Source organism: Pedococcus cremeus (assembly GCF_900111375.1).
Classification (GTDB): Bacteria; Actinomycetota; Actinomycetes; order Actinomycetales; family Dermatophilaceae; genus Pedococcus_A; species Pedococcus_A cremeus.
Genome location: NZ_FOHB01000002.1, coordinates 266,150 through 493,374 on the forward strand (window position 1 = coordinate 266,150; position 227,225 = coordinate 493,374).

The window sequence follows — 227,225 nt, forward strand, 5'->3', positions numbered from 1 at the left end:
CGTGACGGCCTCGGTGCCTCCGGCGGTGATCGCCTTCGCGGAGCTGCCGAGCACCGTCACGAAGCTGATGAGCGCCAGGCCGAGGGCGAGCGCGGTGACGGTGGCCGCCGTCCGGCGGGGGTTCCGCACCGCCGACGCCCGGGCCAGCTGCCCCGGCACTCCGGCACGGTCCAGCGGACGGCCGACGGCCTGGGCGAGCCGGGGGGCCACGACAGGGCCGAGCACGACCAGGGCCGTCATCAGCAGGGCGGCACCGACGCCGACGCCTGCGACCGTGCGCAGGAGCGCCGCTGCCACGAGCCCGGCGGCCGCCAGCGCGAGGAGCACCCAGCCACTGACCAGCCGCAGCCGCCCGGGAGCGTGGGGCGCCGGGTCGGAGGCGCGCATCGCCTCGACCGGGGCGACGGTGGCGGCGCGGCGAGCCGGGGCGAGCGAGGCCAGCAGGGTGACGAGCGTGCCCGCACCCACGCTGATGGCGAGGGTCTGCGCGGTGACGGTCAGCGGACCGTCGGGCAGGGCCAGACCGGCGCCCTGCGCGAGCCCGCGGAGCCCGTAGGCGGCTCCCACCCCGAGGGCCGTGCCGCTGAGGGAGCCGGCGAGCCCGACGAGCAGCGCCTCGCCGAACACGGAGGCGAACACCTGCCGTCCCGTGGCGCCTGCCGCACGCAGCAGGGCCAGCTCCCTCGACCGCTGCGCGAGCACGATGCCGAAGGTGTTGGCGATCAGGAAGGCGCCCACGACCAGGCCGGCGGCGGCCAGCGCCAACAGCACGACACGCAGGTACGTGATGCTCTCCTTCGCCGCGTCGGCACTGGCCGCGGCGGCGTCCTGGCCGCTGGTCACGGCATACCGTGCGCCCAATGACGTGGCGAGCCGCGAGCGCAGGTCGGGCACGGAGACGCCGTCGGCGCCCACCACCTCGACCGAGCTGAGGCCCGATCCCAGGCCGAGGAGCGCCTGGGCGGTCGGAAGGTCCACCAGGACCACGGCGCTGTTGGGCAGCCCGTCGGCGTCACCGATCCCGGCGAGGCCGACGACCCGGAGCCTCCGGCTGCCCGTCGCCGAGACGGTCACGGTGTCGCCGAGCGAGAGGTGCTGCGCGCGGGCGGTGGCGGCGTCGAGGACGACCTCGTCGTGGCGCGGGGCGCGGCCGGAGCGCAGCGAGTATGCCGTGAACGGTGCCTCGCCCCAAGAGCTGAGCAGGGTGGGCCCCTTCGGCGCCACCACCTGCCCGCGCACCTGCAGCTGCCCGGCACCGCTGGCGACCCGTCGCACCTGCCCGACGCCGGGCGCGTCGGCGACGCGGTCGGCGACGTCGGCCGGCACGGGGTCGCGCTGCACCTCGACCCCCATCGCAGAGTCGAAGGCGGCGCCGGTGCGCACGGTGAGGTCCACGCCGGCCGCGCTCGTCCGGAACTGCTGGTCGAGCAACCGGCTGCTCGTGTCGGTGAGCACCAGGCTGCCGGCCACGAAGGCCACCCCCAGCGCCACCGCGAGCCAGGTGAGGGCCAGCCGCGAACGGTGCGCGACCGTGTTCGCGAGGGTCAGGCGCCACATGCTGCTCACGCTCCTTCCGGCGCGTCGAGGCGGGCCATGCGGGCCAACACGCTCTCCGCGGTCGGCGCAGCCAGCTCGTCGACGACGCGCCCGTCGCTGAGGAACACCACCTGGTCGGCGTAGGCGGCGGCGACCGGGTCGTGGGTGACCATGACGATCGTCTGGCCCAGCGAGCGGGTGGCATCCCGCAGGAAGGCGAGCACGGCGGCACCGGAACGGGAGTCGAGGTTGCCCGTCGGTTCGTCGGCGAAGACCAGGTCGGGTCGGGCGACCAGCGCCCGGCCGATCGCGACCCGCTGCTGCTGCCCTCCGGACAGCTGAGCCGGACGGTGCTCGAGGCGGCCGCCCAGCCCGAGCATGTCGACGAGCTCGGCGCGCCAGGCGGGGTCGGGTCGCCGGCCCGCCAGGGTCAGGGGCAGGGCAATGTTCTCGGCGGCGGTGAGGGCCGGCACCAGGTTGAAGGCCTGGAACACGAACCCGAGCCGCTCCCGTCGCAGCAGGGTGCGCTCGCGCTCGGAGAGCGTCGTCAGGTCGGTGTTGCCCAGGAGGATCCGTCCCGAGTCGATGTGGTCGAGGCCGGCGAGGGCGTGGACGAGCGTCGACTTGCCTGACCCCGAGGGGCCCATCACGGCGGTGAACCGGCCGCTGGGGATGGTGACGCTGGCGGAGTCGAGCGCGCGGACGGCTGCCTCTCCGCGTCCGTAGGTCTTCACGACGTCGACGGCGCGTGCGGCAGCCGGCGTCGGTGCGGGGGTCTCGTCAGGGCGCGGGGCGGTGAGGGGGGTCGGGGTGGTGGTCGTGGGAGTGGTGGTGGTGGTCGTGGGGGTGGTCATGGTGGCTCCTGGGTGGGGGTGGCCGGGTCAGCGGAGCCCGGTCAGGACGGGCGAGATGGCGTGGCTCGGCTCGGCGGAGGGGGAGTGGCCGGCGGAGCGGCTGACGGCGTGGGTCACGGCGGAGCGGCTGTGTGCCGTCCTGGCGCGGCGCGGCCTGTGGAGGCGGGCGAGCCGGGTGCGGAGCGTGCTCATGGGGAGGTTCCTCTCGTGGTGGACGGGCGTGGTGGACGGGCGTGGTGGCCGGGCAGGGGGATCGCGGTGGGTGGGCGGCGGGCGCTGCCCGCCGCCCACCCGGCGTCAGGGGAGGAGGGCGTAGCCGGCCTCGTCGACGGCGGCGGCGATGTCGGCCCGGTCGACGGGCCGGGTGGCGGTCACCGTGACCGTGCCGGTGGGGAGGTCGACGGTGACGGCCTCCACCCCGGCGACGGCCGAGATCTCCTCCGTGACGGCACGCTGGCAGTGCGAGCAGGTCATGCCGGTGACCGTGAAGGTGGTCGAGCCGACGAAGGTGCGAGGGGTGCTGGACAGCATGGGAGCTCCTGGGAACGAGTCGCTGGTGATGGGTGGTGATGGGTGGTGATGGGTCGTGATGGGTCGTGATGGGTCGTGATGGGTCGTGATGGGTGGTGCGGTGTGGTTCGAGGTTCGCCGGTGGGGTGGTCCGCTCTCGCCGGGAAAACCACCGGGATGTGGGGGGAGGGGGCGTCAGTGGCCGTGCCCTCCGTGCCCTCCGTGCCCGCCATGCCCTCCGTGGCCGGCGCCGGCCGCCGTGCCGCGGGGGACCGCGACCAGTGCCAGGACGAACAGGGCGGCGAGGACGCCGGCCGCGGCGGTGAAGGCGCGGCCGTAGCCGTCGACGAGGCCGACCGTGCTGGTGAGGTCGCCGGCCACCGCGGTGAGTGCCGCGACGCCGAGCGCGGCGCCGATCTCGTGGCCGGTCATCATCAGCCCCGAGGCCAGGCCCGACTTCTCGGCCGGCACGTCGGCCATGGCCGCCACGGCGATCGCCACGAACATCGGACCGACTCCGGCGCCGACGACCAGCAGCCCCGGGAGCACATCGGCGGCATACGAGGTGCCGTGGGCGTTCGCCGCCAGCAGCAGCACGCCCGCTGCCATGACGACCAGCCCACCGAGGATGAGGTTCCGGGGACCCACCCTGCCGATGACCTTGGAGGCCGCGGCGGCGGCGACGGTGATCGCGGCGGCCAGCGGGAGGAACTCCAGGCCGGCCACGACCGGCGAGGCGCCGAGAACGGACTGCAGGTGCAGCGAGGTCAGGAAGATCGCGCCGACCACGATGCCGGTGACACCTGCCATGACGGCCGAGGCCGACACCAGCGAGCGGATCCGCCAGGTGGCCGGGGGCACGAGGGGGTCGGCGGCGCGCCGCTCCAACCGGGCGAACGCGGCCAGCAGCACGGCGGCGACGGCGAGGGCGACCCAGGTGCGGGGCCCGGTCCAGCCCGCCGAGCGGGTGGCCTCGATGCCGGACACCAGGGCCAGCAGGCCGCCGACGAGGGTCGCCGCGCCGGGCAGGTCGAGGCGCCGCGCGGCACGGGGCTGCGAGTGGCCGCGGGTGACGGCGCGAAGGGTGCCGACGACGACGGCGACGCCGATGGGCACGTTGATGAAGAAGACGGCCCGCCACCCGAGGGCGCTGGTCAGCGCCCCGCCGAAGAGCACACCGGCGGCGATGCCGAGGCTGCCGACGGTGCCCCACACGGCCAGGGCGGTCTGGCGCTGCTTCCCCGCGTAGGCGGTCATGATGATCGACAGCGCGGCCGGCGTGAGCAGCGCGGCACCGGCACCCTGGGCGGCCCGTGAGAGCACCAGCTCCAGAGGGGTCTGGGCCACGCCGCTGGTGAGCGACGCCGCGGTGAACAGCCCGACGCCGGCGAGGAAGGCGCCGCGCCGGTTGAGGAGGTCGGCCACCCGCCCACCGAGGAGCAGCAGACCGCCGGACAGCAGCACGTAGGCGCTGACCGTCCACTGGTACTCGCCGGGGGACAGGTGCAGCGACCGGCTGATCGACGGCAGGGCGACGTTCACCACGGAGACGTCGAGGATGACCATGAACTGGGCGGCGATCATCAGGGCGAAGACCGCCCAGGAGCGTCGCGGTTCGGGTGTGTGCCCGTCGGCGGCCGGGGTGTGGGGGGACGTCGGGTATGCCGTGTGGTGGCCGTGCGGGGGTGCCGGCGAGTCGGCGGCGGTGTGCGGTGACATGGCGCTCTCCTGTGGGAGTGGGACTCCCGTGTGGGGTGGAAAGGACTGGACGCCAGTCAGGTTCGCCCGCAGGGCAGGTCGCTCTCGCCGGTGATTTCGCCGGGTTCTCGAACCGCCGGTGCTCGGCGCCCCGGCGTGGCTACGATCGGGCGGGTGCTGGGAGGCCGGGACCCTGAACGCGCAGTGATCGCCGCAGCGCTCGAGGCTGCTCGCAACGGCCGCGGCGGTGCGCTCGTCGTGCGCGGCGTCGCCGGGTCGGGGAAGTCCACCCTGTTGGCCGAGGCCGTCGCCGACCTCCCTGACATGACCGTGCTGCGGACCTCTGGTGTGGAGTCGGAGTCGCCCTTGGCGTTCGCCGCCCTGCAACGGCTGCTGTGGCCCCTGCGGGCGCGCGTCGGCACCCTGCCGGCTCCCCAGCAGGCGGCGCTGCGTGCGGCCCTGGGTGAGGCGGAGGGTGAGGGTGACCGGTTCCTGGCCTTCCTCGGCACGTTGAGCCTGCTCGCCGACGCGGGCGAGGATTCGCCGGTGGTCGCGGTCGTCGACGACGCCCACTGGCTCGACGACGCGTCTGCGGCGGCGCTGCTCTTCGCCGCCCGCCGCCTGGAGGCCGAGCACGTCGTGCTCCTGTTCGCCGCGCGGGAGGGCGACGACCGTCGTTTCGACGCGCCGGACCTGCCCACGGTGCTGCTCGGTGGCGTGTCCGGACCGGATGCCGATGCCCTGCTGGCAGCGCGAGCCGACGCGTCGATCGACCCGGCGGTACGGGACCACCTGGTGGAGGCGACCGCCGGGAACCCCCTGGCCCTGGTCGAGCTGTCCTCGGCGTTGAGCGGGGACCAGCTCGCCGGCCGCGTGCCCCTGCCGACCCCGCTGCCGCTGACCGGCGGCGTGGAGCGTGCCTTCCTCGACCGCTACCGGCGGCTGCCCGACGACGCGCAGCGGTTGCTGCTGGTCGCGGCGGCCGACGACACCGGCCGCCTCACCGTCGTCCGCGACGCCGCCGACCGGCTCGAGGCGGGTGAGGAGGCGCTCGACGCGGCGGAACGGGCGGGGCTGCTGAGCGTGGACGGCGTCGTGGTCTCGCTCTACCACCCCCTGGTCCGCTCGGCCGTCTACCGGGCTGCCACGAGCGCCGGGCGGCGCGCGGCCCACCGTGCGCTGGCCGAGGCGCTGCACGACGACGCCGACCGGCGCGCCTGGCACCTGGCGGCCACCGCCGACCGGCCCGACGTGCACGTGGTGTCCGCGCTCGACGGTGTCGCCGAGCGGGCTGCCAGCCGTGGCGGGCACGAGGCAGCCGCAGCCGCCTGGTCGCGAGCGGCTGAGCTCACCGAGAGCGGAGAGGACCGCGGACGACGCCTCTACCTGGCCGCCTCGTCAGCCTGGCTTGGCGCGCACCCGTCGAGGGCCGTGGCGCTGGCAGGGGCTGCGGCGCCGCACGTGACCGAGCCGGTCCTGCGCGCCCGGCTGCTCACCCTGCAGGGCCAGATCGCGTGGAACACCCGCTCGCTCAACGACGGCTACGACCTCATCCTTCAGGCGGCGCAGGTGGCCGCCGAGGTCGACGAGGAGATGGCTCAGCAGCTGGCGATGCTGGCGGCGTCCCTGTCGGCGTTCGGCGCCCGGTCCCCCCGCCCGGTCGACCCGACCACCCTGGTCGGGCCGGGATCCGCGGACGCCGGCCCCCGCGCCCGTGCAGCAGACGCGCTGCGGCGCGGTTTCGTCGCGGTGTCAGACCGCGACTGGGCGACGGCCTCGGCCTCGTTCCATGAGGCGTTCGAGCTGACCGACGCGGACCCGGTCGACGACCACGTGCTCCAGCCGAACCTCGGTGTCGCCGCGTGGCTCGTGGACGACGACGAGCGCTGCCTGCGGCTGCACGAGGAACAGCTCACCGCCGCCCGGCGGTCGGGTGCGCTCACCATGGTCGAGCACGCCCTGACCCGCGGCGTCTACACGCAGGTCTCGACCGGCGCCTGGTCCACGGCGGCGGCCGCCGCTGCCGAGGCGCTGCCGCTGGCCTCGAGCACCGGCCACCTCGGCATGACCGCACTTCCCACGGTGGAGCTGGCCCTCGTGGAGGCCTTGCGGGGGGACGAGGGCGCGGACCTCCACCTGGACGAGGTCGCCGAGATCCGGGAGCGGCACCGGGTCGGGATCACCGACAGCATCGTCCTCGACCTCATGCAGTGGGCGCGTGCCCTGCGCGCCGCGGACCAGCCGGACACCGCGCTGCACCACCTGAACCAGGTGCAGGGTCCGTGGGTCCGACGGATGGCCGCTCCGGACCTCTTCGACGCCGCCGTCCGCAGCGGCCGGACCGACATCGCGCAGGAGTGGCTGGACGAGCTGACGGTCTTCGCGGCGGGGGTGGGGACCGCGGCCGCGACGGCTCTCGTCGAGCACGGGCGCGCCGTGGTCGCGGTGGGCAACGACGCCGAGGAGCACTTCCGGCGGGCGCTGGCCGCGCACGTCCACTCGCCACGCGTGCCCAACCGCGCCAGGACCGAGCTCGCGTTCGGGGAGTGGCTGCGTCGCGCTCGCCGCCGGGTCGACGCACGGGAGCACCTGCGCGCTGCGCTGGCAACCTTCGAGGAGCTCGGTGCCGCGCCGTTGGCGGAGCGCGCCGCCCAGGAGCTGCGGGCGTCGGGGGAGACGGCACGCCGACGCGACGTCTCCACCGCCACCGACCTGACCGCGCAGGAACGGCAGGTGGCCGCCCTGGTCCGACAGGGCCTGTCCAACAAGGATGCCGCCGCCCGGCTGTTCGTCAGCCCGCGCACCATCGACTTCCACCTGCGCAACGTCTTCAGCAAGCTCGGCGTCTCCTCGCGTGCCGAGCTCACCGCCCTCGCCCTGGAGCTCTGAGCCCCACCACGGTCGTGCCGCCGCACATCCCGGCGGTTTACCCGGCGTGAGCCGGTCCGCCGACTCCTAGCGTCCGTTGCAGACGCGCTCGGACGAAGGAGACACCATGGCCACCACCACTCCCGGAACCGCCACCCCTCTGCTTGCTACCGCGACCACCGCGACCACCGCGACCACCGCGGCGTGCGAGCCGGCGCAACCCTCGACGCGGCGACCGTGGCTCCTCCGGCGCTGGCCCACCGGCGTCGGCCTGGTCCTGGCCGTCGCCAGTGTCGCCGCCATGACGCTTCTGCCCGAGCCCGCCCGTCCCTGGGTCGGTGCGTGGTGGGTGCTGACCGCTGAGGTCGTCTACCTCAGCTGGGGCACCGCGCGGGGTGACCTCGGCGAGCGACGCTGGCTGACGGCAGAGACCGCCGGGGTGCTGGCCTTCGGTGCCGTGGCGCTAGCGGTCGTCGCCGTCGACCCGTCGTCCGCGGCCCACGTCATGGCGGCCGGCTGGCTGGCCCACGCGCTCTGGGACGTGGCCCACCACCGCGCCGACAAGGTCGTGCCCCGTTGGTATGCCGAGGCCTGCCTGGCCACCGACCTCACCGTGGCGGCCTCGCTCCTCACCATCGGCCTCGTCTGACCGCCGCCGTCACCCACCTCACCCAGCCCCACAGGAGAACCTGATGTCCACCAGCCCTCTCTTCCGCCGCGACCCGCTCGACCCACTCGACCCGTTCGACGTCGTCGTCATCGGCGCCGGGCAGGCCGGCCTCGCGCTCGGCCACCACCTGGCCCGCCGCGGCAGCAGCTTCGCCATAATCGAGGCCGGTCCGGAGGTCGGCCACTCCTGGCGGTCCCGCTGGGACTCGCTCCGGCTGTTCAGCCCGGCGCAGTACGACTCCCTGCCCGGCCTCGCGTTCCCGGCGCCCCCGGACACCCACCCCGGCAAGGACGACGTCGCCGACTACCTGGCCGCCTACGCCAACCACTTCGCCCTGCCCGTGATGGTGGACACGCCCGTGCTGCGCGTCCACCGCGAGGGGGACGGCGGGTTCGTGGTCACGACACCGAAGGGAACGCTGCGTGCCGCGCAGGTCGTGGTGGCAACCGGCCCCTTCCAGGTGCCCCGCATGCCCGAGGTCGCCACGCGGCTCGACGCGCAGGTCACCCAGCTGCACAGCGCCGACTACCGCAACCCCGGGCAGCTCCCCGCAGGCGGGCACGTGCTCGTCGTCGGCGCGGCCAACTCCGGGCTGCAGATCGCCGCCGAGCTCGCCTCGAGCCGCACCGTCACGGTGGCCGTCGGATCCCAGCCGACGGAGCTGCCGCAGCGGGTCGCCCGCCGAGACCTGTTCTTCTGGCTGTCGAAGACCGGCTTCTTCACCCTGCCGGCCCACAGCCGGGTCGCGCGGCGGCTGCGGTCCCGCGGCGACATCGTGATCGGAACGAGGTCCTCCGCGCTTCGTCGCCGCGGCATCGGCTTCCGTCCGCGGCTCACCGGCCTCGCGGGACGCACCGCCCGCTTCGCCGACGGCAGCACGCTGGACGTGGATGCCGTGCTCTGGGCCACCGGGTACCGGTCCGACTACTCGTGGCTGCACGTCCCGGGTGTCGTCGTCGACGGCGAGGTGCGCCACCAACGCGGCGTGACGGAGGTGCCTGGCCTCTACTTCATCGGCCTGCCGTGGCAGACCTGCCGCGGCTCGGCGCTGCTCGGCTTCGTGGGCAAGGACGCCGCCGAGCTCGACGAGGTGATGGCGGCCCGTGCGACCGGGACCGCCACCAACCCGACTGCGACCGCTGTCCGCAGCAACCGGGCTACGGTGGCCCGATGAGGCTCCTCGGGGTGCTGGGCGGGATGAGCTGGACGAGCACGGCGGAGTACTACCGCCTGCTCAACCAGGGTGTGGCTGCCCGGCTGGGCGGCCTGCACTCGGCGCGGCTGCTGCTGCACAGCGTCGACTTCGGCCCGGTCGCAGCGATGCAGCACGACGGCGACTGGCGGGGCACCGCAGCCGTGCTGGCCGAGGCCGCCCGCGGTCTCCAGCGCGGGGGAGCGGAGGGCCTGCTGCTCGCCACCAACACCATGCACAAGGTGGCCGACGAGGTGGAGGCCGCGAGCGGCATACCGTTGCTGCACATCGCCGACGCCACTGCGGCGCGGGTGCTCGCCGACGGGCGCGGCACCGTCGGGCTCCTGGCCACCGCCTTCACGATGGAGCAGGACTTCTACGTCGGCCGGCTGCGCGAGCACGGGCTCGACGTGCTCGTGCCCGACGAGGAGGAGCGCGCCGACGTGCACCGGATCATCTACGACGAGCTGTGCCTCGACGTCGTGCGCGACCAGTCGCGCGAGCGGTACCGCGAGGTGATGGCGAGCCTGGCGCAGCGCGGGGCCGAGGCGGTCATCCTCGGCTGCACCGAGATCGGGCTGCTCGTCGGTGACGGCGACTCACCGGTGCCGCTCTACGACACCACCGCCGTCCACGCCGAGCAGGCCGTCGACTGGATGCTGTCGGGCTGAGCCGAAGGGTGCCGGATGGCGCCCACGCCGCGGCGGGTGGCAGCCGTCCGGCACCCCTCGGTGGCTCAGCCGGCGTGCTTGGCCAAGCGCAGCCACGTGTCGACGACGGTGTCGGGGTTGAGCGACATCGACTCGATGCCCTCGTCGAGCAGCCACTCGGCGAGGTCGGGGTGGTCCGAGGGCCCCTGCCCGCAGATGCCGACGTACTTCCCCTGCTCGCGGCACGCCTTGATGGCCATCGAGAGCATCTTCTTCACCGCGGGGTCGCGCTCGTCGAACGAGCCGGCCACCAGCGAGGAGTCGCGGTCGAGTCCCAGCGTCAGCTGCGTCATGTCGTTGGAGCCGATCGAGAACCCGTCGAAGTGCTGGAGGAACTCGTCGGCGTTGACCGCGTTGGACGGCAGCTCGCACATCATGACGACCTGCAGGTCGTTCTCGCCGCGCCGCAGGCCGTGCTGCCCGAGCAGGTCGATGACGCCCTCGGCCTCGGCGACCGTGCGCACGAACGGGATCATCACCTTGACGTTGGTGAGCCCCATCTCGTCGCGCACGTGCCGAAGGGCCTCGCACTCCATGGCGAAGCACTCGGCGAAGTCGGCCGACAGGTACCGCGAGGCGCCGCGGTAGCCGAGCATCGGGTTCTCCTCGTGCGGCTCGTACCGCTCGCCACCCAGCAGCCCGGCATACTCGTTCGACTTGAAGTCCGACATCCGCACGATCACCGGCTCGGGCGCGAAGGCGGCCGCCAGCATGGCGACTCCCTCGCTGAGCCGCTGGACGAAGAAGTCGCGGGGAGAGTCGTAGGCGGTGATGAGCCGCTCGATCTCGGCCTTGACCGACGGCTCCTGGTCGTCGAGCTCCAGCAGTGCCCGGGGGTGGATGCCGATCTGGCGGTTGATGATGAACTCGAGCCGCGCAAGGCCGATTCCCTTGTTGGGCAGGCGGGAGAACTCGAACGCCTGCTCCGGGGTGCCGACGTTCATCATGATCTTGACTGGCACCTCGGGCATGTCCTCGAGCGAGGTCTCGGACACGGAGAAGTCGCGCTTGCCGTCGTAGACGAACCCGGTGTCGCCCTCGGCGCACGAGACGGTGACCTCCTGCCCCTCCTTCAGGTCCCTCGTGGCGCTGGCGGTGCCGACGACGGCCGGGATGCCGAGCTCGCGGGCGATGATGGCCGCGTGGCAGGTGCGCCCACCCCGGTTGGTGACGATGGCGCTGGCGCGCTTCATGATCGGCTCCCAGTCGGGGTCGGTCATGTCGGCGACGAGCACCTCACCGGGCTGGAACTCGTGCATGGCGTCGATCGAGGTCATCAGGCGCACCGCGCCGGCGCCGATCTTCTGGCCGATCGCGCGTCCCTCCGCGACGACCGGGCCGCGCTCGTTCATCCTGAACCGTTGCAGCGTGGACCCGCTCGCGCGTGACTTCACGGTCTCGGGGCGCGCCTGGAGGATGTAGAGCCTGCCGTCGACGCCGTCCCTGCCCCACTCGATGTCCATGGGGCGGCCGTAGTGCTCCTCGATCTTGAGGGCGTGCCGCGCGAGCTCGGTCACCTCGTTGTCGGTCAGGCTCAGCCGGACCTGCTCGGCCTCGTCGACCGGCACGAACTCGGTGGTGCGGCCCACGCTGGCGTCTTCGGTGTAGACCATCTTGGTCGCCTTGCTGCCCAGGCCGCGCTTGAGGATCGCGGGACGCCCCTCGCGCAGGGCGGGCTTGTAGACGTAGAACTCGTCGGGGTTCACCGCCCCCTGCACGACCGCCTCGCCGAGCCCGTAGCTGCTCGTGACGAACACCGCGTCCGGGAAACCGGACTCGGTGTCGATGGTGAACATGACACCGGAGGCGCCGATGTCGGAGCGCACCATCCGCTGGATCCCGGCCGAGAGCGCGACCAGCGAGTGGTCGAAGTTGCTGTGCACGCGGTAGGCGATCGCGCGGTCGTTGTAGAGCGACGCGAAGACCAGCTTGATGGCGTGCAGGATGTTGTCGATGCCGCGGATGTTGAGGAAGGTCTCCTGCTGGCCGGCGAACGAGGCGTCGGGGAGGTCCTCCGCCGTGGCACTCGAGCGCACCGCCCAGCTCACCTCCTCGCCGGCGTCGCCGACGAGCGTCTCGTATGCGGCGCGGATCTCCTCCTCGAGGTCGGCCGGGAAGGCCTGTGCCTCCACCGCGTCGCGGATCTCGTGGCCCACCTCGGCGAGGCGGCGCACGTCGTCGACGTCGAGGTCGGCCAGCATCGCGTTGATGCGGTCGGCCAGCCCGTCCTTCGCCAGGAAGCGCCGGTAGGCGTCGGCGGTGGTGGCGAACCCGTCCGGCACGGACACCCCGGCTGCGGAGAGGTGCTGGACCATCTCGCCGAGGGAGGCGTTCTTGCCCCCGACCGACTCGACGTCACCGAGTCCGAGGTCCTTGAACCACACGACGTTGGCGCTCATGGGCGTCCTTTCGTTCGCCGTCACTGCGTTGTGACGGTCACTGCGGGCTGTTACTGCACGTTGTTGAGGCGGGCGCTCTGCATGATGACAGCAGCCATCTCCTCCACCGACATCGAGGCCGAGTTGATGGAGGGGATGCGGTGCGAGCGGTACAGGCTCTCGGCCCGGCGAAGCTCGTAGGAGCACTGGGCGAGGGTGGCGTAGGCCGAGCCCGGTCGCCGCTCGCCGCGCACCTGGCTGAGCCGTGCCGGGGTGGAGAGGAGCCCGAAGCACTTGGACTGGTAGGGCCGCACCGGGCGGGGGAGCTCGGAGTGGTCGAAGTCCTCCTCCACCAGCGGGTAGTTGGCGACCTTGATGCCGTGCTGGAGCGCGAGGTACATCGACGTCGGGGTCTTCCCGCAGCGCGAGGGGGCGATGAGGATGAGCTCGGCCTGCTCGAGGTTGCGCAGGCTCTGGCCGTCGTCGTGCTCCATGGCGAAGTCGATCGCCTTCATCCGCGCCTCGTAGCGCCGCAGGTCACCCACACCGTGCAGCGCGCCGACGTGGTGGGCGGCGTTGACGTGCAGGATCCGCTCGATGGTGTCGAGGTGGGTGCCGAAGAGGTCGATGAAGGCGCACTCCGTCTTCTGCAGCTCGGAGCGGACGTCCTCATCGGCGACCGTGGAGAACACCAGCGGCGTGACGGCGTCCGTCTTGGTGGCGTCGAGCTGGGCGACGACCTCGCGGGCGCGCTCGGCCGTGGTGATGAAGGGGATCTTGCGGCGGAGGAAGGACACCGTCGGGAACTGCTGCAGCATCATGTTGCCGAGGGTCTCGGCCGAGATGCCGGTGCCGCCCGCGAGGAAGAACACCGGCGTGGGGTGCGGGGTGGCCGGTGCTGTCGCGTCGGTCATGGGGTGCACCCTAGGCGGTCAGCACGACCAGCTCCCGGGTGGTCCGCGTCATGGCCACGTAGTGGTCGACGGCCCCCTCGATGCCCTCACCGAAGGACTGCGGGTCGACGAGCACGACCAGGTCGAACTCGAGGCCCTTGGCCAGCTCCGGTGTCAGCGAGCGCACCCGGGGCCGCGCCCGCACCGCCTCAGCCACGACGTCACCGAGTCCGCCGCCGCCGTGACCGGCAGCGATCACGCAGGCGGTGCCCTCCGCGTGCGCGTCGAGCCACGTGTCGAGCACCGACCCGAGCTGGGAGATGCTGCCGTGGACGACCGGGACCCCGGTGCTGCGGACGGAGGTCGGCACGTTGGCGTCCGGCAGCACGGCGCGGATGACCGGCTCCGCCTCCGCCATGACCTCCGCGGGGGTGCGGTAGTTGACGCTGAGCGAGGCCAGGGTGGCCCGGTCAAGCCCCACGCGTGTCAGCCGTTCCTCCCACGACTCGACGAAGCCGTGCCGGGCCTGGGCGCGGTCACCGACGACCGTGAAGCTGCGCGAGGGACAGCGGAGCTGCAGCATCTGCCACTCGGCGTCGGTGAGCTCCTGCGCCTCGTCGACCACGACGTGGGCGAACGGCCCGGCCAGGAGGTCGGGGTCGGCGGCGGGTGAGGCCGCCTCGTCGACCAGGGCCCCGCGCAGGTCGGCGCCACGCAGCATCGACATCACGTGCATCTCCGAGTCGTCCGTGGCGATGAGGTGGTCGACGACCCGGTCCATCTCCTCCCGCTCGGCGGCCAGCGCCGCCTCCCGGCGCCGTCGACGTCGCGACGTCTCCGGGTCGCCGAGCCGCTGGCGCGCCAGGTCCAGCAGCGGCAGGTCGGACACCGTCCAGCCCTGTGCGTCCTCCCGCTGCAGGGCCCGGACCTCGTGGCGGCCCAGCCACGGCGCGCACAGGCGCAGGAAGGCCGGCACCGACCAGAGGTCGCCGACCAGGTCCGCCGCGTCGATGAGGGGCCACGCCCGGTTGAACGCGGCGACCAGCTCCTCGTCCTGCCGCAGCGACTTCCGCAGCTGGTCGGCAGGGACGTCGTCGTCGTGCTGGTCCGTGACGATGGCCACCAGCTCCTCCCAGACGTCGTCACGCGCCTCGTTGTGCGGCGTGCCGAGGCTCGGGGCGTCGAAGGCGGTCGCCCAGTCCTCAGGGCCCAGCCACACGTCGGTCCACGGGGTGCTGACCGTGACCCCCGCCGTGGGCGCCTCCTCGTAGAACCTGACGGCGGTCTCGATCGCGGTCGCCCACCCCGCCGACGACTTCAGCCGGGCCACGTGCGGGTCGCGCTCCGGTGCCGCCGTGGCGCCCTCCGGGACGAGGTCGCGCACGGTGCACGTCTGCACGCCCTCCTCGCCGAGGCTGGGCAGCACGTCCGAGACGTAGGCGAGGTAGGGCTCGTGCGGGCCGACGACGAGCACGTCGCCCCGGTGGTGGCCGAGCCGCGGGTCGGCATAGAGCAGGTATGCCGCGCGGTGCAGCGCGACCACCGTCTTGCCCGTGCCGGGCCCGCCGTCGACGACGAGGGCGCCACGCGACCCGGCCCGGATGATGGCGTCCTGGTCGGCGGCGATGGTCGCCAGCACGTCGCGCATCCGGTCCGACCGGTTGCTGCCGAGGCTCGCGATGAAGGCCGACTGGTCGTCGAGGGCGGCGTGCCCCTCCAGGCCCTCCGGCGTGAAGACCTCGTCCCAGTAGTCGGTGACCCGGCCACCGGTCCAGCGGTAGCGGCGCCGGCTGGCCAGGCCCATCGGGTTGGCGTGGGTGGCGGCGAAGAACGGCTCGGCCGCGGGGGAGCGCCAGTCCAGCAGCAGCCGGCGGCCGGTGCTGTCGGTGAGGCCGAGCCGCCCGACATACACCGGGTCGGCATCCTCCGTGCCCACCATGCGCCCCAGGCACAGGTCGATCCCGAAGCGGCGCAACAGGCGCAGCCGCGCGCCGAGGCGGTGCACGTCGAGGTCGCGCTCGAGCGCCTCCTGGCCCGGACGGGTGGGCATCCTGCGCGCGGTGTCCAGCCGAGCGGTCAGGTCTGCGACGGTCTCCTCCAGGCACGCGGCGACAGCAGCGAGGTGCTGCTCGTCCACGGCGATGAGGTCGGGGTCGGCCTTGGGGGAGAGGTGGTCAGGGAGGTCGAACGCACTGGTCGTCAGCGGGGTCACGCCATCAGCTCCGATCTGGTCTCGGCCGGTGATTCTGCGGCACCACCGGGGCCTTGCCGCAAGACCCCCACTGCGCTATACCTTGGAAACGGAAGGGACCGCTGTGCGGACCTTCCTTTTTTCTGCCCTTCCCCTTCTCTGCCGCCCGAGTCGATCAGGAATCGAGAAGCGACAGGGGTGCTCGCGGCCCTAGCGTTCAACCAGGAGGTCGGCAGGGTGCCGGCCCGACGAACGAGAGGCGAGCAGCATGAGCACCAAGAGCACCACGGCGACCGACGGGTTCAGCGCGGCCGAGCGGGCCGCCATGAAGGAGCGCGCGGCCGAGCTGCGCGCGGAGGGGAAGAAGGGCGCCAAGAGGGCTGACGGGATCGACGCCGTGCTCGAGGCGATCGCGAAGATGGCACCGGACGACCGCGCACTGGCCGAGCGCGTCCACGCGACGGTGACCGCGACGGCGCCCCAGCTCGACCCCAAGACCTGGTACGGCATGCCCGCGTACGCCAACGAGGCCGGCAAGGTCGTCGTGTTCTTCCAGGACTCCGGCAAGTTCAGCTACCGCTACTCGACCCTGGGCTTCCAGGACCAGGCCAACCTCGACGACGGCGACATCTGGCCCGTGTCGTACGCGCTCACCGGCTGGAGCCCCGAGGTCGAGAAGAAGGTCGTCGAGCTGGTGCGGGCCGCCCTCTCCTGACCGCGGGTCAGCTCTCGCGGACGACGTCTCGGGCGGACTTGTCGGGCCGCAGGTCGCGCCACGCCGGGTGGCGCAGCCGGCCGTCGCGGGTCCACTCGGCGAAGCGGACCTCGCCGACCACCTCGGGGGAGACCCAGTGCGCCTGTCGCGCGTCCGCGGCCGGGACGGTTCCCGTGAACGGAGTCGTGCCCACCTCCAAGGGGGCGAGCAGGCGGTGCAGCTCCCGCAGGGAGGACTGGGTGAACCCCGTGCCGACCTTGCCGGCATACCGCAGCCCGTCGTCACTCGGTATGCCGAGCAGCAGGGAACCGATGCTGCCCTCCCTGCGGCCCTCCCCGGGCTTCCACCCGCCCACGACGACCTCCTGGGTCCGGAGGTTCTTGACCTTCACCCAGGTGTCGGCGCGTCGTCCCGGGCGGTAGACCGAGTCGAGCCGTTTGGCCACCACGCCCTCGAGCCCCTGCTCCGTCGAGGCCGCCAGCACCGACGGCCCGTCGCCGAACCAGGCGGGCGGCGTGCGCCACGACGGCCCGTTGAGGTCCAGCGAGTCGAGCAGCTCACGACGCCGGCGGTAGGGGAGGTCGAGGGTCGACCGGCCGTCGAGGTGCAGCAGGTCGAAGACGAGGAAGGTGACCGGCACCGAGCCCATCAGCCGGCGGACCCGGGCCTCTCCCTGCACGTGCATGCGAGCCTGCAGCCGCTCGAAGCTCGGCCGACCGGACTCGTCCAGCGCCACGAGCTCCCCGTCCATCACGGCCTGCGTCGCCCCCATCGCCTCCGCCATGGCGCGCAGCTCGGGATAGCTAGCCGTGATGTCGATATCGTTGCGGGACACGGCCCGCGGGCGACCGCCGTCGACGAAGACGACGGCACGGACGCCGTCCCACTTCATCTCGAACCCCCACTGGTCATCATCCGGCGGCAGGGAGTCCCGCAACGTGGCCATCATCGGCGCGACACGGTCGGGCAGCGGCTGCCAGCCCGTCGGGGGTGGGCTCACGCGGTGCATCATCCAGGCACGGTCGCCGGTCCTGAACAGCACGTACCGGCCCTCGACGCGCGACCCGTGCAGGACGACCTTGACCTCGTGGTCGTCCCACTTCTCGGTCTCGTACGTCCCGCGGTCCCAGAGGACCACTCGCCCGCCGCCGTACTCGCCCTCGGCGATGTCTCCCTCGAAGTCGGCGTACTCGACGGGGTGGTCCTCGGTCGGCACGGCCAACCGGTTGGAGTGGGGGTCGAGCGGGAGCCCCTTCGGCACCGCCCAGGAGACGAGCACCCCGTCGCGCTCGAGGCGGAAGTCCCAGTGCAGCGCGCTGGCGTGGTGCTCCTGCACGACGAAGACGTCGTTCTTCCCGTGTGGCAGGGGCCCGGGCGGCGGCACCGGCTCGCGGGTGCGCGCCGCGTCCCGCTTGCTGCGGTAGCGGTCCAGCGGGTGCTCGGGCATGAGCCATGCATACCGCCAGCCAGGACCTGGCGCCTCCGTAGGACGTTCTCCGGTCACGGCTGCTCCCGCGCACTACCGTGGGGATGTGCGGGGTGACCGGGTGGAGATCGTCATCGATGCGGGCGGCGAGGTCCGGACCTACGAGGTGGTGGCGACCCGCAACGGGCGGCGTGTGGAGATCAACACCGGCCGAGGGATCGTCGAGGTCACGGAGGTGACCCGCGGTGGGACGCCGGTGCGCTCCGCTCGCTTCATGGCCAGCCGCATCCTGGCCCTCGTGGAGCACCCGGCCACCGACCGGCCGGTGGGCCAGGAGGTCATGGAGCCCTGAGAGCTAGGGTGCGGTCATGGCGACCACCGACAGCCTCACGACCCCTGCCACGCTGCCCCACACCGCCGGTGAGCAGGCGGCGCAGGCACAGAGTCTCGGCGGCCCCGACCGGGTGCTGTCCGAGGCCGAGGTCGTCGAGTTCGTGCAGACCTGCATCTCGGGCCACGACCTCGACGGTCGCAGCGTCTGCCTCGTCGTGCCCGACGGCACGCGCACCTGTCCGCTCCCGCTGCTGCTCAAGGCGATCCACGGTTCCCTGGTCGGGCGGGTCACCCGGCTGACCGTGCTGGTCGCGCTGGGCACCCACGCCGCGATGGACGACGCCGCGCTGGCGCGACACGTCGGCTGCCCCGAGGGCGGGCTGGACGCGGCATACCCAGGCATGGCCGTGGTCAACCACGAGTGGTGGGACCCGGACGCGCTGGTCTCCCTCGGCACGATCCCCGCCTCGCGCATCGAGGAGCTGTCGGAGGGCCGGCTGAACGAGGCCGTGGACGTCCGGCTCAACCGGCACGTGGTCGAGCACGACGTCGCGCTCGTCGTCGGGCCGGTGTTCCCGCACGAGGTCGTCGGCTTCTCCGGGGGCAACAAGTACTTCTTCCCCGGTGTGGCCGGCCAGGAGGTCATCGACCTCTCCCACTGGCTCGGGGCCCTCATCACCAGCGCGGAGATCATCGGCACCCGCGGCATCACGCCGGTGCGCGCGCTCATCAACGAGGCGGCGTCGATGATCCCGAGCGAGCGGCTGGCCCTGTGCCTGGTGGTGCGGTCGGGCAGCAGCGACCTGCACGCCCTGGCGTTCGGCACGCCCGAGGCGGCCTGGGCTGCCGCGGCCGACGTCTCGGCACAGACGCACGTGCGCTACCTCGATGCGCCGGTGCGCCGGGTGCTGTCGATCATGCCCGAGAAGTACGAGGACATCTGGACCGCCGCCAAGGGGTTCTACAAGCTCGAGCCGGTGGTGGCCGACGGCGGCGAGGTCATCCTCTACGCGCCCCACGTCACGCAGATCGCCGCGATGCACCCGGAGATCAACGAGGTCGGCTACCACGTGCGCGACTACTTCGTGAAGCAGTGGGACCGCTTCAAGGACGTGCACTGGGGCGTGCTCGCCCACTCGACGCACCTGCGCGGCGCCGGCACCTGGGACGAGGTCGAGGGTGAGCGCCCTCGGGTGACGGTGACCCTGGCGACGGGAATCCCGGGGGACGTCGTGCGCGCCGCGAACCTGCACTACCTCGATCCGCGGGAGGTCGACGTCGCCGCGTTCGAGGAAGACCCCGACACCCTCGTCGTGCCACAGGCCGGCGAGGTCCTGTTCCGGCTCCGCTGAGCCGGCCACGACAGGACGACAGGACGACCGGGCGACCGGCGAGGGGGCGACAGGGCGACCGGCGAGGGGGCGACAGGGCGGGCGGTGGTGCGACCCGACGACCCGCGGCGGACAATGGTCACTCGACCAGTCGAGGACAGCTGAGGTGACGCGCATGCAGGTGGACGTCGAGTTCGGGGCGGACCAACGGCTCGTCGACGCCGTGACGGAGCAGCTGCAGGGGGCCGGCCGGCTCGGCGTGGCCTTCTCCGGCGGGGTCGACTCCTCCACCCTCCTCGCACTTGCCGTACGGGCGCTGGGGTCTGACCGGGTCGTCGCGGTGCTCGGCGTCTCGCCCAGCCTGGCCGCGACCGAGCGGACCGCCGCACACGCGGTCGCCTCGTTCATCGGCGCGCCCGTCGTGGAGGTGCAGACCCACGAGGGTGACCGCGCGGCATACCGGGCCAACGGCCCCGACCGGTGCTTCCACTGCAAGACCGAGCTGTTCGCCCGGATCGACGACGAGGTCGTCGCCGCGCACCGGCTCGACGCCGTCGCCTACGGCGAGAACGCCGACGACGTGTTGCGACCTGACCGGCCCGGCTCTCGGGCCGCCACCGACTTCCTGGTGCTGTGCCCCTTGGCCGAGGCAGGGCTCGACAAGGCGGCGGTGCGGCGGGTCGCGCGGGCGCTGGAGCTGCCTTGTGCCGACAAGCCCGCGGCGCCCTGCCTGGCCTCCCGCATCCCACACTTCGAGGAGGTCACCCCGGAGAAGCTGGCGCAGGTCGAGGCGGCCGAGCAGGCGCTCCACGCCTTGGGATTCGCCGACTGCCGGGTCCGCCACCACGGTGACGTCGCCCGCGTCGAGCTGACTGCGGACGACCTGGTGCGTGCCGTCGGCCCGGAGCTGCGCGAGCGGGTGCAGCAGGCCGTGCGGGCGGCGGGGTTCCGCTTCGTCGCCGTCGACCTCGCCGGGCTCCAGTCCGGCGCCTTCACCCTCCCGCTGGTGGCGGTCGGCCGTGGCTGACGGCGCCTGGGAGCCGGGGGAGGCGTTGCGCGGCATCGCCGAGCTCGACCTCGAGCGGGGACACCGGCGCGGTTACCCCGAGGCCGTCTACTGCGAGGGCAAGACGCCCGAGCAGGTCGGTGTCATCGCGGCCGCCGTCGGGGATCGCGGCGTGCGCACCCTGTTCACGCGGGCCACGTCGGCGCACGCCAAGGCCGTGCTGGCCGCCCTCCCCGACGCCGAGTATGCCGCGACGGCTCGCCTTCTCGCGTGGCCGGCAGAGCCGCCGGAGCCCACCGGTGGCACGGTGCTCGTCCTGGCCGCCGGCACATCCGACCTGCCGGTGGCCGAGGAGGCGCTGCTGACCGCGCGCCACCTCGGGCGCCGAGCCGAGCTGGTCGTCGACGTCGGCGTGGCAGGGCTGCACCGGGTGCTCGGACGGCTCGAGCAGCTGCGCGCCGCGCGGGCCATCATCGTCGCGGCCGGCATGGACGGTGCCCTGCCGAGCGTGGTGGCGGGCCTGGTGTCGGCGCCGGTGGTGGCCGTGCCCACCTCGGTCGGCTACGGCGCCGCCTTCGAGGGGCTCGCGCCGCTGCTGACGATGCTCAACAGCTGCGCGCCCGGGGTCGCCGTCGTCAACATCGACAACGGCTACGGAGCCGGGCACATGGCCGCGCAGATCGCTGCGCCCGCCACGTCGCCGTGACGCCAGGGCTACGGCTCGTCGTCAACGGCTGTCGGGCAGCCGCAGGACCAGGTCGGCCCTCTCTCGCGTTCTCGCGACCAGGTCGGCGTTGCGCTGGTCGGACCCAGCCACCCACGCCCTGGCCTCTGCCGGTGTCTTGCCGAACCTGATGTGCCGCTCCACCAGCCGTTCGGTCCGGGTGTCCTCGTCCAGGTCGAGGTACCACACGGCGTCGAGGGCTCGCTGCGCGCGCCCGGCCGCGGGGTGGTCCGCGAGAAGGTAGTTGCCCTCGGTGATCACCACACGGCTGCTGGGTGGAACCGCCACGGCCCCCGCGATCGGCTCCTCGATGGATCGGTCGTAGTCGGGCGCGTAGACCGTGGTGCTCGCCCGCCGGAGTCGTTGCAGGAGGTGGGCGTAGCCGTCGAGGTCGAAGGTCTCCATGGCGCCCTTGCGGCCCTGCAGGCCACGCCTCTCCAGCACTGCGTTGGCGAGGTGGAAGCCGTCGAACGGGACCACGACGGCACCGTGGTCGACCAGCCGCTCGGCCAGCAGGGTCGCCAGGGTCGACTTGCCGGACCCTGGCGACCCGACGATCCCGACCATGGTCCGGCCGCCCCCAGACGCCGCCAGTGTGCGGAGCCGCTCGACCAGGTCGTCGACGGACGTCCCCGTCACCAGCGAATGCCTCTCGGAAACGGTGCAGCCACCTCAGACAAGCGGCCGTCCGGGCGGACCGGGGTGTCCACGTCCCACTCGGCCACCGCCTCCACCGGGAGCTCGACGCGCGCTCCGGGCGGCGTGCGCACTGTGACCCAGCCGTTGTCCGTCGTCGCTCCGGGGTCGAGCGTGAAGACGCCCTCGAAAACCACGTACACCTCTTGGCGCGTTCCGACTGCCATGAGTACCGACCTCGCTCCCGCATCGACTGTGGCCCTGTAGGAGCATAATTGTGCGCAACGTGTTGCGCCACCCCTTGAGACCGTCGATGAAGGCGTCCGCAACCCGTTGCGCAACGTGTACGTTTGCGTCGTGCCGACACGTCGAAGCCCGAAGGCGTCCATGAGCGACGTCGCCAAGGTGGCTGGTGTGTCCGTGACGACGGTCAGCCACGTCATCAACCGGACCCGTGTCGTCAGCGAAGCCACCGAGCGGGCGGTCATGGCCGCAGTCGCCGAGTGCGGCTACGTCCCCGAGCACACCGCCCGTTCCCTCCGGCACGTGGGGGCCCGCACCATCGGCGTCGCCATGTCCGCGATCTCCAACGTCTACTTCGGCGAGGTCGTCCAGGCCATCGAGAGCGAGGCTGCAGCACACGGGTTCACCATGCTCCTGGCCGACACCCACGACCGGCCGACGGACGAGATCCGGGTCGTCGCCAACTTCCTCGAGCGGGGGGTCGAGGCGGTGATCCTGGCGCCTGCCAGCGACGGACGCGAGGCCATCGCCCAGGCTGCGCGTGCCGGGGTTCCCCTCACCTTGGTGGACCGGCTGGTTCCACAGGCCGCGGTCGACCAGGTGGGCACCGAGAACGTCGGCCCCATGCGAGAGCTGGTCTCCCACCTCGCCGACGCCGGCCACCGGCGCATCGGGATGGTCAGTGGTCTCCCCGGCGTGGTCACCACGGAGGAACGGGTCACGGGGTACCGCCAGGCCCTGCGCAGCAAGGGAATCAGGGCGTCCTCCGACCTCATCCGGTCAGGCAGCTCGGACGTGGCGGGCGGTCGAGCCGCGCTGCTCGAGCTGCTCGACCTGCCGAAGCCGCCCACTGCCGTGGTCGTCGCCAACAACCTCATGACCATCGGCGCGCTGCAGGGGGCGCGCGAGCGGGGCCTGCGGATTCCGGAGGACCTCGCGCTGGTGTCCTTCGACGACTTCCCGTGGGCCGACGTCTTCCACCCGCGGCTCACCGCGATGGCCCAGCCCACCGAGCTCCTCGGCCGGGAAGCCGTGCGGATGGTGCTGGCTCGCCTGGCCGACCCCCAGCTGCCTCCCCGACGCGTCGTCATGCCCCCGACCCTCAAGCACCGGGACTCGTGTGGGTGCGCCTACGGAAGTCTCGACCCGACGGCGATCCCCGCTGACCGCGCCTCGGCCCCCGCGTCGTCGAGCACCTGACGCACCGGCAGGCCGATTTCCCGTGCCACGGCTGCCGCGTCCTCGAACTCCGGTGTGGCGTGCCGGACGGTGCCGTCGGCGGCCAGTGACACCTTCACCCGCACCGGATGTCCGTGCACCGTCACGGAGCGCCAGTCCCGTTGCAGCGCAAGGCGGCTCACCGGGTGCTCGCGCACGCCGAAGGTGCTGGTCGCCGAGAGGACGAGGTCGCACATCCGCCGGCGGTCGACCGGGCGGCACAGTACCGACAGGGTGTGCGCGGGCCGCCCCTTCTTCATGAGGATCGGCGTCAGCCAGGCATCGGCCGCGCCGGCCGACATCAGGCTCGCCAGGACCTCGGGCCAGACACGTGGGTCGAGGTCGTCGACGTTGGCCTCCAGGACCAGGAGGTCCTGCGTGCCGTCGACAGCCCCCACGTCAGCGGCCACGCCCGCCGGCCTCTCGGCCGGTGCGCCGATGACGGCCCGGACGACGTTGGCGCGCCCCGGGGTGTCCCTGCCGCCCGCACCGACACCGACCGCACCGACCTCCATCGGTGGAAGGGGTTCGCAGGCGGTGGCCAGCGACCGGACGAGAGCCATGCCCGTGGGGGTGGCCAGCTCACCCTCGCCGCCCGCTGTCACGGACCAGCCCCTCGCGAGCTCGAGCACGGCGGGCACGGGCACGGGCAGCTCGCCATGGGCCGTTGCCGCGCGTCCGGAGCCGAGCGCGACGGGGGAGGCGGTCACCGTCTCGACGCCGAGCAGCGTCACGGCCGCGCACGTGCCGACCACGTCGGCGATCGAGTCCCACGCGCCCACCTCGTGGAAGTGCACGTCAGACGGGGCGATGCCGTGGGTGCGTGACTCCGCCTCGGCCAGCACGCGGAACGCCTCGAGCGCCCGGGCCGCCACGGCGGCCGGCAGGTCGGCCTCGCTCAGCAGCTCACGGATGTCGGCCCAGGTGCGGCTCGGCTGGTCCGGCTGCGTCACCTCGACGACGACCCGGGTCGCCCGCAGGCCTGCCCGCCGGACCTCCTGTGCGGTGAGCCGCACCGTGTCGGGCAGCACCGCGTCGACGGCGCCCTGCACCTCGGCGAGCGGCGCACCGGCGTCCACCAGGGCCCCGAGGAACATGTCGCCCGCGACGCCCGCACTGGCGTCGATCCACAGGTGGCGTTGTGGGAGAGCGGAGCCGGGTGCGGTCGAGGTCACCGCCCCAACCTAGCGACGTGCCGGGCCGTGTGACGACAGGCCGCCTCTCAGCAGGCGCGGGTCGACGTGAGCTCGTGGACGACGGCGCCTGAGCAGGTGGCCGTCGACGAGGGCAGCGGGGTGGCAACGGGAAAGCGTTCACCACGGCCTTCGCGGGTGCAGCGCCACCACTCCCGGAAACCGGCGGAGTCGTGCCGCTGGGCCAGGTAGTACCAGGCGTAGCGTGAGGCGTCGGGGAGTCGGCGCCAGCGGAGCCCGGGCTGTGCGGTCAGGTAGCCGAGGTTGCGGTAGGTCCGCTCGCGCTTGGTCGCGTCGCGCGGGCTCAGCACCATCAGCCGGCCGCCGAGCAGGGGCGCCCAGTCGTCCCGACCCTGCGGGTGCAGGTAGAGCGCTGGTGCACACGTCCCGAAGCGCAGGCCGCTGCGCCGCAGCCGACGGTGCACCTCGACCTCGTCACCACGGACGAAGAGGCGGGGGTCGGGCACTCCCACGGCGTCGAGGGCGGCTGCCGAGAACAGGGCTCCGTTGAAGAGGTTCGCCACGCCGTCGACCAGGACCTCGGGGCCGAGCTCGTCACGCCGGCGGACCCACCGCAGCCCGCGCCGCAACGGGAACGCCAGCTGCTCGGGGTCCTCGATGTCGACCACCAGGGGCGAGACCGCTGCGAGGCGGTGCTCGTGGGCGCACACCAGCAGCCGTGCGAGGGTCCACCGGTCGGCCGCCCGCCCGTCGTCGTCGGCAAGCCACACCCAGTCGGCTCCCAGCGCCCGTGCGGTGAGGATGCCGAGCGCGAACCCACCTGCCCCACCGAGGTTCGTCGCCGAGGGGACGTAGGTGACGGGTATGCCGCTGCGGGCCGCCACCGCCTCGACGGCGGGGTCCGGCCCGTTGTCCACCACGACCAGGTGGTCGGGGCGCCGGCTCTGGTCCCTGATGGCGGCCACGGCGGAGCGCAGCTGCTCCGTGCGGTCGCGGGTGACGACCACGCACACGACGGTGCTCTGGGTGATGTCCACGCGGCCGACGCTAGGCGGCGGAGACGGCGCCACAGTGGCCCGGCGGTGAACCCCGGGTGTCCGGCGCCGGGCGGCGGTCGCCGCACGAGGTCGAGGGCCCCGAGGGCCTTGTCTGAAGGACGTCCGCCGGTCGCGGCCAGTTCACCGTCCGTATCCCCACGCTGCCTACGTTCTCGGTTGTGCCAGAGCCCTTCTCGCTGCTCCTTCCCGTCTACCGGGGCGATGACCCCGGACACGTCACCCGTGCCTTCCAGAGCACCGTTCACGACCAGCTCCGCCGGCCGGACGAGGTCGTGGTGGTGCAGGACGGCCTGGTGACAGCAGAGCTGGCCTCCGCCCTGGAGCGGCTGGAGTCGGGCAGCCCGGTCCCCGTGCGGCGGCTGCGCCTGCACCACAACGTCGGCCTCGCGCAGGCGCTGCAGTGCGGCCTCTCGGCCTGCCGACACGAGGTCGTCGCGCGGATGGACGCCGACGACATCAGCCTGCCGCACCGTTTCGCCGTGCAGCTGCCCGTGATCGAGGCAGGGGCTGACCTGGTCGGCTCCGCCATGGTCGAGTTCTCCGACGGGACAGCCGAGTCCGGCCCGACGACGAGCCACGACCGGCTGCGGGTGCCGCCCCTGGGGCCGCGGGCCATTGCCGCGGCCGCCCGGTTGCGCAGCCCCTTCAACCACCCGACGGTCATCTACCGCCGGTCGGCGGTACTCGAGGCAGGCGGCTACCGCGACCTGCCGCTGCTGGAGGACTACTGGCTGTTCAGCCGGATGATCGCGGCCGGTGCCGCCGTCGCCAACGTGGCGGAGCCGCTGGTGATGTACCGCGTCGACGCCGGGTCCTACGAGCGGCGCGGGGGCCTGCGCCTGCTGCGCTCCGAGCTGGGGCTGCAGCGGCGGCTGCACCGGGAGGGGTTCACCAGCGGTCGCGAGCTGGCGCGCAACCTGGCGGTGCGCGGTGGGTACCGCGTCGTGCCCGTCTCGCTGCGCCGCGCGGCATACCGGCGGGCTTTCACGGTGAGTGGGCACCGCGGTGGGGCGCTCGACTGGCTGCCCGTGCAGGAACCGGTGCGACCGGACCTGCGCCCGGGGGTGCACCGCGACGTGCGGAAGGGGGAGCAGGCATGAGGGCCGACCTGGTCGTCGTGGGCTCCGGGCTCTTCGGCCTCACCGTCGCCCAGCAGGCCGCCGAGCGCGGACTGGACGTGGTGGTCGTCGAGCGGCGTGACCACCTCGGGGGCAACGCGTGGAGCGAGCTGGAGCCGGAGACCGGCATCGAGGTGCACCGCTACGGCGCCCACCTCTTCCACACCTCCAACGAGCGGGTCTGGCGCTACGTCAACCGCTTCACGTCGTTCACCGACTACCGCCACCGGGTGTGGTCGGTGCGGGCGGGGGAGGTCTACCCGCTCCCGATCAACCTGGGCACCATCAACCAGTTCTTCCGCAGCGCCCTCGGCCCCGCCGAGGCACGCGACCTCGTCGCCCGGCAGGCGGCCGAGATCGCGGGCGAGCCGGCCAACCTGGAGGAGAAGGCGATCTCGCTCATCGGGCGCCCCCTCTACGAGGCCTTCGTCCGCGGCTACACCGCCAAGCAGTGGCAGACCGACCCGACGCGCCTGCCGGCGTCGGTCATCAGCCGGCTGCCGGTGCGCTACACCTACGACAACCGCTACTTCAACGACACGTGGGAGGGGCTGCCCACCGACGGGTATGCCGCGTGGCTGACCAGGATGGTCGACCACCCGCGCATCGACGTCCGGCTGGAGACGGACTTCCTCGAGGCGGGGCACCCGTTCTCGCGCGACACGGTGCGGGGACAGGTGCCGGTGGTCTACACGGGGCCGGTCGACCGCTACTTCGACCACGTCCACGGCGCCCTGGGCTGGCGGACCCTCGACTTCGCCCAGGAGGTCCTGCCGGTGGGGGACTTCCAGGGTGCCCCGGTGCTCAACTACGCCGACGACGACGTGCCACACACGCGCATCCTGGAGTTCCGGCACTTCCACCCCGAGCGCGACTACCCGACCGACCGGACCGTCGTCGTGCGCGAGTACTCGCGCTTCGCAGAGCCCGGCGACGAGCCCTACTACCCCGTGAACACGCCCACCGACCGGGAGCGCCTCGCGGCCTACCGCACCATGGTCGAGGCCGAGCGCACCCGGCACCAGGTGGCCTTCGGCGGCCGGCTCGGCTCCTACCAGTACCTCGACATGCACATGGCGATCGCCTCCGCGCTCCGCCTGGTGGACAACGACCTCGACGACCTGCTCGGCCGGGTCGCGCCGCGGCTGGAGGTAGCGCTGTGACTGAGCGTGTCGTGGCCCGCGTGGTGCTGCCCACCGATGGCGACCTGGACGTCCTGCCCCTCTACGTCGACGGGGAGCACGTGCCGCCACCCGCACAGGACGACGGGGTCGCACCCGTGGTGGCCGTCGCGAGCGAGCACCACCCGGACCAGGTGATGAGCCGACGCGGCTACCGGCTCGAACCGGGGCAGCGGGCGTCGTTCGCGACCTACTTCAACGCCTTCCCCGCCGGCTACTGGCGTCGGTGGTCGGTCGTCGACACGGTCACCCTGGCCGTGCGGACCACCGGGCCGGGGACCCTGCTCGTCTACCGATCCAACGCCCGGGGGACCGTGGCGCGGGTGGCCAGCGAGGTGGTCTCTGGCGACACCGAGCACCGGGTTCCCCTGCCACTGCTGCCGTTCGGTGACGGTGGCTGGTACTGGTTCGACCTCGTCGCCGGGGCGGATGAGCTCGCCCTGGTCGAGGCCGACTGGCGCGTCGACGACCACGGCCGCACGCCCGGCACCGTGACCGTCGGCATCACGACGTTCAACCGTCCGGACTACTGCGCCGCCCTGCTGGGACAGCTGGGCGACGCCGTGCAGGACGGGCAGCTCACCTCGGTGCTGGACGAGGTCGTCGTGGTCGACCAGGGCAACCGGCCCGTGGCCGACGACCCGGCCTTCCCCGCCGCCCAGGACCGGCTGGGGCCGAGGTTGAGGGTGCTGCCCCAGGCCAACCTCGGGGGATCGGGAGGGTTCTCGCGCGCCATGCTCGAGACGCTCGACCGGGGGACGAGCGACCACGTGCTGCTGCTCGACGACGACGTGGTGTGCGAGCCCGAGGGCATCGCCCGGGCGGTCGCCTTCGCCGACCTCGCCCGGCGGCCCACCATCGTGGGCGGCCACATGTTCAGCATGCACCAGCGGTCGGTGCTGCACGCCTTCGCGGAGGTGGTGCTCCCGTGGCAGTTCCGTTGGTCCGCAGCGCCGTCCACCCACCACAGCCACGACCTGGCGGTGTCCAACCTGCGGTCCACGCCGTGGCTACACCGGCGCACCGACGTCGACTACAACGGCTGGTGGATGTGCCTGCTGCCCACCGAGGTCCTGCGTGAGGTGGGCCTGTCGCTGCCCGTCTTCATCAAGTGGGACGACGCGGAGTACGGCTTGCGCGCCGCCGAGGCGGGCTTCCCCACCGTCTCGCTGCCGGGCGCGGCGGTGTGGCACGTCCCGTGGACCGACAAGGACGACAGCGTCGACTGGCAGGCCTACTTCCACGCGCGCAACCGCTTCGTCGCAGCGCTCCTGCACTCCCCGTTCCGGTACGGCGGCCGCATGGTGCGCGAGAGCCTGGCCATCCAGGCCAAGCACCTGCTGGGCATGCAGTACTCCGCCGCGCTGCTGCGCCAACGGGCCCTGGAGGACGTGCTCGCCGGCCCTGAGGGGCTGCACGCCGACCTGTCGACCACGCTGGCCGAGGTGCGCACGCTGCGAGCCAGCCAGGCCGACGCCGACGTACGCCCTGACCCGGAACAGTTCCCGGCGCTGCGGCGGGGGCGTCCACGCAAGCGTGAGCTCGACGCACGGCGGCCGACAGGCGCGCTCGGCACGGCCCTGGCCGGTGCCACCGGGCTCCTGCGGCAGCTCACGCCCGTCGGGTCGGAGGCGTCGGCGCACCCGCAGCGGCACGTGGCCGCGGCGGACGCCGGCTGGTGGACCCTCTCCCGGCTGGAGTCCGCGCTGGTCTCGACCACGGACGGGACGGGTGTCTCCTGGCACCGGCGCGACCGCTCGCTGGCGCTGGCGCTGCTCCGCGACAGCGTCGCCGTCCACCAGCGGCTGCTGCGCGAGTGGCCGGTGCTGGCCCGCCGGTACCGGTCGGCTCTCGGGGACCTGGTGGGGCAGGAGAGCTGGCGCAAGACGCTCGACCTCCCCTCGCCGCCGGCGTCGTGAGCGACACCGCTGCACCGGGGCTCGGCGCGGGTGGGCCGGCGAGCCAGCCGGGCGACGTGCCGCCCCTGGTCGTCCGCGGACGCGGTGGGCGGCTGGCCGAGGCCCTCGGCCGTCGGTACCTGCTGTCCCTGCTGGTGCGCAAGGAGCTCCGGGTCCGCTACCGCGCCTCGGTGCTCGGTCTGGGCTGGTCCTACGTCAAGCCGGCCGTGCAGTTCGGGGTCTACTTCGTCGCGCTCGGGATGGTGCTGCGCCAGCGGGAGATCGGCGACTACGCCGTCTACCTCTTCGGTGGCCTGGCCGTCGTGTCGACGTTCAGCGAGGCGGTGTCGAACAGCACGCGGTCGGTGGTCGCGAACGCCGACCTCGTGCGCAAGATCTACCTGCCCCGCGAGCTGTTCCCGCTGTCGTCGGTCTGCGTGGCTGCCGTCCACCTGGCGCCCCAGCTCGTCGTGCTGGGTCTGGGGGCCCTCGCCTGCGGGTGGCGACCCGATGCGGTCGGCACGGTGGCGCTGCTCGCCTCCCTCGTCCTCGTGGGCACGCTCGCGCTGGGGGTCGGTCTGCTGCTCGGCTCGCTGAACGTGCTCTTCCGCGACCTGGAGAACCTCGTCGACCTGCTGCTGATGGTGCTCGTCTGGCTCTCCCCGGTCTTCTACTCGGCACGGCGCGTCACCGACCTGGTCGGCACGGGCTCGTGGCTCGACCGGCTCTACCAGGCCAACCCGCTCACCGTCGCCGTCGAGCTCATGCACCGTGCCACCTGGGCCAACGCCTCGCCCGGGAACGCCGACCTGGTGCCCAGCGGCCTGCTGCGCGACACCGTCGTGGCGTTCGTGCTGTCCGTCGGCGTGCTCGTCCTCGGCCAGGCGGTCTTCCGCCGGCTGACCGGCCGCTTCGCCCAGGAGCTGTGATGGGGGCGCCCACAGCCGTCGTCGTCGACGACGTGCACAAGCACTTCCGCCTGCGCCACACCCACTCCCTCAAGGAGAGCCTGGTCTGGCTGGCCCAGCGGCGGCGCCTGCGTGACGAGTTCACCGCCCTGTCCGGGGTTGGCTTCGAGGTCAGCCAGGGTGAGGCGGTGGCCCTGTTGGGCCACAACGGCTCCGGGAAGTCCACCCTCTTGAAGCTGATGGCGGGCGTCATGGCCCCGGACGAGGGGCGGGTGGGCGTGCGCGGACGCGTCGCCGGGCTGCTCGAGGTCGGTGCCGGCCTGCACCCGGACCTGACCGGGCGGGAGAACATCTTCCTCAACGCAGCCATCCTCGGGCTCGAGGAGGACGAGATCCGTGCGCGGTTCGACGACATCGTCGCCTTCGCCGACATCGGCCCGTTCCTGGACGCGCAGGTGCGGTTCTACTCCTCGGGCATGTTCCTGCGGCTGGCCTTCGCCGTTGCCGTCCACACCGACCCCGACGTCTTTCTCGTCGACGAGATCCTGGCCGTCGGGGACGAGCCCTTCCGGCGCAAGTGCCTCGAGCGCATCCGCCTCCTCTCCGCGCAGGGCCGCACCCTCGTCATCGTCAGCCATGACGTCGACCTCGTCGCCGGCCTCTGCTCGCGTGGCATCGTGCTGGCCGGCGGCCGGCTGGTCCACGACGGCGCCATCGACGAGGCGGTCACCACCCTGAGGGCCAGCTGGTGAGCTGGGCTTCCGCGGCGCCGGCGGTCGTGACCGCGGTGCTCGTCCTCGTCGTGCCGGGAGGCGTCGTCGGCTGGGCGGCCGGGCTGCGCGGCATACCGGCCTGGGGTGCGTCTGCGCCGCTGTCGGTGACCGTGGTGGCGCTGGCCGCCGTCGGCGCCGACCTGGCGGGGGTGCGCTGGGGTGCCGCTCCGGTCGTGGTCGCCACCGTGGTGGCGGCAGTGGTGGGCTGGGGGGTGGGCCGCCTGCTCGGGACGCCGGTCGCCGCCGACCCCCGCTGGCTGCGCGGATCCGCTGTTTCCGCAACGGTCCTCGGCGCTGGCCTGTGTGCGGGGGCCGTGGTCGCCGGTGTCGGCAGCCCGGACCGGGTGCCGCAGACCTACGACGCGGTCTTCCACCTCAACGTGGTGCAGCGCGCCCTCGAGACGGGCAGCGTCTCGAGCCTGCGCATCGGCACGCTGTCGAGCCCCGAGCGGCAGAGCGCGTTCTACCCCGGCGCCTGGCACGCGGTCACGGCACTCGTGGCAGAGACCGGCGTCTCGGCGGTGGTGGCGGCGTCGGCCGTGTCGGTCGCGCTGGCGCTGGTGTGGCCGTTCGGCTGCCTCGCCCTGGTGCGCCAGGCCCTCGGGCCTCGGCTTCCGGCGCTGGTCGCGGGCGGCCTACTGGCCGGCGCCTTCGGGGCGGCACCGTTCCTGCTCCTGTCCTACGGCACCGTGTGGCCCAACGCCCTGGGAACCGTGCTGCTCCCACCCGTCCTGGCGGCGATGGTCTCCGCGGTGGGGCTGTCGCGTCGCCCGGTCGCGGGCCGACGTCGCTCCGCCGCGGTGGTGCTGGGCGCGGCGCCGGCCCTCGGGCTGGCGCACCCCAACGTGGTCGTCACCGCGGCGGTGTATGCCGTGCCGCTCACCGCGGTGGCCCTCGCGTGGGGACCGTGGCGCGGACGCAGCCTGCGCCAGAGTGGTATCCGGTGGGTCGCTTGGCTGCTCGGTTGCCTCGGCCTGTTGTGGGTGGTGACCCGGTCGAGCCTGCTCGCGGTCACCCGGGGCACCGACTGGCGGGCGGCGGAGTCGCTGGCCCAGGCGGTGGGGGAGGGTCTCGTGGTGGCGCCGCGGGGACTGCCGGTGGCCGCCGTCGCCGCGGCGCTCAGTCTCCTCGGGGTGGCGTCGGCAGCGCTGCGCCCACGGCTGCGGTGGCTGCTCGGCTGCCACGTCGCCGTGGGGGCGTTGTTCGTGCTGGCGGCGGGGTCGGACTCGGCTCTCGCGCAGGCCCTCACCGGGCCCTGGTACAACGACGCCTTCCGCCTCGGCGCGCTGCTGCCCGTGACCGCGGTTCCGTTGGCCGCCCTCGGCGTCGCCGAGCTGTCGGACCGGGTTGCCGACCGTCTCCCGGTGCGGGGGCCGCGACGCGCACCGCTGGTGGCTGCCGTGGCCGTGCTGGCGACGACCGGTCTGGCGGGCCTGCAGGGAGCCACGGTCGGCGCCAACGCCGGCGTGGTGCAGCGGTGGTACGGCCAGGCGGCCCTCGCCGGTCCCGCCGAGCAGCGGCTCTTCACCGAGCTGCGCGACGTGGTGCCCGCGGGCGCCGTGATCGCCGGGAACCCCTGGAACGGCTCGGCCCTCGCGGAGGCTGTCGGGGGACGAGAGGTGCTGTTCCCACACCTGAGCGGGTCGTGGGGGAGCGAGCGGACCACCGTCGCGTCGTCACTCGTCGACGTGCGCACCGACCCGGCGGCCTGCGCCGCGGCCCGGGCGCTGAAGGTGGACTACGTGCTCGCCGGGCCCAGTGCCTTCTGGCGCGACGACCGCCGCCAGCGGATCTACGCGGGGCTGGACGTGTCGCAGGCCGCCGGCTTCGAGCCGGTGGCGCACGGCGGACGGCTGACGCTCTACAAGGTGCCGCCGTGCGAGGAAGACCGGGAGACCACCGTGCACGACACGGTGACGACGAGGAGGAAAGACCCATGAGTGAGCAGGCGGAGTTCCGCGAGTGGGTTCGGAGCTACAACGGGCTGGCGTTCCTGCACCCGGGCTGGTCACTGTTGTACGTCTCCGTGCCGAAGGCCGCCGGCACGTCGCTCAACGTCGCGCTCACCCGCAGCGCGGGCATCCCGTTCCCCGGGCGGTTCGTCGAGTCGCTCGGCGAGGAGTCGCTGGTCAGCCAGACGATCTGGGACGGGGACGCCGGCGGTCGCCCCATGGTGTCGACGCTGGACGACGCGGCCTACGCCCGGGTGATGGACGCCGGGCTGCGGTACGTCTTCACCGTCGTGCGCCACCCCGTCGAGCGGCTCCTCACGACGTGGTCGAGCAAGTACCTCGTGCGGGCGCCCTACTACCGTGACCGGCTCGGCCTGCCCCAGCCGGGACTGCGGCGGTTCGACTCCGTCGACGAGGTGCTCGCCGACCTCGACCAGCTCGTCGCCCACCTGCACGCCAACCCGGCACTCGTGCACCGCGACGTGCACCTGGTCTCGCAGCACGAGCTGCTGCGGCGCGACCTGAGCCGCTTCGACCACGTGGGCCGCACCGACCGGCTGGGCGAGACCATCGGCTGGCTTGCCGACCGGCTCGCCGACGAGGGGGCTGCCCTCCACCCGGTGGGTCACGACAACGACTCGCCGGTCGACGTCGGCGTCGACATGGTCGACGCCCGGACCCTGGCCCGCATCCACGACCTGTACGCCGCCGACTACACCTTCCTGGGCTTCGACCCGGACGACGTGCACCTCACCGGCACGCTGGACGCCGCGGTGCTGCCCAGCCTCAACCGGGAGGTCGAGCACAACGTGCGCGCCGAGGTGCTTCATGCCGCGGCCACGCGAACTCGGGAGGAGCTGGTCCGGCGGCCCTGGCGCAGCTGGTCGCTCCCGCCACGTCGCACGGCCGCGCTCTGAGCCGACGCCCCTGGCCTTCCTTGACACGGTCTCGCCCCGGGGAGTCGGATGGAGGAACGAGCCGGGAGGAGCACCGACCGGTAGGACACCACGCCCGGGCTGACTGGGGGAGACGCATGACCATCAAGGACATCGGGCCGGACCCGCAGAGCTTCGACCTCGAGACCTCCACGGTGGAGAACACCCACTACCGCGCCGTGGCGTGGTCGGGGAAGTACCTCCAGCTCACCCTCATGTCGATCCCGGTGGGGGAGGACATCGGCCTGGAGGCGCACCCGGAGACCGACCAGTTCCTGCGCCTCGACGCCGGCCGCGGTCGCGTGCAGATGGGACCAGCGAAGGACCGGCTCGACTTCGACCGCGAGGTCGAGGACGGGTGGGCCGTCATGGTGCCGGCCGGTACGTGGCACAACATCACCAACATCGGTGACGAGCCGATGCGGCTGTACACCGTCTACGCCCCGGTGCACCACGCAGCGGGCAAGGTGCAGCCCACCTCCGCCGACGCCGGGCGCGACGAGGAGTCCGGCGAGGACGAGCCGCCGAGCTGGTCGGTCCAGCCCGCGCAGGAGGAGCCGGACGAGCACGCCTGACCTGCTGACGTCCTGCCTGACCTGCTGACGTCCTGTCCGGCGGCCGCCGGATTACCGACCTAGGTCCCTGTCCGCGTGCGCGGAGCAGCGGCAGGGTCGATGTGGGGCAGGAGGGCCGACTCCACGGAGGGAGGTTCGGGTGACATCCACTCGACGTACGTCCGTGACGACAGGTGTGCTCCTCGTGGTGGCGACCTTCGCCGCCATCGCGGCCGCAACGCTGCTCCCCACCCTCAGCGGGTCGGACCGCCTGGCGGAAGCAGCCGGTCACTCTGGGCAGGTGGCCACCGCCGCGCTGCTGTACCTGGTCGCGGCAGGAACGAGCGTCGGCATCGCCATCACGCTCTACCCGCTGCTCAAGGAGTTCGACGTCGCCCTGGCGCTGGGGTCGGTGGTGTTCAGGACGATCGAAGCGGTCTTCTACACCGTCGGGGTGGTGAGCCTGCTGTCCCTGCTGACCCTGGGTGAGCAGCACGCCACAGCTTCCTCCGCCGGTGATGCCTCGACCCAGGCATCGGCCGACGTCCTCCTGAGCGTCCGCGGCCACTCGTCCCTCGTCGCGGTCTTCGCCTTCAGCGTGGGCGCGCTGATGTACTACGTCGTGTTCTTCCGCTCGCGGCTCGTGCCGCGCTGGCTGTCCGTCTTCGGCATCGTCGCCGTGCTGCTGATGCTGTGCGGCTGCCTGCTGGCCCTCTTCAGCGACAGCGACGTGACCGGGTACAAGCCCCTCGTGGCACCCATCTTCCTCCAGGAGCTGGTCCTGGCGGTCTGGTTGCTGGTCAAGGGCTTCAGCCGGGCACCCCTGCCCTCCGAAGTTTCGTTCGAGAGCCCCTTGAGGGTGAGTCCGCCTTCGCCGGGCAGGCGCTGACACGCTCGCAGCGCGGGCCGGTGCCACGCGGCATACCGTGTCCAGCATGGACTTCAGGTACCTCGGAAACAGCGGCCTCAAGATCTCGGAGATCACCTACGGCAACTGGCTCACGCACGGCTCCCAGGTGGAGAACGACACCGCGACCCAGTGCGTGCGCGCCGCCCTCGACGCCGGCATCTCGACCTTCGACACGGCCGACGCCTACGCCAACACCGCCGCGGAGACGGTGCTCGGTGAGGCGCTGAAGGGCGAGCGGCGCGAGTCGCTGGAGATCTTCACGAAGGTCTACTGGCCCACCGGCCCCAAGGGGAAGAACGACACCGGGCTGTCGCGCAAGCACGTCATGGAGTCGATCAACGGCTCCCTGCAGCGCCTGCAGACCGACTACGTCGACCTCTACCAGGCCCACCGCTACGACACCGAGACCCCGCTCGAGGAGACGATGCAGGCCTTCGCCGACATCGTGCGGCAGGGCAAGGCGCTCTACATCGGCGTCAGCGAGTGGACCGCGGACCAGATCCGTGCCGGCGTCGAGCTGAGCCGCGAGCTCGGCTTCCAGCTCGTCTCCAACCAGCCGCAGTACTCCATGCTGTGGCGCGTGATCGAGGGCGAGGTCGTCCCGACCTCGAAGGAGCTCGGCGTCTCGCAGATCGTCTGGTCGCCCATCGCCCAGGGCGTGCTCACCGGCAAGTACAAGCCGGGCGAGCAGCCCCCCGCCGGCTCGCGGGCGACCGACGAGAAGGGCGGCGCCGACATGATCTCGCGGTTCATGCGCGACGACGTCCTCACCGGGGTGCAGCTGCTCCAGCCGGTGGCCGACGAGCTGGGGCTGTCGATGGCCCAGCTCGCGGTGGCCTGGGTGCTCCAGAACGAGAACGTCGCCTCCGCGATCATCGGCGCCTCCCGGCCCGAGCAGGTGAGCGAGAACGTCAAGGCGTCCGGCGTCACCATCCCGGCCGAGCTGATGGCCAAGGTCGACGACGCCCTCGGCGCCGTCGTCGAGCGCGACCCGGCCCGGACCGCCGAGAACGCCCCCGCCCAGCGCCCGGTCTGAGCTCCCGTCTGAGCCCTCGTCCGAGCTCCCGTCTGAGCCCTTTCCGGGCCCCCGTCTGGGCTCACGTGTGACCCCCGTGCCCCGGCAGGGGACGTATGCCGCGCTGCGCCGGCGATGCGTTCCCTGCCGAGGCTCGCAGTGGGACCATGCCGGGATGAGCGCTCACCGCGAGGAGCGCCGCGTCGTCACGGCCCTCTTCGCCGACGTGGTGGGCTCGACGCCGCTCGGAGAACGGCTCGACCCCGAAGAGCTCAAGCTCGTCCTGCAGGAAGCGGTCACCCGCGTCATCGCGGCGGTCGAGGCCTTCGGCGGCACCGTGAAGGACCTCGCCGGCGACGGCGTGCTGGCCCTGTTCGGTGCCCCCGTCGCCCACGAGGACGACCCCGAGCGGGCGGTGCGGGCCGGCCTGCGCATCGTCGAGGACATCACCCGCTACGGCCGCGAGGTCGAGCAGGCCTGGGGCATCGAGGGGTTCTCCGTGCGGGTCGGCGTCAACACCGGGCTCGTCGTCGTGGGGGACGTCGGCGCCGGCGGCCGGGTGGAGTACACCGCCCTCGGCGACGCCATGAACACCGCCGCCCGGCTGCAGGCCGCAGCCCGCCCGGGGTCGGTGCTGGTGGCCGTCGACACCCAGCGGCTCGCCCTGCACGCGTTCGCGTGGGGCGAACCTGCCGCCCTCGAGCTGAAGGGCAAGGCCAGGCCGTTCCCGGCGGTCGAGGCGCTCGGTGTGTCTTCCGAGCCGGCGACCCGGCGCGGCATGGACGGCGTCGAGGTTCCCACGGTGGGCCGCGAGCGCGAGCTGGCCGTGGGTGCCTCTGCCGTCGAGGCGGTGCTCGACGGCAGTGGCGGTGTGCTCTTCGTGACCGGCGAGCCGGGCATCGGGAAGACCAGGCTGCTCGCGGAGATCCGCTCGGCCTTCCTCGCGGGCGACCCGGCGCGCGGGCGCCCCCGGTTCTACATCGGCCGGTGCGTGTCCTACGGCGAGTCCCTGCCCTACTGGCCGGTGCGCGACCTGCTCCGCTCGTGGCTCGGCGTCGTCGCCGACGAGCCGGAGCTCCGGGTGCGGGTCACGCTGCGCCGACAGGTCGACGCCCTGTTCGGTGACGACGCCGCCGCGGTCCGCCCCTACCTCGGTGCGCTGCTCGGCCTCACGCCCGACCCCGACGACGCGGCGCGCCTGGCGGAGCTGTCGCCGGAGGCGCTGCAGTACCGCACCTTCGAGGTGGTCCGCACCTGGGCCGCGCGGCTCGCCGCAGACGGGCCGGTGGCCTTCGCCGTGGAGGACGTGCACTGGGCCGACCCGACGTCGCTGGAGCTGCTCCGGCGGCTCGCCGCCGACACCGACACCGAGGCACTCCTGCTGCTGGTCACCGCCCGGCCCGAGCGCGACCACGGCTCCTGGCGGCTCAAGGAGGACGTGGGGCGCGAGGTGCCGCACCGGGTTCGTGAGGTCGCCCTCGACGCCCTCACCGGTGACGCCGGCCGTGCACTGCTGCACACCCTGGTGGGAGCCGGGACCCTGCCACCCGACATGGAGCGGAGGATCCTCGAGCCGGCGGAGGGCAACCCCTTCTTCCTGGAGGAGATCGTCCGGTCGCTCACGGACGCCGGCGCCCTGGTCCCCGACGAAGCGGGCGGCTGGCGGTTCGACCACGACGTGCCCGTGCAGATCCCGGCCTCGGTCGAGAAGGTCGTGCTCGCGCGCATCGACCGGCTCGACCCGGTCGCCCACGAGACCTTGGTGGCCGCCGCCGTGCTGGGGCGGCGGTTCGGCCTGCCGCTGCTCGAGGGCGTCGCACCCCGCGACCCGGAGGAGGTGCGGGCGGCCCTCGCCGAGCTCCAGCGACTCGACCTCGTCCGGGAGAGGCGTCGCTGGCCCGAACCGGAGTTCCGGTTCAAGCACGCGCTCATCCAGGACGCGGCATACCGGACCCTGGTGCGGGACCAGCGCAACCAGCTGCACCGCAAGGCGGCCGAGTGGCTCGGCCGTCGGTACGCCGGCCGGGAGGACGAGGTCGCCGGCCTGCTGGCGCACCACTGGCTCGGGGCGGACGACGAGGAGCGGGCCGCACGGCACCTGACGCGGGCCGGCGACCGGGCCCGCCAGGAGTACGCCCTCGACGAGGCCATCGCCCACTACCGGGTGCTGCTGCCGATCCTCGAACGTCGGGGCGAGCGCAGGGAGACCGCGCTGGTGCTCTTCAAGCTCGCGCTGGCCCTGCACATGAGCCTGCGGTTCGCCGAGTCCAACGCGGCCTACCAACGGGCCTTCGAGCGCTGGGACGCACCGGAGCCCTTGCCCGCGCCCATCGGCGACAACGGTGGCGCGACCCTGCGGATCGGGGGCAGCTTCCTGCCCAACGACCCCGACCCGAGGTCGGCGATCGCCTGGCCCAACATCCAGCTGTGCATGCAGCTCTTCGACCGGCTGGTGGAGGCCTGGCCCGAGCGCACGATCGTGCCGTCCCTCGCCGAGCGCTGGGAGATCGCCGACGACGGCCTGCGCTACGTGTTCCACCTCCGCGAGGGGCTGCGCTGGTCCGATGGCCATCCGCTCACCGCGCACGACGTCGAGTTCGGCATCAAGCGGGTGCTCGACCCCGAGGCGCCGGGCTCCTCCGTCGCCATCTACTTCGTGCTCGAGAACGGGCAGGACCACTACCTGCGCCGCTCCCACGACCCGTCTGCGATCGGGGTGCGGGCGCTGGACGACCGCACCGTCGAGTTCCGCCTGGCGGCGCCGGCGCCGTACTTCATGAGCGTGATGAACCGGCCCGACAGCGGGCCGCAGCCGCGCCACGCCATCGAGGCGGCCGGTGACAGCTGGACCGTCGAGCAGGTGGTGAGCGGCGCCTTCCGCGTCGTGCAGCTCTGCGACGACACGGTGGTGCTGGAACGGCGGCAGGGCGAGGCTCCCCGCAGGGGAAACGTGGCACGGGTCGAGTTCCGCCGAGCGCCCGCGCAGCGGTCGCTGGCGGCGTACCGGCGCGACGAGCTCGAGGTGATCGCGGTCCGGTACACGCCGCGCCTGGCGGACCTGATGCCGGCCGACACCCCCGACGCGACCCTGGGGCCGGCGGCGTGGTCGGGCTACCTGTCGTTCGACCACTCCCACCCCGACACCTCGAAGCTCGACCTCCGGCGCGCGCTGGCCCTGGCCGTGGACCGTGAGCGGCTCGCCGCAGCCATGCCCGTGAACATGATGGTGGCCACCGGAGGGGTCGTGCCGCCTGCGCTGCAGGGCCACACCCCCGACATCGCCCTCCGCTTCGACCCCGACCTGGCCCGCGAGCACCTGGCACGAGCGGGACCGGCGGGGCCCCTCCGGCTGGCGGTGCTCGAGGAGAACCGGTCGCTCGTCGCGCCGGTCGTGGAGTCCTGGCGGGAGACGCTCGGCCTCGACGTGGAGATCTACGACTGGACCCCGGTCGAGCTGCTGCGCTTCCGTCCGCCGTGGGAGGCCGCGCCGATCGTGATGACGGGCTGGCTACCGGGGTACCCCGACCCCGAGTACTACCTGCGCCTGCTGTTCCAGAGCGACAGCCGCACCAACGAGGGCGGCTTCAGCCACGCACCCTTCGACGAGGTCATCGAGCGGGCCCGGCAGGAGCGCAGCGACCGAGGACGGCTGGAGCTGTTCCACCAGGCGGACCGGATGGTGGTCGCCGACCGGGTGGGCTGCATCCCGCTCGTCTACGCGCGCAGCATGTGGGTGGTCAAGCCCCACGTCCACGGGTGGTGGGAGTTCGGCAAGACCTCCGCCAACTTCGCCGACCTCGTCGTGGACGCCCAGCGCGACGACGGACCCTGACGGAACGCGGAAGGGCCCCGGCCACCACGAGGGTGACCGGGGCCCGCCGAGCGCGTCAGGTGACGGTGGACGTCAGCGCAGGTCGAACCGGTCGAGCTCCATGACCTTCACCCAGGCGTCCACGAAGTCCTGGACGAACTTCTCGCCGGCGTCGTCCGCGGCATACACCTCGGCCAGCGCACGCAGCTGCGAGTTCGAGCCGAAGACGAGGTCGACGGCCGTGGCCGTGCGCACGACCTCGCCGGTGGCGCGGTCGCGGCCCTCGTAGACGTTCTCGCTGTCCTTGGACACCTTCCACTCGGTGCCCATGTCGAGCAGGGTGACGAAGAAGTCGTTGCTCAGGACGCCGGGGCGGTCGGTGAAGACGCCGTGCTGCGAGCCGGCATAGGTGGCGCCGAGCGCCCGCATCCCGCCCACGAGCACCGTCATCTCGGGAGCGCTCAGGGCCAGCATGTTGGCCCGGTCGAGCAGCAGCGTCTCCGGCGGGAGCTTCTCACCGGCGCGCAGGTAGTTGCGGAACCCGTCCGCGCGCGGCTCGAGGACCGTGAACGACTCGACGTCGGTCTCCTCCTGCGAGGCGTCGGTGCGTCCCGGGTGGAACGGCACGGTCACCTCCACGCCGGCGTCACGGGCCGCCTTCTCCACGGCCGCGCCGCCGGCCAGCACGATGAGGTCGGCCAGCGAGATCCTCTTCCCGCCGGTCTGCGCGGCGTTGAAGTCCTGCTGGATGCCCTCGAGCGCCCGCAACACGGTGGCAAGCTCGGCCGGCTCGTTGGACTCCCAGCTGCGCTGCGGCTCGAGCCGGATGCGGGCGCCGTTGGCGCCACCGCGCTTGTCGGTGCCGCGGAACGACGCGGCCGACGACCACGCGGTGCGGACCAGCTGCTGGACGGTCAGGCCCGACTCGAGGACCTTCGCCTCGAGGGCGGCGACGTCCTCGTCGGAGGCCAGCTCGTGGTCGACCGCCGGCACCGGGTCCTGCCAGATCTGCGGCTCGGGCACCCACGGGCCGAGGTAGCGGGAGACCGGGCCCATGTCGCGGTGCAGCAGCTTGTACCAGGCCTTGGCGAAGGCCTCCGCGAACTGGTCGGGGTTCTCGAGGAAGCGGCGCGAGATCTTGTCGTACTCCGGGTCGAACCGCAGCGCCAGGTCGGAGGTCAGCATGCGCGGCTCACGACGCTTCGACGGGTCGTGGGCACCGGGCACCATGTCGGAGCCGCCGCCGTTCTTCGGGCGCCACTGCTTCGCCCCGGCGGGCGACTCCATGAGCTCCCAGTCGTAGGCGTAGAGGATGTGGAAGAACTCGTTGTCCCAGCGGGTCGGGTGGTAGGTCCAGGTGACCTCGAGGCCCGAGGTGATGGTGTCGTCACCCTTGCCGGAGCCGTAGGTCGACTTCCAGCCCAGGCCCATCTCCTCGAGCGGGGCGGCCTCGGGCTCGGGGCCGACGTTGTCGGCCGGCCCGGCGCCGTGGGTCTTGCCGAAGGTGTGCCCACCGGCGATGAGGGCGACGGTCTCCTCGTCGTTCATCGCCATGCGGCGGAACGTCTCGCGGATGTCGCGGGCCGAGGCCAGCGGGTCAGGGTTGCCGTTGGGGCCCTCGGGGTTGACGTAGATGAGACCCATCTGCACGGCACCGAGCGGGCCGGTGAGCTCGCGCTCGCCGCTGTAGCGCTCGTCGCCCAGCCAGGAGTCCTCCGGGCCCCAGAAGATCTCCTCGGGCTCGTAGATGTCCTCACGGCCGAAGCCGAAGCCGAAGGTCTTGAAGCCCATGGACTCCAGCGCCACGTTGCCGGCGAACACCAGGAGGTCGGCCCAGGAGATCTTGTTGCCGTACTTCTTCTTGACCGGCCACAGCAGTCGACGAGCCTTGTCGAGGCTGACGTTGTCGGGCCAGCTGTTGAGGGGGGCGAAGCGCTGGGAGCCGTCGCCGCCACCGCCGCGGCCGTCCGCGATGCGGTAGGTGCCGGCGGAGTGCCAGCTCATCCGGATCATCAGGCCGCCGTAGTGACCGAAGTCGGCCGGCCACCAGTCCTGGGAGCTCGTCATGAGCTCGACGAGGTCCGCCTTGAGCGCCTCGACGTCGAGCTTCTTGAACTCCTCGCTGTAGTCGAAGGACTCGCCCATCGGGTTGGAGCGCGGGGAGTGCTGGTGCAGCACCTGGAGGTTCAGCTGGTTGGGCCACCAGTCGCGGTTGCTGTGGGGCCGTCCGCCGGTCTTCGGCTCGGGGGGAGCGATGACCGGGTTCTCGCTCTCGCTGCCCTGCGCGGTCGCGGAGTCGTGCATGACGGGGCATCCGCCCTCGGCCTTGCGGTCGACACCCTGCGGGCTCTCGGGGGCGTTGGGGTCATGGCTCTGGGTCATGCGTGCTTCCTTCCGGCTGGCGTTGCGGTCATGGTCGGGGGTGTCAGGCCTGGGCGGCGCAGTCGGGGCAGGTGCCCCAGTAGACGACCTCCGCCTCGTCGACCGTGAAGCCGTGGTCGTCCGAGGCGGTGAGGCACGGGGTGTGGCCGACGGCGCAGTCGACGTCGGCGATGGCTCCGCACCCACGGCACACCACGTGGTGGTGGTTGTCGCCGACGCGCGACTCGTAGCGGGCCACGGAGCCGGACGGCTGGATGCGGCGCACCAGCCCGGCCAGGCTCAGCGCGCGCAGGACGTCGTAGACGGCCTGGTGCGACACCGTCGGCAGCTCGGCGCGCACGGCGCCTATCAGCGTGTCGGTGTCGGCGTGGGGGTGGGACTCCACCGCGGCCATCACGGCCAGCCGCGGGCGCGTGACCCGCAGGTCCGCGGCACGCAGCCGGCGCTCGAAGTCCGAGGTGGTGGTCACGCCTGCAGTCTTGCCGATTATCTGGAATGAATCAAGAAGTGATGGCCCGTGTCCCACGTCGGCGAGTGGCCCTGGGGGGTCTTGCCGACGAAACGGAGCTACCGCCGCTGGGCGTAGGACGGTGATGCCCCGAAGTCGACCACCACACAAGCCTCCTCGCCCACGACCCAGGCATCGTGGCCGGGCTCGATCCGGGCCGCATCGCCCGGTCCCACCTCGCCCTCGGTGCCGTCGTCCATGCGCAGGTGCATGCGCCCGGACAGCACGTAGAGGAGGTGGGGCGACTGGCACACCTCCGTGCCGGCGATCGGGGCGACGTGCTCCGACCAGCGCCACCCCGGTTCGAAGCGGCCCCGCAGGACGGTGCTGTCCGCCAGGCTCACCACCTCGGCGGCCCCCTTGTCCGTGAAGGGACGCACCTCCTCGGGACTGTCGAAGCTCTTGGACTCGAGTCCGGCCATCTCTGCCTCCTCCGCTCACCTCGAGGCTAGGCGCCGCGGCCACGCCGGCCGATGGCTCGAGCGGGTGGTTTCGCGTCAGGGACCAAGGGCCGTATGCCGCCCGCTTCCCGGGGCGTATCGTGCGAGACGCAGACCGGGGGCGGCGCCGCCCGTCGACGCAAGGAGTGCAGATGACCGCCTTCACGGTGTGGAAGTTCGATTCCCCGGACGGCGCGGACCGCGCCGCCCAGGTGCTCACCCGGGCCGCCTCCGAGGGGATGGTGAAGATCCTCGACCACGCCGTCGTGTCCTGGCCCCCGGGGGAGGCCCGACCGACGACGAGGCACAGCCACGACGAGACGGTGCGCGGCACCGGCTTGGGCGCCTTCTGGGGAGTCCTGGTCGGGGCCTTGTTCTTCGTGCCCGTCGTGGGTGGCGTCGCCGGAGCGGCGATCGGGGCGCTGGCCAAGGCCACCGAGGACACCGGCATCACCAAGGAGCAGCTCCAGACCATCCGCACCGAGGTGACCGAAGGCACCTCGGCCCTGTTCGTGGTGACCGAGGCCGGCGACCTCGACCGGCTGGGGGAGCGCTTCCACGGTCTGTCGAAGAAGCTGATCGCGACCAACCTGACCGACGCCGAGCGCACCGTGCTGCTGGACACCTTCGGCGGCCGCTGACCGCTCGGCCCGCGCCGGACCGAGCCCCACCAGGTCGGCCCGAGCTCACGCCTGGAGCACGTGCTCCTGCCGGTAGCCGGTGCCCGTGTCGGTGATGGTGACCGAGACGATGCCCGCCGGGTCGACGGTGTAGCGCTCCTCGACGACCGGCCCGGCCTGCCGCACGATGGGCGTGCCGCGCAGCGCCTCCGCCGCCGAGGCGGGGTCGGTGCCGGCCGTCGACCGGGCCTGCAGGTCCGGGTCGAAGGGGAAGACGATCTCTGCGACCGGGGCGAGGTCGCCGCGCGGCTCGCCCTGGTCGTCGACGCCGGAGTACTCCACGAAGCGGAACCAGCCGATGTTGTGGGCGGCCTGGTACCGGCGGGTGACGACCACCGGTTCGGCGTCCGACGGCGCACCCACGACCTCGGCGGTGAGCAGCGACCGGTCGAGCACGGGGTCGAAGGAGACCGCGGCGCCACCCTCGCGCTCGCGGAAGACGCCGAAGCCGCGCGAGAGCCGGTCGCGGAGGGTGAACCCGGCGGTGCGGTCGGCGGCGATGGCCAGGCCCACGGCGGTCGAGGCGCTGGGCAGCGGCGCGCGGTGCACCCGCCGGCCGAACCGCGCCCGCAGCAGGCGTGGCACCAGGGGAAGGGCGCTCGCGCCGCCCACGATGTAGATGCCGGCAACCCCCTCGAGGTCGGCGGCGTCGTCGCCGGCCGTGCCGAGGCTGCTCACCAGGGGCTCGATCGCCTCGGTGGTCGCGTCGACGAGCGGCGTTGCGGCGGTGTAGAAGTCGTCGACCGCCACGGTGACCACCTCGGCCTCGTCGCCCGGCACCTCGATGCTCAGCCGGCGCGACTGCGGGCTGACCCGTTCCTTGGCCTCGCGGCACTCGTCGAGCAGCGTCGCCCACTGGCGGTCGGAGAGCTGGCGGCGGGTCCGCCCCGCCTGCTCGAGCGCGACCGTGGCGAGCACCTCGTCGAAGTCCTCACCGCCCAGCCGGTTGACGCCGAACGAGTCCAGCACCTCGTGCGCCGTGCCCTCGAGCTGCACCAGTGAGGCGTCGAAGGTCCCGCCGCCGAGGTCGTAGACGATGACGAGGTTGCGCCGCGAGGTGATCGACCGTGCCTGGCGGTGGGCGAACTCGAAGCTGGCCGCGGACGGCTCGTTGACCATGCCGACGACGTCGAAGCCGGCCCGGCGGCACGCCTCCAGGGTGAGGAACCGCTGGGCGCTGTTGGCCTGGGCCGGGACGCCCAGCACGGTGCGGGGCGCGCCGGCGGGGTCGAGCATCCCCTGGGCGCTGGACGCGGTCGCCAGCGCCTCACGCAGCGCGCCGAAGAAGCCGGTCAGCACCTCCAGCAGCCGGACGTCGCGGCTCCCGACGCGCAGCACCGTCTCGGGGCTGGCGCTCGGCTCGGCCAGGGTGCGCTTGAACGACCGCACGAGGGGGGCGCCGCGCCGTGCGGCCTCCAGGGCCGCGAAGCCGAAGACCAGGGTGCCCGCGTCGTCGGCCACCACCGTCGGGAAGTGGTCGTGCGCGTCGCCGAGCTCGTCGTCGAACGCCACGACGGGGTAGTTGCCGCGGTCCGAGAGGGCGACGACGGTGTGCGTGGTGCCGAAATCGAGGCCCAGGTCCATGCGCCCAAGGCTAGGCGGAGGCGGCGGGCGGCCGACTCGAGGGCCGGTCGTTGGACGAGGCACCTGTCGGCGACCCGGCATAGCGTGGCCGTCATGACTCAGCAGACTCCGCAGCAGGACAACGGCCGGGCGGCCGAGGGGGACACCTCGGTGGAGGAGCAGCAGGAGACCCTCGGGGCCTCCGAGCCGCAGGCCGACGCGTCACTGGAGAAGGACCCGAGCGAGTGGGTCAGCGGGGACGACCCGATGACCCCGGCCCAGCGCAGCTACCTCGACACGCTGGCGCGGCAGGCCGGCGAGGAGCTGCCGGCCGACCTGAGCAAGGCCGAGGCGTCCGAGCACATCGACCGGCTGCGCCGCAGCACCGGCCAGCCCGGCTGACCGGTCAGCGGCGCGGCGCGGTGCGCCTGAGGTCGACGGCCACCAGCACCGCCGAGGCACCGAGGGTCAGCCACGTCAGGGCGAGGGCGGTGACCTCGAAGCGGTACCCCAGCGCGGACCGGTAGGCCAGCGCGCAGGCGACCAGCGCCACGAGCGTCAGGGCGCCGCCTGCCAGCAGCGTCCACCCGGCGGCGCCTGCCACCCCTCGGCGCCTGCCGGCCAGCGCCGAGCCCAGCAGCACGAACGCCAGGCCCCACACGGCATACCCCACGTCCTCGAGGGCGATGAAGAGCCCGTGGGGGTTGTACTGCGACCACAGCACGAGGTCACCGCCCTCGCCGGCCAGCAGGGCCGGCTGCACCACCGCGAGCTGTATGCCGTAGTCCGCCACCAGCAGGGTCGTCGCCGCCGTGCCGAGCAGCACACCCGTGTGGCTGGCCATCGCCCGCCCGTCGGCGGCCAGGCCGTGGACCGTGACGGCCAGGGCGACCGCGGCGAGCAGGAGTACGAGCATGGCGTACATCCACCAGTAGTCGCGCGGCACGAACGACGCCGCGTCGGTCCACGGCCTCGTGAGGCAGCCGGTGCTGCAGTACGGGCCCGAGCGGGGTGGCGTCGTCACGGCGAGAGCGGCGGAGATGACCACGGCCACGACCACCGTGACCGCGGTTGCCACGCCGAAGCGCCGACCCCCCGGCGTCCTCCCCACGTCCGCCATGTCTCCACGCTCGGCGCGGCACGCGGCGGTGGGGAGTGCCAAAGGTCCTCGCCGCGTGGCCGCGACACATCAGAAGAAGTGCGACAGATCGGGAGAATCGGGAACATCTGGGACGGCCACGGACTTTGCCCTCACGACGACCTCGAACCCGACGAACAGGAGTGAAGACATGAAGCAGCGCATCATCGGTGACCTCAAGGTCGGCAGCATCGGCCTCGGCGGCATGCCGATGTCGATCGAGGGACGGCCCGACGAGGACCGCTCGGTGGCGACGATCCACGCCGCCCTGGACGCCGGTGTCACGCTCATCGACACCGCGGACGCCTACCACCAGCACGCCGACGAGGTCGGCCACAACGAGGAGCTCATCGCCAAGGCCCTGAGGTCGTGGGGCGGCGACACCTCCGGCGTCGTGGTCGCCACCAAGGGCGGCCACCTGCGCCCGGGCGACGGCTCGTGGACCCAGAACGGTGACCCGGCCTACCTCAAGCAGGCGGCCAGGGACTCCGCACGGCGGCTCGGGGTCGAGGCCATCGGCCTGTACCAGTACCACCGCCCCGACCCGAAGGTGCCGTACGCCGAGTCGGTCGGCGCACTGGTGGAGCTGCTGGAGGAGGGCGTCATCGTGCGCGCCGGCATCTCCAACGCCTCGGTGGCCCAGATCGACGAGGCCAACGAGGTCCTCGGCGGACGGCTGGTCTCGGTGCAGAACCAGTTCTCGCCGGCCTTCCTCTCCAGCCGCGAGGAGCTCGACCACTGCGCGGGGCTCGGCATCGCGTTCCTGCCGTGGAGCCCGCTCGGCGGCATCTCCAACGCGGCGGAGCTCGGGACCAAGCACGCGGAGTTCGCCGAGGTCGCGAAGCGCCACGGGGTCAGCCCGCAGCAGGTCACCCTGGCGTGGGAGCTCTCCCTCGCCGACGTGGTCATCCCGATCCCGGGTGCCTCACGGCCCACCTCCATCCAGGACTCGGCGCAGGCCGCCGAGCTCGAGCTCAGTGCCGAGGACCTCGAGAAGCTGAACGGCGCTACGCTCGCCCCGTGAACCGTGGCTTGGCCCTCGCGCTGGGCGTCGTGCTGCTGCTCGTCGGTGCCCTGTGGACCCTGCAGGGGCTGGGCTACGTCGGCGGCAGTCCCATGACCGGGGTGACGTTCTGGGCCGTGGTCGGCCCGCTGGTCGCCCTGCTGGGCCTCCTGCTGGCCGTCCTGGGCGGGCGCAAGCGCACCTGACGACGACGACCCCGGCCGCCGGAAGGCGGCCGGGGTCGGCGCGTTCTGCGGTCGGTGGGTCAGCCGGCGGGGCGCAGCAGGACCTTGGTCCAGCCGTCGTCGCGACGGTCGAAGTGCTGGTAGCCGGACACCGCCTCGGTGAGCGGCAGCTCGTGGGAGACGATGAACGACGGCGTCGCACGGCCCGCGATGATGAGGTCGCGCAGCTGCCGGTTGTAGCGCTTCACCGGCGCCTGCCCGGTGCCCATGCTCTGGCCCTTGGTGAAGAACTGGCCGTACTGCCAGCCGATCCTGCCCTCCTTGGCCCCCTCGTCCCTGGCGCCGGGGTCCTCGGGAACGTAGACGCCGACCACCCCGATGCCACCGGTGGTGCGCACGCTCCTGACCAGGTTGTCGAGCACCAGCTCGGGGTGCTCCTCGCCGCTGTGGTCGTGGGCCTGGTAGCCGACGGCCTCCACCCCTCGGTCGACGCCGATGCCATGCGTGGCGTCGAGGAGCTGCTCGGCCGGGTCGCCCCTGCTGAAGTCGACGGGCGTGGCTCCGATCGACTCCGCCAGCTTCAGGCGGTCGGGCTGCTGGTCGACCACGAACACCTCCGTCGCGCCGCGGATCATGGCGCTGTGCGCGGCCATCAGCCCGACCGGGCCGCCGCCGAACACCGCCACGCGGTCGCCGGGCTGGAAGCCGGAGAGCTCCACGCCGTGCCAGCCGGTGGGGAAGATGTCCGAGAGCATCGTGAAGTCGTTCTCGTACTCCTCGCCCTCCGGCAGCTCGAGGAGGTTGAAGTCTGCGAAGGGGACGCGGAGCAGCTCGGCCTGCCCACCGGCATACGGGCCCATGTTGGCGTAGCCGTAGGCGCCGCCGTCGACGCCCTCGGTGGGGTTGGTGCGCGTGCAGAACGAGGTCCAGCCGGTGGTGCAGTTGCGGCAGGAGCCGCAGGCGATGTTGAACGGCACGGAGACGCGGTCGCCGACCTTGACGCGGGTGACGCCGGGCCCGACCTCCTCGACGACGCCCATGTTCTCGTGGCCGAGGACCTTGCCCTCCTCGACGGAGGTGCGGCCCTCGTACATGTGCAGGTCCGAGCCGCAGATGTTGGTGGTGGTGATGCGCACGACCGCGTCGGTCGGCGCCTCGATGGTGGGTTCCGCCACGTCCTCGACGGAGACGGAGTGGGGTCCGCGGTAGACGACGGCCTTCATGAGGATCCTTTCGTTGGGTGCGGTCCTGCCATCCTCAGCCGACGCCGGGGCAGTCGCATCTCAGCCCGCCGCAGGCAGCACCCGCTGACGCAGAGGCGGTATGCCGCGTGGACGCGTTCATCCGTGGGGGATGGGGTGAGGACCCTGCAGGACCGTCACGATCGGGACCGTGGACAGCAACCACGCGCGTACGCGGCCGTCGCGCACGGCGACCGGCTGGCGCCTGCTGCGCGGCCGCCGGCTGAGCAGCTGGGGCGAGGTGTGGCGGCTCCTGGCGAGCCTGGTCCTGTCGTGGCTGCTGCTGTCGCTGACCATCTGGGTCATGCCGGGGGTCAGCGCGGCTGCCCGGCTCGACGTGCTCGTGGCGGCCGCCGTGCTCGGCGTGCTCACCGCCGTCCTGCGCCCGCTGGTGACCTCGCTCGCGCTGGTGGTCGGCTGGGTCGGCGTGCTCGTGGCCAGCGTCTTCGCGGAGGCGCTGCTCTTCTACGGCGCGCTCACCCTGGCGCCGGGCATCACCGTCGACGGCTTCTGGGACGCGTTCTGGGCGTCGTGGCTGTTCTCCCTGCTCGTCAACGTGGCCAACTGGCTGGTGTCGGCCGGTGACGACACCGCCTTCCTCAGCAACCTGCTCCGGCAGACACAGCACGTGCGCGCGGCCGCCACCCCGACGACGGTGCCGGGCGTGGTCTTCGTCCAGATCGACGGGCTGTCGGCACCGCTGCTGCAGTGGGCGCTGCGCAGCGGCGACCTGCCCACCCTGAGCCGGTGGGTGCGCTCGGGCACGCACACGCCCAGGACCTGGCACGTCCAGCTGCCGTCGACCACCCCGGCCAGCCAGGCCGGGCTCCTGCACGGCGCCAGCGGCGAGATCCCGGCCTTCCGCTGGTACGAGAAGGAGGCGGGGCGGCTGCTCGTGGCCAACCACCCCCGCGACGCGCAGGTCATCCAGGAGCGGCTGACGGACGGGCACGGCCTGCTCGCCGACGACGGGGCGAGCATCTCGAACATCTTCAGCGGCGACGCCTCGACGACCCTGCTGACGATGAGCGCGGTGAGCGACCGGGCCGTCCGGCACGGACCGTCGCGCGGGTACGCCACCTACTTCATCAACCCGTACGGGCTGTCGCGCTCTCTGGTGCTGTCCGTGGGCGAGATGGTCAAGGAGCGCCACCAGGGCCGGCGCCAGCGGCGTCGTTCGGTGGAGCCGCGCATCGACCGGCACGGGTCCTACGTGCTGCTGCGCGCCGTGACCAACGTGCTGCTCCGCGACGTCAATGCCGCCCTGATCGTCGAGCAGATGATGGCCGGGCGGTCGTCCATCTACTGCGACTTCACCGACTACGACGAGATCGCCCACCACGCCGGGCCGACCCGGCCCGAGTCGCTGGCCTCCCTGGCCGGGCTCGACCACCTGATCGGGGTGCTGGAGACGGCGGCCGAGCAGGCGCCCCGGCCGTACCAGTTCGTGGTGCTCTCCGACCACGGACAGAGCCAGGGGGCGACCTTCCGACAGCGGCACGGCCAGACCCTGGAGGAGCTGGTGCGCGACCTCCTGGCCGGGCGTGAGGGCACCGTCACCGCGGCCACCGGGGTGGGGGAGACGGCTGGTCCGGCCAACACCCTGCTGTCGTCGGTGGGGCAGGAGAAGGGGCTCACGGCCAAGGCGGTCCGACGGGCGACGCGTGAACGGTCGGTGGGCGACGAGGTGCACCTGGAGGACAGCTCCTCCTCGGTCGAGACGGCTGCCGGTGCCGGCCCCCAGGGGAAGGGCGACGTGGTGGTGATCGCGTCGGGAAACCTCGCCATGGTGTGGCTGACCCGCTTCCCCGGCCGCATGACCCTGGAGCAGCTCGACGCCGAACACCCGGGGCTGGTGGCGGCGCTCGTCTCCCACCCCGGCATCGGCTACGTCGTGGTGCGGTCCGAACGCCACGGAGACCTCGTGCTGGGGCGCGACGGCACGCGGTTCCTCGACGAGGACCGCGTCGAGGGGCGCGACCCGCTGGCGCCCTTCGGTGAAAAGGCCGTCCGGGAGGTGCGCCGCCACGCCCGGCTGGCCCACGTCGGCGACCTGGTCGTCAACAGCCCGCTCTACCCCGGCACCGACGAGGTTGCCGCCTACGAGGAGCTGGTCGGCAACCACGGCGGGCTGGGCGGCTGGCAGACCGAGGGCGTGCTGGTCCACCCGGCTGCGTGGCCCCTCGACCAGGACGTGCCGCTGGAGGGCGCCGACGCCGTGCACCACCAGCTGGTGCAGTGGCTGCGCGGGCTCGGCCACCGGGCGCGGCTGGAGGAGCCTGCCGCCGTCAGCCGCGGTGTCCCTCCCGGTCCCACGTCGACGCCGTGACCGCGCGGGTGCGCAGCTCCTGCTTGCGCACCTTCTGCGTGGGGGTCTTCGGCAGCGCGTCCACCACCTCGACGTAGCGGGGCCGGGCGAAGCGCGGCAGCACCCGGTCGGCATGGGCGGCGACGTCCGCCGGCTCGAGCCGGGCCCCGGGTGCCGGCACGACCGCCAGCATCACCTCGTCCTCGGTGCCCTCGGCACCGGCCGGCACGGCATACGCCGCCACCTCGGCGACGCCGTCGAGCCGGGCGATCGCGCTCTCCACCTCGAAGGAGGAGATGTTCTCGCCGCGCCGGCGGATGCAGTCCTTCGTGCGGTCGACGAAGGTGACCCAGCCGTCGTCGTCCATCACCCCGGAGTCGCCGGTGTGGAACCAGAAGTTCCGCCATGCGGCGACGGTCGCGTCCGGCAGCCCGGCGTACCCGGTCATGAAGCCGAAGGGCACCTTGGGTCGCACCATGATCTCGCCGACCTCGCCCGGGGGCAGCAGGTCGTCGGTCTCCGGGTCGCGGACCGTGACGTCGAACCACCGGTCGAGCACCAGGCCGGCGGTGCCCGGTCGCGACGCGCCGAGCCGGCCGTAGAGCGGGATGTTGACCTCCGTCATGCCGTAGGCCGAGACGACCTCGGTGATGCCGAACCGCTCGCGCCAGGCCCGTTCGTGCGAGGGCGGGTTCGGCACCGGGCAGATGACGCGCAGCGCGTGCTCCCGGTCGTCGGGGCGCGCCGGCTGGGCGACCACGAACTGCGACATCGCCCCCAGCAGGTTGGTGACCGTGCACCCGTGCTCGCGGATGTCCGACAGCCACGAGGAGGCGCTGAAGCGCGGGCGGAGCACCGCTGACGCACCGGCGATGAGGGTGGCGTAGAGCTGCATGAACAGGCCGTTGGCGTGGAACAGCGGCATCGACACGTAGTAGCGGTCGGCGTCGGTGACCCCGAGCCCCTCGATGCTGCCGAGCCCGAAGAGGTAGCAGTGGGCGTGGGGCATGAGGACGCCCTTGGACGGGCCGGTGGTGCCGGAGGTGTACATCAGGCACGCGGTGTCGGACGCGGCCGGCAGCGGTCCGTCGTAGCCGGGGGCCTGCTCCCACCCCGCGAGGTCGAGCACCTCCAGCGCGGGCAGCTCCGGCAGCACCTCTGCCACGGCATGGGTTGCCTCGCCCACGGTGACGACCACCCTGGCGCCGCAGTCGCGCAGCTGGTGGGCCAGGAAGTCGCCGCGCAGCCCGGTGTTGACCGGCACGATGACGGCCCCGATCCGGCCCAGCCCGAGCCAGAGCCGCACGAAGTCGAGCCCGTTCGGCAGGAGCACGGCGACGGCGTCGCCGGGTGCCACTCCCAGCCGGGCGCAGTGGGCGGCGACCTGGCGCGCCTGCCGCGCCGCCGCGGCATACGTCAGGCTGCCCTCCCCGATGACGGTGAGGAAGGTCTGGTCGCCACGCGCGTCGGCCTGCGCCTCGAGGACCTCGGGCAGCACCCAGCGCCGGTAGTCGTCCCTGTGCTCGTACACCGGGCCACCACACCAGAGCACGACCGGGTATGCCGTGTGTGCCGGCCCCACTCCTGGGCCGACCGTTCGTGCCCGCGCACCATGGCCTCGTCGTCATGGGTGGCTAGCGTGGGAGGCCTGTCCCGCCACGGCCGCCCGACGGCCCGGTGCCGTGCGGCACCTCCGTGCGGGACCTCCGTGCGGGACCAACACGACGAAGGAGTGACCATGGGAGTGCGTGAGGAGCTCGGCACCGACGTGCTGCTGACCGGCTGGGGGCACTCGCCGTTCGGGAAGCTGTCCGACGAGACGCTGGAGTCGCTCATCGTGGCGGTGGCGACGGAGGCCCTCGAGAACGCCGGAGTCGAGCCGGGCGACGTCGACGAGGTCTACCTCGGCCAGTTCAACGCCGGCATGGTGCCGCTCGCCTTCCCCTCGTCGCTGGTGCTGCAGGTCTCCGACGCGCTCGCGAACACCCCGGCCACCCGGGTCGAGAACGCCTGCGCCTCCGGTTCGGCTGCGTTCCAGCAGGGAGTCAAGGCGCTGCTGGCGGGCACGGCGCGCACTGTGCTCGTGGTGGGCGCCGAGAAGATGACCCATGCGTCGGCCGACGTGGTGGGCGCCGCGCTGCTGGGCGCCGACTACGAGCTGGCCGGCACACCGTCGAGCACCGGCTTCGCGGGCATCTTCGCCGAGGTCGCCCGCCACTACGAGAAGCGCTACGGGCCGGTGGGCGACACCCTCGGGCTCATCGCGGCCAAGAACCACCGCAACGGCGTCCGCAACCCCTACGCCCAGCTGCGCAAGGACCTGGGGGTGGAGTTCTGCCAGACGGTGTCGGACAAGAACCCCGTGGTCGCCGAGCCGCTGCGCCGCACCGACTGCTCGCCCGTGTCGGACGGCGCGGCGGCCGTGGTGCTCTCGACCCGACCCACGGCGGGTGCCGCGACGGACCCGGTGCGGCTGGCCGGCTTCGATCACGCCAACGACTTCCTGCCCGCGGCCAGGCGCGACCCGCTGGAGTTCGCCGGCAGCGTCGCCGCCTGGCAGCGGGCCATGACGATGGCCGGGGTCACCCTCGACGACCTCGACCTCGCCGAGGTGCACGACTGCTTCACGATCGCCGAGCTGGTGCTCTACGAGGTGATGGGGCTCGCGCCTCGTGGCGAGGGACGCCGCGCCATCGAGGAGGGCTGGGTCGAGCGCGACGGCCGCCTGCCGGTCAACCTCTCGGGTGGCCTGAAGGCCAAGGGCCACCCGGTGGGGGCCACCGGTGTCTCCCAGCACGTGCTGGCAGCCATGCAGCTCACCGGCACCGCGGGGGAGATGCAGCTTCCGGGGGCCCGACGGGCTGCGGTGCACAACATGGGCGGTCTTGCCGTGGCGAACTACGTGAGCGTGCTCGAGGCCGTCTGACGCCCCGGTCGGCGGTGGGACGGGCCTACCGGGAGGAGGACCTCATCCGCGCCGGGACGGTGGACCTGCCGTCGGCCGCTGCGACCATCGACCACATGGAAAAGTCTGACGGCTTGACCGAGGGCACCGTGACGGTGGCCGGGGCTCTGTGTACTACCGCCAGTTGGTGCGCGAGGCCGATGCGGTCCCCGGCGTGGACGCACCGGTCCCGATCGTGCACGTGCACGGGTTCGGCATCTCGGGCAGCTACCTCGTGCCCACGGCGCGGCTCCTCGCCACCCGCGCCGTCAACGTCGTACCGGACCTGCCGGGCTACGGGCGCAGCGAGCGGCGCGAGCACGTGCTGGGTATCCCTGCGCTGGCCGAGGCGCTGCTGGGCACCATCGACGCGTTGGGCCTCGAGAAGGTCGTGCTCGTCGGCAACTCGATGGGCTGTCCCATCAGCCTGGAGGTCGCCCACGCGGCGCCGGAGCGGGTGCACCGCCTCGTGCTGGTGTCGCCTGCTGGCGGCATCCAGAACCAGCCGCTGTCGAGGGCGCTCGTGCAGCTGGCCGTGGATGCCGTGCGTGAGAGTCCGCGCATGGCTCGGGTCGCGGTGCCCGACTACCTGCACTTCGGGCCGGTGAACGCCTTCCGGCTGTTCAGCGAGCTCACCCGGTTCCCCTCGCTCGAGCGGCTGTTGGCGACACCGGTGCCTGCACTGGCGGTGCTGGGCAGCCGGGACCCGCTGATGCCCCGACCCGCGCGGGTCCGCGAGGTGGGCCGCCAGGCGCCCCGGCACGTCAGCGTCGTGCTGGTCGAGGGCGCTGCCCACGCCATCAACTTCAGCCACCCCGGGGAGCTCGCGCACGTCATCGGCGCGTGGCTGGACGGCGAGGAGATCGTCGACGACCCGACTCAGCCCGGCCGTGCCCGGCTGCTGGAGATCCCGCGACCGGACTGAGCGGCGAAGCCTCACGGCGCAGTCAGCGCGCCACCTGGCACCCCTCGGGCCGGCCGCCGCAAAGTACCCCACCGAGGGAGCGGGTGACGGAAGTCCCTACAGCCTTGTGCCGACGCTTCCTACGGTGGAGGAGCGGACCTCCTCCGACGTCCGCGGGCACCGGGAAGGACGGTCGACGATGACCGCAGCGGACGGCACACGGCAGCAGCACCTGACGCTCGGGGTGATGGCGCGCTCACAGAAGGAGAACGAGCGGCGGCTGCCGATCCACCCGCACCACCTGCCACGGGTGGCGGCCGACCTGCGGGAGCGCATCGTCCTCGAGGAGGGCTACGGCGAGCGGTTCGGCGTCACGGACGACGCCCTGCGCGAGCTCGTGGGCGCGGTCCGCCCTCGCGCTGAGGTCATCGAGAGCTGTGACGTGGTCCTGCAGCCGAAGCCGGTGCTGAGCGACCTCGCCGAGATGCGCTTCGGGCAGATCTTCTGGGGCTGGCCGCACTGCGTCCAGGACGAGAAGCTCACCCAGCTCGCCATCGACAAGCACCTCACCCTCATCGCGTTCGAGGCGATGAACCACTGGAACCGCGACGGGTCGTTCAACCTGCACGTGTTCCACAAGAACAACGAGATGGCGGGCTACTGCTCGGTGCTGCACGCCCTCCAGCTCGCCGGGGTGACCGGTGACTTCGGCCGCAAGCTGCGCGCGGCGGTCATCGGGTTCGGCGCCACCGCGCGCGGAGCGGTGTCCGCGCTCAACGGGCTCGGGATCTTCGACGTCGACGTCCTGACCCACCGCGAGGTGGCCGCCGTCGCCGCACCGATCCACACCGCCCGCATCGTGCACTTCGACGACCGCACCGAGGAGCGGATGAGCCACGCGGTGACCGAACGCGGCCCGGTGCCGCTCGCCGGCTTCCTCGCCGAGCACGACGTCGTCGTGAACTGCGTGCTGCAGGACACCGATCGCCCGGCCGTGTTCATGAGCGAGGACGACCTGCCCGGCGTGCGGCGGGGCACGGTGGTGGTCGACGTCTCGTGCGACGAGGGGATGGGCTTCAGCTGGGCGCGCCCGACCAGCTTCGCCGACCCGGTGTTCGAGGTGGGCGACGGCGTCCTCTACTACGCCGTGGACCACAGCCCGTCGTACCTCTGGAGCTCGGCGACGTGGGAGATCAGCGAGGCGCTCCTGCCGTTCGTGCGCACGGTGCTCGACGGACCCGAGGCGTGGGAGGAGCACCCGACGGTGCGCCGGGCCATCGAGATCCGGGACGGCGTCATCCAGAACGCCGCGATCCTGTCGTTCCAGGGCCGTTCGCCGGTGCACCCGCACTACCCGCTGGCCACCTAGCGCCTGCCCGACCGCCGCCGAGCGAGCGCGCGCAGCACCAGCTTGCGCAGCTCGCTCGCCCACAGCACCGTGCTGGCGAGCCCGACGCAGAGGGCCCACTGTCGTAGCGACAGCGGCTCGGTGCCGAACGCCTCGTTCAGCACCGGCACGTGCACGACCGCCACCTGCAGCACGGTCGACACGGCCACGGCACCCCACAGCCACCGGTTGGACAGCAGCCGGTGGAACGCCGTCCCCGTCTCCGAGCGGGCGTTGAACGCGTTGAACAGCTGGGCCAGCACCAGCACCGTGAAGCCGGCAGTGCGGGCCGTGGCCAGCGACTGTGTCCCCTCGACGAGGCCCCCGGGCAGCAGGAGGTCGATGGCCGCGAGCGTGGCGGCCGCCATCACGAGCCCGACGAACAGCACGCCGACCCACATCCGGCGGTCGATGACCCGCTCGTCGACCGTCCGCGGGGGCCGGCTCATGACGTCCTCGGTCTCGGCGTCGAGGCCCATCGCGAGGGCGGGAGCGCTGTCGGTGAGCAGGTTGATCCAGAGGATCTGGGTGGCGAGGAGGGGCAGGACGAGGGCTCCATCGGCGTGGGCGAGGCCGATGACACCGGCCAGGACCACCCCGAGGAAGACGGTCAGGACCTCGCCGATGTTCGAGGAGAGCAGGTAGCGCAGGAACTTCTTGATGTTGAGGAAGATGTCGCGGCCTTCGCGCACGGCCCTCACGATGGTGGCGAAGTTGTCGTCGGCCAGCACCATCTTGGCGGCCTCCTTCGTCACCTCGGTGCCGCCCCGGCCCATGGCGACCCCGATGTCCGCGGACTTCAGGGCGGGGGCGTCGTTGACGCCGTCACCGGTCATCGCGACCACCTGGCCGTCGGCCTGAAGGGCGTCCACGATCCGCAGCTTGTGGTGCGGCGTCACCCGGGCGTACACGTTGCGACGGCGCACCACCTCGCGGAAGCCGTCGTCGTCGAGGGCGTCGAGCTCGGTGCCCGAGACCGCGGCGACCTCGCCGGGGGAGATGCCGAGGTCGCGGGCGATGCGGGCCGCGGTGCGGGGGTGGTCGCCGGTGATCATGACGACCCGCACCCCGGCCCGGTGGGCCTCGGCCACCGCTGCCGCCGCCTCCGGCCGGGGCGGGTCGATGATGCCCACCATCCCCGCGTAGACCAGCCCTTGCTCCAGCGACTCGTCGACGGGCGGCGGCTCGGTCACCTCGAGGGGGAGGTAGGCCACGGCGAGGGTGCGGAACGCCTCACCCGACAGCCGCTCGACATCGGCGAGCACCGCTGCCCGCCACCGGTCGTCGAGCCGCTCGACGGTGTCCCCGACCCGGATCCGCGTGCACTGCCCGAGCAGCACGTCGGGAGCTCCCTTGGTCACCACCGCGATCATCCCCGCCCGCGAGGCGTCGGTGTGCAGGCTCGACATCAGCTTGCGCTCGGAGGTGAAGGGGATCTCGGCCACCCGGGTGAAGCGGCGGGTGCGCCGGTCCTGGGTGCCCAGCTTCGCCTCCGCCACCAGGAAGGACGCCTCGGTGGGGTCGCCCTGGACGACCCACTCGCCGTCCTGCTCCTGCAGCGTCGCGTTGTTCGCCAGGCAGCCGCCGGTGAGGACCTCTGCTGTGGCGCGCCACAGGGGGTCGTCCGCCTGCAGCGTGGTGCCGCGGCGCAGCAGCTCGCCGACCGGCCGGTACCCGGCGCCGGTCACCTCGACCTCCCCGAGCGGGGTGACCACGCGGCCGATCGTCATCTCGCCCTTGGTCAGCGTGCCGGTCTTGTCGGAGCAGACGACCGAGGCGGAGCCCAGCGTCTCCACCGACGAGAGTTGCTTGACGATGGCGTTGTGGGCGGCCATGCGCTGCACCCCCAGGGCCAGCACCACCGACAGCACTGCCGGCAGGCCTTCGGGCACCGCGGCGACGGCCAGGGAGACGCCCAGCAGGAGGGTGGTGACGACGTCGTCGACGCTGTGGACCCCGAAGAACAGGAGCACGGTCACCATCACGACGACGGCGATGGTCACCACGGCGACCCCGAGCATCCTGCCCACCCGCGCGATCTCGCGCTGGAGCGGGGTGGGCTGCTCGCGCGTCGCGTGGAGCAGGTCGGCGATCCGGCCCATCTCGGTGGCCATGCCGGTGGCGGTGACCACCGCCCGGCCCACGCCCTGGGCGACCGCCGTGCCGCTCCAGACCATGTTGGTCCGGTCGCCGAGGCCGGTGGCGCCGCTCAGGGTCGTGGCGTCCTTGAGCACGGCCTCGCTCTCACCGGTCAGCGAGGCCTCGATGACCTTGAGGGCTGCGGCGCTGACGAGCCGGGCGTCGGCGGGCACCGTGTCGCCCTCGGCGAGCAGCAGGACGTCACCGGCGACGATGTCGCGGGTGGGCACCACCACCTGTTCGCCGTCGCGCACCACCGTGGCGACGGTGGCGGACAGGCGCTTCAGGGCCTCGACGGCACGCTCGGCCCGGGCCTGCTGGGCGAAGCCGAGCACGGCGTTGAGCACCACCACGACCGCGATGACGATGGCGTCGAAGGGCCATCCCTCCGCCCCCTCGAAGACCCACGCGGCGAAGGACACCATGATGGCGGCGAGCAGCAGGTAGATGAGCGGGTCTCGGAAGTGCCGCAGGAAGCGCCGCCAGGCCGGCACGGGGGCAACGGCGAGCAGCTCGTTGGGCCCGACCGCCGCCAGCCGGCTCGACGCCTCGTCGACGGCCAGCCCCGACGACGGGTCGGTGCCCAGTGCCGCCGCCACGGCCCCGGCGTCGCGGAGCCAGGGGGCGGACTCGGCGGTGGAGGTCTCCATGCCCCACCTCCTGCTGCGGCCCCGGGCGTCGCCGTGGGCGCCCTCCGACGCCTCCCACTGTGCCACCCGGCCCGGTCGAGGGGGCCCGGTATGCCGCCCCACGGCTGCCGTTGCCGCGCGGGGCCCGCGTGGGCCCGGTAGCGTGCTCATCAGCAGGGGCTGCTGCGAGACCAACAACAGGACGTCGATGACGGGTAGAGGTGAGCACCACGGTGAGCGACGGTCATGGGCCGGCGCCAACTGGGCCGCTCCCGTCACCGTCGGCCGGGACGGCGGGCTGAGGGTGTACCCCTACGGCGACGTCTGGATCATCGAGGCCGACACGCCCCTGCCGCGGCTCGGGGCGGACGTCGACCACGCCGTGCAGACGGCCCTGGCGGAGTGCCCACGAGGCGTCGTGCTCGTGTTGCCCGAGGGGATGAGCGACCTCGACGATGACTCGCTGGCGGTGTTGCGGCCCCTCGTCGAGCACGCCGAGGCGTGGCCCGAGACGCCGCTCGTGGTGGCCTGCCACGACCCGGGCGTGCTGGAGCAGCTGCGGGAGCGGCTGGGTGGCACCTTCCTGCGGTTCGTCTCCTCGATGCTGGCCGGCACCGCACAGGTCGCCGACGGGCCCGAGCCACTGCAGGCGGAGCTGGTCCTGCCGCGGCACCCCGCCTCCGTCGGGGCCGCACGGCGCTTCCTCGGTCGCACCTGTGAGGAGTGGCACCTCGAGGGCTGTGTCGACGCCGGCTCCCTGGTGGTCAGCGAGCTGGCGGCCAACGCGGTCCAGCACACGGTCGACCAGATCCGGGTGACGCTCGTGAGCGACGGCAGCACCTTGCGCATCGGTGTGCGCGACCAGACGCGAGACGCGCCGGCCACCGTCGCGGCCGACATCGAGTCGCTCAACGGCCGCGGGCTCGTGGTCGTCGAGGCGCTCTCGGCGTCGTGCGGAGCCCTGCCGACGGGCGACGGCGGCAAGCTCGTCTGGGCGCGCATCACCGCCTCCTGACTGTCCGCCTCCTGACCGTGGCCACGGTCAGCGGCCTCAGGCGGCGACCACCTGACGGCGACCGGCGCCGGACGTCTCCGATTGCCGGACCCCCGGGCCGGGTATACGGTCCCCGACGGGTGGGCAAGCACTCTTACGGAGGGCGCCATGAACCGCACATTTCTCACGGCCGTGACCACACTGGGCCTGGCGGCCTCGGTGCTGGCCCAGGCACCCGCGCGAGCGGGGGAGTCGGCGCCGCCGGGCAACGGAGGGCCCGAGCTGTCGACCACGAGCCGGTTGAAGGACCGCCGAGAGGTCGACGCCGGCACGCGGGCGTACTCCATCGGGTTCCAGGACGGCCGCTTCTACGCCAACGGCTGGCACATCACCGGTGAGATGGGCGGGGTCTGGACCCCGCCGCTGAAGCTGGTCGACGGGGTCTGGTTCGGCCTCGACGGCCAGTGGGTGCCCCAGGCGAACCGCTTCTCGAGCGGCTGGGGCTACACCCGCTACGACTTCCCGGACACCGCCGGGCTCAAGGTGCAGCGCACCGACTTCGTGCCGGACGGCAGGCGCGCCGCGGTCTACGGGCTGACCGTCACCAACCCCGGCGCCGCCCGCACGGTGACCCTCCAGGTGAACGCCCACTCCGAGCTCATGGGCCAGTACCCGTGGGGCTTCTCGGGCGTCACCCCCAACGCCAGCGACAACCTGCCCGACCACGGCGACTACGACGGTCGGCGCCTCGTCTTCACCGACGACGGCGCCCTGCCCGGCGCGCCCGTCCACCACTACGCCGCCGTCGTCGGGACGGCGCAGACGCCCACCTCCGGCGCCGTCGGCAGCCAGTACTGGGGGCCGCAGCCCGGCCACCGGTGCACCGGCACCGAGCCCGGGGCGCCGGCCGACCCCAAGCCGTCGCAGTGCGACGACGGCCCGTTCGGCCGGGGCACCGGCGGTGCCCTGAACTACACCCTCTCGCTCCCCGCCGGCGGCTCCACGACGGTGTGGCTCGGCGTCGCGGGCTCGGACCAGGGCGCCACGGAGGCGCGCAAGGAGCTGGCCGGCGCGCTGCAGGACCCCGCCGCCCAGCTCGCGGAGAAGGTGGCATCCCGGCAGAAGCTGGCCCAGATGACGAGGCTGTCGCTCCCGGGTGACGCGCTGGTGCAGCAGGCCGTCGAGTGGGGCAAGCAGAACCTCGCGGACCTGACCCAGACGGCGACCGACCTGCAGATCCGGTGGACGAACCAGGGCAAGCAGTTCCCGGCTCCGCTCGGCACGGTGGACAAGGCGACCTGGATCGGCGCCGGCTACCCCGACTACCCGTGGATCTTCGGTACCGACGCCGAGTACACCGCCTTCGCGGCCGTCTCCGTGGGGCAGTTCGAGGCGGTCAAGGACCACTTGCGCGTGCTGCGTGACGTCTCCGACATCCTCAACGACCGCTCGGGGGTGGTCACGCACGAGGTGGTCTCCGACGGCTCGGTGTGGTTCGGCCACGACTCGCGCACCACCAACGCCGACGGCACCACGGCATACGACTTCAACACCGACGAGACGGTGAAGTTCCCCAGCACCGTCGCGCTGCTGTGGCGGTGGACCGGCGACGACCGGTTCCGCGACGAGATGTACGACTTCACGCGCCGCAACCTGCGCTACGTCGTCCGCAACCTCGACGCCGACCACGACGGCTGGCCCGAGGGCCTCGGCAACGTCGAGCGCAGCGGCATGGGCCAGGAGAAGCTCGACAACACGGTCTACTTCCTGCGCGGCCTCTACGACCTCGCCGACATGGCGAAGTCGAAGCACGACGGCGCGACCTACGCCTGGGCCAGCAACCTGGCCCGCAAGCTGCAGCAGCGGTTCGACGGCACCTGGTGGTACGACCAGGCCCAGCAGTACGCCGACTCGCTGGTCGACCCGGGCAACCAGCAGTCGTTCCAGAAGCACTGGATCGGCCAGACGCCGATGGAGGCCGAGCTGCGGGTCAAGGGTGCGACGGTGCCGGGGATCGCTCCCTACGCCCACGGCAACGCCGCCCTGGCCGGCCGCGAGGACCCCTGCTACAGCGGCGAGCACCCGCTGAACCCGGGGCTGTTCCACACCGGCTGTGGCGGCGGGGCCAACGGCCAGGGCGAGCGGGTCGTCTTCGGCCTCACCACCTCGATCCAGTCGATCGGCGAGGGCAACTACGGGCGCCTCGGCCCCGACCAGCAGGGGCGCTACACGCACGCGCTGGCCGAGCCGATGTTCTCCGAGCCCGCGACGGGCGGCACCCCGGACGAGCAGCCCGGCGCGATGCCCGAGATCTTCCCGTCGCCGGACCAGGGCGCGAACATCGACCGCTGCTGGACCTGCCGCTCGATGTTCATGCAGGCGTGGGGCAACTACGGCACCGCGTGGGCCGTGGTGCACCAGTGGCTGGGCGTGCGGCCCGACCTCGGGCACCACGCCGTGGAGGTCGTGCCGCAGGTGCCGCAGGGCCAGACCTCGGTCGAGGGCAAGGACATCCGGCTCGGCGGTGGAGCAGCGGACGTCCGTGCGACGCACAGCGGCTCCAGCTACGTGACGACCGTGGACGTCGACCGGTCCACCGGCGCCCGCACGGTGCTGGTCGGCCACACGCTGCCGCGGGGCTCCGCGCCGGCGGTGGTGGTGCTCGACGGTCGCGTGGTGCACGACTACACCGTGCGCCACACCAACCGGGGCACCGAGGTGACCGTCGCGACGGGCCCGGGCGCGCACACCCTCCGGGTCACCGCCCGCTGAGGTGTGGCGCAGGGGCGCCGCAGGGTCAGGGTCGTTCGGCCCTGACCCTGCCGCGCCGGCTGCCGCGTGATGGAGTCATGAGGATCGAGTACGTGCACGCGTCCAAGTACGGCAACGGCGCCATGGTGGCCGAGGAGTTCAAGCACCAGATGGAGGCCAGGGGCGTGGCGGTGAGCGTTCACCAGGTCCGTGACATCCGCCCGAAGGAGCTGCCTGCGGCGGACCTCTACCTGTTCAGCTCGCCCGGGCGGATGGGGCGTCCCATCGGCGGGATGCGCCGGTTCCTGCGGAAGGTCGACCTCGCCCCCGGCACGAGGTACGCCCTGCTGACGACGGAGGGCGCACCGCAGCCGGACAAGGACACCGGCAAGCTGCCCACGGAGGAGGAGCGGGCCCGTCACGAGCGGGTGCGCCCGCTGATGAACGAGACCCTCCAGGCCAAGGGGCTGTCCGAGGTCGCCGAGGACGCCGTCTTCGTGACCGGGACGAAGGGCCCCCTGGAGGAGGGCTGGCAGCACAAGGTGGAGGACTTCGCCTCCCGCATCCCGGTGGAGCCCTAGCGGTGCCATGACCGGTATGCCGCTCCCGCGGCATACCTGCCTCGGCCCCACTCGTCGTCCGTTAGGAGGGCGGGAGGAGGGAGAGCGCCCGGACGTGGGTGCCGGTGTGGTCGGCGCTGACCTGGACCGAGTCGCACAGCTGACGGGCGATCCACAGGCCCCGCCCGTGGGTGCCGAGGTCCATGGGCGGTGCGTAGCCGGCGAGCGGGTCGACCGGGAGGTGGCCGCCGTCGTGGACGTGGCAGACGAGCACCGGGTCCGCCCCCGTGACGCCCTCGGCGTAGATGCTCAGGCGCGCGGGAGGCCGTCCGTGGGTCAGCGCGTTGGAGAGCAGCTCACCCACGGCGAGCACGAGGTCGTCAGCGGTGGCGTCGGGGAGCCCGGCCAGGCGGACCTGCACCTGGGCGAACCGGCGCGCAGCCGGCAGGTCGGCGGCGGTGTGGCACGTGACCAAGGGCGCCGACACCGGGACTTCCGGCACGGTCGTGCTGTCGCGGATGAACAGGGGCGGGTCGACGAAGGAGGTGCTGGCCCGGACCCCGTGGGCGTCGACGAGCTCGGCGTGCGTCCGGCGACAGGCCTCCACCAGCTCGGGCCGCAGCGCCGAGGCGTCGTAGGGGCAGAGGACCTCGACCGGGAACGGCTGGTAGACGACGTTGGCGGCCGACTCCATGCGCAGGTAGTCGGCGACCTCCACCGGCGTGCGCCGGCCCAGCCCCTGCTCGGCCACCAGGCGCGATCGACGCCCCTGCTGCTGCTCGATGTAGCCGAGGCACTCGAAGGTGGCCCGGATCTGGGGGTGGTAGCCGACCTCCGCGTCGGCGAACCCCACCGAGGGCGCGTCGTCGCCCAGGGCCTCACGCACCGCGTCGGTCTTGTGGCGCGCGGCCATGACGAACACCGGCTCCTCAGCCGAGAGGCCCTGTCGCACGTAGCTCGTCACGCGCACGACGAACTCGTCGATGCCCTCGTAGATCATCGCGAGGTGTCTGCCGGGCCGCGCCCCGTGCACCGCGTCGGAGCCATCCAGCCGACCCACTCGGCAAGGGTAGCGCCACCCCCGGGCGGTCGGCACGACCGACGAGCCGCAGGCACGCGAGCGTGCCCTGTGCCTTGCCAAACCACCTTCGCCGGCGGAGCAACGTCCCTACATTGGTGGGAGGAGACATCGCGCTGGGCTCCAACCGGGGGGCGTCATGGTGGAGACACGGCTGATCGACGTGACCGGCCTGCAGTCCCTGCTCGACGCCCTCGTTGCCCGGGGTTACCGGGTGCTGGGTCCCACGGTGCGAGGCGGGGCGGTCGTCAACGCGGAGATCACCGAGGTGGCCGACCTTCCGCGCGGCTGGGGCGACGACCAGGAGCCCGGTCGCTACCGCCTGCGCCCCCGGGACGACGAGGCGCTCTTCGGGTTCGCCGCCGGGGCGCAGTCGGCCAAGCCCGTCTTCTTCCCGACCGACGAGCTGCTGTGGCGGGGCAGGCGGACGGCCGGCGGCAGCGGGTTCGAGGCTCAGAGCGCAGAGAGCGCACAGGCCGCACAGGGCGGCGGTGTCGAGGAGCACGGCGAGGACGGTCCCGATACGCGGCCCACCGCCCTGCTGGGCGTGCGTTCCTGTGACCTCAGCGCGGTCGGCATCCATGACACCGTGCTCACGGGCCGCGGCTTCACCGACGCGCACTACGCCCAGCGGCGTGAGGGAGCCTTCGTGATCGCGGTCGCCTGCTCCGACCCGGGCGGCACCTGCTTCTGCGTGTCGATGGGCACCGGGCCGCGGCCGGAACAGGGCCGCGGGGCGCCGTTCGACCTGTCGCTCACCGAGCTGCTCGCCCCGGAGCACCGGTTCGTCGTCGAGGTCGGCAGCGAACGGGGCGGGGCCCTGCTCGACGAGATCGGGGCGACGGCAGCGGCCCGGGGCGACCTGGCCGCCGCGGACGCCGTGACCGAGCAGGCGGCGCAGCGGATGGGGCGCCGCCTCGACACCGACGGGATCCGCGACCTGCTCTACGCCAGCATCGACAGCCCCCGGTGGGACGACGTCGCCTCGCGGTGCCTGGCCTGCACCAACTGCACGATGGTGTGCCCCACGTGCTTCTGCACCACGGTGGAGGACGTCTCCGACCTCAGCGGGGAGTCCGCCGAACGCCACCGCGTCTGGGACTCGTGCTTCACCGCGGACTTCTCCTACATCCACGGCGGCACCGTCCGCGAGTCGACGCGCTCCCGCTACCGCCAGTGGATGACCCACAAGCTCGCGTCCTGGCACGACCAGTTCGGGTCCTCGGGGTGCGTCGGCTGCGGCCGCTGCGTCACCTGGTGCCCGGCCGGGATCGACATCACCGAGGAGGCCGCCGCGCTGCGCGGGGTGCCCGGTTCGAACCTCCCGACACCCACGAGCCCGCCCACCCCGGCGTCCGAGTGAGGAGACGACCGCCGTGCAGACCATCACCGACTACCTTCCCCAGCACCCCTTCTTCGCGGGCCTGCCGGAGCCGGTCGTGGCGCTGGTCGCCGGCTGCGCCGTCAACGTGCACTTCCGCCCGGGCCAGCACCTGTTCCACGAGGGCGAGCCCGCCGACACGTTCTACGTGATCCGGCACGGCCGGGTCAGCCTCGAGGTGCGCGCACCCGCGGGCTCACCGGTGGTCGTGGACAGCGCGCACGCCGACGACGTGGTCGGCTGGTCGTGGCTGGTGCCGCCCCACCGCTGGCTCTTCGACGCGCGGGCCACCGAGGAGACCAGTGCCATCGCCTTCGACGGTGCCTGCCTGCGTGACAAGTGCGATACCGACCCGGCCGTCGGCTACGCGCTGCTCCAGCGGGTGGTGCAGGTGATGTCGACCCGGCTGCAGTCAGCGCGCATCCGGCTGCTCGACGTCTACGGGGCGCCGGTATGACCGCGGTGGCCGGCGCCGGATCCCGGGCGGCGCCCCGGGGCGACCCGTTCGTGCCCCGGCCGTTCGTCGTCCGTCGTCACCGGCAGGACACCCGCGACACCTGGACGCTGGTCCTCGAGCCGGCCGACGGGGCGACGATGCCGTTCGCGGCGGGCCAGTTCACGATGATGCAGGCATTCGGCGCGGGGGAGGCGCCGATCTCGATCAGCGGCGACCCGGCCCGGCCCGAGGTCCTCGAGCACACGATCCGGAACGTCGGCGCCGTCACCCGCGCGCTGGTGCACGCCGGGCCCGGCACCGAGCTCGGCATACGAGGTCCGTTCGGCACCGGCTGGGAGGTGTCGTCCGGGCGCGGTGGCGACGTCGTCTTCGTCGCCGGTGGCATCGGGCTGGCGCCCCTGCGCCCTGCCATCCTCGAGGTGTGCGCCGACCGCGCCTCCTACGGCAGGGTGCTGCTGCTCTACGGCGCGCGCACCCCGGAGGACATCCTCTTCGGAGACGACCTGCGCCGCTGGGCGGCCGACCACGCCGTCGACGTGCAGGTCACCGTCGACAACGGGCAGCACGCCTGGCAGGGCCGGGTCGGTCTGGTCACCCAGCTGGTGGACCGGGGCGGCTTCGACGCCGTCAACACGCTGGCCCTCGTGTGCGGCCCTGAGGTCATGATGCGGTATGCCGCGATGGCCCTGCGTGCCCGCGGCGTCGCCCCCGCGCGGCTACGGCTGTCGATGGAGCGCAACATGAAGTGCGGGGTGGGCCTGTGCGGGCACTGCCAGCTGCGCGAGTACTTCCTCTGCGTGGACGGCCCGGTGCTCACCTACGACGTCCTCGAACCCCTGATGTCGCGGGCGGAGCTGTAGCCATGACCGTCACCGACCGCCCCGGCGCCGCGGCCACGGCCCGCGCCCGGCCCACGCTCGCCGTGTGGAAGTTCGCCTCCTGCGACGGCTGCCAGCTCACGCTGCTGAACTGCGAGGACGAGCTGCTGCGCCTCGCGGGCGCGGTGGAGATCGCCTACTTCCCCGAGGCCACCCGGGCTGTGGTGGAGGGGCCCTACGACGTCTCGCTCGTCGAGGGGTCGATCACCACCCCCGAGGAGCTCGAGCGCATCCAGCACGTGCGGGCGGTCTCGGGCCGGCTGATCACCATCGGCGCGTGCGCCACGGCCGGCGGCATCCAGGCGTTGCGGAACTTCGGCGACGTCGCCGAGTTCCGGTCGATCGTCTACGCGCACCCGGAGTACCTCTCGACGTTGTCGCGCTCCACGCCGATCTCGGCGCACGTGTCCGTCGACTTCGAGCTGCGGGGGTGTCCCGTCAACAAGCACCAGCTGCTCGAGGTGCTGGCCGCGTCCATCCAGGACCGCAAGCCGCGCATCCCGTCGCACAGCGTGTGCGTCGAGTGCAAGCGCCGCGGGAACGTCTGCGTCACGGTGGCGCACGGCACGCCCTGCCTGGGGCCGGTCACGCAGGCCGGCTGTGGTGCCCTGTGCCCCAGCTTCGACCGCGGCTGCTACGGGTGCTTCGGGCCGCAGGACACCCCCAACACCGCCTCGATCGCCCACCAGCTCAGCGAGCTCGGCATGAGTGAGCCCGAGGTGGTGCGCATCTTCCGGACCTTCAACGCGGCGTCGGAGCCGTTCCGCAGGGAGAGCGAGCGGCACGAGACCGGACCGGCGCCGTCCGCAGAGGGGGAGGACGCATGAGCCACAAGCTCACGGACGGCGGCCACGTCATGCACGTGGGCACCCTCGCCCGGGTCGAGGGCGAGGGGGCGATGCACATCGAGTACCGCGACGGCACGGTGACCGACGTGCAGCTGCGCATCTACGAACCGCCCCGGTTCTACGAGGCGTTCCTCCGCGGCCGCGCCCACACGGAGCCGCCGGACATCACCGCGCGCATCTGCGGGATCTGCCCGGTGGCCTACCAGATGAGCTCGTGCTGGGCGGTCGAGGACGCCTGCGGGGTGGAGGTGCCCGAGGAGATCCGGCTCATGCGGCGTCTCCTCTACTGCGGCGAGTGGATCGAGAGCCATGCCCTGCACGTGTTCCTTCTGCACGCGCCCGACTTCCTCGGCTACGACGGCGCGGTCGAGATGGCAACCGACCACCCGGCCGTGGTCGAGCGCGGGCTGCGGATGAAGAAGGCCGGCAACGACCTCATGGACACCGTCGGCGGCCGGTCGGTGCACCCCGTCAACGTCAAGGTCGGCGGCTTCTACCGGTACCCCACCCGCGAGGAGCTGCGGGCCGTGCGGCCCCGGCTGCAGCGGGCCCTCGACGAGGCGCTCGAGACCGTGCGGCTCGTGGCCGGTTTCGACTTTCCCGACATGGAGCAGCCGTACGAGTACCTCTCCCTGCGGGCCGAGAGCGGGTACCCCATCGAGTCGGGCAGCGTCGTCACCTCCTCCGGCGGGGCCTTCCCGGTGCGCGACTTCACGAAGCACATCGAGGAGTTCCACGTCGCCCACTCCAACGCCCTCCACGCCCACCTCGACGGCTCACCCGACCCCTACGTGGTGGGCCCGCTCGCCCGCTACTCGCTGAACGCCGACCGGCTCAGCGACCTGGCCCGGGAGGCCGCACGCGACGCCGGGCTGGGCGACACCTGCCGCAACCCGTTCCGCTCGATCGTCGTCCGGGCCGTCGAGCTGGTGGAGGCCTACCACGAGGCGCTGCGCATCATCGACGGCTGGACGGGAAGTGGCCCGGCGAGCGTCCCCGTACCGCCGCGGGCGGGGGAGGGCTTCGGAGCCAGCGAGGCGCCCCGTGGGGTGCTGTTCCACCGCTACGTCCTCGACGAGGGGGGCATCATCCGCGACGCGCAGATCGTCCCGCCCACGTCGCAGAACCAGCCGAGCGTGGAGGCAGACCTGCGCACGATGGTGCAGACGTGGTCCGACCTCGACGACCACGCCCTGCAGCACCGCTGCGAACAGGCCATCCGCAACTACGACCCGTGCATCTCCTGCGCCACGCACTTCCTGGATCTCACGGTGGACCGGGGATGACGAGCACGAGGGGCGTTCCGACGGGCCCGGCCGCCAGCCGTCCGCTCGTGGTCGGGCTGGGCAGCCCGGACCGCGGCGACGACGCCGTGGGGGTCGTCGTGGCGCGAGCGGTCGCCACGCGACACCTGCCGGACGTCGACGTCGTCGCGCACGAGGACCCGACCGACCTCGTCGAGCTGTGGTCGGGCAGAGAGCTCGTCGTGGTGGTGGACGCCGTCCGTTCGGGCGCCGAGCCCGGCACGCTGGTGGTGATCGAGACGGGTGCGGGCGGGGAACGGCTCCCTGAGTCGGCGTGGGGACGGACGGGACGGGGAGGCACCCACGCCTTCGGCCTGGCCGCGGCCGTCGAGCTGGCGAGGGCGCTGCACCGGCTGCCCGGACGCGTGGTGCTGGTCGGCGTCGAGGCGGCGTCGTTCGACCACGGCGCGCCGCTGTCGCCCGCCGTCGGCGCGGCCGTGCACACCGCTCTCGACGCCGTCCTCCGCGTCGTCGTGCGCGGGACCGCTGGGCTCGGGACCGTCGGGCACGGCCAGCACGACGAGCACGACAAGCACGACGAGCACGACAACGGGCCGACGCCGCGACGTTCGAGGGAAGGGGCTGCTGGTGTGCCTGGGTGAGCTGGCCGAGGTGGTCGAGGCGCCGGACGGGCACACCGCGCTGGTGCTCGCGCGGGGACGCACCACGAGGGTGTCGCTGCTCACCCTCGACGGGGCGGTCGCGCCGGGCGACTGGCTGCTCTGCCACTCCGGCTTCGCGCTCCGGCGGATCAGCCCGCAGGAGGCGCACGACGCAGCGGCGCTGCGGGCCACCGCACCCGACACGACGCCGGCGGACGTCACCACACGAGAAGAGGGGCCATGAACACAACACGCCGGACCGGCATACTCCTCGCGCTCGCCACGGCGGCGGTCAGCGGGGTCTCCGTCTTCGTCAACAGCTACGGGGTCAAGGCCTTCGACGACGCCACCGTCTACACGACCGCGAAGAACCTCGTTGCCGCGGCCGTGCTGCTCGGGGTGGTCGGCCTCGGTGCCGGCCGGGGGGCCCGGCTGACCCCGCCGCGCTCGGGACGGCAGTGGTTCGCGCTGGCACTGGTCGGGGTGGTCGGCGGCAGCGTGCCCTTCGTGCTGTTCTTCGAGGGCCTGAGCCGCGCGTCGTCACCGCAGGCGGCCTTCATCCACAAGACCTTGGTGCTCTGGGTGGCCCTGCTCGCGCTCCCGCTGCTCAAGGAGCGGCTGCAGTGGGGGCACTGGGTGGCCATCGGCCTGCTGGTCGTCGGCCAGGTCGGCCTGGCCGGGGGGCTGCCGGCCGACTTCGGCAGCGCAGGGGTGATGATCCTCGCCGCCACGCTGCTGTGGTCGGTCGAGGTCGTCGTCGCCAAGTGGCTCCTCGCAGACGTGTCGTCCTGGACGGTGGGCGTGGCCCGAATGGGTCTGGGGTCGGCGGTGCTGGTGGCATGGCTCGCCGTGAGAGGCGAGGCCGGCGCCCTGGGCGCGCTCTCGCGGGTGCAGCTCGGCTGGGTGCTCGTGACGGGTGCCCTGCTGGCCTGCTACGTCGCGACCTGGTTCGCCGCCCTCGCCCGGGCGCAGGCCGTCGACGTCACGGCCGTGCTCGTGCTCGCCGCCCCGGTGACGGCCGCCCTCAGCGCCACGGTCAACGGCACCGCTATCGCTCCGCAGGCGTCGTGGCTCGCCCTCCTGCTGCTCGGCGGACTGGTGGTGGTGTGGCTCGGCTGGCGCGGCACGCCGCGGGCGGCCGCGGACGCCGGGCCGGCAGGGGGGTGACGGGATGGGGACGGCACCGGGTGGCGGGACACGCGGGGTGCTGGGTGGCGCGCTGCGGTTCGCGGCCTACGCCTACCCGCCGAACGCGCTGGGCTACTGCGGCCCCGACGCCGCCCAGCAGCTGCTCGAACAGGTGGCGGCCGGTGTCGACGACCCTGACCTGCGCCGGCTGGCGAAGGGGTTCGAGGGAGCGTGGCCCTACCTCGAGCTGATCGCGGCGGCGAACCGGATCGGCGACCCGCTGGACCCCCGGGTCGTCGAGGCCTACTGGGTGGGCAACAGCCTGCTCGACCGGGTGACGCCCCGCCTGCTCGGCGACTCGCTCGAGACGCGCTTCCGTGACCGGGTCGGCCGGTCGTGGCCGAGACTCGTCGACGCGGTGCCGGCCGGCGCGGTGCCGCACCACTCGTTCCACGTCTTCGGTGTCTACCCGTGGCTGGGCCTCCTGCGCGAAGGGCGGGTGGACGAGCCGCTGCACGTGCTCGACCGGTGCCGCGTCCGCTGGGGCCAGGTGGTCGAGGTCCGCGGTGCCGAGGCCGTGGTGCGGTCGCGACCGCTGCGCTGGGACGGGCGTCGTCTCGGCCTCGGCGACGCACGCGAGGAGCGGGCCCTGCTGCGCCTGGACGGGCGCGGCCTGGCCGGCGGCGTGCAGGCGGGGGACTGGTGCTCCCTCCACTGGGACTGGGTGTGTGAGCGGCTCGACCGGCGCGCGCTGGCCGCCCTGCGCCGCTACACGCTGCGGCAGCTCACCGTGGCCAACAGCACACCGTTCCCCGCTCCGGCGGCAGTGCTCGCCTGAGGCCGGACCGTCAGAGCACCTGGGAAAGGAACTGCCGCAGCCGGTCGCTCTCGGGGGCCTCGAAGACCTGCTCCGGTGGGCCGGACTCGACCACCCGACCGTGGTCCATGAAGAGCACCTGGCCCGCCACCGAGCGGGCGAAGCCCATCTCGTGCGTCACGACGAGCATGGTCATGCCGCCGGCCGCGAGGTCGGCCATGGTCGCCAGCACGCCCTTGACGAGCTCGGGGTCGAGGGCGGAGGTCGCCTCGTCGAAGAGCATCACCTCGGGCTCCATGGCGAGGGCCCGCGCGATCGCCACGCGCTGCTGCTGCCCGCCGGAGAGCGTGCCGGGCCGCGCGTCCGCCTTGTGGGCCAGGCCCACCCGGTCGAGGTGGTGCAGGGCCCGCTCGGCCGCCTCGTCCTTGGACAGGCCCTTGAGCCTGGTCAGGCCGAGGGTGATGTTGGCGCGAACGCTCTTGTGCGGGAACAGGTTGAAGTGCTGGAACACCATGCCGACCCGCTGGCGCAGGTGGTCGGGGTTGTCGCCCAGCACGCTGCGTCCCGCGAGCAGCACGTCGCCCCGGTCGGGTTCGAGGAGGCGGTTGACCACCCGGAGCAGGGTGGACTTGCCCGACCCGGAGGGGCCGATGACGCAGGCGGTCGACGCCGCCGCGACGTCGAGGTCGACGCCGCGCAGCACGCGGGTCGAGCCGAACGCCAGGTGCACGTCACGGGTGGCGACGGAGACCCCGGGCGCGGCCGGGGTGGGGGTCGTCGCCGAGGTGGTGGCTGAGGTGGTCAGGGGACTCTTCTGGGTGCTCATCGGGCCTCCTGGGCCAGCGCCAGGGGTGGCAGCTCGCTGTCGTCGTGGTCGTTCGCGTCGGGACGCCGGCCCTCGCGCAGCCGCCGGTCGATCGCGTTGACCGCGTGGGTGAGGGGGACGGTGATGACGAGGTAGAACAGCCCCGCCAGCACGAGCGCCGACTCGTTGCCGGTGTTGGCGGCGGCGTCCTGGCCGATGCGGAACAGGTCGCGCTGGGTGGCCAGCAGTCCGAGGAAGTAGACCAGCGACGAGTCCTTGATGAGGGAGATGAACTGGTTCACCAGGGCCGGCAGGACGCGCCGCACGCCCTGCGGGATGACGACGAGCCGCATCCCGGCCGGGCGGCTGAACCCCAGGGCGCGGGCAGCCTCGAGCTGACCGGCCTCGACGCTCTGGATGCCCGAGCGGAAGATCTCGCCGATGTAGGCGCTGGCGATGAGCGACAGGGCGAGGATGCCCAGGGGGTATGGGTTGGGTCCCCAGAGCTCGAGGCCCACGGGGGCGAGCCCGACGCCGATGAGCAGGATCGTCACCGCGGCGGGGAGGCCGCGGAAGACGTCGGTCCACACCCGCGCCGGCCAGCGCAGCCACCGGCTCCGGGAGAGGCCGCAGACGGCGAGCACCATGCCGAGCACGGTCCCGATGAGCGCCGAGAAGAGGGCCAGGACGAGCGTGTTGCTCAGGCCCACGCGCAGCAGCTCGGGCAGGGCTGCCCGCATGGACTCGAGGTCGAAGAAGGTCGACCACAGGGTGCCGAGGATCTCCACCCGGCCCTCCTCTCGGTGTGGTTCTGTCTCGTGGTGGTGCCGCTACGCCGCTGCTACTTGGCGGCGCCGATGGCGACCTTGCCGCTGCCCGGCTTGAAGTCGGCCGGCACCTCGCGCCCGGGGTAGTACTGCTTCTGCAGGCGAGCCCACGTGCCGTCGGCGACGACCTCGTCGAGGCCCTTGTCGATCGCCTCGCGCAGCGCGTCGTTCCGCTGGGCGACCGCGAAGGCCATGCCGCCGGGCTGGAGCTGCTTGGCGACTGCGACGACCTTGCCGCCGGAGTCGCCGGCGGTCTTCTCACCGATCTCGGCCGGGGTGATCCACGCGTCGGCGGTACCCGACTTCAGCTGGTTGAGGGCCGCGTTGTAGTCGGGCACGCGCACGGGGTTCAGGCCCGAGGTGGTGGCGTAGTCGTCCTGCACGGTGCCCTGCACGACGGCGACCCGCTTGCCCTTGAGGTCGTCGAAGCCCTTGATGGCCGAGCCCTTCGGCACGTCGAGGCCGAGGAAGCCGAAGTCGTACTTGTTGGTGAAGGCCACCGTCTTCTTGCGGGCGTCGGTGATGCTGATGCTCGAGGAGCCGACGTCGAACTTGCCGGTCTTGACCTGGGCCAGCAGGGAGCTGAACTCGGTGCCGACGAACTCGACCTTGAGCCCCAGCTTCGCGGCCACGGCCACCAGCAGGTCGTTGTCGAAGCCGGTGTACTGCCCGTCCTTGAGGTAGACGTTGGGCGGGGCGTCGGTCAGGGTCCCGGTGCGGAGCACTCCGGGCTGCTGGAGGCCGTAGGGGTTGGCCTCCTTGTCCTGGGGGGAGGCCGACGAGCCACCACCGCAGGCGGTGAGCGCGAGGGCGGCGACGGCTGCTGCAGAAGCGGCGAGGAGGCGGGTGCGGGTGGAGGGCGACATGGTGGTCCTTCGGTGGAGACGACAGGCGGGCAGGACGGCGCGCGGGCAGCCGGAACCGACCGCGCGGAGGCGTCAGGGAAGACAAGGGCGTCAGGTGCCGCGGACCGGCGAGGGCTCGCCGAGGCCGCGGCTAGCGACAGCAGCAGCAGGTCAGGGCACCACGCGCGGCCGACGACGTCGGCGACATTCGTGCGGTCTGCATGGGTTGAAGGTTATATGACCCATAACGACGGGTGATGACCGGCCCAGCATGTGGGCTCGATGGCCACGGGGCTGCGGGGGTGGGGCGGTGCCCGGTATGCCGCCAAATGCGGCTTTCGCCTCTCTGGAGCCCTTGAGCCACAACGACTTTCCCTGTGCCCGAAGGGGTTTAGGTCCGCGAGACCCGGGCACGGGGTGTCTCAGGGGACAAAGGAGAAACCATGCCCGAGACCACCAGCCACCTGCGCCCGGACGGCACCACCTTCCCGCCCGTGACACCCGACCCGCCGCCGCCGCCCGGCTACGTGGACCCGTTGGCCGCGCTCGAGGGCGACGCCCTGTTCGCCGGCGCCGCACCACCCGACGGCGACGCAACCTCGAGCGGGTCCGGCGGGTAGGGCACCGAGCATGCGCGTCGCCGTCGTCAGCACCTATCCACCGCGGCCCTGCGGGATCGCCACCTTCACCCAGGACCTCCGGCGCGCCCTGCTCGAGGCCGACGGCAGCACGGAGGTCTGCGTGGCCGCGATCACGAGCGGTGCGGGCCAGGACCCGGCGCCGGAGGTCGCCGTGACCCTGCGCCAGCACTCCCGGACCGACCACGTGCGGGCCGCGGACGCCCTCAACGACCTCGGTGTCGACGTCGTGCTCCTCGAGCACGAGTTCGGCATCTACGGCGGTGAGTCCGGGCAGTGGGTGCTGGACCTGGTCGGCCGGCTCGAGGCGCCGAGCGTGGTGACGCTCCACACGGTGCTGGGGCGACCCTCGGCGCTGCAGTCGTTCGTCCTCGCCGAGCTGTGCCACCAGGCTGCGCAGGTCACCGTCTTCAGCGAGACGGCCCGCGGAATGCTCACCGCTGCGGGTCTGGCTGCGCCGGAACGGGTCAGCGTGGTCAACCACGGCGCCCCGGTGCAGCTCCGGAGCGCCACTGCCGGAGGCGCACGGCGGGTGGGAAAGGGACTGCCGGAGCTCGACGGCCACCCCGGCCGCACCGTGCTGTCCACCTTCGGGCTCCTCTCCGCCGGCAAGGGCATCGAGACGGCCATCCGCGCGCTGCCCCCGGTGGTGCGACGGCACCCGGAGCTGCTCTACGTCGTCGCGGGACGGACGCACCCCGAGGTCGCGCGCCTGGAGGGGGAGCGGTACCGCGAAGGCCTCGAGCGGCTCGTGGACGAGCTGGACCTGTCGAGGCACGTGCTGTTCGTGGACCGGTTCCTCACCGATGACGAGGTGCAGCACCTCCTCGGGCGCACGGAAGTGTTCCTGACGCCCTACCGCTCGGAGGAGCAGGTGGTGTCGGGCGTGCTGACCTTCGCCCTCGCGGCCGGCTGCCCGGTCGTCTCGACGCCCTACCGCTACGCAGCCGACCTGCTGTCCTCAGGCGCTGGGATCCTCGTGCCCTTCGACGACCCCGGCTCCGTCGCCGACGCGGTGGGCCGGCTGCTCGACGAGCCCCAGCAGCGGCAGGCCATGGCGGAGCAGGCGCACACCATCGGTGCCAGCCACACCTGGCCCGAGGTGGGCCGGGGCATGCTCGAGACGCTCGGACGTGCGTGCGAGCGCGGCGCGCCCGCGGTGGCCGCGCCGTCCTCCCTCGGTCACGGTGTCCTCCAGCTCCAGGTTCCCGGTCACGACCTGCGGCTGGCACACCTGCAGACCCTGGTGGAGCCGGGCGGGATGGTCCAGCACGCCCAAGGGCTGAACCCGGACCGCTCCACGGGGTACTGCGTCGACGACCTGGCCCGTCTCGCGATGGTGGCCACGGCCACCGTCGACCGGGGCGCCGGTGACGCGTGGCTGCGGACGGCGCTGCGGCGGTCACTGGTCTTCCTCGGCGAGGCCTGGGACGTCCCCACGGGGGCGATGCACAACTTCCGCGCCGTCGACGGCTCGTGGCTCGACCGGCCCCACCACGGCGACCACGTGGGCCGGGCGGTCTGGGCCCTGGGTGAGGTGGTGGCCGCGGCCCCCGACCGGTGGAGCCGCTCCACCGCGCGGGCGCTCCTCGAGGACGTCCTGGCGTCCCCGCTTCCCTCCGGGCACCTGCGGCCGCTGGCCTTCGCATTGCTGGGGCTTGCCCGCCTGCCACAGCGCGACGCGGCGGTCGAGGCCCTCTCGACCACGTGGGCGGGCGCACTCGCCGCGGCATACCGCCGGCACCGCAGCCGGGAGTGGCGCTGGTTCGAGGACCACCTCACCTATGACAACGCGCGGCTGTCCCAGGCGCTGCTCGCCACCGCCGGCAGGACCGGGGGCCCGGTGCTCCTTGCCATCGGCCTGGAGTCGCTGGACTGGTATGCCGCGCAGTGCGGCCTCGGGACGGGGCCCCTGCGCCTGGTCGGCAACGAGTGGCGGCGGCGCCCGGCGGGGGAGCAGCCGTCGAGCCGAGCGCGGCTGGGCAGCGGCCAGCGCGACGAGGGTGACGAGCAGCCGTTGGACGCGGCGGCGCTGGTGGAGGCGTTCGTCGAGGCGTACCTCGTGACCGGCGACGATGACCACCTCACCCGCGCCCGCTGGGCGCTCGGGTGGTTCCACGGCCGCAACCGGCTCGGCCTGCCGGTCGTGGACGAGGAGTCGGGCGGCTGCCACGACGGCCTCGGTGCCAACGGGCTCAACGCCAACGAGGGGGCTGAGTCGACCCTGGCGTACCTGCAGGCAAGCCTGGCCCTCGGGCGGGTTCGAAACCCGCGCAGGCAGAGCGCGACCGCATGAGGGTCGCCCTGCTCGGGCCGGTCGCGTGGCGCACCCCCCCGGAGCACTACGGGCCCTGGGAGCAGGTGACGGGTCTGCTGGCTGACGGGCTGGTGGGGCGCGGGGTCGACGTCACGCTGTTCGCCACCGGCGACTCGCGCACGACGGCCGAGCTCGACGCGGTGCTGCCGCACGGGTACGCCGAGCACCCCGACCTCGACGGCCGCGTCTGGGAGGCCCTGCACGTCTCGCACGCCCTGGCCCGCTCGGCGGAGTTCGACCTGGTGCACAGCCACCTCGACTGGCTGCCGCTGTGCTTCTGGCAGCACGTGGACGCACCGCTGGTCAGCACCGTCCACGGGTTCTCCAACCCGGCGATCCTGCCCGCCTACCGCGCGGCGCGGGCGGCATACGTGTCCATCTCCGACGCCGACCGGGCGCCCGACCTCGACTACGTCGCGACGGTGCACCACGGCGTGGACGTCGCCGGGCTCCCGTTCGACCGACAGGGGGGTGACGCCCTGGTCTCGTTCGGGCGGATCCACCCCGACAAGGGCACCGCCGAGGCCATCGCCATCGCCCGCAAGGCGGGTCGCCCCCTCGTGCTGTGCGGGATCGTGCAGGACCAGCAGTACTTCGAGGAGGAGGTCGCGCCGCACATCGACGGCCACGACGTCATCCACCTCGGCTCGGTGGGCCCACAGGAGCGCGCTCGTGTCCTGGGCGCGGCAGCGGCGCTGCTCCACCCCATCGCGTTCGACGAGCCGTTCGGCCTCTCGGTGGTCGAGGCCATGGTCTGCGGCACGCCGGTGGTCGCCTACCGGAGGGGGTCGATGCCGGAGGTCGTCGACGAGGGCGTGACCGGCCTGCTCGTCGAGGGGCTCGACGAGGCGGTGGCGGCCGTCGAGCGCGCCGTGCTGCTCGACCGCGCCCGCTGCCGGGAGGTGGCCGTGCGGCGGTTCGACTCCGCGCGGATGGTCGACGACTACCTGCGGGTGTATGCCGCGGTGCTGGCTCGCCGGGGTCGTCATGGCTGACGGCGACCTCTTCCACCGGGCCACGGTCAACCCGGTGCTCACGCCGAACGACTGGCCCTACCGGGCCAACGCGGTGATGAACCCCGCAGCGGTGCGCGTCGACGGCGACACGCTGCTGCTGTGCCGGGTCGAGGACCGCGAGGGCCGCAGCCACCTGACGGTGGCCCGCTCGCCCGACGGGCTCTCCGGCTGGAGGGTCGACCACGAGCCGCTGCTGTCGCCCTCGCCGGACGCGCCCGCGGAGGCCTGGGGGGTCGAGGACCCCCGGGTGGTGCGCCTCGACGAGCTCGACGCGTGGGCGGTCGCCTACACGGCATACGGACCGGCGGGGCCCGCCGTGGCGCTGGCGCTGACGAAGGACTTCCGGTCGGTCACGCGACTGGGGGTCGTGTGCCCGCCCGAGGACAAGAACGCAGCTCTGCTCCCTCGCCGGGTGGGCGAGCACTTCGTGCTCCTCCACCGGCCGCGCACCGTCCTCGGCGGACGCGCGGACGTGTGGCTGTCACGCTCGGCGGACCTGCGCAGCTGGCTCGCACCGGAACGGGTCTTCAGCACCCGCCCCGGCATGTGGGACTGCGAAGGGGTGGGGGTCGGGCCGCCGCCGCTCGAGACGCCGGAGGGCTGGCTGGTCGCCTACCACGGGGTCCGCCAGACGGTCGCCGGGCAGCTGTACCGGGTGGGCCTCGCCCTGCTCGACCTCGAGGACCCGGTGCGGGTCGTGAGGCGCTCACCCGAGTGGGTGCTGGGACCGCAGGCGCCCTACGAGCTCAGCGGGGACGTGCCCGGCGTCGTGTTCCCCTGCGGGTGGGTGCACGACCCGGCGACCGACGAGCTGCGGCTCTACTACGGCGCGGCCGACACCTGCATCGCGATGGCGCACGCGTCCCTGCGCGACGTGCTGGACTTCGTGATGACCGGCCCGTGAGTGCTCAGGGCCTGCGGACGACCACCACGGCGTTGGACGGGACGCGCTGGACGTCGAAGACCGCGGGGTCGAACGCCTTCGCCGGGAAGAACACGTCCTTCCACCGGTAGCGGTTTCCGGAGGCGCGCTTGAGCACGAACACGTCGATGGGCCCGAAGGCGGTGGCCTGCGACGCCTTGGCGAACTGCGCCGGGTCCGTGACCCGGGAGAGCTTCTGCAGCTCGGCGTAGCGGTCGTCCCACCGCAGCAGGCTGTTGGCGGACACCCGGTCCGTCGCGGTGTAGCCGTACCAGGGTAGGAAGGCGAACAGCCTCTGGTCGTAGGAGAGCACCACCGGCCGGGCGTCCCTGCCCAGCCGCTTCTCGACGGCCTTCTCGATGGGCTCGACCGGCATCCAGCCGTGCAGGTACTGCGCCGGCGGCGCGAACCGGGGGTAGCTGCCGTCGGGCAGCGGCTCAGCGTGCGCGTCGGTGCCCCGCGTCACGCCACCGGCCGCCTTGACCGAGTCACGGATCCCGCGCGGCCCCGGCACCCAGTCCACCCAGCCCTGCATCCCGGCATACGCCACGAGCGCCGCGACGGCGGTGACGAGGACGGCCCGCTCGGGCCCGCGCACGCGTCCTGCTGACCAGGGACCGGCGGGTGCCACCGATGGTCCGACCGGCGGGGCAGCTGCCCCGGCCGGCGCCGTCGTCGTCGCGCGCAGGCGCCGCCAGAGACCGGGGCCGGCCTCCACGGTCGTCAGCACGCCGGCCGTCAGGAGCACCATGCCGATCAGCGTCTCGGTGTACTGCAGGTACCCGGTGTGGTTGTCATAGGCGGTGCGCAGCAGGAAGAGGACCCGGTAGGCGTAGCAGCCGGCGACGATCAGCAGGAGCGGCTGCGCCCAGAAGGTGGTGCGGCGGTACCAGACCATGCCCAGCAGCCCGACGAGGGTGATGAGCCCGACCACCGTGGGCTGCAGGAACGGGAACACCACCGGGCGGTCGACGATCGATCCCGACATCCAGAAGTCGCTGAGCCGGTTCTGCCCGCCGGTGACCATGGTCGACACGAGGGGGATGACGTACCACGACGACACGACGAACGCCGTCACCGCGACGCCGACCAGGTGCAGCAGGTACCGGCCCTTGGACGGCACGACGCGCAGGGTCAGCACGATCAGGGCGAGCAGGCCGAGGGCCGAGAACATCAGCCACGCCTGGTAGGTCAGCACCAGCAGGCCACCGATGATGCCGGCCGGCAGCCAGTGCAGCCCGCCTCTCCGGCGTGGCAGCCCGGCGAAGGTCATGATGACCCACGGCGCGTAGACGAGCAGCGCCACGAACTCGTAGTCCTTGCTGGGCTCGCGGAAGACGAGTGGGGCGAGGCCGACCAGGGCGAAGGCGACCGGCGCCGCCACGAGGCGTCGCCAGAACACGTAGGCCAGGACGACGGCCAGCGACATGACCACGATCTGCATCTCGCCGAACAGCTGCCAGGCCGGCTTGTCGACCAGCCGCGCCACGTGCCCGACGATCCACGGGTAGAGCGGCGGGTACTCGCTGGGCAGGCCCTTGACGAAGGAGTCCGCGGACGCCGACGTGTACATGTACTTGTTGGCCTGCGCCACGAAGCGCCCGGCGTCCCCGGCCAGCATGCCGTAGCCGTACGGCGTGCCGTGGAGCGTGGTGGCCATGGTCAAGGCGATCCACGCGGCGTAGACGCCCATGGCGATCCCCATCAGGACGTCGGTGCACCGCCGCAGCGCCACGGCGAGCAGGATGCCGCCCGCGAGCGCCCCGACCCCCACGGGCATGACGACGCCGGCCACGGTGAACGGGTCGAGGTCGGCCCACCACGCGAGCAGCACGGCCAGCGGCGTCGCCACCAGCCAGGTCACCAGCGCGGCCGCGCCGTCGACCGTGAAGCCGGCCCAGGTCCGGCGCCGGGGAGGGGCGTCGGCGGCCGAGGCGGACGACGGCTGCGCCTCCCGCTCCGTCGTCCGCGCCTCAGGCTGCGGGGTCCGTGCCTGCGGCTCCGGTGTCCGCGCCTGCTGCTCGGCCTCGTGGTCGTCGGGAGAGGTGCCCTGCACATCGCCCGTCGGCTGCTGCCGCGCCTGTGTCATGCCCCGGAGGCTACCGAAGCAGCCTGTCCATGCCGGGTGTCGGAGGGCTCTCCTGTCTATGCTGCCGTGGTGACGTCCACCCAGAGGAACGAGACGCCCGTGTCGGACACCCCCCGAGAGCCGCGCATCGGCATCCTGGTGGTGGCGTACAACGCCGTCACCACGCTGGCCAGCGTGCTCGACCGCATCCCGCAGGACTTCCGCAACCGGGTCGCCGAGATCATCATCTGCGACGACGCCAGCCGCGACGCCACGCACCTCGTGGCGCTCGGCTACCAGCAGACGGCCCCCGATCTGCCGATCACGGTGATCCGCCACGAGAAGAACCTCGGCTACGGCGGCAACCAGAAGGCCGGCTACCGGCTCGCCATCGAGCACGACCTCGACATCGTGGTGCTGCTGCACGGCGACGGGCAGTACGCCCCCGAGTGCCTCGGGGACATCGTGGCGCCGTTGGTGCGGGGCGAGGCCGACGCCGTCTTCGGCTCGCGCATGATGACCGAGGGCGCTGCGCGCCGGGGTGGTATGCCGCTGTACAAGTACGTCGGCAACAAGGTCCTGACGCGGTTCGAGAACGCCGTCGCGGGCGCCGAGCTCAGCGAGTGGCACTCGGGCTACCGTGCCTACTCCACCGCGGCGCTGCGCTCGATCGCGTTCGACCGCAACGCCGACGGCTTCAACTTCGACACCCAGATCATCCTGCAGCTCATCGAGGCGGGGAAGCGCATCGTCGAGGTGCCGATCCCCACCTACTACGGCGACGAGGTCTGCTACGTCAACGGCCTCGGCTACGCCCGCGACATCTCCCGCGACGTGGTCCGGTACCGGCTCGGCAAGATGGGGTTCACCAGCGGCGAGTACGGCAGCGTCGACGCCGAGTACGACCTCAAGGAGGGCGAGGGCAGCTCGCACCACCGCATCCTCGAGTTCCTCGCCGACCTGCCGCCGTCGAAGGTGCTCGACCTCGGCTGCTCGAGCGGCCTGCTCTCCGAGCGGGTGCGTGCCCTCGGCCACCATGTCACCGGAGTCGACCGGGAGGCCTTCCCCGAGACCCTGGAGCGCGTCGACGAGTTCGTCGTGGGCGACCTCGAGGACGGCATCCCCTCGGAGGTCGGCACCGGGTTCGACGTCGTCATCGCGGCCGACGTGCTCGAGCACCTGCGGCGCCCCGAGGACCTGCTCGAGGCGGTCAAGAAGGTCCTGAAGCCGGACGGCCGCCTCGTGGTGTCGGTGCCCAACTTCGGGCACTGGTACCCGCGGGGCCGCAGCGTGCTCGGCGTCTTCGACTACGACCAGCGCGGCATCCTCGACAAGACCCACTACCGGTTCTTCACCCGCAAGAGCCTGACCCGCATGCTGCGCAACGCCGGATTCGAGGTCCGGCGCCACAGCGAGGTCGGTCTGCCGTTCGACGTGCTCGCCGGTGACGGCGGGTCGCTCGGCACCCGGCTCCTGCGGCGCGCCGACCGTGTCAGCGTCTCCCTGCGGCCGACCCTGTTCGCCTACCAGTTCGTGCTGCACCTCCAGCGCCCTGCGGCCCCGGAGCTGCTCACCCGCTCGGTGGAGGAGGCGACGGAACACGCGGCCGCATCCGCCTGAGCCGCGGGGATTCCGCGAAATCCTCACCGAGGCGGGAGAGGACTGTGATGATGTGGCCGTGAGTGGCGACCGGCCCGATCCCCGGCCTGGCCAGCCGCGCCTCCTCGATGCCTTCGACGACGCGGCACCGGGGACCTCGTCGACCCTGGCCCGGCTCGCGCGCGTCACCTCCGAGCTGGCCACCGCCGACTCGGTGGAGGCCGTGAAGCAGATCATCGTCACCCATGCCGCCGACGCGGTGGGCGCCCCCATCGCGACCCTCAGCCTGCGTGACGACGAGGACACCCTGCGCATCATCGGGCTCCGGGGACTCGAGGAGCACCAGGCTGACCGGTGGCGCCGGTACCCGGTGGGAACCGCGACCCCCTCGAGCCGGGCGGTCGTCACCGGGAAGACCGTGACGGCCGTGGGGCGCACCGAGATGCTGGAGCATTTCCCCGAGCTCAGGACGACCCTCGAGGGGGATCAGTCCGTCGTCGGTCTCCCGCTGCGCAGCGCCGACCACACGATGGGTGCGATCGGCCTGTCCTTCCCCGGCGACCGGCGGCTGACGTCGGCGGAGCTCGAGTTCCTCGAGATCGTCGCCGACACCTGTGCGCAGGCCCTCGAGCGCATCAACGCCCTCGAGGAGGCGGCCAACCAGACGGCCAAGCTCGCGTTCCTCGCCGACGCGGCCGGGGAGCTCGCGAGCAGCCTCGACTACGAGACGACGCTGGCTCGGGTGGCCCGGCTGGCGGTGCCGCGGTTCGCCGACTGGTGCGCCATCGACCTCGTCAACGGCACGCGCCTGCACCGCGTGGCGGTCGCCCACGTCGACCCCGCCAAGGTCGAGCTCGCCCGGACCCTGCAGGACGCCTACCCGCCCGACCCGGACTCGCCGGTCGGCCCATGGGAGGTGGTCCGCAGCGGCAACCCCCTGCTCATCGCCGAGATCACCCCGGAGATGCTCGAGGCGGTGGCGACGGACGAGGAGCAGGTCCGGATCGCCCGCGAGCTCCAGCTCTGCAGCGCCCTCACCGTGCCCCTGGCCGCGCGCGGCAAGGTCTTCGGCGTCATCACGTGGGTGTACGCCGAGTCCGGGCGCCACTTCGGGTCGGATGACGTCGCCTTCGCCGAGGACCTCGCGCGCCGGGCGGCCGTGGCCATCGACAACGCCGAGCTGCACAGCCAGACGCTGGCTGCGGCGGTCGAGCTCCAGCGGGCCGTGCTGCCCGAGGCGCTGCCGGCGCTGCCGGGGTGGGAGCTGGCCAGCCACTACAGCCCGTCGGGCCGCACCGAGGTCGGGGGCGACTTCTACGACGCGATCCCTTTGGGTGGTGGACGGATCGCCGTCTTCGTCGGCGACGTCATGGGGCGCGGTGTGCACGCCGCCGCCGCGATGGCCCAGATGCGGGCGGCGGTGCGGGCGTATGCCGCGGTGGACCCCTCTCCGGAGGCGGTGCTGCGCAGCCTCGACATCATGCTGGCTCGCTACCCGTCCGAGCAGCTCGTCACGCTCCTCTACTTGGTGCTCAACCCGCGCCACGACGAGCTCATGGTCGCCAACGCCGGCCACCCGCCGGCGGTGCTCCTGCGCAGCGACCTGAGCACCGAGCAGCTGCCCTGGGCCGACGGCGCCCCTCTCGGGGTGGGGCGTCGCCGCCGTGGCCTGTCGCGCATGTCCTTCCGGACCGGCGACACCCTCGTCGCGTTCACGGACGGGCTCATCGAGCGGCGGGACGAGGACATCGAGCAGGGAATGAAGAGGGTGCACGAGGCGATGCCCGCCATGGCCGGCTCCTCCCTGGACACGGCCCTCGACCACCTCGTGACCCAGCTGCGACTCGAGCTGCACGACGACGACGTCGCGGCCGTCGCGGTGCGACGCACCGGGTGACGGCCGTGACCGTGCCCTGCTCCTGCACCAGTGAGCACACCCCCCGCCGGGTCGTGCTGACCGGTGGCCCGGGCGCCGGGAAGACGGCCCTGCTCGAGCTGGTGCGCCACGCCGTCTGCCAGCACGTCCACATCCTCCCCGAGTCGGCCGGGGTCGTCTTCGGCGGAGGCTTCCCCCGCGAGGACGACCCGACCTGCCGCAAGGCGTCGCAACGAGCGATCTTCCACGTCCAGCGCGAGCTCGAGGCGGTCGGCGACGCGCACCGGCCGGCCATCGTGCTGTGCGACCGAGGCACCGTCGACGGCGTCGCCTACTGGCCGGGGGAACCCGACGGCTTCTGGGCCGCCCTGCACACCGACCCGCGCGAGGAGCTCGCCCGCTATGACGCGGTGATCCACCTCCGCACGCCACCGGCGGGGGAGTACAACCACCGCAACCCGCTGCGCACCGAGACCGCAGCCGCCGCGGCCGAGATCGACGAGCGGATCCTGCAGGCCTGGTCCGACCACCCGCGAAGGCACGTGGTCGAGTCGTCAACCCGCTTCATCGACAAGGCCGTTCGAGCCATCGCGCTGCTGCACGACGAGCTGCCGGCGTGCTGTTCGCACGGCCCGGAGCTCGACCGGTGACCGCCGACCCGGCCAGCACGGTCCGCACGAGGCTGTGGCGGCCGTCGGGTGAGGTGGTCGACGGGTTCCCGCTCGAGAACCTCTCCGAGCACCTGCGCGACGAGGGCTGCCTGGTGTGGGTCGACCTGTGCGGCCCCAGCGCCGCCGGTCTGGACACGCTCGCCGACGAGCTGCTGCTCGACCCGCACGCCGTGGAGGACGCCGTCACGTCGGGGGAGCGACCCAAGGCCACCTGGCACGGCACGCACACCTTCGTCACGGCATACGGCACGCGCCTGGTCGGGGACGACGACCAGCGCGGGGCGCTGGAGTCGCGGCTGGAGCTGCACCGCCTCTCGGTGTTCGCGCTGCCCGGCGGGGTGGTCACGGTGCGGCCGGACGACCGCTTCGACATGGACGAGGTCCTGGCTCGCTGGGCCGACCACCCGGACCTGGTGAAGCAGGGGGCGGGTGCCCTGCTGCACGGCCTGCTCGACGTCGTCGTCGACGGGCACTTCGACACCATCCAGGCCATGGACGACGCGATCGAGTCGCTCGAGGACTCGCTGTTCGACGACACCGGCGGGGGCCGGCAGCTGCAGGAGCGCACCTACCGGCTGCGCAAGGAGCTGGTCCAGCTGCGGCGGGTCGTGCTGCCGATGCGCGAGGTCGTCAACACCCTGATGCGCCACCAGGCGGACCTCGGGGGCGACCAGGGAGACCTCGGCGGCTGGTACACCGACCTCTACGACCACGTCCTGCGGGCCTCGGAGTGGACCGAGTCGCTGCGCGACATGGTGACGACGGTCTTCGAGACCAACCTCGCCCTCCAGGACACCCGTCTGAACGTGGTCATGAAGAAGCTCACCGGGTGGGCGGCCATCATCGCCGTGCCGACGGCGGTCACCGGCTGGTTCGGCATGAACGTGGCCTACCCGGGCATCGGCAAGACCTCCGGGTTCATGGCCAGCGTCGTGGTCATCACCACGCTCGCCGTCAGCCTCTACGTGCTGTTCAGGCGGCGGGGCTGGATCTGACCCCGACGAGGTCGAGCCACCGTGCCAGCGCACCGTCGGCGACATCGGGGGTGCGCAGGCCGACGTGGCCGTCGGGTCGGACGGCCAGCAGCCCGTCGCCCATCCAGCTGTCCACCCGGTGGACGGACACCCAGGGATGTGCCGCGGCGACCGGCGGTGGCGGGGCGTCCCGCTCGAGCAGGACGTGGACGCCCGGTGAGGCGAGCAGCCGGTGCACGCGGGTGCGCTCGCTGCCGCAGACGACGTCGGAGTCGGGCAGGCGGTCGCCCGGGCGAGGTCCCCGGTGCCCTCGACCGGCGTCGAGGGAGAGGGGGCTGCGCGGGTAGCGGACCCACTGCTGCGACAGCAGCCGCACCACCGCCGCCATGGGCAGCCGTTGGCGCAGCACCAGCGGCAGGGCGGGGGCAGCGAGGGGGACGAGGGTGCTGCGCAGCAGGGAAGGCAACGGATGGGTGGAGGCCTCCGCGAAGAAGACGAGGTGCGTCAGCGCCAGCACCTCGCGGGCCACGGGGCGGCGCTCGGCGGCATACGAGTCGAGCAGCGGCCCGAGCGACGCCGGCCACCGGCTGTCGCCGGCCGCTCGGGCGGCGAAGGCCAGCTTCCACCCGAGGTTGAGCGCGTCGAGGATGCCGGTGTTCATGCCCTGCGCCGCCGCGGGCGAGTGGGTGTGGGCGGCGTCCCCGACGAGGAAGAAGGGGCCCTGGCGGAAGGACCGTGCGAGCCGGTGCTGCAGGCGGACGACGGCCGACCAGCGCAGCGATGCCACCCGGGCCGGGAGCCCGCCTCCGTCGAGCAGCTCCTGCACCTCCTCGGCCGGCACTGACGGGCCGGGCTGCCCGAACGGCAGGTCCCCGGCGCCCGTCGGTCGCGTGGCCAGCACCCGCCACGTGGCGCCCTCGCCGAGGGCGAAGACGAACACGAGGCCACGTCGCCCCGCGGCGACGTGCAGCACCCCGGGCGCGAGGCCGCCGTCGAGCTCGACGTCGGCCAGCACGACCTCCTCGCAGTAGGTGCCACCGTGCCAGCCGGTGCCCATGAGGGACCGCACGGTGCTCGCCTGGCCGTCACACCCGGCGACGAACCGGCAGGTGGTCTCGCTGACGCCCCCGCGGGCGTCGCGCAGGACCGCCCGAGCCCCCCTGCCCAGCGCCCCACCGTCCAGCACCCCGGCGTCCACCAGCTCGGTGCCCCACTCGACCTCCACCCCGCGTTCGCGCAGGGCGTCGAGGAGGGCGTTCTCGACAGCCATCTGGCGCACCATCGTCAGGTGCGGGTACGCCGTGTCCGCCAGGGCCACCTCGCTGAGCTGGGCCGAGACGGTGCGCGACCCGAGGTGCAGCTCGGCCCGCGGGGCACGGTCCCCGCGCGCGAGGACGCGCTCGGCCACCCCCAGGGGCCGCAGCCCCTCGAGGGTGCGGGGGTGCACGATCATGGCGCGGGACGGCCGGAACGGCTCGGTGCGCCGCTCGACCACACGCACGGTGGCACCGTGCGCGCTGGCCTGCAGGGCGGTCGCCAGCCCGGCCGGGCCGGCACCGACCACGAGCACGTCGACGTCGGGCGTCAGGCCGCCACGAGCCGCCACCACGAGCCTCCCGCGGGGTCCGTCGGGGCGTAGGTGTCGAGCAGGCCAGGCTCGGCCAGCACGGCGTCACGCCGCAGCCCCGGCAGCACCCGGTAGTCGATCGACCCCGGCTGGGAGACCAGCTCCAGCACGCGCCAGAGCGATCGGGCGTAGCTCTGCGCCAACGAGGCTCCGTCCCACTCGTACACGCCCCGGTAGAGGTCGTGCTCGTCGTGGGCGAGCCACAGCTTGGAGACGAAGCCCGGGAACCCGACGAACAGGGGCGTGTTGAGCAGGCTCTCGATCCGGAAGACCGGGTGCGCGCGGCCGCGGACCAGCCGGAGCCGGAAGGAGACGACCAGCAGACAGGGGTCTGCGGGATCGGCGTCCACCACGGTCTCGCGGTAGACGCGCCCGGTGGTGCCGTCCGCGAACGGCAGCACCCGACCGACGTTGTCCTCCGGCTGGTGGATCTCTCGCCGGCGGAGCATGCCGACCGTCGTCAGCACGCACCGGGCCACGGCGCGCCACGCCACCGGCCTGGGTAGCGGCGGGAGCGTCGGCAGGGGCTGGGCGCTCGTGGTCACCTCTCCACCGTGCGGCGTGGGCAGGGCTGGTGACAGGGAGGAAGGTCCCGGCCCGGCGGCACACGGCAGGGCGGCGCAGCCGACCCATCCGAACCGCGTACCCGCCCATCAGCCGTTCGGATGAAAAGGGGGGTGTCACGCAGGCGTGGGCGTGGCCAGCCGTAACGGGGACGGCGCCCGGGCGTTGAGCGGGCATGGTGACCATGCCGCTGGACCCCGAGCTCACGGACTCCGACCTGGGGTCGGAGATCGAGCTGCTGGCCGACGTCATCGACGTCGCCAGCGAGGCGTCCGGAACGCTGAGCCAGGCGCAGGTCGACAGCGTGCTCGGCGTCCGGCCGGTCTCCGCCGGTGAGGGTCGGCCCCACCCCACCGGGGCGACAGCAGGCACTGAGGGCAGCGCAGGCTGACGTCCCGGCAGGCCGCTCTCCCGGAGGAGGCGCCCTGGCGACCGCGGTTGCCAGGGCCCCTCTGCGTCGGCTGGTTCGTCAGCGGCTGGGGTCGAACCTGCGCAGCCGGAGGCTGTTGCTGACGACGAACACCGAGCTGAACGCCATGGCCGCACCGGCGATGAGCGGGTTCAACAGGCCGAGGGCGGCCAGCGGCAGGGCGGCCACGTTGTAGGCGAAGGCCCAGAACAGGTTGCCCTTGATGGTGCGCAGCGTCGCGCGGGCGAGGCGGATGGCGTCCGGGGCCGCCCTCAGGTCACCGCTGACGAGCGTCAGGTCGGAGGCCTCGATGGCGACGTCGGTGCCGGTGCCCATGGCCAGGCCGAGGTCGGCCTGCGCGAGCGCAGCGGCGTCGTTGACGCCGTCGCCGACCATGGCGACGGTGGCCCCCTCGTCCTGCAGGCGCTTGACCGCGTCGACCTTGTCGGCGGGCAGCACCTCCGCGATGACGTCGTCGGGGCCGATGCCCACCTGGGCGGCGACCGCCCGTGCGGCCCGGGCGTTGTCGCCGGTCAGCAGCACGGGCCGGAGCCCGAGCGAGCGGAGCTCGGCGATGGCCGCCGCGGAGGAGTCCTTGACGGTGTCGGCGACGACCACCACGGCGCGGACGGCGCCGTCCCAGCCGACCCAGACCGGTGTCTGTCCGAGCGCCTCGGCGTCGTCGGCGACGGCCACGAGCGCGGCCGGTGCGGTGAGCGACCACTGCTCGGCCAGCCAGCGACGGCGGCCGGCCATCGCGGCGTGGCCGCCCACGACGCCGGAGACGCCACTGCCCCCGTGGGCGGTGAAGCCGTCGACGTCGGCGAGCGTGGCACCCGACGCTGCGGCGTGCTGCGCGATCGCGCGGCCGATGGGGTGCTCCGAGGCGTTCTCCAGCGAACCGCCGACGGCCAGCACCTCTGACAGTGACTCGCCGGGCGCGGGGTGGACACCCAGCACGCCCATGTGGCCCGTCGTCACGGTGCCCGTCTTGTCGAGCACCACCGTGTCGACGCGGCGGGTCGACTCCAGGACCTGCGGGCCCTTGATGAGTATGCCGAGCTGGGCGCCGCGGCCGGTTCCGACCAGCAGGGCCGTCGGCGTGGCCAGCCCGAGCGCGCAGGGGCAGGCGATGATCAGCACCGCCACCGCGGCGGTGAACGCGGCGGTCGGGGCGTGCCCGGTCAGCAGCCACGCGGCGAGCGTGGCGAGCGCGAGCCCGATGACGATCGGCACGAAGACCGCCGACACCCGGTCGGCGAGGCGCTGCACCTCGGCCTTGCCGCTCTGGGCCTCCTCGACGAGCCGAGCCATCTGGGCCAGCTGGGTGTCGGCACCGACCCGGGTCGCCCTCACCACGAGGCGGCCCCCCGCGTTGACGGTGGCACCGACCACCGCGTCGCCGGGGCCGACCTCGACCGGCACGGACTCACCGGTCAGCATGGACGCGTCGACCGCCGACGTGCCGGAGACGACGGTGCCGTCGGTGGCGACCTTCTCGCCGGGACGCACCACGAACTGGTCGCCGACCTGCAGCTGCCCGATCGCCACGCGAGACTCCACGGGTCCGGCGGGGCCGTCCCGCAGCACGGCGACGTCCTTGGCGCCCATGTCGAGCAGCGCGCGGAGGGCGGCACCGGAGGTGCGCTTGGCGCGGGCCTCGAAGTATCGGCCGGCCACGATGAAGGTGGTCACGGCCGCGGCGACCTCGAGGTAGATGTTGGCGGCACCCTCGGAGCGGCTGGGCAGCAGCTCGAACGGCATCCGCATGCCGGTCGTGCCGGCGTCGGTGAACAGCAGGGCCCAGAGCGACCACAGGTATGCCGCGCCCACGCCGACCGAGATCAGCGTGTCCATGGTGGCGGCCCCGTGCCGCAGGTTGGTCCAGGCCGCGCGGTGGAACGGCAGGGCACCCCACACGACGACGGGGGAGGCGAGGGTCAGCGAGACCCACTGCCAGTTGTCGAACTGCAGCGCCGGGACCATCGCCATGAGCAGCACCGGCACCGTGAGGACGGCCGACACGACCAGGCGCTGGCGCCACGCGGCTGCCTCGGCGTCCTTGGCCTGCTGGCCCGCGTCGGCGGGAGGTCCGGTGACGCCGGTGCCCGGTTGGTCGGGGCTGGGAGGAGGGGCGGGAAGGGTGGCGGTGTAGCCGGTGGCCTCGACGGTCGCCACGAGGTCCTCGGCGGCGACGTCCTCGCTCACCTGCACGTGTGCCTTCTCGGTCGCGTAGTTCACGCTGGCCGTGACGCCCGGCATCTTGTTGAGCTTCTTCTCGATGCGGGCCGCGCACGACGCACAGGTCATGCCGCCGATCTCGAGGTCCAGGCTGCGGGTGTTGCCCAGGTGCTCCACGGGCGTGGTCATCGTGCGTCCTTCCTGCCCCTCCGGGGGCACGGTCTGCTCAGGCGAGCTGGTAGTCGCCCGCCTCGTCGAGCGCAGCCACGACGGCCGACTCCTCGACGGGCTGCTCGCTGTTCACGGTCACCGTCGAGGTGCCACCGGCCACGAGGTCGACCGCGACGTCGGTCACGCCCGGGATCTCCTGCAGCTCGGAGGTGACGGCGCTGACGCAGTGGCCGCAGGTCATGCCGGTGACGGAGAAGGTCTGGGTGCTCTGGGTGCTCACTGGTGCCTCCTGGGTGGGGGAGTGGGTGCCGGCGGTGGCGCCGGTCGTGCCGGTCGTGCTGGTCGTCGTGGTCGGGGTGGAGCAGCAGGCGCAGCCGCCGCCGTTGTCGGCGAGGGGAAGTGTGCTTCTGCCGTGGTCCATGCGTTTCTCCTTCGGGGACTGCCTCGGTGGGTGCTGCGGTCTGTGCCGCGGTGGGTGCTGCGCCTGTGGGCTCGGGACCGATCGGCTCAGGACCGCACGAGCCGGGCGATCGCGGCCGACGCCTCGCCGACCTTGGCGTCGAGGTCGACGGAGGGGTCGTGGGCGGCGTGGACCATGCAGTGCTTCAGGTGGTCGTCGAGCAACCCGAGCGCGACGGCCTCGAGGGCCTTCGTCGCAGCCGAGACCTGGGTCAGGATGTCGATGCAGTAGGTGTCGGACTCGACCATCCGCTGCAGTCCGCGGACCTGGCCCTCGATCCGGCGAAGGCGCTTGAGCTGCGCGTCCTTGTTGTCGATGTAGCCCGGCACGGCGGGCTGGTGGTCGTGCGTGGTCGTCATGGGGTTTCTCCCTCCATCCACGACAACCATACCCCTAGGGGGTGTATTCCCACAGGGCGGGTGCAACGAGCCGCCGGTGTGGCTTGGGGCGTGGGCGCAGGGAGCCGTCGGTGTTGATTCGAGGCGTGGGAGAAACCTGCGTCAGAGGCGGCGGCCGGCCAGCAACCGGCCGGCAGCGGCCTGCCAGTCCGCCCGACCGCAGGAGGTGTACTGCGTGAAGGAGGCGCCGAGAGCCCTGGCCATGCAGTCGGCAGCCCGCTCCACCCCGGTGCGGCCGGTGCCGCCGAAGGTCACGTTCGCGGCCTGCTTGGCGGTCCGCCAGTCGCCGGCGTAGGCGCGGACGGTGACGATGTGGGCGTACTCGTGGCGGACCACGGAGTCCAGCACGCCGGGGCTCACGGAGGGGGAGATGTAGATCCAGCCGGTGGCCATGTCGGTGGCACCCCAGTGGCCGTAGCGGGAGCTCACGGTCCACGTGATGCCCCCGGGGCGGTACCCGGGGATGCGCGCGATGGCGGCGTTGAGCGCGGGCCACCCCGTCGGGCCGGTCACGCCGGAGGGCTTCGGGCGGGTCGCCGCCCGCGGGGTGGCGGGCGAGTCCTGTGTCGCGGCCGGTCGGCGCGCTGTCGTCGAACGCGTGGGCGTCGCCGGGCGCTGCTTCACCACGTGCTGCGGGGCCCGGGCTCGCGTGGTCGGCGAGGCGCCCGGCCGGGACGCCGAGCCGCCTGCCCCGGTCCTCGACGTGGGACGCGGCACCTGGAGGGCCTGCGTCTGCGACGCGACGGCGCGTGGGCGCTGAGCTCTCGGGTGGAGCAGATCCAGCTCCGGCACAGCCGCTGCGGCGCCCACCTGTGTCTCGGTGACGAGGCGGGCCCCGGGGGCGGCCGGGCTGGTCCGGGCGTCCGGCCGGTTCTCCAGCGCCGAGGTTCCCGTGACAGCGGCAGCGGCCGCCACGACGAGCAGCACGAGCGTCTTCGCGGTCACACCGGCCCCCTCCCGGCAGTGGCGCCCTCCGGCCCGTTCGCGTGGGCGGGTCGAACCGGAGGCGCCGGTCCCAGGAGTTCGACGGTAGGGAGGGTTGAGTCGGCCCCAAACAGCCTGTGGCTGTAGGACTTTCGGCGTACCCGGACGAGTCCTCCGAGCGGTCCTGCCTAGGACATCTGGAGGAGCGCGCCCGAACGGGCGCTGGGTCCGCTTGGCCTAGTCCGCGAGGCGTCCCGCGGCGTAGCGTGGACGTGGAGCAGCTCACCGCTGGTGACCCAGCCGCAGGGGGGAAGAGGGGCTGCCCCTCACCGACCGATGGTGGAGTGGGCAGAGGTACTGCGATGACTGGTCGTACACGCTCGGGCGACGCCGGGGGTTCCACCACCGGCAGCCGCCGGCGCGCGCTGCCCGCGACGGGCGACGGGCAGCGGGGCACGTGGGCCGGCGCCAACTGGTCGGCACCGGCGCGGCTGGGGACCACGGGGCGGTTGGCCGCCTACCCGCTGCGGGGCGTGTGGCTCATCGAGGTGGACCCGCCCTATGACGACACGGCCGACGAGGTCGACCACGCCGTCCAGCTGGCGCTCGCAGAGTGCCCGCGCGGCGTCGTGGTGAGCCTCACCGGGCCGCTCGACGGGACCAGCGAGCACGCCCTGGAAGTGCTGGCCTCCACCGGTCGTCACGTCGCTCCCTGGCCCGCCATCCCCGTGGTGCTTGCGGTCCGGGACCCGTGCGCCAGAGGGCTTTTCGCGGGGCGTGCCGGCGCGGAGCACCTGGTCCACGCCTCGTCCATGCTGCACGGGTGGACCCAGGTGATGACGCGCCGCGCCCCGACGACCGCCCAGGTGCGGCTCGGTTCCGGCGCCGTCGCCTCCCGCAACGCGCGGCGCTTCCTCATCCGCTGCTGCCTCGACTGGGGCCTCAACCAGCAGCTGGCGTCCGGGCCGCTCGTCGTCAGCGAGCTCGTCACGAACGCGATCCAGCACGCCAACAGCGACATCGACGTGGTGCTCGCCGCCCACGACGGGCGACTGCGCGTGGGGGTGCGAGACCGCAGCCCGGCCCCGCCCGTCACGCGTCACGCACCGCCTGACGCCACCGGTGGCAGGGGGCTTCGGGTCGTGGAGGCGCTGGCCCGGTCGTCCGGGGCCTGGCCCACGGTGGACGGCGGCAAGTTCGTGTGGGCCGTGCTGGGGCCCTAGAGGGTCCCACCGGTCAGGGCGTGGGGCGGGGCGCCCGAGCCGTGGTACCTGACCGCGAGAGGGCTGAGCGCGGTTGTCGCCGGGCACGGGTCCGGGTACTTCTCACGGGACCGGGTGCCTCGTTGGTCACCCCCCGTGTTGCGGACGCCCGGGAGACGTGTTCGGCTGGACCCCCGGGGAGCGGCACCGCTCGGCGGCCCTCCCCGGCAGCGGAAGGACGCATCGTGACCCGCTCGACCGCCCACCACCTGGCCCACCAGCAGCGGCGTCGCGACCACCGGCGCATGGACCCGGACACCGTGATGCGGCGGGCCGAGCGTCTGCTGGAGACCGCGCACGAGCCGGGCGCCCAGGACCGACGGCAGCGGTGCGAGGAGGAGGCCGTGGTGCTGACGCTCGAACTGGCCGACACCGTGGCCCGCCGCTACAGCGGACGTGGCATCGAGTACGACGACCTCCTGCAGGTGGCGCGTCTCGCCCTGGTGAAGGCCGCCCAGGCCTACCGCTCCGGGCCGGGCAGGGGATTCGCGGCCTACGCGGTCCCGACCATCACCGGCGAGGTCAAGCGCCACTTCCGTGACTGCGGATGGGCGGTGCGGCCGCCTCGGCGCCTGCAGGAGCTGCGGGTCGCCCTGACCGAGGCGGAGGACCGGCTGACGCAGGAGAGCGGCAGCCAGCCTGGCGTCCTCGAGGTCGCCGCCGCGCTCGGCGTGGACATGTCCGAGGTCGAGGCCGCACGCGCGTGCGGTGGGGGCTACAGCCTGCTCTCGTTGGAGGGCACGGTCGCGCAGAACCGCGCAGCCGACGCCGTGGCGTCCGAGAGCGGGGACTTCGCGCGGTTCGACACCCGTGACCTGCTGAGCCACGCGCTCGACGACCTCTCACCACGAGAGCTGGGCTTGCTGCGGCTGCGCTTCGTGGAGGAACGCACCCAGGCCGAGATCGGCGCGTCCGTGGGGGTGAGCCAGATGCAGGTCTCACGGCTCCTGAGCGGCATCGTCGCCCGGCTCCGCGTCACCCTGCTCGACGCCGACAGCGCCGCCTGACCGCAGCCGCGCCACGCAGCCGCCTGACCGCAGCCGCGCCACGCACTAGTCACGGCCCCCCGGAGCCGTCATCAGCGGGTGGGCGGTCGGTGGGCGAGGGACTAGGCCGTCGTCTCCACAACCAGTCCTGTGGACAACGCGGTCTGCGCGGGCGGGCCTGTGGGAAAGCGGGTGGCCCGCGCGCAGCAGGGCTACCCGGTCCTCGGGCGCACCCGCTCGTTGACCAGTCCGGTGTGACCCCCAGGGCCAGGCCGATGACGCCACCGTGACCACGTCTCGTGGCCACGGTGACCCCCCGTGCGACCTAGCGCCTGGCGGAGCGGCGCACCGCCGAGCCAGCCACGGCTGCGGCCGTGAGCGCCACCGTCAGGCACCCGACCGGCAGCGGCAGGCAACAGCCACCGACCGAGACGCGCGCACCACTCCGGGTGGTGGTGGAGTACCTCGGGAACGGACCGAAGAAGCTGAAGCGACCGCGAGGGCGGGCTTGGGGCACGGTGACACCTTTCGGGGACGAGAGCCCCAGTGGGAGAAGACGGTGAGGACACACGCAGGGTCGTGGCAGGCATTCCTCTCGTCGTCGGCTCGGTGGGGGCTGCTGTGCGCTCCATACCCACTCGGTGGTCAGCGAACCCGGTGTGGGACGGGAATCCGGTCGAGGTCGTGGGCGACGACCGTGTCCGGGAACACCCCCCGCGCCTGGGCGAGCAGCGGCGCGGTGTCGCGGTACCGCTGGGAGAAGTGGGTGAGGACCAGCCGTCGCGCCCCGGCCTCGCGCGCGATCGTCGCCGCGTCGCGCGCGGTGAGGTGCCCGTATGCCGCCGCGACGTCGGCTTCCGCGTCGCCGAAGGTCGCCTCGCAGACCAGCAGGTCGGCGTCGCGGGCGAGCGCGACGGCTTCGGCGCAGGGTGCGGTGTCCATGACGAAGGCGAACCGCTGGCCCGGACGCGGCTCGCTGACGTCCGCCAGCTCGACGACGCCTCCCGGGGTGCGCAGCATGCCCTCACGCTGCAGGCGACCGACATCGGCACCGCCGATTCCTTTGTCCTGCAACAGGTTGCGCAGCATGCGGCGTCCGTCGGGCTCGACGAGCCGGTAACCGTAGGTGGGCACGGAGTGCTGCAGCGGCAGGGCGTGCACGGTGAGGCCCGGGAGCTCGAGCACGGGGCCGGGCGCCGCGACGGGTCGGAGGTCGACCGACAGCCGGTCGTCGTACACCGAGGCCGACCGCAGGCGGTCGACGTACTCGTCGGCGCCCGCCGGGTGGACCAGCGGCAGCGGTCCGGTGACGCCGTCGAGGCTGAGCCGCTGCAGCACCCCGGGCAGCCCGAGGCAGTGGTCGCCGTGCGCGTGGGTGATGCAGATGGCGTCGACCTGGCTGGCGGACACGCCCGCGAGCGTCATCTGCCGCTGGGTGCCCTCACCGGGGTCGAAGAGGACGCCGAGCCCGTCCCACCGCAGCAGGTAGCCGTTGTGGTTGCGCTCACGGGTCGGGACCTGCGACGCGGTGCCGAGCACCACGAGCTCGCGCGCCCTGCTCGGCTGGTGCATCGTCGGCCTCAGCGTCGGGCACGTTGCGACAGCCAGGCCAGTCCCGTCGCTGCGGCCGCGGTGCCCGCCCCCAGGGGTCGCGGCCATTGCCGGTCCCAGGGCCCGTGCACGGCCTCACCCGTGGGCTGGGGGTCGAGCACGTTGCCGGGTGTCGCCGGAGCGGCGTCGCGGGAGATGCCGCCGAGCCGCATGAGGGGGGTCACCAGCAGGTCGTAGGCACCGGGCAGGAGCCGGAAGCCCAGCACCGCAACGGGGTTGCCGAAGCCGACCGACGTCTCGCGTCGGGGTCGCTCCACGGCCGCCACCACGGCCCGGGCGACCTTCTCGGGGGAGTCGACGGGCGGTGGCGGCCGGCCGTGCCAGCCCAGGTAGGTGCCCGCCTGCCGGTAGACGGGGGTGTTGACGCCGCCGGGGGAGACCAGGCTCACCGCGATGCCGGGCTCCGAGCGCGCCTCGATCTGCAGGGTGCGCACGAGCCCGTGCACGGCCCACTTGGCGGTGACGTAGGAGCTCATGAACGGCGTCGCGATCTTGCCCAGCAGCGAACCCACGACGACGAGGGTGCCGCCGCCATGGTCGCGGAAGTGGTGCAGCGCGGCGCGGGCCGTGTTGACGGTGCCGCCGAGCGTGGTGCGGATCGCGGCGTCGAACACCTCGGCCGGCACGTCCTCGAACCGTCCGTAGGCCAGCGCGGCCGCCGAGTGCACCACGGCATCGACCCGGCCGAACTGATCGGCTGCCCGCTCGAAGACCGCGTCGACGGCCGCGGCATCGGTGACGTCGGCTGCCACGACGAGGGTCCGGGCCGTCGGCTCGGCGCGGTGGCAGTCGCGCTCCGCCTCGGCCAGGCTCTCGGGCGAGCGCGCGACGAGCACCACGTTGGCCCCGCGCGACGCGAGCAGGATGGCGCTGGCGCGCCCCACTCCGCTCGACGCGCCGGTCACGACGACCGTTGTCCCACGCATGGCGCCACGCTACGGGCGGCGTGGCCACAACGCGCGGCCACGCCCGGAGACGCCGAGTGGGTCAGGTGGTGGACAGGTGGCGCGTCAGGTGGTGGCTCAGGAGCCGAGCACCAGCGCCGCGACGTCGACCGCCGCGATGCCGATGGCGGCGGCGAAGGGCACCTTGCCCCGGCCGGTGACCGCGACGGCGGCCAGGACGAGGCACAGGGCGAAGGCCGCCCACGCAACCGGCGACGGAGCACCTGCCGGACCGACCAGCGCGGCTGCGGACGCCAGGACCAGCACGGCCGGCGCGAGCCACCGCACCCACCGGGCGCCGAGCCGGTGGGGGAGGCCGCGCACCCCGGTCTGCTCGTCGTCCGCAAGGTCGGGCAGCGCGTTGAGCAGGTGGGCGCCGACGCCGAGCAGCGCACCGGCCAGCACGACCCAGGCCGGCGGCCCCGTCGGTGCGGGCAGCGCGAGGGTGACGACCGCGGGCAGCGCGCCGAACGCCACGGCATACGGCACCGCGGACCAGACGGTGCGCTTCAGGCCCAGGTTGTAGGCCCACCCGGAGGCGACCCCGAGCAGGAGGTGCACCGCGGCGGAGGCGAGCCCGCAGGCGAGGGAGAGCAGCACGCACAGCACCCCGGCGACGGCCAGCGCCCGGCGCACCACGGCCTCGGTGACCTCGCCGCGCGCGACCGGCTTGTCGGCCCGTCCCACCAGGCGGTCACGGCCGGCGTCGATGAGGTCGTTGGACCACCCGATGGTGAGCTGCCCGGTGCCCACTGCGGCCGTCACGAGCGCACCCCGGGCCAAGGTGTGGCCGGCGCCCGCCGCGAGGAGGGCTGTCAAGGTGGTCACGGCCACCGTGGGCCCCGGGTGGCAGGCCCGGGCCAGGCCGGCGAGCTGGCTGGGGCGGGGCACCCGCCGAGCCTACGGCCAAGTCCCTGCCGGCACAGTCCGTCGCTTTCAGGCGCGCTCGCGCGTGTTCTGTGCCTAGGGTTGCCGGGTGAGCCACCTCGCCGCCGTCGTCGGTGCCCTTCCGCCCCACCGCTACGCCCAGGCCGAGGTGACCCGGGCCTTCGCCGAGGTCCTCGGCTCGGAAGGCGTCAACCGTGCGGTGCTCGAGCGCCTGCACGCCAACGCCGGGGTGAGCCACCGGCACCTCGCGCTGCCCCTCGAGCGGTATGCCGCGCTGGCGGACTTCGGTGAGGCCAACGACGAGTTCATCCGCGTGGCCGTCGACCTCGGTGCCACGGCGGTCGAGAAGGCCCTGGCCGAGGCCGGCCTCACGCCGGCCGACGTCGACCTGGTGGTGTCGACCACGATCACCGGGCTGGCGGTGCCCTCGCTGGAGGCCCGGGTCGCGGCGCGCATCGGCCTGCGCGACGACGTCAAGCGCGTGCCGCTGGTGGGGCTCGGGTGCGTGGCCGGAGCGGCCGGCGTGGCACGGGTGCACGACCACCTGGTGGGCCACCCCGACGACGTCGCGGTGCTGCTGTCGGTGGAGCTGTGCAGCCTGACCGTGCAGCGCGACGACACCTCCACGGCCAACCTGGTCGCGAGCGGCCTGTTCGGCGACGGAGCCGCTGCGGTCGTCATGGTCGGTGACGCGCGGCGTGACGCGACGACGCTCCCCGCCGTGCTCGCCAGCCGCAGCCGGCTCTACCCCGACAGCGAGCGGGCCATGGGCTGGGACGTCGGCGCCTCCGGGCTGCGGATCGTCCTGGGTGTGGAGGTGCCGGAGCTGGTGCGGGCCAATGTCGGCGACGACGTGCGCGCCTTCCTGGCCGACCACGGGCTGACCCTCGGAGACATCGGCTGGTGGGTGGCGCACCCCGGCGGCCCCAAGGTGCTCGAGGCGATGCAGGACGCCCTCGAGGTGGAGCGGGAGGCCCTGGGGGTGACGTGGCGGTCGCTCGACCGCATCGGCAACCTGTCGTCGGCGTCGGTGCTGCACGTGCTGGCCGACACCCTCGCGGACCGGCCGCCGGCACCCGGGAGCCACGGCGTGCTCCTCGCGATGGGGCCGGGCTTCTGCCTCGAGATGGTGCTGCTGCGCGCGCAGGAGGCCTGACGCGGTGGCGTCGGAGGTGTGGTTCACGGCCCTGGTGGTGGCGGTCGGCCTGGAGCGGCTCGCCGAGATCGTCGTCTCGAAAAGGCATGCGGCATGGGCTTTTTCGCGCGGTGGCATCGAGTACGGGCGCCGGCACTACGGCGTGATGGTGGTCCTGCACACCGCACTGCTGGTCGGCGCCGTCGCGGAGGTGTGGTGGCTCGACCGACCCTTCCTGCCGGTGCTGGGCTGGTCGATGCTGGCGCTGGTCCTGGCCTCCCAGGCGCTGCGCTGGTGGTGCATCCGCACCCTCGGTCCGCAGTGGAACACCCGGGTCATCGTGGTGCCCGGCCTGCCGCTCGTGAGCCGCGGCCCCTACCGGGTGCTGCGTCACCCGAACTACGTCGCGGTGGTGGTCGAGGGGGTGGCCCTGCCCCTGGTGCACACCGCGTGGGTCACCGCGGTGCTCTTCACGGTGCTGAACGCCGCGCTCCTCACCGTGCGGATCCGGGTGGAGGACCGCGCGTTGCAGCCGGAGCCCGTCCGTGCCTGACCTCGTGGTGGTGGGCGGCGGACCGGTCGGCCTGTCGGCCGCGCTGTATGCCGTCCGCTCCGGTCTGTCGGTGACGGTCCTGGAGCCGCGCACCGGTCCGGTGGACAAGGCCTGTGGCGAGGGGCTGATGCCGGGCGCCGTCACCGCCCTGGCCGCCCTCGGGGTGGAGCCGCCCGGCTGGGAGCTGCAGGGCATCCGCTACACGAGCGGATCGCGCAGCGCGGTGGCCGACTTCCCGGCCGGCCCGGGCAGGGGTGTGCGGCGCACGACGCTGCACCAGGCGTTGCTCGACGCCGTGCACGCCTCCGGCGTCGAGGTGGTCGCAGCGGCGGTCACCGGCCTCGCCCAGGACCCCGACGGCGTGCAGGTCACCACGAGCGAGCCCTCAGGCCTGGCGGGACCCACCCTCCGGGGTAGTTACGTCCTGGCGGCCGACGGGCTGCACTCGCCGGTGCGGCGACGGCTGGGCCTCGACCGGCAGGCGGCCGCCTCCCGGCGCTTCGGCCTGCGCCGCCACTTCGCGACCACGCCGTGGAGCCGGCACGTCGAGGTGCACTGGGGAGCCACCGGTGAGGCGTACGTGACGCCGGTCGGCGAGGACCTGGTCGGGGTGGCGGTGCTGAGCGCCGCTCGCGTCTCCTACGACGAGCACCTCGCGGGGTTCCCCGCCCTGCAGGAGCGGCTGCGCGAGGCCTCGCCGGCCACACCGGTGCGCGGGGCCGGCCCCCTCAGGCAACGCGCCGCACGCCGAACGGCGGGCCGCGTGCTGCTCGTGGGTGACGCCAGCGGCTACGTGGACGCCCTGACGGGAGAAGGCATCTCGCTCGGCCTGGCCCAGGCGCGCGCGGCTGTCGACGCCGTCGCGCGCGACCGCCCCCATGCCTACGAGGCCGCGTGGCGGAGCGCCACGTGGCGGTATGCCGCCCTCACCCACGCGCTGCTGCTGGCCACGCGGCCCGCGTGGGGTCGCCGGGCGGTCGTCCCCGCCGCGTCCGCGGCGCCGTTCGTGTTCAGGGCGGCCGTCGCGGAGCTGGGGCGGACCCGGTGACCGAGGAGCGGGTGGTGCTGCTCGACGAGACGGGGCGGGCGGTCGGCACGGCACCGAAGGCACAGGTCCACCATGCCGACACGCCCCTGCACCTGGCGTTCTCGCTGTACGTCTTCAGCGCCGGGGGAGAGCTGCTGCTGCTGACCCGCCGCGCCGCGACCAAGACGACGTTCCCCGGGCTCTGGACCAACACGGTCTGCGGCCACCCGGGGCCCGGTGAGCCGGTGGGCGCCGCGTCCGCACGCCGGGCTCGCGAGGAGCTCGGCCTCGAGCTGGCGGCTCCCCGGCTGGTGCTGCCGCAGTTCGCCTACCGCGCCGAGATGGGGGGAGTCGTCGAGCACGAGCTGTGCCCGGTGCTGGTGGTGGAGGCCCCGCCCGACGCCGTCCCGTCGCCGGACCCGGCCGAGGTGGACCAGACCCGCTGGGTGCGGTGGGCCGACGTGGTGGAAGGGGTGCGCTCGGGCGGGCTGGCGATGTCGCCGTGGGCTCGTGAGCAGGTGGGGCAGCTGGCGCGGCTCGGCCCCGACCCGGCGCGCTGGCCCACCGCCGACCCCGCCCTGCTCCCGCCGGCCGCCAGGGCCGACCAGGTGCCCGGTCAGTACAGCTAGGGCTGGGCGGGTGCACCCCTTCGGATGTGGTGCAGCAGCCCGGGTCGGTCGGTCACCGCGGCCAGGATCTCGCCCAGCTTCTCCTGCGGGCGCAGGTGCGCGTGGACCGGGTTGGCGAGCTCGGCGACGACGTAGGCCGCCAGGGCGTTGAGCTTGACGTTGGTGTGGTTGGAGTAGGCCCTCAGCGCCTGGAATGCCTCCTCCGCGCTCACCCCGTAGGTCGCCATCAGGGCGCCCTTGGCCTGCTCGATCACCGCGCGCGTGGCCACCGACCGGGCGATGCCGTCAGCGGTCTCCTGCTCCACATCCCGCCGGAGGGGCACGGTCTGGTCGATGAGGTAGCCCCTGACGGCGATCACGCTGCTGTTGGACCGCACGCCCTCACCGATGACCACGACGTGCCGCTCCTCCTGCGCGACGGTCATGATGCGGTGCCGGGACGAGAAGGCGGCGCCGTCGGCGAGCACGCCCTCGATGGTGCTCCGCAGCCGGGGCTGGTCGTCGGGGTGCACCTGCTCCATGAGCGCCTCGTACGTCGGGGGAGGGTCTCCCGGCACGTGACCGAAGACGGCGAGCAGCTGTTCGGACCACCACCAGGTCGCGGTGAGCGCGTCGTAGCGGAAGCGGGCCACCGGGTCGGCCGTCGTCGCGCTGCCCCCGAGGGCCTCGGGACGTGGTCCCGTCGCGTGCGGGCGCGGTCGGGAGTGTTCCCGGTCGTTCATGTGTGGACTCCAGAGATGGTTGACCGGAGCAGCAGCCCCGGACGCGGTACGCGTTCTCGAAGCGGCTGTCTGCTCAACCAACGGCGGAGTGTAGGCGATGGACGGGGCTCCGCCTGACACCGGAGCGACGACGGCGCGTGCCGCGTCCTGCGGTTGCGGGTGGGGAGAAGCGGTGCTTGTCTGGCCGGGTACCCCTCGTGGTCCAGCAGCGGCGCCACACTCCTCTCACCGAAGGATGTGCGATGCCGCCGAACACCACCGCTGTCGCCCCCCTCACCCCCCACCTCGCGGCCGCACCGGGCACTCCGTGGAACGCCGGGTGCCCCGACGCCGTCGAGGAGCTGCTCGCGCGGATGCGCGGGTGCCAGGACCGGCACCTCCGGGCCGAGCTCGAGGAGGCCGCGGTCGTCCAGAGCCTGCGCCTCGCGGAGGCGGTCGCGCGCCGCTACGTCGGCCGGGGGATGGAGTACGACGACCTCCTGCAGGTCGCCCGGCTGGCCCTCGTGAAGGCGGTGCGGCGCTACCGTCCCGGGGCGGGGTCCGGTTTCACGGCATACGCCGTGCCCACCATCGCGGGTGAGGTCAAGCGCCACTTCCGCGACTGCGGGTGGACCGTCCGGCCGCCGCGGCGGCTGCAGGAGTTCAAGGCCCGGCTCGCGGCGCAGGAGGAGCGGCTGCTCCACGAGCTGCACCGCGAGCCCACCCTGGCCGACCTCGCCGAGGCCCTGCGGGCCACGCCGGCCGAGGTCACGGAGGCACGGCTGGGCGCCGCCGCCTACAGCGCCTACTCCCTGGACACCCCCACGACCGTGCAGGGTCGGCCGGAGGTGGCAGGTCAGGCGCCGGACGAGTACGCCGCCCTGGAGATGCGGGAGGCGCTGCGTGGAGCGCTGGCCACGCTGAGCCCGCGAGAGCGCCAGCTGATCCGGCTGCGGTTCGTCGACGAGCTCACGCAGGCGGAGGTGGGGCGCATCCTCGGGGTCAGCCAGATGCAGGTGTCCCGCCTGCTCGCCGGTGTGCTGCGACAGCTTCGGGCACAGCTGCTGGAGGACGAGAACGCCGGCCGGGTCCCGGACGAGGGACGCGACCGCCGCAGCGCGTGACTGCCATGGCGTGAGGCATGGCGTCAGACCTGGCGTGAGGCCCGGCGTGAGGGCCCCTGGTGCGCGAGCGCCCGGGGCCCTTCTCGTCGCCCTCGTCGTCGTCCTCGTCGTCGGTGGCCGAGTGGCCGCCTACCGACAGCCTCGTACTCAAGGCCTGGACTGGAAGGGCCCGTACTGAGAGGCCTCGTACCGAAGGCGCTCAGACGGGCTCGGCGACCGTCCCCGTGGTGGCGTGCCCGTCGACGTAGTCGACGACCTCGGCGAGGGAGCCGAACTGCCGGGTCCGGGGGAGGCAGGTGAGCCGCCACATGAGGTGGCTCGGCGCCCGGTGACGGATGAGCGTCGCGAGCAGCTCGTCCTGGCGCGCGGGGAAGCACGTCGGGCGCAGGACGCGGCTGAGCTGCTCGGGCCAGTGGGCCTCGTGCGTGGTCTCGCGGCGCGCCTCGCGGCGAGTCTCGTGACGGGACAGGGGTCGCGGTGTCGGCGTGGCCGGCAACGTCGCGGTCATGGGCGTTCCTCTCTGTGCACCGGGCCTGGCGCCGGGGTGTCGGCCGCTGGCGGCGGTGCGGGCCTGTCGGTGCGCCGGAATGCCCGCTCCGGCGTCACCCGAAACCCATGCTCCGGTAAAGACTTCGGAAAATCCTGGGTCGGAGGTCCCTAGTCCTTTTGGTCGATTTGCCCCCACCAAACGTCTAGGCGGACTGCGAGGGACTGTGGCTGCTGTGGCTGGCGCTTCTATGTTTCGTTCGCTTGAGGTTTCACCCGTCGGGCCCCGGTTCGTCCCCCGAACCCCACCAGGCCCGCAGGACCCACAGGACCCACAGGCCCGCAGGACCCACCAGCACCCATCAGGAAGGTGTCGCTGTGACCCCAAGGCAGTCGGCTGCCGACCAGACCCCCACGGCGGCGTGGTCGTTCTCCCAGTGGCCCCTGCGCCGCAAGCTCGCCGCGGCCCTGATCGCGCCGGTGCTCCTCGCGTTCTGGCTCGGAGGCCTGCGCGTCAAGACCGAGCTCGACCAGGAGCGCACGTTCGCCCGCGCCGCCGACAGCACCCTCCTGCTGCGGCCGGTCACCGAGTTCAACCTGGCCGTGCAGCGGCTCGCGGCCTCGAGCGCCCCCGGCGGTCAGGGCCTGAAGGCGTCCGCCGGTGCCTACGACCGGGCCGTCAAGGACGTGAACCAGGCCCTGGACCAGTCATCGGTCTCCGACAGCGTCCGCCGGCGCACCGAGGAGGCCCTCGTCCTGGGCCGGGGCGTGCGCCAGGCCGCCGGTCAGAGCGGCGCGTTCTCGGTCGCCATCGACAAGTCGGCCAGCACCGCCGGCCTCGTCTCCTCGATCATCGGCGACCTGGGCCTCAACGACGTCTCCTCGGTCAAGACCCTGGTCGCGCTGCAGGACACCATCGCGGCCCAGCGGGCCATGACCGGCCAGCAGCTGAACATCGCCAACAAGGATGACGCCAGTGGTTCGCTGAGCGCCATCAAGCTCGTGGGTGCCGAGACCTCCTTCGTCACCCGCCTCAAGGACGAGGCGACCCAGGCGAACGTCTCCGACATCCGCCAGCTGGTCAACGAGAACACCGCCCGCGGTGTCTACCTGCAGCAGAGCTCCATGACCCCCGACGAGCTCGCCGTGGTGGCGGGCGCCTTCGAGCGCAGCAACACGGCATACGGCTCCCTGCTCAACCGGCAGCTGTCCGAGTTCGAGGCCAGCCTCCGCGCGCAGGCCAGCGAGCACCGGACCCAGGCCCTGGTCAACATCGCCCTCATCGTCCTGGCCCTGCTCGCGTCCCTCGTCATCGTGCTCGCCCTGCTCCGGTCGCTGCTCGTCCCGCTGCGCGCCGTGCGCCACGGCGCGCTCGAGATCGCCCGGCACCGCCTGCCCGACGCGGTCCGCCGCATCCGTGACGGCGAGGAGGCACCGGCGTTCCAGCCGATCCCGGTCCACACCAAGGAGGAGGTGGGCCAGCTCGCCCGCGCGGTCGACGACCTCCACCAGCAGGCCCTGACCCTGGCCGGTGAGCAGGCCCGCCTGCGCGTCCAGGTCGGGCACATGTTCGAGACGCTCTCGCGCCGCAGCACCTCGCTCATCGAGCAGCAGCTGACCCTCATCGAGCGCCTCGAGAGCGACGAGGAGGACCCGCAGCGCCTGCAGAGCCTGTTCCGCCTCGACCACCTCGCCGCCCGCATGCGGCGCAACAGCGACTCCCTGCTCGTGCTCGCCGGCACCACGACCCGTCGTGGTGGGGCGCGCTCGGTCTCGGTCGCCGACGCGGTCCGTGCGGCGGTCTCCGAGGTCGAGGAGTACCAGCGCATCGACATGCACGAGACGTCCGACGACCACGTGCTGTCCTCGGTCGGCTCCGACCTGATCCACATGCTCGCCGAGGTCGTCGACAACGCCCTGTCGTACTCGCCGCCGACCAGCCGCGTCACCATCCGCGGCGCCCGCACCTCCGAGGGCGGCGTGCTCATCGAGATCAAGGACGCCGGCCTCGGTATGCCGCCGAACACCCTGGCGGCCCTCAACGAGCGCCTGGCCGACGGCGGCGACATCACCACCGACACCGCACGACGCATGGGCCTGTTCGTGGTCGGCAGCCTCGCCAAGCGCCACGGCATCGGCGTGCGGCTGCGCCGCAACGACGACGTGGGCCAGAGCGGCATCACCGTGTCGGTGCACCTGCCCGGTGTCCTGCTCGCCGACCGTCCGTCCAAGAAGAAGCCGGCGGTGCCCCTCGCCGGCCAGGTCAACGGCTCTGCCGCACCGGCCGCGGCCCCCGTGCAGCCGAACGGCCACACCGCGAGCCCGTCGTCCCCGGCCGCGCCGCCTGCTCCTCCCGCCGCACCGCCGGTGACCAACGGCGAGCCGGTCAGGGGCCCGGGCGGGCTGCCCGTCCGCAGGCCGATGGCCAGCGGCGTCGGCGAGCACACCAGCACCGGATCTGCCCCGGCTGGCCCGTCCGCCTCGGGCACCCCGGCGGGCGAGGCGACCTCCCGGGCCGAGGCCACCGCCCGGACCTTCAAGGGGATGACCTCGCGCCGTGGCGCGGTGTCGCGCCCTGCAGGGGCCGACGAGCCGGCGCGACCGACTCCGCCCCCGGCGACCCCCGCTGACAGCGCCCCCGCCGAGAGCGCCCCGGCCGGCAAGCCGGCGGCCGCCCGTGCCGCCGAGCCTGCCCCGGCGCCGGTCCCCGAGCCCGCCGCCGAGCCGGTGAGCGAGGGGCCGCGCACCACGACCGGGCTGCCGATGCGCCGTCCGATGGCGACCGGAATCACCGAGCACACCGGCACCCCGGCCACCCGCGCCGAGGCAGCCGCCGAGGCCGCGAACGACGGCAAGCGCAGCTGGTTGCGCCTGCCGTCGCGCAGGAGCGACGGCGACGAGCCCAAGGCCAAGGGCCGGGGTCGTGGCAAGGAGGCGGCGGCAGCCGAGGCGGAGGCCGAGGAAGAGCACCGTATGCCGGCGAACCTCACCGCCTGGCTCGACCACCGTGCCAAGCTCGCCGAGGCGCGCGCCAAGGCCACCGAGGACGAGGCCGCCGGGGAGTCCGCCGACCGCGACCAGCCGGCGACCGACACCGCGAGTGAGCAGGCCACCGAGCCGGCCGTCATGGCCGACACCGCTGCGACGGTGACCGAGCCCGCCGTCGCTGTCGCTGAGCCTGCTGAGGCTGCTGAGGCCGGCCAGGAGCCGGCCGTGCCGTCCGCCACCGAGTCGGCCCCCGCTCCCGCTCCGGTCGAGGAGCAGGTGGCGGCCCTGCCGGCACGCGCTGCCGAGCCGGTGCAGGAGCCGGTGTACCGCGACGCCGGGTTCAGCGCCGCCGCGGCCGCGATGGCACCCACCGACCAGCCCTTCACGCCGTTCAACGCCTTCGGCACGCCGCAGCCCACCGCTGCGCAGCCGGTCGCGCAGGTGGCGCAGGAGCCGCCGGCTCCGACGGAGGCCGAGACCCTCGAGACCGGCCTGCCGCGACGCCAGCCCGGTGCCTCGGGGATCAGCCCGGCCGACTCGTCCCACGAGGACACCCCGATCTTCCGGGCCATGGGATCGTCATGGCTTGCCAACACCGATGGAGGACAAGTGGATTCGTCCTGGTCGCCCGCTGCTGCCGCCGGCGCTCCGTCGGCGGGGGCAGGCATCGAGGGCACCCAGCCGGAGTCGACCGTGACAGGCCTGCCGGTGCGCCGGCCGGGCCAGAGCGGCGCACCCGGCACCGACCCGGCCGCCGAGGGCGGACCGACGTCGACACGTGGAGGCCGCGACCCGGAGTCGATCCGGCGCAGCCTCAACCGCCACCAGACGGGTGTGAGCTCGGCTCGCTCCCAGACCCCGCTGAACGGAACCCCCGACCGAGAGGAAGCCGATGTTCCCCACTGAGACCGCAGCCCAGACGCAGGGCCAGTACGACTGGCTCGTGTCGAAGTTCGCTGCCGAGACCCCCGGGGTCTCGCACGCGATCCTCGTCTCGGCCGACGGCCTGCCCATGGCTGCCAGCGAGCAGCTGCCGGCCGACCGCGCCGAGCAGATGGCCGCCGTGGCCTCCGGCATGGCCAGCCTGGCAGCAGGTGCAGCCCGGCTGTTCGAGGGTGGCACGGTGCTCCAGTCCGTCATCGAGATGGAGCTCGGGTACCTGCTCCTCATGAGCGTCGGTGACGGCTCGCACCTCGCCGCGCTCACCGGCACCGACTCGGACATCGGCCAGGTCGGTTACGAGATGGCGGTCCTCGTCGACCGGGTCGGGCGGATGATCGACGCATCCGCCCGGTCGAACATGTCGGGGTAGGCCATGACGCCCGAGGACATCATCGAGCCGAAGGGTCCGAACCTGGTCAGGCCCTACTTCCTGACCGCGGGGCGCACCCAGGCCGCCGTCGAGCTGCCGATCGAGGCGACGCTCGTCCTGCAGCCCTCCGCGCGCGAGCGGACCTGGCCGGCCGGCGACATGGCCGGACGGATCATCGCACTGTGCGCCGAACCCCAGTCCGTCGCGGAGATCTCGGCCAAGCTGTCGGTCCCGCTCGGCGTCGCCCGGGTGCTCATCGGTGACCTCGTCGCCGCCGGCCACCTGCGCACCCAGGCCACCCTCACCGAGAACAGCTCCACCGACGAACGTCGTGACCTCATCGAAAGGACCCTCAGTGGACTTCGCGCCCTCTAGCCGCTCCAGTGCCTCGACGAAGATCGTCGTGGCGGGCGGATTCGGCGTCGGCAAAACCACCTTCGTGGGCACCGTCTCCGAGATCGACCCCCTGCGCACCGAGGCCCTCGTGACGAACGTGTCGGAGGGTGTCGACGACATCGAGCAGGTGCAGTCCAAGACCTCCACCACCGTGGCGATGGACTTCGGCCGCATCACCCTCTCCGAGGACCTCGTCCTCTACCTCTTCGGCACCCCGGGCCAGCGCCGCTTCTGGTTCATGTGGGACGACCTGGTCAAGGGCGCCATCGGGGCGATCGTCCTGGTCGACACCCGCCGGCTCGACGACAGCTTCGCCGCCGTCGACTACTTCGAGGCCCGCAAGCTGCCGTTCATCGTGGCGGTCAACGAGTTCGACGGCGCCCAGCGCTTCGGCCTCGAGGACATCCGGGAGGCCCTGGCCATCTCGGCGCACGTGCCGATGATGACGGTGGACGCCCGCCACAGGGAGTCCGCCAAGGACGCCCTCGTGCGCATCACCGAGTTCGCGCTGCTCCAGCTCGCGGCGCCGGCAGCCACCCGCTGACCGGCTCACCCCTCCGCGAGCGCCGCCGCTGTCGCCCGGGCCGTCCTCGGCCCGGGCGACAGCTGTGTCCGTGAGCGGTTGTGTAGGTGGCCCGGTCCGGCGCACCGGAGGACGGCCCCACCCGTCGCGCGCCGGAACTTGCCCCGAAGGCCCGGGTTGGGTCAGTCTTCTCCTGCCAGGCCAACTGCGTGGGCGCGGACTCGCGTGCACGCCCTGGCGGGTTCAAGACACGGACCGCACCCGATGAGCGGGCCGGTCTGCCCGCGGAGAGGACTCCTGGTGAGCGCCGACGCGACGCCTGAGCCGGTCGCACAGCCCAGCGTGACGATCCACGAGGACCCGGTGGTCGAGCAGGCCAAGGGCATCCTGGCGGTCATGTTCGCCATCACCCCCGGGGAGGCCCTGCTGGTCATGCGGGCCTTCGCCGGAGCCGAGTTCCCGACGCTGGGCGAGCTCGCGGCCCACGTCGTCGCCGTGGCGACCGAGCCCCCGGGCGGCCCCGACGTCGCCCGGCATCGGCTGACCCTCCTGCTGTTCGCCGAGGGCGGCGCCCCCTAGGTCGAGGCCCGTTCGGCGCCGTCAGGCCCGCCTCGTCGTCAGCCGGCGAGCACCACGACCAGGGTGCGGGGGCCGTGCACGCCCTCCACGCGGCTCAGCTCGATGTCGCTGGTGGCCGACGGGCCGCTGACGAATGTCAGCGGGCGGGTGGGGTCGAGGCGCCCGAGCGCCTCCGGCACCGTCTGGACGACGTCGGCGACGCGTACGACGACCACGTGGGTGTCGGGTACCAGCGTGATCGCGCGTCGCCCGCACAGCGGGCCGCCGTCGAGGACGATGGTGCCGGTCTCGGCGACGGCGACCGCCGAGCCGGTGACCACGGCGCCCGTGCGGTCGAGCTGCCGCGGCGTGGCCGACCCGTCGTCGAGCCGGTGCTCCGGTATGCCGTGCAGCCAGTCCGCGGGCACGCCCGGTGCCGCGATGGCGTCCCGAACCCCCTGTGCGGCAAGGGCTTCAGCGACGGCCACACCGATCTCACGGTCGTCGGCGCCGGTGCGCGCCACGGTGGCGCGGTAGTCCTCGAGGCGGTCGACCAGGAGGTCGACGAGCTCGGGCGACCCGGCGGCATACGCACCCTCGCGGCGGTAGGTGCGCGGCACGGTGGGCACGGTGGGGTCGTCGCCCAGCGCGCCGCGCAGCCGGGCTAGCACGACGTCGCGGGCCGCCTGGTGCGCGTTGTCCGTGGTCACGACCGGGCTCCACGGGTGCGGCTCCACCAGTCGCGGAACGTCTCGGCCGGGGGAGCGGGCACGTCGCGGGAGGCGGTCCACCCGTTCAGCGGCGGCGGCAGCGGGAGCACCGGCTTCCCCTTCCGTATGCCGCGGCGTGCGACGGTGGCGGCGCGGCCCGCGGCGGCGAACCGGTCGGCGTCACGCATGACCCAGGCGGCGGCCCGCATGGCCGCGGCCTCGGGGGTGGGGAGGCGGTGCTTCTCGGCGTGGGCCTCGGTGTGCTCCGCGCGCAGCTGGACGAGCAGCTCGGGAATGTTGATCTTCACCGGGCAGACGTCGTAGCAGGCCCCGCACAGCGACGACGCGTACGGCAGCGAGTCGTTGGGGTCGTCGCCGCCGGTCAGGCCGGTGAGCTGGGGGGTGAGCACGGCACCGATCGGGCCGGGGTAGACCGAGCCGTAGGCGTGGCCGCCGGTGCGCTCGTAGACGGGGCAGACGTTCAGGCAGGCCGAGCAGCGGATGCAGTGCAGGGCCGAGCGCCCGGCCTCGTCGGCCAGCGCCCGGGAGCGTCCGTTGTCGAGCAGGACGAGGTGGAACTCCGACGGCCCGTCGCCGGGCGTGACGCCGGTCCAGGTCGAGGTGTAGGGGTTCATCCGCTCACCGGTCGAGGAGCGGGGGAGCAGCTGGAGGAAGACCTCGAGGTCCGACCACGTGGGCACGACCTTCTCGACGCCCATCACGGTGATCAGGGTCTGGGGCAGGGTCAGGCACATGCGCCCGTTGCCCTCGGACTCGACCACGGTGAGGGTCCCGGTGTCGGCCACGGCGAAGTTCGCCCCCGACACGGCGACCCTGGCGCGCAGGAACGCCTCGCGCAGGTGGGCCCGGGCGGCCGCGGCCAGCACCGCCGGCTCGTCGGTCAGGGCACCGGTGTCGACGCCGGGCATCCGCTGGGCGAAGATCTCGCGGATCTCGGCCCTGCCGCGGTGGATCGCGGGCACCAGGATGTGCGACGGCTTGTCGCCGGCGAGCTGCACGATGAGCTCGGCGAGGTCGGTCTCCAGGGCGGTGATCCCGGCGGCCTCCAGCGCCTCGTTGAGCCCGATCTCGGCGGTGGCCATCGACTTGACCTTGACGACCTCGTCGGCGCCGGTGGTCCGCACCAGGTCGGTGACGACCGCGTTGGCCTCGGCGGCGTCGCGGGCCCAGTGCACCTGTCCGCCCCGGGCGACGACGTTGGCCTCGAGCTGTTCGAGGAGCTCGGGCAGCCGCGCCATCGTGGCGGCCTTGATGGCGGACCCGGCTTCGCGCAGCGCCTCCCAGTCGGGCACCTCCTCCACCACGGCAGCACGTTTGGCCCGGATCGTGGAGGTGGCGTGGGCGAGGTTGGCGCGCAGCCGGGAGTTGCCGAGCGCCGACCGGGCCGCCGCGGGGAACGGGCGGTCGCCGGTGAGCTGGCCGACGGCCGGGTCCGCAGGCGGACCGGGCACCCGGCCACGCGGCATACCGAGGAAGGTGCTCACGACCGGCTCGCCAGGATCTCGGCGAGGTGCACCGGACGCACCCCGGTGCGCAGGCGGGACAGCCCACCGCCGATGTGCATGAGGCAGGACGCGTCACCGGCGGTGACCACCTCGGCGCCGGTGCCCAGCACGGCGGTCATCTTGTCGGCGAGCATGGCCGTGGAGGTGTCGGCGTTCTTCACCGAGAACGTGCCCCCGAATCCGCAGCACGAGTCGGCCGCCGGCAGCTCGACGAGGTCGATGCCGCGCACGTGGCGCAGCAGCTGCAGCGGGCGGTCGCCCACCCGAAGCATGCGCAGGGAGTGGCAGGTGGGGTGGTAGGTGACCCGGTGCGGGTACGACGCACCGACGTCGGTGACACCCAACACGTCGACGAGGAGCTCGGACAGCTCGTAGGTGCGAGCCGCCACCACCTCGGCGCGGGTGGCGAGAGCCTCGTTGCCGGCCCGGCGGGCGAGCATCGCGTGCTGGTGGCGCACCGACCCGGCGCACGACCCGGAGGGGGCCACGACCGCCTCGCAGCCGTCGGCCAGCGCCTGCTCGAAGACCTCGACGTGGTGGCGCACCAGCCCCACGGCGTCGTGCTGGTAGCCGGTGTTGGTGTGCATCTGGCCGCAGCAGGTCTGTTCCGCCGGGAAGACCACCTCGTGGCCGAGGCCCTCGAGCACGGCGACGGTCGCCTTGCCGACGTCGGGGAACAGCACGTCGCCGAGGCAGGTCACGAACAGCGCGATCCGCATGGCCCTCCCTTACCCGTCGGTGCCTCTCGGCAACCTACCGCGCGGTCCTGCTCACGGCGTGACGAGCGACCTCCGCAACCGCAGCGACGCCAGGGTGAGCAGCACGGCGGCATACAGGGCCAGGATGCCGAGGTAGCCGGCGATCTGCGTCAGCCCCCCACCGCGGGAGAGGACCTCCACCCACGCGTCGACGGCCCAGGCGTGCGGGGTGGCGTGGCCGAGCATCCGCACCGAGGGCGGCACGACCTCCAGCGGCCACATGCAGCCGCCGAGCATGCCGAAGGCGATGCCGATGGCGGGTCCGATGGCCCCGGCCTGCTCTGGTGTGCGGAACAGGGTGCCGCTCAGCATGCCTGCTCCCGTGCCGACCAGCGCCCACACGAAGATGAGGGCCGCCGCCGCCCACGGGTTGCCCCAGTCGACGCCGAACAGGACGGCCCCGATGCCCACGCTGAGGACGGCCTGGCCCACGGTGAGGCTGAGGTAGGCCAGGGCCTCACCGCCGACGAGGTCGCGAGGTCGCGTGGGTGCCGCGAGGGAGCGTGACAGGATGCCGTACTGCCGGGTCTGGATCATCGCTGCGCCGCCGGCGAGCGCGTTGATGAAGACGAAGAGCACCAGCATGGTGGGGGCGCTGTAGCTGAAGCCCAGCGGCAGGAAGTTGCTGGCGCTGTCGACCACCTCGGTGCGCAGTGGCACGGCCTGGTTGGACTGCTGCAGCCGGGTCGCGGCGCCCAGGTTCTGGTCGAAGGAGCCCAGCCGCCGGTCGGTGGCGAAGGCGGCGGCCTGCACCGCGGCGGAGTGTCGGCCCACCACCGCCTGCACCGCCGTCAGCGCGGCCTGGCTGCTCTCGGCTGAACCGGGCACGAGCACCGGCACGGTGACCGGCTTCCCGGCGCGCAGGGCGGCGTCGAAGTCGGACGGGATGACCACCGCCGCCGTGACCTCGCTGCGGCGCAGCGCAGCGGAGGCATCGGCCCGGCTGTCGAGCGACTCGACCGTGAGCGCGGGGTCGTCGGCGAGCTCGCGCGCGAGGCTGCTCGAGAGGGCTCCACGTCCGGTGTCCACGACACCGACACGGATCTGCTCGTTGCTGGAGATGGTGATGCCGATGAGCAGGATGATCAGCACCGGCAGCAGCACCATGAAGAACAGGAAGGTGCGGTCGCGGGCGACTCGGCGCAGCTCCGCGCCCGCCAGCGCGACGGCGGCCCTCATGGCGTGACCACCCGTCGCCTAAGGAGCACGGCGGCTCCACCGGTGGCGGCGGCGAAGGCGAGCAGGACGAGCACGGGCGTGACCGCGGCAGTCCAGTCGGCGCCTCCCGCGAGGTCGGTGAAGGCCCGCAGCGCCCAGCCGTTCGGGGTCAGCAGCGACAGGCTGCGCAGGAGCGGGGGAGCGGCGCTGATGAAGATGAAGTTCCCGCCGAGCAGCACCAGGCCGAAGACGAGGATGGACGACAGCCCCTCGGCCTGGCGCTCCGTGCGGGCCACGGCGATCACCAGGGCGGTCAGCCCGACGAGGACGAGGGCCAGGGCCACCACGAGCGCGACGACGGCGGGCACGGGACCCCAGTAGGCGCCGAAGACGAGGCTGGTGAACACCGCGACGGTGCCCAGGCTCGCGACGCCGTAGACGAACGTCGCCAGCGACTTGCCCAGCAGCACGGCGCTGGGAGTGATGGGTGCCGCGACCAGGCGCTCCATGGTGCCGCCCGCCCGCTCGAGGAAGAAGCCCCGGGAGCCGAAGCTGATGGCGAAGAGCATGAAGAAGATGCCCATTCCGGGCGCGTAGTAGCTGATCGCGTCGATCGAGCGGGTGCTGGCGGACTGCGCGGCCACGGTCTCCGGTGGTCTGATGCGCGCGGCCGCCTGCGCCAGCGCCGCGGCCTGGGCGTGCGGTGCGCCGGCGTCGACGGCGGTGGCCACCGAGAGCCGCACGGCCTCGAGCTGGGCGGTGAAGGACGAGGCCAGCGAGCGGGAGACCTGGGTGGCGACGGACGTGTCGACGCTGCCGAGCACGGTGAGCGGGCGGCCACCACCGGCCAGCACGGCGCTGGAGAAGCCCTCGGGCACGACGAAGGCGGTGTCGAGGGTGCCCGCGTCCACCTTCGAGCGCGCCTCCGCCTCGCTGGGCACCACGGTGACCGTGACCAGGTCGCGGAGCTCGGGACTGCGGAGGAACGACTCGAAGGCCGCTGCCACCTGCCCGCGGTCGCGGTCGACGACCCCGACGTCCATGTGGAACGTCTGGGTCGAGCCGAACGCCGCACTCACCAGCCACGCCACGGCCAGTGGTGCGATGAGGCCGAGCACGAGCGCGGAGCGGTCACGCAGGCGCTGGCGCAGGTCCTTCAGGGCGATGACGACGACGGGGCTGGTGCGCACGACCTGCCTCACTCCCGCAGCGCGGTGCCGGTCAGGTGCAGGAACACCGCCTCGAGGTCGGGCTCCTCGACCTCCACCGAGCGGACCGACGTGTCCGTCACCGTCGCGGCCGCGAGCACCTGGGCCAGGCGTCGGCGCCCGTCGGTGGCGATCAGGTGCACGGATGAGTCGGCGGTGTCGACCTGCTCGATGCCCTCGATGCGGCGGCACGCCTCGGCGAAGAGGGCCAGGGAACCGGTGGCCGAGAGGGTGATCCGGTCCTTCTCACCGACCCGCGCGACGAGCTCGCGGCGGGTGCCCTCGGCGACGAGGTGGCCGTGGTCGATGACGCCCACCCGGTCGCAGAGCCGCTCGGCCTCCTCCATGTAGTGCGTCGTGTACAGCACGGCCATGCCGGCGGTCCCCAGGTTGGCGATGCTCTCCATGATGGCGTGCCGACTCTGTGGGTCGACCCCGACGGTGGGCTCGTCGAGCACCAGGAGCTCGGGGCGGTGCAGCAGGCTGGCGCCGATGTTGAGCCGGCGCTTCATGCCCCCGCTGTAGGACTCGACCCGGTCGTCGCCGCGGTCGGCGAGGCCGATGAGCTCGAGCACCTCCTCCACGCGGTCGCGCAGCTCCTGCCCACGCAGCCGGTAGAGCCGGCCGAAGAAGCGCAGGTTCTCGCGGGCGGTGAGGTCGGGGTAGAGGGAGACCTCCTGCGGCACGTACCCGATGCGGGCCTTGGCCTCGGTGGCCGTCGCGGCGACGGGCAGCCCCGCCACGGTGACCTCTCCTGCGTCCGGTGCGAGCAGGCCGCAGACGACCCTGATGGTCGTGGTCTTGCCGGCGCCGTTGGGGCCCAGCAGGCCGTAGGTCTCGCCGGGAGCGACGTGGAAACTGACGTCCTCGATGGCGACGCGGTCGCCGAACCGCCGGGTCAGGCCGCTCGCCTCGAGGGTCATGACGGCCTTCTCGGTCATGACAGCCTGGCTCATGCGGCCTCCTCGGGTTCGCTCCCAGCCTCGCCCGGTGCCGCAGGCCTCCCTAGGGTCGAAGTGCCCTACGCGTCCGTGGCGCCGGGCACGGGGGCCGACCATCCGTCACACCGGTTCAACCGTTACGCGGGCTCAGCCGTCACGCGGGCTCAGCCGTCACGCCGGCTCAGCCATCACGCGGGCTCAGCCGACGCGGAAGACCCGCATCTGCAGCGCGAGGGTCGAGTAGTAGCCGACCAGGGTGCAGAGCTCGAAGACCACGGCGTCGCCGAGTGGCTCGGCCCAGCGCCCCCACTCCTCGTCGGAGACGTCGCCGTCCAGGAGGCAGCGCACCAGCTCGGCTGCCGCCTGCTCCTCCTGGTCGCCGAGGGTCGGCACCTCACCGCCACGCAGTGCGTCGAGCTCGGCGTCGGTGACCCCGGCTGCCCGTCCCACCGCCTCGTGCGCCTCCCACTCGAAGGCGCTCGACCAGTGCGCCGCGACGGCGAGGATCGCCAGCTCACGGGTGCGGTCGCTCAACGACGTCGTGTAGCGCACGGCCGACCCCAGTCGCTCGAGGGCGCCGCCCAGGCCGGGGGAGAGCAGGAAGGCGTTGAACGGCCCCCTCAGCGCGCCGTCGGGCGTGGTCAGGGCGAAGTGCTGCGGACCGTTCGCCCGGGGACCACCGGTGATGCTCGCGTGCAGGTCTCGCTGCTGCGCGTCCTGCTCCTCGGGACGGATCGGTTCCAGGCGGGTCATGGCGTGGAGTCTGGCAGCCATCTGCGGCATGCTCGCCACTGGCACTCCGGCGCCGCACCCGCCACCGAACCAGCGAGGAGCTGACGACCTGTGATCGAGACCGAGGGCTACCGCCGCTTCGAGCGGGTGGACCACGTCGAGGAGACCTCCACCGGCCTGCTCGCGCAGGCCCACGGCGAGCAGGTGCGCGTCGACCTCGTCCGCGACGACCTCGCGCGCGTCAAGATCAGCCGCGGCGGGGTGTTCGACGAGGAGCCGACGTATGCCGTGTGCGTCGACCCGCTCGACGACTCACCGCAGTTCTCGCTCGAGCGGGGCGACGACGTCGTGCGCCTGCACACCGCCGCCATGGTCGTCTCCCTGTGGCTCGACCCCTTCCGCCTCGACGTGCACCGCGCGGACGGCACCCCGGTCGTGGAGACGGCCCAGGACGACCACGGCCGCTACTGGGCCTACGCCACCCTGAACGACGCCTTCACCGTGCGGCGTCGGTGCCGCCAGGAGGACGCCATCTACGGCCTGGGGGAGAAGACCGGTCACCAGAACCGCAAGGGCCGCGACTTCACGCTCTGGAACACCGACGTGCTCAACCCCGACGCGACGGCCGAGTTCCGCTCCGCGCTCGACCCGGCCGACCCGCGGGCCGACCGCACGAGCACCGAGTTCGACCCCTACTACATCTCGATCCCGTTCTTCTACCACCAGAGCTACCCGTCGGGGGTGATGAGCGGGTCGTTCGTCGACAACGCCTACCGCGGTGCCTACGAGTTCTCACACCGCGAGGAGTACCGGTTCCACTTCTCCGGCGGCCAGTACACCGAGTACATCTTCGCGGGACCACGGATGCCGCGGATCCTCGAGGCCTACACCTGGCTGACCGGCCGCACGGCCCCACCACCGCTGTGGGCGCTGGGCCACCACCAGTGCCGGTGGTTCCGCTACACCCAGGAGGCCGTGGAGGCACTGGGACAGCGGCACCGTGACCTGGAGATCCCCTGCGACGCCCTGTGGCTCGACATCGAGTACATGGACGGCTTCCGCGTCTTCACCTGGGACGAGCAGTCGTTCCCGGACCCCCCTGCGATGCTGGCACGCCTGCGCGAGAAGGGTTTCCGCGTCATCACGATCATCGATCCCGGCGTCAAGCAGGACCCCGGCTACTGGGTCTACGACCAGGCCGTGGAGGGCGACGTGCTCTGTCGGACCGAGGGCGGCGACGTCTACATCGGGGAGGTCTGGCCGGGCGACACCGCCTTCCCCGACTTCGCCATGGAGGAGGCGCGGTCGTGGTGGGGTGAGCTCAACGCAGCCCACGTGCGGTCGGGTCTCGCCGGCATCTGGAACGACATGAACGAGCCGGCCACCGGCAAGAGGGACCCCCTGCTGATGCGCTTCAACCACGGCCGCGAGTCGCACGAGCGCTACCACAACCAGTACGCCCTGCTCATGGCGATGGGCACCACCCAGGGGCTGCGGGAGGCCATGCCCGACCTGCGGACCTTCGTGCTGTCGCGCGCCGGTTTCGCGGGCATCCAGCGGTATGCCGCGAACTGGATGGGCGACAACATGTCTCGGTTCGACCACCTGTGGTTGAGCATGCCGATGGCCGCCGGGCTGGGCATCTCCGGCCAGGCCTTCGTCGGCGCCGACATGGCGGGCTTCGCCGGGAACTCCAACGCCGAGCTGTACCTGCGCTGGATGCAGTACGGCACGCTGACCCCGTTCTGCCGCAACCACTCCGAGATCGGCAACGTCGACCAGTACCCCTGGTCCTGGGGCGACGTCGTGCTCGACCTGGTGCGCGAGGCGCTGCGGCTTCGCTACCGCCTCCTGCCCTACATCTACGCCGCCTTCCTCACCGCCTCGGAGACGGGCGCGCCCGTCCAACGGCCCCTGGTGTTCGACTTCCAGGACGACCCGCTGGTGCGCGACCTCGACGACGAGTACCTCTTCGGCCCCGACCTGCTGGTGGCGCCGGTCACCGAGGCCGGGCAGACGTCACGGCAGGTCTACCTGCCCGAGGGCCACTGGTACGACTGGTACTCGGGGGAGTGCCACGAGGGCCGTCGCTTCCTGCGGGTGGACACGCCCATGGAGCACATCCCCCTCTTCGCCCGGGCCGGGGCTGTCCTGCCGATGTGGCCGGACGCGCCCGCGTCGACGGATGGCCACCACCCCGAGGTGGTCGAGCTGCACCTGTTGGTCCCGGTCGTCGACGGCACCGCCCGCTCCGTGCTCCGGGAGGACGACGGCCTCACCCTCGCGGCTGCCGACGGGGCGCACTACCGCACCACCCTGGTCGTGGAGCGGCGCGGCGACACCGTCACCCTGCGCGGCGACGTCGACGGCGACGGCTACCCGGAGTTCCGCCGCCGGTCGTTCCGCCTCGTGCTCCACGGCGCCAGCCCGGAGAGGGTGGAGCACGGCGGTGAGGTGGTCGAGGCGACCGACGGCGCGTTCGTCCTGCCCAACACCGGGCAGGCCTTCGAGGTCAGCCTCAGAGTCGGCTGAGCGCCTCGCGCATACCCCGCTCGGCGTCGTTGCCCAGCTTGGTGAAGGCCGGCGCGAGCAGCGGTGCGACGAAGCGGGTGAGGCCCTTGAACTCGAAGTCGGCGGTGTAGGTCACGGTCGAGCGACTGCCGTCACCGGAGAACTCCAAGGTGTCGTGCGCGACGAGGGTCTTGTTCTCCCCGCGCAGGGCGAAGCGGCGGTCGGGGACGAGTTCCTCCACGACGTAGACGAGCTCGGTCTCGCGCCCCGCGAACTTCGTGGTGTTGTGGTAGCTCGTGCCGACGCCCCCGTCGCCGCTCTGCCGCACGGTCCGCACGGTGCCCGGGTCCCACTCCGTCGTCGTGGTGAAGTCGGACAGGTAGGCGAACACCGTCGACAGTGGCTTGTCGACGGTGACGGTGCGCTGGATCTTCACGAGGTCCTCCGTGCAGTGGGGGCGGTCATCAGCTCTGTGGTCATCGGGAGCGTGGTCCTCGGGAGCGTGGTCATCCGCTCCTGCGGTTGCGGCGGGCGATCGAGGCGTTCAGGGCGGTCGCGAAGGCGACCCACGCGGCATACGGCCAGAACAGCCGGCCGGCGACAGGGTCGGCGCGCCCCGCGCGGCGCGCGAGGTCGAGGCTCGAGGCCTCCAGGACCAGGACCTCGGCGAGGGCGAGGTCGGGTCGGCGCGCCTTGAAGAACAGCCAGTTCCAGCCGGCGTTGAGCACGAGGTTGGTGGCGAGGGCTCGCCACAGCGTGCGGCGCTCTTCGGTGGACGCCCGGTCGAGGGCACGGGCGGAGCCCGTGGCGACCAGCGCGTAGAGCGTGGTCCACGCCGGGCCGAAGGCCCAACCGGGCGGCTGCCAGGCCGGCTTGTCCAGGTTGGCGTACCAGCGGGACCGCACGTCGGTGCCCAGCCCGCCGATGACCGCCGTCGCCGTGACGGCCGCGCCGGTGGCGAGCAGGCTTCGCTTCTGGGGCATCAGGTCGTCCTCACACTCGGACTTCGGCGCCGACCGCCAGGGCGGATGGGGTGCCGTGCCGGTCCACGGGGATCGGGTGGTTCCATCGCAGCACAAGGTCGGACGGGTCGCCTGCCGGCGTGGTGAGATGCGCCCATGGACTTCTCGGCTGCCGACGTCTCCGGGCTGGCAGCCGCCCTGGGCATCGGGCTCCTCATCGGCATCGAGCGTGAGCGTCGCAAGGGCCAGGGAGCACTCCGTTCGGCGGCCGGTGTCCGCACGCACGCGCTGCTCAGCCTGGCCGGGGCCCTGTGCGTCCTCGTCGACACCCGCCTGCTCGTCGTCACCGGGCTGGTGGTCGCGGGCCTGGTGGTGGTGAGCTACGCCCGGTCGGGCGGCGACGACCCCGGCGTCACGGGTGAGGTCGCCATGGTGGCCTCCTTTCTGCTCGGCGCCCTGGCCATGCGCAGCCCGGCCCTCGCGTCGGGGCTCGGTGTCGTCGTCGCGGTGCTGCTGCACACCAAGCGTCCGCTCCACCGCCTCAGCCGCGACCTGATCAGCCAGCGCGAGCTGGGCGACCTGCTCCTGCTCGCGGCGGCGATCCTCGTGATCTGGCCCCTGCTGCCCGACCGGAGCCTCGACCCGTGGGGAGCGCTGAACCCGCGCGTCATCTGGAAGTACGTCGTGCTGGTCATGGCCGTCGGTGCGGTCGGCCACGTCGCGCTGCGGCTCGTCGGCGCCCGCTGGGGGCTGCCGCTGGCGGGCTTCTTCTCCGGTTTCGCGTCATCGACCGCTGCCACGGCGGGCTTCGGCCAGCAGGCGCGGGACACCCCGCCGGTGCGCCGACCGGCCGCGTCCGCAGCGCTGCTGTCGAACCTCGCCTCGCTGCTGCTGTTCGTCGCGGTCATCGGTGCGGGGTCACCGGCGCTCCTGCGCAGCACGGTGTGGGCCCTGGTGGCGGCGGTGGTCGTGCTCCTCGGCACCAGTGCGGTGGGGATCTGGGGCCGGGGCTCCGACAGCCCGCCGCTGCCCGGCGACCCCACCGCCCGAGCCTTCCGGCTCAGCTGGGCTCTGACGTTCGGCCTGGCCATCACGGTGGTGCTGTTCGTCTCGGCATGGCTGCGCGCCCTGTTCGGCGACGCGGGAGCGCTGGTGACCGCGGGCATCGCAGCCCTCGCAGAGCTGCACGCCTCGGCAGCTTCCGTCGCCCAGCTCTCGGCGTCGGGCAGCCTGGCCCTGTCCAGCGCACGATGGGGGGTCGTCGGGCTGCTCGTGGCGAGCGGCCTGGTCAAGTCCGTGGTGGCCTTCACGAGCGGGGGCCGTCGGTTCGGCCTGCTGGTGACTGCTGGACTGCTGGGCTCCGTCGTGGCGGCGGCCTTGGTGGTGGCGCTGACCCCGGCGTAGCGACGTCCCGGCCCCCGAGGGAGCCGTCGATCGCCGATCCGCCAGCGAGCTGCCCCCGAAGCCAGCGCCCACCAATCCACGTCCCGACCCGCACCGAAGGACCCACATGACCCAGCCCGCCTCCTCAAGCCGACCGTCGGTCGCCGTCATCGGCGCCGGCGTCTCGGGCCTGACGGCCGCGTACCTGCTGTCGCGCACCCACGACGTCACGCTGTACGAGGCGGAGGAGCGGTTGGGCGGGCACGCCCACACGCACGACGTGCCGTCGGCTGATGGTCGGCGGTATGCCGTGGACAGCGGCTTCATCGTGCACAACGACCGCACGTACCCCCTGCTGCGCCGGCTCTTCGCCGAGCTCGGCGTGGACGCGCGGCCGACCGAGATGAGCATGAGCATCCGCTGCGAGGACTGCGGGCTGGAGTACGCCGGGGGGCGCGGCCTCAGGGGGATCCTCGCCCAGCCGCGCCGGCTGCTCGACCGGCGCTTCGTCGGCATGCTGCGGCAGGTCAGGCGGTTCCACCGCCGCGCCGCCGCGTTCCTCGAGCGCACCGACGACAGCGACACGACCACCTACGGCGAGTTCCTGGCGCGCGAGGGGTTCGACGACCACTTCGTCAACCACTACGCCGTGCCGGTCGTCTCCTGCGTGTGGTCGTCCGGCCAGGACACCGCGCTGCTCTACCCGGCGCGGTACCTCTTCCGGTTCCTCGACCACCACGGGATGCTGCAGGTCACCGGCTCGCCGCAGTGGTACACGGTCGTCGGCGGCTCACGGACCTACGTCGAGCGCATCGCCGCGCAGCTGCCCGCGGTGCGGCGCGGCAGCCCGGTCACCACGGTGTGGCGCGACGCCACGCGGGTCGAGGTGGAGGACGCGAGCGGGGCTGTCGCACGCTTCGACAAGGTCGTGCTGGCAACCCACCCCGACCAGGCGCTCTCGCTGCTCGCGGACCCCACCCAGGACGAGGTGCAGGCGCTCAAGGCTTTCACCTACACGCCCAACGAGACGGTGCTGCACACCGACACCCGCCTGCTGCCGGAGGCGCGCGAGGCCAGGGCGTCGTGGAACTACCTCATGACCTCGTGCTCCACCCTCGGCTCGGCACCGGTGGTGACCTACTGGATGAACCGGCTCCAGGGCCACACGTCGCCCGAGCAGTTCCTCGTCACGCTGAACGCGCGGGAGCGCATCGCCGCGGATAGCGTCATCGCCGTGATGGACTACGAGCACCCGCTCTACACAGCGGAGTCCGTCGCCGCGCAGTCCCGCCTCGCCTCCCTCGCCACCGACCGCACCGTGTATGCCGGTGCCTGGCACGGCTGGGGGTTCCACGAGGACGGCTGCCGCTCGGGTGTCGAGGCCGCCCGGCACTTCGGGGTCCGGTGGTGAGTCCCACCGTCGAGAGGCGCGCGCCGGCGGCGCCTCGCGCCCGTCTCGAGCTGCCGACCCTGCCGGCGCTCGTCGTCGGCACGGTGTCGCACCAGCGTCCCGGCCCGGTGCGCCACGGCTTCAGCCACGGGGTGTACCAGTGGCTGGTCGACGTCGACGCGCTGCCGCGCCAGCCGTGGTGGCTGCGTCCCTTCACCGGTTTCAGCAGCGCCGACCACCTCGGTCGGCCCCACCGCAGCCTCAAGGCGAACGTCGAGCACTTCGTCGCGCAGCGCGGCATACGGCTGGGTGCCGGGGGACGGGTGCTCATGCTCGCCAACGCGCGCGTGCTCGGCCACGTGTTCGACCCGCTGACCGTCTTCTGGTGCCTCGACGCCGACGACGCGCTCGTGTGCGTCGTCGCCGAGGTGCACAACACCTACGGAGAGCGCCACGTCTATTTGCTCACCCCCGACGAGGGCGGGCGGGCCTCGGTGGACAAGGAGTTCTACGTCTCGCCGTTCAACGACCTGTCGGGCCGCTACGACATGCGCTTCACACTGGCCGCCGACCGCGTGGCCACCACCATCGTGCTGCGTCGCGACGGAGCGGCCGTCTTCTCGGCCAGCCTCAACGGGCGTCCCGTTCCCGCGACGCGCGCGACGGTCGTCCGACAGCTGCTGACCAAACCCTTTATGCCGCAGCGGGTCTCTGCCCTGATCCGCGCGCATGGCGTCTACCTCTGGCTCCGACGACTGCCCGTCGTCCGCCGCCCCCACCATCGACCACAGGAAGGTGTCTGACCACCATGACGGTGACCACGACCATGCGTTGGCCCTCGATCGTGCGCACGCCCCGGGCCCCCCTGCACGCGTCCGTCGCCCGCGTCATCTTCGAGCGTGCCGTCTCGATGGTTCCGGTGCGCGTCACGACGCCGGATGGCCAGGTGCGCGGCGGCGACACCACCCCGGGGGCCCCGGAGTTCCGCATCGTGCGGCCGACGGCCTTCTTCGCCCGGCTCGGCCGCGACACCAAGGTGGGGTTCGGCGAGGCCTACATGGCCGGTGACTGGAAGGCGGGCGAGGGCACCGACCTCGCCGACCTGCTGACGCCCTTCTCGGCGCGGCTGACCACCCTGGTGCCCCAGCCGCTGCAGCGACTGCGTGGCCTCGTCGACAAGCGCATCCCTGCCCACCAGGAGAACACCCCGGAGGGCTCGAGGGACAACATCGCCGCGCACTACGACCTCAGCAACGACCTCTTCGAGGCGTTCCTCGACCCGACGATGAGCTACTCCTCGGCCTGGTTCGCCGATGACGTCGACATCACCGCGGCCACCGACCTCGAGGCGGCGCAGCTGCGCAAGATCGACGGGATCCTCGACTACGCGGGTGTCGGCAACGGGACGCGGGTGCTCGAGATCGGTACCGGCTGGGGCGCCCTCGCGGTGCGGGCGGCCCAGCGGGGCGCCAGGGTCACCACCGTGACGCTCTCCACCGAGCAGCTGCAGCTGGCCCGTCGCCGGGCGGAGGAGGCCGGCGTGGCCCACCTCGTCGAGGTGCGGCTGCAGGACTACCGCGAGGTCGAGGGCGAGTACGACGCCATCGTCAGCGTCGAGATGATCGAGGCGGTCGGCGAGCAGTACTGGCCCGCCTACTTCGCGGCCATCGACCGGCTCCTCGCACCCGGCGGGAAGGTGGCGATCCAGGCGATCACCATGTCGCACGAGCGGATGCTCGTGACGCGGCGCTCGTTCGGGTGGATCCAGAAGTACATCTTCCCGGGCGGTCTCATCCCGTCGCTGGAGGCCATCGACCAGACCGTGGCGGCCCACACCAGCCTGCGGGTGACCCAGCGGCGTGAGCTCGGCCCGCACTACGCCCGCACGCTGCACCTGTGGCGCGAGCGCTTCACCGAGAACTGGCCGCAGATCCACGCGCACGGGTTCGACGAGACGTTCCGCCGCATGTGGGAGTTCTACCTCGCCTACTGCGAGGCCGGCTTCCGCACGGGCTACCTCGGCGTCAGCCAGCTGCAGCTGACCCGCGCTCCCTCCTGGGACTGAGCCTCCAGCACGCAGGACGGTGGCCCCGGACGGGCCGGCTCGGACGGCTGGCCGTCAGCGGCTGGCCTTCTCCCAGCCACGCTTGGGCGCACGGGTGCCCTCGCGGTCCTCGTCACGGCTGCGGTAGACGATGTAGGGCCGGGTGATGTAGCCCAGTGGTGCGCTGAACACGTGCACCAGCCGGGTGAACGGCCACAGGGCGAAGAGGGCGAAGGCGACCAGCGCGTGCAGCTGGAAGCCGAGCGGCGCCTCGGACATGAGGGCGGGGTCGGGCCGGAAGGTGAAGATGCCCCGGAACCACACGGAGACGCCCTCGCGATAGTCGTAGTGGCCGAAGACGCTGCTGGCGACGGTGTTCCACATGCCGAGGAGGATGACCGCGGCGAGGAAGACGTACATCAGCTTGTCCATCTTGGTCGTCGCCATGAAGACCGGCCCGACGGTGCGCCGCCGGTAGACGAGGATGACCAGCCCGACGACCGTGGCCACGCCGGCCAGGCCGCCCAGGCTGACGGCGAGGAAGTGGTAGATCCCCTCGCTGACGCCGATCGCCTCGGTCCAGCCCTTGGGGACGACGAGCCCGACGACGTGGCCACCGATCACGCCGAGCAGGCCGAAGTGGAACAGCGGGCTGCCCCATCGCAGCAGCCGGTTCTCGTAGAGCTGCGACGACCTCGTGGTCCAGCCGAACTTGTCGTAGGTCCAGCGCCAGTAGTGGCCGACGACGAAGACGGCCAGGCACAGGTAGGGGACGATCAGGAACAGGAAGGTGTCCATCAGGGCGCTCCTACCGGGATGGTGTGGCCGAGGTCGACGGGCTGGTGGTCCGTGGAGTGCGGGAGGTCGTCGTCGCCGGGACGCGGGTTGAGGCGCGGGTCCATCGCGTAGGGCTGCAGGTCGAGGCCGACCTCCTCCGACGGCGGTCCCTGCGCGATGAGCGCGGCAACCTTCTCCTCGTCCTCGCCCTTGAGCTCGGGCAGCGTCGCCACGAGCGCGAGCACGAGGTCGTGCCAGGCAGAGCCCTTGTCCGACAAGGCGATCCGCAGCATCTCGACGCCGGCCCGGTGGTCGTTGAGCAGCTTCCACGCGGTCTCGGCGTCGTAGGCCGCGCCGAACTCGAGCACCACGCTCAGGTGGTCCGGCAGCTCCGGCGCGTCGAACTCCACGCCGGCCTTGCGGTAGGCCTGCTTGAACTGCACGAGCGCCAGGCCGCGCTTGCGGGTGTCTCCGTGCGCGAAGTAGGTGAGGTAGAGGCAGCAGCGGCGCGTGACGTCGAAGGTCTCGACGTACTCCCGCTGCAGGGCCGACAGGGGAGTGGCCTCGACGAAGGCGAGGAAGCGGCATACCGGGTCGGCGACCGCGGCCGGGAGGGTCCCGGCCGCCCGGCGGACCACCGGCACCCGGTCGAGGAGGCCCTCGTCGGGGTAGTCGAGCAGCAGCGACAGCACCTGCCACGCGGTGGCGAGCTGCTGCTCGTCGAGGCGAGGCGCCGGGTGCCGGGAGGAGCGGGAGCGGCGGAACATCAGTGGTCGTCCTCCTTGCCCTTCTTGGGGAAAAGGCCGCGGGGCGAGCCCTTGCCGTCCCAGTTGAGCAGGTTGACCCTGCCCTTCTTCTCCGTGCCACTGATGGTGTCGGACGTCTGCCGCTGCTTGAGCATCTGGAAGTTCTCGACCGCGACCGGCGTCAGCTCGCCCGAGCCCTCGCCGAACGGGCCGGACTCACCCATCATCCCCGGGCCGCCCTCGTAGTCGAGCGAGCACTCGGTGGCCAGCTCCTCGAGCGCGTGCGCCTGCTCGGCGTGCGCCGTCGGGATCACGTAGCGCTCGTCGTACTTGGCGATGGCGAGCAGCCGGAACATGTCGTAGAGCGTCTCGCCGTCCATGCCCACGGACTCGGGGATCGACTCGTCGGGGTCGCGGCCGAGGTTGATGTCGCGCATGTAGGAGCGCATCGCCGCGAGCTTCTTCAGCACCGCGTCGACCGGCTTCGTGTCGCCGGCCGTGAAGAGGTTGGCGAGGTACTCCACCGGGATCCGCAACGTGTCGATGGCCGCGAAGAGGTTGCCCTTGTCCTCGGCGTCGTGGCCGGTGTCGGCGATCACGTCGACGACGGGGGACAGCGGCGGGATGTACCAGACCATCGGCATGGTGCGGTACTCCGGGTGCAGCGGCAGGGCCACCTTGTAGCGGTTGATGAGGGCGTAGACGGGCGAGCGCTTCGCCGCCTCGACCCAGTCACCCGGTATGCCGGCCAGCTCGGCTGCGCGCTGCACCGCCGGGTCGCTCGGGTCCAGGAAGACGTTGCGCTGCGCCTCGTAGAGGTCCTGGTCGTCCTCCACCGAGGCGGCCTCCAGCACCCGGTCGGCGTCATAGAGCACGAGCCCGATGTACCGCAGCCGGCCCACGCACGTCTCGGAGCAGACGGTCGGGATGCCGACCTCGATGCGCGGGTAGCAGAAGGTGCACTTCTCGGCCTTGCCGGTCTTGTGGTTGAAGTAGACCTTCTTGTACGGGCACCCGGAGACGCACATGCGCCAGCCGCGGCACTTGTCCTGGTCGACGAGCACGATGCCGTCCTCGGCCCGCTTGTAGATCGCGCCGCTCGGGCACGACGCCGCGCACGAGGGGTTGAGGCAGTGCTCGCAGATTCGCGGCAGGTAGAACATGAAGGTCTGCTCGAACTCGAGCTTCACCTTGTCGGTGATGCCCTTGAGCATCACGTCGCGGCTGGCGTTCTCGTGGCTGCCGCCGAGGTTGTCGTCCCAGTTCGCCGACCAGCTCACGTTCATCGGCTTGCCGGAGATCAGCGAGATGGGCCGCGCGACCGGGAAGTGCTTCTGCGCCGGGGCGTTCAGCAGCGTCTCGTAGTCATAGGTCCACGGCTCGTAGTAGTCGTCGATCGAGGGCAGCTTGGGGTTGGAGAAGATGTTGGCCAGCTTCTTCCAGCGGCCGCCCGCCTTCAGCGTCAGCTTGCCGTTCTTGCCCAGCTTCCAGCCGCCCTGCCACTTCTCCTGGTCCTCGTAGCCGCGGGGGTACCCCAGGCCCGGCCGGGTCTCGACGTTGTTGAACCAGACGTACTCGGTGCCGGCGCGGTTGGTCCAGGCCTGCTTGCAGGTGACCGAGCAGGTGTGGCACCCGATGCACTTGTCGAGGTTCATCACCATGGCCATCTGTGCCATGACCTTCATCAGTACTGCACCTCCTGCGAGCGGCGACGGATGACCGTCACCTCGTCGCGCTGGTTGCCGGTCGGTCCGAGGTAGTTGAACGCGAAGGAGAGCTGGGCGTACCCGCCGATGATGTGGCTCGGCTTCACGAGGATGCGGGTGAGCGAGTTGTGTATGCCGCCGCGTCGCCCGGTCTTCTCCGTGAGCGGGACGTCGATGAGCCGGTCCTGCGCGTGGTGCATGTAGACCGTGCCCTCGGGCATCCGGTGGCTGACGATCGCGCGGGCGTTGACGACACCGTTGCGGTTTACCGCCTCGACCCAGTCGTTGTCCTTGATGCCGACCTTGGCGGCGTCCTTGTCCGAGATCCAGATCGCCTGCCCGCCGCGCGAGAGCGAGAGCATGAACAGGTTGTCCTGGTACTCGCTGTGGATCGACCACTTGTTGTGCGGCGTCAGGTAGCGCACGCTCACGCCCAGCTCGCTCTGCGTGCCGATCGCGGGCTCACCGAAGATCTCGGTCATGTTGAGCGGTGGCCGGTAGACCGGCAGCCCCTCACCCAGCTCCTGCATCCAGTCGTGGTCGAGGTAGAAGTGCTGGCGTCCCGTCAGGGTGTGCCACGGCTTGAGCCGCTCGACGTTGATGGTGAAGGGCGAGTAGCGCCGTCCGCCGGTCTCCGACCCCGACCACTCGGGGCTGGTGATGACCGGCACCGGCGCGGCCTGCGTGTCGGCGAAGGTGATCTGCTTGCCCTCGTGCTCGGCCGCGAGGTCGTGCATGAGCTGGCCCGTGCGCTTCTCCAGGGTCTTGAAGCCCTGGGTGGCCAGGTGACCGTTCGTCGTGCCCGACAGCGCCATGATCGTCTCGGCGACGTGCACGTCGCGCTTGAGCGAGGGGCGGCCGTCGGCCGCGCCGCCGCGAATCGCGCCGTTCTTGTGCCGGAGGTAGTCGACCTCGCGCTCGACGTTGTAGGTGATCCCCTTCTGGGTCGTGCCGAGCTTCTCCATGAGCGGCCCGAGCGCGCCCATCTGGTCGAAGACGGCGCCGTAGTCGCGCTCGACGACGATGAGCTTCGGCATGGTCTTGCCCGGCACGGGTTCGCACTCGCCCTTGCGCCAGTCGAGCACCCGGCCGTGCGGCGTGGCCATGGCCTCCGCGGTGTCGTGGAGCAGGGGAGCGGCCACCACGTCCTTGCGCACGCCGAGGTGCTTGGCGCCCAGTGGGGCGAACGCCTCGGCGATGGCCTGGAAGATGTCCCAGTCCGTCTTGGTCTGCCACGGTGGGTTGATCGCCGGGTTGAACGAGTGGATGAACGGGTGCATGTCCGTGGTGTTGATGTCGTGCTTCTCGTACCACGTGGCCGCCGGCAGCACGACGTCGCTGAAGATCGTCGAGCTCGTCATCCGGAAGTCCAGGACGCACAGCAGGTCGAGCTTGCCCTCGGGCGCCTCGTCCCGCCAGACGACGTCCTTGGGGCGCGCGGCCTCGGCCGTCTCGGTCGCCGACACCGAGCTGTCCGTGCCGAGCAGGTGCTTGAGGAAGTACTCGTTGCCCTTGGCCGAGGAGCCGAGGAGGTTCGCTCGCCACATCATCAGCACCCGCGGCCAGTTCTCCGGCGCGTCCGGGTCCTCGACGGCGAAGCGCAGGTCGCCCGACCTCAGCTGTTCGACGACGTACTCGCCGATGGGCCTGCCCGCCGCCTCGGCCTCGTCGGCGAGGTCGAGCGGGTTGCGGTCGAAGGTGGGGTAGGACGGCATCCACCCGAGCCGGGTCGACAGCGCGAGCTGGTCAGCGGTGCTCATGCCCGCGAACAGGCCGGTGCCGGTCGACGCCGCCATCGTGTCGGCGGTGTAGTGGTCGTACCGGTACTGGTCGGTGTGCATGTACCAGTAGGCGGTCTGGATCATCTGGCGCGGGGGCCGCACCCAGTCGAGGGCGAAGGCCATCTGCGCCCAGCCGGTGATCGGACGCGCCTTCTCCTGCCCCACGTAGTGCGCCCAGCCGCCGCCGTTGACGCCCTGGCAGCCGGTGATCGTGGTGAGCAGGAGCATGCAGCGGTAGATCGTGTCGGAGTGGTACCAGTGGTTGGTGCCGGCGCCGACGATGATCATCGACCGGCCCTTGGTGTCCACGGCGTTCTGCGCGAACTCACGGGCGATGCGGGCGACCTTCTCGGCCGGCACCGCGGTGATCGGCTCCTGCCACGCCGGCGTGTAGAGGCCGTCGACGTCGTCGTAGCCCGCCGGCCACGGACCCGGGAGTCCTTCCCTCTCGACGCCGTACTGCGCCAGCAGCAGGTCGAAGACCGTGGTCACCATGCGGTCGCCCACCCGGCGCACCGGCACACTGCGCCGGAGCACCGGGTCGCCGCCCTCGGCGAGGTCGAAGCGGGGCAGGTCGACCACCGCGGTGTCGTCGCGGGTCTCGAGCAGGCTCAGGGCCGGCACGACGTCGCCGAGGTCGAGGTTCCACTTGCCGGCCCCGCTGTCCCCGAAGCGGTCGCCGAGCGTGCCGTTCGGCACGACCAGCTGCCCGGTGCGGCTGTCGACCAGCACGGTCTTGAACTCGGCGTTCTCGGCCGTCGCCTCGGTGCCGCCGAGGTCGGAGGCGGTGAGGAACTTCCCGGCCCGGTAGGCCGCGGAGCCGTCCTTCGCGGCATACGGCTCGAGGGCCACGAGGAAGGGCAGGTCGGTGTACTTCCGGGTGTACTCCTCGAAGTACTCGACCTGCTGGTCGACGAAGAACTCCTTGAGCACCACGTGGCCCATCGCCATGGCCAGCGCGCCGTCGGTGCCCGGTGCGGCGGGCAGCCACTCGTCGGCGAACTTGACGTTGTCGGCGTAGTCGGGGGCGACGACGACCACCTTCTGGCCGCGGTAGCGGGCCTCGGCCATCCAGTGCGCGTCGGGCGTGCGGGTGACGGGGACGTTGGAGCCCCACATCATCAAGTAGCCGGCGTCCCACCAGTCGCCGGACTCGGGCACGTCCGTCTGGTCACCCCAGATCTGGGGTGAGGCGACGGGCAGGTCGGCGTACCAGTCGTAGAACGAGAGCATCGAGCCGCCGATGAGCGAGGTGAAGCGCGCGCCGGAGGCGTGGCTGACCATCGACATGGCCGGGATGGGCGAGAAACCCGCGACGCGGTCCGGGCCCCACTGCTTGATCGTGTGCACGTTGGCGGCGGCGACGATCTCGGCGGCCTCGCCCCACGACGCGCGCACCAGGCCGCCCTTGCCGCGAGCGGACTTGTAGCGCTTGGCCTTCACGGGGTCGTTCACGATGTCGGCCCACGCCAGCACCGGGTCACCGAGGCGCTGCTTGGCCTCGCGGTACATCTCCAGCAGGACGCCGCGCACGTAGGGGTACCGGATCCGGGTGGGGGAGTAGGTGTACCAGGAGAAGGCCGCACCCCGAGGGCAGCCGCGGGGCTCGTACTCGGGACGGTCGGCGCCGGTGGACGGGTAGTCGGTCTGCTGCGCCTCCCACGTGATGATGCCGTCCTTGACGTAGACCTTCCACGAGCAGCTGCCCGTGCAGTTCACGCCGTGGGTCGACCGCACGACCTTGTCGTGGCTCCAGCGGTCGCGGTAGAACGAGTCACCCGAGCGGCCGCCCTTGGCGTAGAGGCTGCGCTTGTCCTCGGAGACCTCGGCGCGGGTGAAGAACCGCCGCGTGCCCACGAGGGCCTCCGAGAGGGGGCCGTCGAGCCCTGCCGTTCCGGATCCCTGCCGTTCGGTCGGCCGCTCCGTGGTGCTCACGCGTGCTCCTCATGCTCGGGGTCGTGCGGGTGGTCGTGCTGGTCGTGCGGGTGGTCGTGGATGGCGGTGCCGGCCCTCGCGCGGGCCGCCTCGACCTGCTCCCACCCCTGGGTGTCAATGACGGACAGGGACGCCGGGAAGACGCCGTCCTGCTCCTTGAGGATGTGGTCGCGCAGGGTGTCGAGGACGGCAAGGAGGCGGGTCGGCCACGTCGGGTCCGCCGGGATGCCCTCGGCGGCCTCGGCGAGCACGGCCTCGATGACGCGGTGCTCGCGCTCGAGCGCCTCGATGTGGTCGGGGAACTCCTCGCTCATGAGCGGGAAGAGCCCGCCCTCCTCGACCTCGGTGTGCGGGCCGAGGATCTCGGCGATGCGCCGCGAGGTCTTGGCCGCGCCCTCGACGTCGTGGTCGCGCAGGAAGGCGCGCACCTCCGCGACCTCGGCGACCACCGCGTCGTGCTCACGGGTGAGCTCGCCGATCGACGCGATCTGCTGGCAGCCGCAGTACTCACACACGGACGGACTCCTTACCGGGGACGGGGGACTCGGAGGACAGGACAGCCGGCGACGTCAGCCGGGCCAGGCAGATGCCCGGCAGGGCGAACGGCTCGAGCTCCACGTCGGCGTCGGGCTCGCCGAAGACGTCGAGGGCTCCTCGGAGCAGCCCCCGGTGGGCCGCGCAGACCACCTCGGTGTGCGACTGCGCCAGGGAGAGGAACGGGCACCGCGCCAGGGCCACCTCGGCGGTGCGGCCGTGGTCGGTCGTGCGGACGCTGGGCTCGTAGCCCCAGGACTCCATCAGGTCCAGCACCCGGCCGACCTTGGCCAGCCACTGGCCGGGCGTCTGGGCTCGCGGGAGCTCCTCCTCGACGCAGCCGAGGCGGCGCACGTGCTCGTGCGCCCAGCGCTCACCGGCGTCCTCCGGGGAGAGCGCGCCACCCTCCCGCGGGGCCAGGGCCTCGGTGAGCAGCTCGGCCAGCATGCGGTAGGCGTCGTCGGGCGGCGACGCGGCCGTCGCCCGGTCCGGCAGGACGGCATACCGCTTCTGGGGCCGGCCGGTGCCGTGCCGGTGGAAGGTCGCGGCGACCACTCCTGCGCCGGCCAGCTGCTCGAGGTGGAACCGCGCGCTCGTCACGTGCAGGCCGAGCCGCTCACCGACCTCCGCGGCGGTGAGCCCGGTGGAGCGGTTGGGCGTCGGGTCGTCGCTGAAGAGGGGGAGTGCCTCGAGGGTGTCGACGATGCGGCGACGCACAGGCGACACCAGCAGCGCTGCGCTGCGCGGCGTTTGCGGTGCCACTCGCCTGCCTTCCTTTAGAGGATCCGGGTCGTTCAAACCGAGGCTCTGCGGGACTTCTCGGCACACTACCCCGGAACGGGCACTCGTGACGGATGCCGCAGCGGGACAAACCTTTGCGTTTCCAACGGCCCTCGCACTAGGGACCAAAGGCCCTCTCACGCGGCTGATGCGGCTCCCTACGCTGACGCCAGTATTTGGAGGACCACGCTCCTTTTATCCGCCCGACCGGACGACCGCCGCGGGCACCACCAACCGTGAGCCCGAGGAGGCACGCGTATGAGCAGGGAGGCCGTCGAGGTCCGGCGCGGGAGCGAGTGGCTCCAGTCCTGGGACCCCGAGAACGAGGAGACCTGGGACAAGCGCCTGGCGTGGACGACGTTGTCCATCACGACGTTCACTCTGGTCCTGTGCTTCGCGTCGTGGTTCCTGGCGAGCGCCATCGCCCCCAAGCTGACCAACCTGGGGTTCGACTTCACCCAGAGCCAGCTGTACTGGCTCACCTCGATGCCCGGCCTCGCCGGCGGCCTCATGCGCCTGGTCTGGATGGTGCTGCCGCCGATCATGGGCACCCGCAAGATGGTCACCTTCACCACGCTTCTGCTCATCTTCCCGGTGCTCGGCTGGGGTGTGCGGGTCCAGGACCCGACCACCTCCTTCTGGGAGCTGCTGATCCTGTCGTTCCTGTCCGGCATCGGCGGCGGTGCCTTCTCCGGCTTCATGCCGAGCACCTCCTACTTCTTCCCGCGGCGGCTGCAGGGCACGGCCCTCGGCCTGCAGGCCGGCATCGGCAACTTCGGCGTCTCGCTCGTGCAGCTGCTGACGCCGTGGATCATCGGCTTCGGCTTGATCGGCTTCCTCGGCAGCTCGCAGACGATGCAGGGCCTTCCGGGCAAGCCCCCGAGCGAGGTCTGGTACCAGAACGCCGCGTTCATCTACATCCCGTTCATCCTCATCGGCGCGGTGCTCGCCTGGACGATGCTGAAGTCGGTGCCGGTCACGGCGAACATCCGGCAGCAGTTCGACATCTTCCGGTCGCAGGACACCTGGTGGATGACGCTGATCTACATCATGACCTTCGGCACGTTCTCCGGTCTGTCGGCGCAGTTCGGCCTGCTCATGAAGAACCTCTACGGCGCCGGCAACCCCGACATCGTGCACGGCGTCGGGCAGAGCGCCCAGCTGCTGGTCGCGGGCTACTCCGTCCCCGACCCGGTCAAGTACGTCTTCCTCGGACCGCTCGTCGGTGCCGGTGCCCGGGTGCTGTTCAGCCCGCTGACCGACCGGATGGGCGGCGCGAAGTGGACCGTCGTCTCCGGGGTGGGCCTGATCGCCTCCATCGCCTGGACCATGACGGCGCTCGTCCCCGACACGTCGTCCGCCGACGCGCTGAGCAGCGACTTCCGGACCTTCCTGTACGGGATGCTCGCGATCTTCCTGTTCAGCGGCATCGGCAACGCCTCGACGTTCAAGCAGATGCCGATGATCTTCGAGCGCCGGCAGGCCGGTGGCGTGATCGGCTGGACGGCCGCCATCGCCGCCTTCGGCCCGTTCCTCTTCGGCGTCGGCCTCACCATCATGTCGCCCAGCACGTTCTACGCGATCGGCATCGCGTGGGCCGTGATGTGCACCGTCATCGCGTGGATGCGCTACGCGCGCAAGGGAGCCCCCAAGCCGTCCTGAGCCTGCCTGGACGTGGGGGAGGGGAGGTGTGCCGCGGCGTCATCGCCGCGGCACACCTGCGTCTCAGCGGGGCCGCACGACCGCGACCGGGCAGTGCGCCCGGTGCAGCACCGCGTGGCTGACGGAGCCGAGCAGGAGGCCGCGGAAGCCGCCGCGCCCGCGCGCGCCGACCACGGCCAGGCAGGCGCCCTCCGAGGCGCCTGCGATGGCGTCGGCCGGCCGGTCGTGGACGACCTGCACCTCGGCGACGACATCGGGGTACCTCTCGGCCCAGCCGGCCATGCTCTCGGCGAGCAGGAGCCGCTGGCGTTCCTCGACGGCCGCCCACTGCGGTGACCCGGGCGTGGTGACGACGACGCCGTCGACGAACTCGATCCACCAGGCGTAGACGATCCGCAGGGGAACGCCCCGCAGGGAGGCCTGTTCGTAGGCGTGCCCGAGCGCCTCGAAGGAGACCGCCGACCCGTCGACACCGACCACCACCGGCCCGCTCGGGGTGCCGGGCTCGGCTCCGCGCACGACGACGACCGGGCATGTGGCGTGCATGGCGACCTGTAAGGACACCGAGCCCAGGGCGCCGCGGACAGCGGTCTTGCCCTCGGCGCCGACCACGACGCACTCGGCCCCCTCGGACCGCTGCACGAGGTCGTGGGCGGCCGCACCGGTGGAGGCCTCGGCAGTCACGCGCAGGTCGGGGGACCCGGCGAGCACCTTGTCGCGGGCAGCCTGCACCAGGTCGTCCACGACCGGGGGTGCGTCCGCGGGGTTGAGCATGGCCGCGGCCACGAGGTAGTCGATGTTGGTGGCGTGCACCAGGTGCAGGGGCAGCCTCCGCCGCGAGGCCTCGTCGACCGCCCAGTCCAGCGCGGCGTCGCTGCCGGCGGAGCCGTCGACGCCCACCACCACGGCGCGGGGAGGGACGCTCATCGCGAGGCCTCCCGGTCGCGCAGGTGCTGGCCGAGCTCCTCGCCCCACGAGCGGGCCCTGGCCAGCTCGTCGTCGGCCAGCGGGCCGGCCTTGCCGTGCACGTAGAAGCTGTGCGGGTCCTCGAACGGCGGGAAGCCCTTGTGCTGCAGCTGCTTCCGCGCCTTCTTGGCGGCCGAGCCCGGCACGTGGGGCTTGTCCACGCGGGTGTCGAACGTGACGGTGGGAACGGCCCCGTCGCCCGGTGACAGGCGGTCGAGCCACTCGCGAAGGCCGGGGCCGGTGGAGACGACCTGGCCGGGCGCCTCCTTCTGGGCCTCCGCGCGCGTCTCGGGGCGGCTCAGGCCGAAGGCGTGGGTGGGGCCGCCCACCACGAGCAGCCCGACGTCGGGCGGAATCGTCTCCGGTGCCTCGGCGACCTCGCGGACGGTCACCGGACGGGACTCCCCGAGCCCTTCCGCGATGGCCCGGGCCACGGCCTGCGTGTTCCCGAGCACGGACTCGTAGACGACCAGCGCTCGTGTCACGGCGCACCTCCTGTGCAGCGGTCCCTGCCCTGACACGTCCATGATCGCGACGGGTCAGGGCTGGGGGCCGGTGCCGAAGGTCCCGAACCTCACATGCCGGACAGGAGCTCCTCGAAGGGCACCGGGTCGGCGAAGGGGTCGCGCGGCCCGCTGCTGGCCCGGGCGCCGGCCAGGGCCGCCAGCTCGGTGCCGGCCCGGCGCACGCGGGCGGTGAGCCCCTGCTCCGCCTCGCCGGCCGAGCCCCAGTCCTCCGACGCGGCGAAGACGCCCGTGCCGACGGTGACGGCGCCGAGGTGCGTAAAGAGCGGCCGCAGGGCGTACTCCAGCACGAGCGAGTGGCGAGCGGTGCCTCCGGTCGCGGCGAGCAGCACGGGCGTGCCGCGCAGCACGTCGCGTTCGACGACGTCGAAGAAGGTCTTGAACAGTCCGCTGTAGGAGCCCTGGTAGACGGGCGTCACCGCGACCACCGCGTCGGCGCCGGCCAGCGTCTCGAGCGCCCGGCCGACCCCTCCGGTCGGGAAGCCGGCCAGCAGGGTGTTGGTCAGGTCGTGCGCCAGCTCGCGCAGCTCGACGACCTCGACCTGCGCCTCCATGCCGCTCTCGAGGAGGGCGTCGGTGGTGGCGGTGGCGAGCAGGTCACCGAGCAGGCGGGTTGAGGACGGCTGGCCGAGGCCGGCGCTGACGACCACGATGCGGCGGGTCATCGGGCCACCTCCGGGGAGGCGCCGGTGACCTCGTCGACGGCGTGCACGGTCATGTCGCGGCCACCGCCGGCGGCGGCCACGCGGGAGGCGTGCGTCGGCGCGTCGGGCACGTGCGCCGGCCTGCGGGCGTCCGCGATGCGGCGCAGCTCGGGCACGACCTCGCCGCCGAGGAGCTCGAGCTGCTCCATCACCGTCGACAGCGGCAGTCCCGCGTGGTCGATGAGGAAGAGCTGGCGCTGGTAGTCGCCGACCTCGTCGGCCATGGCGGCATACCGCTCGATCACCTGCTGGGGGCTGCCCACGGTGAGCGGGGTCTCGCGGGTGAAGTCCTCCAGCGACGGGCCGTGTCCGTAGACGGGCGCGACGTCGAAGAACGGACGGAACTCGCGGACCGCGTCCTGGCTGTTCCTGCGCATGAAGACCTGGCCGCCGAGCCCGACGATGGCCTGGTCGGCGCCGCCGTGGCCGTAGTGCTCGAAGCGCCGGCGGTAGAGCTGCACCATCTGCTTGGTGTGGCTCATCGGCCAGAAGATGTTGTTGTGGAAGAACCCGTCGCCGTAGTAGGCCGCCTGCTCGGCGATCTCGGGGGAGCGGATCGAGCCGTGCCACACGAACGGCGGCACGCCGTCGAGGGGGCGCGGGGTCGAGGTGAAGCCCTGCAGCGGCGTGCGGTGCTTGCCGCTCCACGTCACGGCCTCCTCGGTCCACAGCCGCCGCAGCAGCGCGTAGTTCTCGATGGCCAGCGGGATGCCGTCGCGGATGTCCCGGCCGAACCACGGGTAGACCGGCCCGGTGTTGCCGCGGCCCATCATGAGGTCGACGCGGCCCTCCGCGAGGTGCTGGAGGTAGGCGTAGTCCTCGGCGAGGCGCACCGGGTCGTTGGTGGTGATCAGGGTCGTCGCCGTCGAGAGGATGATGCGCTCGGTCTGGGCCGCGATGTTCGCCAGCAGCACCGTCGGGTTGGCCGGGGCGGCGAAGGGCGGGTTGTGGTGCTCACCGGTGGCGAAGACGTCGAGGCCCACCTCCTCGGCCTTCCTGGCGATGGCCACCGTGGCCTTGATGCGCTCGTGCTCGGTGGGGGTGCGACCGGTGGTGGGGTCGGTGGTGACGTCACCGACCGTGAAGATCCCGAACTGCATCATCAGCTCTTTCCTGTCTAGGTCGTTGAGTATTCAACTAACCACGGAACAGGATACCGGGTCCGGGCATTCCCTCGGCCCGAGGTGATGGCCTGCAGCGCCGTGCGGGCCCGCGCAGTGCCCGTCATGGCCGCTGGGCAAGGCCGGAGCAGGTGGCGGCCTGCTTCCAGACGCCCGCGAGCCGGGTCCGGTCCGCAGCCTCCCGCGGCTGACGAGGTATGCCGTCGGTGCCGACCAGCATCGGCGTCCAGCGAGCGTCGGTCACCGCGGGTGCGGAGGAGCGCTTCGCGCGGGCCCGTTCGGGGTCGACGGTCAGCGTCAGGACCCCGGTGCGGGAGTCGGGCTCCCGGCTGCGCCACCAGACGAAGTTGCCGAGGCCGTAGGCGACGTAGGCGCGGCCGAGCCAGCCGGCGCCGTTGACCCGGTGGGAGTGGCCGCCCACCACGATGTCGGCCCCTGCCTGCTCCAGTGCCCGGGCCGTCGACGAGGAGAGACGGTCGGGGCACTGCTGGTAGTCCAGGCCCCAGTGCATGAAGACCACCACGAGGTCGTGGGTGCGCGACGCCCTGGTCACCGCGGCGCGGAGCCGGCCCAGGGGCGACGCGCTGGCGATGCCGGGGGAGTCGCGGTCGGCCGACCAGCTTGCCAGCGTCATCTCGTAGACCTGCGACGCACCGAAGACGGCCACCTTCACGCCCTTGGCCTCCAGCGTCGCCGGCGCGAAGGCCTCGGCCTCGTCGGCGCCGATGCCCACGACCGGGATGGGGCTGTCCTCCTTGGCAGCGAGGGTGTCGCGCAGGCCGACGGCACCGAAGTCGGCGCCGTGGTTGTTGGCCATGCTCACGGCGTCGACGCCCGCGTTCGCCAGCGTCTGCAGCGCGCTGGCGGGGGCCCGGAAGTGGAACTCCTTGCCGATGGGTGTGCCGCGCTCCGTGATGGCCGTCTCGAGGTTGACCACCGACAGGTCCGCGGCCCCGAGCGTCGACCGGAGCTCGTCGAGGCCGTGCGGGTCGCGGGCCACCGGCTTCAGGTACTCCTCGAAGTGCACGTCACCGCCGAAGGCGAGGGTGAGGACGTCCGAGGCGGGTGAGGCGGTGGGCGAGCCCGGCGACGAGGCGGTCGTGGTGGGGGGTGACGCGGGCCCCGAGGTCGCCGACGCCGGCCCGGACGGCGGTGCAGCTTCGGACGACGTCGCCGTCGACGAAGAACTGCTGGGGGTGGGCCGGTCCAGGGCGTCGGCGCCGACCGCACAGCCGGCAGCCAGCAGGGCCGTCAGGGCCGCCGCCGTCGTCCCCACCGCGCGCATGGTCAGGGAGTCTAGGGCGCTCCCTATGATCTGCCCGTGTCCCACGCCCGCTTCGGCTCCCTCCTCGCGCGGGAGGTCGTCGACGTGCGGCACGACCTCGAGGGGATGGACCGTGGCTTCTGGGCCGTCGTCGCCGACTTCGAGGGGCGGGTCACCGCCGTCCGGTTCGCCGACGTCGACCGCGACGCCTCGCCGGCAACGCCGGCGCCCTGGGCGCCGCTCGACCGCCGCTGGCACAGCACGCTGGACCACGCGGCATACCTCGCCGGTGTGCGGGAGGTGCGCCGCCGCGTCGCCGAGGGGGAGGTCTACCAGGTCAACCTCTGCCGCGTGCTGTCGCACCGGCTCGACGAGGCGGCCGACCTCGACGGGCTCGCCGTGCTGCTCGCCGAGGGCAACCCCGCCCCGCATGCCGCGCGGGTGCACGTGCCGGAGGCGGGCCTCGACGTCGTGTCCGCCTCGCCGGAGGCCTTCCTGGTGCGGGACGGCGGCCGGCTCGAGTCGCGGCCCATCAAGGGCACGGCGCCGGTGCTGCGGGAGATGCTGGCCAAGGACTACGCCGAGAACGTCATGATCGTCGACCTGGTGCGCAACGACCTGCAGCAGGTGTGCCGTCCGGGCTCGGTGCGGGTCGACCACCTCTGCGCGCCGGAGGAGCACCCGGGCCTGGTGCACCTGGTCTCGACGGTCTCGGGGGAGCTGCTGCCGGGGACCACCTGGCCCGACGTCTTCGCCGCCACCTTCCCGCCCGGTTCGGTCTCCGGGGCACCGAAGTCCAGCGCGCTGCGGGCGATCACCGACCTCGAGCGCGGACCGCGAGGTCCGTACTGCGGCGCAGTGGGCTGGGTCGACGCCGACCACGACCGGGCGGAACTCGCGGTGGGCATCCGCACGTTCTGGGCAGAGCACGACGACGACGGGGCGCGGTGGCTCCGGTTCGGTACCGGCGCGGGCATCACGTGGGGGTCCGACGCGCAGGGTGAGTGGGAGGAGACGGAGCTGAAAGCGGTTCGCCTGATCGGCTTGGCATCTGGGAGGGTTCAGCCATGAGCAGCAGTGCGCCGCCGGAGGTGCGGGTCTGGGTCAACGGAGCGCTCGTGGGTGCTGACCAGCCGGCTGTCGCGGCCCTCGACCACGGCGTCACCGTGGGCGACGGCGCCTTCGAGACCTGCAAGGTGGAGGACGGTCAGGTCTTTGCCGCCACCCGGCACGCCGAGCGCCTCGACCGCACCCTGGCCGGTCTCGGCCTGCCGGCTGCCGACCACGCCTACATCGCCGAGGGCATCAAGGCCGTGCTGGGCGCGGGGGAGCCGCTCCCCTTCGGGCGGCTGCGCTACTCCGTCACCGGCGGCGCCGGCCCGCTCGGCTCCGACCGCGACAGCTCGCCGCTCACCTACATCGTGACCGCCGGTCCGCAGCCCCGTCCGCCGGCGAGCGCGGGCGTGGCCGTGGTGCCGTGGGTTCGCAACGAGCGCAGTGCCGTGGCGGGCCTGAAGACGACGTCGTACGCCGAGAACGTCGTCGCCCTGGCCCACGCCAAGCAACGGGGTGCCATCGAGGCCCTCCTCGCCAACACCCGCGACGAGCTCTGCGAGGGCACCGGCAGCAACGTCTTCGTCGTCCGCGACGGCGTGCTGTGGACCCCGCCGCTCGAGTCGGGCTGCCTCGCGGGGGTCACCCGCGCGCTGACGGTCGAGTGGTGCCGTGCCGACGGCCTCGAGGTGCGCGAGGAGCCCATGCCCCTCTCTGTGCTCGAGGAGTGCGACGAGGTCCTCCTCACCAGCTCGACCAAGGACGTGCTGCCGGTCGACCGCGTGGTGGGTCTTCCGGGTGGCACCGGCGAGCGGGTCCTCGAGCCCGGACCGGTCGGGGCTCGGGCCCGCGAGGTGTTTGGGCGCCAGTCGGCCCTGCACCTCGACCCGTGAGCCGCCAGGAGGTGCCCGTGGACCGCAGCCCTGACCGGAAGCCGGACCAGGACCGGCCGGGCGGCGAGCCCGAGCGCGACTGGGAGTGGCGCCGCCGGGTCCGCTCCAACCCCCACTCGCACCGCGTCTACCGCACCGTCGTCGGCGTCGTCGGCACCCTGGTCATCGTCGGCGGCCTCATCATGGTGCCGTTCCCCGGCCCCGGCTGGCTCGTCGTGTTCGTGGGTGTCGGCATCCTGGCCTCGGAGTTCGACTGGGCGAAGCGCCTGCTCGACTTCGGCAAGGCCAGGCTGCACGCCTGGAACGAGTGGCTGAAGCCCAAGCCGGTGTGGTTCAAGGGCCTCATCGGTCTGGCCACGGCCCTGCTCGTCGGCCTGTTCTTCTACCTGCTGTTCCTCCTCTCCGGCGTCCCGTCCCTGCTGCCCGACCTCCTCGAGAGCCTGCTGAAGAACCTCCCGGGACTCTAGGCACGCCAGTGCCCACCCCGGATTTCGCCTGCGGCACACCCTCCCGCTATTCTTCACGAGCCCGCGAGGGCACTGGACGTGTAGCTCAGTTGGTTAGAGCGTTCGCTTCACACGCGAGAGGCCAGGGGTTCGAGTCCCTTCACGTCCACCCCATGCGAGAAGCCCCTTCCGGAAGCTCCCGGACGGGGCTTCGTCGTTTCCGGGCCTGAGGGGCGCCCGTCGAGGCGGCCAGGGTTCGCCGGTGGTTCGGGCCCCGTGGAAGGCCGTCGTGCGGCACACTTCCGGTCAGCAGTGGGAGGTCAGGGGGGCGCGTGAGGGTTTCGTGGGTTCGGCGGCGGGTGTCCGCAGTTGTGGTGGGCGTGTTGGTGGCCGCGGGTCTGGTGGCGACCGCTGACGCCGCGGCTGCCGATGCGACCGGGCCGGTCCTGACCTCGGTGTCGGCGATGCCGTCGTCGGCGACGACGGGTGACGTCGTGAAGGTGCACTACTCGGCGACGTCGTCGGTGCCTCTGGCGTCGGTTCGGGTGGTCTACAACTTCGGTGGGACTGCGTTCCCCTTTCTGACCGAGCCGGGCGCCGAACCCGCCTTGGACGGGACGGTGGACGCGTACCGGTCCCCGCAGGTGCGCGGAACGCGCCGGTGACACTGATGTCGGTCGCGCTGACCGATGCCCAGGGCGCCTCGAGCGGGTGGTCGCGCTCGGGGATGGTCAGCTATGCCGGTGGCGCGTCCGGACCGGGGACGCACACGGTCCCCATGGCCCCGGCCGACTTCGCCGTCACCGGGTCGGTGGAGGACCGCGCGTCTCCGGTCATCCGGGCGGTGTCGATGGACACCCACGCGTTCAGCCCGGGCGACACCGTGCGCCTCCACTACGACCTGACGGATGCCAGTGACCTGCGCGAGGTCCGGGTCGTCTTCGTGAACACGCTGAAAGGCTTCCGCGTCACGCTGTCCGCCAAGACCGCCCCGGTGGCGGAAGCGGGCGACCTGCTCCTGGCCGTGGACGACACGTGGGCGAACGGCGACTACACCGTCGAGTCCGTCGGGGCGGCGGACCGCTGGAACCAGGCGTCCACCATGTTTCCTGACGGGAGGTTGTCGTCCGTCCCCGATGGGTGGACGACAGGCGGCCTGGACCTGTCGGGCCTGCGGTTCTCCGTGAGCGGGTCACCTGCGGACCATGAGGCGCCTGAGCTCACCTCGGTCGGCCCGGTGAACGTCGTCGTGGGCCGTACTGGGACGGTGACCATTCCGTATGCCGCCACCGACGCCTCCGGCCGGCTGGGCACCATCAGCATGTTGCTGACCGACAACGCCAACGTCTTCAGCGTGAGCGCTACGGACGTCCCCCTGACCGGGAGCGTGACCCAGAAGCTGGCCCTGCCGGCCACCACGGCCCTCGGCGTGTACACGCTCCAGTCGGTGACCATCTCCGACCCCGGCGGCTCGTCCTCGGCATACATGCTGGGAGGAGTGCACAAGGTGAACGGGGTGCGGGTCGCTCCCCACACCATCGACCTCTCTGCGGTCAGGGTCACCCTGGCGGACCGTCCGCAGCCGGCGTGGAACGTGCGCGCAGTCCCGGGCGACCGCAAGGCGACCGTGTCGTGGGACCTCGACCTCGGCGGCACCGACAACGCCCCGATGACCGGCATCACCGTCACCGCCACCCCGTCGGGCCGGTCGGTCACGGTCAGCCCGTCCGCCACCTCGGCCACCATCTCCGGTCTGACCAACCTGACGACGTACACCTTCACCGTTCGACGCAACAACACCCTCGGTTCCAGCGACCCGGTGTCGCGGAAGGCGATGCCTCGTGCCTCTGGGCAGCGGCTCGTCTCCCCGGGTGACTTCGACGGCGACGGGCGGTACGACCTCGTTGGGGTCGACACGTCCGGGGCCGTGCACCTGTACCGCGGGAACGGCCGCGGACACTTCGCGGCACCCGGCAGGGTCATCGCCCGCGGCTGGCAGGACGAGCGGATGCTGGTTGGGTCCCTGGGCCAGCAGGGCACCATCCGCACCGTGAACTACAACGGGACCCTGGTCGACCACTACGTCCGGACGGCGAGCTCCATCGGGTCGGAGTGGGACTTCTCCTCGGGCTGGGGCGGCATGCGCACGGTGTTCGACGTCGGGAACTGGGTCGGTGACGTCAACCCCGACGTCATGGCCGTTCGTGACAACGGCGACCTGTTCCTCTACCAGTGGCGCGGCTCACCGGCCGGTTTGTACTCCGGCGTGCGCATCGGGAGTGGCTGGAGCGCGTTCCGGCAGGCGTTCGGTGTCGGCGACGTCACCGGCGACCGGAGGAACGACCTCATCGGGCTCCGCACGGACGGGTCCCTGTGGCTGTATGCCGGGAACGGTCGTGGCGGGTTCGCCGCCGCAGGACGCAAGATCGCGACGGGGTTCAGCGGGGCGAGGGCCATCACCGCGTCCTACTTCGACGAGAAAGCCGGGATGGACCTGCTGACCGTCGACGGGAAGGGCAACCTGCGCCTGTACTCCGGCTCGGACCGGGCGAGGTTCACCTACCGCGGCGTCATCGGCACCGGCTGGACTGCCTTCCTCTGAGGCCCCGCAGGCCGGTCGCAGCCCCGCAGGCCGGTCGCAGGCTGGCGGGCCGGTCGCAGGCTGGCTGCTGGTCGTCGCCCTCAGGCGCGCAGGTGGCGCACCACGCCGGCCACCGCCGCGGGCGTGAGGTGTCCGCGCCCGAGTCCGAGCTCGACCAGGTCGTCGAAGACCCGCTGGTCGGCCGCGGCCGCCCGCAACCCGGCGGGCACGATGCCCGGCACGGGGAGCAGCCGCGAGACCACTGCCGTCTGGCGCAGGTGGGAGGCCAGCAGGGCGCGGACGGCCACGCGGTGACGGCGTCCCGCCCCTGCGGCCGGGCCTGTCACCGCGTGCTGTCCCGCCAGCGCCCCCGTGGCGACGGCGTAGAAGATGCCCTCGCCGGTCATGGGGTTCACCAGGGAGGCGGCGTCGCCGGCCAGCAGGATCCGGCCGTCGGGCTGCCACCACCGTGCGGACGACAGGGGCAGGTGGTGTGCCCGCCACTCCACGGCCCCGTCCGAGACCTCTGGCAGCAGGCGGTCGAGGGCGGCGGTCATGGTGCCGCGGCTGGGTGGGGCGCGGCGCCCGAGGACCTCGCCGTACCCGATGTTCGACCAGCCGTCGCCCCGGTCGAAGGCCCAGGCATAGGAGGGCTGTCGCTGCTGGCCGAACCGGATCACCTGCCGGCTGCGCCCGAGCTCACGAGTCGGTGCGTAGGCGCGAAACGCCAGGGCGCGACGCCCGGAGGGCCCCGCACCGGCGGCCCGGCGCAGCACCGAGTAGGCGCCGTCCGCCGCGACGACCGCGTGGGCCTCGATGGTGTCGTCGAGCCGTATGCCGCCCCGTCCCACGGCCACCGAGCGCACGCGGTGCCGGCGCAGCTCGGCGCCTGACGCGACCGCGGCGTCGACCAGCCGGGCGTCGAACACCTTCCGGGGCACCACCCGCGCCGGTCGCCGCATCAGGCGCTCCACCTCCGCCTCGCCGCGGGCCAGCTGCAGGCGGTGGACCGGCGCCCAGTCGTCCACGAGACCCCTGACGCCCAGCGCCTCGAGCACGTCGAGCGCGTGGGGCGCCACGCCGTCACCACAGACCTTGTCGCGGGGGAAACCGCTGCGGTCGAGGAGCAGCACGCGCGCGTCCGGGCGGGCGCGCAGCGCGGCGATGGCGGCCGTGGCGCCGGCCGGCCCGGCCCCGACGACCACGACGTCCCACATGTCGACCAGTCTGCGGGCACCGACCGATCACTGCGACCTTCGCGTGCAGAGCACCATTCGCGGGCCGGGGTTACCGTGAGGCCATGTCCGGTGCCCTGGTCGCCTCGATCCACATCTACCCGGTGAAGGGCGAACCGGGGGAGGAGCTCTCGGTCGCCGACGTCGAGGACGACGGGCTCGCGGGCGACCGCCGCAAGCGTGCGCCGGTGCAGCTGGTGGCAGCCGAGGACGTCGACGAGGACACGCGGGCCAACTTCGTCGTCACCATGCCCGGGGACGCGCTGCTGGCCGCCGTCGGCTCGGCGGTCAGGATCGGGGTCGTCGAGCTGGAGGTCGACGCCGTGCCGAGCGGCTGCCCCGGGGTGTACGCCCGCGTACGGCGACCGGGCAAGGTCAGCGTCGGCGACACGGTCGAGGTAATCGGATGACCTCACGCCTCGTTGGCCATAGCCTGCGGGTGTGCTGGAGCGCGTGACGTCGGGGCAGGGGCGGACGGAGATGGAGCCTGCCGCGACGCATGCCGCCGCGGTGCAGCGGCTCGTCGCCAGCTACCGCGCCATCCCGCCCTCGGCGCCGGTGCGGCTGGCGAAGAAGACCTCCAACCTGTTCCGCGCACGGGCCCGGACGAACGCGCCGGGGCTCGACGTCAGCGGCCTCGGCGGCGTCATCGCCGTCGACCCTGTGGCGATGACGGCCGACCTCGGCGGCATGTGCACCTACGAGGACCTCGTCGCGGCGACGCTGCCACACGGCCTCGCCCCGCTGGTGGTGCCGCAGCTGAAGACGATCACCCTCGGTGGCGCCGTCACGGGCCTGGGCATCGAGTCGACGTCCTTCCGCAACGGGCTGCCCCACGAGTCGGTGCTGGAGATGGACATCCTCACGGGCGCCGGCGAGGTGGTCACCGCGGCCCCCGGAGGCGAGCACGACGACCTCTACCGCGGGTTCCCCAACTCCTACGGCACGCTGGGCTACGCCACGCGCCTGCGCATCGAGCTCGAGCCGGTAGAGCCGTTCGTGGCCCTGCGGCACGTGCGGTTCCGCACGCTCGAGGCGCTCGTCGAGACCATGGACCGGGTGGTCCGCGAGCGGGTGCACGACGGCGAGCCGGTCGACTACGTCGACGGCGTCGTCTTCAGCGCGACGGAGGCCTACCTCACCCTGGGGCGCCGGACCGACGAGCCCGGACCGGTGAGCGACTACACCGGCATGGACATCTACTACCGGTCGCTGCAGCACGACGGCACCGAGCCGAGGCGTGACCGGCTGACGATCCACGACTACCTGTGGCGCTGGGACACCGACTGGTTCTGGTGCAGCCGCGCCTTCGGGGCCCAGAACCCGGCGCTGCGTCGGGTGTGGCCGCGGCGCTGGCGGCGCAGCAGCGTGTACTGGAAGCTCGTCGCGCTCGACCAGCGCTGGTCGGTCGCCGACCGCCTCGAGGCCCGCAAGGGAAGGCCGCCCCGCGAGCGCGTGGTGCAGGACGTCGAGGTCCCGGTGGAGGAGTGCGCGGCCTTCCTGCACTGGTTCCTGCGCGAGGTGCCCATCGAGCCGGTGTGGCTGTGCCCGCTGCGGGTGCGCGAGGACGGGCCCGCCCACCCCGAGCCCGGCTCGCAGCCGTGGCCCCTCTACCCGCTGCGCACCGGGCAGACCTACGTCAACGTCGGCTTCTGGTCCACCGTGCCCGCGACACCCGGGCAGCCCGGCGCCACCAACCGGCTCATCGAGCGCGAGGTCACCGCCCGGCACGGCCACAAGTCGCTCTACTCCGACGCCTACTACGAGCGCGACGAGTTCGACCGCCTCTACGGCGGCGAGGCCTTCGCCACGCTCAAGGAACGCTACGACCCCAGCTCCCGGCTCCTCGACCTCTACTCGAAGGCGGTGCAACGCAGATGACCGTGCTCAAGCAGACCCACCAGCACTCCCACCAGCGACCTCACGACCGCGGCCCCACCGGCCACGCGCTGCCGCCGATGACGGTGGCCGAGGCGTTCGAGGCCGTCGTCGACGGTCCGCTGCCGCTGCGTTTCACCGCCTACGACGGAAGCACCGCAGGTCCGGCGGACGCCGCGGTGTCCCTGCACCTGCGCACCCCGCGCGGTGCGGCTTACATCGCCACCGCGCCCGGTGACCTCGGTCTGGCCCGCGCGTACGTCTCCGGCGACCTCGACATCGAGGGAGCCCACCCCGGTGACCCCTACCCGGTGCTTGCGGCCATGGGCAGCATCCGCTTCCAGGTGCCCGGCCCGCGCACCCTAGCGGCGATCGCCCGCACCCTGGGCTCCGGGGTGCTGCACCCGCCGCCCCCGCCGCCGCAGGAGGCGCTGCCGCGCTGGCGCCGGGTGGCCGAGGGGCTGCGCCACTCCAAGACGCGCGACGCCGAGGCGATCCACCACCACTACGACGTGTCGAACGCCTTCTACGAGAAGGTGCTCGGCCCGTCGATGACCTACACGTGCGCCTGCTACCCGCACGAGGCGGCGACCCTGGAGGAGGCGCAGGAGAACAAGTACCGCCTCGTCTTCGACAAGCTGCGCCTCAAGGAGGGCGACCGGCTCCTCGACATCGGCTGCGGCTGGGGCGGCATGGTCCGGTATGCCGCGCGGCGGGGCGTGCGCGCCATCGGCGCCACCCTCTCGCGCGAGCAGGCGGCCTGGGCACAGCGCGCCATCGAGGAGGAGGGCCTGGCCGACCTCGCCGAGGTGCGGTTCAGCGACTACCGCGACGTGCCCGAGACCGGCTTCGACGCGGTCTCCTCGATCGGGCTCACGGAGCACATCGGTGTCAAGCAGTACCCCTCCTACTTCCGCAGCATCAAGGAGAAGCTGCGCGACGGCGGCCTGCTGCTGAACCACTGCATCACCCGGCCCGACAACAGGCGCACCTCCACCGGCGCCTTCATCGACCGCTACGTCTTCCCCGACGGCGAGCTCACCGGCTCGGGCACCATCATCGCGGCCGTGCAGGACGTCGGCCTCGAGGTGCGGCACGAGGAGAACCTGCGCGAGCACTACGCGCTCACCCTCGCCAGCTGGTGCCGCAACCTCGTCGACAGCTGGGACCAGTGCGTCGAGGAGGTCGGCGAGGCGACGGCGCGGGTCTGGGGCCTGTACATGGCCGGCTCGCGCTACGGCTTCGAGACCAACGTGGTGCAGCTGCACCAGGTGCTCGCGGTCAAGCTCGACGGGCGCGGCGACGCGCACCTGCCGCTGCGTCCGTGGTGGGACGCCTGAGTGGAGCAGCGACTGAGCCTGGTCACCCTCGGCGTGGCCGACCTCGACCGTGCCCGGGCCTTCTACGAGGCGCTGGGCTGGCGGCGCGGTGACGACAACGACGACGTCGTCTTCTTCCAGGCCGGCGGGATGGTCGTCGCCCTGTGGGACCGCGCGGCCCTCGCGGAGGACAGCGCGGTCGAGGACACGGGCGGCTGGGGCGGGGTGACCCTCGCCCTCAACGTCCGGTCACCGGAGGAGGTCGACGACGTGCTCGAGCAGGCCCGGACGGCCGGCGCGGTCATCGGCCGCCCCGGCGCCGAGACCTTCTGGGGCGGCTACTCGGGCGTCTTCATCGACCCCGACGGCCACCCCTGGGAGGTGGCGCACAACCCGTTCTGGACCGTCACCGACGACGGCCGGACGCTGCTGCGCGGCTAGCCGGCAGCGGCATCCCGGCCCTGCGGCTGGGGCAGCAGCTCGGTGCCGAGCCACTCCACCGGGATGCCGAAGGCGTCGACGAGGTCCTGCGCGTGCGGGCGCAGCTCGGCGCAGAGCGCGTTGACGGTCGCGGTCACCTGCTTGCTGCGAGCCGGGGTGATCCGGGTGTGCTCGAGGTACCAGCCCTTGTGCGCCTCGATGGTCGAGAGGGCGTACAGGTCGCAGACCTTCTCCAGCAGGGCCTTCGCCGCGAGGTCCTCGCAGGCGTCGATGCCGGCGACGAACGCCTCGAGCACGACCCGGTCCACGTGCGCCCGGGCGGCCGCGACGAGGTGGTCCTGTGCCTCGTTGAACACCGCGAACGCGTTCGCCCCGGGTGCGGTGGCGCGCCGCAGGCGACGCGCCAGGGTCTCGAGCAGGTGGCGCTCGCGGTCCTCGAACAGCGCGCACTGCCAACCCCGGTCGGCCACGGCTTCCTCGGCGTCGCGACCCGGGGCAGCGGCCACGAGGCGCTCGACCAGGCCGCGCGCCGCCGTGCGCTCGATGACCGAGCCGGCGACCTGACGGGCGCCGAAGCGCACCATCTCGAGGGTGTCCATGTCGCCGAAGGTGTCGCGGTAGTCGGTCAGGAGGCCCTTGGCGACCAGCTGCAGCAGCACGGTGTTGTCGCCCTCGAAGGTCGTGAAGACGTCGGTGTCGGCCTTGAGCTGTGGCAGGCGGTTCACCGTGAGGTAGCCAGCCCCGCCGCAGGCCTCGCGGCAGGTCTGGATCGTCGCTGTCGCGTGGGCGGTGGCCACGGCCTTGATCCCGGCAGCCCGCGCCTCGAGCTCGCGCTGGTCGCGGGGGTCGGCGGCGCCACCGGCGCAGGCGACGTCGTGCATCCGGGAGACCAGGTCGTTCTGCGCGAACATCAGGGCATAGGAGGTCGCGAGCGCCGGCAGCAGCTTGCGCTGGTGCGCGCGGTAGTCGAGCAGCAGCACCTCCTCGGCGCCGCCGGGAGGGGCGAACTGGCGCCGGTGGCCGGCATACGTGATGGCCAGCGTCAGCGCGGTGCGGGTGGCCGCTCCGGCGCCGCCGGCGACGCTGACCCGGCCCCGCACCAGCGTGCCGAGCATGGTGAAGAAGCGCTTGGTGGGGTTCTCGATGGGGGAGGTGTAGACCCCGTGCTCGTCGATGTCGCCGTACTGGTTCAGCAGGTTGGTCCGCGGCACCCTCACGTCGTCGAAGCTCAGCCGTCCGTTGTCCACGCCGGCCAGCCCTGCCTTGGCGCCGCAGTCGCCGATGGTGACGCCGGGCAGCGGCTCGCCGTCCTCGTCGCGGATGGGCACCAGCACGCAGTGCACGCCGTGCGACTCGCCGCCGGTGACCAGCTGGGCGAAGACCGCCGCCATCCGTCCGTCGCGCGCCGCGCCGCCGATGTAGTCCTTGCGCGCCGCCGGGGTGGGCGTGTCCACCACCAGCTCGTCGGTGTCCGGGTCGTAGGTCGCCGTGGTGCCGAGCGACTGCACGTCGGAGCCGTGCCCGGTCTCCGTCATCGCGAAGCAGCCCGGGAGCTCGGCGCTGAGGATCGCGGGCAGGTATGCCGTGTGGTGCCGCTTGGTGCCCAGGCTTGCCACCGCGCCGCCGAAGAGGCCCCAGTGCACGCCCGCCTTGACCATCAGCGACAGGTCGGCGTGGCCGAGCATCTCGAAGGCGGTGACCGACGCGCCGTAGTCGCCCTGGCCGCCCAGGTCCTTGGACAGGCCGCGGGCGGGGTGGCCGGTCTGCGCCAGCAGCTGCAGCTGGGCCGCCACCCTGGCGCGGTACTCCTCGAGGGTCAGCTCCGCGGCGGGCGGGGCGAAGCGGGCCGGCTCGAGCTCGGAGCGGGCCTCCTCGCGGATGTGGGCCCACCGGCCGTCGATGGCGGTCTGCAGCGCGGTGCTGAGCGTGCTCATGGGGGTGCTCCTCACGGGGAAGGGGTGGGCCAGGCGGACGACAGCCCGCCCCAGGCCAGGTCGGTGAGGTGCTCGGCGAGCACCTCGCGGGGCATCGGGTCGGCGGTGGTGAGCCACTGGTCCGCGGCCGCGCGGACCATGCCGACGAGGCCAGGGCCCCACACCGCGGCCGCCGCGGTGTCGCGCCCGGCCGACTCCAGGGCGGCCGCCAGCACTGCGGACATCTGCTCCGCGATGTGCGAGGTCACCTGGCCGGCGGGGTCGCCACCGGCCGGGCGGTCGAGCAACGGCGCGTTGACGACGAACCGGTAGACCTCGGGGTCACGCTCGACGAGCCGGAGGTAGGAGTCGATGGCGGCCGCGATGAGCCGGCGGGGCGAGCCGTCGCCGTCCAGCTGCGAGGCGCCGAGGTCGGTGGCACCCAGCGCGGAGGTGACGTCGCGCAGGATCAGCGCGTCGACGCGGGCCGCGACCGCGGCATACAGGCCGTTCCGGTCGCTGAAGTGGCGGTAGAAGACAGTCTTGCTGGTGCCGGCGCTGGCGGCGACGTCGTCCATGCCGACCGTGGCGCCGTGCTGGCGGATGGCGCGCAGCGTGGCGTCGACCAGCTCCTCGCGCCGGCGGGCCCGGTGCGCGTCCCAGCGGGTGCTGCGTCCGTCCGTGGTCGTGCTCACGGTCGGCGACGGTAGCAGGTACTCGCGGTACCTGCTACCGTCCGTAGCCAGTAACTGCCCAGCACCGACCAGCACGAGGAGCCCTCCGTGGCGACGACGTCCCAGCCGACCTCCCTGCCGCGCCGCGCCGCGGTCATCGGGGGCAACCGCATCCCCTTCGCCCGCGCGAACGGCAGCTATGCCCACGCCTCCAACCAGGACATGCTCACCGCCGCGCTCGAGGGCCTGGTGGCCCGGCACGGCCTGGCCGGCGAGCAGGTCGGGGAGGTGGCGGCCGGTGCGGTGCTCAAGCACAGCCGCGACTTCAACCTCACCCGCGAGGCGGTGCTCGGCTCGAGCCTGTCGGCGCACACGCCCGCCTACGACGTGCAGCAGGCCTGCGGCACCGGGCTCGAGGCCGCCATCCTCGTCGCCAACAAGGTGGCCCTTGGGCAGGTCGACTGCGGCATCGCCGGGGGCACCGACACCGCCTCGGACGCCCCCATCGCCGTGAGCGAGGGCCTGCGCGAGACGCTGCTCCAGCTCAACCGGGCCAAGACCTCCGGGCAGCGGGCCAAGGCGCTCGCCGGCCTGCGTCCCAGCCACGTGGTGCCCGAGATCCCGCGCAACGTCGAGCCGCGCACCGGCCTCTCGATGGGCGAGCACATGGCCCAGACGGCCAAGCGCTGGGGCATCACCCGGGAGGCGCAGGACGAGCTGGCCGCCGCCAGCCACCGCAACCTCGCCGCCGCCTGGGAGAGCGGCTTCTTCGACGACCTGGTCACGCCGTTCCTGGGCGTGACCCGCGACGAGAACCTGCGGCCGGACTCCTCCGTCGAGAAGCTCGCGAAGCTGAAGCCGGTCTTCGGACGTGGCGAGGGCGCCACCATGACCGCCGGCAACAGCACGCCGCTGACCGACGGGGCCTCCGTGGTGCTGCTCGGCACCGACGAGTGGGCGGCCGAGCGAGGCCTCCCGGTGCTGGCACACGTCGTCGACGCCCAGACCGCGGCGGTCGACTACGTCACCGGCGACGAGGGCCTGCTCATGGCGCCGGCCTACGCGCTGCCCCGCCTGCTCGAGCGGCAGGGCATGACGCTGCAGGACTTCGACCTCGTCGAGATCCACGAAGCCTTCGCCTCCACGGTGCTCGCGACCCTGGCCGCCTGGGAGGACGAGGAGTTCTGCCGCGAGCGGCTGGGCCTGGCCAAGCCGGTCGGCTCGCTCGACCGCAGCCGCCTCAACGTGCACGGGTCGTCGCTGGCCGCGGGCCACCCGTTCGCCGCCACCGGCGGGCGCATCGTCGCCTCGCTGTCAAAGATGCTGAGCGAGAAGGGCCCCGGGGCCCGCGGGCTGGTGTCGGTCTGCGCCGCCGGCGGCCAGGGCGTCATGGCGATCCTCGAGGCGGCCTGACATGGCCGGGTATGCCTCCTTCGTCAACACGGCGGTGGGCAAGAAGCTCGCCGCCCAGCTCGGGCTGCCGCGCCCCGTGAGGCTGCGCCGGTATGCCGTGGACGCGCCGCTCGTGGACGGCGCCGTCCTCGTCGGCGGCCACGGTGGCACCCCGCTGCTGGACCGGGTCCGTGCCGTGCTCGCCGACGAGGCAGTCACGGCGGTCGGGGAGGTCGCGGAGGGCCAGCGCGTGTCGGCCGTCGTGGCCGACCTGACCGCGGTCGAGTCGCCCGAGGACCTCGAGTCGCTGCGTGCGCTCGTCGGTCCGGCGCTGCGCTCCCTGGCCCCGAGCGGGCGGGTCGTCGTGCTGGGCCGGCCGCCCCGCGAGGCCGCCACCCCCGCCCAGGCGGCCGCTCGCCGCGCGCTGGAGGGCGTCACCCGTTCGATCGGCAAGGAGCTGCGGGCCGGCGCCACCGCCAACCTCGTGCTGGTGTCCGACGGCGCCGACTCAGGCGTCGACAGCACCCTGCGCTTCCTGCTGTCCGGCCGCTCGGCCTACGTCGACGCCCAGGTCGTGGAGGTGACCGGCGGCGAGGCCGCGGCTCCCGCCGACTGGCGCAGGCCGCTCGACGGCAAGGTGGCCGTGGTCACGGGTGCCGCCCGCGGCATCGGCGCGGCCATCGCCGACGTGCTGGCCCGCGACGGGGCCACGCTCGTGTGCGTCGACGTCCCGGCTGCGGGAGAGGCGCTGGCCCGCACCGCCAACCGGGTCGGCGGCACCGCGCTCCAGCTCGATGTCACGGTCCCCGACGCGGGGGAACGGATCCTCGAGCACGCCAGGGCCCGGCACGGTGGCCTCGACATCGTCGTGCACAACGCGGGCATCACCCGCGACCGGCTGCTGGCCAACACCGACGAGCAGCGGTGGGCCTCGGTCGTCGAGGTCAACCTGCTGTCGGTGCTGCGCATGAACGAGGCGCTGCTCGCCGACGGCGGGCTGCGCGACGGCGGACGCGTCGTGGTCGTGTCGTCGATGTCCGGCATCGCGGGCAACCGCGGCCAGAGCAACTACGCCGCGTCGAAGGCGGGGCTCATCGGCCTGGTGCAGGCCCTGCGCGACGACCAGGGCCTGCGGCGCCGCCGCATCACCGTCAACGCGGTGGCTCCCGGGTTCATCGAGACCGAGATGACCTCCCGCATCCCGTTCGCCACGCGTGAGGTCGGCCGGCTGATGAACTCGCTGTCGCAGGGCGGCCTGCCCGTCGACGTCGCGGAGACCATCGCGTGGCTCGCCCAGGACGCCAGCGCCGGCGTCAACGGCAACGTCGTGCGCGTCTGCGGCCAGAGCCTGCTGGGGGCCTGACGTGGAGCCTGACGTCGAGGTCGAGACGCTCCAGCAGCCCCCCTCGCTGCCCCGGCTCTACGCCACGGCCGCCCTGACGGCGCGGGGGCGCAGCGGCAGCGGGCCGCTGCCCGAACGGGCGCTGCGGCTGTCCGACGTGCGCGTCGACCGCGACCGCCTGTTGCTCTACCAGCACCTCTGCGGCTTCCCGGCCGGGGACGTGCTGCCCCACACGTGGCCGCAGGTGCTCGGCTTCCCGCTGCAGACCGAGCTCATGGCGCGCCGCGACTTCCCGCTCGCTCTGCCCGGCCTGGTGCACCTCGAGAACACCATCACCGTGCACCGGCCGCTCACCGCCGACGACGTCCTCGAGCTCACCGTGCGGGCCGAGCACCTGCGCGAGCACCCCAGGGGCCTGCTCGTCGACCTCGTCACCGAGGTCACGGTCGCCGGGGAGCAGGCCTGGCACGGCCGCAGCACCTACCTGCGCAAGGGCCGCTCGCACGACGTCGCCCGGCCGGCACCCTCACCGGAGATGCCGGCGGGGGAGCCCGCAGCGGTCTGGCGCCTCCCCGGTGACACCGGTCGCCGGTATGCCGCCGTCAGCGGCGACGTGAACCCCATCCACCTGCACCGGCTGACGGCCCGGGCCATGGGTTTCCCGCGTGCCATCGCCCACGGGATGTACAGCACCGCCCGCGTCCTGGCCGCGCTCGGACCCGCCACCAGCGGGCCCTCGACATCCCGTGTGTGGTTTCGCAAGCCCTTGCTCCTGCCCGGGACCGTGGCGCTCGCCGTGGAGCGCCACGCCGGGGGAGAGGTCGTCGCCGGGCTGACCAGCCGGGACGGGGAGGTCGAGCACCTCGTGCTGGACTGGCGGCCGATCCGGTAGTCGGCTTCCCGCCACCCACCGGGCGGCCCGCGAGTGAGGACCCGCCGGTACCGTGGCTCGGATGAGCAGATCCGGGGATGACACAGCCGAGGAGGTCGTCTGGCACCGCCGTGCCAGCGACCGGGTGGCGCAGACGGTGGCCGGCTGGGTCCGCACGAGCCGCCGGGCCTTCGCGCACCCCGGACCGGAACGCGACACCGGCTTGTTGCTGGCGAAGGCGGCGATCGCCACCGTGGTCGCCTGGCAGGCTGCCGTGCACCTGCTCGACAGCCCGCAGCCGTTCTACGCCCCGCTGGCGGCCCTGCTGGTCGTGGACGAGACGATGGTGCGGTCGCTGGGGGCGAGCGCCCAGCGGATCGCCGCCGTGGTGCTCGGCATGAGCGTGGCCTGGCTGGTCGGCTCACTCGTGGGCGTGACCTGGTGGACGATGGTCCCGGTCATGCTCGTGGCCCTGCTGCTGGGGCGCTGGCGCCGGCTGGGCGACCACGGGCTCCAGGTGCCCACCCTCGTGCTGCTCTCGCTGCTCACCGTGCACGGCACCGACACCGAGTTCACGTACCTGACGATCGTCGAGACCGTGCTCGGAGGCGTCATCGGCGTCGCGGTCAACGCGGTCGTGCTCGCCCCGCTGCACATCCAGCAGCCGCGCGACGCCGTGCGGTCGCTGACCGCGCGGGTGCGCCGCCTGCTCGACGACATGGCGACCGGCCTGCGTGAGGGCTGGGACGCCGACGAGGCCCGGCGCTGGTACGACACCAGCACCGAGATCGTGCGCACCGCGCCCGAGGTGCTCGAGTCGATCGAGACCGGCCGGGAGAGCACGCGCCTCAACCCGCGGCACGACCTGCGGCCGGTCGACATCGACTGGGCCGGTTACGCGCGCACCGTCGAGACGGTGCGGCGCTCCCAGTGGCAGGTCTCCGGCATCGCCCGCACCCTCGTCGACGCCGCCGACGAGGCCGAGCGGCTCCCGGTCCCGTCGGAGGGGTTCCTGGAGCGGTACGCCGAGGCGCTGGAGGCCATCGGCCGCGCCATCGACCACTTCGGCCTGCGCGACGGCGAGGAGAAGGCCGAGGTCGACCGGCACCTTCGCGCCGGCCTGGAGGTGCTCGACGAGCTCGGCGCCTGGGTCCGCGAGACCCCGCTCGACGACCCCCAGGCGTGGCCCGCCTACGGCGCGCTCATCCTCGACGGCCAGCGCCTGGCGCGTGAGCTCTCGGCCAAGAAGGAGGAGGCGGCCGTGCCCACGGACAGCGGGCCGATCCGCCTTCCCCTGCAGGACCGGCTCAAGCAGATGGGCGTGACCGGCCAGGACGCCTAGCGTCCGCGCAGCACCGCCCGACGGTGGAGGTACTCCTGCTCGTCGATCTCACCGCGGGCGTACCGCTCGTCGAGCAACCGGTCCGCCGGTGACACCCCCGTGTCGATGTGGGGAGCCGGACCCGGCGGCGTGGTGCCGCTGCCGGAGGTGCGGGCCATCCACACCGCGAGCAGCACGGCGCCCCCGACGACCAGGACCAGCAGGCCGGCCATCACCAGCAGGCCCCACCAGCCGCCACCTCCACGCATCCCCCACATGCCCCATCCGCCGTCGTCCCACATGGGGCCAGCGTGGATCCGACGCCCCGGGGACCGGCAGGGCCATTGGGCCCGTGCCGTCGCCGGTGCAGGACGGCCACCGTGGAACTGCCGCGCAGCGGCTCCTTCCCGGCCGATAGCATCGTGACGCCACGGCGCTCGCCCGCGCACGCGGCATACCGTCGAAGCACCACCCCGTGAAGACCGCCCGAGGAGCCACCACCGTGTCTGCGCAGATCACCGTCCACGTCGCCGGAAGCGAGCGAGCGGTGGCCGAGCAGACCACGCCCGCCGACCTGTTCGGCGACGACCGCGCCGTCGTCGTGGCCCGCGTCAACGGCGAGCTCCGCGACCTCAGCCACCCGCTCTCCGAGGGCGACACCGTCGAGCCGGTGCGCATCGACGAGGAGGACGGGCTGAACGTGCTGCGGCACTCGGCCGCCCACGTGCTCGCCCAGGCCGTGCAGCAGGTCAACCCCAAGGCCAAGCTGGGCATCGGGCCGCCGGTCAAGGACGGGTTCTACTACGACTTCGACGTCGAGGAGCCCTTCAACCCCGACGACCTCAAGCAGCTCGAGAAGGTGATGCAGCGCATCATCAACGAGGGGCAGACCTTCGTGCGGCGCGAGATCTCCGACGACGAGGCGCTGGCCGAGCTGAAGGACGAGCCCTACAAGTGCGAGCTCATCGGGCTCAAGGGCGGTGCCGCTGGGGAGGCCGCCGAGGGCGCGAACGTCGAGGTCGGCGGCGCGCAGCTGACCGTCTACGACAACCTGCGCCGCGACGGCACCGTGGCCTGGGGCGACCTGTGCCGCGGCCCGCACATCCCGTCGACCAAGCTCATCGGCAACGCCTTCAAGCTCATGCGCAGCGCGGCCGCCTACTGGCGCGGCTCCGAGAAGAACCCCCAGCTGCAGCGCATCTACGGCACCGCCTGGCCCAGCAAGGACGACCTCAAGGCCTACCTCGACCGCCTCGCCGAGGCCGAGAAGCGCGACCACCGCAAGCTCGGCGCCGAGCTCGACCTGTTCAGCTTCCCCGACGAGATCGGCTCCGGCCTGGTGGTCTTCCACCCCAAGGGCGGGGTCATCAAGCGCGAGATGGAGGACTACGTCCGTCGGCGGCACATCGAGGAGGGCTTCCAGTACGTCGGGACCCCGCACATCACCAAGCAGGGTCTCTTCGAGACCTCCGGACACCTGCCGTACTACGCCGACACCATGTTCCCGCCCATGGAGATGGAGGGGAGCAGCTACTACCTCAAGGCCATGAACTGCCCGATGCACAACCTGATCTTCAGGTCGCGCGGGCGTTCCTACCGTGAGCTGCCGCTGCGCTTCTTCGAGTTCGGGTCGGTCTACCGCTACGAGAAGTCGGGTGTCGTCCACGGGCTGACCCGCGTCCGCGGCCTGACCCAGGACGACTCGCACTCCTACGTGACCCCCGAGCAGGCGCCGGCCGAGATCAAGCACCTGCTGTCCTTCGTGCTCGGCCTGCTCAAGGACTTCGGGCTCGACGACTACTACCTCGAGCTGTCGACCCGCGACGAGTCGGACAAGTTCATCGGCAGCGACGAGCAGTGGGCGGAGGCCACCCGCGTCCTGGAGCAGGCCGCGACCGACACGGGGCTCGAGCTCGTGGCCGACCCCGGCGGTGCCGCGTTCTACGGCCCCAAGATCTCGGTCCAGATCCGTGACGCCATCGGCCGCACCTGGCAGATGTCGACGATCCAGTACGACTTCAACCAGCCGGCGGGCTTCGAGCTGGAGTACCAGGCGGCCGACGGCTCGCGCCAGCAGCCGGTCATGATCCACTCGGCGAAGTTCGGCTCCATCGAGCGCTTCTTCGGCGTGCTCGTCGAGCACTACGCCGGCGCCTTCCCGCCCTGGCTCTCGCCGGTGCAGGTCCTTGGCATCCCGGTGGCCGAGGAGTACAACGGCTACCTCGCGGAGGTCGCGGCGAGGCTGCGCGAGCGGGGCATCCGGGTCGAGGTCGACGAGAGCGACGACCGCTTCCCGAAGAAGATCCGCAACGCCAGCAAGGCCAAGGTGCCGTTCGTGCTCATCGCCGGTGAGGACGACCGCTCCGCCGGCGCGGTGTCGTTCCGCTACCGCGACGGGTCGCAGAAGAACGGCGTCCCCCTCGACGAGGCGGTCGCCGAGATCGTCCAGGCGGTCGAGGCCCGGGTCCAGGTCTGATGGCCGACGAGGAGCAGTTCCCGCGCCGTCCGGGCGAGAGCCAGGAGGAGCACGAGGCCAGGCTGCGGGTGTTCCCCGAGCTGGCGCGCGAGTTCGCGGCGGCCGAGGACGGCTTCGAGCGGCTCTGGACACCGCACCGGATGGCCTACATCCGGGGCGAGCGACCCAGCAAGGAGGCGGGGGAGGGCTGCCCGTTCTGCCTCGCCCCCCAACGCGCCGACGATGCCGAGGGGCTCATCGTCCACCGCGGCGAGCACTGCTACGTCGTGATGAACCTCTTCCCCTACAACCCCGGTCACGTGCTCGTCTGCCCCTACCGCCACGTCGCCCTCTACGTCGACCTCGACGAGGAGGAGACCGCCGAGTTCACCGCCCTGACCCGGACAGCCATCGCGGCCCTGACCGCCGCGTCGTCGCCCATGGGGTTCAACATCGGCATGAACCAGGGGGCCGTCGCCGGTGCGGGCGTGCAGGCCCACCTGCACCAGCACGTGGTGCCCCGTTGGGGCGGGGACGCCAACTTCCTGCCCGTGATCGCGCAGACCAAGGCGCTGCCCATGCTGCTCGAGGACGTCCGCCAGCAGCTCGTTGCCGCGTGGCCGCGCTGAGCCGCCGGCTGCCGTCGATACCCTGAGGCCACCATGCTGAACCGATACGCCCGTGCCTTCTTCACCAAGGTCTTCACCCCGCTCGCCCGGCTGCTGCTCAAGCTGGGCGTGAGCCCGGACGTCGTGACCCTGGTGGGGACTCTCGGCGTCTGCGTCGGGGCCCTGGCCTTCTACCCCCGCCACGAGTTCTTCTGGGGGACCATCGTCATCACGGCGTTCGTGTTCTCGGACACCCTCGACGGGATCATGGCGCGGATGTCGAACCGCTCGGGCAACTGGGGCGCCTACCTCGACTCCACCCTCGACCGGGTCGGTGACGCGGCCATCTTCGGCGGCCTCGTGCTCTGGTACGCCGGGGACGGCCGCGACACCCTGATGGCCGCCCTGGCGCTGGCCTGCCTCATCCTCGGCAGCGTCGTGTCCTACTCGAAGGCCCGCGCCGAGGGCCTGGGCATGACCGCCAACGTCGGCATCGCCGAGCGCGCCGACCGGCTCGTGGCCGTCTTGGTCGCGACCGGCCTGGTGGGTCTGGGCGTGCCGGAGGTGCTCCTGACCGTCGTGCTGGCGCTGCTCGCCGTCGCGAGCTTCATCACGGTGTGCCAGCGCGTGCTGACCGTGCGCCGGCAGGCCCTGAGCCGCGCGTGAGCCGCATCGGCGACGTCGTCGCCGTCGCCGGCTTCCGCCTCGGGTGGGGCGCCGTCCGACGGCTGCCCGAGCGGGCGGCATACGCGCTCTTCGACCGGATCGCCGACCTCGCCACGGCTCGGGGAGGCTCGGGCGTCCGGCGCCTGCGCTCCAACTACGCCCGGGTGCGCCCCGAGCTCGGCGACGCCGAGCTCGACGCACTGGTGCGCCGCGGCATGCGCAGCTACATGCGCTACTACTGCGAGGCCTTCCGACTGCCGGACCGCAGCGCGGACGACGTCGCCCGCGGGGTGCGCGTCGTCGGTGACGGCGCCGTCCGCGATGAGCTGGCGCAGGGCCGGGCGGTGGTCTGCTTCCTCGGCCACATGGGCAACTGGGACACCGCGGGGGCCTGGGGCGCCCGCGAGCTGGGCCCCGTGGTCACCGTCGCCGAGCGCCTGGAGCCGGAGGAGGTGTATGCCGAGTTCCTCGCCTTCCGGGAGTCGCTCGGCATGACGATCCTGCCGCTGACCGGCGGGGGAGACGTCTTCGCGCAGCTCCGCTCGCACCTCACGAAGCCGGTGATCATGCCCCTGCTCGCGGACCGCGACCTGACGGCCCGGGGCATCGAGGTCGACCTGTGCGGCCACCCGGCGCGCATGGCGGCCGGCCCCGCGGCCCTGGCGCTGGCCACGGGAGCGGCGCTGCACCCGGTGTCGATCCGCTACGAGCTCGTGCCCGGCAGCGCGTGGCACCGGCGCATCGTCATCACCTTCCACGAGCGGGTGTGCGACCCCAAGCAGGGCACCACGCGAGAGCGGGCGACCGCCATGACGCAGCAGTGCGCCGACGCCCTCGGCGGCGCGATCCGCGAGCACACCGAGGACTGGCACATGCTGCAGCGGGTGTTCGTCGAGGACCTCGACGAGCGCACCCCCGGCGGTGTCGCCGTGAGGCGGTCACGATGAGGTGGGCACGATGAGGCGGTCATGATGAGGCGGTCACGATGAGGATCGGCATCGTCTGCCCCTACTCGTTCGACGTGCCGGGTGGGGTGCAGTTCCACGTCCGCGACCTCGCCGAGCACCTCATCGGGCAGGGCCACCACGTCTCGGTGCTGGCGCCGGCCGACCACGACACCGCGCTCCCCGGCTACCTCGAGTCGGTCGGCCGCACCGTCCCCGTGCGCTACAACGGGTCGGTCGCCCGGCTGAGCTTCGGGCCGGTGACGGCCGCGCGGGTCGGTCGCTGGGTCGACCGCGGCGAGTTCGACGTGGTGCACCTGCACGAGCCGGTGACCCCCAGCATCTCGCTGCTCGCGCTGTGGGCCGCCGAGGGCCCCATCGTGGCGACCTTCCACACCTCGAACATCCGCTCGCGGGCCATGCAGGCGGCCTACCCGCTGCTGCGCCCGAGCCTGGAGAAGATCGCCGGACGGATCGCCGTCTCCGAGGACGCCCGCCGCACCGTCACGACCCACGTCGGCGGCGACGCCGTCGTGATCCCCAACGGCGTCAACGTCGACCGGTTCGCCACCGCAGTGCCTCGGCCGCAGTGGCAGGGAGCCGAGGGTGCGCCGACGCTGGCCTTCCTCGGGCGGATCGACGAGCCCCGCAAGGGCCTGCAGGTCCTGGCCGCCGCCATGCCGGGGGTGCTCGAGGCCTACCCGGGGGCCCGCCTGCTGGTCGTGGGCCCGGGGGACGCCGAGGCGGCCCGGGCCAGGATGGTTCCCGAGGTGCTCAAGGCGACGGAGTTCCTCGGGGCGGTCAGCGACGCCGACAAGGCCTCGTTGCTGGCCTCCGTCGACCTCTACGTCGCCCCGCACACCGGCGGCGAGAGCTTCGGGATCGTGCTCGTGGAGGCGATGAGCGCCGGTGCCCCGGTGGTGGCCAGCGACCTGCCCGCCTTCCTGCGGGTGCTCGACGGCGGACGCGCCGGGGCGACCTTCCGCAGCGAGGACACCACCGCGCTCACCCACGAGGTGGTGCGACTGGTCGGTGACCCGGCCGCCCGGGCCGCCCTGGCCGAGGAGGGGCGCCGGCGGGCCCGCCAGTTCGACTGGTCCGTGGTGGCCGAGGAGGTCATGGCGGTCTACGAGACGGTGACCCACGGGGCCGGTGGGGTGCGCGCCGACACGAGCGGTGACACCCGTTGGACCCGCATGCTGCGCGGCCTGTCGCGGCCGTCGGACGACTGACAGGGGCTGGCATGGACGGACTGACCTGGGGCGTGGTCGTGGTCGCGCTGCTGCTGGGCATCGCCTGGTACCTGTCCTACAGCGCGGCCCGGCTCGACCGGCTGCACTCCCGCGTCGAGGGGGCACTGTCCGCCCTCGACGCCCAGCTGGTGCGCCGGGCGGAGGCGACCCTCGAGCTCGTCAACTCCGGTGGGCTCGACCCGGCGAGCGCCCTCATCCTGGCCGGCGCGGCCTCGGAGTCCCTGGAGGCGCACAACGAGCGCGCCGGCGATGACCTGCTCGAGGGGCAGACCTTCGCCGGGCGCGAGCTGATCGAGAGCGACCTCACCGAGGCGCTGCAGATCGCCCTGTCGCCGCAGGCCGTCGAGGAGGTGCGCCGGGTGCCCGGGGAAGCGGGCGTGGCCGCCCTCGGACGGGTCCGCGCCGCCGCCGTGCGCGTGCAGCTGGCGCGGCGCTTCCACAACGACGCCGTCAAGGACGTCCAACGGGTCCGCCGCAAGGCGGTCGTGCGCTGGTTCCGGCTGGCCGGGCACGCCGAGCTGCCCCAGACGATCGAGTTCGACGACGAGCTTCCGCCGACGGTGCGCGAGTAGCTGCCTGCTGCGGTGCGCGGGTGGCGGACGCCGTGGCCGACCACGCCGTCGCAGGAACTAGCATGTGGACGAAGCGCGACTCCTGCGCTGCGCCCCGAAAAACGATCTGGAGCACCAGCATGTCCTCCGACGCCACCACCACCGCTGCCCAGCCGGCCACCGGCACCTCCCGCGTCAAGCGCGGCATGGCCGAGATGCTCAAGGGCGGCGTGATCATGGACGTGGTCACCCCCGAGCAGGCCAAGATCGCCGAGGACGCCGGCGCCGTCGCCGTGATGGCGCTCGAGCGCGTCCCCGCCGACATCCGCGCCCAGGGCGGCGTGTCCCGCATGTCCGACCCCGACATGGTCGACGGCATCATCGAGGCCGTCTCCATCCCGGTCATGGCCAAGGCCCGCATCGGCCACTTCGTCGAGGCCCAGGTGCTGCAGTCCCTGGGTGTCGACTACATCGACGAGTCCGAGGTGCTGACCCCGGCCGACTACGCCAACCACATCGACAAGTGGGCGTTCACCGTTCCCTTCGTCTGTGGCGCCACCAACCTCGGTGAGGCCCTGCGCCGCATCACCGAGGGCGCGGCCATGATCCGCTCCAAGGGCGAGGCCGGGACCGGTGACGTCTCCAACGCCACCACCCACATGCGCCAGATCCGCCAGCAGATCCGCCGCCTCCAGAACCTGCCCGAGGACGAGCTCTACGTCGCGGCCAAGGAGCTGCAGGCGCCGTACGAGCTGGTCAAGGAGGTCGCGCAGGCCGGCAAGCTCCCCGTCGTGCTGTTCACCGCGGGCGGCATCGCCACCCCCGCCGACGCCGCGATGATGATGCAGCTCGGCGCCGAGGGTGTCTTCGTCGGCTCCGGCATCTTCAAGTCCGGCAACCCGGCCCAGCGCGCCGAGGCGATCGTCAAGGCCACGACCTTCTACGACGACCCCGACGTCATCGCCAAGGTCTCGCGCGGTCTGGGCGAGGCCATGGTCGGCATCAACGTCGACGAGATCCCGGAGCCGCACCGCCTGGCCGAGCGCGGCTGGTAGGAGACGGCCCTGGCCACCACGCCACCGCCGGCTCCGTCCGGCCCCGACGCGGGCCTGCCACAGGACACGTGGCAGGCCCGCGTCGTCTCCGGACGCCGCCGGTTCCCGGCGCTCACCGGGGTCCATGGCGCCCTGGGCCTCGCGGACGGGCGCCTGTCGTTCATCCCCGAGGGCACCCCCCACGTCCTGTGGTCGGTGCCGGCCGCGGAGGTCTCCGCGACGCTGCTCGGGTACTTCGCCAGCAGCGACGTCGAGCTCGAGTCCCCGGCCACCGGCACGGTCCACGTCACCGTCAGCCGCGAGCGGATCAGCCGCCTGTGGGCGAGCGAGGCCCGGGAACGGCGACAGCGCCAGTACGCCGAGGAGTTCCTCGCCGCGCTGGCGCTGTCGGGGGCGACGGTCAGGCCCTGACCGCCGGGGGAGGGCACCGTCAGGTGACGGCCGCCCGGGTCCGGAACTCGGGCCGCTCGTACTCCTTGTCCCGCAGCACTGCGGCCACGTGCTCCGCGGCGGCGAGCGCGTCGGCGTGCGAGAGGTAGAGCGGTGCGAAGCCCAGCCGCACGATGTCGGGCTCCCGGAAGTCGCCGATGACGCCACGGGCGATGAGGGCCTGCACCACGGCATACGCCTCGGGGTGCCGCAGGCTCACCTGTGAGCCGCGGTGCTCGTCCTCGCGCGGGGTGGCCAGCGGCAGGTCGACGCCCAGGGCCCCGAGGCACTCGAGGAAGAAGCCGGTCAGCGACAGCGAGCGCCGGCGCACCTCCTGGAGGTCGAGCCCGTCGAACGCCGTGAGGGCCGCCTCCAGGGTGAGCAGCGAGATCAGGGGAGCGGTGCCCACCCGGGCGCGGGTGATGCTCGCGGCCGGCTCGTAGTCGCGCGACATGGCGAACGGGCTCGCGTGCCCCTGCCACCCCGTCAGCGGGCTGTCGAAGTCGGCGAGGTGCCGCTGGGCGACGTAGACGAACGACGGCGCCCCGGGCCCGCCGCTGAGGTACTTGTAGCCGCAGCCGATCGCGAAGTCGGCGCCGCCGTCGTCCAGGCCGACCGGGACGACGCCGGCCGAGTGGCACAGGTCCCAGCAGGCCAGCGCCCCGACGTCGTGGGCCGCCCGGGTCAGCGCCTCCAGGTCCCACAGCTCGCCCGTGCGGTAGTCGACGTGCGAGTAGGACGCCAGCGCCAGCGACGAGCCCAGCTCGGCGATCCGGCCGGCCGCCTCCGCCACCGGCACCAGCTCGACGGTCAGGCCGAGCAGGTCGGCGGCCGAGCGGGTGATGTAGAGGTCGGTGGGGAAGGAGTCGGGGTCGGTGAGCACGGTGCTGCGCCCGGGCCGCATCCGGGAGGCAGCGACCACGACCTTGAAGAGGTTGACCGACGTCGAGTCGGTGACGACCACCTGCCCCGGCGCGGCGCCGACGAGCGCGCCGATCGTGTCGCCGACGCGCTCGGGGGCGCCCCACCAGTCGGACTCGTTCCAGGCCCGGATGAGCTGCCCGCCCCACTGGCGCGAGACCACGTCGGCCGCGGTCTCCGCGGCCGCGGTGGAAAGCGCGCCGAGGGAGTTGCCGTCGAGGTAGATGACGTCCTCGGGGATGCGGAACTGGCTGCGTCGGTCGGTGTGCGCGTGCGTGGCGTCGAGCTGCCGCGCGCGTTCGGTCAGGTCGGACATGGCCGCAACCTAGCCCAGCGAGGGCCCGCTTCGTCAGGGGCCCTAACCTTCTGGGGTGACCGACAGCCAGCCGCTCATCGGCGTCCTCGCGGTGCAGGGAGACGTGCGCGAGCACCTGTATGCCGTGGAGCAGGCAGGTGCCCGCGCCACCACCGTGCGACGCCCCTCCGAGGTGGCCGCGGTGGACGGCCTCGTCATCCCCGGTGGGGAGTCCACGACCATCGACAAGCTCGTGCGGATCTTCGAGCTGCGCGACCCGATCCGTCAGCGCATCGACGAGGGCCTGCCGGTCTACGGCTCGTGCGCCGGCATGATCATGCTGGCCGACCGGATCACCGGTGGGCGGGCCGACCAGGAGACGCTGGGCGGCATCGACATCACCGTGCGCCGCAACGCCTTCGGGCGGCAGGTCGACTCCTTCGAGGAGGACCTGCACATCCACGCGATCGGTGGCGCCCCGATGCGGGCGGTCTTCATCCGGGCGCCCTGGGTGGAGGAGTGCGGCCCCGATGTCGAGGTACTCGCGACGGTCGAGCAGGGACCCGCCGCCGGACGCGTGGTGGCCGTGCGCCAGGGCCGGCTGCTGGCGACCTCGTTCCACCCCGAGGTCACCGGCGACCACCGGTTCCACCAGCTGTTCGTGCAGATGGTGCGCGACGCCCGCGCAGGGGCGCGCGCGACCACCCGGTAGGGGCACTCAGTAGGATCGCCTCCGGTCTTTTCGGCACCGGCGCGGAGCGCCACCACGATCCAGCACCAGAAGGAGAAGCGATGAGCGGCCATTCCAAATGGGCGACCACCAAGCACAAGAAGGCTGCGATCGACGCCAAGCGCGGCAAGCTCTTCGCCAAGCTGATCAAGAACATCGAGGTCGCGGCCCGCACCGGCGGCGGCGACCCCGCGGGCAACCCGACGCTCTACGACGCCATCCAGAAGGCGAAGAAGTCCTCCGTCCCCAACAACAACATCGACAACGCGGTCAAGCGCGGCAGCGGCGCCACCGCCGGCGGCGCCGACTGGCAGACCATCACCTACGAGGGCTACGCGCCCGGCGGGGTGGCGATCCTCATCGAGTGCCTCACCGACAACCGCAACCGGGCTGCGGCCGAGGTCCGCACGGCCCTCACCCGCAACGGCGGCCAGCTGGCCGACCCGGGCTCGGTCGCCTACGTCTTCGACCGCAAGGGCGTCGTCATCGTGCCCAAGACCGAGGGCCAGGGCGAGGACGACATCCTCGAGGTCGTGCTCGACGCCGGGGCCGACGAGGTCAACGACAACGGCGACACCTGGGAGATCGTCTCGGAGGCGACCGACGTCGTGGCCGTCCGCACCGCGCTGCAGGACGCCGGCATCGAGTACGACTCGGCCGAGGCCTCGTGGGTGCCCAACCTGCAGGTGCCGCTCGACGCCGACGGCGCGCGCAAGATGATCCGCGTCATCGAGGCCCTCGAGGACTCCGACGACGTGCAGGACGTCTTCGCCAACGGCGACATCCCCGACGACGTGCTGGCGGAGCTCGAAGCGGACGAGTGACGCGGGGGACGCGCGTGTTGGTGCGCGGCGTCCGTCCCGGCGCTGTGTAGCGTTCGACCGAACACCTGTTCGGATGTGGAGGAGTTGTCAGCGTGCGCGTTCTCGGCGTCGACCCCGGCCTGACCCGCTGCGGCCTCGGGGTCGTCGAGGGCACCGGCACCCTCGCCATGGTGGCCGTGGGTGTCGTGCGCACCCCCGCCGGCCGTGACACGGGGGAGCGGCTGGCCTACCTGCAGGACCAGCTCGACCACTGGCTCGACCGCTTCGAGCCCGACGCCATCGCGCTCGAGCGGGTCTACGCGACCGACCACGTGCCCACCGTCATGACCACCGCGCAGGCGTCGGCGATCGCTCTCCTCGCGGGGGCACGCCGTGGCCTGCCGGTCGTGCTCCACACGCCCACCGAGGTCAAGGCCGCGGTCACCGGCTCCGGCCGGGCCGACAAGGCCCAGGTGACGGCCATGGTCACCCGCATCCTGCGGCTGGAGGTGGCGCCGAAACCCGCGGATGCCGCCGACGCCCTGGCCCTGGCCATCTGCCACCACTGGCGTGGAGGCGGCGAGCACCGGCTCGCCCTGGCTGCCGCCTCCGAGCGGGCCCGGCTCAGGGCCGTCAACTCCGAACGGCCGGTCACCCCCGGGGCGGTCACCTCCGGGGCGGTCACCTCCGGGGCGGTCTCCTCCGAGCGGGCGGTGGCCCGGTGATCGCCTCCGTCCGCGGCGCCGTGCTGCACGCGGGACTCGACCGCGTCGTCGTCGAGGTCGGTGGCGTCGGCATGCTCGTGCACACCACGCCCGGCACGGCCGCTGCGGTGCGACGGGGCCAGGAGGCCGCGCTGTCGACGACCCTCGTGGTGCGCGAGGACTCCCTGACGCTCTACGGCTTCGGCGGCGACGACGAGCGTGACATGTTCGAGCAGGTGCAGACGGTGTCGGGGGTGGGGCCCCGCCTGGCGCTGGCCATGCTCTCGGTCATGCCACCCGACCGCATCCGCGCCGCCATCAGCGGCTCGGACATCGCAGCCCTGACCAGGGTGCCCGGCATCGGCAAGAAGGGCGCCGAGCGGATGGTGCTCGAGCTGCGCGACAAGATCGGGGTGCCCACCGGTGTGCCCGGTGCGGCGGCGCCCGCGGCACCGGCCGCCTCCCTGTGGCGCGAGCAGGTCAGCGAGGCGCTGGTCGGCCTCGGCTGGTCGGCGAAGCAGGCCGACGACGCCGTCACCCGCGTCGCAGACGGTGCGGGTGCGGAGGGTGACGGCGGCACGCCCAACGTCTCCGAGATGCTGCGCGCCGCGCTGCGCGAGCTCGGGAGGTAGCCGTGCCTCCTGCCCCTGCTGCAGACGGGTTCAGCTCCGAGATGTACGAGGACAGCTCGGTCGACGCCACTGCCCGCGTCGTCGACGCGGGCAGCGACGGCGACGAGCGCACCGTCGAGGCCGCCCTGCGCCCGCGGCGGCTGAGCGAGTTCCCCGGCCAGCCGAGGGTCCGCGACCAGCTCGCGCTGGTGCTCGAGGCCGCCAAGCGGCGGGGGAGCCCGCCCGACCACGTGCTCCTCTCGGGCCCACCCGGGCTGGGCAAGACCACCCTGGCGATGATCGTCGCCGCCGAGCTGGAGAAGCCCATCCGGGTCACCAGCGGCCCGGCCATCCAGCACGCCGGCGACCTCGCCGCGGTGCTGTCCTCGCTCATGGAGGGAGAGGTGCTCTTCCTCGACGAGATCCACCGGATGTCCCGTGCGGCGGAGGAGATGCTCTACCTCGCGATGGAGGACTTCCGGGTCGACGTCATCGTCGGCAAGGGGCCCGGGGCCACCGCCATCCCGCTCGAGCTGCCGCCCTTCACCGTCGTGGGCGCCACCACCCGCGCCGGCCTGCTACCGGCGCCGCTGCGTGACCGCTTCGGGTTCACCGGCCACCTCGACTTCTACGCCACGCACGACCTCGTGCGGATCCTGCACCGCTCGGCACGGTTGCTCGAGGTCGACGCCGACGAGGCCGGCATCGGTGAGATCGCCCGGCGCTCCCGCGGCACACCTCGCATCGCCAACCGCCTGCTCCGCCGCGTGCGCGACTGGGCGCAGGTGCACGGCCGCAGCGTGGTCGACCAGGATGCGGCACACGCCGCCCTCGCCCTGTTCGACGTCGACGACCGCGGGCTCGACCGGCTCGACCGTGCCGTGCTCGAGGCGCTGTGCCGCCGGTTCCGCGGCGGCCCGGTCGGGCTGGGCACCCTCGCCGTGGCGGTGGGGGAGGAGGCCGAGACCGTCGAGACGGTCGCCGAGCCGTTCCTCGTGCGGGAGGGCTTCATGGTCCGCACGCCGCGTGGCCGGGCCGCGACCGGACTCGCCTGGCAGCACCTGGGCCTGACTCCTCCTCCCGGAACCGACCCCATGCTCACCCCGCTGCCGTTCGACGGCGGCGAGGGGCGCCTCGGCTCCTGACCGGACACCGTCTCGTGACGCTCGCCGTCTCCTGAGGGCACCCCCTCCAGACCGGCACGCAAGGTCACGATTGGAACGCCCCGCCGGGGAGGTGCGTTGGTTGCTGTGGTGATGTCACCTAGACTCAACCGGTCCCCCCGGTCATCCCCGGGAGAACACGCGTGCCCGGACACCGGTGACGCGGTGCGCTCGAACCCCCACCCATCCGTGAAAGGGACCTCAACCATGTCAAGCGGCGGCCTCCTGGCCCTCCCCATGGCCACCAGCGGAGGATCATCCGGCACCGGCCTCCTGATCTTCCTGCTGCCCCTGCTCCTGATCGGCTGGATGGTGTTCACTCAGCGCAAGCGGCAGAAGGACGCCGCCAACCTGCAGAGCAGCATCGAGGTGGGCGACGAGGTCTGCACCACGTCGGGGCTCTTCGGGACGGTCACCGCCGTCGACGCCACGACCGTCACCCTCGAGGTGGCTCCCAACGTCAACGTCCGTTACGACCGGCGCGCGGTGGGCATGAAGATCTCCACGCCCGAGGCGCCGGCCCCCGACCACGACGAGCCGGGCCAGCCGGGCCGGCAGGGTGAGTGACGTGGCGCTGAACCCGTACACCCGCAAGCCGCTGAGGGTCCTCGGTGGCCTGGCCGCGATCGTGGCCCTCCTGGCCGGCCTGCTCGCCGGCGCCAACATCTGGGGCACCGCGCACTGGGTGCCCAAGCTGGGCCTCGACCTCGAGGGCGGCACCCAGATGGTGCTCGAGCCCGTGCTGGTCGGCACCAACCAGGTCTCCGGCCAGCAGCTGAACCAGGCACGAGACATCATCGTCCAGCGCGTCGACGCCAACGGCGTCTCCGGCGCCGAGGTCACCACCCGCGGTGGCCGCAACATCGTCGTCAGCATGCCCGGCCAGCCCGACAAGGCCACCGAGGACGCCATTCGCAAGTCCTCGCAGATGCGTTTCCGCGCCGTGCTCGCCGCCGGCGCCGGCACGAACCAGCCGCAGCCGACGACCACGCCGTCGGGCGGCGCGACCGGCCCCGCGTCCCCGACCGGGTCCGCGACCAGCAAGGCCACCAAGGCCACCAAGGCTCCGGTCCCCACCGCCACCGGCGCGTCCACCACGGCCGCGAAGAGCGGCATACCGCAGGCGCTGCTCAACGCGACCACCTCGCCGTCCGGCACGGCCACTTCCAAGCCGTCCGCCACCCCCAAGGCGACCGCCAGCCCGACCACCGGCACGTCGGCCAAGCCGAAGAGCCCCACCGACCTCGCGTGGGTCACCGAGCCCCTCGCCAAGCAGTTCCAGGCGCTCGACTGCGCCAAGCCGGGGGCGCTCGACAAGGTCGTCGACGACCCGGCCAAGCCGCTGGTGACCTGCTCCGCCGACGGCACCGAGAAGTTCATCCTCGGGCCCGTCATCGTGGGCGGTGACCAGATCGACAGCGCGGCCGCCGGCTACCGACCGCTCGCGAACGGCCAGCCCTCCAGCGAGGTCGAGATCCAGCTGTCCTTCAAGTCGGCCGGGTCCAAGGCCTACGCCGACGCCAGCAAGGCCATGGTGTCGCTGGAGTCGCCGCGCAACCGCATGGCGGCCACCCTCGACTCCAAGGTCATCGTCGCGCCCCAGTTCAACGAGGCGATCCTCAACGGGCAGGCCTCGATCACCGGCGGCTTCACCATCGAGCAGGCACGAGACCTGGCCAACCAGCTGAAGTTCGGTGCCCTGCCGATGTCGTTCTCTCTCGAGACGCGCGAGAACATCAGCCCGACCCTCGGCAGCGAGCAGCTCCGCTACGGCCTGGTCGCCGGCATGATCGGCCTGCTCCTGGTCGCCGGCTACTCGCTGCTGCAGTACCGCGCGCTCGGCTTCGTGACGGTCGCCTCGATCGTCATCGCAGCGCTGCTGACCTACCTGAGCCTCACGATCCTCGGCTGGTCGCACAACTACCGCCTCGACATGGCGGGCGTCACGGGCCTGGTGATCGCGATCGGCGTGACAGCCGACTCGTTCATCGTCTACTTCGAACGCATCCGTGACGAGGTCCGTGAGGGCCGGCCGCTGCGAGGTGCGGTCGACACCGGGTGGCGGCGCGCGAAGCGGACTATCGTCGTCGCCGACGGCGTGAACTTCCTGGCCGCACTGGTGCTGTACTTCCTGGCCTCGTCCAACGTCCGCGGTTTCGCCTTCACCCTCGGGCTGACGACCCTCATCGACATCCTGGTCGTCTTCATGTTCACGCACCCGATCATGGGCATCCTCGCCGAGACGAAGTTCTTCGGTGGCGGCCACAAGTGGTCCGGCCTCAGCCCCGAGCGGCTGGGCGCCACGCCCACCACCCGTTACGTCGGCCGGGGACGGTTCGCCACCACACCTGCCGCTCGCACGGCCGAGGGGAGCGCTCGATGATCAACTTCAGCCAGTTCGGCAACGACCTCTACACCGGCAGGCGCTCGATCCCGTTCATCGCGCACCGGCGCCGGTGGTACGCCGCCTCCGCGGTGCTGGTCCTCATCGCGCTGCTCGGCCTCGGGGTCAAGCACCTCAACCTGGGTCTGGAGTTCACCGGCGGGTCGGAGTTCCGCGTCGCGGCGGCCACCAACGTCGACAACTACGAGTCCCGTGCCCGTGACGCCGTTCAGCAGGTCTCGCCCGGCCAGGCCGCCAACATCACCAAGCTGGGCACCAGCAGCAGCACCATCCGGGTGCAGACCGAGCAGCTCACCGACGCGCAGAACAACGACCTGCGCGCCGCGCTGGCCAAGGAGTTCGGGGTCGGCACCAACGAGGTGAGCGCGTCGTTCGTCGGGCCCTCGTGGGGCCAGTCGGTCACGCAGCAGGCGTTGCGGGCCCTGGTGGTCTTCCTCGTGCTGACCTTCCTCGTCATGGCGATCTACTTCCGCACGTGGAAGATGTCGCTCGCCGCCATGATCGCGCTGCTGCACGACATGGTCATCACCGTCGGCGTCTACGCCCTGACCGGCCTCGAGGTCTCCCCGGCGACGATGATCGGCTTCCTGACCGTGCTGGGCTACTCGCTCTACGACACCGTCGTCGTCTTCGACAAGGTTCGTGAGAACACCCAGGAGGCGTTCGGCAACAAGCGACGCACGTATGCCGAGGCCGCCAACCTCGCGGTGAACCAGACCGTGGTGCGCTCCATCAACACCACCGTGGTGGCCCTGCTCCCTATCGCGGCCGTGCTGGTGATGGGCTTCACCGTCCTCGGCCCCGGCACCCTGCTCGACCTCTCGCTCGTGCTCTTCATCGGCATGGCGATCGGCGCCTACTCCTCGATCTTCATCGCCACCCCGGCCCTGGTGAGCCTGCGCCACAACGAGCCGGCCGTGCAGGAGCTCGAGAAGGCTGCCGCGAAGTTCCACACCCGCCAGGCGAAGAAGGACGCCGAGGCCCAGGCGAAGGGGACGGGACCGGGAGCCGGCGCGGAGGAGCCTGCCACCAGCGAGGGCCTCGAGCCCGCGGTCGCCGGCCGTGGCACCGGCTCGACCGGCTCGACCGGCTCGGCCAGCCCGGCCTCCACGGCGAGCACGCCGCGCACCATCCACCCGTACGCCCAGACGGGCCCGCGCAACCAGCCGCGCCGCAAGCCCAAGTCGCAGCGCTGAGGTGGCTGACGTGACGGACACGACGCCTGCTGCATCGGTCACCCGGGAAGCGCCGGACACCCAGGCGCTCGTCGACCTGGTGACGAGCCGGCTGCGCGACATCCCCGACTTCCCCGAGCCCGGGGTGGTCTTCAAGGACGTCACGCCGCTCCTGGCCGACGGCGAGGCGTTCTCGGCCGTGGTCCGCGACATGGCCGAGCGCCGCCGCGGCACCGTCGACCTCGTCGCCGGCATCGAGGCGCGGGGCTTCATCTTCGGCGCCGCGGTGGCCCACGAGCTCGGCATCGGCTTCGTGCCGGTCCGCAAGGCGGGCAAGCTTCCCGGTCGCACGCGGGGCGTCTCCTACGACCTCGAGTACGGCAGCGCCACCATCGAGATCCACGAGGACTCCTTCGTGGGCGGTGAGCGCGTGCTGGTCGTCGACGACGTGCTGGCCACGGGAGGCACCGCCGCGGCGACCTGCGAGCTGCTCGAGGGGTCGAACGCCACGGTCGTGGCCTTCGAGGCGCTCATCGAGCTGGCGTTCCTCCACGGTCGCGACCGGCTACCCGGCCGAGACGTGCACACGACCATCGTGGTGGGCGGCGACTGACGTCCTCGGCTGGGGTGGCGCAACGGGCGGTTCGGGGAGATCACGTAGGCTCTGTCCATGAGTGAGGCTGTCCATGAGTGACGAGGTGGCGGCACCGACGCCCAGCACCCCGGCGTCCTCCTCTGCGCGCGTGCGGGCCCGGCTGGCCCGCTTCGGAGGCACCCGGGGCCCGGGCCCCAACCCGGTGCTGGAGCCGTTGCTCCAGACCGTCCGCGCGACCCACCCCAAGGCGGACCTGGCCGTCATCGAGCGGGCCTACGAGGTCGCCGAGCGCGCCCACCGCGGGCAGCTGCGCAAGAGCGGCGACGCCTACATCACCCACCCGCTCGCGGTGACCACCATCCTCGCCGAGCTGGGCATGACCCCGTCGACGCTCGCGGCGGCGCTGCTCCACGACACGGTGGAGGACACGGCATACAGCCTGGGCCAGCTCGAGAAGGACTTCGGCCGCGAGGTCGCGATGCTGGTCGACGGCGTCACCAAGCTCGACAAGGTGACCTACGGCGACGCCGCGCAGGCCGAGACCGTGCGCAAGATGGTCGTCGCCATGGCCAAGGACATCCGGGTCCTGGTCATCAAGCTCGCCGACCGGCTGCACAACGCCCGCACCTGGCGCTACGTCTCGGTCGAGTCGGCCCAGCGCAAGGCCCGCGAGACCCTCGAGATCTACGCGCCGCTGGCCCACCGCCTCGGCATGAACACGATCAAGTGGGAGCTCGAGGACCTCTCGTTCGCCACGCTCTACCCGAAGGTCTACGACGAGATCGTGCGCCTGGTCGCCGAGCGCGCCCCGGCCCGTGAGGAGTACCTCGCCACGGTGCGCGAGCAGGTCAGCTCCGACCTCAAGGGCGCCAAGATCAAGGCGACGGTCACCGGGCGGCCGAAGCACTACTACTCCGTGTACCAGAAGATGATCGTGCGCGGCCGCGACTTCGAGGACATCTACGACCTCGTCGCGGTGCGCGTGCTCGTCGACTCGGTGCGCGACTGCTACGCGGCGCTCGGAGCGTTGCACGCGCGGTGGAACCCCCTGCCCGGGCGGTTCAAGGACTACATCGCGATGCCCAAGTTCAACATGTACCAGTCGCTGCACACGACGGTCATCGGGCCCGGCGGCAAGCCCGTCGAGATCCAGATCCGCACGCACACCATGCACCGCCGGGCGGAGTACGGCGTCGCGGCCCACTGGAAGTACAAGGAGGACCCGACCGCGCGCGTGGGCGGCCCCGCCGACGGCGACGCCACCGGTCCGATCAACGACATGGCGTGGCTGCGCCAGCTGCTCGACTGGCAGAAGGAGACCGCCGACCCGGGCGAGTTCCTCGACTCGCTGCGCTTCGAGATCAGCGCCCGCGAGGTCTACGTCTTCACCCCCAAGGGCGAGGTCGTGGCCCTGCCGGCCGGTTCCACCCCGGTCGACTTCGCCTACGCCGTGCACACCGAGGTCGGTCACCACTGCATCGGCGGCCGGGTCAACGGACGGCTGGTGCCGCTGGAGTCGCCGCTCGAGAACGGCGACGTCGTCGAGGTGCTCACGTCCAAGGCCGACGGCGCAGGCCCGTCACGCGACTGGCTGACCTTCGTCAAGTCGCCGCGGGCGCGCAACAAGATCCGCCAGTGGTTCTCCAAGGAGCGCCGCGAGGAGATGATCGAGTCCGGCAAGGACGCGATCGCCAAGGCGATGCGCAAGGAGGGCCTGCCGCTGCAGCGCCTGATGTCGCACGAGTCGCTGACCGCGTTGGCCTCCGAGCTGCGCTACCAGGACATCGACGCCCTGTATGCCGCGGTGGGCGAGGGCCATGTCAGCGCCCAGCACGTGGTGGGCCGGCTCGTCGCCTCCCTCGGCGGCGAGGAGGGCGCGAGCGAGGACCTCGCCGAGGCCACGACGCCCACGCGTTCGATGCGGCGGCGCACCGGCGACCCCGGGGTGGTGGTGGTCGGCACCGCCGACGTGTGGGTCAAGCTGGCCCGCTGCTGCACCCCGGTGCCGGGCGACCCGATCATGGGCTTCATCACCCGGGGCAACGGCGTCTCGGTGCACCGCACCGACTGCACAAACGCCGAGTCGCTGCGGGCCCAGCCCGACCGGATGATCGAGGTCGAGTGGGCGCCGTCGGCCGCCAGCGTGTTCCTCGTCCAGCTCCAGGTCGAGGCGCTCGACCGCAACCGGCTGCTCTCCGACGTCACGCGCGTGCTGTCCGACCAGCACGTCAACATCCTCTCGGCGTCGGTGCAGACCTCGCGTGACCGGGTCGCGATCTCCCGGTTCACCTTCGAGATGGGCGACCCGGGCCACCTGGACCACGTGATGAAGGCGGTCCGGAAGATCGACGGCGTCTTCGACGTCTACCGCATCACCGGCACCAAGGCCCACGCGGGCTGACCGGCTGGGCCCTCTCTCAGCGAGAGGGCCCAGCCCGGCTCGTCGGCCGGGCTAGCCGGAGAACTCGTCGAGCCCGGCGCGCGCCTGGGCGAGCCACTGCTCCTGCGCCTCGAGCTTGGCCCGGGCGTCGGCCACCTTCCGGTCGTTGCCCGACGCCTCAGCCTTGGCGAGGTCTTCGCGCAGCGACGCGACCGACGCCTCGAGCTGGTCGACCATGCTCTGGGCGCGGGCGGCGGCCTCGGGGTTGGTGCGCGCCCACCGCTTGTCGTCGGCCTCGCGGACGGCGGACTCGATGCGGCGCAGGCCCTTCTCCATCCGGTCGACGTCGCCGCGGGGCACCTTGCCCGCCGCGTCCCACCGCTCCTGGATGGAGCGCAGCTGGGCCTTGGCGGCGTCGATGTCGGTCACGGGAAGGATCGACTGCGCCTCGGTGAGCAGCTGCTCCTTGACGGCTAGGTTGCCGCGGAACTCCTCGTCCTCGGCGGCCGCCACCTGGTCCTTGGCCGCGAAGAAGGCGTCCTGTGCGGCCTTGAAGCGCTCCCAGAGGGCGTCGTCGTCGGCCCGGCTGGCGCGGCCGGCCTTGCGCCAGCGGTCCATGAGGCGCTTGAAGGCACCAGCGGTCGAGCCCCAGTCGGTGCTCGTCGAGAGCTCCTCGGCCTCGCTGACCAGCGCCTCCTTGGCCGCCCTGGCCTCCGCCTGGGTGCTCTCGAGCTGCGCGAAGTGCACGCGGCGGGCCTTGTCGAAGCTGTTGCGTGCGTGGGAGAAGCGCTGCCAGAGCGCGGTCTCGGTCTCGCGGTCGAGGCGGGGGCCGCTGCGCTGGTGCTGCTTCCACTCGTCGAGCAGGGCGCGCATGCGGGCGCCGCTGGCCTTCCACTGGATGCGGTTCTCCGGCTGGGCGGCGATGCCCTCGGCCTCGACGACGATCGCCTCACGCTCCTGCCGGGCGACCTCACGGGCCTTGCTGCGCTCGGCAGCCTCGGTCTCGCGCCGCGCCGCCACGGCCTGCTCGATCTCACCGACCTTGGCGTCGAGCGCGGCGAGGTCACCGACGACCTTGGCCTCGCCGATGTGCTCGCGCAGCTTGGTGAGCCCCTCCTGGGCGTCCTTGGCGGAGAGGTCGGTGGTCCCCAGCCGCTGGTGCAGCAGGTCGGCCGAGGCCCACAGCTCGTCGTACTTGCGGGCGAAGTAGTGCAGTGCCTCGTCGGGCGTGGCGCCGGGGTAGGAGCCGACCTCCCGCTCGCTGTCGCCGGCGCGCACGAACACCGTGCCCGAGTCGTCGACGCGGCCGAAGGTCTCGGCGGGCGGCCCGGGGGCCGGGGTCGGGGTCGCGACCGGCGGGTGCGCCACGGAGCGCAGGGCGGCAGGCGTGGGGGGAGGTCCGGGCAGCACCGCGCTGGGCTTGGGCGGTGCGGGCCTGGCGGCAGCGGCGGGCTCCGGAGCGGCCGCCGTGGTGGCCTGGGCGGCCTCGGTCGGCGCGGTGGTGGCCGGGGCGGCGTCCTCGGCGGGGGGTGTTGCCGGTGCGTCCTCGGCAGCGGGCGTGGTGGTGTCCGCCGAGGCGTCCTCGGTGGGAGTGGAGATGGCCTGGGCGTCCTCGGTGGGCGCGGTGGGGGCCTGGGCGTCCTCGACGGCAGTGGCGGTCTCCGGCTCAGCGGCGGCGGCCTCGGGGGCGGCGGCGGCCTCGGGGGCGGCCGGCGTGGTGGCCTGGGGCTCCTCGGCGGGCGTCGTGGCCTGCTGGGCCTCGATGGGCTCTCCTGCCGGGTTCGTCTGGTCAGTCACGTCAGGCCTTCTTCTCGGTAACAGCAACCTTGAGGATGCTGATGGGCGTCGCGGGGGACCCGTCGGTCGAGCCTCCGCTCACGCCAGCTGCGGCGATCTCCTCGACAATATCCATTCCCGAGGTCACCGTGCCGAAGATGGAGTAGCCGCCGGTGCTGACGGGGATCTGCGAGTCCTTGTAGACGATGAAGAACTGGCCGCTGTTGCTGTTCGGGTCCGACGTGCGCGCCATGGCCAGCGTGCCCTTGGGGTAGGTGCCGTCCTTGGGCGTGTTCTCCAACCCGAAGCTGTAGCCGGGGCCCGGTCCGGCGCCGCCGAGCGGGTCGCCGCACTGGAGCACCCAGATGCCCTCGGTCGTGAGCCGGTGGCAGGGGGAGTCGGCCCAGTAGTCGGCCTTCGCCAGGGCGAGGAACGACGCCACGGTCTGCGGGGCCTTCGCACCATCGAGCTCGAGGGTGATGTCACCGCAGTTCGTCGTGACGACGGCGCGGTACGTCTTGCCGGCGGCGATCGCCTTGTCGGGCTTGGTGACCTTCGTGACCGACTTCGGGGTCGCCGGGGGAGTGGTGCACCTGGTCTTGCCGCTCGCCGTGGAGGCGGGAGCCGACGGGGATGCCTGGGCCTTGCTGTCGCCACCGCCGCTGAGCTTCACGGACACGAGCACGACAATGGCCACCACGACGAGCACCGCGACCACCACGGCGGCGACCTGGCGGTTGCGGGCGGCCCGGCGGGCCCGCTCGGCCTCGCGCGCCTGCAGCTTCTGTTGGCGGCGCCGTGCCCGCGCCCGCTCCTGCTCCCTCGTCACCGGTGCCCTGCTCCTCGCGTCGGATCTGGTCATCGCACTGCGTCAGCGGGCCCGTCGGACCTGTCACTGCGCTGCGCCGGCTCCCTCGCCGGCCGCGGTCAGTCTAGGCAGCCGACCAGCGGATAGGCTCGAGGCCGTGTTGACCATCGGGTTCCCGGCCGCCGTCTTCGGCACCAACTGCTACGTCCTCGCGCCCGACGCGGGCGAGGAGTGCCTCGTCGTCGACCCCGGCATCGGCATCGAGGAGACGCTGCGCCAGGTGCTGGCCGAGCACCGGCTGCGCCCGGCCGCCGTGCTGCTGACCCACGGCCACATCGACCACGTCTACTCGGTGACGCCCGTCTGCGGCGGCGAGACCGCGGCCTACATCCATGCCGACGACCGGTACCGGCTGCACGACGCGCTGACCGTCGCCAACCCCGGCCTGGTCGCCATGCTGGAGCAGCAGTTCGGCGCGCGGGCCACCTGGCGCGACCCCGAGCACGTCGTCGACCTCAAGGACCGGCAGCGGCTCGACCTGGCCGGGCTCGACGTCGAGGTGCTGCACGCGCCCGGCCACACCGAGGGCTCGGTGATGTTCTCGCTCGAGACGGTGCCCGACGGGCTCGAGGAGAGCGCCGGCGTGCGCTCGACCGTGCTCAGCGGCGACGTTCTCTTCGCCGGTTCCATCGGCCGCACCGACCTGCCCGGCGGCGACCACGCCGCGATGCAGCGCTCGCTGCGCGAGGTGGTGCTCCCCCTCCCCGACACCACCCTCGTGCTGCCCGGCCACGGCGAGGCGACCACCATGCAGCACGAGCGTTCGACCAACCCCTACCTGCAAGGACTGACCGCGTGAACACCCCCGCACCGCGCGCCGCCAGGGTCACCCCGATCAGCGGCTTCCCCGAGTACCTGCCTGCCGAGCGCATCGTCGAGCAGTACTTCCTCGACGTCATCCGCGAGACGTTCGAGCTGCACGGGTACCCCTCGATCGAGACGCGTGCCGTCGAGCCGGTCGACCGCCTCCTCGGCAAGGGGGGCGACGCAGACAAGGAGGTCTACGGCGTCACCCGGCTCGCCGCCGACGAGGACGAGGACGCGGGCGAGGTCGAGTTCGGCCTGCACTTCGACCTCACGGTGCCGTTCGCCCGCTACGTGCTCGAGAACGCGGGCCGGCTGTCCTTCCCGTTCCGGCGCTACCAGATCCAGAAGGTGTGGCGGGGCGAGCGACCCCAGGAGGGCCGCTACCGCGAGTTCACGCAGGCCGACATCGACGTGGTCGACGTGGGCGAGCTGTCGTCGCACTACGAGGCGGAGATCCCTCTGGTGATGGCCGAGATCTTCGCCAAGCTGCCCATCGGGCGGATGACGATCCAGGTCAACAACCGCAAGATCCCCGAGGGCTTCTACCGCGGCATCGGCATCGACGACATCACCGGCACCCTGCGCATCGTCGACAAGCTCGACAAGGTCGGCCCGGAGAAGGTCCAGGGGATGCTCGAGGAGGCCGGCTGCACCTCCGAGCAGGCCGAGCAGTGCCTGGCCCTCGCCGCGATCCGCACCGACGACCTCGGCTTCGTCGAGCAGGTGCGCGCCCTCGGGGTGGAGCACCCGACCCTCGACGAGGGCCTCGAGGCGCTCTCGCGCGTCATCCGCACCGGCATGGAGAACGCCCCCGGCGCACTGGTCGCCGACCTGAAGATCGCCCGCGGCCTCGACTACTACACCGGCACCGTCTACGAGACCCAGCTCGAGGGCTACGAGTCGTGGGGGTCGTTCTGCTCTGGCGGCCGCTACGACGCGCTCGCCTCCGACGGCCGCACCACCTACCCCGGGGTCGGGATCTCCATCGGCGTGTCGCGACTGCTCGGCCTGCTGCTCGGCAAGGGCCTGCTGACCGCGAGCCGTTCCACGCCCGCCTGCGTGCTGGTCGCGGTCAACGACGAGGAGGGCCGCCCGGAGTCCACCCGTATCGCGACCGCGCTCCGTTCCCGGGGCGTCCCGTGCGAGGTGGCCCCGAAGCCGGCGAAGTTCGGCAAGCAGATCCGGTATGCCGAGCGGCGGGGGATCCCGTACGTCTGGTTCCCGGGTGCGGGCGAGGACGGGGGAGACCAGGTCAAGGACATCCGCAGCGGGGAGCAGGTCGACGCCCGGCCCGACGTGTGGCAGCCGCCGGCGGAGGACCTCAGGCCCCAGATCCTGCGACGCGAGGGCTGAGGGCCGGCGGTCGCAGGCCGCTGTCGCGCAGCTCGAGCAGCGCCAGCGCGCGCACGACCTCCGGGTCGCGGGCGCGCCAGGCGCCGCTCGGGTCGTCGGAGATCCGGGCGATGCGGTGCATCGGCTGGTGGGCCATGGCCCGGAGCGCGAACAGGTCGAGGTCGGCGGAGCCGTCGATGTAGCGCTGGGCGGCGGTGGCGCGGCGGGTGAAGCGCAGCCGCAGCAGCCCCCAGACGAGCACGACCAGCACGATCGGCACCAGTGCGGTCACCCAGCCGAGCAGCGTCGCCAGGTGGTTCACCGCGTCGACGAGGTCGGTGCCGGCCTGCTCGATGGTGGTGCCGGCACCTCCGGCCCGCTGGAACGGCTCCGACAGCCGGTCGCCCACTAGCGGCACGTCACTGACCGCACGACCCGCCTCACCCATCTGGTTGCGGAACCCCGAGCCGGCGCCCTGCAGGGTCCGACCGGGCTCGGCGAGGCGCTGGGTCGCGTCGTGCACCAGGCGGCCGACCCAGGCCCACAGCGCCACCCAGAGGAGCACCAGCGTGTCGGCCACGATCTGGGCGGTCCGGCGCACGGGCAGGTCTGCGTAGAGCTTCATGGGCGAGCCTCTCGTCGGGTTCGGCGGTCGGGGCACAGGGCACACAGGGCCGGTCTAGACTCCCACCCGTCCCCGCCGCCCACCTGCCAGGAAGGCTGCCCTGAGCACCGACACGACCCGCGTCACCCCCGTTGAGCGCGCGGTGCGTGGCTGGCTCAACCACCTCGACGTGGAGCGGGGCGTCTCGGCCAACACGCTGGCCTCCTACCGGCGCGACCTGGCGCGCTACACGGCATACCTGGGGGAGCGGGGGGTGAGCGATCCCGCCTCGGTGACCGAGGCGCACGTGAGCGACTTCCTGGCGACCCTGCGCGAGGGCAGCGCCGACCACCCGCCGCTGGCGGCGTCGTCGGCCGCCCGGACCCTGGTGGCGGTGCGCGGGTTCCACCGGTTCCTCGTGCTCGAGGGCGACACCACGCAGGACCCCGCTGGTGCCGTCAGCCCGCCGCGGCCGCCGGCCCGGCTGCCCAAGGCGATCAGCATCGAGGCCGTCGAGCGGCTGCTCGCCGCCGCGTCGGTGGGCGACACGCCGGCGTCGCTGCGCGACCGGGCGCTGCTCGAGGTGCTCTACGGCGCCGGGGCGCGGATCTCCGAGGCCGTCGGCCTCGACGTCGACGACGTCGACACCGCCGAGGGCGTGGTGCGCCTCTTCGGCAAGGGCGGCAAGGAGCGGGTCGTGCCGCTCGGCTCGTATGCCGCGGAGGCCCTGTCCGCCTACCTCGTCCGGGCGCGCCCGGTGCTGGCGGCCAAGGGCAAGGGCACGCCGGCGATCTTCCTCAACCAGCGCGGCGGCCGGTTGTCACGGCAGAGCGCCTGGACGACCTTGCGGGCGGCGGCGGACCGCGCCGGGCTGTCGGGCCACCTCTCGCCGCACACCCTGCGCCACTCGTTCGCGACCCACCTGCTCGACGGGGGCGCCGACGTGCGCGTCGTGCAGGAGCTGCTCGGCCACGCCTCCGTGACAACGACCCAGATCTACACGATGGTGACAGTGCAGCGACTGCGCGAGGTCTATGCCCAGAGCCACCCGAGGGCGCGCTGATAGGGTCTGTCCGATCAGCGCGACGCTGACCGACTTGAACGCGAGCTTCACCGGGAGTGAAACGCCTGTGGATTCTGAGGTGACCACGTCAGCGGACCGCCGCTCCGACGTCGCGACCGCCACCCTGCCGGGCACCGAGCACGCAGCAGCAGGCCAGATCGGCCCCACCGGCCGCCCCATGCCCGACTTCCCGGACCCCGCGCCGCTGGCCTCCCACGGCCCCGCGCGGATCATCGCGATGTGCAACCAGAAGGGTGGGGTCGGCAAGACCACCACCACGATCAACCTCGGCGCCGCACTCGCCGAGCTCGGCCGGCGCGTGCTGCTCGTCGACTTCGACCCGCAGGGAGCGGCCTCGGTCGGCCTCGGCATCCGGGTCAACGAGCTCGACGTCACCGTCTACAACCTGCTCGTCGAGCGTGAGCACGACGTCCGCAACGTCATCCAGAGCACCCGCACCGAGAACCTCGACATCATCCCGGCGAACATCGACCTGTCGGCCGCCGAGGTGCAGCTGGTGGGCGAGGTGGCGCGTGAGCAGATCCTCGCCCGGGTGCTTCGGCCGGTGCTCGACGACTACGACGTCATCCTCATCGACTGCCAGCCCTCGCTGGGCCTGCTCACCGTCAACGCGCTGACGGCCGCCCACGGGGTGGTCATCCCGCTGGAGTGCGAGTTCTTCGCCATGCGTGGTGTGGCGCTGCTCATCGACACGATCAACAAGATCACCGACCGCCTCAACCCGCGCCTGCAGGTTGACGGCATCCTCGCGACGATGTTCGACTCGCGCACCCTGCACAGCAAGGAGGTCGTGCGCAGCGTCGTCGACCACTTCGGCGACCAGGTCTTCCACACCGTCATCAGCCGCACCGTGAAGTTCCCGGACGCCACCCTGGCGGCCGAGCCCATCACCAGCTACGCCTCCACGCACGGCGCGGCCACGGCATACCGGCAGCTGGCCCGTGAGCTCATCGCCCGCGGCGGCGCGGCCTGACCGCGTGAGCCAGGAGGCGCCGGCGGTCGAGGAGCAGGTCGCCCCCGCCGAGCAGGAGGCCGTGTCCGTCGAGGCGGCGGCGACCCCCGTCGAGCCGGCCGTTGCGGCCGACGAGCAGGTGACCCCCGGCGGGGTGCTGACCCGGCGCAGCGCCAGCGCGCCGTTCGAGGTGCACCTCGACGTCTTCTCCGGGCCCTTCGACCTGCTGCTCGGCCTGATCTCGAAGCACAAGCTCGACATCACGGAGATCGCCCTGGCGAAGGTCACCGACGAGTTCATCGCCCACATCAAGGCAAACCGGTCCGGTGTCGACGGCGTCCCCGAGTGGGACCTCAGCCAGGCCTCGGAGTTCCTGCTCGTCGCGGCGACGCTGCTCGACATCAAGGCGGCCCGGCTGCTGCCGCAGCTCAGCCCGCAGGACGAGGAGGACCTCGCGCTGATCGAGGCCCGCGACCTGCTCTTCGCCCGGCTGCTCCAGTACCGCGCGTTCAAGGACATCGCGGCCACGTTCGCCGAGCGGATGGCCACTGCGGGCCGGATGCTGCCGCGGCAGGCTGGCATCGAGCCCCAGTTCGCCGCGCTGCTGCCCGAGCTCATCATCACCATCACGCCCGAGCAGCTGGCCATGGTCGCGGCCCGCGCCATGACGCCCAAGGTGGCGCCGACGGTCGGCCTCGAGCACCTCCACGCCCCGGCCGTCAGCGTGCGCGAGCAGGCGACCATCGTCGGGCACCGGCTGCGCCGCGAGCGGTCCTGCTCGTTCCGCTCGCTGGTCGCCGACGCCGACAGCACGCTGGTCATCGTGGCCCGGTTCCTCGCGCTGCTCGAGCTGTTCCGCGAGGCGGCCATCACGTTCGAGCAGGCCGAGGCCCTGGGGGAGCTGACGGTGCGCTGGACCGGTTCGGACGACGGCGACATCGAGGTCAGCGACGAGTTCGACGAGGGCGACGAGGGCGACGAGGGCGACGAGCCCACCGAAGCAGACAGCCCCACCGCGGGGCAGGAGAGCAACGATGAGTGACCAGCACGTGCCGCAGGACCAGCTGTCGCAGGAGCAGGACCAGGTGCCGGAGGAGCAGATCGCCTTCGACATCAACGACTTCCCCGGTGGTGCCCGCTCCGCCATCGAGGCCGTGATGATGGTCGTCGACGAGCCCATCACCGAGCTGGCCCTCGCCTCCGCCCTCGAGCTGCCGGTCGACGACGTGCTCGCTCACCTGCACGCGCTCGAGGCGGAGTACGCCGAGCAGCAGCGCGGCTTCACCCTGCGCAGCGTCGCCGGCGGGTGGCGGGTCTACAGCAGGTCCGAGTACGCGCCGGTCGTCGAGAAGTTCCTCCTCGACGGGCAGCAGGCCAAGCTGACCCAGGCGTCGCTGGAGACCCTCGCCGTCATCGCCTACCGCCAGCCGATCTCCCGGTCACGGGTCAGCGCGGTCCGCGGTGTGAACGTCGACGGCGTCGTGCGCACCCTCCTGACCCGTGGCCTCATCGAGGAGCTCGGCACCGAGGGGGAGAGCGGCGCCGTGCTCTACGGGACCACCACCTACTTCCTGCAGCGTCTGGGCCTGGGCAGCCTCGACGAGCTGCCTGCTCTCGCCCCCTACCTTCCGGAGGTCGACATGCTCGACGAGCTCGCCCAGGAGTCCCGCTCATGACGCCCCCCCAGTCGCGTGGCGGGTCCGGCGGCGGCCAGGGCCGGGGAAGCGGTGGCGCCGGTCGTGGTGGCGCAGGTGGCGCCGGTCGAGGTGGTGCAGGTGGCGGCCAGGGCCGTGGCACTGGTGGGTCCGGTCGCGGGGCCGCGGGTGGTTCCGGTCGCGGGGCCGGCGGGGGTTCCGGTCGTGGCGGTGCCTCCGGTGGTGCCGCCGGTCGCGGGGGGGCCTCGCGCGGCGGTGCACCCGCCGGTCGCGGTGGTCGCCCGACCACCGGCAGGGGCCGGCCGCAGCGCGCCGGCTCCGGCACGACCAAGCCGAGCCAGCCGACCCGGCTGCCGCAGCGGCCCCAGGCCACCCCGCAGGTCGACGTCCACGACCCCGAGGGCGTGCGGCTGCAGAAGCTGCTGGCCGCCGCGGGCGTGGGATCACGCCGCGTCTGCGAGAACCTCATCACGCAGGGCCGCGTCGAGGTCGACGGACAGGTCGTCACCGAGCTCGGTGTACGGATCCGTGCCGACCAGGTCGTCCACGTCGATGGCGTGAGGGTGCAGCTCGACGAGTCCCGGGTCTACTTCGCGTTCAACAAGCCCCTGGGCGTGGTCACCACGATGAGTGACGAGCTCGGCCGGCTCAACATCGGCGACTACGTCGGCAACCGCGAGCAGCGGCTGTTCCACGTCGGCCGCCTCGACGCCGACACCGAGGGCCTGTTGATCCTCACCAACGACGGCGACCTCGCCCACCGGCTCCAGCACCCGAGGTACGGCGTGGCCAAGAAGTACCTCGCCCAGATCGCCGGTCCGGTGCCTCGCGACATGGGCAAGCAGCTGCGCGAGGGTGTCGAGCTCGACGACGGCCCCGCCTCGGTCGACTCGTTCAAGGTCGTCGACTCGATGCCCGGCAAGGCGCTGGTCGAGATCGTGCTCCACGAGGGGCGCAAGCACATCGTGCGCCGCCTGCTCGATGCGGTCGGGCACCCGGTGCTCACGCTGGTGCGCACCGAGGTCGGGCCCATCAGGCTCGGCGACACCAAGCCCGGCAAGATGCGCCCGCTGAACAAGGAGGAGGTCGGGCAGCTGTACTCGGCTGCTGGACTGTGACCGCGACCCGGCACGCTGCCTCGGTAGCCTCTGCCGCGTGAGCCTGCGCGTCCGCATCGTCGGCACCGGTCTGATCGGGACCAGCCTCGGCATCGCGCTGTCTCGGCGCGGCCACACGGTCACGCTGTCGGACCCGTCACCGACCGCGGTGGCCCTGGCGCGCGACCTCGGGGCGGGCGCCCTGCCGGACGGCAGCGAGGACCCCGAGCTGGTCGTGGTCGCCGCCCCGCCCGACGTCGCGGGAACGGTCGTGGCCGACGAGCTGCGCCGGTGGCCGGGCGCCGTCGTCACCGACGTCGCCTCGGTGAAGGTGGCGGTGCTGCGCGACGTCGAGGCCGCCGGTGGCGACACCACCCGGTATGCCGGTTCGCACCCGATGGCGGGTCGAGAGCGGTCCGGGGCGGTGGCCGCCCGTGGGGACCTCTTCGACGGCCGCGCCTGGGTGGTCGTGCCGCACCCGGCGTCGTCGGAGCGCGCCGTCGCGCTGGTGACGCAGGTGGGTGTGGAGGCCGGTGGCACGGTGAGCGTGATGAGCCCCGAGGACCACGACGCCGCGGTCGCGGTGGTGTCCCACGTGCCCCAGGTCGCGGCCAGCCTCGTCGCCAGCCGGCTGCGGTCGGTCTCCGACTCCGCAGCCGGCCTCTCCGGGCAGGGCATCCGCGACGTCACCCGCATCGCCGCGAGCGACCCCCAGCTGTGGACCCAGATCCTCGCCGGCAACGCCCCCGCCGTGCGCCGGGTGCTCGACGACCTCCGCGGCGAGCTCGCCGAGGTGATCGCGGCCCTCGAGCACCTCGAGCAGGGCGACGGGGTGGGGGCGCGCGAGGTGCTGGCCCGGGTGGTCGCGCACGGCAACACCGGCCACGACCGGATCCCCGGCAAGCACGGTGCCGCCCCGACGACGTATGCCGTCGTCACGGCCCTCGTGCCCGACGAGCCCGGCGAGCTGGCGCGCCTTCTCCACGACGTGGGGGACGCGGGCGTGAACCTCGAGGACCTCCACCTCGAGCACGGCCTCGGCCAGCCGTTCGGGCTCGCCGAGATCTCGGTGCTGCCCGGAGTGGCCGAGCGCCTGGCGGAGGAGCTCGAAGCGCGCGGCTGGCGCCTGCACGGCTGACGCCGCCGCTCATGGGGCGGTGTGAGGTATCTCCGATTCCTCGGTGGGATCGCGGCGCACAAGTTACCCTTGGGTATCCGCTCATGACTGAGGAGGTGTCGTGGGCAGCCTGAAGGCCCAGACGATGACGCTGCACGGGCACGCCATGTCGTACGTCGACAGCGGGACCGGCCCAGCGGTGCTCTTCGTCCACGGCCTGCTCGGCTCGCACCGCAACTGGGCCCACCTCATCGACAAGCTCGACGACACCAACCGCGTGATCGTTCCCGACCTGTTCGGCCACGGGGCCTCGGCGAAGCCGGTGGGGGACTACTCGCTGGGAGCCCACGCCGGCACGCTGCGCGACCTGCTCAACCGGCTCGGCGTCGACCGCGTCACCCTCGTGGGGCACTCCTTGGGCGGGGGCATCTCGATGGAGTTCTGCTACCTCTTCCCCGAGCGGGTGGAACGCCTGGTCCTCGTCGGCAGCGGTGGCCTCGGCCGCGAGGTCAACCCACTGCTGCGGTCGGCGACCCTGCCCGGCGCCGAGTGGGTGCTGCCGGTCATCGCCTCGGGGTGGCTGCGGGGCCGGGTGGACTCCTTGGGCCGCGCCCTGTCGAAGGTGGGCTGGCGACCCGGCTCGGACCTGACGGCGGTGTGGCAGGGGTTCTCCGCCCTGAGCGACGCCGACAGCCGTCGGGCGTTCCTGGCGACGACCCGCGCGGTCGTCGACCCCGGCGGGCAGAGCGTCAGCGCCCGCGACTACCTGCCCGAGGTCGTCGGCATGCCCACCCTGGTGGTGTGGGGGACCCGTGACCGGATGATCCCGGCGTGGCATGCCACGACTGCGCAGTCGGCCATCCCGGGGTGTCGCGTCGAGCTCTTCGAGGGAGCCGGCCACTTCCCCCACCTGGACGACCCCGACCGCTTCGCAGAGGTGCTCCGCGAGTTCGTCGGCTCCACCCCGAAGGCTGCCGCCAGGCCTCGATCGGCACCGAGACCTGCTCCTGCAGCACCGAGACCCGCCCCCGCCGCACCGAGACCCGCCCCTGCCGCACCGCAGGCCGAGGCCGACCCGAGTCGTTGACGGACCTCTGGCCGCCAGGGCCTCCGGAAGGCGTCGACGGCTGCCTCACGGCCAGCGGGGTGGACGACCACCCCTGTCGTCCGCTGCCCTAGGCTCTACCGAATGAGCAGCGAGCACCTCGTCGTCGCGATCGACGGCCCCTCCGGGTCGGGCAAGTCCAGCGTCTCCAAGGCCGTCGCCCGTGAGCTGGGTGTCGGCTACCTCGACACCGGCGCGATGTACCGCGCACTCACCTGGTGGTGCCTGGAGGAGGGCGTAGACCTCGACGACAAGGCCGCCGTGGCGCAGGCGGCCCGCGACCTCCCGCTCGAGATGGGCACCGACCCCGCCCAGCCCGCGGTGCGGGTCTCCGGGCGTGACATCAACGACGACATCCGCACCACCCGCGTCTCCGAGGTCGTTTCCAAGGTGGCCACCAACACCGACGTGCGCCCCGTGCTCCAGCAGCGGCAGCGCGACCTCATGAGCCAGGTCGCCGAGGTGACCGGCGGAGTGGTGGCCGAGGGGCGGGACATCACCACCGTCGTGGCGCCTGACGCCGACGTCCGGATCCTGCTGACCGCCAGCGAGGAGGCGCGGCTGCGCCGCCGTTCCAAGGAGCTGCACGGCCACGCCGATGACCACGCCGTCGAGGCAACCCGTGACCAGGTCGTGCGCCGCGACCGCGACGACTCCACCGTGTCGGACTTCACCGAGGCCGCCGAGGGCGTGACCCTCGTCGACACCTCCGACCTCGACTTCGAGCAGAGCGTCCAGGCCGTGGTCGACGTGGTGGAGCGGGCCCGCCAGCAGGCCTGACACGTGCATGGTCGGCCTCCGTCGCCGCGTAGGGGACAATAGAGGCTGACACCCGCCGTGGTGAGCCGACCGCGAGAGCCGGCTGACCGGCATACCGGCGCGGCCCCCGCACCCACCCACCCCCGAAGGATCCCGCCGTGAGCGAGCACCTGACCGACGACGCCTCCGTCGAGCGCGCCCTGCGCGCTGGGCTCGAGGACTTCGACCTCACCGAGGAGGACCGCTCGCTCCTCGAGGGCGAAGGCCTGGAGGAGGGGTATGCCGCGCAGGCCGGTCCGCTGCCGGTGGTCGCCGTCGTGGGCCGGCCCAACGTCGGCAAGTCGACGCTGGTCAACCGCATCCTCGGCCGACGTGAGGCGGTGGTCGAGGACGTGCCGGGCGTGACCCGTGACCGCGTCGCCTACGACGCGGACTGGTCCGGCCGCCGTTTCACGCTGGTCGACACCGGCGGCTGGGCGATCGACGCAACCGGTATCCACCTGCGGGTGGCCGAGCAGGCCGAGGTGGCCGTCGACCTCGCCGACGTCGTGATGTTCGTCGTCGACGCCCAGGTGGGCGCGACCGACGACGACGAGGCCGTCGTCAAGCTGCTGCGCCGCTCCGGCAAGCCGGTCGTGCTGGTGGCCAACAAGGTCGACGACCAGCGCACCGAGGCCGACGCCGCCGCCCTGTGGAACCTCGGCCTCGGCCAGCCGTGGCCGGTCTCCGCCCTGCACGGGCGGGGGAGTGGCGACGTGCTCGACGCCGTTCTCGACGTGCTGCCGGACGTCTCGGCGCACGGGGAGGCCTACCAGCGTGGGGGTCCGCGCCGGGTGGCCCTGATCGGCCGGCCGAACGTGGGCAAGTCGTCGCTGCTCAACAAGCTCGCGGGCGAGAACCGCGTCGTCGTCGACAACGTCGCCGGCACCACCCGGGACCCGGTGGACGAGTACATCGAGCTCGGGGGCAAGACGTGGCGGTTCGTCGACACCGCCGGCATCCGTCGCCGCGTGCACCAGACCCGCGGAGCCGACTTCTACGCCTCGCTGCGCACCCAGACGGCGCTGGAGAAGGCCGAGGTCGCCGTCGTCCTCATCGACGCCGAGCAGTCCATCGCCGAGCAGGACATCCGCGTCGTGCAGCAGGTCATCGACGCCGGGCGCGCCCTGGTCGTCGCCTACAACAAGTGGGACATGCTCGACGAGGAGCGGCGCTACTACCTCGAGCGCGAGATCGAGCGCGAGCTTGTGCAGATCCCCTGGGCGCCGCGCGTGAACATCTCCGCCAAGACCGGCCGCGCCGTCGAGAAGCTGGTCCCCGCGATCGAGCGGGCCCTGGACTCGTGGGACACCCGCATCCCCACCGGCCGCCTCAACGCGTTCCTCGGCGAGATCGTCGCCGCGCACCCGCACCCCGTGCGGGGCGGCAAGCAGCCGCGCATCCTGTTCGGCACCCAGGCCAGCACCCGGCCGCCGCGGTTCGTGCTCTTCGCCTCCGGGTTCCTCGAGGCGGGCTACCGACGCTTCATCGAGCGCCGCCTGCGCGAGGAGTTCGGCTTCGAGGGCACCCCGATCGAGGTGTCGGTCCGCGTGCGCGAGAAGCGCCGCCGCAAGTAGCGGTGCCGCACGGCATACCTGATTTCAAGCCGCGGTATGCCGTGCGCTAGGGTTTCGTTCGCTCCCGCGGGATCCGCTCTTGCGGGGCACAACTGAAGATTCGGGCTGTGGCGCAGCTTGGTAGCGCACTTGACTGGGGGTCAAGGGGTCGCAGGTTCAAATCCTGTCAGCCCGACCGATCGGGGTCGGACCTGTTCACGCAGGTCCGGCCCCGTTTTCATGCCCGCTGGTCATTGCCGGATCCAGGCCGACCGTCGCACCTAGACTCCCCTCATCGGCACATGCCACAGGGGGACCATGACAGCGACCGAGGACCCGGTGGTCCGCCAGTACCGCTACCTGGTCGCGACCGGCCCGGTTGACGCCCTGCAGGTCGCTCATCACGAGGCGCTCGAGAGGCTCGACCACAGCGGTCGGGAAGCCGTGCTCCGTGCGGTTCAGGAGGCGTTCGTCGCCGGTGACCGGCTGAGCCCGGAGGACACCACGGCGGTGGCGCGTCTGCTCGTGCGCGGAGAGCGGCGAGCCCCTGGCGACTTTCGCCGGGCCTGCGCCCCCCAGGTCTTGCACGCGCTGGCGGAGCGGGTTGTGGCGTCAGACGCCGCGTTCGGCCTGTTCGCCGGCTATGGCGACTGGGACGGTGAGGACCCGGCACCGGCGGACGCCGGCGTCGACCACGGCGGTGTCCGCGGTCGCGACACCGATCCGGCGGCCGAAGCCTGGGCACATGCGCGCGCCTACGGGGCCGGTCAGTTCGGCATCGGAGCGGGCCCCGGTTAGTCCGCCCAAACGTGCGGGCGTCGGCGGGCGATCGCGCCACCCCACCCCGGCTTAGGAGCGGTGTTCGAACGCTGACCGACGGCCGCGGTACCAGTGCCAGGTCACGACGATCCGCAGGGAACCCGTTGCCACGAGGAAGCCGCCCGCCAGGGCACACACCCGCGTGAAGAGCGTCTGCGACGAATCAGCGACTATCACGGCGAACATCACGACGGTGGCAAGTCCCATCACCGCTGCGATGCTGGCCATGACGGGGCCCGGTGCTGCCTCGCCTGGTGGTCGGTCGTGCTCGAGCAGGCGCGGTCGTCCGCTCTCGTCCACCCAGGTCGGCCACCGCACAGGGCAAACCGTAGGCGAGGTGGCGACTGGACGGGAAGGAACGGCACAACCCGTCTCCGTGGGGCCCACCCCACCTCCCACTGGTTCGGGGGCTGTGTTTCGCGCGGGCCGCTCAGCTGCGCGGCGCGACGGCTTCGTCCTCCGCGACGTACTCCGATCGCATCTGCGCCTCCTGCTCCTTGTGGGGGAAGGCGAGGAACACCAGGGCTGCGCCCGCGACCACGGCCACGAGTCCTGCGACGTACGCCCACTGGTCCCCCTGCAGGAAGGACTGCTTGGCCGCCGCGATGATCTGCTGTGCGTACTGGGGGTGCTGGCTCGCGAGGTCCGCGGCGCTGGCATAGGACATCTGGAGGGTGTTCTGGGTCGAGGACGTCACGTCCTGGCCGGACGCCGCGATCGCGTTGCCCATCGCAGAGGCGTATCCCGCTGTGAGCAGCGCGCCGAAGACGGAGGTCATGAACGCGCCGCCGAGGTCGCGTTGCAGGTCCGCGGTGCCGGATGCCATTCCGGCCCGGGTGACCGGTACGGACCCGGTCAGCGAGTTCGACGACGGCGTCCCCGCCAGGCCCACCCCCGCTCCCATGAGGCACAGCGGTATGGCCACCTGCCAGTAGGCGGACCCCTGCTTCCAGAGCAGCAGCATGCCGACGAAGGCGAGCGCAAGCAGCGTCTGGCCCGCGAGGAGCGTTGCACGAGAGCCCATGCGCTCGACGAGGGTCGCCGAGTGTGGCGCCACCAGCACCATGAAGACGACGGCGGGGAGGATGGCCAGGCCGGCGTTGAGGCTGGAGTAGTCGAGGACGTTCTGGAGGTACTGCTGGTTGACGAACGAGATGCCCATCAACGAGCCGAACACGATGATCCCGGCACAGGCCGCCACCCAGAAGGTCCGGCGCCGGGCGACGGCGAGGTCGTAGAGCGGGTTGGCGGCGCGGCGCTGCCGGACGACGAACAGCGCCAGGCCGAGGAGCGCGACGGCCATCAGCACGAGTGCTGCGGTCCTCAGGTTCGCAACGGTGACGAAGTTGATGGCCACGACGAGGGCGCCGATCGACACGGCCGACAGCACGCCGCCGAGGTTGTCGACTCGTTCGGTCGTCTCGTACACATGGGCGGGCACGAGCCTCCAGGTCAGCGCCAGGGCGAGCACGGCCAGCGGCAGGGTGACGAGGAAGACCGAGCCCCACCAGAACCGCTGCAGGAGAAGGCCGGAGACCATGGGCCCCAGGGCCGCGATGCCGCCGCCCAACGCCGACCACAGCGCGATGGCCCGGGTCCTGGCGGGACCGCTCCACAGCGCCGTGATCAACGCCAGGGTGGTGGGGTAGGCCATGCCTGCGGAGAGGCCTCCTACGACTCGCGCGCCGAAGAGCACGGCGTCGGACGGCGCGTATGCCGCGACCAGGCAGGCCGGTATCGACAGAAACATCCCGCCGAGGATCATCAGCTTGCGTCCGTGGCGGTCACCGAGCGCGCCGAACCACAGCACGGAGGCGGCGAGGCCGAGCGAGTAGCCCACCGCCACCAGGTCGAGCACGGTCTGGGAGGAGCCGAACGTCTTCCCGATGTCCGGTAGCGCCACGTTGGCCACCGAGAGGTTCAGGTTCGCGACGGCAGCCACCAGGATCAGCGTCAGCAGCACCGCGCGACCACGCGTCGGCTCGGTGGAACGTTCCCCGGTCCCGGGGCCGGCCGGTGCCGGGTTGGCCGCATCGGTCGTCATCTGCTGCTACCTCTCCGTCTGCCACCCCTCCGAGCGCTTGCCTCACGACTGTCCCGCGCCTCCCGCGGACGGCTCAGGGGCCAATGGCCCGCATGCCGGGAGCCCTTGGACCGGCCCCACCGATCGACTGCAGCGGTGGCGACGGGGCCGCCGTCACGGACGCGGAGCACGTGTCCGCGGACCGTTCCCGACTTGTCTTCCTTGCCCCTCTTGTGGTGGTCTATCGCGGATGTCTCGGTGAGCAGGGGCCACGCCGGCCGGTGACACGACTCAGATCACCCCTCAGGAGGCCCCTGTGAAGCAAAGCCCTCTGGTCGCCACCGTGAAGCCACGCCATCTCGTGGCCAGCGTTGTCGCCCTTCTCACCTTCGCCGGGCTCGTCGCTCTCGGCGTGCTCGGTCCGGCGAACGCGGCCACCACATCCGGCCGACCACCGGTCGTCAAGACGGCGGACGCAACCGCCGTCACCGACACGTCTGCGACCCTCAACGGCACCGTCAACCCACGCCGCACGTCCACCACCGCCCACTTCGAGTGGGGCACGAGCACGAGGTACGGCTCGACCACGCCCGCTCGCTCCGTGGGCAGCGGCAACTCGTCCAAGGCCTTCAGCGAAGGCGTCACGGGACTGGCTCCCGGTACCAGCTACCACTTCCGGCTGGTGGCCACCTCGGCGGCTGGGACGACGTACGGCACCGACCGCGTGCTGACGACCACGGGCACCACGTCCACCTCGACGTCGTCCACCACCACCAGCCCGACCTCGACGACGAGCACGACGTCCAGCCCGACGTCGACGACGAGCACGACGTCCAGCCCGACGTCGACGACGAGCACGACCTCCAGCCCGACGTCGACCACGAGCAGCACGAGCACCACGTCGACGTCCAGCACGACCAGCCCGACCTCGACCACCAGCACCACGTCGTCACCGACGTCGACGACCACCACCCCGGCCGGCTCGGTCTGCACCAACCCGTACTTCACGACGAGCGACCCGAACGGCGGCATCACCGACGGCGGCTACTACGTCCACAACAACCTCTGGAACGCCGCCAGCTACCCCGGCACCAAGGGCACCACGCAGGTGTGCTCCTACCATTCCTGGAACCACATCGGCACGGCCACCAACAACGGTGACGGCGCGGTGAAGACCTACCCCAACGTCCACAAGGACTACTCGGGCCGCACCATCTCGAGCTTCTCGAAGCTGACGTCGACCTTCGCGGCCACCTCGCCGGGCACCGGCATCTACGACGTCGCCTACGACCTGTGGCTCAACGGCGTGCCGAACGACGAGGTCATGATCTGGACCGACAACCAGAAGCAGGTCCCGGCCGGGTCCCGGTTCGCGACGGGTGTGAGCCTCGGCGGCCACAGCTGGGACGTCTACGCCACCAGCGGCAACGGCTACATCGCGTTCGTGCCCTCGAACGGCGCCCGCCTCACGTCGGGCACCGTCGACATCAAGGCCATGCTCAGCTACCTCGTGGCCCAGGGTCGAGTCGCCTCCAGCTCCACGGTCGACCAGATCTGCTACGGCGTGGAGATCGTCGACACCGGCGGCTCCCCGGCGACCTGGAACTTCACCGACTTCTCGATCACCGACAGCTGACGGCCGCCGGCGCGAGGGCGGGTCGTCGACCTGCCCTCGCGCCGGCAGTCCTGCACGAGGGATCAGGCGTGCCAGCCCTGCGGCGGGTCCTCGCCGACCACGCCGTCGACGGCCTCGCGCAGCAGGTCGGCGTGGCCGGTGTGGCGGCCGTACTCCTCGATCAGGTCGCAGACCAGCCGGCGCAGGTTCGCGTGCCGGCCGTCCGGGGCCGAGGCGTGGACCGGCTGGTCGAGCCCACCGTCGGCCAGCGCGGCGGCAACCCGGGCACGGGAGCGCTCGACGGCCCCGTCCCACAGGGCGTAGAGCTGCTCCGGTGAGTCCTCGGCGGCTGACGTGAAGTCCCAGTCACCGCTGCCGTCCCAACCGGTCGAGTCCCACGGAGCCCCGAGCGGCTCCCCGCGCATCTTCACGGTGAAGTGGAAGTCCTCGACGACGGCAAGGTGCTTGAGCAGCCCGCCGAGCGTCAGGGTCGACGCGCCGACGCGCGTCCGCAGCCCGGCGGCATCCAGCCCCGAGGCCTTCCAGCGGAACGTCGTGCGCAACCGGTCGAGGGCGCCGAGCAGGGCCTCCGCCTCGGTGCCGGCGAGAGGAGGCTCCCACGGGTCCGGTGTCCAGGCGGTCGTGCCCGTGACGCTCCCTGGGTCATGCGTGTCGGATGCGGTGGCCCTGTCTGCGCTGTCTGTCGACGTCATGCCGACACGGTAGAAGCGGTTCCGGACGGAAGACTTCCGCATCTGTGGCAGGGTTCGCGCATGGACGAGTCGAGCCCCACGGCCCGCGCCCTCCTGTGCCTCCAGCTGCTGCAGGACAGCCCCGGCGTCACGGCGCAGCGACTGGGGGAGAAGCTCGGCGTCTCGGAGCGCGCAGCCCGGCGCTACGTCGCGTTGCTGCGGGAGGCCGGCATACCCATCGAGTCGGTGCGGGGACCCTACGGCGGCTACCGCGTGGGCCGCGGCCTGCGGCTCCCACCGCTGGTGTTCACCGCGACCGAGGCCCTGGGCCTGGTCATGGCGGTGCTCGACGGGCACCACGCCGCCAGCGACCCGAGCGACCCGGTGGGCAGCGCGCTGGGCAAGATCGTGCGGGCGCTGCCCGAGCCGGTGGCCCGCCAGGCCGAGGCGGTGCGCCGGAACACCGCCCCGGCACCGGACCGCGGGGCGGCCCGTCCGGACCCCGGCACGACGAGTGCCCTGGTGCAGGCCTGCTCCACGCACCACCGGGTGCGCCTCGACTACCGCTCGGAGGCCGGCTCCGAGTGGGTCATGGAGGTCGAGCCGTGGGCCGTGGTCGTCCGTCACGGGCGCTGGTACCTCGTCTGCCGGTCGCTCGCCGCCGACGCGCTGCGCGCCTACCGGGTCGACCGGGTGCGCTCGGTCGAGGCGCTCGACGACACCTTCACACCCCCGCCGGACCTCGACCCGGTGGCGCTCCTGGAGGAGCACCTGGCCATCGGCTGGGAGTACGACGTCGAGGTCGTCGTCGAGGCGCCCCTGACGGATGCCGGCCGCTGCGTGCCGCGTGGGCTCGGGCGGCTGGAGGCGCTGGGGGAGCAGGCGACGCGGCTGGTCGGCAGCACGAGCAACCCCCGCTGGTATGCCGCGCAGCTGGCGTCCGTGCCCCACGCCTTGCGGGTGGTGGGTGGCCCGGAGGTCGAGACCGCGGTGGCCGAGCTGGCCGAGCGGCTGAGGCGGGCCACCGCCGCTCCAGGGGTCGCGCACGACCCTGACGTCGGCGTTGGTCCGCGCTAGTCGGCGTCGCCGGCAGCGCTCGTCCGGTCACCCACCGCACGTGCCATCCGCTCGACCGCCTCGGTGAGCACGGCGGGGGAGGTGGCGAAGTTCAGCCGGGCGTGCCCGGCACCTCCGGTGCCGAAGTCGGGCCCGGGGCTGAGCGCCACCTTGGCCTGCTCACGGAGGAACCCGGCGGGGTCGTCGCCCAGTGCGAGCGGCCGGAAGTCGAGCCAGGCCAGGTAGGTGCCCTCGGGGATGCGGTAGCCGACCCCGGGCAGCTGGTCGGACAGCAGCTCGTGCAGCAGCTGACGGTTGCGGTCGAGGCCCCCGAGCAGCGCGTCGAGCCACTCGTCACCCTCCCGCAGGGCAGCCGCCTGGGCGATCGAGCCGACGTGGCTGGCGCCGAACGCCACCTCCTCCGGCATGGCGGCGAGGTCAAACGCGGCCTCCTCACCGGCCATCGCCACTGCCGAGGTGAGACCGGCCAGGTTGAACCCCTTGCTCGCGGAGAAGACCGAGAACGCCCTGGCTCCCACCGGTAGCGACAGGTAGGGCACGAAGCGGTGAGGGGCGTGGACGAGCGGGGCGTGGATCTCGTCCACCACGACGCGGACACCGTGCTCGGCCGCCAGCTCGCCCGCGGCCGTGAGCTCCTGCTCGGTGTGCACGACGCCGGTCGGGTTGTGCGGGCTGGCGAGCAGGTATGCCGCGCGACCGTCGTCGCGGCGCGCGTCGCCGAACGCCGAGGCCAGGCTCTGGAGGTCGATCCGTCCATCTGGGCCGAGCGGCGCCTCGATTACGCGGCGCCCCAGGTTGCGCACGAACGCGTAGAACGGCGGGTAAACGGGGCAGTTGACCACGACTGCGTCCCCCGGGCCGGTGAGCAGGCGCAGCACCTCGCTGATCCCGAGCATGACGTTCGGCACCAGCCGGGTGCGGGCCGGCTCCGGTGCCCAGCCCCAGCGACGCCCGGCGAAGTCGGCGACGGCGTCCACGTAGTCGGGCGCCCACGGGTAGCCGGTGTCGCCGAGCGCCATGGCGTCGGTGACGGCCCGGGTGACCGGCTCCGGTGGCAGGACGTCCATCTCGGCCACCCACAACGGCAGCACCTCCTGGCCGTACAGCCGCCACTTCAGGCCGCGCCGGCGCCGCAGGTCGGCCAGGGTCGGCACCAGGAGGGGGTCGTCCATGCCGCGACTCTACGGAACCGGTGACCCTCCGGCGCCCGGGCGAGCCGGGTACGGCGAAGGCCCCCGCACCGCATAGGCTCTTGCCGTGGTGCGTGAGGGCGATCAGACGACGGCGAGCCCGGGGGAGCCGGTCGTCACCGACCGTGTGCTCACCGTGCCCAACGTCCTGTCGATGCTCCGCCTCGTAGGCGTGCCGGTCTTCCTGTGGGCCATCCTCGCCGAGCACGACATCATCGCCCTGGTCACCCTGATGCTGTCGGGGATCAGCGACTACCTCGACGGCAAGATCGCGCGGCACTTCGGCCTGGTCTCGCGGGTGGGCCAGCTGCTCGACCCGCTGGCCGACCGCCTCTACATCGCCACGACGCTCTTCGGCCTCGCGTGGCGCGACGTGATCCCGTGGTGGCTGGTGGCGGTCCTCGTCACCCGTGAGGTGCTCCTGGCCGTGGTGCTCGCGGTCATCAAGCGCTACGGGCAGACCGGGCTGCCGGTCCACTTCGTCGGGAAGGCCGCCACCTTCAACCTGCTCTACGCGTTCCCGCTGCTGCTCCTGGGCGTGGGCCAGAGCACCTTCGCCGAGTGGGCGCTCCCCATCGGGTGGGCGTTCGCGTGGTGGGGCACGTGCCTCTACTGGCTGGCCGGGGTGATGTACATCGTCCAGGCCCGTCAGGTGGTCACGAGCGCTCGAGCAGCCGCGGTGGCGTGATGACGCCGCACACCTCGCACCGCACCCCCGCGCCGCAGACCACCCTGCCGGGGCGACGCCCCGACGAGTCGATGACGCTCCTGACCTCCATGATGGAGCGCCCCCTGGACCCCGGGTATGCCGCCGCGGCCGAACGTCGCGCCGCAGCCGGCCTCCCGCCGGCCACCAGCACCGCCACCCCCGCCGTGCTCGTCGCGGTGCTCGTGATGGGACTGGTCTTCGCCGTGGGCGCCGTCTCGCTGGGCCATCGCGGCACCACGGCCACGCGAGCCCGGGCCGACCTGGTCTCGCAGATCGAGGCTCGCCGGGCAACGGCCGACCAGAACGCCCACCAGGTGCAGGCGCTGCAGGCCCAGATCGACCGTCTGCAGGCGAACGCCCTCGGCGGACAGGGCGACCTGTCGGCTCGCCTGTCCTCGCTGGCGCTCGTCACCGGCTCGGCCGCAGCCACCGGGCCGGGCCTCACCGTCACGCTCGACGACGCGCGCAAGCAGGGCGTCAACAGCGCCGACGGCAACCCGCGCACCCAGTCCGCGGCCGATGACGGCAAGGTGCTCTCCAAGGACCTGCAGATCGTGGCCAACGGGCTCTGGGAGGCCGGGGCCGAGGCGGTGGCCATCAACGGTCAGCGCCTCACCGCCCGGTCCGCGATCCGCTTCGCGGGCGAGGCCATCCTGGTCAACTACCGGCCGCTGACCCGCCCCTACGTCCTCAGGGCGATCGGGTCGCCCGACCTCGAGGCGAACTTCGCCGAGAGCGCCGGCGGGTCCTACGTGCGAGCCCTCCAGGACAACTACGGGGTCCGTGTCACCATGGCGACGTCCAAGCAGCTAACCGTCCCCGCAGCCACCTCGCTGAGCACGCGGTACGCGACCGTGCCGAGGGGTGCCTCCGCGCCCCAGGGCGGCGCGGGCGCGACGGGCTCCGCGACGACCGGGACGACCGGCACGACCGGCTCGGGCACCGCGACCGACAGCACCTCCACCGGCAGCAGCACCTCCACCGACACCCCCGACAGCACGGAGCCAGCACAGTGATCCCGGTCCTCGGCCTCATCGGCGGCATCCTCATCGGCCTGTTCCTGCAGCCGGAGGTGCCCCTGTGGCTCCAGCCGTACCTGCCCATCGCCGTGATCGCGGCGCTCGACGCGGTGTTCGGCGCGGTCCGGGCCGTGCTCGACGGCATCTTCAACGACAAGGTGTTCGTCGTGTCGTTCCTCGCCAACGTCGTCGTCGCCGCGTTCATCGTCTACCTCGGTGACCAGCTCGGGGTGGGTTCGCAGCTGTCCACCGGCGTCGTGGTCGTCCTCGGCGTGCGGATCTTCTCCAACGTCGCCTCCATCCGCCGGCACCTCTTCCGCGCATGACCCAGCCCCCCGAGCCGACGAAGCAGACCGGCCCCGAGCCGACGGGTCCCTCCACGCCGACGCCGGAACCGACGAGCCCCTCGACACCCGCGCCGGAGCAGAGCTCGTGGCGCACCATGTTCCGCATGGCCCGCCCCCGGGCCACGCGAGCCAACCTGTTCGCCGCGCTCCTGGCGATCGTGCTCGGCTTCGCGCTCGCGACCCAGGTGCAGCAGACCCAGCAGCAGGGCCTCGAGCAGCTGCGCGAGGACGAGCTCGTCCGCATCCTCGACGACGTCACCCAGGACGCCGCCCGGCTGGGCAACGACGCCCGCGCCCTCGAGCTCACCCGTGACCGGCTCGAGGGGGGCGCCAACAGCAGCGCGGAGGCGCTGCGGGCGGCCCAGCAGCGGCTCGACACCCTCGGCATCCTCGCCGGCACGGCCCCGGCGGAGGGTCCGGGGATCGTCCTCACCATCGACGACCCGTCCGGCAAGGTGACCAGCGCGCTGCTCCTCGACGCCCTCCAGGAGCTGCGCGACGCCGGTGCCGAGGCCGTGCAGATCGGCTCGGTGCGGGTCGTCGCCGACACCTACTTCACCGACACGCCGAACGGGGTGGAGGTGAGCGGCACCCTGGTGAAGTCGCCCTACGTCATCAAGGCCATCGGCGGGAGCGCCACCATGGCCTCGGCGATGGACATCCCCGGTGGCGTGAACGAGTCCGTGCGGCGCCTCGGAGCCGTCTCCACCGTCGACCAGCGCGACCAGGTCTCCATCACTGCGTTGCACACCCTCGAAGAGCCTCAGTACGCTCGCCCCGTCCCAGCCGCCACAGGCGCGGGCAAGTGAGCACACCGCACTCTCGACGAGGAGAACCATGAGCGAGCTGGAGTACCCCGAGGACCTGCGCTACACCGCCGAGCACGAGTGGGTGCGCACCGGCGACGGCGGGGTCGTCCGCGTGGGCATCACCTCGTTCGCCCAGGACGCCCTCGGCGACGTGGTCTACGTCAGCCTCCCCACGGTGGGTGACACGGTTGCCGCGGGTGACGCGTGCGGTGAGGTCGAGTCCACGAAGTCGGTGAGCGACCTCTACTCCCCGCTCGCCGGCGAGGTGACCGCCGTCAACGAAGCGCTCGACGCGACCCCGGAGCTGGTGAACACCGACCCGTACGGCGAGGGCTGGATGTACGAGCTCAAGGTCGACGACCTCGCGGCGGTGGAGGCCCTCATGGACCAGGCGGCCTACCGCGAACAGCTCGGCTGAGGCGGGCCGGGGCGCGCGGGTGAAATACCTGCGGCAGGGTAGGGGCATCACCTACCTTTTGTGTTTTGCTAGAACCGCGTGGACGAGACGAGACGAGGAGCCCGGCAGATGACTGGCAGCGAGCACGAGGAGCAGGCCTCGCGCGCCCACGAGCCCACGACGATGCGCCTTCCCGGCATCAGCGGCCTGGAGCAGATCGAGACGGGCACGGAGGCCGAGGTCACCCTCAGCAAGGCTGACCAGGCGACCGTCGACGCGTTGCGTGCGGGCACCGCGCTGCTCGTCGTGCTGCGGGGCCCGAACACCGGCGCGCGGTTCCTCCTCGACGACGACGAGGTGGCCTCGGGGCGACACCCGGACAGCGACATCTTCCTCGACGACGTCACGGTGTCGCGCAAGCACGCCGTCTTCCGTCGCGAGGGCGACACCTTCGTCGTGCGCGACGTCGGGTCGCTCAACGGCACCTACGTCAACCGGGAGCGCATCGACGAGGTGGCGCTCAAGACCGGCGACGAGGTCCAGATCGGCAAGTTCCGGCTGGTCTTCTACGCCGGCAAGGCTTGAGCGCCCTGACGACAGCCCTACCCGACGACAGGTGACTGCCCGCAGGGCGAGCCGCGCGATGACCATCGGCGCGGTGCTCGAGGCGCTCAAGCCCGAGTTCCCGGACATCAGCATCTCCAAGATCCGGTTCCTCGAGGCCGAGGGCCTCGTCACGCCCGAGCGGACGCCCTCGGGGTACCGGCACTTCTCCGACGAGGACCTCGAGCGGCTGCGGTACATCCTTACCGCGCAGCGTGACCGCTTCTGGCCGCTCAAGGTGATCCGCGAGTCGCTCGACGCCCTCGACCGGGGACTGACGCCGGTCGGGGAGGGCGCCGAGACGGTCCGGCCGCAGCCCCCGAAACCACGCCCCGACGAGGACGTGCCGACCGCCGCGGAGCTGACGCGCACGACCACGCTGAGGCTCACCCGCGACGAGCTGGCCGCCTCGGCCGGGCTCGACGCGGCCACCATGGACGCCCTCGACACCTTCGGGCTGCTGCGCACCGACGCCGACGGGCACTACGGCGAGGCGGCCCTGGGCATCGCCCACGCGGCCGCCGGCCTCGCGGCATACGGCATCGAGCCGCGGCACCTGAGGCCCTTCCGCACCGCGGCCGACCGGGAGATCGGGCTGGTGCAGCAGGTGGCCGCCCCGATGCGCGGCAGGCCGGGGCAGGCGGCCAAGGAGGACCCGACCCCGGAGGTGCTCCGGCTCTGCATCGCACTGCACACCGCACTGGTGAAGGACGGGCTCCGCCGGGCCTGAGACGCGCGTCGGCGTGCGGGGTACGGTGGGGGAGTGAAGGTACTTGACGTCCTCGGCGTCCGGGTCGAGATGCCCACCAACCACCCGATCGTCCTGCTGCGCGAGCGTGGTGGGGACCGCTACCTGCCGATCTGGATCGGTGCCGCCGAGGCGACCGCGATCGCCTACGCCCAGCAGGGCATCGAGCCTCCGCGCCCGCTGACGCACGACCTGCTCAAGAACGTCGTCGAGGGGTTGGGGCACCGCCTCACGGAGGTCCGCATCGTGGAGCTCAAGGACGGCGTCTTCCACGCCGCCCTCGTCTTCGACGGCAAGGTCGAGATCTCCTCGCGCTCCTCCGACGCCATCGCCCTGGCGCTGCGCACCGGCACCGAGATCATCGCCGGCGAGAGCCTCCTGGAGGAGGCCGGGGTCGCGATGGCACCCGAGGAGGACGACGAGGTCGAGAAGTTCAAGGAGTTCCTCGACCACGTGTCCGCCGAGGACTTCCAACGCCCGGAGGAGCCCGGTCAGACGGAGGAACCATAACCCTCGACTGGACCTCGAGAGTGGCCTCCCGCGGCGCGACACGCCGGAGCCGAAGCCTCCACAGGTCGTTGACGTGCTGCGTTGTGCAGCCGTACCGTCAGTGGAGTCCCGTAATACGAGCAGTGTAGTTACACAGGAGGTGAGCGCCGTGAACCCCACTGGGAAGCCCCAGCCCGGCCAGACGACGGTGCCGGTCGCAGCGCAGGGCCTGTTGTTCACGGACGACCTGCCCGAGCTGAGCGAGGACATCGGCTACCGCGGCCCCACCGCCTGCAAGGCTGCCGGCATCACCTACCGGCAGCTCGACTACTGGGCGCGCACCGGCCTGGTCGAGCCCTCGGTCCGCGGCGCCACCGGCTCCGGCACGCAGCGCCTCTACGGCTTCCGGGACATCCTCGTGCTCAAGGTGGTCAAGCGGCTGCTCGACACCGGCGTCTCCCTCCAGCAGATCCGCGTGGCGATCCAGGCGCTGCGCGAGCGCGGCGTCGAGGACCTCGCCCAGATCACGCTGATGAGCGACGGCGCCTCCGTCTACGAGTGCACCTCCGCCGACGAGGTCATCGACCTCGTCCAGGGCGGCCAGGGGGTCTTCGGCATCGCGGTCGGCCGCGTCTGGCGCGAGGTCGAGGGCGAGCTCGCCGAGCTCCCCAGCGAGCGCGCCGAGGACGAGACCCTCGCTGCCCACCCCGACGACGAGCTCAGGGCCCGCCGCCAGGCCCGGCTGGCCTGACCGACCGGTCGGCACCGCACGCCTCGACACCGCACCCTCGACCAAGCCCCTCGTGCCGCCCGGCACGGGGGGCTTGGTCATGTAGATTGGAACCGCTGATCACCCCGCGCGGGAGAGTCCCCGCCAGGCTGTCGCACGACGGCCGGACGGGGCGCCGAAGGGGCAAACTCCCCGGAACCTCTCAGGCGCCAGGACCGCGCGGATCAGGCACCTCTGGAGCGGCGGCCTCGCCGTGACAGATGGGGAGGCGTCCCTTGCAGCACCTTGTGTGATCATCGCACCCTGTGTCAGGAGCCTCATGTCCCACCCCGTCCTCCCCGAGTTCGTCGCCCGGCACATCGGCCCGTCCGAGGAGGACGTGGCCCAGATGCTTTCGGTGGTCGGCCAGCAGTCGCTGGAGTCCCTCGCCGACGTCGCCGTGCCCGGCGCCATCCGGTCCGACCGCGCCCTGCACATCGACCCCGCCGACTCCGAGGCGGCCGTAGTCGAGGAGCTGCGCGCCGTCGCCGCCCGCAACCAGGTGCACACGTCGATGATCGGCCTCGGCTACTACGACACCGTCACGCCCGCGGTGATCCAGCGGAACGTGCTCGAGAACCCGGCCTGGTACACCGCCTACACGCCGTACCAGCCGGAGATCTCCCAGGGCCGCCTCGAGGCACTGCTGAACTTCCAGACCATGGTGGCCGACCTCACGGGCCTCCCGACGGCCGGTGCGTCGCTGCTCGACGAGGGCACCGCCGCCGCCGAGGCGATGACCCTGATGCGCCGCGCCAGCAAGGTCGGCGCCGACGCCGTGCTCGTGGTGGACCAGCACGTGTTCCCCCAGACCCTGGCCGTCATGCGGACCCGGGCCGTGCCGCTCGGCCTCGACGTCGTCGTGAGCGACCTCGCCGAGGTCACCAGCGCCGACGCGCTGCGCGAGGCCGCCGGTGGGCGCGACGTCTTCGGCGTGCTCGTGCAGTACCCCGGTGCCGACGGCGAGCTGCGCGACTGGCGCGCCGTCACCGAGGCCTCGCACGAGCTGGGCGCCCTCGTCACTGCTGCCGCCGACCTGCTCGCCCTCACCCTCGCCACGCCGCCCGGGGAGTGGGGCGCCGATGTGGCGGTGGGCACCACCCAGCGGTTCGGCGTGCCGATGGGCTTCGGCGGTCCGCACGCCGGCTACATGAGCGTGCGCGCCGGCCTCGAGCGCTCCCTACCCGGTCGGCTCGTCGGGGTGTCGGTCGACGCCGACGGAGCCCCCGCCTACCGGCTCGCGCTGCAGACCCGTGAGCAGCACATCCGCCGCGAGAAGGCGACCTCCAACATCTGCACCGCGCAGGTGCTGCTCGCCGTGATGGCGTCGATGTACGCCGTGTATCACGGCCCCGAGGGCCTGGCGGCGATCGCCCGCCGCACCCACGCACACGCCCGCACCCTCGCCGAGGGGCTGGTGGAGGAGGGCGTGGACGTCCGCACGTCGACCTACTTCGACACCGTCACGGTCTTCGTGCCCGGCCGGGCCGACGAGGTCGTCCGGGAGGCCGCGAACCGCGGGGTCAACCTGTGGCGCGTCGATGCCGACCACGTGTCGGTGAGCACCGACGAGACGACCACGCTGAACGACCTCGAGGCGGTCTGGGCCGCCTTCGGCGTCGTGGGGCGCGGCTCCGTCGAGGTGGCGGCACCTCAGTGGGACGGGTCCTTCGTGCGCACCAGCGACTACCTCACCCACCCGATCTTCCACGCCCACCGCAGCGAGACCTCGATGCTGCGCTACCTGCGGCGCCTGGCGGACCGCGACTTCGCGCTCGACCGCGGCATGATCCCGCTGGGCTCGTGCACGATGAAGCTCAACGCCACCACCGAGATGCAGGCGGTCACCTGGCCGGAGTTCGCCGGGCTCCACCCGTTCGCGCCGGCGAGCCAGACCGAGGGCATCCGCGGGCTGATCGACGACCTCGCCTCGTGGCTGTGCACCATCACCGGCTACGACGCCGTCTCGCTGCAGCCCAACGCCGGGTCGCAGGGCGAGCTGGCCGGCCTGCTCGCGATCCGGGCCTACCACCGCGACAACGGGCAGGGCGAGCGCAACATCTGCCTCATCCCCGCCAGCGCGCACGGCACCAACGCCGCCAGCGCCGTCATGGCCGGCATGAAGGTGGTCGTGGTCAAGACGGCCGCCGGCGGCGACATCGACATGGACGACCTGCGCGCCAAGGTCGACCAGCACCGCGACCAGCTGGCCGCGATCATGGTCACCTACCCGTCGACGCACGGCGTGTTCGAGGACACCATCACCGAGCTGTGCGGTCTCGTGCACGAGGCGGGTGGTCAGGTCTACGTCGACGGCGCGAACCTCAACGCCCTCGTGGGCCTGGCCCAGCCGGGCCAGTTCGGCGCCGACGTCTCGCACCTGAACCTGCACAAGACGTTCTGCATCCCGCACGGCGGCGGTGGCCCCGGTGTGGGTCCGGTCGCCGTCCGCGCGCACCTCGCCCCCCACCTGCCGAACCACCCGCTGGCCCCCGAGGCCGGGCCGGAGACCGGCGTGGGACCGATCTCGGCGGCGCCCTACGGATCGGCGAGCATCCTGCCGATCTCGTGGGCCTACGTGCGGCTCATGGGCGGCGCCGGGCTCACCCGCGCCACCCAGGTCGCGGTGCTCAACGCCAACTACGTCGCCGCGCGCCTGCGGGAGCACTACCCGGTGCTCTACTCCGGGCACGAGGGCATCGTCGCCCACGAGTGCATCCTCGACCTGCGCGAGCTGACCAAGCGCACCGGCGTGACCGTCGACGACGTCGCCAAGCGGCTCATCGACTACGGCTTCCACGCGCCGACCATGTCGTTCCCGGTGGCCGGCACGCTCATGGTGGAGCCGACCGAGAGCGAGGACCTCTACGAGCTCGACCGGTTCTGCGACGCGATGGTCGCCATCCGCGGCGAGATCGCCGAGGTGGAGGCGGGCGAGGTGCCGCTGGCCGACAGCATGCTCCGCAACGCCCCGCACACCGCCGCGGCGCTGGCCGGCAAGTGGGAGTACCCCTACGAGCGCTCGGCGGCCGCCTTCCCGGTCGGTGTCGACGCCGGTGACAAGTACTGGCCGCCGGTCAGCCGCATCGACGGCGCGTACGGCGACCGGCACCTGGTGTGCTCGTGCCCGCCGCCGGAGGCGTTCTCCGAGTAGGAAGTCGCGCCCCGGGCCCCAAGGCGGATCCGGTGCGTCACGTCCGGCGGCCTGGGGGAGACCTCAGGCCGCCGACTCGCTCCCGGTGCCGAGGCTGACCCGCACCGAGGAGCCGCTCTCGGTCTTGTGCACGGTCACCTGGCAGGGGATGCGCGTGCGCAGCTCGGCGACGTGGCTGACCACGCCGACGGCGCGGCCACCCTCCCGCAGGCCGTCGAGGACACCCATGACCTGCTCGAGGCTCTCGTCGTCGAGGGTGCCGAACCCCTCGTCGACGAACAGCGTCTGCAGGTCGAACCCGCCCGACTCCTCCCGCACCGCGTCGGCGAGGCCGAGCGCGAGGGCGAGCGAGGCCATGAACGCCTCGCCGCCCGACAGGGTGGAGGTGTCGCGGGTCTGGCCCGTCCAGAGGTCCTGCACGCGAAGCCCGAGCCCGCTGCGGGCGCCGCGCGCCGCGAGGTCGTCGGAGTGCTGGAGCCGGTAGCGGCCGTCGCCCATGACGGCCAGCCGCTCGTTGGCGAGCTCGGCCACCTTCTCGAGGCGAGCGGCGAGGACGAAGGCAGACAGGCGCATCCGCAGGGCGTTGTTGCCGCCGGTGCCCGCGAAGGTGTCGGCGAGGTCGCGCACGAGGGCATGCCGCTCGGCGAGCGGGCCGAGCTCCTCGCACCGTCGGACCAGGCCGGCCTGCAGGCGTGAGACCGCGGTCAGGGTGCGCCGGGCGAGGGTCTCGGCGTCCTTGGCCTGGAGCAGCTCCGTGTGCGCGGCGGCAGCGACCCCCCGCAGGGCCTCCACGTCGGGAGCGTCGAGCGCGGTGGCTGTCTGGACCTCGGGGTCGGCGAGCACGGCCTGCGCCTCGGTGCGCGCCCGGACGTACTCCTCGCACAGCTGCTGCAGGCGTGCCTTCTCGGGGGCGGGGAGCTCGGCGCCCTGCGCCTCGGCCGCGTCGGCGAAGCCCTGCTCGGCCAGGGAGGTCGCCAGCGCCTCGGCAGCGGCCTCGCGCGCCTCCTCGGCGGCGGCCAGGGTGCGGAGGGCGGCGACGTGGCGCTGTGCCGCTTGGAGGGTCCGCCGGTGGACGGCCAGGGCGTCTGCCGCCACGGACTCGCCGTCAGCGGCCGCGCCGCGGTCGCCGTCCTGGACCGTGGCGCAGGGGCAGAGACGCGTGTGGGTGTCGACCAGAGACTCGAGGGTCTCGCGGTCCTGGGTGTCGGCCCGCCCGATCTCCTCGAGGGCCGATCGGGCGCTGACGGCGTCGGCGCGGAGCGACTCGGCCCGCCGAGACAGCTCCTCGCGCTCGGTGCGGGCAGCGGTGAGCCCGTGCTGGAGGGCCCCGACGCTCGCGGCGAGCTCCTCGACTCGGCGGGCCTCCGACCGTGCGGCCGACACGGCCACCTCGAGGGCAGCCACCTCGGGCAGCGGGGTGCCGAGCAGCTCCAGACGTGCCTGGGCAGCCGTGTCGACGGCGACCAGCTGCCGCTCCAGCTCCGCGTGGTGCTGCTGGGCAGCGGTCCAGGCCATGTCGGCCGCGGCGACGTCGTCGGGTCCGACCTCCACCGTGCGGACCGCGCGGTCGGGGTGATCGTGGGAGCCGCAGACCGGGCAGGCGTCGCCGGGGGAGAGGTGCTCGGCGAGCTCACCGGCCATGTTGGCCAGGCGGGCCTCTCGCAGGTCGAGCAGGTGCTCACGACGCTCCTGCTCGGTCGTCCGTGCGGCCGACGCCTGTTCGGCGAGGTCGGCCCGGGCCTGCCCAGCTCGCTCGTGCTCGACGCGCACGCCCAGCAGCCGTTCTGCGTCGCGCAGGCGGGTGCGCAGGCCGTCGAGCGAGGCGGCCGCCGAGGTCGCCTCGGCCAGACGTGCCTCGGCCTCGGCGCACCGGCGCTCCAGCTCGGTGCCGCTGCCGTCGAGGGCCGTCGCGGCCTGCTCGGCGGCCACCGCCTGGGCGGCGAGCGCCGCGCGGCGCCGGGTGCGCTCGGCCAGGGCACGCTCGAGACGCGCCGCCTCGGCGAGGCCCTCCTCGTGAGCCGCCAGCTGCTCAGCCCAGGCCTCCATGGCATCGAGGCCCCGGTCGCCCAGCCCGAACGGGGACAGCTCGTCACCACTCACTCGGACCGTCGACGCGGCGACCGCCAGGGCCGTGTCAGCGCGCTGCACCGCCCTCAGCTCGCCGCCGACCGCGGCGGCGCGAGCGGCCCGGTCGAGGGCGTCGCGGGCCTGCTGGTGGAGGTCGGCGCCCATCTCCAGCTCGGCCAGCCGTGCCGTGGCCGTCCGTGCCCGGGCCTGCAGCGCGAGGAGCTGCTCCGCCTCCTGCTGCCGGGCCGCCGCGGTGGTGGCGGCCGTGGTCGCAGCGTCGAGGGCCGCGAGGGTCTCGGCGGCATGGGCCTCGAGCAGCGCCTGCAACCGCGGGCAGTGCTCCCCGACCTGGTGCGCCTCCAGGTCGCGCCACTCGGGCATGTCGGCCAGGGCCTCCACCGGGGCGTCGGCGACGGCGTCGGCGAGGCGGGCGAGGTCGGTGGCGAGGCCGCGCTGCTGGTCGGCCAGCTCGTCGCCGGTGCGGCGTCGCTCGGCGGCAAGCCACTCCTCGACCGCGGCGTAGGACGACACGTCGAAGAGCCGCTCGAGCACCTCGCGGCGCGCTTCCGGGGTGGCCCGCAGGAAGGCGGCAAACTCCCCCTGGGGCAGCAGCACCACCTTGCTGAACTGCTCCAGGCCCATGCCGAGCACCTCGCGGAGCACCGCGGCCACGTCATCGTGGCGGGTGTCCTTGCCGACCCAGGTCCCGCCCACCTGCTCGTGCAGGACCACCCGGGCGGGGGACTTCGTCTCGCCGTCACCCCGCTTCTTCGGTCTCAGGAACTCCGGCGAGCGGGTGACCCGGAACCGGCGGCCGGACGCGGTGAACTCGACCGTCACCTCCGGCACGGCGTCACGAGGGGCGTGGTCGCTGCGCAGCGAGCGGCCCGACGGCCTCGCGCCGGGCACGTCGGCGTAGAGGGCGAAGCAGATCGCGTCGAGCAGGCTGGTCTTGCCCGCGCCGGTCGCGCCCCGGATGAGGAACAGCCCGGCCGAGGACACCTCGTCGAAGTCGAGGTCGACCGTGCCGGCGAACGGGCCGAAGGCGGTGACGGTGAGCCGGTGCAGCCTCATGCCACACCCTGGTGCCGTCGCCCGGGGCCAGGCCGTTCCGTGGAGCCGGCGTCACTGCGGGCGGCTCCCTCGCCGTCCTTGGCGGCCCGGTGCAGGCGGGCTGCCTCGACCGCGGCGGCGACGACCTCCCGCTCGGCCTCGCTGGCCCCGTGCCCGGAGCGCACGTGCGCGAGGAAGTCGCAGCAGACGTCGACCTCGGAGCGGGCGGCGACGCGGGCGGCATACGAGCTCACCGGCACGGGTGCGCCCTGCGGGTCGAACTGCAAGGACAGGGTGTGGGGGAACCGGCGACGCAGCTGCTCCATGGCGCCGAGCGGTCGCACGGCGTCGGTGAGGGTGACTTGGCACCACGCCGTCTCGGCGTGCCGGTGGTCGGGGCGCTCGAGCAGGTCGGCGAGGTCGCCGCGCAGCACGGCCAGCGGCCGCAGGACCGGCGCCTCGAGCTGCTCGACCCGCACGCCGGAGGCGTCGAGGTCGACGACCCATGAGCCCTTGGTGTGCGACGCCTCGCTGAACGACATGGCGACGGGGGAGCCGGAGTAGCGGACCGTCTCGTCGATCTGCTGGCGGCCGTGCAGGTGCCCGAGCGCGACGTAGTCGGTGCCGTCGAAGACCCTCGGGTGCACCATGGCGACGCCCCCGACCGTGATGTCGCGCTCGGAGTCGCTCGTGGCGCCCCCGTTGACGAACGCGTGCGCCATGACGACCGAGCGGCCCCCACGCGAGGCGCGGTCGCCGCGTACCCGCTCCATGGCGGCGGCCAGGACGCCGACGTGGGTGCGCTCGGTGGCCCCCAGCGGCTCGGCCGCGATCGACGGCTCGAGGTAGGGCAGCGGGTAGACGGCGACGTCGTCGACCAGGACCGGCCGACCGACCGACGCCAGCGACGAGCGGATGTGCAGGCCCGACCGCTCGAGCAGCGAGGCGGCGAACCCGAGCCGGATGGCGGAGTCGTGGTTGCCGCTGGAGAGCACCACCTGCGCACCGGCGTCGATGAGCCGGGTGACGGCCTCGGACAGCAGCTCGACGGTGTCGGGTGCGGGCAGCGCGCGGTCGTAGACGTCGCCGGAGACCAGCACCGCGTCGACCGACTCGGCCCGCACCGTCTCGACCAGGTGGTCGATGAAGGCAGCCTGGGCGTCGAGCAGCCCCACCTGGTGGAAGGACCGCCCCAGGTGCCAGTCGGAGGTGTGGATCAGGCGCACGACACGGAGGCTATGAGAGGCCGCCGACAGGGCCGCTGATTTCGCCGGGCGTGGCCCCGATTCCGCTCGAGAGAAGAAGCACAGTGGTCTGCGACGCCACCGGCCACGGAACCGGTGGCCCCGTGGTCACCGGTGTGGTTGGGTCGTCGCAGGGAAACGGCACGCCGACACTGTGAGGAGGTCCCGTTGGGCGAAGAGGTCACCGCGCAGAGCTACACGCGCGAGCAGCGGCAGCGCTACCGCGAGAAGGTGCGGCAGAACCTGGACGTCTTCGAACGCATGCTCTCCCACAGCAGCTTCGAGTTCGACCGCCCGATGACCGGCCTCGAGATCGAGCTCAACCTCGTCGACGGGCACTACCAGCCGAAGTTCGCCAACGCCGAGGTGCTCGAGGCGATCGCGGACCCGGACTACCAGACCGAGCTGGCGCGCTACAACATCGAGCTCAACGTGCCGCCCCGGCCGCTGCCCGGGGACGCCGCCCTGCACCTCGAGCAGGAGCTGCGCGCCTCGCTCAACCGGGCCGACGAGGGGGCCGCCCGGCACGGCGCCCACATCGTGGCCGTCGGCATCCTGCCGACGATCATGCCCGAGCACTTCCAGGGCGAGTGGATCAGCGCCAACAACCGCTACACCGCGCTGAACGACTCGATCTTCGTCGCCCGCGGTGAGGACATCTACCTCGACATCGAGGGCCCCACGGGGGAGCGGGTCGCCACCTACTGCGACACGATCGCCCCGGAGTCGGCGTGCACCAGCGTGCAGCTCCACCTGCAGGTGGCCCCGCAGGACTTCGCCGCCCACTGGAACGCCGCCCAGGCGCTGGTCGCCCCGCAGATCGCGCTCGCGGCGAACTCGCCGTTCTTCTTCGGCCAGCGCCTGCACGCCGAGACCCGGATCGAGCTGTTCAGCCAGGCCACCGACACCCGCAGCATCGAGCTGAAGAACCAGGGGGTGCGGCCCCGGGTCTTCTTCGGCGAGCGCTGGATCACGTCGATCTTCGACCTGTTCGAGGAGAACGTGCGCTACTTCCCGGCCCTGCTGGCCGACATCTCGGACGAGGACCCGGTCGCCAGGCTCGAGGCGGGGGAGGCGCCGTCGTTGGCCGAGCTCCGGCTCCACAACGGCACGGTCTACCGGTGGAACCGGCCGATCTACGACATCGTGCAGGACCGCCCGCACCTGCGGGTGGAGAACCGCGTGCTGCCCGCCGGGCCGACGATCATCGACGTCATGGCCAACGCCGCCTTCTACTACGGCGTCATCCGCAAGCTCGCCTCGGACGACCGCCCCGTGTGGACCAAGATGAGCTTCGGGGTCGCGGAGCAGAACTTCCACAACGCCGCCCGCGACGGCATCGAGGCGACGCTGTACTGGCCGGGCTACGGGCAGGTCAGCGTCGACGAGCTGGTGCTGCGCCACCTGCTGCCGCTGGCCCATGAGGGCTTGAAGGACTGGGGCGTCTCCGACGAGGTGCGCGAGCGCTACCTCAGCGTCATCGAGGGCCGGTGCAAGACCGGCAGCAACGGCGCCACCTGGCAGACCCAGGCGGTCGAGCGGCTCCAGCAGCAGGGCCTGGACCGGCAGGCGGCGCTCAGCCGGATGCTCGAGACCTACCACCGGCACATGCACAGCAACGAGCCTGTGCACACCTGGCCGCTGCCGGGACAGCCGGCAGAGCTCTGACAGGAGCCCTCACCGGCCCCTCACGGGGGACGAGGACCCCTCACCGGCCCCGCACGGGAGACGGGAGCGGTATGCCGCTTGCCCGCCTCAGGCGGGCCGGTTCCAGAGGCGGATGGCGGGCAGCTCCTTCTCGAACTCGAGCACGCTCAGCGCGCCGGCGTCGAGCAGCAGCTGGGCGCCGAAACGCGGCTCCCTCTGGAGGAACACCGTCGTGAGCACCCGCAGGAGGTGGCCGTGGGCGACCAGGGCGACGTCGCCGGAGCCCATCGCCTCGACGGCCCGCCGCACGACGCGGGAGGCCCGGGCCGCGACCTCCTCGACGGTCTCGCCCTGCGTCTCGCCGGGTGCGACGCCGTGCTCGAAGACGGTCCAGTCGTAGCCCAGCTGCTCGCGCACCTGCGCCGTGGTGAGCCCCTCGTAGGCGCCGTAGTCCCACTCGACGAGGTCGGGGTCGAGCTCGGGCTCCAGTCCGGCCAGCTCGGCCGTCCGGCGCGCCCGCTGCAGCGGTGAGGACAGGACGAGCGCGAAGTCGAACTCCTTCAACGGCCCGGCCAGGCCCCGGGCGGCCTCCTCACCCGCGGGGGTGAGCGGCAGGTCGGTGACCCCGGTGTGCTGGCCGGTGCGCGACCACTCCGTCTCCCCGTGGCGCACCAGCACGAGCCGCCCCTCGGGGGCCTTCACCGTGGTGGTCTGCTCCGTCTGCACCGCTGGGGCCGGCACTTGTGCGCTCTCCACGCGCGTCACCCTACGGGTCTGCCACAGTGTGCGCATGAGGCTGTCCTTCCGTCTGCTCAACGTCTTCGCCAACGAGGGAGACCCCTTCTCGGGCAACCCGCTCTGCGTCTTCGAGGACGCAGCGGAGCTCGACGAGGACCAGATGCAGGGGCTGGCGCGCCAGTTCAACCTCTCGGAGACGACCTTCGTGCTGCCGCCGGACGGCGAGCACCCGGAGGCCGACGCGCGGGTGCGCATCTTCACCCCGAACTACGAGATGGCCTTCGCCGGCCACCCCACGCTCGGCACCGCGCACGTCGTGCGCGACCTGTTCGACGCCGGCGACCGGGTGCGGCTGTCCATGGCAGCAGGCGTGATCCCGGTGCGGGCGCACGGCGACGAGTGGGTGCTCACCGCCAACGAGGGCGCCGTCGAGCGCGAGTTCGAGCCCGGCGAGATCGCGCACACCATCGGGCTCGCCGACGGCGACCTCCTCGGCCCGGTGCAGCAGGTCAGCACCGGAAGCGGCCAGATCATCGCGCAGGCGGCGTCGGTCGAGGCCGTGCGGCGCGCCGAGGGCGACGCCACGAAGATGCGCCGGTATGCCGGGATGGGCACCCGGGGCGGCGAGACCCTGGTCTACCTGTGGGCCCCGACGGGCACGGACACGGTCGAGGCGCGGGCCCTGTTCACCCAGGGCTCCGCCGTGGTGGAGGACCCGGCCACCGGCTCCGCCTGCTCGAACCTCGGCGCGTGGCTCGTGGCGCAGGGCCGCACCGCTGTGTCCTGGCGGGTCCACCAGGGGGCCCAGGTGGGGCGACCCTCGACCCTCGACCTCACCGTCTCCGACGAGGGCGTCGTGCAGGTGGGCGGCCTCGTGCGCCAGGTCGGTGCGGGAGCGGTGCACCTCTGACATGCCCACCTACGTCGTCCTGCTGAGGGCGGTCAACGTCGGCAAGCGGGTCCTGAGGATGGAGCACGCCCGGCAGGTGCTCGCCGACAACGCCTTCGCGGACGTCGCCTCGCACATCCAGACCGGCAACCTGCTCGTCACGACACCCCTGCGCAGCCCGGAGAAGGTCGAGCGGGCGGTGGGCGAGTGCCTGTCGACGGCGGCCGGGTTCGACATCGTCGCCCTGGCACGGCGACCCGCGGAGCTGACGGGCCTCGTGGAGGCCGTCGACGGCATACCGACGTCGTTCGAGGCCCCCATGGGCCGGTACGTCGCGTTCTGCGCCGGGGAGGTCGGCGACGACGCCGCGGCCCGCATCGCTGCCTGGGACGTCGACGGCGAGCGGGCCCACGTGGTGGGGCGAGACATCCTCGTCGAGCTGGGCAAGCCGTTCAACGAGGCCAAGCTGGGCAATGCCCAGGTGGAACGGCTGACCGGCCGGCCGGCGACGAGCCGTAACCTGACCGTCGTCCGCACACTGGCGCAGAAATGGGGAACACCACGATGACCGACATGGCCGAGGAGACGGGCGGCACGGGAACCGGCCACCGGTCCGTGACGCTGACCCGGGTCGAGAAGGGCGTCTTCGACGTCACCAACGAGCGAGGCGGGACCATGCGCATCGGCGGCGGCGGAGAGCAGTTCAGCCCCGTCGAGCTGCTTCTGGCCGCCATCGCCGGGTGCACGGCCATCGACGTCGACTTCATCACCACCAAGCGGGTCGACCCCACCGGCTTCACCGTGGTGGCCTCGGGCGAGAAGGTGAAGGACGACACCGGCAACCACATGGCGGGCCTGACGGTCGAGTTCAGCGTCACCTTCCCGGAGGGCGCCGACGGCGACACCGCGCGCGACCGGCTGCCGAGCGCACTGGTCCGCTCGCACGACCGGCTGTGCACCGTGAGCCGCACCGTCGAGCGGGGCACGCCGGTCGACACGCGAGAGGCGAGCTCCTAGCCCGCCGGCCCGGTCGACCTCCTAGCGGACGGCGTCGCGGGCGGCGACGAACGCGGCCACGCAGGTGCGCACGTCCTCCTCGGAGTGGGCCGCCGACAGCTGCACGCGGATGCGCGCCTTGCCCTGGGGCACCACGGGGTAGGAGAAGGCGATGACGTAGACGCCGTGGGTGAGCATCTCGTCGGCGATCTGCGCCGCGCGCCGGGCACCGTCCTCGCCGGGGAACATCACCGGGGTGATCGGGTGGCTGCCCGGCAGCAGGTCGAAGCCCTCGGCGGTCATGAGCTCGCGGAAGAGCGCGGTGTTGTGCCGCAGCGTCTCGCGGCCGGCGCCGGACTCGCGGGCCAGCTCGATGGCCTTGAGGGAACCCGCGGCGACGACGGGAGCGACGGCGTTGGAGAACAGGTAGGGGCGCGACCGCTGGCGGAGCAGGGCCACGATCTCGCGGTGGGTGCTGACGTAGCCGCCGGAGGCCCCTCCGAGCGCCTTCCCGAGGGTGCCGGTGAGGATGTCGACGCGGTCCATCACACCGAAGTGCTCAGGCGTGCCCCGGCCGCCGTCGCCGACGAACCCGACCGCGTGCGAGTCGTCGACCAGGACCATGGCGCCGAACTCGTCGGCGAGGTCGCAGATCTGGTCGAGCGGGGCGAGGTAACCGTCCATCGAGAAGACGCCGTCTGTGACGACGACCATGCGGTGCGCACCAGCCGCCTTCGCGGCCTCGAGCTGCGACCGCAGGTCGGCCATGTCGGCGTTGCGGTAGCGGTACCGTGCCGCCTTCGACAGCCGGATGCCGTCGATGAGCGAGGCGTGGTTGAGCTCGTCGGAGATGATCGCGTCGTCGGCGCCGAAGAGCACCTCGAAGACACCGCCGTTGGCGTCGAAGCACGAGGAGTAGAGGATCGTGTCCTCGGTCTGCAAGAAGTCGGAGATGGCGTGCTCGAGCTGCTTGTGCAGCGTCTGCGTGCCGCAGATGAAGCGCACGCTCGCCATGCCGAAGCCCCAGTCCCGCAGGGCCGCGGTGGCGGCCGCCACGACGTCGGGGTGGTCGGCCAGGCCGAGGTAGTTGTTGGCGCAGAAGTTGATCGCGTCGGCCTTGGCCGTCGTGATGTGGGCCTGCTGCGGCGAGGTGAGCTCGCGCTCGTTCTTCCAGAGCCCGGCCGCCTCGATCTCCTCGAGGGTGGCGCGGATCTCGTCCCTGACGGTGCCGTACATGGGTGTCCTCTCAGCTCCAGTCCATGACGACCTTGCCGCACTGCCCGGAGCGGGCGGCGGCGAAGGCGTCCTGCCACTTCTCGGCGGGGAAGCGGTGCGTGATGACCGACGCGACCCGCTCGCGCAGGACCGAGGAGGTCTGCAGCATCGAGCTCATCGCGTACCACGTGTCGTACATCTCGCGGCCGTAGATCCCCTTGATGGTGATCATGTGGGTGATGACCCGGCCCCAGTCGATGGGGAAGGGGTCCTTGGGCAGGCCCAGCATGGCGACCCGCCCGCCGTGGTTCATGTTGGCGAGCATGTCCTCGACCGCCGACGGCACGCCCGACATCTCGAGCCCGATGTCGAAGCCCTCCTTCATGCCGAGCTCGTCCATCGCCTCCCGCAGGTTGCTCCGGGCGGCGTTCACGACCAGGTCCGCCCCGGCGTTCTTCGCCAGCTCGAGGCGGTAGTCGCTGATGTCGGTGACCACCACGTGCCGAGCACCCACGTGCCGGGCGATGGCCGCGGCCATCACCCCGATCGGACCCGCGCCGGTGATGACGACGTCCTCGCCGGCCATGGGGAACGACAGTGCGGTGTGGGTGGCGTTGCCGAAGGGGTCGAAGACGGCGCCGAGGTCGGGGTCGAGGTCGTCGGGCTGCACCCAGACGTTGCTCGCGGGGATGACGACGTAATCGGCGAAGGCGCCGTCACGGTTCACCCCCACGCCCTTGGTGTGGATGCACACGTGCCGCCGGCCGGCCCGGCAGTTGCGGCAGGTGCCGCAGACGATGTGGCCCTCACCGGAGGCCCGCTGCCCGACGAGGACGCTGGTGACGTCCTCGCCCACCTCGACGACCTCGCCGTAGAACTCGTGGCCGATGGTCATGGGGGGCTTCACGGTCGAGGCCGCCCAGTCGTCCCACTGCTCGAGGTGCAGGTCGGTGCCGCACAGGCCCGCCCGCAGCACGCGGATCTTGACGTCGGTGGGGCCGACCTCGGGCTCGGGGACGTCCAGCAGCTCCAGGCCGGGACCGGCGGTGGTCTTCACGAGTGCTCGCACGCGCCCAACATAGTGGCCACGGCCTACAGTCCCTCCATGGCCAGGTACTTCGACGTGCACCCCGTGGACCCGCAGCCCCGCTCGATCCAGCAGGCCGTGCAGATCATCCGCGACGGGGGCGTCGTGGCCTACCCGACCGACTCCTGCTTCGCGCTCGGCTGCGCGCTCGAGAACCCGGAGGGCAAGGCGCGGATGCTGCGCATCCGGCAGCTCGACGAGCGTCACCACTTCACACTGGTGTGTCGCGACTTCACCCAGCTGGCCCACCTCGTCCACCTCGACAACCGGGTCTTCCGGGCGGTCAAGGCGGCGACGCCGGGCCAGTACACGTTCATCCTGCCGGCGACCAAGGAGGTGCCGCGGCGGCTCATGCACCCCAAGAAGAAGACCGTGGGCGTGCGCATCCCCGACCACCCGGTCGTGAACGCCCTGCTCGCCGAGCTGGGGGAGCCGATCCTCTCCACGACCCTCCTGCTGCCGGGGGAGGAGGAGCCGATGACCCAGGGCTGGGAGATCAAGGAACGGCTCGACCACGAGGTCGACGCCGTCATCGACTCGGGGGAGTGCGGTCTCGAGCCCACCACGGTCGTGGACTTCTCCGACGGCTACCCCGAGGTCGTGCGCCGTGGTGCGGGGGACCCGAGCCTGTTCGAGTAGGGGCGTCGACGCCACCGGCGGTCAGGGGCTCTCGCGGCGCAGCACCTCGAGGACCCGGGCGTCGATGCCCCGCTGGGTGAGGCGCATCTCGAGGTTGCGCTCGCCGGCCCACGCCGTCAGGGCCGCAGCAGGGTCCTCGTGGGCGTGCCCCAGCCGGCCGAGCCGCTCGGCGACCTCCTGCGCCAGCGCTCCCTCGAGCGGCACGACGTCCTCGGGGGCGCCGAAGACCAGCTCGTGCTCGTCGAGGAGCCGGGCCAGCTCGCGGGCCGCGTCGGGGTGGTCGTCGACCCGGAGGTCGGCGAGCACACCGGAGGCGTCGTACCCCGCGCCCGGCGCCACGGCATACAGGGCCGCACCCTGGCGCCCGCGCGCATCGCCACCGGCGGCGTCGCCGGCCAGCAGCGTCTCCACGAGCCGGCGCGGGAGGGGCAGGTCGGTGCGCGCCAGCCAGGTCTCCCGCATCCGCTCGACCACCTCCGGGCCGGTGAGGATGTTGCCCTGGATCGCCCAGCCGCCGGTGACGTCGCGCCCGCAGGCGCCGCCGGCCCAGGTGAGGCACTCGCCGCCGGTGTGGGTGGCCTGGGTGTGGACCCCCACGACGCCGAGCTGGCGGTGCTCGGCGGCCTCGTCGGCGGAGGACACCTGCGCCACGGCCTCGGGCGCCCCCATGCCGGACGCGAGGAGGCCGAGCACGTCCTCCTTGTACGACACCTTGGCCATCGCCTGGGTGGCGACCGCGCCGACCCCGACCCGGGCGGCGGGTACCACGGAGCCCACGGCGATGAAGCGGCTGGCGACGGCGACGCCGAAGGCGTCACCGACCTGGCCGACGACGGAGAAGGTCATGCGTCCATCCTCTCGATGAGTGACACCGCGTCGTGCGGTGCGTGTCCCTTGGCGTCGTTGTCGAAGTAGACGTAGACGTCGTGTCCCTCGTCGCGCCACTGGCGGCACAGGCCGGCCCAGTGGTCGAGCGCCTCGGGGGTGTAGCCGCTGGCGTACAGCTCGGTGGCCCCGTGCAGCCGCACGTACCGGAAGTCCGACGTGCCGTCGCGCATCGCGGGCCACTTGCCGGCGCTGTCGGCGACCACCATGCAGACGTCGTGGGCCGCCAGCAGCGCGTGCGCCTCGGGCGTGTCGAAGCTGCGGTGCCGGGGCTCCAGCGCGTGCCGGACCGGCAGGTCGACCTCGGCGGCGGTGAGCACCCGGTCCTCGGCCAGCTTGTCGTCGTGGTGGGTGGCCAGCTCCGCGGCCTGGGCCGTGGTGCGGGGCAGCAGGTCGAAGAAGGCCGAGAGCTTGTCGGCGTCGAAGGCCACGCGCTCTGGCAGCTGCCACAGCACCGGACCGAGCTTCGGGCCCAGGGCGAGCACGCCCGAGGCGAAGAAGTTGGCCAGCGGCGCCTCGACCCCGACGAGCTTCTTCATGTGGGTGATGAACCGGCCGCCCTTGACGGCGAAGACGAAGTCGTCGGGCGTCTGCTCCCGCCAGGCCCGGTAGGAGCTCGGCCGCTGGAGCGAGTAGAAGGACCCGTTGATCTCCACGGACCCCATGTGGTCGGCGGCGTAGTGCAGCTCGTCGGCCTGGCGCAGGCCCTTGGGGTAGAAGTCACCGCGCCAGCCGGCGTAGCGCCAGCCCGAGATCCCGATGCGCACCCTGGCCATGTCCCGGAGCCTAAGGGTGCGCGTTGCACCCCGCAGGCCGGCGCTGCGGGTGTTCAATCGGCCCATGGGTCAGTCGCCCCCCGGACTCCTCGCCGCCCAGGACGCCGCCTCCCGCTGCCTCGGCGGCATGTCGGCCGCCGACCAGGACACGTTCCTGCTGCGCCTGGAGCGCTGGTGGGAGGACCTCGTGGCCGGCCTGGCCGGCGCCTACCCCGACCACGATGTCGACGCGCTCGCGGTGCGCCTCGTGGAGCTGGCCGCCCGCGCCTACACCGAGCGCGACCCCGAGCTGCGGCACCTCGACCAGCGCCGGGTGCTGCGACCCGACTGGCTGCAGCAACCCTCGATGTTCGGCTACGCCTGCTACACCGAGCGGTTCGCCGGCAGCCTGCGCGGCGTGGCCGACCGGCTCGGCTACCTCAAGGACCTGGGGGTGGGCTACCTCCACCTCATGCCGCTGTTGCAGCCGCGGGAGGGGGACAACGACGGCGGGTATGCCGTGCAGGACTACCGCACGGTGCGTCCCGATCTCGGGACCGTCGACGACCTGCGGGAGCTGACGCGTGTGCTGCGCGGCGAGGGGATCTCGCTCGTGCTCGACCTCGTGCTCAACCACGTCGCGCGCGAGCACGAGTGGGCGGCGCGGGCCAGGGCGGGGGAGGAGCGCTACCGCGCGTACTTCCACGTCTTCCCGGACCGGGAGCTGCCCGACGCCTACGAGCGGACCCTGCCCGAGGTGTTCCCGGACTTCGCCCCGGGGAACTTCACCTGGGACGAGGAGCTGCGAGGCTGGGTCTGGACGACCTTCAACGAGTGGCAGTGGGACGTCAACTGGTCGAACCCCGAGGTGCTCGTCGAGTACGCCGACATCATCCTGTTCCTCGCCAACCTCGGGGTGGAGGTCCTGCGCCTCGACGCCATCGCCTTCACGTGGAAACGGCTCGGCACGAGCTGCCAGAACCAGCCCGAGGTGCACGCCCTCACGCAGGCGCTCCGTGCAGTCGCGCGGATCGCCTGTCCTGCAACGGTGTTCAAGGCCGAGGCCATCGTCGGGCCGCGAGACCTCGTGCAGTACCTCGGACTCGGCACCCACGCGGGGCGGGTGAGCGACCTCGCCTACCACAACAGCCTCATGGTGCAGGTCTGGTCGATGCTCGCGGCCGGCAACACGGTCCTGGCCCGCCATGCGCTCGCAGCACTGCCGGCGACGCCTCCCAGCGGCACGTGGATCTGCTACGTGCGCTGCCACGACGACATCGGGTGGGCCATCGACGACGCCGACGCCCGGGCCGTGGGGCTCGACGGCTTCGCGCACCGGCGGTTCCTGTCCGACTGGTACGCCGGCTCGTTCCCCGGCTCGTGGGCCCGAGGACTGGTCTTCCAGCACAACCGGGCCACCGGTGACAAGCGGATCAGTGGCACCGCTGCATCGCTCACGGGTCTGGCGGACGCCGTCACGGCAGGAGCACAGAACACCGCCCTTGCGCGGGTCTTCCTCGCGCACGCGGTCGTGGCGGGCTGGGGCGGCATACCCGTGGTCTGGAGCGGCGACGAGCTCGCCATACCCAACGACCCGGCATGGGCGAGCGAGCCGGGGCACGAGGACGACAACCGGTGGGCCCACCGGCCCCGGCTGGACGCCCGCCGCGTCGCCGACCGCGTCGACCTGCGGACCACCGCCGGCAAGGTCTTCCAGGGACTGGCGCACCTCGCCCGGGTGCGAGCCGGCCTGCCGCAGCTGCACGCCGCAGCCGACAGCACGGTGCTTCTCGACATCGACGACGGCGTGCTCGCCACGGTGCGGCGCCATCCGAGCGGCCCGCTCGTGGGCGTCTACAACGTGACGGACTCGTGGCGCCCTTTCCCGTTCGCGCGTTTCGCAGAGGCCGGGATCACCAACCCGATCAACGCCCTCGGCGCCCACGCGGTCTACGGCGGCGAAGACGGCCAGGTGCTGCTGAGCCCGTATGCCGCCTGGTGGGTGGTGGAAGGCGACGCCTGAGTCCTTCCTCGAGCTGGGACCAAGGACCCCGTGCAGATGAGGGAGTACGAAGTGGAATGACGTAGCAGGCATCCCCCGATGGTCTGAAATCCGTTCTGGGGCCTACTTTTTCAACCGCCGCTGTGGTGACAATCGAAGCAGGTGCACCGGGGACCGGTCTGCCAGGGGGATCAGTCGGGGGATCTGTCAGGCGCTGTCGCTCCGTGGTGCCGCCACGCCCGCGAAGCGAGGACCCGCCGTGACCCGTCCTGCCACCACCAGAGGACCCAGCCCACCGGTGGTGGTCGCCACTCGGCCCGTCTTCCTGGACGACTCCGGCCGGCGGTGGCGCCGTTTCCGGCTGGTGGTGCTGGCGGTGGTCGTCGTGCTGCTCGCCCTGACCGCAGTGGTCGCCCCACACGTCTGGGCCAGTCCGGCCCTGCAGGTGAGCGGGGAGCAGCTGGCGCCTCCCGTGACGAGTGCCGACACCGGCCTGCAGGCCCCGCTGGTCGGGGGCGGGCCCCTCGTGCGGGTGCTCGAGGTCCGGCGCGAGCAGGGTGTTGCCTCCGGGTGGGACCCCTTCACCCGACGACTGGTCGTGCCGTCCTTCCCCGCGGCGGACAGCCGGGCCATCGGCTCCAGCAGGTACGTCATCCAGCGCTACGGGTACTCGGCGGTGGCGACGCGGACGATCTCGCTCACTTTCGACGACGGGCCCGACCCCGTGTGGACACCCAAGCTGCTGGACCTGTTGTCGCAGAACAAGGTCCCGGCCACCTTCTTCACCACCGGGACCATGATCGCCAAGTACCCCGAGCTGTTCCGGCGCGAGGTGCGCGAGGGGCACGCCGTCGCCAACCACACGCTGACCCATCTCGACGTCAGCAGCGCGAGCGCGACCCGCGCCCGGCTGGAGATGGTGGTGAGCGACCGGATCATCCGCGCCGTCACCGGCACGGAGGCGGCCTACTTCCGCCTGCCGTACGAGGGCAACGACGTCGCCTCCACGCAGGCGACCGTCGACGGCATCCTGCGCGCGCAGCGGTTCGGCTACGTCGTGGCCTCCCACGACTTCGACACCGACGACTGGGCGTATGCCGCGGGGCAGGAGAAGGGCGCGATCCCGTTGCCGCCGTTGGACGGTCGCAACGTGACGGTCCTGTTGCACGACGGTGGGGGACACGGGCGGAAGATGACCGTCGACTACGTTCGGCGGCTGATCCCCTGGGCGAAGGCCCAGGGCTACACGTTCCACACCATGCCGCAGGTGCAGCCGGACCTCGCGGAACGCGTCACGAGGGTGCGGCCGACGGTCTGGGACCAGCTCACGCTCCGCGGGGTGCAGGCGCTGTACGTGTGGCCGGACCTGTTGCTGCGCGCCCTCTTCCTGTTCGCCGTGGTCTCGGTCGTCGCGATCAACCTGGTCAACACCGGCCTGGCGGTACGACGGCACCGGTGCCGCCGACGGCAGTGGTGGCCGGAGGCGGGGGACATGTCGCTGCCCGTCTCGGTGCTCCTGGCCGCCTACAACGAGGAGAAGGTGATCGCCCGGACCCTGCGCACGGTGCTGGCGTCGGACTTCCCCCTGCTCGATGTGGTGGTCGTGGACGACGGATCCAGTGACGGAACGGCCGACGTCGTGCGCTCGATCGCGCGTGACGACGCGCGGGTCGTGCTGGTGCAGCAGCCGAACCGGGGCAAGGCGCGGGCGCTCAACGCCGGACTGTCCCGGGTCCGGGGGCGGTACGTCGTCACCCTCGACGCCGACACGGTGCTGACACCCACCACCGTCACCCGACTGGTGCGGCACTTCGCGCTCGACCACACCGGCCAGCTGGCCGCGGTGGCGGGAGTCGTCGCCGTGGGCAACCGGGAGCGGAACCTCCTCACGCGATGGCAGGCACTGGAGTACCTCACCCAGATCGGCATCGACCGCGCGGCGCAGGACGAGCTGGGCGCCATCACGATCGTGCCAGGGGCGTGCGCGGCTTGGCGCAAGGAGGCCATCGAGTCCGTCGGCGGCTACACCGACGTTACCCTGGCGGAGGACTGCGACCTCTCGCTGTCGCTGCACCGCTGCGGCTGGCGAGTGACCCAGGACGACGAGGCACTGGCGTTCACCGAGGCGCCGGACACCGTCGACGCGCTTCTGGCCCAGCGCACCCGCTGGGTGTTCGGCACGCTGCAGTCGATCTGGAAGCACCGCGACCTGGTGATGCGGCGCGGCTCCGGGCCGCTGGGCTGGTACGTGCTGCCGGCCTACGTCGCGTCGATCGTCGTGCCGCTGCTGTTCCTGCCCTTCGCCACGGTCATGGCGGTGTACGCCGCGCAGCGGCAGGGGATCGGCATCGTGCTGGTCTTCTTCCTGCTCTTCATGCTGGTGCACCTGGCCGTGGCCGGAGTGGCCGTGCTCCTCATGGGAGAGCGGCCGGTGCACCTGCTCGTGGTGCCTGTCTACCGGGTGGTGCAGGAGCCGCTGCGGGCCTACCTGCTCCACACGTGCGTCCTCATGGCGATCCGCGGCGTGCGCGGCGGCTGGCACAAGCTGGCCCGCACCGGGGCGGTCGACACCGCGGTCGTCTCCGTCGTCGCCGGCACCCCGCCCGAACCGGCCCGAGCCGGGCGGCGGGGCGCGTGAGCCTGACCCGGTGTGCCGCGGCCCTCCTGGCCGTGGTGACGCTCACTGGCGTCGTGTCTGGCTGCGCGGCGAGTCCCGGGGCGGGGGAGCCGAGCGCGTCGTCCGTCGTCAGCCGCTCGGCGCTGCCACCGCGGGTCGTGGCCGGCTACTGGCACTCCTGGGGGACCCCGGC

209 protein-coding genes, 2 tRNA genes and 1 riboswitch (2 of these 212 running past the window's edge) are annotated in these 227,225 nt (G+C 72.6%); of the genes, 133 read left to right on the top strand and 78 right to left on the bottom strand.

What is annotated here, in order from left to right:
- The 5 genes from BMW78_RS04850 to BMW78_RS04870 form a co-directional block, all read right to left on the bottom strand.
- Positions 1-1,557 carry the 5' portion of an ABC transporter permease gene (locus BMW78_RS04850; protein WP_143056148.1) on the bottom strand. It extends 969 nt beyond the left edge of the window, so only the first 1,557 of its 2,526 coding nucleotides appear in the window; it begins with the start codon at positions 1,555-1,557; its stop codon lies beyond the left edge, outside the window.
- A gap of 5 nt (positions 1,558-1,562) precedes the next feature.
- Positions 1,563-2,390: an ABC transporter ATP-binding protein gene (locus tag BMW78_RS04855; protein ID WP_091756979.1), complete on the bottom strand. Its 828-nt coding sequence runs from the start codon at positions 2,388-2,390 to the stop codon at positions 1,563-1,565.
- Between the two features lie 27 nt (positions 2,391-2,417).
- On the bottom strand, positions 2,418-2,582 hold the full coding sequence (locus tag BMW78_RS20685) for a hypothetical protein (protein WP_177180273.1): 165 nt from the start codon (positions 2,580-2,582) through the stop codon (positions 2,418-2,420).
- Positions 2,583-2,687: 105 nt separating this feature from the next.
- Positions 2,688-2,921: a heavy-metal-associated domain-containing protein gene (locus BMW78_RS04865; RefSeq protein WP_091756983.1), complete on the bottom strand. Its 234-nt coding sequence runs from the start codon at positions 2,919-2,921 to the stop codon at positions 2,688-2,690.
- A gap of 174 nt (positions 2,922-3,095) precedes the next feature.
- On the bottom strand, positions 3,096-4,619 hold the full coding sequence (locus tag BMW78_RS04870; RefSeq protein ID WP_091756985.1) for an MFS transporter: 1,524 nt from the start codon (positions 4,617-4,619) through the stop codon (positions 3,096-3,098).
- A gap of 153 nt (positions 4,620-4,772) precedes the next feature.
- Between BMW78_RS04870 and BMW78_RS04875 the strand changes: the two genes are divergently transcribed.
- The 4 genes from BMW78_RS04875 (at position 4,773) to BMW78_RS04890 (ending at position 9,999) form a co-directional block, all read left to right on the top strand.
- Entirely contained in the window at positions 4,773-7,487 is a 2,715-nt protein-coding gene (locus BMW78_RS04875) for an AAA family ATPase (RefSeq protein ID WP_143056149.1), read from the top strand.
- A gap of 106 nt (positions 7,488-7,593) precedes the next feature.
- Positions 7,594-8,115: a DUF6010 family protein gene (locus BMW78_RS04880; protein WP_091756988.1), complete on the top strand. Its 522-nt coding sequence runs from the start codon at positions 7,594-7,596 to the stop codon at positions 8,113-8,115.
- A gap of 43 nt (positions 8,116-8,158) precedes the next feature.
- Complete coding sequence (locus BMW78_RS04885) at positions 8,159-9,310, top strand: flavin-containing monooxygenase (protein WP_091756990.1); 1,152 nt, start codon at positions 8,159-8,161, stop codon at positions 9,308-9,310.
- Entirely contained in the window at positions 9,307-9,999 is a 693-nt protein-coding gene (locus BMW78_RS04890) for an aspartate/glutamate racemase family protein (RefSeq protein ID WP_091756991.1), read from the top strand. Before BMW78_RS04885 ends, BMW78_RS04890 begins: the two co-directional genes overlap by 4 nt.
- 65 nt (positions 10,000-10,064) lie before the next feature.
- On the opposite strand, the gene ppsA is transcribed toward BMW78_RS04890, so the two are convergent.
- From ppsA to helR, 3 genes are read right to left on the bottom strand one after another with little or no spacing between them, the layout of a single operon-like run.
- Positions 10,065-12,437: a phosphoenolpyruvate synthase gene (gene ppsA, locus BMW78_RS04895; protein WP_091756992.1), complete on the bottom strand. Its 2,373-nt coding sequence runs from the start codon at positions 12,435-12,437 to the stop codon at positions 10,065-10,067.
- A gap of 50 nt (positions 12,438-12,487) precedes the next feature.
- Entirely contained in the window at positions 12,488-13,330 is an 843-nt protein-coding gene (locus BMW78_RS04900; protein ID WP_091756994.1) for a pyruvate, water dikinase regulatory protein, read from the bottom strand.
- 10 nt (positions 13,331-13,340) lie between these two features.
- A complete protein-coding gene (helR, locus tag BMW78_RS04905) occupies positions 13,341-15,521 on the bottom strand; it encodes an RNA polymerase recycling motor ATPase HelR (RefSeq protein WP_091756996.1) in 2,181 nt (726 codons plus the stop codon).
- A gap of 247 nt (positions 15,522-15,768) precedes the next feature.
- Between helR and BMW78_RS04910 the strand changes: the two genes are divergently transcribed.
- The gene (locus BMW78_RS04910) at positions 15,769-16,215 is read left to right on the top strand and encodes an iron chaperone (protein ID WP_091756998.1); all 447 of its coding nucleotides are present in this window, start codon (positions 15,769-15,771) and stop codon (positions 16,213-16,215) included.
- Between the two features lie 7 nt (positions 16,216-16,222).
- Here BMW78_RS04910 and ligD read toward each other — a convergent pair whose 3' ends face one another.
- Positions 16,223-17,662 carry a non-homologous end-joining DNA ligase gene (ligD, locus tag BMW78_RS04915; RefSeq protein ID WP_091757000.1) on the bottom strand — a complete coding sequence of 480 codons (1,440 nt, stop codon included), beginning with the start codon at positions 17,660-17,662 and terminating at the stop codon, positions 16,223-16,225.
- Positions 17,663-17,747: 85 nt separating this feature from the next.
- On the opposite strand from ligD, the gene BMW78_RS04920 reads away from it, so the two are divergent.
- From BMW78_RS04920 to larB, 4 genes are all read left to right on the top strand, one after another.
- Positions 17,748-17,993, top strand: a complete 246-nt coding sequence (locus BMW78_RS04920; protein WP_091757002.1) for a hypothetical protein — start codon at positions 17,748-17,750, stop codon at positions 17,991-17,993.
- Between the two features lie 16 nt (positions 17,994-18,009).
- Positions 18,010-19,326, top strand: a complete 1,317-nt coding sequence (locus BMW78_RS04925) for a lactate racemase domain-containing protein (protein ID WP_091757004.1) — start codon at positions 18,010-18,012, stop codon at positions 19,324-19,326.
- A 154-nt stretch (positions 19,327-19,480) separates the two neighbouring features.
- Positions 19,481-20,332, top strand: a complete 852-nt coding sequence (gene larE / locus BMW78_RS04930; RefSeq protein ID WP_091757404.1) for an ATP-dependent sacrificial sulfur transferase LarE — start codon at positions 19,481-19,483, stop codon at positions 20,330-20,332.
- Complete coding sequence (gene larB / locus BMW78_RS04935; protein ID WP_091757006.1) at positions 20,325-21,017, top strand: nickel pincer cofactor biosynthesis protein LarB; 693 nt, start codon at positions 20,325-20,327, stop codon at positions 21,015-21,017. Before larE ends, larB begins: the two co-directional genes overlap by 8 nt.
- A gap of 21 nt (positions 21,018-21,038) precedes the next feature.
- Here the strand turns inward: larB and BMW78_RS04940 are convergent, their stop codons facing one another.
- On the bottom strand, positions 21,039-21,674 hold the full coding sequence (locus BMW78_RS04940) for a nucleoside/nucleotide kinase family protein (protein WP_091757008.1): 636 nt from the start codon (positions 21,672-21,674) through the stop codon (positions 21,039-21,041).
- Positions 21,671-21,898, bottom strand: coding sequence for a hypothetical protein (locus BMW78_RS04945; RefSeq protein ID WP_091757009.1), 228 nt, complete (start codon positions 21,896-21,898; stop codon positions 21,671-21,673). Before BMW78_RS04945 ends, BMW78_RS04940 begins: the two co-directional genes overlap by 4 nt.
- A gap of 130 nt (positions 21,899-22,028) precedes the next feature.
- Here BMW78_RS04945 and BMW78_RS04950 point away from each other — a divergent pair, with 130 nt between their 5' ends.
- Positions 22,029-23,114 carry a LacI family DNA-binding transcriptional regulator gene (locus BMW78_RS04950; RefSeq protein WP_218144231.1) on the top strand — a complete coding sequence of 362 codons (1,086 nt, stop codon included), beginning with the start codon at positions 22,029-22,031 and terminating at the stop codon, positions 23,112-23,114.
- Here BMW78_RS04950 and larC read toward each other — a convergent pair.
- Positions 23,045-24,307 carry a nickel pincer cofactor biosynthesis protein LarC gene (gene larC, locus BMW78_RS04955; RefSeq protein WP_091757013.1) on the bottom strand — a complete coding sequence of 421 codons (1,263 nt, stop codon included), beginning with the start codon at positions 24,305-24,307 and terminating at the stop codon, positions 23,045-23,047. The two genes, BMW78_RS04950 and larC, sit on opposite strands and share 70 nt — an antisense overlap.
- 47 nt (positions 24,308-24,354) lie before the next feature.
- The gene (gene glfT1, locus BMW78_RS04960) at positions 24,355-25,323 is read right to left on the bottom strand and encodes a galactofuranosyltransferase GlfT1 (protein WP_245735666.1); all 969 of its coding nucleotides are present in this window, start codon (positions 25,321-25,323) and stop codon (positions 24,355-24,357) included.
- 179 nt (positions 25,324-25,502) lie between these two features.
- On the opposite strand from glfT1, the gene BMW78_RS04965 reads away from it, so the two are divergent.
- The 11 genes from BMW78_RS04965 (at position 25,503) to BMW78_RS05015 (ending at position 40,420) form a co-directional block, all read left to right on the top strand.
- Positions 25,503-26,444, top strand: coding sequence for a glycosyltransferase (locus tag BMW78_RS04965; RefSeq protein WP_218144232.1), 942 nt, complete (start codon positions 25,503-25,505; stop codon positions 26,442-26,444).
- Positions 26,441-27,625 carry a UDP-galactopyranose mutase gene (glf, locus tag BMW78_RS04970; RefSeq protein ID WP_091757016.1) on the top strand — a complete coding sequence of 395 codons (1,185 nt, stop codon included), beginning with the start codon at positions 26,441-26,443 and terminating at the stop codon, positions 27,623-27,625. The genes BMW78_RS04965 and glf overlap by 4 nt, the downstream gene beginning before the upstream one ends.
- Positions 27,622-29,562: a glycosyltransferase gene (locus BMW78_RS04975; RefSeq protein ID WP_091757018.1), complete on the top strand. Its 1,941-nt coding sequence runs from the start codon at positions 27,622-27,624 to the stop codon at positions 29,560-29,562. Before glf ends, BMW78_RS04975 begins: the two co-directional genes overlap by 4 nt.
- On the top strand, positions 29,559-30,470 hold the full coding sequence (locus BMW78_RS04980; protein ID WP_245735667.1) for an ABC transporter permease: 912 nt from the start codon (positions 29,559-29,561) through the stop codon (positions 30,468-30,470). The genes BMW78_RS04975 and BMW78_RS04980 overlap by 4 nt, the downstream gene beginning before the upstream one ends.
- Positions 30,470-31,201, top strand: coding sequence for an ABC transporter ATP-binding protein (locus tag BMW78_RS04985; protein ID WP_091757020.1), 732 nt, complete (start codon positions 30,470-30,472; stop codon positions 31,199-31,201). Before BMW78_RS04980 ends, BMW78_RS04985 begins: the two co-directional genes overlap by 1 nt.
- Positions 31,198-33,162: a DUF6541 family protein gene (locus tag BMW78_RS04990; protein WP_091757022.1), complete on the top strand. Its 1,965-nt coding sequence runs from the start codon at positions 31,198-31,200 to the stop codon at positions 33,160-33,162. Before BMW78_RS04985 ends, BMW78_RS04990 begins: the two co-directional genes overlap by 4 nt.
- Positions 33,159-34,091, top strand: coding sequence for a sulfotransferase family 2 domain-containing protein (locus tag BMW78_RS04995; RefSeq protein ID WP_091757024.1), 933 nt, complete (start codon positions 33,159-33,161; stop codon positions 34,089-34,091). Before BMW78_RS04990 ends, BMW78_RS04995 begins: the two co-directional genes overlap by 4 nt.
- Before the next feature lie 116 nt (positions 34,092-34,207).
- Positions 34,208-34,684, top strand: coding sequence for a cupin domain-containing protein (locus BMW78_RS05000; RefSeq protein ID WP_091757025.1), 477 nt, complete (start codon positions 34,208-34,210; stop codon positions 34,682-34,684).
- 163 nt (positions 34,685-34,847) lie between these two features.
- Positions 34,848-35,552 (top strand): DUF4386 domain-containing protein, encoded by a 705-nt coding sequence (locus BMW78_RS05005; protein ID WP_177180274.1) that lies wholly within the window; start codon positions 34,848-34,850, stop codon positions 35,550-35,552.
- A gap of 46 nt (positions 35,553-35,598) precedes the next feature.
- Positions 35,599-36,609, top strand: coding sequence for an aldo/keto reductase family protein (locus BMW78_RS05010; protein WP_091757030.1), 1,011 nt, complete (start codon positions 35,599-35,601; stop codon positions 36,607-36,609).
- A 154-nt stretch (positions 36,610-36,763) separates the two neighbouring features.
- Complete coding sequence (locus tag BMW78_RS05015; RefSeq protein ID WP_091757032.1) at positions 36,764-40,420, top strand: ABC transporter substrate-binding protein; 3,657 nt, start codon at positions 36,764-36,766, stop codon at positions 40,418-40,420.
- 72 nt (positions 40,421-40,492) lie between these two features.
- Here BMW78_RS05015 and katG read toward each other — a convergent pair whose 3' ends face one another.
- The 3 genes from katG to BMW78_RS05030 all read right to left on the bottom strand — a co-directional run bounded on the left by katG (position 40,493) and on the right by BMW78_RS05030 (position 43,711).
- Positions 40,493-42,781, bottom strand: a complete 2,289-nt coding sequence (katG, locus tag BMW78_RS05020; RefSeq protein WP_091757034.1) for a catalase/peroxidase HPI — start codon at positions 42,779-42,781, stop codon at positions 40,493-40,495.
- A gap of 43 nt (positions 42,782-42,824) precedes the next feature.
- Positions 42,825-43,250, bottom strand: coding sequence for a Fur family transcriptional regulator (locus tag BMW78_RS05025; RefSeq protein ID WP_091757036.1), 426 nt, complete (start codon positions 43,248-43,250; stop codon positions 42,825-42,827).
- 98 nt (positions 43,251-43,348) lie between these two features.
- Positions 43,349-43,711 carry a cupin domain-containing protein gene (locus BMW78_RS05030; protein WP_091757037.1) on the bottom strand — a complete coding sequence of 121 codons (363 nt, stop codon included), beginning with the start codon at positions 43,709-43,711 and terminating at the stop codon, positions 43,349-43,351.
- A 170-nt stretch (positions 43,712-43,881) separates the two neighbouring features.
- Between BMW78_RS05030 and BMW78_RS05035 the strand changes: the two genes are divergently transcribed.
- Positions 43,882-44,370 carry a DUF1269 domain-containing protein gene (locus tag BMW78_RS05035; protein WP_091757039.1) on the top strand — a complete coding sequence of 163 codons (489 nt, stop codon included), beginning with the start codon at positions 43,882-43,884 and terminating at the stop codon, positions 44,368-44,370.
- Between the two features lie 45 nt (positions 44,371-44,415).
- On the opposite strand, the gene BMW78_RS05040 is transcribed toward BMW78_RS05035, so the two are convergent.
- On the bottom strand, positions 44,416-45,993 hold the full coding sequence (locus BMW78_RS05040; protein ID WP_091757040.1) for an Hsp70 family protein: 1,578 nt from the start codon (positions 45,991-45,993) through the stop codon (positions 44,416-44,418).
- Positions 45,994-46,086: 93 nt separating this feature from the next.
- On the opposite strand from BMW78_RS05040, the gene BMW78_RS05045 reads away from it, so the two are divergent.
- Positions 46,087-46,374, top strand: coding sequence for a DUF3072 domain-containing protein (locus tag BMW78_RS05045; RefSeq protein ID WP_091757409.1), 288 nt, complete (start codon positions 46,087-46,089; stop codon positions 46,372-46,374).
- A 4-nt stretch (positions 46,375-46,378) separates the two neighbouring features.
- Here BMW78_RS05045 and BMW78_RS05050 read toward each other — a convergent pair whose 3' ends face one another.
- Positions 46,379-47,092 carry a hypothetical protein gene (locus tag BMW78_RS05050; protein ID WP_143056150.1) on the bottom strand — a complete coding sequence of 238 codons (714 nt, stop codon included), beginning with the start codon at positions 47,090-47,092 and terminating at the stop codon, positions 46,379-46,381.
- Positions 47,093-47,261: 169 nt separating this feature from the next.
- On the opposite strand from BMW78_RS05050, the gene BMW78_RS05055 reads away from it, so the two are divergent.
- The gene (locus tag BMW78_RS05055; protein ID WP_091757044.1) at positions 47,262-48,134 is read left to right on the top strand and encodes an aldo/keto reductase; all 873 of its coding nucleotides are present in this window, start codon (positions 47,262-47,264) and stop codon (positions 48,132-48,134) included.
- Complete coding sequence (locus tag BMW78_RS05060; protein WP_091757047.1) at positions 48,131-48,319, top strand: hypothetical protein; 189 nt, start codon at positions 48,131-48,133, stop codon at positions 48,317-48,319. The genes BMW78_RS05055 and BMW78_RS05060 overlap by 4 nt, the downstream gene beginning before the upstream one ends.
- A 59-nt stretch (positions 48,320-48,378) precedes the next feature.
- Here the strand turns inward: BMW78_RS05060 and BMW78_RS05065 are convergent, their stop codons facing one another.
- Positions 48,379-49,521, bottom strand: a complete 1,143-nt coding sequence (locus tag BMW78_RS05065; protein WP_091757049.1) for a glutathione-independent formaldehyde dehydrogenase — start codon at positions 49,519-49,521, stop codon at positions 48,379-48,381.
- Positions 49,522-49,690: 169 nt separating this feature from the next.
- On the opposite strand from BMW78_RS05065, the gene BMW78_RS05070 reads away from it, so the two are divergent.
- Positions 49,691-51,868 (top strand): phage holin family protein, encoded by a 2,178-nt coding sequence (locus BMW78_RS05070; protein WP_218144233.1) that lies wholly within the window; start codon positions 49,691-49,693, stop codon positions 51,866-51,868.
- On the opposite strand, the gene BMW78_RS05075 is transcribed toward BMW78_RS05070, so the two are convergent.
- Positions 51,828-53,378, bottom strand: coding sequence for an AMP-binding protein (locus BMW78_RS05075; RefSeq protein ID WP_177180275.1), 1,551 nt, complete (start codon positions 53,376-53,378; stop codon positions 51,828-51,830). The genes BMW78_RS05070 and BMW78_RS05075 overlap by 41 nt on opposite strands.
- 207 nt (positions 53,379-53,585) lie before the next feature.
- On the opposite strand from BMW78_RS05075, the gene BMW78_RS05080 reads away from it, so the two are divergent.
- From BMW78_RS05080 to BMW78_RS05090, 3 genes are all read left to right on the top strand, one after another.
- Positions 53,586-54,773, top strand: coding sequence for an acetyl-CoA acetyltransferase (locus tag BMW78_RS05080; RefSeq protein WP_091757053.1), 1,188 nt, complete (start codon positions 53,586-53,588; stop codon positions 54,771-54,773).
- A gap of 193 nt (positions 54,774-54,966) precedes the next feature.
- Complete coding sequence (locus BMW78_RS05085; RefSeq protein WP_245735668.1) at positions 54,967-55,716, top strand: alpha/beta fold hydrolase; 750 nt, start codon at positions 54,967-54,969, stop codon at positions 55,714-55,716.
- A gap of 178 nt (positions 55,717-55,894) precedes the next feature.
- Positions 55,895-57,064, top strand: a complete 1,170-nt coding sequence (locus BMW78_RS05090; RefSeq protein ID WP_091757056.1) for a N(5)-(carboxyethyl)ornithine synthase — start codon at positions 55,895-55,897, stop codon at positions 57,062-57,064.
- Here BMW78_RS05090 and BMW78_RS05095 read toward each other — a convergent pair.
- Positions 57,061-59,871 (bottom strand): cation-translocating P-type ATPase, encoded by a 2,811-nt coding sequence (locus tag BMW78_RS05095; RefSeq protein WP_091757058.1) that lies wholly within the window; start codon positions 59,869-59,871, stop codon positions 57,061-57,063. The two genes, BMW78_RS05090 and BMW78_RS05095, sit on opposite strands and share 4 nt — an antisense overlap.
- 187 nt (positions 59,872-60,058) lie before the next feature.
- Here BMW78_RS05095 and BMW78_RS05100 point away from each other — a divergent pair, with 187 nt between their 5' ends.
- From BMW78_RS05100 to BMW78_RS05110, 3 genes are all read left to right on the top strand, one after another.
- Positions 60,059-60,865: an ATP-binding protein gene (locus BMW78_RS05100; RefSeq protein WP_091757060.1), complete on the top strand. Its 807-nt coding sequence runs from the start codon at positions 60,059-60,061 to the stop codon at positions 60,863-60,865.
- Between the two features lie 147 nt (positions 60,866-61,012).
- A complete protein-coding gene (locus BMW78_RS05105) occupies positions 61,013-63,616 on the top strand; it encodes a glucosidase family protein (RefSeq protein ID WP_218144234.1) in 2,604 nt (867 codons plus the stop codon).
- A gap of 77 nt (positions 63,617-63,693) precedes the next feature.
- The gene (locus tag BMW78_RS05110; protein ID WP_091757062.1) at positions 63,694-64,176 is read left to right on the top strand and encodes an NADPH-dependent FMN reductase family protein; all 483 of its coding nucleotides are present in this window, start codon (positions 63,694-63,696) and stop codon (positions 64,174-64,176) included.
- Between the two features lie 61 nt (positions 64,177-64,237).
- Here BMW78_RS05110 and BMW78_RS05115 read toward each other — a convergent pair whose 3' ends face one another.
- Positions 64,238-65,215, bottom strand: a complete 978-nt coding sequence (locus BMW78_RS05115) for a sensor histidine kinase (protein ID WP_143056151.1) — start codon at positions 65,213-65,215, stop codon at positions 64,238-64,240.
- 157 nt (positions 65,216-65,372) lie between these two features.
- Here BMW78_RS05115 and BMW78_RS05120 point away from each other — a divergent pair, with 157 nt between their 5' ends.
- Genes BMW78_RS05120 through BMW78_RS05160 form a run of 9 tightly spaced genes read left to right on the top strand, consistent with a single transcriptional unit; the run spans position 65,373 to position 72,669 of the window.
- Positions 65,373-66,596, top strand: coding sequence for a 4Fe-4S dicluster domain-containing protein (locus BMW78_RS05120; RefSeq protein WP_091757065.1), 1,224 nt, complete (start codon positions 65,373-65,375; stop codon positions 66,594-66,596).
- 13 nt (positions 66,597-66,609) lie between these two features.
- On the top strand, positions 66,610-67,071 hold the full coding sequence (locus tag BMW78_RS05125; RefSeq protein ID WP_091757067.1) for a cyclic nucleotide-binding domain-containing protein: 462 nt from the start codon (positions 66,610-66,612) through the stop codon (positions 67,069-67,071).
- Complete coding sequence (locus BMW78_RS05130; RefSeq protein WP_091757069.1) at positions 67,068-67,931, top strand: FAD/NAD(P)-binding protein; 864 nt, start codon at positions 67,068-67,070, stop codon at positions 67,929-67,931. The genes BMW78_RS05125 and BMW78_RS05130 overlap by 4 nt, the downstream gene beginning before the upstream one ends.
- 2 nt (positions 67,932-67,933) lie before the next feature.
- On the top strand, positions 67,934-68,776 hold the full coding sequence (locus tag BMW78_RS05135; RefSeq protein ID WP_091757071.1) for an NADH-quinone oxidoreductase subunit B family protein: 843 nt from the start codon (positions 67,934-67,936) through the stop codon (positions 68,774-68,776).
- Positions 68,773-70,083: a Ni/Fe hydrogenase subunit alpha gene (locus tag BMW78_RS05140; RefSeq protein WP_091757074.1), complete on the top strand. Its 1,311-nt coding sequence runs from the start codon at positions 68,773-68,775 to the stop codon at positions 70,081-70,083. Before BMW78_RS05135 ends, BMW78_RS05140 begins: the two co-directional genes overlap by 4 nt.
- Positions 70,080-70,703: a hydrogenase maturation protease gene (locus tag BMW78_RS05145; RefSeq protein ID WP_091757076.1), complete on the top strand. Its 624-nt coding sequence runs from the start codon at positions 70,080-70,082 to the stop codon at positions 70,701-70,703. Before BMW78_RS05140 ends, BMW78_RS05145 begins: the two co-directional genes overlap by 4 nt.
- Positions 70,690-70,947 carry a HypC/HybG/HupF family hydrogenase formation chaperone gene (locus BMW78_RS05150; protein ID WP_177180276.1) on the top strand — a complete coding sequence of 86 codons (258 nt, stop codon included), beginning with the start codon at positions 70,690-70,692 and terminating at the stop codon, positions 70,945-70,947. The genes BMW78_RS05145 and BMW78_RS05150 overlap by 14 nt, the downstream gene beginning before the upstream one ends.
- Positions 70,944-71,870, top strand: a complete 927-nt coding sequence (locus BMW78_RS05155; RefSeq protein WP_091757078.1) for a DMT family transporter — start codon at positions 70,944-70,946, stop codon at positions 71,868-71,870. Before BMW78_RS05150 ends, BMW78_RS05155 begins: the two co-directional genes overlap by 4 nt.
- A 4-nt stretch (positions 71,871-71,874) precedes the next feature.
- A complete protein-coding gene (locus BMW78_RS05160) occupies positions 71,875-72,669 on the top strand; it encodes a DUF6390 family protein (protein WP_091757080.1) in 795 nt (264 codons plus the stop codon).
- Between the two features lie 10 nt (positions 72,670-72,679).
- Here the strand turns inward: BMW78_RS05160 and BMW78_RS05165 are convergent, their stop codons facing one another.
- From BMW78_RS05165 to BMW78_RS05175, 3 genes are read right to left on the bottom strand one after another with little or no spacing between them, the layout of a single operon-like run.
- A complete protein-coding gene (locus tag BMW78_RS05165; protein WP_091757082.1) occupies positions 72,680-73,474 on the bottom strand; it encodes an amino acid ABC transporter ATP-binding protein in 795 nt (264 codons plus the stop codon).
- Complete coding sequence (locus BMW78_RS05170) at positions 73,471-74,241, bottom strand: amino acid ABC transporter permease (RefSeq protein WP_091757084.1); 771 nt, start codon at positions 74,239-74,241, stop codon at positions 73,471-73,473. Before BMW78_RS05170 ends, BMW78_RS05165 begins: the two co-directional genes overlap by 4 nt.
- Positions 74,242-74,294: 53 nt before the next feature.
- Positions 74,295-75,146: an ABC transporter substrate-binding protein gene (locus tag BMW78_RS05175; RefSeq protein ID WP_091757086.1), complete on the bottom strand. Its 852-nt coding sequence runs from the start codon at positions 75,144-75,146 to the stop codon at positions 74,295-74,297.
- A gap of 422 nt (positions 75,147-75,568) precedes the next feature.
- Here BMW78_RS05175 and BMW78_RS20690 point away from each other — a divergent pair, with 422 nt between their 5' ends.
- From BMW78_RS20690 to BMW78_RS05190, 4 genes are read left to right on the top strand one after another with little or no spacing between them, the layout of a single operon-like run.
- Positions 75,569-75,745 carry a hypothetical protein gene (locus BMW78_RS20690; protein WP_177180277.1) on the top strand — a complete coding sequence of 59 codons (177 nt, stop codon included), beginning with the start codon at positions 75,569-75,571 and terminating at the stop codon, positions 75,743-75,745.
- A gap of 10 nt (positions 75,746-75,755) precedes the next feature.
- Positions 75,756-78,059 carry a glycosyltransferase family 4 protein gene (locus BMW78_RS05180; RefSeq protein WP_091757088.1) on the top strand — a complete coding sequence of 768 codons (2,304 nt, stop codon included), beginning with the start codon at positions 75,756-75,758 and terminating at the stop codon, positions 78,057-78,059.
- Positions 78,056-79,075 (top strand): glycosyltransferase family 4 protein, encoded by a 1,020-nt coding sequence (locus BMW78_RS05185; protein WP_091757090.1) that lies wholly within the window; start codon positions 78,056-78,058, stop codon positions 79,073-79,075. Before BMW78_RS05180 ends, BMW78_RS05185 begins: the two co-directional genes overlap by 4 nt.
- A complete protein-coding gene (locus BMW78_RS05190) occupies positions 79,068-80,000 on the top strand; it encodes a glycoside hydrolase family 130 protein (protein WP_218144235.1) in 933 nt (310 codons plus the stop codon). Before BMW78_RS05185 ends, BMW78_RS05190 begins: the two co-directional genes overlap by 8 nt.
- A gap of 4 nt (positions 80,001-80,004) precedes the next feature.
- On the opposite strand, the gene BMW78_RS05195 is transcribed toward BMW78_RS05190, so the two are convergent.
- A complete protein-coding gene (locus BMW78_RS05195; RefSeq protein WP_091757093.1) occupies positions 80,005-82,107 on the bottom strand; it encodes an arabinofuranosyltransferase in 2,103 nt (700 codons plus the stop codon).
- 69 nt (positions 82,108-82,176) lie between these two features.
- On the opposite strand from BMW78_RS05195, the gene BMW78_RS05200 reads away from it, so the two are divergent.
- Genes BMW78_RS05200 through BMW78_RS05215 form a run of 4 tightly spaced genes read left to right on the top strand, consistent with a single transcriptional unit; the run spans position 82,177 to position 87,227 of the window.
- Positions 82,177-83,706, top strand: a complete 1,530-nt coding sequence (locus BMW78_RS05200; protein ID WP_245735669.1) for a bifunctional glycosyltransferase/class I SAM-dependent methyltransferase — start codon at positions 82,177-82,179, stop codon at positions 83,704-83,706.
- Between the two features lie 58 nt (positions 83,707-83,764).
- Positions 83,765-85,582, top strand: a complete 1,818-nt coding sequence (locus BMW78_RS05205) for a GAF domain-containing SpoIIE family protein phosphatase (RefSeq protein ID WP_177180278.1) — start codon at positions 83,765-83,767, stop codon at positions 85,580-85,582.
- Between the two features lie 5 nt (positions 85,583-85,587).
- Complete coding sequence (locus tag BMW78_RS05210; protein WP_218144236.1) at positions 85,588-86,211, top strand: ATP/GTP-binding protein; 624 nt, start codon at positions 85,588-85,590, stop codon at positions 86,209-86,211.
- Positions 86,208-87,227: a magnesium transporter CorA family protein gene (locus BMW78_RS05215; RefSeq protein WP_091757099.1), complete on the top strand. Its 1,020-nt coding sequence runs from the start codon at positions 86,208-86,210 to the stop codon at positions 87,225-87,227. Before BMW78_RS05210 ends, BMW78_RS05215 begins: the two co-directional genes overlap by 4 nt.
- Here BMW78_RS05215 and BMW78_RS05220 read toward each other — a convergent pair.
- Together BMW78_RS05220 and BMW78_RS05225 are read right to left on the bottom strand one after the other, a co-directional pair.
- Entirely contained in the window at positions 87,205-88,812 is a 1,608-nt protein-coding gene (locus BMW78_RS05220) for an FAD-dependent monooxygenase (RefSeq protein ID WP_245735670.1), read from the bottom strand. The genes BMW78_RS05215 and BMW78_RS05220 overlap by 23 nt on opposite strands.
- A complete protein-coding gene (locus BMW78_RS05225) occupies positions 88,791-89,378 on the bottom strand; it encodes a hypothetical protein (RefSeq protein ID WP_245735671.1) in 588 nt (195 codons plus the stop codon). The genes BMW78_RS05220 and BMW78_RS05225 overlap by 22 nt, the downstream gene beginning before the upstream one ends.
- Positions 89,379-89,572: 194 nt before the next feature.
- On the opposite strand from BMW78_RS05225, the gene BMW78_RS05230 reads away from it, so the two are divergent.
- A complete protein-coding gene (locus tag BMW78_RS05230) occupies positions 89,573-89,788 on the top strand; it encodes a hypothetical protein (RefSeq protein ID WP_091757103.1) in 216 nt (71 codons plus the stop codon).
- A 78-nt stretch (positions 89,789-89,866) separates the two neighbouring features.
- On the opposite strand, the gene BMW78_RS05235 is transcribed toward BMW78_RS05230, so the two are convergent.
- The 4 genes from BMW78_RS05235 to BMW78_RS05250 all read right to left on the bottom strand — a co-directional run bounded on the left by BMW78_RS05235 (position 89,867) and on the right by BMW78_RS05250 (position 93,961).
- Positions 89,867-92,176 carry a heavy metal translocating P-type ATPase gene (locus BMW78_RS05235; RefSeq protein ID WP_091757105.1) on the bottom strand — a complete coding sequence of 770 codons (2,310 nt, stop codon included), beginning with the start codon at positions 92,174-92,176 and terminating at the stop codon, positions 89,867-89,869.
- Between the two features lie 37 nt (positions 92,177-92,213).
- Complete coding sequence (locus BMW78_RS21385) at positions 92,214-92,579, bottom strand: heavy-metal-associated domain-containing protein (RefSeq protein WP_091757107.1); 366 nt, start codon at positions 92,577-92,579, stop codon at positions 92,214-92,216.
- Between the two features lie 86 nt (positions 92,580-92,665).
- The gene (locus BMW78_RS05245; RefSeq protein ID WP_177180279.1) at positions 92,666-92,977 is read right to left on the bottom strand and encodes a metal-sensitive transcriptional regulator; all 312 of its coding nucleotides are present in this window, start codon (positions 92,975-92,977) and stop codon (positions 92,666-92,668) included.
- Positions 92,978-93,118: 141 nt separating this feature from the next.
- A complete protein-coding gene (locus BMW78_RS05250; RefSeq protein ID WP_091757109.1) occupies positions 93,119-93,961 on the bottom strand; it encodes a hypothetical protein in 843 nt (280 codons plus the stop codon).
- A 341-nt stretch (positions 93,962-94,302) separates the two neighbouring features.
- Here BMW78_RS05250 and BMW78_RS05255 point away from each other — a divergent pair, with 341 nt between their 5' ends.
- On the top strand, positions 94,303-95,163 hold the full coding sequence (locus BMW78_RS05255; RefSeq protein WP_091757111.1) for an ATP-binding protein: 861 nt from the start codon (positions 94,303-94,305) through the stop codon (positions 95,161-95,163).
- Between the two features lie 224 nt (positions 95,164-95,387).
- Positions 95,388-96,209 (top strand): sigma-70 family RNA polymerase sigma factor, encoded by an 822-nt coding sequence (locus BMW78_RS05260; protein WP_091757113.1) that lies wholly within the window; start codon positions 95,388-95,390, stop codon positions 96,207-96,209.
- 624 nt (positions 96,210-96,833) lie between these two features.
- Here BMW78_RS05260 and BMW78_RS05265 read toward each other — a convergent pair.
- From BMW78_RS05265 to BMW78_RS05275, 3 genes are all read right to left on the bottom strand, one after another.
- Positions 96,834-97,760: a ribonuclease Z gene (locus BMW78_RS05265; protein ID WP_091757115.1), complete on the bottom strand. Its 927-nt coding sequence runs from the start codon at positions 97,758-97,760 to the stop codon at positions 96,834-96,836.
- Positions 97,761-97,768: 8 nt separating this feature from the next.
- On the bottom strand, positions 97,769-98,725 hold the full coding sequence (locus BMW78_RS05270) for an SDR family NAD(P)-dependent oxidoreductase (RefSeq protein ID WP_091757117.1): 957 nt from the start codon (positions 98,723-98,725) through the stop codon (positions 97,769-97,771).
- A 96-nt stretch (positions 98,726-98,821) separates the two neighbouring features.
- Positions 98,822-99,634, bottom strand: coding sequence for a UbiA family prenyltransferase (locus BMW78_RS05275; protein ID WP_218144237.1), 813 nt, complete (start codon positions 99,632-99,634; stop codon positions 98,822-98,824).
- Positions 99,635-99,719: 85 nt separating this feature from the next.
- Here BMW78_RS05275 and BMW78_RS05280 point away from each other — a divergent pair, with 85 nt between their 5' ends.
- From BMW78_RS05280 to idi, 4 genes are read left to right on the top strand one after another with little or no spacing between them, the layout of a single operon-like run.
- Positions 99,720-100,787, top strand: a complete 1,068-nt coding sequence (locus tag BMW78_RS05280) for a type III polyketide synthase (RefSeq protein ID WP_091757119.1) — start codon at positions 99,720-99,722, stop codon at positions 100,785-100,787.
- Between the two features lie 4 nt (positions 100,788-100,791).
- Positions 100,792-101,319, top strand: coding sequence for an isoprenylcysteine carboxyl methyltransferase family protein (locus tag BMW78_RS05285; protein ID WP_091757121.1), 528 nt, complete (start codon positions 100,792-100,794; stop codon positions 101,317-101,319).
- Positions 101,312-102,367: an NAD(P)/FAD-dependent oxidoreductase gene (locus tag BMW78_RS05290; RefSeq protein WP_091757123.1), complete on the top strand. Its 1,056-nt coding sequence runs from the start codon at positions 101,312-101,314 to the stop codon at positions 102,365-102,367. The genes BMW78_RS05285 and BMW78_RS05290 overlap by 8 nt, the downstream gene beginning before the upstream one ends.
- Complete coding sequence (gene idi, locus BMW78_RS05295) at positions 102,364-102,975, top strand: isopentenyl-diphosphate Delta-isomerase (RefSeq protein WP_218144238.1); 612 nt, start codon at positions 102,364-102,366, stop codon at positions 102,973-102,975. Before BMW78_RS05290 ends, idi begins: the two co-directional genes overlap by 4 nt.
- Here idi and BMW78_RS05300 read toward each other — a convergent pair.
- Positions 102,972-103,697, bottom strand: a complete 726-nt coding sequence (locus BMW78_RS05300; protein WP_091757124.1) for a PAS and ANTAR domain-containing protein — start codon at positions 103,695-103,697, stop codon at positions 102,972-102,974. The genes idi and BMW78_RS05300 overlap by 4 nt on opposite strands.
- 242 nt (positions 103,698-103,939) lie before the next feature.
- On the opposite strand from BMW78_RS05300, the gene BMW78_RS05305 reads away from it, so the two are divergent.
- On the top strand, positions 103,940-104,800 hold the full coding sequence (locus tag BMW78_RS05305) for a sigma-70 family RNA polymerase sigma factor (RefSeq protein ID WP_091757126.1): 861 nt from the start codon (positions 103,940-103,942) through the stop codon (positions 104,798-104,800).
- A 199-nt stretch (positions 104,801-104,999) separates the two neighbouring features.
- On the opposite strand, the gene BMW78_RS05310 is transcribed toward BMW78_RS05305, so the two are convergent.
- Positions 105,000-105,308, bottom strand: a complete 309-nt coding sequence (locus tag BMW78_RS05310; protein WP_091757128.1) for a DUF2795 domain-containing protein — start codon at positions 105,306-105,308, stop codon at positions 105,000-105,002.
- A gap of 356 nt (positions 105,309-105,664) precedes the next feature.
- Between BMW78_RS05310 and BMW78_RS05315 the strand changes: the two genes are divergently transcribed.
- The 5 genes from BMW78_RS05315 to BMW78_RS05335 all read left to right on the top strand — a co-directional run bounded on the left by BMW78_RS05315 (position 105,665) and on the right by BMW78_RS05335 (position 111,084).
- Positions 105,665-109,180, top strand: a complete 3,516-nt coding sequence (locus BMW78_RS05315) for a sensor histidine kinase (RefSeq protein WP_091757129.1) — start codon at positions 105,665-105,667, stop codon at positions 109,178-109,180.
- Entirely contained in the window at positions 109,167-109,586 is a 420-nt protein-coding gene (locus tag BMW78_RS05320) for a roadblock/LC7 domain-containing protein (RefSeq protein WP_091757131.1), read from the top strand. The genes BMW78_RS05315 and BMW78_RS05320 overlap by 14 nt, the downstream gene beginning before the upstream one ends.
- Positions 109,587-109,589: 3 nt before the next feature.
- Positions 109,590-109,961, top strand: coding sequence for a DUF742 domain-containing protein (locus BMW78_RS05325; protein WP_091757133.1), 372 nt, complete (start codon positions 109,590-109,592; stop codon positions 109,959-109,961).
- Positions 109,942-110,526, top strand: a complete 585-nt coding sequence (locus BMW78_RS05330; protein WP_091757135.1) for a GTP-binding protein — start codon at positions 109,942-109,944, stop codon at positions 110,524-110,526. The genes BMW78_RS05325 and BMW78_RS05330 overlap by 20 nt, the downstream gene beginning before the upstream one ends.
- Positions 110,527-110,805: 279 nt before the next feature.
- Positions 110,806-111,084 (top strand): ANTAR domain-containing protein, encoded by a 279-nt coding sequence (locus tag BMW78_RS05335; protein WP_091757137.1) that lies wholly within the window; start codon positions 110,806-110,808, stop codon positions 111,082-111,084.
- Between the two features lie 38 nt (positions 111,085-111,122).
- Here BMW78_RS05335 and BMW78_RS05340 read toward each other — a convergent pair whose 3' ends face one another.
- The 7 genes from BMW78_RS05340 to BMW78_RS05370 all read right to left on the bottom strand — a co-directional run bounded on the left by BMW78_RS05340 (position 111,123) and on the right by BMW78_RS05370 (position 118,117).
- Positions 111,123-111,773: a LutC/YkgG family protein gene (locus BMW78_RS05340; RefSeq protein WP_091757424.1), complete on the bottom strand. Its 651-nt coding sequence runs from the start codon at positions 111,771-111,773 to the stop codon at positions 111,123-111,125.
- Positions 111,770-113,260 (bottom strand): LutB/LldF family L-lactate oxidation iron-sulfur protein, encoded by a 1,491-nt coding sequence (locus BMW78_RS05345; protein WP_091757425.1) that lies wholly within the window; start codon positions 113,258-113,260, stop codon positions 111,770-111,772. The genes BMW78_RS05340 and BMW78_RS05345 overlap by 4 nt, the downstream gene beginning before the upstream one ends.
- A 14-nt stretch (positions 113,261-113,274) precedes the next feature.
- A complete protein-coding gene (locus tag BMW78_RS05350) occupies positions 113,275-114,018 on the bottom strand; it encodes a (Fe-S)-binding protein (protein ID WP_091757139.1) in 744 nt (247 codons plus the stop codon).
- Between the two features lie 51 nt (positions 114,019-114,069).
- On the bottom strand, positions 114,070-115,236 hold the full coding sequence (locus tag BMW78_RS05355; RefSeq protein ID WP_091757141.1) for an ABC transporter permease: 1,167 nt from the start codon (positions 115,234-115,236) through the stop codon (positions 114,070-114,072).
- Entirely contained in the window at positions 115,233-116,405 is a 1,173-nt protein-coding gene (locus BMW78_RS05360) for an ABC transporter permease (RefSeq protein WP_091757143.1), read from the bottom strand. Before BMW78_RS05360 ends, BMW78_RS05355 begins: the two co-directional genes overlap by 4 nt.
- 8 nt (positions 116,406-116,413) lie before the next feature.
- Complete coding sequence (locus BMW78_RS05365) at positions 116,414-117,379, bottom strand: ABC transporter ATP-binding protein (RefSeq protein ID WP_091757145.1); 966 nt, start codon at positions 117,377-117,379, stop codon at positions 116,414-116,416.
- Between the two features lie 183 nt (positions 117,380-117,562).
- Entirely contained in the window at positions 117,563-118,117 is a 555-nt protein-coding gene (locus BMW78_RS05370) for a carboxymuconolactone decarboxylase family protein (RefSeq protein ID WP_091757427.1), read from the bottom strand.
- Between the two features lie 90 nt (positions 118,118-118,207).
- Here BMW78_RS05370 and BMW78_RS05375 point away from each other — a divergent pair, with 90 nt between their 5' ends.
- The gene (locus tag BMW78_RS05375; RefSeq protein ID WP_091757146.1) at positions 118,208-120,628 is read left to right on the top strand and encodes a glycoside hydrolase family 31 protein; all 2,421 of its coding nucleotides are present in this window, start codon (positions 118,208-118,210) and stop codon (positions 120,626-120,628) included.
- Here BMW78_RS05375 and BMW78_RS05380 read toward each other — a convergent pair.
- Both BMW78_RS05380 and BMW78_RS05385 read right to left on the bottom strand, forming a co-directional pair.
- On the bottom strand, positions 120,615-121,043 hold the full coding sequence (locus BMW78_RS05380) for an SRPBCC family protein (protein WP_091757147.1): 429 nt from the start codon (positions 121,041-121,043) through the stop codon (positions 120,615-120,617). The genes BMW78_RS05375 and BMW78_RS05380 overlap by 14 nt on opposite strands.
- Before the next feature lie 70 nt (positions 121,044-121,113).
- Positions 121,114-121,590: a TspO/MBR family protein gene (locus tag BMW78_RS05385; protein WP_091757149.1), complete on the bottom strand. Its 477-nt coding sequence runs from the start codon at positions 121,588-121,590 to the stop codon at positions 121,114-121,116.
- A gap of 135 nt (positions 121,591-121,725) precedes the next feature.
- On the opposite strand from BMW78_RS05385, the gene BMW78_RS05390 reads away from it, so the two are divergent.
- The 4 genes from BMW78_RS05390 to BMW78_RS05405 all read left to right on the top strand — a co-directional run bounded on the left by BMW78_RS05390 (position 121,726) and on the right by BMW78_RS05405 (position 126,407).
- On the top strand, positions 121,726-122,973 hold the full coding sequence (locus BMW78_RS05390; protein ID WP_091757151.1) for an MgtC/SapB family protein: 1,248 nt from the start codon (positions 121,726-121,728) through the stop codon (positions 122,971-122,973).
- Between the two features lie 106 nt (positions 122,974-123,079).
- A complete protein-coding gene (locus BMW78_RS05395; RefSeq protein WP_091757153.1) occupies positions 123,080-124,363 on the top strand; it encodes an NAD(P)/FAD-dependent oxidoreductase in 1,284 nt (427 codons plus the stop codon).
- Positions 124,360-125,145 carry a DUF1365 domain-containing protein gene (locus BMW78_RS05400; RefSeq protein WP_245735672.1) on the top strand — a complete coding sequence of 262 codons (786 nt, stop codon included), beginning with the start codon at positions 124,360-124,362 and terminating at the stop codon, positions 125,143-125,145. Before BMW78_RS05395 ends, BMW78_RS05400 begins: the two co-directional genes overlap by 4 nt.
- A 5-nt stretch (positions 125,146-125,150) precedes the next feature.
- Positions 125,151-126,407 carry an SAM-dependent methyltransferase gene (locus tag BMW78_RS05405; protein WP_245735673.1) on the top strand — a complete coding sequence of 419 codons (1,257 nt, stop codon included), beginning with the start codon at positions 125,151-125,153 and terminating at the stop codon, positions 126,405-126,407.
- Positions 126,408-126,461: 54 nt separating this feature from the next.
- Here BMW78_RS05405 and narI read toward each other — a convergent pair whose 3' ends face one another.
- Genes narI through BMW78_RS05435 form a run of 6 tightly spaced genes read right to left on the bottom strand, consistent with a single transcriptional unit; the run spans position 126,462 to position 134,627 of the window.
- Positions 126,462-127,184 (bottom strand): respiratory nitrate reductase subunit gamma, encoded by a 723-nt coding sequence (gene narI, locus BMW78_RS05410; protein WP_091757155.1) that lies wholly within the window; start codon positions 127,182-127,184, stop codon positions 126,462-126,464.
- The gene (gene narJ, locus BMW78_RS05415) at positions 127,184-127,930 is read right to left on the bottom strand and encodes a nitrate reductase molybdenum cofactor assembly chaperone (protein WP_091757157.1); all 747 of its coding nucleotides are present in this window, start codon (positions 127,928-127,930) and stop codon (positions 127,184-127,186) included. The genes narI and narJ overlap by 1 nt, the downstream gene beginning before the upstream one ends.
- Positions 127,930-129,594 carry a nitrate reductase subunit beta gene (narH, locus tag BMW78_RS05420; protein WP_091757159.1) on the bottom strand — a complete coding sequence of 555 codons (1,665 nt, stop codon included), beginning with the start codon at positions 129,592-129,594 and terminating at the stop codon, positions 127,930-127,932. Before narH ends, narJ begins: the two co-directional genes overlap by 1 nt.
- Complete coding sequence (locus BMW78_RS05425) at positions 129,594-133,331, bottom strand: nitrate reductase subunit alpha (protein WP_091757161.1); 3,738 nt, start codon at positions 133,329-133,331, stop codon at positions 129,594-129,596. Before BMW78_RS05425 ends, narH begins: the two co-directional genes overlap by 1 nt.
- Complete coding sequence (locus BMW78_RS05430) at positions 133,328-133,846, bottom strand: hemerythrin domain-containing protein (RefSeq protein WP_091757163.1); 519 nt, start codon at positions 133,844-133,846, stop codon at positions 133,328-133,330. The genes BMW78_RS05425 and BMW78_RS05430 overlap by 4 nt, the downstream gene beginning before the upstream one ends.
- A complete protein-coding gene (locus tag BMW78_RS05435; protein WP_143056153.1) occupies positions 133,839-134,627 on the bottom strand; it encodes a helix-turn-helix transcriptional regulator in 789 nt (262 codons plus the stop codon). Before BMW78_RS05435 ends, BMW78_RS05430 begins: the two co-directional genes overlap by 8 nt.
- 276 nt (positions 134,628-134,903) lie before the next feature.
- Here BMW78_RS05435 and BMW78_RS05440 point away from each other — a divergent pair, with 276 nt between their 5' ends.
- The gene (locus tag BMW78_RS05440; RefSeq protein ID WP_091757166.1) at positions 134,904-136,307 is read left to right on the top strand and encodes an MFS transporter; all 1,404 of its coding nucleotides are present in this window, start codon (positions 134,904-134,906) and stop codon (positions 136,305-136,307) included.
- 63 nt (positions 136,308-136,370) lie between these two features.
- On the opposite strand, the gene BMW78_RS05445 is transcribed toward BMW78_RS05440, so the two are convergent.
- From BMW78_RS05445 to BMW78_RS05465, 5 genes are all read right to left on the bottom strand, one after another.
- Positions 136,371-137,234 carry a universal stress protein gene (locus BMW78_RS05445; protein ID WP_091757168.1) on the bottom strand — a complete coding sequence of 288 codons (864 nt, stop codon included), beginning with the start codon at positions 137,232-137,234 and terminating at the stop codon, positions 136,371-136,373.
- Positions 137,231-137,758, bottom strand: a complete 528-nt coding sequence (locus BMW78_RS05450) for a flavodoxin family protein (protein ID WP_245735674.1) — start codon at positions 137,756-137,758, stop codon at positions 137,231-137,233. The genes BMW78_RS05445 and BMW78_RS05450 overlap by 4 nt, the downstream gene beginning before the upstream one ends.
- An 89-nt stretch (positions 137,759-137,847) precedes the next feature.
- Positions 137,848-138,462 carry an FMN reductase gene (locus tag BMW78_RS05455; protein ID WP_091757171.1) on the bottom strand — a complete coding sequence of 205 codons (615 nt, stop codon included), beginning with the start codon at positions 138,460-138,462 and terminating at the stop codon, positions 137,848-137,850.
- Positions 138,459-139,601: an LLM class flavin-dependent oxidoreductase gene (locus BMW78_RS05460; RefSeq protein ID WP_091757433.1), complete on the bottom strand. Its 1,143-nt coding sequence runs from the start codon at positions 139,599-139,601 to the stop codon at positions 138,459-138,461. The genes BMW78_RS05455 and BMW78_RS05460 overlap by 4 nt, the downstream gene beginning before the upstream one ends.
- Before the next feature lie 124 nt (positions 139,602-139,725).
- Positions 139,726-140,907, bottom strand: a complete 1,182-nt coding sequence (locus BMW78_RS05465; RefSeq protein WP_091757173.1) for a CapA family protein — start codon at positions 140,905-140,907, stop codon at positions 139,726-139,728.
- A 36-nt stretch (positions 140,908-140,943) separates the two neighbouring features.
- Between BMW78_RS05465 and BMW78_RS05470 the strand changes: the two genes are divergently transcribed.
- The 6 genes from BMW78_RS05470 to BMW78_RS05495 all read left to right on the top strand — a co-directional run bounded on the left by BMW78_RS05470 (position 140,944) and on the right by BMW78_RS05495 (position 145,880).
- On the top strand, positions 140,944-141,957 hold the full coding sequence (locus tag BMW78_RS05470; protein WP_245735675.1) for a chorismate-binding protein: 1,014 nt from the start codon (positions 140,944-140,946) through the stop codon (positions 141,955-141,957).
- Entirely contained in the window at positions 141,954-142,832 is an 879-nt protein-coding gene (locus tag BMW78_RS05475) for an aminotransferase class IV (protein WP_218144239.1), read from the top strand. The genes BMW78_RS05470 and BMW78_RS05475 overlap by 4 nt, the downstream gene beginning before the upstream one ends.
- 17 nt (positions 142,833-142,849) lie before the next feature.
- Positions 142,850-143,299: a TIGR02611 family protein gene (locus BMW78_RS05480; protein ID WP_091757439.1), complete on the top strand. Its 450-nt coding sequence runs from the start codon at positions 142,850-142,852 to the stop codon at positions 143,297-143,299.
- A 74-nt stretch (positions 143,300-143,373) separates the two neighbouring features.
- Positions 143,374-143,447 (top strand) — tRNA-Val (locus tag BMW78_RS05485).
- A 190-nt stretch (positions 143,448-143,637) separates the two neighbouring features.
- Positions 143,638-143,943, top strand: a complete 306-nt coding sequence (locus BMW78_RS05490) for a hypothetical protein (RefSeq protein WP_218144240.1) — start codon at positions 143,638-143,640, stop codon at positions 143,941-143,943.
- 5 nt (positions 143,944-143,948) lie between these two features.
- Complete coding sequence (locus tag BMW78_RS05495; protein WP_091757177.1) at positions 143,949-145,880, top strand: FG-GAP-like repeat-containing protein; 1,932 nt, start codon at positions 143,949-143,951, stop codon at positions 145,878-145,880.
- 80 nt (positions 145,881-145,960) lie between these two features.
- On the opposite strand, the gene BMW78_RS05500 is transcribed toward BMW78_RS05495, so the two are convergent.
- On the bottom strand, positions 145,961-147,076 hold the full coding sequence (locus BMW78_RS05500; protein WP_091757179.1) for an NAD(P)/FAD-dependent oxidoreductase: 1,116 nt from the start codon (positions 147,074-147,076) through the stop codon (positions 145,961-145,963).
- An 83-nt stretch (positions 147,077-147,159) separates the two neighbouring features.
- On the opposite strand from BMW78_RS05500, the gene BMW78_RS05505 reads away from it, so the two are divergent.
- The 4 genes from BMW78_RS05505 to BMW78_RS05520 are packed head-to-tail and all read left to right on the top strand — an operon-like array spanning position 147,160 to position 150,732.
- Positions 147,160-147,504, top strand: coding sequence for an MOSC N-terminal beta barrel domain-containing protein (locus BMW78_RS05505; protein WP_091757181.1), 345 nt, complete (start codon positions 147,160-147,162; stop codon positions 147,502-147,504).
- Positions 147,505-147,535: 31 nt separating this feature from the next.
- Complete coding sequence (locus BMW78_RS05510; protein WP_245735676.1) at positions 147,536-148,975, top strand: FAD-binding oxidoreductase; 1,440 nt, start codon at positions 147,536-147,538, stop codon at positions 148,973-148,975.
- The gene (locus BMW78_RS05515) at positions 148,972-150,312 is read left to right on the top strand and encodes an SAM-dependent methyltransferase (RefSeq protein ID WP_091757184.1); all 1,341 of its coding nucleotides are present in this window, start codon (positions 148,972-148,974) and stop codon (positions 150,310-150,312) included. Before BMW78_RS05510 ends, BMW78_RS05515 begins: the two co-directional genes overlap by 4 nt.
- Positions 150,313-150,732 (top strand): VOC family protein, encoded by a 420-nt coding sequence (locus tag BMW78_RS05520; protein ID WP_091757185.1) that lies wholly within the window; start codon positions 150,313-150,315, stop codon positions 150,730-150,732.
- Here BMW78_RS05520 and BMW78_RS05525 read toward each other — a convergent pair.
- Positions 150,729-152,666: an acyl-CoA dehydrogenase family protein gene (locus BMW78_RS05525; protein ID WP_091757187.1), complete on the bottom strand. Its 1,938-nt coding sequence runs from the start codon at positions 152,664-152,666 to the stop codon at positions 150,729-150,731. The genes BMW78_RS05520 and BMW78_RS05525 overlap by 4 nt on opposite strands.
- An 11-nt stretch (positions 152,667-152,677) precedes the next feature.
- On the bottom strand, positions 152,678-153,340 hold the full coding sequence (locus tag BMW78_RS05530; RefSeq protein WP_091757189.1) for a TetR family transcriptional regulator: 663 nt from the start codon (positions 153,338-153,340) through the stop codon (positions 152,678-152,680).
- A gap of 87 nt (positions 153,341-153,427) precedes the next feature.
- Between BMW78_RS05530 and BMW78_RS05535 the strand changes: the two genes are divergently transcribed.
- The 4 genes from BMW78_RS05535 to BMW78_RS05550 all read left to right on the top strand — a co-directional run bounded on the left by BMW78_RS05535 (position 153,428) and on the right by BMW78_RS05550 (position 158,266).
- A complete protein-coding gene (locus BMW78_RS05535) occupies positions 153,428-154,732 on the top strand; it encodes an acetyl-CoA C-acetyltransferase (RefSeq protein ID WP_091757191.1) in 1,305 nt (434 codons plus the stop codon).
- Between the two features lies 1 nt (position 154,733).
- Positions 154,734-156,074, top strand: coding sequence for a 3-oxoacyl-ACP reductase (locus BMW78_RS05540; RefSeq protein ID WP_091757193.1), 1,341 nt, complete (start codon positions 154,734-154,736; stop codon positions 156,072-156,074).
- Position 156,075: 1 nt separating this feature from the next.
- Positions 156,076-156,945: a MaoC/PaaZ C-terminal domain-containing protein gene (locus tag BMW78_RS05545; protein WP_091757195.1), complete on the top strand. Its 870-nt coding sequence runs from the start codon at positions 156,076-156,078 to the stop codon at positions 156,943-156,945.
- A gap of 61 nt (positions 156,946-157,006) precedes the next feature.
- On the top strand, positions 157,007-158,266 hold the full coding sequence (locus BMW78_RS05550; RefSeq protein WP_091757197.1) for an FUSC family protein: 1,260 nt from the start codon (positions 157,007-157,009) through the stop codon (positions 158,264-158,266).
- Here the strand turns inward: BMW78_RS05550 and BMW78_RS05555 are convergent.
- Positions 158,263-158,547, bottom strand: coding sequence for an SHOCT domain-containing protein (locus BMW78_RS05555; protein WP_245735677.1), 285 nt, complete (start codon positions 158,545-158,547; stop codon positions 158,263-158,265). The genes BMW78_RS05550 and BMW78_RS05555 overlap by 4 nt on opposite strands.
- A gap of 200 nt (positions 158,548-158,747) precedes the next feature.
- On the opposite strand from BMW78_RS05555, the gene thrS reads away from it, so the two are divergent.
- The 8 genes from thrS to BMW78_RS05595 all read left to right on the top strand — a co-directional run bounded on the left by thrS (position 158,748) and on the right by BMW78_RS05595 (position 166,188).
- Positions 158,748-160,721, top strand: coding sequence for a threonine--tRNA ligase (gene thrS / locus BMW78_RS05560; RefSeq protein ID WP_091757201.1), 1,974 nt, complete (start codon positions 158,748-158,750; stop codon positions 160,719-160,721).
- Entirely contained in the window at positions 160,721-161,329 is a 609-nt protein-coding gene (locus BMW78_RS05565) for an HIT family protein (protein WP_091757202.1), read from the top strand. Before thrS ends, BMW78_RS05565 begins: the two co-directional genes overlap by 1 nt.
- Positions 161,330-161,362: 33 nt before the next feature.
- Entirely contained in the window at positions 161,363-161,974 is a 612-nt protein-coding gene (gene pgsA, locus BMW78_RS05570; protein ID WP_091757204.1) for a phosphatidylinositol phosphate synthase, read from the top strand.
- Complete coding sequence (locus tag BMW78_RS05575; RefSeq protein WP_091757206.1) at positions 161,971-162,921, top strand: phosphatidylinositol mannoside acyltransferase; 951 nt, start codon at positions 161,971-161,973, stop codon at positions 162,919-162,921. The genes pgsA and BMW78_RS05575 overlap by 4 nt, the downstream gene beginning before the upstream one ends.
- 38 nt (positions 162,922-162,959) lie before the next feature.
- Positions 162,960-164,150, top strand: a complete 1,191-nt coding sequence (locus BMW78_RS05580; RefSeq protein WP_091757207.1) for a glycosyltransferase family 4 protein — start codon at positions 162,960-162,962, stop codon at positions 164,148-164,150.
- 11 nt (positions 164,151-164,161) lie between these two features.
- Entirely contained in the window at positions 164,162-164,743 is a 582-nt protein-coding gene (locus BMW78_RS05585) for a hypothetical protein (RefSeq protein WP_091757208.1), read from the top strand.
- A gap of 119 nt (positions 164,744-164,862) precedes the next feature.
- Positions 164,863-165,777: a pyridoxal 5'-phosphate synthase lyase subunit PdxS gene (pdxS, locus tag BMW78_RS05590; RefSeq protein WP_091757210.1), complete on the top strand. Its 915-nt coding sequence runs from the start codon at positions 164,863-164,865 to the stop codon at positions 165,775-165,777.
- A 195-nt stretch (positions 165,778-165,972) separates the two neighbouring features.
- Positions 165,973-166,188 (top strand): hypothetical protein, encoded by a 216-nt coding sequence (locus BMW78_RS05595; RefSeq protein WP_091757212.1) that lies wholly within the window; start codon positions 165,973-165,975, stop codon positions 166,186-166,188.
- A 19-nt stretch (positions 166,189-166,207) separates the two neighbouring features.
- Here BMW78_RS05595 and kynU read toward each other — a convergent pair whose 3' ends face one another.
- Positions 166,208-167,443, bottom strand: coding sequence for a kynureninase (gene kynU, locus BMW78_RS05600; RefSeq protein ID WP_091757213.1), 1,236 nt, complete (start codon positions 167,441-167,443; stop codon positions 166,208-166,210).
- Between the two features lie 55 nt (positions 167,444-167,498).
- Between kynU and pdxT the strand changes: the two genes are divergently transcribed.
- The 10 genes from pdxT to BMW78_RS05650 all read left to right on the top strand — a co-directional run bounded on the left by pdxT (position 167,499) and on the right by BMW78_RS05650 (position 178,008).
- Positions 167,499-168,134, top strand: a complete 636-nt coding sequence (pdxT, locus tag BMW78_RS05605; RefSeq protein WP_091757215.1) for a pyridoxal 5'-phosphate synthase glutaminase subunit PdxT — start codon at positions 167,499-167,501, stop codon at positions 168,132-168,134.
- A gap of 80 nt (positions 168,135-168,214) precedes the next feature.
- Entirely contained in the window at positions 168,215-168,976 is a 762-nt protein-coding gene (locus BMW78_RS05610) for a YebC/PmpR family DNA-binding transcriptional regulator (protein ID WP_091757217.1), read from the top strand.
- Positions 168,977-169,068: 92 nt separating this feature from the next.
- Positions 169,069-169,680 (top strand): crossover junction endodeoxyribonuclease RuvC, encoded by a 612-nt coding sequence (gene ruvC / locus BMW78_RS05615; RefSeq protein ID WP_091757219.1) that lies wholly within the window; start codon positions 169,069-169,071, stop codon positions 169,678-169,680.
- Positions 169,677-170,291 (top strand): Holliday junction branch migration protein RuvA, encoded by a 615-nt coding sequence (ruvA, locus tag BMW78_RS05620; protein ID WP_091757220.1) that lies wholly within the window; start codon positions 169,677-169,679, stop codon positions 170,289-170,291. The genes ruvC and ruvA overlap by 4 nt, the downstream gene beginning before the upstream one ends.
- 41 nt (positions 170,292-170,332) lie before the next feature.
- Complete coding sequence (gene ruvB, locus BMW78_RS05625) at positions 170,333-171,415, top strand: Holliday junction branch migration DNA helicase RuvB (RefSeq protein WP_091757222.1); 1,083 nt, start codon at positions 170,333-170,335, stop codon at positions 171,413-171,415.
- A 225-nt stretch (positions 171,416-171,640) separates the two neighbouring features.
- Complete coding sequence (gene yajC / locus BMW78_RS05630; RefSeq protein ID WP_245735678.1) at positions 171,641-172,000, top strand: preprotein translocase subunit YajC; 360 nt, start codon at positions 171,641-171,643, stop codon at positions 171,998-172,000.
- Between the two features lies 1 nt (position 172,001).
- Entirely contained in the window at positions 172,002-173,816 is a 1,815-nt protein-coding gene (gene secD, locus BMW78_RS05635; RefSeq protein ID WP_245735679.1) for a protein translocase subunit SecD, read from the top strand.
- Positions 173,813-175,033 carry a protein translocase subunit SecF gene (gene secF / locus BMW78_RS05640; RefSeq protein ID WP_091757224.1) on the top strand — a complete coding sequence of 407 codons (1,221 nt, stop codon included), beginning with the start codon at positions 173,813-173,815 and terminating at the stop codon, positions 175,031-175,033. Before secD ends, secF begins: the two co-directional genes overlap by 4 nt.
- Before the next feature lie 10 nt (positions 175,034-175,043).
- Entirely contained in the window at positions 175,044-175,625 is a 582-nt protein-coding gene (locus BMW78_RS05645; protein ID WP_091757226.1) for an adenine phosphoribosyltransferase, read from the top strand.
- Between the two features lie 73 nt (positions 175,626-175,698).
- Positions 175,699-178,008, top strand: coding sequence for a RelA/SpoT family protein (locus tag BMW78_RS05650; protein WP_091757229.1), 2,310 nt, complete (start codon positions 175,699-175,701; stop codon positions 178,006-178,008).
- A 51-nt stretch (positions 178,009-178,059) separates the two neighbouring features.
- Here the strand turns inward: BMW78_RS05650 and BMW78_RS05655 are convergent, their stop codons facing one another.
- Together BMW78_RS05655 and BMW78_RS05660 are read right to left on the bottom strand one after the other, a co-directional pair.
- On the bottom strand, positions 178,060-179,784 hold the full coding sequence (locus tag BMW78_RS05655) for a DUF349 domain-containing protein (protein WP_245735680.1): 1,725 nt from the start codon (positions 179,782-179,784) through the stop codon (positions 178,060-178,062).
- Position 179,785: 1 nt separating this feature from the next.
- On the bottom strand, positions 179,786-180,592 hold the full coding sequence (locus BMW78_RS05660) for a peptidylprolyl isomerase (protein WP_091757231.1): 807 nt from the start codon (positions 180,590-180,592) through the stop codon (positions 179,786-179,788).
- 136 nt (positions 180,593-180,728) lie between these two features.
- On the opposite strand from BMW78_RS05660, the gene BMW78_RS05665 reads away from it, so the two are divergent.
- Together BMW78_RS05665 and hisS are read left to right on the top strand one after the other, a co-directional pair.
- On the top strand, positions 180,729-181,430 hold the full coding sequence (locus BMW78_RS05665; protein ID WP_091757232.1) for an MBL fold metallo-hydrolase: 702 nt from the start codon (positions 180,729-180,731) through the stop codon (positions 181,428-181,430).
- A complete protein-coding gene (gene hisS, locus BMW78_RS05670) occupies positions 181,427-182,791 on the top strand; it encodes a histidine--tRNA ligase (protein ID WP_091757234.1) in 1,365 nt (454 codons plus the stop codon). The genes BMW78_RS05665 and hisS overlap by 4 nt, the downstream gene beginning before the upstream one ends.
- Here hisS and BMW78_RS05675 read toward each other — a convergent pair.
- Complete coding sequence (locus tag BMW78_RS05675) at positions 182,760-183,395, bottom strand: hypothetical protein (RefSeq protein ID WP_091757236.1); 636 nt, start codon at positions 183,393-183,395, stop codon at positions 182,760-182,762. The genes hisS and BMW78_RS05675 overlap by 32 nt on opposite strands.
- A gap of 142 nt (positions 183,396-183,537) precedes the next feature.
- Between BMW78_RS05675 and xerD the strand changes: the two genes are divergently transcribed.
- From xerD to BMW78_RS05730, 11 genes are all read left to right on the top strand, one after another.
- The gene (gene xerD, locus BMW78_RS05680; RefSeq protein ID WP_091757238.1) at positions 183,538-184,437 is read left to right on the top strand and encodes a site-specific tyrosine recombinase XerD; all 900 of its coding nucleotides are present in this window, start codon (positions 183,538-183,540) and stop codon (positions 184,435-184,437) included.
- 178 nt (positions 184,438-184,615) lie between these two features.
- The gene (locus BMW78_RS05685) at positions 184,616-185,431 is read left to right on the top strand and encodes a ParA family protein (protein WP_218144259.1); all 816 of its coding nucleotides are present in this window, start codon (positions 184,616-184,618) and stop codon (positions 185,429-185,431) included.
- Positions 185,432-185,492: 61 nt separating this feature from the next.
- Positions 185,493-186,452 carry a segregation and condensation protein A gene (locus BMW78_RS05690; RefSeq protein ID WP_425439041.1) on the top strand — a complete coding sequence of 320 codons (960 nt, stop codon included), beginning with the start codon at positions 185,493-185,495 and terminating at the stop codon, positions 186,450-186,452.
- Positions 186,445-187,086: an SMC-Scp complex subunit ScpB gene (scpB, locus tag BMW78_RS05695; protein WP_091757242.1), complete on the top strand. Its 642-nt coding sequence runs from the start codon at positions 186,445-186,447 to the stop codon at positions 187,084-187,086. The genes BMW78_RS05690 and scpB overlap by 8 nt, the downstream gene beginning before the upstream one ends.
- Positions 187,083-188,183, top strand: a complete 1,101-nt coding sequence (locus BMW78_RS05700) for a pseudouridine synthase (RefSeq protein WP_091757243.1) — start codon at positions 187,083-187,085, stop codon at positions 188,181-188,183. The genes scpB and BMW78_RS05700 overlap by 4 nt, the downstream gene beginning before the upstream one ends.
- A gap of 37 nt (positions 188,184-188,220) precedes the next feature.
- Complete coding sequence (locus BMW78_RS05705; protein WP_091757245.1) at positions 188,221-189,300, top strand: prephenate dehydrogenase; 1,080 nt, start codon at positions 188,221-188,223, stop codon at positions 189,298-189,300.
- A 100-nt stretch (positions 189,301-189,400) separates the two neighbouring features.
- The gene (locus tag BMW78_RS05710; protein ID WP_245735681.1) at positions 189,401-190,366 is read left to right on the top strand and encodes an alpha/beta fold hydrolase; all 966 of its coding nucleotides are present in this window, start codon (positions 189,401-189,403) and stop codon (positions 190,364-190,366) included.
- Positions 190,367-190,468: 102 nt separating this feature from the next.
- Entirely contained in the window at positions 190,469-191,164 is a 696-nt protein-coding gene (gene cmk / locus BMW78_RS05715) for a (d)CMP kinase (RefSeq protein WP_091757247.1), read from the top strand.
- Between the two features lie 137 nt (positions 191,165-191,301).
- Positions 191,302-192,759 (top strand): ribosome biogenesis GTPase Der, encoded by a 1,458-nt coding sequence (gene der / locus BMW78_RS05720; protein WP_091757249.1) that lies wholly within the window; start codon positions 191,302-191,304, stop codon positions 192,757-192,759.
- 101 nt (positions 192,760-192,860) lie between these two features.
- Positions 192,861-192,934: transfer RNA gene (locus BMW78_RS05725), tRNA-Pro, on the top strand.
- A 122-nt stretch (positions 192,935-193,056) separates the two neighbouring features.
- Positions 193,057-193,536 (top strand): hypothetical protein, encoded by a 480-nt coding sequence (locus BMW78_RS05730; RefSeq protein ID WP_091757251.1) that lies wholly within the window; start codon positions 193,057-193,059, stop codon positions 193,534-193,536.
- Between the two features lie 51 nt (positions 193,537-193,587).
- On the opposite strand, the gene BMW78_RS05735 is transcribed toward BMW78_RS05730, so the two are convergent.
- From BMW78_RS05735 to BMW78_RS21160, 4 genes are all read right to left on the bottom strand, one after another.
- The gene (locus BMW78_RS05735) at positions 193,588-193,875 is read right to left on the bottom strand and encodes a hypothetical protein (protein ID WP_091757253.1); all 288 of its coding nucleotides are present in this window, start codon (positions 193,873-193,875) and stop codon (positions 193,588-193,590) included.
- 112 nt (positions 193,876-193,987) lie between these two features.
- Complete coding sequence (locus BMW78_RS05740; protein WP_091757255.1) at positions 193,988-195,601, bottom strand: MFS transporter; 1,614 nt, start codon at positions 195,599-195,601, stop codon at positions 193,988-193,990.
- 282 nt (positions 195,602-195,883) lie between these two features.
- Positions 195,884-196,225, bottom strand: coding sequence for a hypothetical protein (locus BMW78_RS21155; protein WP_177180255.1), 342 nt, complete (start codon positions 196,223-196,225; stop codon positions 195,884-195,886).
- Between the two features lie 21 nt (positions 196,226-196,246).
- On the bottom strand, positions 196,247-196,615 hold the full coding sequence (locus BMW78_RS21160) for a hypothetical protein (protein WP_177180256.1): 369 nt from the start codon (positions 196,613-196,615) through the stop codon (positions 196,247-196,249).
- On the opposite strand from BMW78_RS21160, the gene BMW78_RS21165 reads away from it, so the two are divergent.
- A complete protein-coding gene (locus BMW78_RS21165) occupies positions 196,611-197,216 on the top strand; it encodes a GH12 family glycosyl hydrolase domain-containing protein (RefSeq protein WP_091757451.1) in 606 nt (201 codons plus the stop codon). The genes BMW78_RS21160 and BMW78_RS21165 overlap by 5 nt on opposite strands.
- Before the next feature lie 62 nt (positions 197,217-197,278).
- On the opposite strand, the gene BMW78_RS05750 is transcribed toward BMW78_RS21165, so the two are convergent.
- Complete coding sequence (locus tag BMW78_RS05750; protein WP_091757257.1) at positions 197,279-197,908, bottom strand: mycothiol transferase; 630 nt, start codon at positions 197,906-197,908, stop codon at positions 197,279-197,281.
- A gap of 60 nt (positions 197,909-197,968) precedes the next feature.
- Here BMW78_RS05750 and BMW78_RS05755 point away from each other — a divergent pair, with 60 nt between their 5' ends.
- Positions 197,969-198,964: a helix-turn-helix transcriptional regulator gene (locus BMW78_RS05755; RefSeq protein WP_091757259.1), complete on the top strand. Its 996-nt coding sequence runs from the start codon at positions 197,969-197,971 to the stop codon at positions 198,962-198,964.
- Here the strand turns inward: BMW78_RS05755 and BMW78_RS05760 are convergent.
- Positions 198,961-200,136: a MalY/PatB family protein gene (locus BMW78_RS05760; RefSeq protein WP_091757261.1), complete on the bottom strand. Its 1,176-nt coding sequence runs from the start codon at positions 200,134-200,136 to the stop codon at positions 198,961-198,963. The genes BMW78_RS05755 and BMW78_RS05760 overlap by 4 nt on opposite strands.
- Before the next feature lie 85 nt (positions 200,137-200,221).
- On the opposite strand from BMW78_RS05760, the gene clsA reads away from it, so the two are divergent.
- The 10 genes from clsA to gcvP all read left to right on the top strand — a co-directional run bounded on the left by clsA (position 200,222) and on the right by gcvP (position 209,198).
- Entirely contained in the window at positions 200,222-200,842 is a 621-nt protein-coding gene (gene clsA / locus BMW78_RS05765; protein WP_281247061.1) for a cardiolipin synthase ClsA, read from the top strand.
- On the top strand, positions 200,842-201,879 hold the full coding sequence (locus tag BMW78_RS05770) for a DUF881 domain-containing protein (protein WP_091757263.1): 1,038 nt from the start codon (positions 200,842-200,844) through the stop codon (positions 201,877-201,879). The genes clsA and BMW78_RS05770 overlap by 1 nt, the downstream gene beginning before the upstream one ends.
- Positions 201,876-202,208 (top strand): small basic family protein, encoded by a 333-nt coding sequence (locus tag BMW78_RS05775; protein WP_091757265.1) that lies wholly within the window; start codon positions 201,876-201,878, stop codon positions 202,206-202,208. Before BMW78_RS05770 ends, BMW78_RS05775 begins: the two co-directional genes overlap by 4 nt.
- Positions 202,205-203,038: a DUF881 domain-containing protein gene (locus BMW78_RS05780; protein ID WP_091757267.1), complete on the top strand. Its 834-nt coding sequence runs from the start codon at positions 202,205-202,207 to the stop codon at positions 203,036-203,038. Before BMW78_RS05775 ends, BMW78_RS05780 begins: the two co-directional genes overlap by 4 nt.
- A 28-nt stretch (positions 203,039-203,066) precedes the next feature.
- A complete protein-coding gene (gcvH, locus tag BMW78_RS05785; protein WP_091757269.1) occupies positions 203,067-203,456 on the top strand; it encodes a glycine cleavage system protein GcvH in 390 nt (129 codons plus the stop codon).
- Between the two features lie 108 nt (positions 203,457-203,564).
- The gene (locus BMW78_RS05790) at positions 203,565-204,020 is read left to right on the top strand and encodes an FHA domain-containing protein (RefSeq protein ID WP_091757271.1); all 456 of its coding nucleotides are present in this window, start codon (positions 203,565-203,567) and stop codon (positions 204,018-204,020) included.
- A gap of 31 nt (positions 204,021-204,051) precedes the next feature.
- Positions 204,052-204,768, top strand: a complete 717-nt coding sequence (gene ftsR / locus BMW78_RS05795) for a transcriptional regulator FtsR (protein ID WP_245735682.1) — start codon at positions 204,052-204,054, stop codon at positions 204,766-204,768.
- 33 nt (positions 204,769-204,801) lie between these two features.
- Complete coding sequence (locus tag BMW78_RS05800) at positions 204,802-205,296, top strand: bifunctional nuclease family protein (protein ID WP_091757275.1); 495 nt, start codon at positions 204,802-204,804, stop codon at positions 205,294-205,296.
- Positions 205,297-205,444: 148 nt separating this feature from the next.
- Positions 205,445-206,026 carry a MerR family transcriptional regulator gene (locus tag BMW78_RS05805; protein WP_177180280.1) on the top strand — a complete coding sequence of 194 codons (582 nt, stop codon included), beginning with the start codon at positions 205,445-205,447 and terminating at the stop codon, positions 206,024-206,026.
- Positions 206,027-206,125: 99 nt separating this feature from the next.
- Positions 206,126-206,233: riboswitch (glycine riboswitch) on the top strand.
- 91 nt (positions 206,234-206,324) lie between these two features.
- Positions 206,325-209,198 carry an aminomethyl-transferring glycine dehydrogenase gene (gene gcvP, locus BMW78_RS05810; RefSeq protein WP_091757279.1) on the top strand — a complete coding sequence of 958 codons (2,874 nt, stop codon included), beginning with the start codon at positions 206,325-206,327 and terminating at the stop codon, positions 209,196-209,198.
- Positions 209,199-209,261: 63 nt separating this feature from the next.
- On the opposite strand, the gene BMW78_RS05815 is transcribed toward gcvP, so the two are convergent.
- The gene (locus BMW78_RS05815; protein WP_091757281.1) at positions 209,262-212,339 is read right to left on the bottom strand and encodes an AAA family ATPase; all 3,078 of its coding nucleotides are present in this window, start codon (positions 212,337-212,339) and stop codon (positions 209,262-209,264) included.
- Complete coding sequence (locus BMW78_RS05820) at positions 212,336-213,544, bottom strand: exonuclease SbcCD subunit D (protein ID WP_091757282.1); 1,209 nt, start codon at positions 213,542-213,544, stop codon at positions 212,336-212,338. Before BMW78_RS05820 ends, BMW78_RS05815 begins: the two co-directional genes overlap by 4 nt.
- Positions 213,545-213,730: 186 nt before the next feature.
- On the opposite strand from BMW78_RS05820, the gene BMW78_RS05825 reads away from it, so the two are divergent.
- A complete protein-coding gene (locus tag BMW78_RS05825) occupies positions 213,731-215,230 on the top strand; it encodes a glutamate-cysteine ligase family protein (RefSeq protein WP_091757284.1) in 1,500 nt (499 codons plus the stop codon).
- An 87-nt stretch (positions 215,231-215,317) separates the two neighbouring features.
- Here the strand turns inward: BMW78_RS05825 and BMW78_RS05830 are convergent, their stop codons facing one another.
- Positions 215,318-215,965, bottom strand: coding sequence for a histidine phosphatase family protein (locus BMW78_RS05830; protein WP_425439040.1), 648 nt, complete (start codon positions 215,963-215,965; stop codon positions 215,318-215,320).
- 34 nt (positions 215,966-215,999) lie between these two features.
- Between BMW78_RS05830 and BMW78_RS05835 the strand changes: the two genes are divergently transcribed.
- The 3 genes from BMW78_RS05835 to BMW78_RS05845 are packed head-to-tail and all read left to right on the top strand — an operon-like array spanning position 216,000 to position 217,853.
- Positions 216,000-216,857 (top strand): PhzF family phenazine biosynthesis protein, encoded by an 858-nt coding sequence (locus tag BMW78_RS05835; RefSeq protein WP_091757288.1) that lies wholly within the window; start codon positions 216,000-216,002, stop codon positions 216,855-216,857.
- 1 nt (position 216,858) lies between these two features.
- Positions 216,859-217,404: a DUF1697 domain-containing protein gene (locus tag BMW78_RS05840; RefSeq protein WP_091757290.1), complete on the top strand. Its 546-nt coding sequence runs from the start codon at positions 216,859-216,861 to the stop codon at positions 217,402-217,404.
- On the top strand, positions 217,386-217,853 hold the full coding sequence (locus tag BMW78_RS05845; protein WP_245735683.1) for an OsmC family protein: 468 nt from the start codon (positions 217,386-217,388) through the stop codon (positions 217,851-217,853). The genes BMW78_RS05840 and BMW78_RS05845 overlap by 19 nt, the downstream gene beginning before the upstream one ends.
- Before the next feature lie 21 nt (positions 217,854-217,874).
- On the opposite strand, the gene BMW78_RS05850 is transcribed toward BMW78_RS05845, so the two are convergent.
- Both BMW78_RS05850 and tdh read right to left on the bottom strand, forming a co-directional pair.
- Positions 217,875-219,068: a glycine C-acetyltransferase gene (locus BMW78_RS05850; RefSeq protein WP_091757292.1), complete on the bottom strand. Its 1,194-nt coding sequence runs from the start codon at positions 219,066-219,068 to the stop codon at positions 217,875-217,877.
- Between the two features lie 10 nt (positions 219,069-219,078).
- Positions 219,079-220,116 (bottom strand): L-threonine 3-dehydrogenase, encoded by a 1,038-nt coding sequence (tdh, locus tag BMW78_RS05855; protein ID WP_091757294.1) that lies wholly within the window; start codon positions 220,114-220,116, stop codon positions 219,079-219,081.
- Between the two features lie 36 nt (positions 220,117-220,152).
- Between tdh and BMW78_RS05860 the strand changes: the two genes are divergently transcribed.
- Entirely contained in the window at positions 220,153-220,773 is a 621-nt protein-coding gene (locus BMW78_RS05860; protein WP_091757457.1) for an L-threonylcarbamoyladenylate synthase, read from the top strand.
- 21 nt (positions 220,774-220,794) lie between these two features.
- Here the strand turns inward: BMW78_RS05860 and BMW78_RS05865 are convergent, their stop codons facing one another.
- The gene (locus BMW78_RS05865; RefSeq protein WP_091757296.1) at positions 220,795-221,619 is read right to left on the bottom strand and encodes a DUF1028 domain-containing protein; all 825 of its coding nucleotides are present in this window, start codon (positions 221,617-221,619) and stop codon (positions 220,795-220,797) included.
- The gene (locus BMW78_RS05870; protein ID WP_091757298.1) at positions 221,616-222,434 is read right to left on the bottom strand and encodes a DUF72 domain-containing protein; all 819 of its coding nucleotides are present in this window, start codon (positions 222,432-222,434) and stop codon (positions 221,616-221,618) included. The genes BMW78_RS05865 and BMW78_RS05870 overlap by 4 nt, the downstream gene beginning before the upstream one ends.
- Before the next feature lie 64 nt (positions 222,435-222,498).
- On the opposite strand from BMW78_RS05870, the gene BMW78_RS05875 reads away from it, so the two are divergent.
- The 3 genes from BMW78_RS05875 to BMW78_RS05885 all read left to right on the top strand — a co-directional run.
- The gene (locus tag BMW78_RS05875; protein ID WP_177180281.1) at positions 222,499-224,436 is read left to right on the top strand and encodes an alpha-amylase family protein; all 1,938 of its coding nucleotides are present in this window, start codon (positions 222,499-222,501) and stop codon (positions 224,434-224,436) included.
- A 238-nt stretch (positions 224,437-224,674) separates the two neighbouring features.
- The gene (locus tag BMW78_RS05880) at positions 224,675-227,053 is read left to right on the top strand and encodes a bifunctional polysaccharide deacetylase/glycosyltransferase family 2 protein (protein ID WP_091757300.1); all 2,379 of its coding nucleotides are present in this window, start codon (positions 224,675-224,677) and stop codon (positions 227,051-227,053) included.
- Positions 227,050-227,225 carry the beginning of a glycosyl hydrolase family 18 protein gene (locus tag BMW78_RS05885; RefSeq protein ID WP_177180282.1) on the top strand. It continues 733 nt past the right edge of the window, so the window shows 176 of its 909 coding nt (coding positions 1-176); it begins with the start codon at positions 227,050-227,052; its stop codon lies off the right edge, out of view. The genes BMW78_RS05880 and BMW78_RS05885 overlap by 4 nt, the downstream gene beginning before the upstream one ends.

What these genes read in the sequence shown, in the direction of transcription:
- BMW78_RS04855 (WP_091756979.1), bottom strand. Translation starts at nt 2,390, where the DNA reads ATGACCACCCCCACGACCACCACCACCACTCCCACGACCACCACCCCG.
- BMW78_RS20685 (WP_177180273.1), bottom strand. Translation starts at nt 2,582, where the DNA reads ATGAGCACGCTCCGCACCCGGCTCGCCCGCCTCCACAGGCCGCGCCGC.
- BMW78_RS04865 (WP_091756983.1), bottom strand. Translation starts at nt 2,921, where the DNA reads ATGCTGTCCAGCACCCCTCGCACCTTCGTCGGCTCGACCACCTTCACG.
- BMW78_RS04870 (WP_091756985.1), bottom strand. Translation starts at nt 4,619, where the DNA reads ATGTCACCGCACACCGCCGCCGACTCGCCGGCACCCCCGCACGGCCAC.
- BMW78_RS04880 (WP_091756988.1), top strand. Translation starts at nt 7,594, where the DNA reads ATGGCCACCACCACTCCCGGAACCGCCACCCCTCTGCTTGCTACCGCG.
- BMW78_RS04885 (WP_091756990.1), top strand. Translation starts at nt 8,159, where the DNA reads ATGTCCACCAGCCCTCTCTTCCGCCGCGACCCGCTCGACCCACTCGAC.
- BMW78_RS04890 (WP_091756991.1), top strand. Translation starts at nt 9,307, where the DNA reads ATGAGGCTCCTCGGGGTGCTGGGCGGGATGAGCTGGACGAGCACGGCG.
- ppsA (WP_091756992.1), bottom strand. Translation starts at nt 12,437, where the DNA reads ATGAGCGCCAACGTCGTGTGGTTCAAGGACCTCGGACTCGGTGACGTC.
- BMW78_RS04900 (WP_091756994.1), bottom strand. Translation starts at nt 13,330, where the DNA reads ATGACCGACGCGACAGCACCGGCCACCCCGCACCCCACGCCGGTGTTC.
- BMW78_RS04910 (WP_091756998.1), top strand. Translation starts at nt 15,769, where the DNA reads ATGAGCACCAAGAGCACCACGGCGACCGACGGGTTCAGCGCGGCCGAG.
- ligD (WP_091757000.1), bottom strand. Translation starts at nt 17,662, where the DNA reads ATGCCCGAGCACCCGCTGGACCGCTACCGCAGCAAGCGGGACGCGGCG.
- BMW78_RS04925 (WP_091757004.1), top strand. Translation starts at nt 18,010, where the DNA reads ATGGCGACCACCGACAGCCTCACGACCCCTGCCACGCTGCCCCACACC.
- larE (WP_091757404.1), top strand. Translation starts at nt 19,481, where the DNA reads ATGCAGGTGGACGTCGAGTTCGGGGCGGACCAACGGCTCGTCGACGCC.
- BMW78_RS04945 (WP_091757009.1), bottom strand. Translation starts at nt 21,898, where the DNA reads ATGGCAGTCGGAACGCGCCAAGAGGTGTACGTGGTTTTCGAGGGCGTC.
- glf (WP_091757016.1), top strand. Translation starts at nt 26,441, where the DNA reads ATGAGGGCCGACCTGGTCGTCGTGGGCTCCGGGCTCTTCGGCCTCACC.
- BMW78_RS04985 (WP_091757020.1), top strand. Translation starts at nt 30,470, where the DNA reads ATGGGGGCGCCCACAGCCGTCGTCGTCGACGACGTGCACAAGCACTTC.
- BMW78_RS04995 (WP_091757024.1), top strand. Translation starts at nt 33,159, where the DNA reads ATGAGTGAGCAGGCGGAGTTCCGCGAGTGGGTTCGGAGCTACAACGGG.
- BMW78_RS05000 (WP_091757025.1), top strand. Translation starts at nt 34,208, where the DNA reads ATGACCATCAAGGACATCGGGCCGGACCCGCAGAGCTTCGACCTCGAG.
- BMW78_RS05010 (WP_091757030.1), top strand. Translation starts at nt 35,599, where the DNA reads ATGGACTTCAGGTACCTCGGAAACAGCGGCCTCAAGATCTCGGAGATC.
- BMW78_RS05015 (WP_091757032.1), top strand. Translation starts at nt 36,764, where the DNA reads ATGAGCGCTCACCGCGAGGAGCGCCGCGTCGTCACGGCCCTCTTCGCC.
- katG (WP_091757034.1), bottom strand. Translation starts at nt 42,781, where the DNA reads ATGACCCAGAGCCATGACCCCAACGCCCCCGAGAGCCCGCAGGGTGTC.
- BMW78_RS05030 (WP_091757037.1), bottom strand. Translation starts at nt 43,711, where the DNA reads ATGGCCGGACTCGAGTCCAAGAGCTTCGACAGTCCCGAGGAGGTGCGT.
- BMW78_RS05035 (WP_091757039.1), top strand. Translation starts at nt 43,882, where the DNA reads ATGACCGCCTTCACGGTGTGGAAGTTCGATTCCCCGGACGGCGCGGAC.
- BMW78_RS05040 (WP_091757040.1), bottom strand. Translation starts at nt 45,993, where the DNA reads ATGGACCTGGGCCTCGATTTCGGCACCACGCACACCGTCGTCGCCCTC.
- BMW78_RS05045 (WP_091757409.1), top strand. Translation starts at nt 46,087, where the DNA reads ATGACTCAGCAGACTCCGCAGCAGGACAACGGCCGGGCGGCCGAGGGG.
- BMW78_RS05050 (WP_143056150.1), bottom strand. Translation starts at nt 47,092, where the DNA reads ATGGCGGACGTGGGGAGGACGCCGGGGGGTCGGCGCTTCGGCGTGGCA.
- BMW78_RS05055 (WP_091757044.1), top strand. Translation starts at nt 47,262, where the DNA reads ATGAAGCAGCGCATCATCGGTGACCTCAAGGTCGGCAGCATCGGCCTC.
- BMW78_RS05065 (WP_091757049.1), bottom strand. Translation starts at nt 49,521, where the DNA reads ATGAAGGCCGTCGTCTACCGCGGACCCCACTCCGTCTCCGTCGAGGAC.
- BMW78_RS05080 (WP_091757053.1), top strand. Translation starts at nt 53,586, where the DNA reads ATGGGAGTGCGTGAGGAGCTCGGCACCGACGTGCTGCTGACCGGCTGG.
- BMW78_RS05090 (WP_091757056.1), top strand. Translation starts at nt 55,895, where the DNA reads ATGACCGCAGCGGACGGCACACGGCAGCAGCACCTGACGCTCGGGGTG.
- BMW78_RS05095 (WP_091757058.1), bottom strand. Translation starts at nt 59,871, where the DNA reads ATGGAGACCTCCACCGCCGAGTCCGCCCCCTGGCTCCGCGACGCCGGG.
- BMW78_RS05100 (WP_091757060.1), top strand. Translation starts at nt 60,059, where the DNA reads ATGACGGGTAGAGGTGAGCACCACGGTGAGCGACGGTCATGGGCCGGC.
- BMW78_RS05105 (WP_218144234.1), top strand. Translation starts at nt 61,013, where the DNA reads ATGAACCGCACATTTCTCACGGCCGTGACCACACTGGGCCTGGCGGCC.
- BMW78_RS05110 (WP_091757062.1), top strand. Translation starts at nt 63,694, where the DNA reads ATGAGGATCGAGTACGTGCACGCGTCCAAGTACGGCAACGGCGCCATG.
- BMW78_RS05120 (WP_091757065.1), top strand. Translation starts at nt 65,373, where the DNA reads ATGGTGGAGACACGGCTGATCGACGTGACCGGCCTGCAGTCCCTGCTC.
- BMW78_RS05130 (WP_091757069.1), top strand. Translation starts at nt 67,068, where the DNA reads ATGACCGCGGTGGCCGGCGCCGGATCCCGGGCGGCGCCCCGGGGCGAC.
- BMW78_RS05135 (WP_091757071.1), top strand. Translation starts at nt 67,934, where the DNA reads ATGACCGTCACCGACCGCCCCGGCGCCGCGGCCACGGCCCGCGCCCGG.
- BMW78_RS05140 (WP_091757074.1), top strand. Translation starts at nt 68,773, where the DNA reads ATGAGCCACAAGCTCACGGACGGCGGCCACGTCATGCACGTGGGCACC.
- BMW78_RS05145 (WP_091757076.1), top strand. Translation starts at nt 70,080, where the DNA reads ATGACGAGCACGAGGGGCGTTCCGACGGGCCCGGCCGCCAGCCGTCCG.
- BMW78_RS05155 (WP_091757078.1), top strand. Translation starts at nt 70,944, where the DNA reads ATGAACACAACACGCCGGACCGGCATACTCCTCGCGCTCGCCACGGCG.
- BMW78_RS05160 (WP_091757080.1), top strand. Translation starts at nt 71,875, where the DNA reads ATGGGGACGGCACCGGGTGGCGGGACACGCGGGGTGCTGGGTGGCGCG.
- BMW78_RS05165 (WP_091757082.1), bottom strand. Translation starts at nt 73,474, where the DNA reads ATGAGCACCCAGAAGAGTCCCCTGACCACCTCAGCCACCACCTCGGCG.
- BMW78_RS05175 (WP_091757086.1), bottom strand. Translation starts at nt 75,146, where the DNA reads ATGTCGCCCTCCACCCGCACCCGCCTCCTCGCCGCTTCTGCAGCAGCC.
- BMW78_RS20690 (WP_177180277.1), top strand. Translation starts at nt 75,569, where the DNA reads ATGCCCGAGACCACCAGCCACCTGCGCCCGGACGGCACCACCTTCCCG.
- BMW78_RS05180 (WP_091757088.1), top strand. Translation starts at nt 75,756, where the DNA reads ATGCGCGTCGCCGTCGTCAGCACCTATCCACCGCGGCCCTGCGGGATC.
- BMW78_RS05185 (WP_091757090.1), top strand. Translation starts at nt 78,056, where the DNA reads ATGAGGGTCGCCCTGCTCGGGCCGGTCGCGTGGCGCACCCCCCCGGAG.
- BMW78_RS05190 (WP_218144235.1), top strand. Translation starts at nt 79,068, where the DNA reads ATGGCTGACGGCGACCTCTTCCACCGGGCCACGGTCAACCCGGTGCTC.
- BMW78_RS05195 (WP_091757093.1), bottom strand. Translation starts at nt 82,107, where the DNA reads ATGACACAGGCGCGGCAGCAGCCGACGGGCGATGTGCAGGGCACCTCT.
- BMW78_RS05230 (WP_091757103.1), top strand. Translation starts at nt 89,573, where the DNA reads ATGGTGACCATGCCGCTGGACCCCGAGCTCACGGACTCCGACCTGGGG.
- BMW78_RS05235 (WP_091757105.1), bottom strand. Translation starts at nt 92,176, where the DNA reads ATGACCACGCCCGTGGAGCACCTGGGCAACACCCGCAGCCTGGACCTC.
- BMW78_RS21385 (WP_091757107.1), bottom strand. Translation starts at nt 92,579, where the DNA reads ATGGACCACGGCAGAAGCACACTTCCCCTCGCCGACAACGGCGGCGGC.
- BMW78_RS05245 (WP_177180279.1), bottom strand. Translation starts at nt 92,977, where the DNA reads ATGACGACCACGCACGACCACCAGCCCGCCGTGCCGGGCTACATCGAC.
- BMW78_RS05255 (WP_091757111.1), top strand. Translation starts at nt 94,303, where the DNA reads ATGACTGGTCGTACACGCTCGGGCGACGCCGGGGGTTCCACCACCGGC.
- BMW78_RS05265 (WP_091757115.1), bottom strand. Translation starts at nt 97,760, where the DNA reads ATGCACCAGCCGAGCAGGGCGCGCGAGCTCGTGGTGCTCGGCACCGCG.
- BMW78_RS05270 (WP_091757117.1), bottom strand. Translation starts at nt 98,725, where the DNA reads ATGCGTGGGACAACGGTCGTCGTGACCGGCGCGTCGAGCGGAGTGGGG.
- BMW78_RS05300 (WP_091757124.1), bottom strand. Translation starts at nt 103,697, where the DNA reads ATGAACGACCGGGAACACTCCCGACCGCGCCCGCACGCGACGGGACCA.
- BMW78_RS05305 (WP_091757126.1), top strand. Translation starts at nt 103,940, where the DNA reads ATGCCGCCGAACACCACCGCTGTCGCCCCCCTCACCCCCCACCTCGCG.
- BMW78_RS05310 (WP_091757128.1), bottom strand. Translation starts at nt 105,308, where the DNA reads ATGACCGCGACGTTGCCGGCCACGCCGACACCGCGACCCCTGTCCCGT.
- BMW78_RS05320 (WP_091757131.1), top strand. Translation starts at nt 109,167, where the DNA reads ATGTTCCCCACTGAGACCGCAGCCCAGACGCAGGGCCAGTACGACTGG.
- BMW78_RS05325 (WP_091757133.1), top strand. Translation starts at nt 109,590, where the DNA reads ATGACGCCCGAGGACATCATCGAGCCGAAGGGTCCGAACCTGGTCAGG.
- BMW78_RS05345 (WP_091757425.1), bottom strand. Translation starts at nt 113,260, where the DNA reads ATGCCGCGTGGCCGGGTGCCCGGTCCGCCTGCGGACCCGGCCGTCGGC.
- BMW78_RS05350 (WP_091757139.1), bottom strand. Translation starts at nt 114,018, where the DNA reads ATGCGGATCGCGCTGTTCGTGACCTGCCTCGGCGACGTGCTGTTCCCC.
- BMW78_RS05355 (WP_091757141.1), bottom strand. Translation starts at nt 115,236, where the DNA reads ATGAGGGCCGCCGTCGCGCTGGCGGGCGCGGAGCTGCGCCGAGTCGCC.
- BMW78_RS05365 (WP_091757145.1), bottom strand. Translation starts at nt 117,379, where the DNA reads ATGAGCCAGGCTGTCATGACCGAGAAGGCCGTCATGACCCTCGAGGCG.
- BMW78_RS05370 (WP_091757427.1), bottom strand. Translation starts at nt 118,117, where the DNA reads ATGACCCGCCTGGAACCGATCCGTCCCGAGGAGCAGGACGCGCAGCAG.
- BMW78_RS05385 (WP_091757149.1), bottom strand. Translation starts at nt 121,590, where the DNA reads ATGCCCCAGAAGCGAAGCCTGCTCGCCACCGGCGCGGCCGTCACGGCG.
- BMW78_RS05390 (WP_091757151.1), top strand. Translation starts at nt 121,726, where the DNA reads ATGGACTTCTCGGCTGCCGACGTCTCCGGGCTGGCAGCCGCCCTGGGC.
- BMW78_RS05395 (WP_091757153.1), top strand. Translation starts at nt 123,080, where the DNA reads ATGACCCAGCCCGCCTCCTCAAGCCGACCGTCGGTCGCCGTCATCGGC.
- BMW78_RS05405 (WP_245735673.1), top strand. Translation starts at nt 125,151, where the DNA reads ATGACGGTGACCACGACCATGCGTTGGCCCTCGATCGTGCGCACGCCC.
- narI (WP_091757155.1), bottom strand. Translation starts at nt 127,184, where the DNA reads ATGGACACCTTCCTGTTCCTGATCGTCCCCTACCTGTGCCTGGCCGTC.
- narJ (WP_091757157.1), bottom strand. Translation starts at nt 127,930, where the DNA reads ATGTTCCGCCGCTCCCGCTCCTCCCGGCACCCGGCGCCTCGCCTCGAC.
- narH (WP_091757159.1), bottom strand. Translation starts at nt 129,594, where the DNA reads ATGAAGGTCATGGCACAGATGGCCATGGTGATGAACCTCGACAAGTGC.
- BMW78_RS05440 (WP_091757166.1), top strand. Translation starts at nt 134,904, where the DNA reads ATGAGCAGGGAGGCCGTCGAGGTCCGGCGCGGGAGCGAGTGGCTCCAG.
- BMW78_RS05445 (WP_091757168.1), bottom strand. Translation starts at nt 137,234, where the DNA reads ATGAGCGTCCCTCCCCGCGCCGTGGTGGTGGGCGTCGACGGCTCCGCC.
- BMW78_RS05455 (WP_091757171.1), bottom strand. Translation starts at nt 138,462, where the DNA reads ATGACCCGCCGCATCGTGGTCGTCAGCGCCGGCCTCGGCCAGCCGTCC.
- BMW78_RS05460 (WP_091757433.1), bottom strand. Translation starts at nt 139,601, where the DNA reads ATGCAGTTCGGGATCTTCACGGTCGGTGACGTCACCACCGACCCCACC.
- BMW78_RS05465 (WP_091757173.1), bottom strand. Translation starts at nt 140,907, where the DNA reads ATGCGCGCGGTGGGGACGACGGCGGCGGCCCTGACGGCCCTGCTGGCT.
- BMW78_RS05475 (WP_218144239.1), top strand. Translation starts at nt 141,954, where the DNA reads ATGAGCAGCAGTGCGCCGCCGGAGGTGCGGGTCTGGGTCAACGGAGCG.
- BMW78_RS05495 (WP_091757177.1), top strand. Translation starts at nt 143,949, where the DNA reads ATGTCGGTCGCGCTGACCGATGCCCAGGGCGCCTCGAGCGGGTGGTCG.
- BMW78_RS05500 (WP_091757179.1), bottom strand. Translation starts at nt 147,076, where the DNA reads ATGTGGGACGTCGTGGTCGTCGGGGCCGGGCCGGCCGGCGCCACGGCC.
- BMW78_RS05505 (WP_091757181.1), top strand. Translation starts at nt 147,160, where the DNA reads ATGTCCGGTGCCCTGGTCGCCTCGATCCACATCTACCCGGTGAAGGGC.
- BMW78_RS05515 (WP_091757184.1), top strand. Translation starts at nt 148,972, where the DNA reads ATGACCGTGCTCAAGCAGACCCACCAGCACTCCCACCAGCGACCTCAC.
- BMW78_RS05525 (WP_091757187.1), bottom strand. Translation starts at nt 152,666, where the DNA reads ATGAGCACGCTCAGCACCGCGCTGCAGACCGCCATCGACGGCCGGTGG.
- BMW78_RS05540 (WP_091757193.1), top strand. Translation starts at nt 154,734, where the DNA reads ATGGCCGGGTATGCCTCCTTCGTCAACACGGCGGTGGGCAAGAAGCTC.
- BMW78_RS05550 (WP_091757197.1), top strand. Translation starts at nt 157,007, where the DNA reads ATGAGCAGATCCGGGGATGACACAGCCGAGGAGGTCGTCTGGCACCGC.
- BMW78_RS05555 (WP_245735677.1), bottom strand. Translation starts at nt 158,547, where the DNA reads ATGTGGGACGACGGCGGATGGGGCATGTGGGGGATGCGTGGAGGTGGC.
- BMW78_RS05565 (WP_091757202.1), top strand. Translation starts at nt 160,721, where the DNA reads ATGGCCGACGAGGAGCAGTTCCCGCGCCGTCCGGGCGAGAGCCAGGAG.
- pgsA (WP_091757204.1), top strand. Translation starts at nt 161,363, where the DNA reads ATGCTGAACCGATACGCCCGTGCCTTCTTCACCAAGGTCTTCACCCCG.
- BMW78_RS05580 (WP_091757207.1), top strand. Translation starts at nt 162,960, where the DNA reads ATGAGGATCGGCATCGTCTGCCCCTACTCGTTCGACGTGCCGGGTGGG.
- BMW78_RS05585 (WP_091757208.1), top strand. Translation starts at nt 164,162, where the DNA reads ATGGACGGACTGACCTGGGGCGTGGTCGTGGTCGCGCTGCTGCTGGGC.
- pdxS (WP_091757210.1), top strand. Translation starts at nt 164,863, where the DNA reads ATGTCCTCCGACGCCACCACCACCGCTGCCCAGCCGGCCACCGGCACC.
- kynU (WP_091757213.1), bottom strand. Translation starts at nt 167,443, where the DNA reads ATGTCCGACCTGACCGAACGCGCGCGGCAGCTCGACGCCACGCACGCG.
- BMW78_RS05610 (WP_091757217.1), top strand. Translation starts at nt 168,215, where the DNA reads ATGAGCGGCCATTCCAAATGGGCGACCACCAAGCACAAGAAGGCTGCG.
- ruvB (WP_091757222.1), top strand. Translation starts at nt 170,333, where the DNA reads ATGTACGAGGACAGCTCGGTCGACGCCACTGCCCGCGTCGTCGACGCG.
- yajC (WP_245735678.1), top strand. Translation starts at nt 171,641, where the DNA reads ATGTCAAGCGGCGGCCTCCTGGCCCTCCCCATGGCCACCAGCGGAGGA.
- secF (WP_091757224.1), top strand. Translation starts at nt 173,813, where the DNA reads ATGATCAACTTCAGCCAGTTCGGCAACGACCTCTACACCGGCAGGCGC.
- BMW78_RS05650 (WP_091757229.1), top strand. Translation starts at nt 175,699, where the DNA reads ATGAGTGACGAGGTGGCGGCACCGACGCCCAGCACCCCGGCGTCCTCC.
- BMW78_RS05675 (WP_091757236.1), bottom strand. Translation starts at nt 183,395, where the DNA reads ATGAAGCTCTACGCAGACCTGCCCGTGCGCCGGACCGCCCAGATCGTG.
- BMW78_RS05685 (WP_218144259.1), top strand. Translation starts at nt 184,616, where the DNA reads ATGCCCGACTTCCCGGACCCCGCGCCGCTGGCCTCCCACGGCCCCGCG.
- scpB (WP_091757242.1), top strand. Translation starts at nt 186,445, where the DNA reads ATGAGTGACCAGCACGTGCCGCAGGACCAGCTGTCGCAGGAGCAGGAC.
- BMW78_RS05700 (WP_091757243.1), top strand. Translation starts at nt 187,083, where the DNA reads ATGACGCCCCCCCAGTCGCGTGGCGGGTCCGGCGGCGGCCAGGGCCGG.
- cmk (WP_091757247.1), top strand. Translation starts at nt 190,469, where the DNA reads ATGAGCAGCGAGCACCTCGTCGTCGCGATCGACGGCCCCTCCGGGTCG.
- BMW78_RS05730 (WP_091757251.1), top strand. Translation starts at nt 193,057, where the DNA reads ATGACAGCGACCGAGGACCCGGTGGTCCGCCAGTACCGCTACCTGGTC.
- BMW78_RS05740 (WP_091757255.1), bottom strand. Translation starts at nt 195,601, where the DNA reads ATGACGACCGATGCGGCCAACCCGGCACCGGCCGGCCCCGGGACCGGG.
- BMW78_RS05750 (WP_091757257.1), bottom strand. Translation starts at nt 197,908, where the DNA reads ATGACGTCGACAGACAGCGCAGACAGGGCCACCGCATCCGACACGCAT.
- BMW78_RS05755 (WP_091757259.1), top strand. Translation starts at nt 197,969, where the DNA reads ATGGACGAGTCGAGCCCCACGGCCCGCGCCCTCCTGTGCCTCCAGCTG.
- BMW78_RS05760 (WP_091757261.1), bottom strand. Translation starts at nt 200,136, where the DNA reads ATGGACGACCCCCTCCTGGTGCCGACCCTGGCCGACCTGCGGCGCCGG.
- BMW78_RS05770 (WP_091757263.1), top strand. Translation starts at nt 200,842, where the DNA reads ATGACGCCGCACACCTCGCACCGCACCCCCGCGCCGCAGACCACCCTG.
- BMW78_RS05780 (WP_091757267.1), top strand. Translation starts at nt 202,205, where the DNA reads ATGACCCAGCCCCCCGAGCCGACGAAGCAGACCGGCCCCGAGCCGACG.
- gcvH (WP_091757269.1), top strand. Translation starts at nt 203,067, where the DNA reads ATGAGCGAGCTGGAGTACCCCGAGGACCTGCGCTACACCGCCGAGCAC.
- BMW78_RS05790 (WP_091757271.1), top strand. Translation starts at nt 203,565, where the DNA reads ATGACTGGCAGCGAGCACGAGGAGCAGGCCTCGCGCGCCCACGAGCCC.
- gcvP (WP_091757279.1), top strand. Translation starts at nt 206,325, where the DNA reads ATGTCCCACCCCGTCCTCCCCGAGTTCGTCGCCCGGCACATCGGCCCG.
- BMW78_RS05815 (WP_091757281.1), bottom strand. Translation starts at nt 212,339, where the DNA reads ATGAGGCTGCACCGGCTCACCGTCACCGCCTTCGGCCCGTTCGCCGGC.
- BMW78_RS05835 (WP_091757288.1), top strand. Translation starts at nt 216,000, where the DNA reads ATGAGGCTGTCCTTCCGTCTGCTCAACGTCTTCGCCAACGAGGGAGAC.
- BMW78_RS05840 (WP_091757290.1), top strand. Translation starts at nt 216,859, where the DNA reads ATGCCCACCTACGTCGTCCTGCTGAGGGCGGTCAACGTCGGCAAGCGG.
- BMW78_RS05845 (WP_245735683.1), top strand. Translation starts at nt 217,386, where the DNA reads ATGGGGAACACCACGATGACCGACATGGCCGAGGAGACGGGCGGCACG.
- BMW78_RS05850 (WP_091757292.1), bottom strand. Translation starts at nt 219,068, where the DNA reads ATGTACGGCACCGTCAGGGACGAGATCCGCGCCACCCTCGAGGAGATC.
- BMW78_RS05860 (WP_091757457.1), top strand. Translation starts at nt 220,153, where the DNA reads ATGGCCAGGTACTTCGACGTGCACCCCGTGGACCCGCAGCCCCGCTCG.
- BMW78_RS05865 (WP_091757296.1), bottom strand. Translation starts at nt 221,619, where the DNA reads ATGACCTTCTCCGTCGTCGGCCAGGTCGGTGACGCCTTCGGCGTCGCC.
- BMW78_RS05870 (WP_091757298.1), bottom strand. Translation starts at nt 222,434, where the DNA reads ATGGCCAGGGTGCGCATCGGGATCTCGGGCTGGCGCTACGCCGGCTGG.
- BMW78_RS05875 (WP_177180281.1), top strand. Translation starts at nt 222,499, where the DNA reads ATGGGTCAGTCGCCCCCCGGACTCCTCGCCGCCCAGGACGCCGCCTCC.